General features: G+C 39.7%; 211 protein-coding genes, 4 tRNA genes and 1 pseudogene (2 of these 216 running past the window's edge). 112 read left to right on the forward strand and 104 right to left on the reverse strand.

The window, feature by feature from the left end; all coding sequences use genetic code 11:
- A protein-coding gene (locus tag ACPPVU_RS17405; RefSeq protein WP_426667802.1) for a hypothetical protein crosses the window boundary here: on the forward strand, positions 1-5 show its 3' portion. Its footprint begins 1,585 nt before the window's first position; only the last 5 of its 1,590 coding nucleotides appear in the window; its start codon lies beyond the left edge, outside the window; the stop codon is at positions 3-5.
- Between the two features lie 137 nt (positions 6-142).
- Positions 143-1,576: a DUF5723 family protein gene (locus ACPPVU_RS17410; protein ID WP_426667803.1), complete on the forward strand. Its 1,434-nt coding sequence runs from the start codon at positions 143-145 to the stop codon at positions 1,574-1,576.
- On the opposite strand, the gene tsaB is transcribed toward ACPPVU_RS17410, so the two are convergent.
- The 4 genes from tsaB to rpmH all read right to left on the reverse strand — a co-directional run bounded on the left by tsaB (position 1,577) and on the right by rpmH (position 3,120).
- Entirely contained in the window at positions 1,577-2,263 is a 687-nt protein-coding gene (gene tsaB, locus ACPPVU_RS17415) for a tRNA (adenosine(37)-N6)-threonylcarbamoyltransferase complex dimerization subunit type 1 TsaB (RefSeq protein WP_426667804.1), read from the reverse strand. It lies immediately after the preceding gene.
- A gap of 5 nt (positions 2,264-2,268) precedes the next feature.
- A complete protein-coding gene (gene yidD, locus ACPPVU_RS17420; RefSeq protein ID WP_426667805.1) occupies positions 2,269-2,511 on the reverse strand; it encodes a membrane protein insertion efficiency factor YidD in 243 nt (80 codons plus the stop codon).
- Positions 2,508-2,900: a ribonuclease P protein component gene (gene rnpA, locus ACPPVU_RS17425; protein ID WP_426667806.1), complete on the reverse strand. Its 393-nt coding sequence runs from the start codon at positions 2,898-2,900 to the stop codon at positions 2,508-2,510. Before rnpA ends, yidD begins: the two co-directional genes overlap by 4 nt.
- A gap of 61 nt (positions 2,901-2,961) precedes the next feature.
- The gene (rpmH, locus tag ACPPVU_RS17430) at positions 2,962-3,120 is read right to left on the reverse strand and encodes a 50S ribosomal protein L34 (protein WP_426667807.1); all 159 of its coding nucleotides are present in this window, start codon (positions 3,118-3,120) and stop codon (positions 2,962-2,964) included.
- Between the two features lie 144 nt (positions 3,121-3,264).
- Here rpmH and ACPPVU_RS17435 point away from each other — a divergent pair, with 144 nt between their 5' ends.
- Positions 3,265-4,143, forward strand: coding sequence for a ChaN family lipoprotein (locus ACPPVU_RS17435; protein WP_426667808.1), 879 nt, complete (start codon positions 3,265-3,267; stop codon positions 4,141-4,143).
- A gap of 86 nt (positions 4,144-4,229) precedes the next feature.
- Here ACPPVU_RS17435 and mscL read toward each other — a convergent pair whose 3' ends face one another.
- Positions 4,230-4,634: a large-conductance mechanosensitive channel protein MscL gene (gene mscL, locus ACPPVU_RS17440; RefSeq protein WP_426667809.1), complete on the reverse strand. Its 405-nt coding sequence runs from the start codon at positions 4,632-4,634 to the stop codon at positions 4,230-4,232.
- A 175-nt stretch (positions 4,635-4,809) separates the two neighbouring features.
- Between mscL and rpoN the strand changes: the two genes are divergently transcribed.
- The gene (gene rpoN / locus ACPPVU_RS17445) at positions 4,810-6,288 is read left to right on the forward strand and encodes an RNA polymerase factor sigma-54 (protein ID WP_426667810.1); all 1,479 of its coding nucleotides are present in this window, start codon (positions 4,810-4,812) and stop codon (positions 6,286-6,288) included.
- Positions 6,289-6,293: 5 nt separating this feature from the next.
- On the opposite strand, the gene ACPPVU_RS17450 is transcribed toward rpoN, so the two are convergent.
- Together ACPPVU_RS17450 and ACPPVU_RS17455 are read right to left on the reverse strand one after the other, a co-directional pair.
- Positions 6,294-7,310, reverse strand: coding sequence for a PorP/SprF family type IX secretion system membrane protein (locus ACPPVU_RS17450; protein ID WP_426667811.1), 1,017 nt, complete (start codon positions 7,308-7,310; stop codon positions 6,294-6,296).
- 198 nt (positions 7,311-7,508) lie between these two features.
- The gene (locus ACPPVU_RS17455; RefSeq protein WP_426667812.1) at positions 7,509-7,961 is read right to left on the reverse strand and encodes a response regulator; all 453 of its coding nucleotides are present in this window, start codon (positions 7,959-7,961) and stop codon (positions 7,509-7,511) included.
- A 125-nt stretch (positions 7,962-8,086) separates the two neighbouring features.
- On the opposite strand from ACPPVU_RS17455, the gene ACPPVU_RS17460 reads away from it, so the two are divergent.
- Complete coding sequence (locus tag ACPPVU_RS17460) at positions 8,087-10,231, forward strand: sensor histidine kinase (protein WP_426667813.1); 2,145 nt, start codon at positions 8,087-8,089, stop codon at positions 10,229-10,231.
- A gap of 7 nt (positions 10,232-10,238) precedes the next feature.
- Here ACPPVU_RS17460 and ACPPVU_RS17465 read toward each other — a convergent pair whose 3' ends face one another.
- Entirely contained in the window at positions 10,239-10,943 is a 705-nt protein-coding gene (locus ACPPVU_RS17465) for an NUDIX hydrolase (RefSeq protein WP_426667814.1), read from the reverse strand.
- Between the two features lie 166 nt (positions 10,944-11,109).
- On the opposite strand from ACPPVU_RS17465, the gene ACPPVU_RS17470 reads away from it, so the two are divergent.
- Complete coding sequence (locus ACPPVU_RS17470) at positions 11,110-11,952, forward strand: phytanoyl-CoA dioxygenase family protein (RefSeq protein WP_426667815.1); 843 nt, start codon at positions 11,110-11,112, stop codon at positions 11,950-11,952.
- A gap of 124 nt (positions 11,953-12,076) precedes the next feature.
- Positions 12,077-13,264, forward strand: coding sequence for a Gfo/Idh/MocA family protein (locus ACPPVU_RS17475; protein ID WP_426667816.1), 1,188 nt, complete (start codon positions 12,077-12,079; stop codon positions 13,262-13,264).
- 85 nt (positions 13,265-13,349) lie between these two features.
- On the opposite strand, the gene ACPPVU_RS17480 is transcribed toward ACPPVU_RS17475, so the two are convergent.
- The 4 genes from ACPPVU_RS17480 to ACPPVU_RS17495 form a co-directional block, all read right to left on the reverse strand.
- Positions 13,350-15,110 (reverse strand): ABC transporter ATP-binding protein, encoded by a 1,761-nt coding sequence (locus ACPPVU_RS17480; protein WP_426667817.1) that lies wholly within the window; start codon positions 15,108-15,110, stop codon positions 13,350-13,352.
- Entirely contained in the window at positions 15,091-16,851 is a 1,761-nt protein-coding gene (locus ACPPVU_RS17485) for an ABC transporter ATP-binding protein (protein WP_426667818.1), read from the reverse strand. The genes ACPPVU_RS17480 and ACPPVU_RS17485 overlap by 20 nt, the downstream gene beginning before the upstream one ends.
- A 164-nt stretch (positions 16,852-17,015) precedes the next feature.
- Positions 17,016-17,477 carry a DinB family protein gene (locus ACPPVU_RS17490; RefSeq protein WP_426667819.1) on the reverse strand — a complete coding sequence of 154 codons (462 nt, stop codon included), beginning with the start codon at positions 17,475-17,477 and terminating at the stop codon, positions 17,016-17,018.
- Positions 17,478-17,489: 12 nt separating this feature from the next.
- Positions 17,490-17,810, reverse strand: a complete 321-nt coding sequence (locus ACPPVU_RS17495; protein WP_426667820.1) for a phosphoribosylpyrophosphate synthetase — start codon at positions 17,808-17,810, stop codon at positions 17,490-17,492.
- 149 nt (positions 17,811-17,959) lie between these two features.
- Between ACPPVU_RS17495 and ACPPVU_RS17500 the strand changes: the two genes are divergently transcribed.
- The gene (locus ACPPVU_RS17500; protein ID WP_426667821.1) at positions 17,960-18,688 is read left to right on the forward strand and encodes a DUF4397 domain-containing protein; all 729 of its coding nucleotides are present in this window, start codon (positions 17,960-17,962) and stop codon (positions 18,686-18,688) included.
- 155 nt (positions 18,689-18,843) lie between these two features.
- On the opposite strand, the pseudogene ACPPVU_RS17505 reads toward ACPPVU_RS17500, so the two are convergent.
- Positions 18,844-20,380 (reverse strand): annotated as a pseudogene (locus tag ACPPVU_RS17505) (IS1182 family transposase).
- 511 nt (positions 20,381-20,891) lie between these two features.
- On the opposite strand from ACPPVU_RS17505, the gene ACPPVU_RS17510 reads away from it, so the two are divergent.
- Complete coding sequence (locus ACPPVU_RS17510; RefSeq protein WP_426667822.1) at positions 20,892-21,080, forward strand: hypothetical protein; 189 nt, start codon at positions 20,892-20,894, stop codon at positions 21,078-21,080.
- Between the two features lie 71 nt (positions 21,081-21,151).
- Here the strand turns inward: ACPPVU_RS17510 and ACPPVU_RS17515 are convergent, their stop codons facing one another.
- The 3 genes from ACPPVU_RS17515 to ACPPVU_RS17525 form a co-directional block, all read right to left on the reverse strand.
- Entirely contained in the window at positions 21,152-21,637 is a 486-nt protein-coding gene (locus ACPPVU_RS17515) for a hypothetical protein (RefSeq protein WP_426667823.1), read from the reverse strand.
- A 35-nt stretch (positions 21,638-21,672) separates the two neighbouring features.
- Positions 21,673-23,298 carry an ArnT family glycosyltransferase gene (locus ACPPVU_RS17520; protein ID WP_426667824.1) on the reverse strand — a complete coding sequence of 542 codons (1,626 nt, stop codon included), beginning with the start codon at positions 23,296-23,298 and terminating at the stop codon, positions 21,673-21,675.
- A 156-nt stretch (positions 23,299-23,454) separates the two neighbouring features.
- Entirely contained in the window at positions 23,455-24,036 is a 582-nt protein-coding gene (locus ACPPVU_RS17525; RefSeq protein WP_426667825.1) for an HD domain-containing protein, read from the reverse strand.
- A 178-nt stretch (positions 24,037-24,214) separates the two neighbouring features.
- On the opposite strand from ACPPVU_RS17525, the gene ACPPVU_RS17530 reads away from it, so the two are divergent.
- The 4 genes from ACPPVU_RS17530 (at position 24,215) to ACPPVU_RS17545 (ending at position 28,953) form a co-directional block, all read left to right on the forward strand.
- Positions 24,215-25,237 (forward strand): glycosyltransferase family protein, encoded by a 1,023-nt coding sequence (locus ACPPVU_RS17530; RefSeq protein WP_426667826.1) that lies wholly within the window; start codon positions 24,215-24,217, stop codon positions 25,235-25,237.
- 39 nt (positions 25,238-25,276) lie between these two features.
- On the forward strand, positions 25,277-25,465 hold the full coding sequence (locus ACPPVU_RS17535) for a hypothetical protein (protein WP_426667827.1): 189 nt from the start codon (positions 25,277-25,279) through the stop codon (positions 25,463-25,465).
- Between the two features lie 817 nt (positions 25,466-26,282).
- Positions 26,283-27,590, forward strand: a complete 1,308-nt coding sequence (locus ACPPVU_RS17540) for an ammonium transporter (RefSeq protein ID WP_426667828.1) — start codon at positions 26,283-26,285, stop codon at positions 27,588-27,590.
- Between the two features lie 226 nt (positions 27,591-27,816).
- Positions 27,817-28,953 carry a phosphotransferase enzyme family protein gene (locus ACPPVU_RS17545; protein WP_426667829.1) on the forward strand — a complete coding sequence of 379 codons (1,137 nt, stop codon included), beginning with the start codon at positions 27,817-27,819 and terminating at the stop codon, positions 28,951-28,953.
- A gap of 224 nt (positions 28,954-29,177) precedes the next feature.
- Here the strand turns inward: ACPPVU_RS17545 and ACPPVU_RS17550 are convergent, their stop codons facing one another.
- Complete coding sequence (locus ACPPVU_RS17550) at positions 29,178-30,125, reverse strand: DUF2027 domain-containing protein (protein ID WP_426667830.1); 948 nt, start codon at positions 30,123-30,125, stop codon at positions 29,178-29,180.
- Between the two features lie 142 nt (positions 30,126-30,267).
- Here ACPPVU_RS17550 and ACPPVU_RS17555 point away from each other — a divergent pair, with 142 nt between their 5' ends.
- Together ACPPVU_RS17555 and ACPPVU_RS17560 are read left to right on the forward strand one after the other, a co-directional pair.
- Positions 30,268-30,798 carry a DUF892 family protein gene (locus tag ACPPVU_RS17555; protein WP_426667832.1) on the forward strand — a complete coding sequence of 177 codons (531 nt, stop codon included), beginning with the start codon at positions 30,268-30,270 and terminating at the stop codon, positions 30,796-30,798.
- Positions 30,799-31,019: 221 nt separating this feature from the next.
- Positions 31,020-32,897: a M1 family metallopeptidase gene (locus tag ACPPVU_RS17560; protein WP_426667833.1), complete on the forward strand. Its 1,878-nt coding sequence runs from the start codon at positions 31,020-31,022 to the stop codon at positions 32,895-32,897.
- Positions 32,898-32,968: 71 nt separating this feature from the next.
- Here ACPPVU_RS17560 and ACPPVU_RS17565 read toward each other — a convergent pair whose 3' ends face one another.
- Positions 32,969-33,355 carry a YtxH domain-containing protein gene (locus tag ACPPVU_RS17565; protein ID WP_426667834.1) on the reverse strand — a complete coding sequence of 129 codons (387 nt, stop codon included), beginning with the start codon at positions 33,353-33,355 and terminating at the stop codon, positions 32,969-32,971.
- A gap of 127 nt (positions 33,356-33,482) precedes the next feature.
- Positions 33,483-33,677, reverse strand: a complete 195-nt coding sequence (locus tag ACPPVU_RS17570) for a cold-shock protein (protein ID WP_426667835.1) — start codon at positions 33,675-33,677, stop codon at positions 33,483-33,485.
- 176 nt (positions 33,678-33,853) lie between these two features.
- Here ACPPVU_RS17570 and ACPPVU_RS17575 point away from each other — a divergent pair, with 176 nt between their 5' ends.
- A complete protein-coding gene (locus ACPPVU_RS17575) occupies positions 33,854-34,219 on the forward strand; it encodes a hypothetical protein (protein ID WP_426667836.1) in 366 nt (121 codons plus the stop codon).
- A gap of 11 nt (positions 34,220-34,230) precedes the next feature.
- Here ACPPVU_RS17575 and ACPPVU_RS17580 read toward each other — a convergent pair whose 3' ends face one another.
- From ACPPVU_RS17580 to ACPPVU_RS17595, 4 genes are all read right to left on the reverse strand, one after another.
- Positions 34,231-34,881 (reverse strand): HAD family hydrolase, encoded by a 651-nt coding sequence (locus ACPPVU_RS17580; protein ID WP_426667838.1) that lies wholly within the window; start codon positions 34,879-34,881, stop codon positions 34,231-34,233.
- Between the two features lie 123 nt (positions 34,882-35,004).
- Positions 35,005-36,495, reverse strand: a complete 1,491-nt coding sequence (gene araA, locus ACPPVU_RS17585) for an L-arabinose isomerase (protein ID WP_426667839.1) — start codon at positions 36,493-36,495, stop codon at positions 35,005-35,007.
- A gap of 125 nt (positions 36,496-36,620) precedes the next feature.
- A complete protein-coding gene (locus ACPPVU_RS17590) occupies positions 36,621-37,316 on the reverse strand; it encodes an L-ribulose-5-phosphate 4-epimerase (protein WP_426667841.1) in 696 nt (231 codons plus the stop codon).
- 2 nt (positions 37,317-37,318) lie between these two features.
- Positions 37,319-38,965, reverse strand: a complete 1,647-nt coding sequence (locus ACPPVU_RS17595; protein ID WP_426667843.1) for a ribulokinase — start codon at positions 38,963-38,965, stop codon at positions 37,319-37,321.
- Positions 38,966-39,125: 160 nt separating this feature from the next.
- Between ACPPVU_RS17595 and ACPPVU_RS17600 the strand changes: the two genes are divergently transcribed.
- On the forward strand, positions 39,126-39,893 hold the full coding sequence (locus ACPPVU_RS17600; RefSeq protein ID WP_426667844.1) for a hypothetical protein: 768 nt from the start codon (positions 39,126-39,128) through the stop codon (positions 39,891-39,893).
- Between the two features lies 1 nt (position 39,894).
- Here ACPPVU_RS17600 and lysA read toward each other — a convergent pair whose 3' ends face one another.
- Both lysA and ACPPVU_RS17610 read right to left on the reverse strand, forming a co-directional pair.
- Positions 39,895-41,076, reverse strand: a complete 1,182-nt coding sequence (lysA, locus tag ACPPVU_RS17605) for a diaminopimelate decarboxylase (RefSeq protein ID WP_426667846.1) — start codon at positions 41,074-41,076, stop codon at positions 39,895-39,897.
- A 98-nt stretch (positions 41,077-41,174) separates the two neighbouring features.
- Complete coding sequence (locus tag ACPPVU_RS17610; protein ID WP_426667848.1) at positions 41,175-42,485, reverse strand: aspartate kinase; 1,311 nt, start codon at positions 42,483-42,485, stop codon at positions 41,175-41,177.
- Between the two features lie 89 nt (positions 42,486-42,574).
- Here ACPPVU_RS17610 and ACPPVU_RS17615 point away from each other — a divergent pair, with 89 nt between their 5' ends.
- Positions 42,575-43,987 carry a phosphoglucomutase/phosphomannomutase family protein gene (locus ACPPVU_RS17615; protein WP_426667849.1) on the forward strand — a complete coding sequence of 471 codons (1,413 nt, stop codon included), beginning with the start codon at positions 42,575-42,577 and terminating at the stop codon, positions 43,985-43,987.
- 208 nt (positions 43,988-44,195) lie between these two features.
- Positions 44,196-44,966, forward strand: coding sequence for a phosphatase PAP2 family protein (locus ACPPVU_RS17620; RefSeq protein ID WP_426667850.1), 771 nt, complete (start codon positions 44,196-44,198; stop codon positions 44,964-44,966).
- Between the two features lie 13 nt (positions 44,967-44,979).
- On the opposite strand, the gene ACPPVU_RS17625 is transcribed toward ACPPVU_RS17620, so the two are convergent.
- Positions 44,980-45,159 (reverse strand): hypothetical protein, encoded by a 180-nt coding sequence (locus ACPPVU_RS17625; protein WP_426667851.1) that lies wholly within the window; start codon positions 45,157-45,159, stop codon positions 44,980-44,982.
- A gap of 260 nt (positions 45,160-45,419) precedes the next feature.
- Here ACPPVU_RS17625 and ACPPVU_RS17630 point away from each other — a divergent pair, with 260 nt between their 5' ends.
- Both ACPPVU_RS17630 and ACPPVU_RS17635 read left to right on the forward strand, forming a co-directional pair.
- Positions 45,420-45,791 (forward strand): winged helix-turn-helix domain-containing protein, encoded by a 372-nt coding sequence (locus ACPPVU_RS17630; protein ID WP_426667852.1) that lies wholly within the window; start codon positions 45,420-45,422, stop codon positions 45,789-45,791.
- Between the two features lie 213 nt (positions 45,792-46,004).
- A complete protein-coding gene (locus tag ACPPVU_RS17635; RefSeq protein ID WP_426667853.1) occupies positions 46,005-46,619 on the forward strand; it encodes a hypothetical protein in 615 nt (204 codons plus the stop codon).
- Between the two features lie 5 nt (positions 46,620-46,624).
- Here ACPPVU_RS17635 and ACPPVU_RS17640 read toward each other — a convergent pair whose 3' ends face one another.
- The gene (locus ACPPVU_RS17640; protein ID WP_426667855.1) at positions 46,625-47,233 is read right to left on the reverse strand and encodes an alpha-ketoglutarate-dependent dioxygenase AlkB family protein; all 609 of its coding nucleotides are present in this window, start codon (positions 47,231-47,233) and stop codon (positions 46,625-46,627) included.
- A gap of 146 nt (positions 47,234-47,379) precedes the next feature.
- Between ACPPVU_RS17640 and ACPPVU_RS17645 the strand changes: the two genes are divergently transcribed.
- Entirely contained in the window at positions 47,380-47,919 is a 540-nt protein-coding gene (locus ACPPVU_RS17645) for a DUF2911 domain-containing protein (RefSeq protein WP_426667856.1), read from the forward strand.
- A 94-nt stretch (positions 47,920-48,013) separates the two neighbouring features.
- Here ACPPVU_RS17645 and ACPPVU_RS17650 read toward each other — a convergent pair whose 3' ends face one another.
- Genes ACPPVU_RS17650 through recR form a run of 3 tightly spaced genes read right to left on the reverse strand, consistent with a single transcriptional unit; the run spans position 48,014 to position 50,273 of the window.
- A complete protein-coding gene (locus tag ACPPVU_RS17650; RefSeq protein WP_426667858.1) occupies positions 48,014-48,829 on the reverse strand; it encodes an SDR family oxidoreductase in 816 nt (271 codons plus the stop codon).
- Complete coding sequence (locus ACPPVU_RS17655) at positions 48,816-49,649, reverse strand: glycosyltransferase (protein ID WP_426667859.1); 834 nt, start codon at positions 49,647-49,649, stop codon at positions 48,816-48,818. Before ACPPVU_RS17655 ends, ACPPVU_RS17650 begins: the two co-directional genes overlap by 14 nt.
- 6 nt (positions 49,650-49,655) lie before the next feature.
- Positions 49,656-50,273: a recombination mediator RecR gene (gene recR / locus ACPPVU_RS17660; RefSeq protein ID WP_426667861.1), complete on the reverse strand. Its 618-nt coding sequence runs from the start codon at positions 50,271-50,273 to the stop codon at positions 49,656-49,658.
- A 140-nt stretch (positions 50,274-50,413) separates the two neighbouring features.
- On the opposite strand from recR, the gene ACPPVU_RS17665 reads away from it, so the two are divergent.
- From ACPPVU_RS17665 to ACPPVU_RS17675, 3 genes are read left to right on the forward strand one after another with little or no spacing between them, the layout of a single operon-like run.
- On the forward strand, positions 50,414-50,767 hold the full coding sequence (locus ACPPVU_RS17665) for a four helix bundle protein (protein ID WP_426667862.1): 354 nt from the start codon (positions 50,414-50,416) through the stop codon (positions 50,765-50,767).
- Positions 50,768-50,816: 49 nt separating this feature from the next.
- Positions 50,817-52,328, forward strand: a complete 1,512-nt coding sequence (locus ACPPVU_RS17670) for a sodium:solute symporter (protein ID WP_426667863.1) — start codon at positions 50,817-50,819, stop codon at positions 52,326-52,328.
- The gene (locus ACPPVU_RS17675) at positions 52,325-53,032 is read left to right on the forward strand and encodes a TIGR00730 family Rossman fold protein (RefSeq protein ID WP_426667864.1); all 708 of its coding nucleotides are present in this window, start codon (positions 52,325-52,327) and stop codon (positions 53,030-53,032) included. The genes ACPPVU_RS17670 and ACPPVU_RS17675 overlap by 4 nt, the downstream gene beginning before the upstream one ends.
- A 56-nt stretch (positions 53,033-53,088) precedes the next feature.
- Here ACPPVU_RS17675 and ACPPVU_RS17680 read toward each other — a convergent pair whose 3' ends face one another.
- The gene (locus tag ACPPVU_RS17680; RefSeq protein WP_426667865.1) at positions 53,089-54,249 is read right to left on the reverse strand and encodes a TlpA family protein disulfide reductase; all 1,161 of its coding nucleotides are present in this window, start codon (positions 54,247-54,249) and stop codon (positions 53,089-53,091) included.
- Positions 54,250-54,365: 116 nt separating this feature from the next.
- On the opposite strand from ACPPVU_RS17680, the gene ACPPVU_RS17685 reads away from it, so the two are divergent.
- Complete coding sequence (locus ACPPVU_RS17685) at positions 54,366-55,589, forward strand: TCR/Tet family MFS transporter (RefSeq protein ID WP_426667866.1); 1,224 nt, start codon at positions 54,366-54,368, stop codon at positions 55,587-55,589.
- 36 nt (positions 55,590-55,625) lie between these two features.
- On the forward strand, positions 55,626-56,861 hold the full coding sequence (locus tag ACPPVU_RS17690) for a TCR/Tet family MFS transporter (RefSeq protein WP_426667867.1): 1,236 nt from the start codon (positions 55,626-55,628) through the stop codon (positions 56,859-56,861).
- On the opposite strand, the gene ACPPVU_RS17695 is transcribed toward ACPPVU_RS17690, so the two are convergent.
- Complete coding sequence (locus ACPPVU_RS17695) at positions 56,845-57,438, reverse strand: DUF502 domain-containing protein (RefSeq protein WP_426667868.1); 594 nt, start codon at positions 57,436-57,438, stop codon at positions 56,845-56,847. The two genes, ACPPVU_RS17690 and ACPPVU_RS17695, sit on opposite strands and share 17 nt — an antisense overlap.
- A gap of 15 nt (positions 57,439-57,453) precedes the next feature.
- Positions 57,454-59,916, reverse strand: coding sequence for a bifunctional UDP-N-acetylmuramoyl-tripeptide:D-alanyl-D-alanine ligase/alanine racemase (locus ACPPVU_RS17700; RefSeq protein ID WP_426667869.1), 2,463 nt, complete (start codon positions 59,914-59,916; stop codon positions 57,454-57,456).
- Positions 59,917-59,972: 56 nt separating this feature from the next.
- Between ACPPVU_RS17700 and ACPPVU_RS17705 the strand changes: the two genes are divergently transcribed.
- From ACPPVU_RS17705 to ACPPVU_RS17730, 6 genes are all read left to right on the forward strand, one after another.
- Entirely contained in the window at positions 59,973-60,455 is a 483-nt protein-coding gene (locus tag ACPPVU_RS17705) for a regulatory protein RecX (protein ID WP_426667871.1), read from the forward strand.
- 92 nt (positions 60,456-60,547) lie between these two features.
- Positions 60,548-60,620 (forward strand) — tRNA-Gly (locus ACPPVU_RS17710).
- 50 nt (positions 60,621-60,670) lie between these two features.
- A tRNA-Leu gene (locus ACPPVU_RS17715) sits at positions 60,671-60,755 on the forward strand.
- A gap of 315 nt (positions 60,756-61,070) precedes the next feature.
- On the forward strand, positions 61,071-61,802 hold the full coding sequence (locus ACPPVU_RS17720) for an SDR family oxidoreductase (protein ID WP_426667872.1): 732 nt from the start codon (positions 61,071-61,073) through the stop codon (positions 61,800-61,802).
- Positions 61,803-61,830: 28 nt separating this feature from the next.
- Entirely contained in the window at positions 61,831-62,667 is an 837-nt protein-coding gene (locus tag ACPPVU_RS17725) for a helix-turn-helix domain-containing protein (protein ID WP_426667873.1), read from the forward strand.
- An 810-nt stretch (positions 62,668-63,477) separates the two neighbouring features.
- Positions 63,478-64,278: an SDR family NAD(P)-dependent oxidoreductase gene (locus ACPPVU_RS17730; protein WP_426667874.1), complete on the forward strand. Its 801-nt coding sequence runs from the start codon at positions 63,478-63,480 to the stop codon at positions 64,276-64,278.
- 879 nt (positions 64,279-65,157) lie between these two features.
- Here the strand turns inward: ACPPVU_RS17730 and ACPPVU_RS17735 are convergent.
- Positions 65,158-66,081, reverse strand: coding sequence for a 2OG-Fe(II) oxygenase (locus ACPPVU_RS17735; RefSeq protein WP_426667876.1), 924 nt, complete (start codon positions 66,079-66,081; stop codon positions 65,158-65,160).
- A gap of 142 nt (positions 66,082-66,223) precedes the next feature.
- On the opposite strand from ACPPVU_RS17735, the gene ACPPVU_RS17740 reads away from it, so the two are divergent.
- The 11 genes from ACPPVU_RS17740 (at position 66,224) to ACPPVU_RS17790 (ending at position 75,777) form a co-directional block, all read left to right on the forward strand.
- Positions 66,224-66,544, forward strand: coding sequence for an SDR family NAD(P)-dependent oxidoreductase (locus ACPPVU_RS17740; protein WP_426667878.1), 321 nt, complete (start codon positions 66,224-66,226; stop codon positions 66,542-66,544).
- Between the two features lie 154 nt (positions 66,545-66,698).
- Positions 66,699-67,337, forward strand: coding sequence for a peroxiredoxin (locus ACPPVU_RS17745; protein ID WP_426667879.1), 639 nt, complete (start codon positions 66,699-66,701; stop codon positions 67,335-67,337).
- Positions 67,338-67,535: 198 nt separating this feature from the next.
- A complete protein-coding gene (locus ACPPVU_RS17750; protein ID WP_426667881.1) occupies positions 67,536-68,453 on the forward strand; it encodes a helix-turn-helix domain-containing protein in 918 nt (305 codons plus the stop codon).
- Positions 68,454-68,505: 52 nt separating this feature from the next.
- The gene (locus ACPPVU_RS17755; RefSeq protein ID WP_426667882.1) at positions 68,506-68,634 is read left to right on the forward strand and encodes a cytochrome c oxidase subunit 2A; all 129 of its coding nucleotides are present in this window, start codon (positions 68,506-68,508) and stop codon (positions 68,632-68,634) included.
- A 9-nt stretch (positions 68,635-68,643) separates the two neighbouring features.
- On the forward strand, positions 68,644-69,090 hold the full coding sequence (locus ACPPVU_RS17760; protein WP_426667884.1) for a cytochrome c oxidase subunit II: 447 nt from the start codon (positions 68,644-68,646) through the stop codon (positions 69,088-69,090).
- A gap of 2 nt (positions 69,091-69,092) precedes the next feature.
- Entirely contained in the window at positions 69,093-70,766 is a 1,674-nt protein-coding gene (locus tag ACPPVU_RS17765; RefSeq protein WP_426667885.1) for a cbb3-type cytochrome c oxidase subunit I, read from the forward strand.
- Between the two features lie 31 nt (positions 70,767-70,797).
- The gene (locus ACPPVU_RS17770; protein WP_426667886.1) at positions 70,798-71,439 is read left to right on the forward strand and encodes an SCO family protein; all 642 of its coding nucleotides are present in this window, start codon (positions 70,798-70,800) and stop codon (positions 71,437-71,439) included.
- A gap of 17 nt (positions 71,440-71,456) precedes the next feature.
- Positions 71,457-71,834 carry a hypothetical protein gene (locus ACPPVU_RS17775; RefSeq protein ID WP_426667887.1) on the forward strand — a complete coding sequence of 126 codons (378 nt, stop codon included), beginning with the start codon at positions 71,457-71,459 and terminating at the stop codon, positions 71,832-71,834.
- 441 nt (positions 71,835-72,275) lie between these two features.
- Positions 72,276-72,698, forward strand: a complete 423-nt coding sequence (locus tag ACPPVU_RS17780; protein WP_426667889.1) for a hypothetical protein — start codon at positions 72,276-72,278, stop codon at positions 72,696-72,698.
- Between the two features lie 76 nt (positions 72,699-72,774).
- Positions 72,775-73,275, forward strand: coding sequence for a DUF3347 domain-containing protein (locus ACPPVU_RS17785; protein WP_426667890.1), 501 nt, complete (start codon positions 72,775-72,777; stop codon positions 73,273-73,275).
- 123 nt (positions 73,276-73,398) lie between these two features.
- Entirely contained in the window at positions 73,399-75,777 is a 2,379-nt protein-coding gene (locus tag ACPPVU_RS17790) for a multicopper oxidase domain-containing protein (RefSeq protein WP_426667892.1), read from the forward strand.
- 343 nt (positions 75,778-76,120) lie between these two features.
- Here the strand turns inward: ACPPVU_RS17790 and ACPPVU_RS17795 are convergent, their stop codons facing one another.
- Positions 76,121-76,876: a hypothetical protein gene (locus ACPPVU_RS17795; protein ID WP_426667894.1), complete on the reverse strand. Its 756-nt coding sequence runs from the start codon at positions 76,874-76,876 to the stop codon at positions 76,121-76,123.
- A gap of 367 nt (positions 76,877-77,243) precedes the next feature.
- Between ACPPVU_RS17795 and ACPPVU_RS17800 the strand changes: the two genes are divergently transcribed.
- Genes ACPPVU_RS17800 through ACPPVU_RS17810 form a run of 3 tightly spaced genes read left to right on the forward strand, consistent with a single transcriptional unit; the run spans position 77,244 to position 78,133 of the window.
- A complete protein-coding gene (locus tag ACPPVU_RS17800) occupies positions 77,244-77,435 on the forward strand; it encodes a cold-shock protein (protein WP_426667896.1) in 192 nt (63 codons plus the stop codon).
- A gap of 6 nt (positions 77,436-77,441) precedes the next feature.
- Positions 77,442-77,891, forward strand: a complete 450-nt coding sequence (locus ACPPVU_RS17805; protein WP_426667897.1) for a cold-shock protein — start codon at positions 77,442-77,444, stop codon at positions 77,889-77,891.
- Between the two features lie 2 nt (positions 77,892-77,893).
- On the forward strand, positions 77,894-78,133 hold the full coding sequence (locus ACPPVU_RS17810; protein WP_426667899.1) for a hypothetical protein: 240 nt from the start codon (positions 77,894-77,896) through the stop codon (positions 78,131-78,133).
- 128 nt (positions 78,134-78,261) lie between these two features.
- Here the strand turns inward: ACPPVU_RS17810 and ACPPVU_RS17815 are convergent, their stop codons facing one another.
- On the reverse strand, positions 78,262-79,821 hold the full coding sequence (locus tag ACPPVU_RS17815; protein WP_426667900.1) for a M81 family metallopeptidase: 1,560 nt from the start codon (positions 79,819-79,821) through the stop codon (positions 78,262-78,264).
- 201 nt (positions 79,822-80,022) lie between these two features.
- Here ACPPVU_RS17815 and rhaT point away from each other — a divergent pair, with 201 nt between their 5' ends.
- The 5 genes from rhaT (at position 80,023) to ACPPVU_RS17840 (ending at position 87,234) form a co-directional block, all read left to right on the forward strand.
- A complete protein-coding gene (gene rhaT / locus ACPPVU_RS17820; protein WP_426667901.1) occupies positions 80,023-81,102 on the forward strand; it encodes an L-rhamnose/proton symporter RhaT in 1,080 nt (359 codons plus the stop codon).
- A 17-nt stretch (positions 81,103-81,119) separates the two neighbouring features.
- Entirely contained in the window at positions 81,120-83,240 is a 2,121-nt protein-coding gene (locus ACPPVU_RS17825) for a bifunctional aldolase/short-chain dehydrogenase (RefSeq protein ID WP_426667903.1), read from the forward strand.
- A 63-nt stretch (positions 83,241-83,303) separates the two neighbouring features.
- The gene (locus ACPPVU_RS17830) at positions 83,304-84,578 is read left to right on the forward strand and encodes a TIM barrel protein (RefSeq protein WP_426667904.1); all 1,275 of its coding nucleotides are present in this window, start codon (positions 83,304-83,306) and stop codon (positions 84,576-84,578) included.
- Between the two features lie 22 nt (positions 84,579-84,600).
- The gene (locus ACPPVU_RS17835) at positions 84,601-85,941 is read left to right on the forward strand and encodes an FGGY-family carbohydrate kinase (RefSeq protein WP_426667906.1); all 1,341 of its coding nucleotides are present in this window, start codon (positions 84,601-84,603) and stop codon (positions 85,939-85,941) included.
- 153 nt (positions 85,942-86,094) lie between these two features.
- Positions 86,095-87,234 carry a DUF4249 domain-containing protein gene (locus tag ACPPVU_RS17840; protein ID WP_426667907.1) on the forward strand — a complete coding sequence of 380 codons (1,140 nt, stop codon included), beginning with the start codon at positions 86,095-86,097 and terminating at the stop codon, positions 87,232-87,234.
- A 4-nt stretch (positions 87,235-87,238) separates the two neighbouring features.
- Here ACPPVU_RS17840 and ACPPVU_RS17845 read toward each other — a convergent pair whose 3' ends face one another.
- Genes ACPPVU_RS17845 through ACPPVU_RS17855 form a run of 3 tightly spaced genes read right to left on the reverse strand, consistent with a single transcriptional unit; the run spans position 87,239 to position 93,107 of the window.
- Positions 87,239-89,620, reverse strand: a complete 2,382-nt coding sequence (locus tag ACPPVU_RS17845; protein ID WP_426667908.1) for a hypothetical protein — start codon at positions 89,618-89,620, stop codon at positions 87,239-87,241.
- Positions 89,621-92,389 carry a TonB-dependent receptor gene (locus tag ACPPVU_RS17850; RefSeq protein WP_426667909.1) on the reverse strand — a complete coding sequence of 923 codons (2,769 nt, stop codon included), beginning with the start codon at positions 92,387-92,389 and terminating at the stop codon, positions 89,621-89,623.
- Position 92,390: 1 nt separating this feature from the next.
- Complete coding sequence (locus tag ACPPVU_RS17855) at positions 92,391-93,107, reverse strand: hypothetical protein (protein WP_426667911.1); 717 nt, start codon at positions 93,105-93,107, stop codon at positions 92,391-92,393.
- Between the two features lie 174 nt (positions 93,108-93,281).
- On the opposite strand from ACPPVU_RS17855, the gene ACPPVU_RS17860 reads away from it, so the two are divergent.
- The 3 genes from ACPPVU_RS17860 (at position 93,282) to ACPPVU_RS17870 (ending at position 96,465) form a co-directional block, all read left to right on the forward strand.
- Positions 93,282-94,763, forward strand: coding sequence for a gluconokinase (locus ACPPVU_RS17860; protein ID WP_426667912.1), 1,482 nt, complete (start codon positions 93,282-93,284; stop codon positions 94,761-94,763).
- A 75-nt stretch (positions 94,764-94,838) separates the two neighbouring features.
- Complete coding sequence (locus ACPPVU_RS17865) at positions 94,839-95,363, forward strand: HdeD family acid-resistance protein (protein ID WP_426667914.1); 525 nt, start codon at positions 94,839-94,841, stop codon at positions 95,361-95,363.
- A gap of 103 nt (positions 95,364-95,466) precedes the next feature.
- On the forward strand, positions 95,467-96,465 hold the full coding sequence (locus ACPPVU_RS17870) for an alpha/beta hydrolase fold domain-containing protein (RefSeq protein ID WP_426667916.1): 999 nt from the start codon (positions 95,467-95,469) through the stop codon (positions 96,463-96,465).
- Positions 96,466-96,562: 97 nt separating this feature from the next.
- Here the strand turns inward: ACPPVU_RS17870 and ACPPVU_RS17875 are convergent, their stop codons facing one another.
- The 4 genes from ACPPVU_RS17875 to ACPPVU_RS17890 all read right to left on the reverse strand — a co-directional run bounded on the left by ACPPVU_RS17875 (position 96,563) and on the right by ACPPVU_RS17890 (position 103,111).
- Positions 96,563-97,975 carry a TolC family protein gene (locus ACPPVU_RS17875; protein ID WP_426667917.1) on the reverse strand — a complete coding sequence of 471 codons (1,413 nt, stop codon included), beginning with the start codon at positions 97,973-97,975 and terminating at the stop codon, positions 96,563-96,565.
- Between the two features lie 17 nt (positions 97,976-97,992).
- Positions 97,993-101,211 (reverse strand): efflux RND transporter permease subunit, encoded by a 3,219-nt coding sequence (locus ACPPVU_RS17880; RefSeq protein ID WP_426667919.1) that lies wholly within the window; start codon positions 101,209-101,211, stop codon positions 97,993-97,995.
- A 23-nt stretch (positions 101,212-101,234) separates the two neighbouring features.
- The gene (locus tag ACPPVU_RS17885) at positions 101,235-102,368 is read right to left on the reverse strand and encodes an efflux RND transporter periplasmic adaptor subunit (RefSeq protein WP_426667921.1); all 1,134 of its coding nucleotides are present in this window, start codon (positions 102,366-102,368) and stop codon (positions 101,235-101,237) included.
- 143 nt (positions 102,369-102,511) lie between these two features.
- Positions 102,512-103,111, reverse strand: a complete 600-nt coding sequence (locus tag ACPPVU_RS17890; RefSeq protein ID WP_426667922.1) for a TetR/AcrR family transcriptional regulator — start codon at positions 103,109-103,111, stop codon at positions 102,512-102,514.
- Between the two features lie 160 nt (positions 103,112-103,271).
- On the opposite strand from ACPPVU_RS17890, the gene ACPPVU_RS17895 reads away from it, so the two are divergent.
- Positions 103,272-103,499 (forward strand): DUF4287 domain-containing protein, encoded by a 228-nt coding sequence (locus ACPPVU_RS17895; RefSeq protein WP_426667923.1) that lies wholly within the window; start codon positions 103,272-103,274, stop codon positions 103,497-103,499.
- Positions 103,500-103,526: 27 nt separating this feature from the next.
- Here ACPPVU_RS17895 and ACPPVU_RS17900 read toward each other — a convergent pair whose 3' ends face one another.
- From ACPPVU_RS17900 to ACPPVU_RS17920, 5 genes are all read right to left on the reverse strand, one after another.
- Positions 103,527-103,913 (reverse strand): DUF302 domain-containing protein, encoded by a 387-nt coding sequence (locus ACPPVU_RS17900; RefSeq protein ID WP_426667925.1) that lies wholly within the window; start codon positions 103,911-103,913, stop codon positions 103,527-103,529.
- 20 nt (positions 103,914-103,933) lie between these two features.
- Complete coding sequence (locus tag ACPPVU_RS17905; RefSeq protein WP_426667926.1) at positions 103,934-104,740, reverse strand: helix-turn-helix domain-containing protein; 807 nt, start codon at positions 104,738-104,740, stop codon at positions 103,934-103,936.
- Positions 104,741-104,767: 27 nt separating this feature from the next.
- Entirely contained in the window at positions 104,768-105,658 is an 891-nt protein-coding gene (locus ACPPVU_RS17910; protein WP_426667927.1) for an oxidoreductase, read from the reverse strand.
- Between the two features lie 97 nt (positions 105,659-105,755).
- Complete coding sequence (locus ACPPVU_RS17915) at positions 105,756-109,085, reverse strand: patatin-like phospholipase family protein (RefSeq protein WP_426667928.1); 3,330 nt, start codon at positions 109,083-109,085, stop codon at positions 105,756-105,758.
- A 181-nt stretch (positions 109,086-109,266) separates the two neighbouring features.
- A complete protein-coding gene (locus tag ACPPVU_RS17920) occupies positions 109,267-110,199 on the reverse strand; it encodes a glycoside hydrolase family 43 protein (protein ID WP_426667929.1) in 933 nt (310 codons plus the stop codon).
- Between the two features lie 82 nt (positions 110,200-110,281).
- Here ACPPVU_RS17920 and ACPPVU_RS17925 point away from each other — a divergent pair, with 82 nt between their 5' ends.
- From ACPPVU_RS17925 to ACPPVU_RS17950, 6 genes are all read left to right on the forward strand, one after another.
- The gene (locus ACPPVU_RS17925; RefSeq protein ID WP_426667931.1) at positions 110,282-111,097 is read left to right on the forward strand and encodes an SDR family oxidoreductase; all 816 of its coding nucleotides are present in this window, start codon (positions 110,282-110,284) and stop codon (positions 111,095-111,097) included.
- Between the two features lie 59 nt (positions 111,098-111,156).
- Positions 111,157-112,500 (forward strand): D-arabinono-1,4-lactone oxidase, encoded by a 1,344-nt coding sequence (locus ACPPVU_RS17930; protein WP_426667933.1) that lies wholly within the window; start codon positions 111,157-111,159, stop codon positions 112,498-112,500.
- A 114-nt stretch (positions 112,501-112,614) separates the two neighbouring features.
- Entirely contained in the window at positions 112,615-113,421 is an 807-nt protein-coding gene (locus ACPPVU_RS17935; protein WP_426667934.1) for a polysaccharide deacetylase family protein, read from the forward strand.
- A 61-nt stretch (positions 113,422-113,482) separates the two neighbouring features.
- A complete protein-coding gene (locus ACPPVU_RS17940) occupies positions 113,483-114,358 on the forward strand; it encodes a PfkB family carbohydrate kinase (RefSeq protein WP_426667935.1) in 876 nt (291 codons plus the stop codon).
- 79 nt (positions 114,359-114,437) lie between these two features.
- Positions 114,438-115,025: a DUF6992 family protein gene (locus ACPPVU_RS17945; protein ID WP_426667937.1), complete on the forward strand. Its 588-nt coding sequence runs from the start codon at positions 114,438-114,440 to the stop codon at positions 115,023-115,025.
- A 75-nt stretch (positions 115,026-115,100) separates the two neighbouring features.
- On the forward strand, positions 115,101-116,450 hold the full coding sequence (locus tag ACPPVU_RS17950; RefSeq protein WP_426667938.1) for a polysaccharide deacetylase family protein: 1,350 nt from the start codon (positions 115,101-115,103) through the stop codon (positions 116,448-116,450).
- Positions 116,451-116,462: 12 nt separating this feature from the next.
- On the opposite strand, the gene ACPPVU_RS17955 is transcribed toward ACPPVU_RS17950, so the two are convergent.
- Complete coding sequence (locus ACPPVU_RS17955; protein ID WP_426667940.1) at positions 116,463-117,455, reverse strand: TonB family protein; 993 nt, start codon at positions 117,453-117,455, stop codon at positions 116,463-116,465.
- Between the two features lie 207 nt (positions 117,456-117,662).
- Here ACPPVU_RS17955 and ACPPVU_RS17960 point away from each other — a divergent pair, with 207 nt between their 5' ends.
- The 6 genes from ACPPVU_RS17960 to rseP all read left to right on the forward strand — a co-directional run bounded on the left by ACPPVU_RS17960 (position 117,663) and on the right by rseP (position 124,456).
- On the forward strand, positions 117,663-118,613 hold the full coding sequence (locus ACPPVU_RS17960; protein ID WP_426667941.1) for a glycosyltransferase family 2 protein: 951 nt from the start codon (positions 117,663-117,665) through the stop codon (positions 118,611-118,613).
- 111 nt (positions 118,614-118,724) lie between these two features.
- On the forward strand, positions 118,725-119,693 hold the full coding sequence (locus ACPPVU_RS17965) for a glycosyltransferase (protein ID WP_426667942.1): 969 nt from the start codon (positions 118,725-118,727) through the stop codon (positions 119,691-119,693).
- 7 nt (positions 119,694-119,700) lie between these two features.
- Positions 119,701-120,399 (forward strand): hypothetical protein, encoded by a 699-nt coding sequence (locus ACPPVU_RS17970; RefSeq protein WP_426667943.1) that lies wholly within the window; start codon positions 119,701-119,703, stop codon positions 120,397-120,399.
- 2 nt (positions 120,400-120,401) lie between these two features.
- Complete coding sequence (locus tag ACPPVU_RS17975; protein WP_426667944.1) at positions 120,402-121,901, forward strand: GH3 auxin-responsive promoter family protein; 1,500 nt, start codon at positions 120,402-120,404, stop codon at positions 121,899-121,901.
- Between the two features lie 26 nt (positions 121,902-121,927).
- The gene (locus ACPPVU_RS17980; protein WP_426667945.1) at positions 121,928-123,109 is read left to right on the forward strand and encodes a 1-deoxy-D-xylulose-5-phosphate reductoisomerase; all 1,182 of its coding nucleotides are present in this window, start codon (positions 121,928-121,930) and stop codon (positions 123,107-123,109) included.
- 12 nt (positions 123,110-123,121) lie between these two features.
- On the forward strand, positions 123,122-124,456 hold the full coding sequence (gene rseP / locus ACPPVU_RS17985) for an RIP metalloprotease RseP (protein ID WP_426667946.1): 1,335 nt from the start codon (positions 123,122-123,124) through the stop codon (positions 124,454-124,456).
- 66 nt (positions 124,457-124,522) lie between these two features.
- Here rseP and ACPPVU_RS17990 read toward each other — a convergent pair whose 3' ends face one another.
- From ACPPVU_RS17990 to ACPPVU_RS18010, 5 genes are all read right to left on the reverse strand, one after another.
- Positions 124,523-125,071 carry a DUF4199 domain-containing protein gene (locus ACPPVU_RS17990; protein ID WP_426667947.1) on the reverse strand — a complete coding sequence of 183 codons (549 nt, stop codon included), beginning with the start codon at positions 125,069-125,071 and terminating at the stop codon, positions 124,523-124,525.
- 104 nt (positions 125,072-125,175) lie between these two features.
- Positions 125,176-125,775, reverse strand: coding sequence for a DUF4199 family protein (locus tag ACPPVU_RS17995; RefSeq protein WP_426667949.1), 600 nt, complete (start codon positions 125,773-125,775; stop codon positions 125,176-125,178).
- A gap of 13 nt (positions 125,776-125,788) precedes the next feature.
- The gene (locus tag ACPPVU_RS18000; protein ID WP_426667950.1) at positions 125,789-126,457 is read right to left on the reverse strand and encodes a hypothetical protein; all 669 of its coding nucleotides are present in this window, start codon (positions 126,455-126,457) and stop codon (positions 125,789-125,791) included.
- A gap of 4 nt (positions 126,458-126,461) precedes the next feature.
- Positions 126,462-127,715 (reverse strand): dihydroorotase, encoded by a 1,254-nt coding sequence (locus ACPPVU_RS18005; protein WP_426667951.1) that lies wholly within the window; start codon positions 127,713-127,715, stop codon positions 126,462-126,464.
- Positions 127,716-127,747: 32 nt separating this feature from the next.
- Complete coding sequence (locus ACPPVU_RS18010; RefSeq protein WP_426667952.1) at positions 127,748-129,793, reverse strand: BatA domain-containing protein; 2,046 nt, start codon at positions 129,791-129,793, stop codon at positions 127,748-127,750.
- 121 nt (positions 129,794-129,914) lie between these two features.
- Here ACPPVU_RS18010 and ACPPVU_RS18015 point away from each other — a divergent pair, with 121 nt between their 5' ends.
- Together ACPPVU_RS18015 and ACPPVU_RS18020 are read left to right on the forward strand one after the other, a co-directional pair.
- Positions 129,915-130,517, forward strand: coding sequence for a CDP-alcohol phosphatidyltransferase family protein (locus ACPPVU_RS18015; protein ID WP_426667953.1), 603 nt, complete (start codon positions 129,915-129,917; stop codon positions 130,515-130,517).
- Between the two features lie 54 nt (positions 130,518-130,571).
- Positions 130,572-131,288, forward strand: coding sequence for a DUF72 domain-containing protein (locus ACPPVU_RS18020; RefSeq protein ID WP_426667954.1), 717 nt, complete (start codon positions 130,572-130,574; stop codon positions 131,286-131,288).
- A 174-nt stretch (positions 131,289-131,462) separates the two neighbouring features.
- Here ACPPVU_RS18020 and ACPPVU_RS18025 read toward each other — a convergent pair whose 3' ends face one another.
- From ACPPVU_RS18025 to ACPPVU_RS18060, 8 genes are all read right to left on the reverse strand, one after another.
- Entirely contained in the window at positions 131,463-132,230 is a 768-nt protein-coding gene (locus ACPPVU_RS18025; protein WP_426667955.1) for a hypothetical protein, read from the reverse strand.
- 9 nt (positions 132,231-132,239) lie between these two features.
- Entirely contained in the window at positions 132,240-134,546 is a 2,307-nt protein-coding gene (locus ACPPVU_RS18030) for a family 20 glycosylhydrolase (RefSeq protein ID WP_426667956.1), read from the reverse strand.
- A 116-nt stretch (positions 134,547-134,662) separates the two neighbouring features.
- Entirely contained in the window at positions 134,663-134,782 is a 120-nt protein-coding gene (locus ACPPVU_RS18035) for a 30S ribosomal protein THX (protein WP_426667957.1), read from the reverse strand.
- Positions 134,783-134,923: 141 nt separating this feature from the next.
- Positions 134,924-135,880, reverse strand: coding sequence for a thioredoxin-disulfide reductase (gene trxB / locus ACPPVU_RS18040; protein WP_426667959.1), 957 nt, complete (start codon positions 135,878-135,880; stop codon positions 134,924-134,926).
- Between the two features lie 64 nt (positions 135,881-135,944).
- On the reverse strand, positions 135,945-137,129 hold the full coding sequence (locus ACPPVU_RS18045) for a dipeptidase (protein WP_426667961.1): 1,185 nt from the start codon (positions 137,127-137,129) through the stop codon (positions 135,945-135,947).
- Positions 137,130-137,202: 73 nt separating this feature from the next.
- Positions 137,203-137,418, reverse strand: coding sequence for a hypothetical protein (locus tag ACPPVU_RS18050; RefSeq protein WP_426667962.1), 216 nt, complete (start codon positions 137,416-137,418; stop codon positions 137,203-137,205).
- A 172-nt stretch (positions 137,419-137,590) separates the two neighbouring features.
- The gene (locus ACPPVU_RS18055) at positions 137,591-139,219 is read right to left on the reverse strand and encodes an acyl-CoA carboxylase subunit beta (RefSeq protein ID WP_426667963.1); all 1,629 of its coding nucleotides are present in this window, start codon (positions 139,217-139,219) and stop codon (positions 137,591-137,593) included.
- Between the two features lie 138 nt (positions 139,220-139,357).
- A complete protein-coding gene (locus ACPPVU_RS18060) occupies positions 139,358-139,825 on the reverse strand; it encodes a hypothetical protein (protein ID WP_426667964.1) in 468 nt (155 codons plus the stop codon).
- A gap of 57 nt (positions 139,826-139,882) precedes the next feature.
- On the opposite strand from ACPPVU_RS18060, the gene ACPPVU_RS18065 reads away from it, so the two are divergent.
- Together ACPPVU_RS18065 and ACPPVU_RS18070 are read left to right on the forward strand one after the other, a co-directional pair.
- On the forward strand, positions 139,883-140,245 hold the full coding sequence (locus ACPPVU_RS18065) for a DUF488 domain-containing protein (RefSeq protein WP_426667965.1): 363 nt from the start codon (positions 139,883-139,885) through the stop codon (positions 140,243-140,245).
- Positions 140,246-140,397: 152 nt separating this feature from the next.
- Positions 140,398-142,533 carry a tetratricopeptide repeat-containing sensor histidine kinase gene (locus ACPPVU_RS18070; RefSeq protein ID WP_426667966.1) on the forward strand — a complete coding sequence of 712 codons (2,136 nt, stop codon included), beginning with the start codon at positions 140,398-140,400 and terminating at the stop codon, positions 142,531-142,533.
- 41 nt (positions 142,534-142,574) lie between these two features.
- Here ACPPVU_RS18070 and ACPPVU_RS18075 read toward each other — a convergent pair.
- From ACPPVU_RS18075 to ACPPVU_RS18085, 3 genes are all read right to left on the reverse strand, one after another.
- Positions 142,575-142,647: transfer RNA gene (locus tag ACPPVU_RS18075), tRNA-Thr, on the reverse strand.
- A 90-nt stretch (positions 142,648-142,737) separates the two neighbouring features.
- Complete coding sequence (locus ACPPVU_RS18080) at positions 142,738-143,091, reverse strand: response regulator (protein ID WP_426667968.1); 354 nt, start codon at positions 143,089-143,091, stop codon at positions 142,738-142,740.
- A 90-nt stretch (positions 143,092-143,181) separates the two neighbouring features.
- Positions 143,182-143,538: a response regulator gene (locus tag ACPPVU_RS18085; RefSeq protein ID WP_426667970.1), complete on the reverse strand. Its 357-nt coding sequence runs from the start codon at positions 143,536-143,538 to the stop codon at positions 143,182-143,184.
- A 145-nt stretch (positions 143,539-143,683) separates the two neighbouring features.
- Between ACPPVU_RS18085 and ACPPVU_RS18090 the strand changes: the two genes are divergently transcribed.
- Positions 143,684-143,983, forward strand: coding sequence for a cupin domain-containing protein (locus ACPPVU_RS18090; RefSeq protein WP_426667971.1), 300 nt, complete (start codon positions 143,684-143,686; stop codon positions 143,981-143,983).
- Positions 143,984-144,076: 93 nt separating this feature from the next.
- Here the strand turns inward: ACPPVU_RS18090 and ACPPVU_RS18095 are convergent, their stop codons facing one another.
- The 4 genes from ACPPVU_RS18095 to ACPPVU_RS18110 form a co-directional block, all read right to left on the reverse strand.
- Positions 144,077-144,661, reverse strand: coding sequence for a TIGR00730 family Rossman fold protein (locus tag ACPPVU_RS18095; RefSeq protein WP_426667973.1), 585 nt, complete (start codon positions 144,659-144,661; stop codon positions 144,077-144,079).
- 144 nt (positions 144,662-144,805) lie between these two features.
- Positions 144,806-146,281, reverse strand: coding sequence for an IMP dehydrogenase (gene guaB / locus ACPPVU_RS18100; protein ID WP_426667974.1), 1,476 nt, complete (start codon positions 146,279-146,281; stop codon positions 144,806-144,808).
- 230 nt (positions 146,282-146,511) lie between these two features.
- Positions 146,512-147,789 (reverse strand): M16 family metallopeptidase, encoded by a 1,278-nt coding sequence (locus ACPPVU_RS18105; protein ID WP_426667975.1) that lies wholly within the window; start codon positions 147,787-147,789, stop codon positions 146,512-146,514.
- Between the two features lie 5 nt (positions 147,790-147,794).
- Positions 147,795-149,042, reverse strand: coding sequence for a M16 family metallopeptidase (locus ACPPVU_RS18110; protein ID WP_426667977.1), 1,248 nt, complete (start codon positions 149,040-149,042; stop codon positions 147,795-147,797).
- A 431-nt stretch (positions 149,043-149,473) separates the two neighbouring features.
- Between ACPPVU_RS18110 and ACPPVU_RS18115 the strand changes: the two genes are divergently transcribed.
- Together ACPPVU_RS18115 and ACPPVU_RS18120 are read left to right on the forward strand one after the other, a co-directional pair.
- Positions 149,474-150,034 carry a hypothetical protein gene (locus ACPPVU_RS18115; protein ID WP_426667978.1) on the forward strand — a complete coding sequence of 187 codons (561 nt, stop codon included), beginning with the start codon at positions 149,474-149,476 and terminating at the stop codon, positions 150,032-150,034.
- Positions 150,035-150,236: 202 nt separating this feature from the next.
- Complete coding sequence (locus tag ACPPVU_RS18120; RefSeq protein ID WP_426667979.1) at positions 150,237-150,788, forward strand: hypothetical protein; 552 nt, start codon at positions 150,237-150,239, stop codon at positions 150,786-150,788.
- Between the two features lie 12 nt (positions 150,789-150,800).
- Here ACPPVU_RS18120 and ACPPVU_RS18125 read toward each other — a convergent pair whose 3' ends face one another.
- Positions 150,801-151,145 carry a phosphoribosylpyrophosphate synthetase gene (locus ACPPVU_RS18125; RefSeq protein WP_426667980.1) on the reverse strand — a complete coding sequence of 115 codons (345 nt, stop codon included), beginning with the start codon at positions 151,143-151,145 and terminating at the stop codon, positions 150,801-150,803.
- Between the two features lie 338 nt (positions 151,146-151,483).
- On the opposite strand from ACPPVU_RS18125, the gene ACPPVU_RS18130 reads away from it, so the two are divergent.
- From ACPPVU_RS18130 to ACPPVU_RS18140, 3 genes are all read left to right on the forward strand, one after another.
- The gene (locus tag ACPPVU_RS18130) at positions 151,484-152,995 is read left to right on the forward strand and encodes a YXWGXW repeat-containing protein (protein WP_426667981.1); all 1,512 of its coding nucleotides are present in this window, start codon (positions 151,484-151,486) and stop codon (positions 152,993-152,995) included.
- A 456-nt stretch (positions 152,996-153,451) separates the two neighbouring features.
- On the forward strand, positions 153,452-154,084 hold the full coding sequence (locus tag ACPPVU_RS18135) for a family 16 glycoside hydrolase (RefSeq protein ID WP_426667983.1): 633 nt from the start codon (positions 153,452-153,454) through the stop codon (positions 154,082-154,084).
- A 243-nt stretch (positions 154,085-154,327) separates the two neighbouring features.
- A complete protein-coding gene (locus tag ACPPVU_RS18140) occupies positions 154,328-154,570 on the forward strand; it encodes a hypothetical protein (RefSeq protein ID WP_426667984.1) in 243 nt (80 codons plus the stop codon).
- Positions 154,571-154,988: 418 nt separating this feature from the next.
- Here ACPPVU_RS18140 and clpB read toward each other — a convergent pair whose 3' ends face one another.
- Positions 154,989-157,601 carry an ATP-dependent chaperone ClpB gene (clpB, locus tag ACPPVU_RS18145; protein ID WP_426667986.1) on the reverse strand — a complete coding sequence of 871 codons (2,613 nt, stop codon included), beginning with the start codon at positions 157,599-157,601 and terminating at the stop codon, positions 154,989-154,991.
- 201 nt (positions 157,602-157,802) lie between these two features.
- Between clpB and ACPPVU_RS18150 the strand changes: the two genes are divergently transcribed.
- Positions 157,803-159,134 carry a sensor histidine kinase gene (locus tag ACPPVU_RS18150; RefSeq protein WP_426667988.1) on the forward strand — a complete coding sequence of 444 codons (1,332 nt, stop codon included), beginning with the start codon at positions 157,803-157,805 and terminating at the stop codon, positions 159,132-159,134.
- Between the two features lie 83 nt (positions 159,135-159,217).
- On the opposite strand, the gene ACPPVU_RS18155 is transcribed toward ACPPVU_RS18150, so the two are convergent.
- A complete protein-coding gene (locus tag ACPPVU_RS18155) occupies positions 159,218-160,648 on the reverse strand; it encodes an ATP-dependent DNA helicase (RefSeq protein ID WP_426667989.1) in 1,431 nt (476 codons plus the stop codon).
- A 96-nt stretch (positions 160,649-160,744) separates the two neighbouring features.
- Here ACPPVU_RS18155 and ACPPVU_RS18160 point away from each other — a divergent pair, with 96 nt between their 5' ends.
- From ACPPVU_RS18160 to rsmD, 3 genes are all read left to right on the forward strand, one after another.
- Complete coding sequence (locus ACPPVU_RS18160; protein WP_426667990.1) at positions 160,745-161,002, forward strand: Imm32 family immunity protein; 258 nt, start codon at positions 160,745-160,747, stop codon at positions 161,000-161,002.
- 63 nt (positions 161,003-161,065) lie between these two features.
- Positions 161,066-161,878 carry a DUF3822 family protein gene (locus ACPPVU_RS18165; protein WP_426667991.1) on the forward strand — a complete coding sequence of 271 codons (813 nt, stop codon included), beginning with the start codon at positions 161,066-161,068 and terminating at the stop codon, positions 161,876-161,878.
- Positions 161,854-162,399 carry a 16S rRNA (guanine(966)-N(2))-methyltransferase RsmD gene (gene rsmD, locus ACPPVU_RS18170; RefSeq protein WP_426667993.1) on the forward strand — a complete coding sequence of 182 codons (546 nt, stop codon included), beginning with the start codon at positions 161,854-161,856 and terminating at the stop codon, positions 162,397-162,399. The genes ACPPVU_RS18165 and rsmD overlap by 25 nt, the downstream gene beginning before the upstream one ends.
- Before the next feature lie 78 nt (positions 162,400-162,477).
- On the opposite strand, the gene ACPPVU_RS18175 is transcribed toward rsmD, so the two are convergent.
- Entirely contained in the window at positions 162,478-163,224 is a 747-nt protein-coding gene (locus ACPPVU_RS18175) for a DeoR/GlpR family DNA-binding transcription regulator (protein WP_426667994.1), read from the reverse strand.
- Positions 163,225-163,284: 60 nt separating this feature from the next.
- Here ACPPVU_RS18175 and nudK point away from each other — a divergent pair, with 60 nt between their 5' ends.
- Genes nudK through coaD form a run of 3 tightly spaced genes read left to right on the forward strand, consistent with a single transcriptional unit; the run spans position 163,285 to position 164,741 of the window.
- A complete protein-coding gene (gene nudK / locus ACPPVU_RS18180; RefSeq protein ID WP_426667995.1) occupies positions 163,285-163,860 on the forward strand; it encodes a GDP-mannose pyrophosphatase NudK in 576 nt (191 codons plus the stop codon).
- On the forward strand, positions 163,857-164,222 hold the full coding sequence (locus tag ACPPVU_RS18185; protein ID WP_426667996.1) for a DUF4406 domain-containing protein: 366 nt from the start codon (positions 163,857-163,859) through the stop codon (positions 164,220-164,222). The genes nudK and ACPPVU_RS18185 overlap by 4 nt, the downstream gene beginning before the upstream one ends.
- Before the next feature lie 57 nt (positions 164,223-164,279).
- On the forward strand, positions 164,280-164,741 hold the full coding sequence (gene coaD, locus ACPPVU_RS18190) for a pantetheine-phosphate adenylyltransferase (protein WP_426667997.1): 462 nt from the start codon (positions 164,280-164,282) through the stop codon (positions 164,739-164,741).
- Here the strand turns inward: coaD and ACPPVU_RS18195 are convergent.
- On the reverse strand, positions 164,710-165,351 hold the full coding sequence (locus ACPPVU_RS18195) for an NUDIX hydrolase (protein WP_426667998.1): 642 nt from the start codon (positions 165,349-165,351) through the stop codon (positions 164,710-164,712). The genes coaD and ACPPVU_RS18195 overlap by 32 nt on opposite strands.
- Between ACPPVU_RS18195 and pyrE the strand changes: the two genes are divergently transcribed.
- The 13 genes from pyrE (at position 165,350) to ACPPVU_RS18260 (ending at position 180,053) form a co-directional block, all read left to right on the forward strand.
- Positions 165,350-165,991: an orotate phosphoribosyltransferase gene (pyrE, locus tag ACPPVU_RS18200; protein WP_426667999.1), complete on the forward strand. Its 642-nt coding sequence runs from the start codon at positions 165,350-165,352 to the stop codon at positions 165,989-165,991. The two genes, ACPPVU_RS18195 and pyrE, sit on opposite strands and share 2 nt — an antisense overlap.
- Positions 165,992-166,115: 124 nt before the next feature.
- Positions 166,116-166,511: an SRPBCC family protein gene (locus ACPPVU_RS18205; RefSeq protein ID WP_426668000.1), complete on the forward strand. Its 396-nt coding sequence runs from the start codon at positions 166,116-166,118 to the stop codon at positions 166,509-166,511.
- A 356-nt stretch (positions 166,512-166,867) separates the two neighbouring features.
- Positions 166,868-168,496 (forward strand): ABC-F family ATP-binding cassette domain-containing protein, encoded by a 1,629-nt coding sequence (locus tag ACPPVU_RS18210; RefSeq protein WP_426668001.1) that lies wholly within the window; start codon positions 166,868-166,870, stop codon positions 168,494-168,496.
- Between the two features lie 21 nt (positions 168,497-168,517).
- Positions 168,518-169,333, forward strand: coding sequence for a carboxypeptidase-like regulatory domain-containing protein (locus tag ACPPVU_RS18215; protein ID WP_426668002.1), 816 nt, complete (start codon positions 168,518-168,520; stop codon positions 169,331-169,333).
- Between the two features lie 53 nt (positions 169,334-169,386).
- Positions 169,387-169,459 (forward strand) — tRNA-Lys (locus tag ACPPVU_RS18220).
- A 619-nt stretch (positions 169,460-170,078) separates the two neighbouring features.
- Positions 170,079-170,639 carry a Crp/Fnr family transcriptional regulator gene (locus tag ACPPVU_RS18225; RefSeq protein ID WP_426668004.1) on the forward strand — a complete coding sequence of 187 codons (561 nt, stop codon included), beginning with the start codon at positions 170,079-170,081 and terminating at the stop codon, positions 170,637-170,639.
- Positions 170,640-170,967: 328 nt separating this feature from the next.
- Entirely contained in the window at positions 170,968-171,375 is a 408-nt protein-coding gene (locus ACPPVU_RS18230; RefSeq protein ID WP_426668006.1) for a hypothetical protein, read from the forward strand.
- A gap of 14 nt (positions 171,376-171,389) precedes the next feature.
- Positions 171,390-172,445: an efflux RND transporter periplasmic adaptor subunit gene (locus tag ACPPVU_RS18235; RefSeq protein ID WP_426668008.1), complete on the forward strand. Its 1,056-nt coding sequence runs from the start codon at positions 171,390-171,392 to the stop codon at positions 172,443-172,445.
- Positions 172,446-172,456: 11 nt separating this feature from the next.
- On the forward strand, positions 172,457-175,546 hold the full coding sequence (locus ACPPVU_RS18240; protein ID WP_426668009.1) for an efflux RND transporter permease subunit: 3,090 nt from the start codon (positions 172,457-172,459) through the stop codon (positions 175,544-175,546).
- A gap of 21 nt (positions 175,547-175,567) precedes the next feature.
- Positions 175,568-176,914, forward strand: coding sequence for a TolC family protein (locus tag ACPPVU_RS18245; protein WP_426668010.1), 1,347 nt, complete (start codon positions 175,568-175,570; stop codon positions 176,912-176,914).
- 46 nt (positions 176,915-176,960) lie between these two features.
- Positions 176,961-178,295: an NAD(P)/FAD-dependent oxidoreductase gene (locus ACPPVU_RS18250; RefSeq protein ID WP_426668012.1), complete on the forward strand. Its 1,335-nt coding sequence runs from the start codon at positions 176,961-176,963 to the stop codon at positions 178,293-178,295.
- 162 nt (positions 178,296-178,457) lie between these two features.
- The gene (locus ACPPVU_RS18255; RefSeq protein ID WP_426668014.1) at positions 178,458-179,318 is read left to right on the forward strand and encodes a sigma-70 family RNA polymerase sigma factor; all 861 of its coding nucleotides are present in this window, start codon (positions 178,458-178,460) and stop codon (positions 179,316-179,318) included.
- Positions 179,319-179,399: 81 nt separating this feature from the next.
- On the forward strand, positions 179,400-180,053 hold the full coding sequence (locus tag ACPPVU_RS18260) for a TetR/AcrR family transcriptional regulator (protein ID WP_426668016.1): 654 nt from the start codon (positions 179,400-179,402) through the stop codon (positions 180,051-180,053).
- Between the two features lie 541 nt (positions 180,054-180,594).
- On the opposite strand, the gene ACPPVU_RS18265 is transcribed toward ACPPVU_RS18260, so the two are convergent.
- The 4 genes from ACPPVU_RS18265 to ACPPVU_RS18280 all read right to left on the reverse strand — a co-directional run bounded on the left by ACPPVU_RS18265 (position 180,595) and on the right by ACPPVU_RS18280 (position 184,779).
- On the reverse strand, positions 180,595-180,993 hold the full coding sequence (locus tag ACPPVU_RS18265) for a hypothetical protein (protein ID WP_426668017.1): 399 nt from the start codon (positions 180,991-180,993) through the stop codon (positions 180,595-180,597).
- A 159-nt stretch (positions 180,994-181,152) separates the two neighbouring features.
- Positions 181,153-181,638 carry a DUF6702 family protein gene (locus ACPPVU_RS18270; protein WP_426668019.1) on the reverse strand — a complete coding sequence of 162 codons (486 nt, stop codon included), beginning with the start codon at positions 181,636-181,638 and terminating at the stop codon, positions 181,153-181,155.
- Between the two features lie 136 nt (positions 181,639-181,774).
- Complete coding sequence (locus ACPPVU_RS18275; RefSeq protein WP_426668020.1) at positions 181,775-184,177, reverse strand: M1 family metallopeptidase; 2,403 nt, start codon at positions 184,175-184,177, stop codon at positions 181,775-181,777.
- A gap of 23 nt (positions 184,178-184,200) precedes the next feature.
- Positions 184,201-184,779 (reverse strand): HupE/UreJ family protein, encoded by a 579-nt coding sequence (locus tag ACPPVU_RS18280; protein ID WP_426668021.1) that lies wholly within the window; start codon positions 184,777-184,779, stop codon positions 184,201-184,203.
- A gap of 566 nt (positions 184,780-185,345) precedes the next feature.
- On the opposite strand from ACPPVU_RS18280, the gene ACPPVU_RS18285 reads away from it, so the two are divergent.
- Both ACPPVU_RS18285 and ACPPVU_RS18290 read left to right on the forward strand, forming a co-directional pair.
- Positions 185,346-186,329: an aldo/keto reductase gene (locus ACPPVU_RS18285; RefSeq protein WP_426668022.1), complete on the forward strand. Its 984-nt coding sequence runs from the start codon at positions 185,346-185,348 to the stop codon at positions 186,327-186,329.
- A 136-nt stretch (positions 186,330-186,465) separates the two neighbouring features.
- A complete protein-coding gene (locus ACPPVU_RS18290) occupies positions 186,466-187,263 on the forward strand; it encodes a helix-turn-helix domain-containing protein (protein WP_426668023.1) in 798 nt (265 codons plus the stop codon).
- 459 nt (positions 187,264-187,722) lie between these two features.
- Here ACPPVU_RS18290 and ACPPVU_RS18295 read toward each other — a convergent pair whose 3' ends face one another.
- From ACPPVU_RS18295 to ACPPVU_RS18310, 4 genes are all read right to left on the reverse strand, one after another.
- Positions 187,723-188,817, reverse strand: coding sequence for a Gfo/Idh/MocA family protein (locus ACPPVU_RS18295; RefSeq protein WP_426668024.1), 1,095 nt, complete (start codon positions 188,815-188,817; stop codon positions 187,723-187,725).
- 78 nt (positions 188,818-188,895) lie between these two features.
- Complete coding sequence (locus tag ACPPVU_RS18300; protein ID WP_426668025.1) at positions 188,896-189,891, reverse strand: NADP-dependent oxidoreductase; 996 nt, start codon at positions 189,889-189,891, stop codon at positions 188,896-188,898.
- Between the two features lie 59 nt (positions 189,892-189,950).
- Complete coding sequence (locus tag ACPPVU_RS18305; protein ID WP_426668027.1) at positions 189,951-190,391, reverse strand: MarR family winged helix-turn-helix transcriptional regulator; 441 nt, start codon at positions 190,389-190,391, stop codon at positions 189,951-189,953.
- 147 nt (positions 190,392-190,538) lie between these two features.
- Positions 190,539-191,690: a 2-isopropylmalate synthase gene (locus tag ACPPVU_RS18310; RefSeq protein ID WP_426668028.1), complete on the reverse strand. Its 1,152-nt coding sequence runs from the start codon at positions 191,688-191,690 to the stop codon at positions 190,539-190,541.
- 75 nt (positions 191,691-191,765) lie between these two features.
- Here ACPPVU_RS18310 and ACPPVU_RS18315 point away from each other — a divergent pair, with 75 nt between their 5' ends.
- Positions 191,766-192,569, forward strand: a complete 804-nt coding sequence (locus tag ACPPVU_RS18315) for a helix-turn-helix domain-containing protein (RefSeq protein ID WP_426668030.1) — start codon at positions 191,766-191,768, stop codon at positions 192,567-192,569.
- Positions 192,570-193,085: 516 nt separating this feature from the next.
- Here the strand turns inward: ACPPVU_RS18315 and ACPPVU_RS18320 are convergent.
- The 4 genes from ACPPVU_RS18320 to ACPPVU_RS18335 all read right to left on the reverse strand — a co-directional run bounded on the left by ACPPVU_RS18320 (position 193,086) and on the right by ACPPVU_RS18335 (position 197,032).
- Positions 193,086-193,979: an alpha/beta fold hydrolase gene (locus ACPPVU_RS18320; protein ID WP_426668032.1), complete on the reverse strand. Its 894-nt coding sequence runs from the start codon at positions 193,977-193,979 to the stop codon at positions 193,086-193,088.
- A 586-nt stretch (positions 193,980-194,565) separates the two neighbouring features.
- Positions 194,566-195,315 carry a hypothetical protein gene (locus ACPPVU_RS18325; protein ID WP_426668034.1) on the reverse strand — a complete coding sequence of 250 codons (750 nt, stop codon included), beginning with the start codon at positions 195,313-195,315 and terminating at the stop codon, positions 194,566-194,568.
- A 109-nt stretch (positions 195,316-195,424) separates the two neighbouring features.
- Positions 195,425-196,126 carry a PspA/IM30 family protein gene (locus tag ACPPVU_RS18330; protein ID WP_426668035.1) on the reverse strand — a complete coding sequence of 234 codons (702 nt, stop codon included), beginning with the start codon at positions 196,124-196,126 and terminating at the stop codon, positions 195,425-195,427.
- Between the two features lie 144 nt (positions 196,127-196,270).
- A complete protein-coding gene (locus ACPPVU_RS18335) occupies positions 196,271-197,032 on the reverse strand; it encodes a hypothetical protein (RefSeq protein WP_426668036.1) in 762 nt (253 codons plus the stop codon).
- A gap of 775 nt (positions 197,033-197,807) precedes the next feature.
- On the opposite strand from ACPPVU_RS18335, the gene ACPPVU_RS18340 reads away from it, so the two are divergent.
- Both ACPPVU_RS18340 and rpiA read left to right on the forward strand, forming a co-directional pair.
- On the forward strand, positions 197,808-198,704 hold the full coding sequence (locus tag ACPPVU_RS18340) for a transporter (RefSeq protein ID WP_426668037.1): 897 nt from the start codon (positions 197,808-197,810) through the stop codon (positions 198,702-198,704).
- A 144-nt stretch (positions 198,705-198,848) separates the two neighbouring features.
- Positions 198,849-199,550: a ribose 5-phosphate isomerase A gene (gene rpiA / locus ACPPVU_RS18345; RefSeq protein WP_426668038.1), complete on the forward strand. Its 702-nt coding sequence runs from the start codon at positions 198,849-198,851 to the stop codon at positions 199,548-199,550.
- A 6-nt stretch (positions 199,551-199,556) separates the two neighbouring features.
- Here the strand turns inward: rpiA and ACPPVU_RS18350 are convergent, their stop codons facing one another.
- The 5 genes from ACPPVU_RS18350 to ACPPVU_RS18370 all read right to left on the reverse strand — a co-directional run bounded on the left by ACPPVU_RS18350 (position 199,557) and on the right by ACPPVU_RS18370 (position 208,587).
- Positions 199,557-201,917: a GAF domain-containing protein gene (locus tag ACPPVU_RS18350; RefSeq protein ID WP_426668039.1), complete on the reverse strand. Its 2,361-nt coding sequence runs from the start codon at positions 201,915-201,917 to the stop codon at positions 199,557-199,559.
- Between the two features lie 142 nt (positions 201,918-202,059).
- Positions 202,060-204,627, reverse strand: coding sequence for a BamA/TamA family outer membrane protein (locus tag ACPPVU_RS18355; protein WP_426668040.1), 2,568 nt, complete (start codon positions 204,625-204,627; stop codon positions 202,060-202,062).
- Position 204,628: 1 nt separating this feature from the next.
- The gene (locus ACPPVU_RS18360; protein ID WP_426668041.1) at positions 204,629-205,255 is read right to left on the reverse strand and encodes a phosphatase PAP2 family protein; all 627 of its coding nucleotides are present in this window, start codon (positions 205,253-205,255) and stop codon (positions 204,629-204,631) included.
- Positions 205,256-205,285: 30 nt separating this feature from the next.
- Positions 205,286-207,340 carry a polyphosphate kinase 1 gene (gene ppk1 / locus ACPPVU_RS18365; RefSeq protein WP_426668042.1) on the reverse strand — a complete coding sequence of 685 codons (2,055 nt, stop codon included), beginning with the start codon at positions 207,338-207,340 and terminating at the stop codon, positions 205,286-205,288.
- A 5-nt stretch (positions 207,341-207,345) separates the two neighbouring features.
- Entirely contained in the window at positions 207,346-208,587 is a 1,242-nt protein-coding gene (locus ACPPVU_RS18370) for a Pycsar system effector family protein (protein WP_426668044.1), read from the reverse strand.
- A gap of 383 nt (positions 208,588-208,970) precedes the next feature.
- Here ACPPVU_RS18370 and ACPPVU_RS18375 point away from each other — a divergent pair, with 383 nt between their 5' ends.
- The gene (locus ACPPVU_RS18375; RefSeq protein WP_426668046.1) at positions 208,971-209,717 is read left to right on the forward strand and encodes an ankyrin repeat domain-containing protein; all 747 of its coding nucleotides are present in this window, start codon (positions 208,971-208,973) and stop codon (positions 209,715-209,717) included.
- A 123-nt stretch (positions 209,718-209,840) separates the two neighbouring features.
- Positions 209,841-210,314 carry a VOC family protein gene (locus ACPPVU_RS18380; protein ID WP_426668047.1) on the forward strand — a complete coding sequence of 158 codons (474 nt, stop codon included), beginning with the start codon at positions 209,841-209,843 and terminating at the stop codon, positions 210,312-210,314.
- 7 nt (positions 210,315-210,321) lie between these two features.
- On the opposite strand, the gene ACPPVU_RS18385 is transcribed toward ACPPVU_RS18380, so the two are convergent.
- Genes ACPPVU_RS18385 through leuC form a run of 3 tightly spaced genes read right to left on the reverse strand, consistent with a single transcriptional unit; the run spans position 210,322 to position 213,911 of the window.
- On the reverse strand, positions 210,322-211,848 hold the full coding sequence (locus tag ACPPVU_RS18385) for an alpha-isopropylmalate synthase regulatory domain-containing protein (protein WP_426668048.1): 1,527 nt from the start codon (positions 211,846-211,848) through the stop codon (positions 210,322-210,324).
- Positions 211,849-211,871: 23 nt separating this feature from the next.
- Complete coding sequence (leuD, locus tag ACPPVU_RS18390; RefSeq protein ID WP_426668050.1) at positions 211,872-212,468, reverse strand: 3-isopropylmalate dehydratase small subunit; 597 nt, start codon at positions 212,466-212,468, stop codon at positions 211,872-211,874.
- A 39-nt stretch (positions 212,469-212,507) separates the two neighbouring features.
- Positions 212,508-213,911 carry a 3-isopropylmalate dehydratase large subunit gene (gene leuC, locus ACPPVU_RS18395; RefSeq protein WP_426668051.1) on the reverse strand — a complete coding sequence of 468 codons (1,404 nt, stop codon included), beginning with the start codon at positions 213,909-213,911 and terminating at the stop codon, positions 212,508-212,510.
- A gap of 1,159 nt (positions 213,912-215,070) precedes the next feature.
- Here leuC and ACPPVU_RS18400 point away from each other — a divergent pair.
- The 5 genes from ACPPVU_RS18400 to ACPPVU_RS18420 all read left to right on the forward strand — a co-directional run bounded on the left by ACPPVU_RS18400 (position 215,071) and on the right by ACPPVU_RS18420 (position 218,655).
- Positions 215,071-215,976, forward strand: coding sequence for an FAD:protein FMN transferase (locus ACPPVU_RS18400; RefSeq protein ID WP_426668053.1), 906 nt, complete (start codon positions 215,071-215,073; stop codon positions 215,974-215,976).
- Positions 215,973-216,194, forward strand: coding sequence for a DUF4266 domain-containing protein (locus ACPPVU_RS18405; RefSeq protein ID WP_426668054.1), 222 nt, complete (start codon positions 215,973-215,975; stop codon positions 216,192-216,194). Before ACPPVU_RS18400 ends, ACPPVU_RS18405 begins: the two co-directional genes overlap by 4 nt.
- Before the next feature lie 25 nt (positions 216,195-216,219).
- A complete protein-coding gene (locus ACPPVU_RS18410; RefSeq protein WP_426668055.1) occupies positions 216,220-217,503 on the forward strand; it encodes a DUF3570 domain-containing protein in 1,284 nt (427 codons plus the stop codon).
- Between the two features lie 10 nt (positions 217,504-217,513).
- Positions 217,514-217,948 carry a thioredoxin family protein gene (locus ACPPVU_RS18415; protein ID WP_426668057.1) on the forward strand — a complete coding sequence of 145 codons (435 nt, stop codon included), beginning with the start codon at positions 217,514-217,516 and terminating at the stop codon, positions 217,946-217,948.
- A 134-nt stretch (positions 217,949-218,082) separates the two neighbouring features.
- Complete coding sequence (locus ACPPVU_RS18420) at positions 218,083-218,655, forward strand: dihydrofolate reductase family protein (RefSeq protein ID WP_426668059.1); 573 nt, start codon at positions 218,083-218,085, stop codon at positions 218,653-218,655.
- 71 nt (positions 218,656-218,726) lie between these two features.
- Here ACPPVU_RS18420 and ACPPVU_RS18425 read toward each other — a convergent pair whose 3' ends face one another.
- A complete protein-coding gene (locus ACPPVU_RS18425; RefSeq protein WP_426668060.1) occupies positions 218,727-219,059 on the reverse strand; it encodes a type II toxin-antitoxin system RelE/ParE family toxin in 333 nt (110 codons plus the stop codon).
- Positions 219,035-219,199, reverse strand: a complete 165-nt coding sequence (locus tag ACPPVU_RS18430) for a hypothetical protein (RefSeq protein WP_426668061.1) — start codon at positions 219,197-219,199, stop codon at positions 219,035-219,037. The genes ACPPVU_RS18425 and ACPPVU_RS18430 overlap by 25 nt, the downstream gene beginning before the upstream one ends.
- 277 nt (positions 219,200-219,476) lie before the next feature.
- Here ACPPVU_RS18430 and ACPPVU_RS18435 point away from each other — a divergent pair, with 277 nt between their 5' ends.
- Positions 219,477-220,541, forward strand: a complete 1,065-nt coding sequence (locus ACPPVU_RS18435; protein WP_426668062.1) for a type I restriction endonuclease — start codon at positions 219,477-219,479, stop codon at positions 220,539-220,541.
- 7 nt (positions 220,542-220,548) lie between these two features.
- Complete coding sequence (locus ACPPVU_RS18440; protein WP_426668064.1) at positions 220,549-220,875, forward strand: hypothetical protein; 327 nt, start codon at positions 220,549-220,551, stop codon at positions 220,873-220,875.
- A gap of 89 nt (positions 220,876-220,964) precedes the next feature.
- Here the strand turns inward: ACPPVU_RS18440 and ACPPVU_RS18445 are convergent, their stop codons facing one another.
- The 8 genes from ACPPVU_RS18445 to ACPPVU_RS18480 all read right to left on the reverse strand — a co-directional run.
- Positions 220,965-221,900: a Nif3-like dinuclear metal center hexameric protein gene (locus ACPPVU_RS18445; protein ID WP_426668066.1), complete on the reverse strand. Its 936-nt coding sequence runs from the start codon at positions 221,898-221,900 to the stop codon at positions 220,965-220,967.
- Between the two features lie 21 nt (positions 221,901-221,921).
- Positions 221,922-222,689 (reverse strand): glucosamine-6-phosphate deaminase, encoded by a 768-nt coding sequence (locus ACPPVU_RS18450; RefSeq protein WP_426668067.1) that lies wholly within the window; start codon positions 222,687-222,689, stop codon positions 221,922-221,924.
- The gene (nagA, locus tag ACPPVU_RS18455; protein WP_426668068.1) at positions 222,686-223,867 is read right to left on the reverse strand and encodes an N-acetylglucosamine-6-phosphate deacetylase; all 1,182 of its coding nucleotides are present in this window, start codon (positions 223,865-223,867) and stop codon (positions 222,686-222,688) included. The genes ACPPVU_RS18450 and nagA overlap by 4 nt, the downstream gene beginning before the upstream one ends.
- 3 nt (positions 223,868-223,870) lie before the next feature.
- Positions 223,871-225,412 carry a beta-N-acetylhexosaminidase gene (locus ACPPVU_RS18460; RefSeq protein ID WP_426668069.1) on the reverse strand — a complete coding sequence of 514 codons (1,542 nt, stop codon included), beginning with the start codon at positions 225,410-225,412 and terminating at the stop codon, positions 223,871-223,873.
- Positions 225,413-225,496: 84 nt separating this feature from the next.
- Positions 225,497-226,798, reverse strand: a complete 1,302-nt coding sequence (locus tag ACPPVU_RS18465; protein ID WP_426668071.1) for a sensor histidine kinase — start codon at positions 226,796-226,798, stop codon at positions 225,497-225,499.
- Positions 226,782-228,155, reverse strand: a complete 1,374-nt coding sequence (locus ACPPVU_RS18470; RefSeq protein WP_426668073.1) for a sigma-54-dependent transcriptional regulator — start codon at positions 228,153-228,155, stop codon at positions 226,782-226,784. Before ACPPVU_RS18470 ends, ACPPVU_RS18465 begins: the two co-directional genes overlap by 17 nt.
- 103 nt (positions 228,156-228,258) lie before the next feature.
- Positions 228,259-229,440, reverse strand: a complete 1,182-nt coding sequence (locus tag ACPPVU_RS18475; RefSeq protein ID WP_426668075.1) for an ABC transporter permease — start codon at positions 229,438-229,440, stop codon at positions 228,259-228,261.
- A 31-nt stretch (positions 229,441-229,471) separates the two neighbouring features.
- Positions 229,472-230,686, reverse strand: partial view of an ABC transporter permease gene (locus ACPPVU_RS18480; protein ID WP_426668076.1) — the 3' portion only. Its footprint extends 18 nt past the window's final position; the window shows 1,215 of its 1,233 coding nt (coding positions 19-1,233); its start codon lies beyond the right edge, outside the window; its stop codon occupies positions 229,472-229,474.

Consider the following 230,686-nt stretch of genomic DNA (forward strand, 5'->3'; position numbering starts at 1 on the left):
TTTAAAAAATCCACTTTTTACACACAACCATAAGCTTCAAATTCCGTAAAAAGCCTGTATCAGCGAAAATTAATTTATAATTTAAATTAGTTCCCTGAAGATATTTTAAAATCTTTAATAAAGCTCCTGCACAACATCTATAATGAAGAAGATTCTACCTATTTTTTGTTTATTGTTTATTACTACTAAGGGCTTTTCTCAACAACTTTCTCAATACAATACAGGCACGCTGTTTGATTCATTTGAAAATCCATCACAGCGGTCATTTATTCCGGATAGCAGTCGAAAATTTGCATTTAATTTTTTGATACCCAATTTTGATGCTAATTTTTTATTGCAAGGCAACGCACAATCAGTGCTGATAAACCGCAAATTTGGCAGCAACTACACCGGGGCCGGGTTACAGATCGGAAATGGCAGCTATAATAATGTAGGTGTTAATGAAACAGGTTATGCGTTGATGGCTAAAATGTTTGCCAGCTTCAACGGAGATGAAGAAATTGGCATTTTTGCCGGACTTAAATCAGAAGGGACGGGAGCTTTTACAGACGAAACTATAGCTTTATTTGAGGCACCTTCCCTCTTCACCAATAATATTTACGACAATGTATTGAATGATCATTTTTACAACCAGATTTATAATGCTGTTGGACTTACCTACCGGGAAAGGTTGAGCAGTCAATTCGCAATTGGTTTTAAAGTGTCGTTTTTGATGGGGGTTGATTACACCAAACTCAATGTCAATGAGTCGCATTTAAGTTTTAATAATGCAGCTGATGAAACGGATATTTCATTAAGAGGCAAATATTATGTGAGTAAAAGTCCAGGAAACTTTGATGGGAGTAGTTTTTTACCAAATTCACGTAATCCCGGTGCCCAAATAAGTATTGGAACATCGTACCAGACAGATGACGATATCACTTTACAGGCTAACATAAAAGACCTGGGATTTATTCATTGGTACAGCGGCTCATTCGTCAGCAATTTCAATAGTACAGCGGCGGTTACCGGCCTGGCAGGCTTGTCACCAAGACAACGGGAACAAACGTTGTATAATTCAGTATATGCAATACTTGCCGGTACTCCAACATATGGATCATTCACTACCGCTACAGATGGCCGGTTTGAGTTTAGTGCCAATAAATCTTATGACTTAAACCCGGATAAATCTATTAAATATTCGCCAACGCTTATCGTATCAAAAGAGCTGTTTTATAATGGTTACACAGCAGCGATGGTCAATCGTTTCCAATTCGACAATATGAATGTCAGTTTAACTCCATCCTATGATAATCTGCACCTGTTTAATATAGGCTTGCAACTAATGTACAAGTCAAGTAATATGGAGGTATTTATTGGTAGCGACAGGCTTGTCCAAACGGCAGGGCTTGCCAGCGCAAAAAGCAATCCTGAAGCCTACTCTAATGGCCCATATACCGGTGGTGATATCTTTTTTGGCTTTGCCGTAAAATTCGGTCCTGTAATTGAGCATCCTTTAAACTCAAGCACAATACCTACCGGTGAAAAGGGGTTCTTAGCAAGACTGTGGAACAGGCTGTTTAAGACTTACCAATAATCAGACTGATTTTTTCCCTGCTATGAAGTCTTTCAGATAATACGGCTCAAAATAGGCCACATTTTCAAAATCTTTTGTCAGGTATTTTTCTGTTGCCTTTTTAGTGATATAACGTGCCGAATTAATAAACCCGGGAATAATTTGTGCGTTGGGATTTACACCTAATACTTCACTGCATTTTGCCGCACCATCACCAAAAAATAACATTTTATTTGTTTTTAGCAGGTCTATAAAGCTATTTTCATCGATGATCTCGGCCGAAGTAGATTTTACTCTGACTCCTTTAGTATCAAATACAGCAGTAAAAACTTCCATCCTGCGCGCATCTATCATAGGACAAAGTAATGTATTATCATCAAAGCTATTTTGAGATATCATACCATCAACCATTCCTTCAAGTGTTTCAATAGCAATAAGAGGAATATCCAGGGCAAAGCATAAACCCTTTGCAACCGAGATGCCAATCCGCAATCCTGTATATGAACCCGGCCCGCAACTTACGGCTACCACGTCTAAATCCTGGTATGATTTATCAACTGTTTTTAAAACCTCATCGATAAATAAAGTGATTATTTCGGCATGCACATTTCGTTGCTCCAATTCTTTATACGCCAAAACACTTCCATTTTCTGAAAGGGCTACGGAACACACTGTGGTTGCAGTTTCAATTTGTAGTATCAGGCTCATAGTATTTAAGGTACCGGATCATGCCCATGGCCTCCCCAGGGGTTGCAACTGGCAATACGTTTTAAAGTTAGCCATCCGCCTTTAAAGGCCCCATGTTTTTTGATTGCTTCAACCCCATATTGCGAACATGTTGGTGTATATCGGCAGGAAGCACCGGTAAGCGGAGAAATAAAATATTGGTATATTCTGATGAGGATCACAAAAAATCCCCCGATTATGCGTTTCAATATATCAGCGATCATCTTCATTTAGCAACCTCCTCAAAAAGCTGATTTAAAAGCTTCAGGATCTTTTTCTCAATAAACTCATAAGGTGCAATCTCCTTACCGATAAATCCTATCGAAAGCACGATCCTTTTATCTGCATCCCCTAATAAAGAATATAAATGCTGCTGTTTATGCAAACGGTAAGCTTCGCGGATGCGTCGCTTTATCAGGTTACGGTCTACCGCTTTCTTATACCGTTTTTTTGATACGGAAAATAAAACCTGTGCCGGGAATAGTTGTGTATCAGTATTAATAAGCCACGAAACCTTAAAAGGATAACACAAAAAAGAAGAACCGTTATGATAAAGCTGATCGATCAACTTTTTATTACATAAACGTTCTTCTTTTGTAAAAGTGTATGTTTTGCCCATGGCCAGAACCGCAATTTAATAAAACACACCCGGCCAGCGCCCAGCAAAGGGAATAAGCAAATTATGCTTTATGGCTGCGTTCGTCAGAAACAGATAATCTTTTTCTGCCTTTTGCTCTTCTTGATGCCAATATTCTTCTGCCATTAGCAGTTGACATGCGCTCACGGAAACCGTGTTTATTTCTTCTTTTCCTTTCAGAAGGCTGGAACGTTCTTTTCATTGCTATTTTATTGTATACGTCGTTTTTAAAAACAAGAGTGCAAATGTAGCGTAAATTTTAAACTTTTCAAATACATTTTACTTATTTGTTAAACGGTTTTACATATTGTAATTTAACGGCTTATTATAATTTATCTTAAGTAAAATGAAATTTTCAGCAATTCTGCTATTTGTATTACTCCCGTTTTTCGCTTTATGCCAGGAAAATTTCACTTTGCATTATAAAATATATGATACAAAAAATCAAAAGATAATATCAGCAGAGGATATCATTAGTAATATGGACAACGCTGATGTACTATTTTTTGGCGAAGAACATAATGATTCGACCTGCCACGTTCTGGAACTTACATTATTTAATTTATTCGCATCAAAGTACCAGGGTAAAGCGGCATTATCAATGGAGATGTTTGAAACCGATTGCCAAACTGTGCTAAATGAGTATCTGAACGGACTGATACGTGAGAAAAATTTCATTACCGAAGCCCGTGCATGGCATAATTATAAAGATTATCGTCCGCTCATTGAACTTGCAAAAAGCGCCAATATGTCAATTGTTGCCGCAAACGCACCTGCACGGTATGTTAATATGGTGAACAGAATGGGACTAACCAGTTTGCAAGAACTGGATGCTACCGCTAAAGGATGGCTCCCGCCCCTACCCATTGATACAGCTACCGGAGCTTATTATGATAAATTCTTACAAATAATGGGTGGCCATAGCGCTATGGGCGGAATGCAAATGTACCAGGCACAAAATCTTTGGGATGCAACCATGGGCTGGTCAATAGCTAATTTTTTGAAACAACACCATAACTATAAACTATTGCAGGTGAACGGCGGCTTTCACAGCGAAGAAAAATTAGGCGCGGCTGCCCAATTAAAAAAATATGCAACTAAGGTTAAAATATTAAACATAGCCTGTTTTTCGGATGAAAATTTTGATCATCCTGATTGGAGTAAATTCAGCAAAGAGAATGATTACATCCTTTTAACAGATCCAAAACTTCCGAGGACTTATTAAAGATATTTAATTCAATAAGTTGCTTCTTCATCCAAATTATGGATAAATAATCTACAAATACCAAAGTTGCAGCTAAAAGATAATTATTAAGCTTTCTTTGCCAGTAAATCTCTTATCTGGGTAAGTAACACTTCTTCTTTTGTTGGATCAGGAGCTGGAGCAGCTTCCTCAGGTTTTTTCATTGAATTTATAGCCTTTACGATTAAAAAAATACAAAAAGCTATGATCAGAAATTCAATCAATGTATTAATAAAGTTTCCGTAGTTGATGGAAACAGCAGCTATCTTTTTAGCGGGGTCACCCGGCTTTATCATTATTTTAAGATTTTTGAAATCTATGCCACCTGTAAGATATCCGATGGGAGGCATAATTACGTCATTTACCAGCGAGGTGACGATTTTACCAAAGGCCACGCCGATGATAACACCTACTGCAAGGTCAACCACGTTCCCCCGCATTGCAAATTCTTTAAACTCTTTGATAATGGCCATAAGTGAGATTTTATGTTTAAATGTATTAAAATATTTAATTAGAAAAAAAGATTTATTGCGGGCCTTTAATTAAACACTTATTCTGTTTCTACGTTTAAAGGTTGTCCTGGTCTTAGTGCATCAAAAGTTAATGTTTCAAGTTTATGTTAATTGATGTATTTTTGGCTGTCTAATTATGCTTAAACAAAATCTTCAACAGAAACTTTTACAAAAGCTGTCGCCACAGCAAATACAATTTATAAAATTGTTGCAGGTACCTACTGTATCTCTTGACACACGTATAAAAGAAGAACTTGAAGAAAACCCGGCACTTGAAGATCTAAGTTTAACTAATCTGAACGAGCCTGAAGAGCAATACCCCGACCGTGATCCAGAAGAAGATACCTATAACGGCGATGAGAACGAGGGCCCCGCAGACGAATTCAACATCGATGATTATCTCCAGGAAGATAACCTAAACGAATACGGATCAAGATATGACCAGAATGGTGACGATGATGATGACCGTAAAGAAATACCGATAGCCGTACAAAGCTCATTTTTTGAAAATTTACAGGCTCAGCTCGACCTTCTTCCTCTGTCTGATAAAGATTTCAGAATCGGACAGCAAATAATAGGCAGTCTGGATGATGATGGCTACCTGCGCCGGTCGATCACCTCACTAACCGATGACCTGGCTTTTTCACAAAACATCTTTGCAGAAGATGAAGAGGTTGAAGAAATGCTGAAAGTGATTCAAAGTTTTGATCCGCCGGGTGTTGGGGCACGTAGTCTGCAGGAATGCTTGCTGATACAACTAAGGAGAAAAGATGCTGTTGCCGACCCTATAATCAAAAAAGCTATCCAGGTAGTTGAGCATTACCTTGATGAGTTTACACGTAAGCACTACGATAAGCTTGAAAAATCGCTTAACATGAATTCTCATGAGTTAAGGGCAGTTATAAATGAAATCTTAAAACTGAATCCTAAACCTGGCGACTCAAGCGAAATGAACACCAAGCAGATGCAGGTAATACCTGATTTTCATATCGCCAACAACGATGGTATACTTATTCTGACTTTAAACTCAAAAAATGCTCCTGAACTTCGTGTAAGCCGGTCATATCAGGAAATGTTTGAGCATTATGACAAAGCCTCCCAAAAAGATAAAAAAATGAAGGAAGCGGTGCAATTTGTAAAACAAAAGCTCGATTCGGCGAAATGGTTTATCGATGCTATTAAACAGCGGCAGCAAACACTGTTAAAGACCATGAACGCCATCATGCAATATCAATACGAATATTTTCTGACCGGTGATGATAAAAACCTGAGGCCGATGATATTAAAAGATATTGCGGACAGGATAAACATGGATATTTCAACTGTATCAAGGGTTGCCAATTCAAAATACGTGCAGACAGAACATGGCACCTATCTCCTGAAATCTTTTTTCTCAGAAGCTATTCAAACTGAGAGCGGCGAAGAGGTATCAAACAAAGAGGTTAAAAAAATATTGGAAGAGCACATCGGTGCAGAAGACAAGCATCATCCCCTGGCTGATGAAAAATTAACCGAGATATTAAAAGAGAACGGCTACAATATCGCCCGCCGTACCGTTGCCAAATACCGTGAGCAAATGAATATCCCCGTTGCCCGGTTACGAAAAGAACTTTAATCCTGTCACCACGAATTACGTGGCGATATTTCCCTATCCTTATTATTAAGCATAAGGCCCAACACGATCTCGTGCGTGCCGTTACTTACCGTACGCAATGCCGAGGTGCTATATTCATAAGAATAGCTGACATTGATAAGCGAACTGAGATTAAAACCCAGCAATCCGGCAACCGAATCCTGATTACGGTATGATGCTCCAATCCAAAACCTATCCTTGAAAGCAAGCTTCATGTTTATATCAAAAGCAACAGGTTCAGGGTTAAGTATTTTTAACAAGGCTGATGGCATCAGTGTCATATCATCCGACAGAAAAAGTTTCACACCGCCCGTTATAAAATATTGCGGCACTGTTTTAGCCTGGTTAGACGCGTTGGTTGTAGTAAAATATGAATTCTGAGATAATAATTGCTGGGCCGATACCCCGAAATAATAATTTGAAGAGTAGCCCCATATCCCTACACTCAGATCAGGTTTCCATTGGCTGTTATTACCATTCGCAATTACCGGATCAAGCGGGTTTTCGAGCGAGAGATCAGCTATGTTCAAGCTGTTGTGATTTAAGCCAGCCGCAACACCTACCGATAAATTAAATGTGCTTGATATGCCTAAATGATAGGCGTAAGTAGCATCAATATTGGTAGTACTGATGGGACCTGCCTGATCAGACACTACCATAAAGCCAATACCATGATGCGGTTCAGCTGCTTGGTAATTTTGGGTATATAAATGACTATAAGGATTTGCCTCATTACCCGGAGACATGGCAGCAGCATCACCCCGAACAAAGTCAGAGCCAAATGGTGCACTAAAGGTAAGATAGCTTGTTACAGGGGCTCCTTGTAGTCCGGTCCACTGGCTTCGGTAACCCGCTTTAAGATCTATGTAATTTTCAATGCCGCTTACGGCTGGGTTAAGCAACAAATTGTTAAAAACATACTGCGTATACTGCGGTTTTTGCTGTGCTTCCGCTAACTGAAGCATTAGGCTAAAAATAAATAATACGTGTAAAAGTTTCTTCATCCCTGCCCGTTAAACACCGTCCTCCAGTTTGTGATATCCATAAGGTTTATATTTGAATGATAGCAAGAACGCTCACTCAGCTTTTGCAATAGATGCAACTAATTTACGAATATAATCTTCTTTTATATTAGTGTATTGATATTTTATACGGAAGAAAGAGAGAAAGTACAAATGTCTGTCGATAGAAATACTTCTGAATTAATTATTACGAGATTTATTAAGCAATTCCAACTCTTTATTTGCCAGTTGCAACTTATGGGCGAGGTCTTTATTTTCCCTGCGTAAATGATATATTTCCAGCGCATTTTGAATATAAAGCTTCAATTCATCATTTTGCCATGGCTTTACCAGGTACTTATACACCTGTCCGCGGTTTATAGCATCCATTACAGCATTCATGTCAGAAAATCCTGTTAATAAAATTCTGATCGTATCAGGAAATACCCCCAATATTGATTCAAGAAACTCAATACCAGTCATACCAGGCATGCGCTGATCAGTAATAATTACCCCAATTTCACAGGAATCCAAAATTTTACGCCCTTCGCGCGCCGACTGTGCTGTATAAATTTCAAAGTCGCGTCTGAAAGCAGCTTTAAAACTATTAAGATTATTTATTTCATCATCTACGTATAGTACTCCGTAAGGCATAAATCAAATTTTAGGTAAAAGAGAGATACCACGTATAATTTAAAACCCGAAAAATACTTGAAAGTTTAATTTTTACGCAATTTTATTGTAATATCACACCTCCTGTAAAAGAAGCATTTGTAAAAATGAAAAAAATATTGTTAATCATATGCCTGTTACTTCAAAATAGTTTAATTTTTGCTTTTCAGACAGATACATTAACGATTCATGAAAACGAAACACGGCTTCTTACGCATCAGTATTTTCTTGAATTTGAGGACCCTACACGCACATATACAATAAATGATATTATATCGAATACTGCATTCCACCCTATTAGCTCTTCATTGCCTGTACTCAAATATTCAAAATCTACTACCTGGATAAAATTTATAGTAAAGAATAAAACCACCCGCGCATTTATGCCTATAACCATAGAACAAAGTGTTATTGATAATTTTGACGCATACTTTGCCGACCCTGAGAAAGGCACTCACATTATTAATTTGACTTCGGGTATCCCCTCACGTGATTCTAAATTAATCAAACAAAATAACAACTTGATCAATTGTCTTATTTTTCCTGACTCGGTAAGAACTATTTACCTGAGGATCAGGAGCAGTGCATCAGGCGTATTACCTATTCAGATAAGCAGTGCAAATGCCTTTTTTAAAAGCTCAGATTTTGAGAATATTGTTACAGGTGGCTTTATGGGTATTATATTGATAATGGCGCTATATAATTTAATGCTATTTATTATCGTCCGCGATTTGAGCTATCTGTACTATATTTCCTATATCATATTTTTGGGTCTATCACAAATCCTTCTCCGCGGTTATGGGATCAGTTTTTTTATAAGTAAAAAAGTAATATTAGGTAATTATTTCATTCCATTTACCCAAATATTATTCGGATACTCCATAATATTATTTGCATCGGAATTTTTACAACTTAAGCAAAATTTAAAATCTTATTTTAAGTATTACTATTTGTTATACGCGATATATACTATAGCATTGATAGCTATCATAACCGGCAATGTGCGTTTCACCAATGATTTAATAACCATTTCCTCTTCACTTACAGCGATAGCTTTGCTATTTATAGGCGGGTTGCTGTACTTTAAAGGGTTTAGTCCGGCCAAATATTTTATGTTTGGCTGGAGCTTGTTCCTTGTATCCATGCTTATTTCTATTGCTTATCAGGGAGGCTATATTGTACACAATGCTTTTACATCAAATATTATAATTTATAGTTCGACACTTCAGCTTATGTTATTTTCGATAGCACTTGCTGATAAGATCAACTTTTACCGTCGGCAAAACAACGACACGCAATTGCTTTCACTCACTATAGCCAAAGAAAATGAACGCCTTATAACCGAGCAGAATATTTTACTGGAATCAGAAGTAAATGCACGCACCCAGCAACTAATACAAACTAATCAGGATTTGTCTTCAACTATAGAAGATCTTAAATTGGCTCAGATGAAGCTGATAGAAACAGAAAAGATGGCTTCATTAGGACAGCTTACCGCAGGTATAGCCCATGAAATTAATAACCCTATTAATTTTGTAAGCTCAAACGTAAAGCCTTTGCGGCTGGATTTCCTGGAGATATTCGCATTAATGGACAAATATAACGAGGCGGGAGTTCTGCCAGACAGGAAAGAATTATTACATCAAGCCGGACAGAAGAAACAAAGTATTGACCTGGTTTTTTTAAAAGAAGAGGTACTGTCGCTACTGGATGGCATTGAAGAAGGTGCTAACCGCACTACCGAAATTGTGCAAAGCCTGCGAACATTTAGCAGGACAGACGAATTGATTTCAAAATCTATTGACATTAATAAGGCCATATTAAATACGCTGGTATTGCTGAGAAGTTCTATACCCTACAATATTGAAATTAAGCCTGTTTTAAATAAGTTACCGCTTTTAAATTGCTATCCCGGAAAAATAAACCAGGCTTTAATGAACCTGATAAACAATGGCATACAGGCTATAAAAGCTAAAGAACAACAGGATAATGAAAGTGTTATGATCGTAACAAGTGATTATCCCGACTATATAACCATTGAAATTACAGATACAGGAATAGGCATGAATAACGAGGTAAAACAGCGCATTTTTGAGCCATTTTTTACTACTAAAGAAGTGGGTGAAGGAACTGGCTTAGGTTTGTCAATCGTTTTCGGCATAATTGAGGCTCATCACGGTGCCATTACTGTTGAGTCTGAAACAGGAAAAGGCACGAAATTCACTATCGCTCTGCCAAAAAATCTTGAATAAACTAAACCTAAAAGAACTTATCCGGATTTGGAACCAGGTTTAAAAACGACTCAAAGTTTTCCTTATAGTGTGATTGATCAAGCTGATAATAAAATGCTCCCTTTTTTGATGACATCTTATCTTTTTCAGGAAGTTTCACCAGCAAACCTGTCGACAATAATTTACGACTAAAATTACGGTCGTCAAATTCAGTTTGATAAACCCCTTCATAAAGCGATTGCAATTGCGGGATTGTAAATTTTTCGGGTAATAGTTGAAATAATATCGGGTGCAAAGCTGCCTTGTAGCGCAACTGGCGCATAGCCAGTTTAACCATTTCAGCATGATCAAATATCAATTCAGGTAGTTCATTTAATAAAAACCATTCTGCGTGATATTCATCATTGATCTGTTTTTCATATTGATGTATATCTATCAGAGCATAATAAGCTACAGAAAGTGTTCTTTCAACTGGGTCACGATCAGGTTTTCCAAATACATGAAACTGGTCCATGTATACATTTTTCAATCCTGTACGTTGTTCTAATACACGTATAGCGGCATCTTCCGGTGATTCTGATGGCTGTATAAATCCACCCATTAAACTCCATTTATGTCTTTCGGGCTCAATAGCCCGTTGCACCAGCAATAGTTTTATATTCCAGCCATCAAACCCAAATATGATACAATCAGTAGCTACTAAAATTCTTTTTTGGCCGGTATATCTTTGCATGTATTAAATACTATATGTACAAGTGTAAAAATAAATTGCAGTAATAAAAAATTAATAAGACAATCGTATTTTTTATATTACACGAACCTAAATTAAAACAATTTCTTAAAAAGGTCTTTTAAAATAAAAGAGTAATGTTATAGATTTATCCTGTAAACCAATTATTATGTCTTCCAAAACATTTTCTGCAGCACAAATAGCCAATTACAATCGTGATGGTTATCTTTTAGTTAAGGGCTTTTGCTCAAAGGCCGAAACAGATAAGCTTTATAAAACTGCAATCGAGGACGAAGCAATGAGCAAGAATGCTTTAGATCTGAACGACCTTAGCGGAAAAAAAACACGTTTATCTCTATGGTTCACACCAGGGAATGATGTGTTTGGCTATCTCACCCGCAGTGAGAAGATAGTTTCGTCAGTGGCACAATTACTGGATAGCGATGCACCAGTTTGTCACTTTCACTCCAAACTGATGCAAAAAGAGCCTAAAGTAGGCGGTGCCTGGGAATGGCACCAGGACTATGGCTACTGGTATAAGAATCAATTTATGTATCCCGATCAATTAATGAGCGTAATGGTTGCACTGACCGCGGCAAATAAGGAAAACGGCTGTTTGCAGGTAATCAAAGGCTCACATAAGCTGGGAAGGGTAAATCATGGCTTTTCAGGTGAACAGGTTGGTGCGGATATGACAATGGTGAATAATGCGCTGCAAACAATGGAATCGGTTTATAGCGAATTGCAACCGGGGGATGCCCTATTTTTTCACAGTAATTTATTGCATCGGTCAGAGGCTAATTTGTCTGATCACCCACGCTGGTCTATTATTTCCTGTTATTGCTCCCAATCAAATCTGGCCTATAACGAAACATCCACATCATGGAAAACCCCTGTAAAAATAGTGCCGGATGAAGCAATTCTGAATTGGGAAGCCGGCTCACTATCAAACAATGATTTCCTGAAAAAAGAAAATGATCCGGCATTAAAGGACACAGGATGGGAAAAATAAAAGTTGGAAGGTTGAAAAGCTGGAAAATTTCAGCCTGCTCCAACATCCAACAATCTCAATTATTATAAATATTACAAAACAATAATAACCTTACAACTTTCAAACTTTACAACTATAATAACATATGAAAATAGCCATGCTTGGTTCGGGTTTTATAGCCCGCTTTTATGCTGATTCGCTTGCAGCACAGCGCAGAAAGGATACTTTACACAGCGTTTATTCCCGTAGTTCGGAGAGAGCCGAAAAATTTGCCAAAGATTATGGTCTGCCACACCATAGCAACAATATGGCAGAGGTTATAGAGCATCCTGAAGTAGATGTGGTAGTGATCGCATTATCAAATGATCTGCACCTTGCTGCTATTGAAGCCTGTGCCAAAGCCGGCAAGCATGTGCTTTGTACCAAACCTTTAGGCAGAACAGGCGAAGAAGCAAAAAAGATGATGGAACTGGTTGAAAAAGCCGGTATCATGGGTGGTTATTTGGAGGATCTTTGCTATACTCCAAAGTTTTTAAAATCGCTAAACAGCGTAAAAGCAGGCAGTATAGGTCGGGTACTGTGGGCAAAGTCAAGGGAAACTCACCCTGGCCCGCACAGTGACTGGTTCTGGAACATAGAGCAATCAGGTGGCGGTGCCATTGTTGATCTTGGTTGCCATTGTATTGAAATATCAAGAAACTTTATTGGTAAAGATGTAAAACCTGTAGAAGTAATGTGCTGGGCCGCTACACAAGTACACCCTATTGCTGCTGAGGATCATGCTATCGGTTTGGTAAAGTATGCTAACGGTGTGATCGGCCAGTTTGAAGTAAGCTGGTGTTTCCGCGGCGGCATGGACCTGCGCGATGAGGTAATGGGTAGCGAAGGAACAATATGGCTCAATAATTTCCTGCGCACCGGCTTTGAGATGTTCACCACTGGTAAAGGCACCAATTATGTAGCTGAAAAGGCTGAATCAATCAGTGGATGGCTGTTCCCTGTTGGCGATGAAGTGCACGAATTAGGTTATAGCCATATGTTTACAGATATGTTTGAGTCCATCGAGCAAAAACGTGAACCGCTGGAAAGCTTTTACGACGGATATGTTGTTAACTGCATTATCGATGCAGCCTATAAATCAGCCAAATCACGCAACTGGGAACCCGTGCAACTGGATGTATGGCGAGGGAGGACTGATATCACTGAAGGGCACGCTTTTACCTCGTATGATGATGATTACTACCTGATCAAAGAGGAGATCCTGCCAAACGGTGAGAAAAAATTGATCCTGAAGCATAAAACGACTGGTGAGGTTGTGCGCAGGGATTTGTGATTTATTTAGTTGATTGGTTAGATTAAGTTGGACTAGGTTGATTAAGTTAGAACAACTCATTCAACTTAATCAACCACTCACTTAATCAACTAACACGTTTCCCATGCAACAGCATATTAATAGCATCGTCCAATGAACCTGCCGGGATCACTTCACCTGAGTTGACAAAATAGATCTCGTCAGCATTCTCAATCGTATTCAAACGGTGTGCTATAATTACTCTTGTGGTAGTTTCTGGTAATTTTTTCAGGATATCGCTGAGTAATTGTTCTGTAATAGTATCAATGTTTGCTGTCGCTTCGTCCAGTATCAGTATTTCAGGGTTACGCAATACCGCACGCATAAACGCGATCAACTGTTTTTGTCCATGGCTGATACTGTCGCCGCTGGATAAAACCTTAGTCTCTAACCCGCTTTCAAATATGGCCAGCAGGCTTTCAAGATTGGCTGTTTTAATAACCTCTTCTAACTGATCGTTGCTAAAATTCTTGTACAGTTCATTACCATAAAGGATATTCTCTTTCACTGTCCCGGTAAATAAAAATGGTTCCTGCAATATAAAGCCGATTTTTTGTGTACGGTCTTCGGGTTGATAAGAACGAATGTCTTTCCCATCCAAAAACACAGTTCCTTTTGTAGGATCATACAAACGGGCAATTATTGATGCCGTAGTTGTTTTACCACCACCTGTTGGCCCAACCAAAGCATATGTTTTACCGCGTTCGAGTTTAAAGTTGATATTATGTAATATCTCACTACCACCCGGATACGCAAAATGTACATTTCTGAATTCCAGGAGCGAAGCAGATGGTTCTGCAACTTGCTCTTTTACTGTTACCAGGTTTGTTTCAAGTGATAATATTTGCGATATCCTATCCCATCCCGCCATAGCTGTTTGGAAACTTGCCCATAAGGTAGCTAACTGCCTTAAAGGGTTATAAAAGCTATTGGCGTAAGATAAATAACTCACCAATAAGCCAACGGTAAAATTACCAATAGATATTAAATAAATACCGTAAGCCAATACTACTAGTTGGGCAGCACTAGAAAGTAGACTATATACCGGTAAAAAGATATTATTGGCTATGCCTGCGTTTATAGAAGTGGCGTAATTGTCTTTATTCGCACCATCAAAACGTTTTCTAAAATAATCCCTGCGGTTAAAAGCGATGATTACCTTAAAGTTATTCAGGCTTTCCTGTATTTCGGCGCTCATCCCTCCTACACTTTTTAAATTGGCCGCATTCTTTCTTTTTACCCAGGGAGAAAATATTTTGGTGAAAATCCATGCTAGTGCTGCAGGTATAAGCGTAGCAGCCCCTAATTTCAGGTTAATGCTTAACAAAAATATTCCCGCACCAATCATAATGGCAATACTGCCCACAAATTGCATCAGCGATTGGCTGAAAAAAGTGTTCAGTTTATCAGTATCATTATTCACCCGTGATATCAAATCACCCGCCTTGTTCTGGTTAAAGAATGCCACTGGTAATTGTTGCAGTTTGTTGAATATAGCATTACGCAAAGTATACAACATACGCTGACCTACGCCACCCATCATTTTGGTTTGCAGGTAACTGGCAACAAGACCACATACATACATCCCCAGCAAAATGCCCGAATAAACCAATACGCCATGGTAATTACCCGGAATAACGAATTTATCTATCGCATGCCCTATCAAAAGCGGACCAAATAAGTTTACCGATGCATTGATCAATATAGCTATCAATGCCAGCCAAAGATTTCTCTTCTCATGCGCGATCAAAGCCAGCAGCCTTTTCAAAGCTGCCAGGGTTGATGTTTTTTCCTGTTGCTCCGAAAACTTATTTAGATCGTAATTCATAATTGCTGGTACTTTGTTGCGAGTTAAAAATCTGTACGTAATCGGTGCTGGTATGCATTAATTCGTCGTGCTTGCCGGTGGCCACAATTTCGCCTTCCATTAATAATATAATCTGGTCATATTGCTCTACCGAAGCTATTTTTTGTGTAACCGAGATCAGTGTTAATCCCGGATAGTTCTTTTGTACATTTTCAAGTATCTTCTTTTCGGTATTATTATCAACCCGTGCTGTAAAATCATCCAGCAATAAAACTCTTGGGTTTACTGCCAATGCCCTTGCAAGCATTATCCGCTGTTTTTGTCCTCCTGAAAGACTTGATCCGCGTTCGGAAACTATAGTACTCAACTTGTTTGGTAAGGAATCAATAAAATCACGTAACTCGGCAGTGTCAATTGCCTTTTCGAGTGATTCGTCCGTTACCGTATCGCTGAAAGCGATATTCTCGCGTATGCTCATATTAAAGATGATGCTATCCTGGAAAACAAAACCCACCTGGCTGTGAAAGGATTCGCTATTATAATCGTCGATGCTTCTGTCGTCAAATAGTATCTCTCCCGAATTGGATTTTATCAATCCTGTAAGCAAATACAACAACTGCGTTTTGCCAGCCGCTGTCGGGCCAATAACGGCAATCTTTGAACCTGCTTTAACTGAAAAAGAAATATCCTTTAATGCGGGTTTCTGTCCATAGATCACGTTTACATCCTTCAATTCAATATCACCGCGCAATGGCTCTATTACTGTGCCTGTTTCCGGCGAATCTGGGGCATCCAGTACAACATAAATACGTTCGAAAGAAGCCGTGGCCTGTGCTATAATATTGCTCATGAAACCAATCACCAAAATTGGAAATATAAGCAGCACCAGGTAACTGTTAAAGGCGGCAAAATCACCAAGCGACAGAGTTTTGTTTATGACAAAATGCCCGCCTAATGCTAATATGCTCAACATAGCCATGTTAGCTGTAAAGGTGATCACCGGGATAAGTCCGGCAAAAAGGCGCAGAATAGAAAGGCCATAATCCCGGGCTTTGGTATTGGCCTTTAAAAACTTATCGAACTCCAGTTGTTGCGAGTTAATTACCCTTATCAAAGCTGAGCCTAAAATACTTTCATTGATCACTTTATTCAACCAGTCAATAACCGCCCTGCTCTCTTTAAATAACGCCCTTACTTTTTTCAACACAACCGCAAACGTAATTCCGATTATAGGAATGATTGCGATCACGCACAGGGCCAGTTTCCAGTTGATGGTAAGCAGCATAATGCTCGAACCAATAATAACAAACACTGATGATACAATAGAAACCAGTGCTTGTGATACAAAAAGTTTTATCGAATCCGTATCGGCAGTTAAATTGGTTAGCAATTTTGACGGATTTGCCTGTTCAATAAAAACACTGCTTTGCCTTGATATTTTATCTGATAGCCTGGTACGCAGGTCTCGTGCCACTCGTTCAGAAGTATAAGTCTGAATGATGCTCTGCACCCATGAACAAACAAATATGAATAATATGGCAGCAGAAAATTTAATTAAGGTGGGATTTACATCATAATGTATCCTCGTCGTCAAGCTACGGATGTAATCATCAATACCGTGCGAAATTATTTTTGGCAGCCACAAACTTGCGCTATTACTAAAAATGGCAAACAGGATCAATAAAAACACCAATCCGTTATATGGTTTAAGCAGGCTAAAAATACCGGGCTTCTTATCTTGAGGCTTATTCTTTTCTGGCATATCAGGGTTTGATTATGTCGTATTTTGGTTAGGTAAAAATAATAAAGCTTTGTTACGACGGCGGTATCAAAAATTATAATTCCATCATTGCCGTCAAATTTGTAGACGAACAACAAGGAAAAACATTTTAAAAAAATTATAATTTCTAAAAAAGCTAATATCGTCTAATTACCCTGTGCTAGTTTAAAGATTGTAAATTGATGATGAGCCTCATGCAACAGGAAAAATTCTGTCCACTGTGTAACGGTCAGCGTTCCATACCGTAGATGAGTGCCTGTCCGCCCAAGTTTCTGTTCTGATAAATTAGTGATCAATTGATAAAGTTGTTCCCTGTCTTCATTTAACCTGGTAAGCAAATCTTTTATATCCCATTCCCGCCACGCTAAAAAAACCGGATCATCATCAGCCCTGTAAGGATTGAAGGTTGGCTTATCTTTTTCGAGGATAGTGTTTATGCGGTTAATAAATATTGGCTGATAAACGGCAAGGTGGGCAATATTATCATGAATATTCCATTTGCCGGGTTCCGGCCGATAGCTTAATTTATTGTTATCCAGATCAGTAATTAATATAGCAAGCGAAGTATGCTGATCCTTTAGCCGGCTTTTTAATGAAGGATATAGCATTAATGTGATGTTCTATGCCTTACTTTCCTGGTATTTGTAATGCAACTGTTTTAACGTTTCCTCTGATGCAGAATCCGAAGAAACCCCATATCCCGAAACCAGCAATCCTTTTAAACCAGATTTGGATACTAATGCGTAAACAGTAGCTTCATCGGCAGGATCAGAAGCCCCTTCATAACGATAAAGATCAGCAATTTCAAAATCGTCAGCAGGGTAATCTTTACCATCAGCTGTCAGTTTATCCTTCTTCAGATCAAAATCTAAAGTATAACCTTGTTTATGGAGCTGTGTTATTGCCTCAGTAATAGTGGCATAATGAAATTGCTGTTTCATGGTATTTGTGAGTTTAACTATAACTACAATATAAGGCCAAAATTAGCAAAAAACTACCCTATTATCCTTAAAATTTCATTTACAATGTAGCGTCTTATACCCCCGATGCGTAATGTACTTATATAAATAACAACAAAATATCTTCATTTATGAAAATCTACAAGAACACTTCAGGAAAATGGATGGCCAGACTATGTGCGGTGTGTTTGCTATCTACCTTATTATCATCATGCTTAAAAAGCAGTAACAGTTATTATGCCCCGCCTGTCGCATTTGTTTCTTTCATCCAGGCATCACCCAATCAACCGGCGCTGGATTTTTACATGAACGGCAATAAAGTAAACACAGGCCCTGTCAACTATGGTGATTACATCGATTATTTCAGAGCGTATACAGGACAGCGGACAGTGAATTTTTACGCCCAGGGGAGTACCAATAAACTCTTTTCTGACACGGTGACTCTGAATACTAATGTTGCTTATTCCTTGTTCCTTACCAATGCATCATCAACATCGGCAAGCCCGGCAATTCTTTTACTGACTGATTCTATAAGCAAACCAGCGACAGGAAAAGCCAGCATCCGTTTTGTCAATATTAGTCCCGATGCTCCCGCTGTTGATCTGGCGGTAAAGGATAGTGCCGCTTTTGTATCGAACAAGGCATTTAAAGGATACTCTTCGTTTTTACCAATGCAGGGAGGCAAAACCTACACATTTAATGTTCTTCAGCATGGAACAAGCACAGTTTTAGCTACGCTTTCCAACGTACCCATTAATACTGGACTGGTTTATACCATTTGGTTTCACGGACTTGCCAGTTCTTCAAATACAAACGACAAACCAGCAGTTGGCATCATCACTAACGCCTATTATTATTAAGACGAAATAGGTTAAGCTTTAAAAGAGGCCGTATCATAAATCAAATGGTGCGGCCTCTTTATTTTGCAGCTGATTCATCAGTTTGCATACAATGTTTTATTGGTTTGTCACTTCACGAATGGATATTGCGGTAAAAAGGGGCGAAAAAAGGCTTTTCAGGCTGCCTTTTTTCTTAGATTTTGTGCAATTGCAACTAATCCCCATTCTATTTCAACCTTCGCCTGACCACGGAGAAGGAATCTTCTGAACCCATGGTTTTGTTTGATATTTCCGAAAGTTGGCTCTACGTCAAAGCAACGCTTTCTTTCGCCGCTGTATGCCTTGTTCACTGTTTAACAATTCATAGGCTTTTTGTTTCAGCCGGTTCAGGTTTTCATTAACTTCAACGATCCGGTTACCTTTTGACTTATGACAGGCACCGTTCAGCGGACAGTTGGCACAATTGCCGGCCTGGTATCTTTTTACAGTCTGTTCAAATCCCGTGCTGGTTTTCCTGGTGCCGGTACCGGTGAAGTGCATCTGCTGCCCCATCGGGCAGATGTAACAGTCTTTTTCCTGATCATAAAAAAGCTTATTGGCGGCAAAAGGGTGCTTGCTGTTGTGGTGCTCATTTTGCTCTTTATCGAACATGCCATACTTTACAAAAGCAATGGTCCCCTTTTCTTCAAGCAGGGTATAGTTTTCTTCAGAGCCATACCCGGCATCGGCAATAAGTACAACAGGTGCTTTGCCAAAGCTGGCCTCGTGCTGTTCCAAATGGGCCTTCAGGGTGTTCGTATCTGTGGCATTGGAATGAATGGTATAGTTAACGATGAACTGATTAGAGGTAGAGATCTGGACATTGTAGCCCGGTTTTAACTGCCCGTTTTTCATATGATCCTCTTTCATGCGCATGAAGGTAGCATCCGGGTCTGTCTTGCTGTAGCTGTTCCTTTCTTTCAGGATAGCTTCCTGCTGTTCATATTTAACGATGTTTACAGGGTAGTGTTTGGTGACATATTTCAGCCTGGATTTGATCTTCTTGTCGATGTTCTCTTTGCCGGACAGCTTTTCATTTAGCTGATCAACGGTCGCCTTTACCTTGCTGCTGTCGATCGTCGTAAAGTCTGGCGGATCAGGCATTTTGTCTTCGTCCGAGGCTACCTGCTGGGCATACTGCCAAATTTCGGTCAGCTGCTTTTTCATCTTTTCCTTGTTTGTCCCGATAGATTTCTTCCAGACAAAGGTATATTTATTGGCACTCGCTTCGATCTTCGTCCCATCCGTATTGACCTCCTCAATACTCAGCAGGCCTTCCTCTGCCAGCAGTTTGACCACATCCTCAAATACACTGCGAAGCGCATTTTTTAGCCGGACACCTCTAAACCTGTTGATGGTATTATGGTCAGGATAGCTCATCGAACTTAACCACATAAAATACACGCTCTCTTTACAGGCAGCAGCCAGCTTACGGCTGGAATAGGTATTGGTCACATAGCCATAAACCAGCACCTTGAGCAACATCTGCGGATGATAGCTGGAACTGCCTCTAATATGATATGCTTTTAATAAAGGTTCGAGATTGAGCTTGTTAATCACCTCATTTACAACCCGGACAGGGTGTGAGGCCGGAATCAGTTCCTCCAGCGTGGGTGGTATCGCAAGGATTTGTTGCTGATCATAAGGCTTGAAAACTGGTCGATTTGTTGCCATATTTCATATATTTATTATACATAAATATATGAAAATCAGATCATTAAAACAAATAATCGCCATAAAAATGTAAAATAAATTACCTTTCGCCGACCTGTGCTAAACTTCGAAATTACTGCAAAATTAAAAGAGGCTGATCATGATTTATGATACAGCCTCCTTTTTCATTTTGATAAAATCATATCATTATGATTGCTTTGGGGTTGGCGTAGAAATTTCAGTCATATCATATTTTTAAATTATGTCAGACAAGCGTGTCATAAACAGAATTATTCGTTCTCATTTTTCAAAAGCAACATTTTAGCGGACTGCTATCAAAACCATAGTTGTGTTCTCATTTTGATAAAACTATGCTATTAAAATGAGAAGACTTGCAAAAAATACATCCTTTAGAAACATTATATAGATGGTGTAAATACTACAATATCAGTCATTTATAAAACATTTTTTATCTGATTCCGTACAACTGGCAACAAAATTGCTTCTTAAAGGTTAATCTTAAATAATTAACATGACAACGATATACCTGGTACTTGAAATAAGTGCTTTACTATTGGCCATAGTGCTTCCATTAGCCGGGCCAAAGAAAAAGAAAAACAAAAAAGCAGCTCCTATTGAATTTAGTGAGTGGGCTATAGATGAGGACGGTTCTCTTCAGAAATTTGTTAAAGAAGAACACGATCATCACCCTGTAAGATAATCTATTCGTAAACATCTTTTAACTGATCGAAAGCCTCTCTTAAAGTGAGGCTTTTTTATTTGGGCACCGACCTATTTTGCCGGTTTAAAATCCTGGTTTACTACCGGAAGTGCGTTAGGTATAGTTATCACATTGAACTCGTGATTGTTACTTTTATGACAGTTATTGCAATTGTTGGTTAATTCAATAAAACCCTTTTTGAACGATTGGATATCCTTTTGCTTTATTGCTTCATTAATACTCTTTATAGCAGGATCTATCACACCAATACTTTTTACTTCGGGCCTGTCGGTACAGTATTTTTTGATATCGTCTAACGTTTCACCTATTTCGTGTACCTCAAAATCGGCAAGCTTCCAATTTTGATTAGTCCCGGCAAACCAGAGTTTAGCATGATGTAACTGAATGCCCAACATAAATTCGCCAAGACCTGGCTTATAAATATCATTCAGTTTTTTCTGAAGGCTGTCAACCTGAACTTGCAATTGCTGATTAGCATTGTTTTGACCACATCCAGCGAAAATGATAAGTAATAAAAAAACAAATAAGATCTTCATATTATTAAGGGGGTTAAGATTTCATTTCTTTTTAACTATTTTCCAAATGGAGGCAAACCGTTTAACTGACGATACAGCGGCATATCGGGACGGGCTTGCATCGATTGATGAAAATTTGTACAATAATAAACCTGCAAATGCAATTCGACGATACCGTGGCGTACTATTTCAATATCTGGCAATTGCTTTACCGAATCAAAATATGATTTTACATCTGCATCGACACTTGGCTGATTATCCTGGACGATAATGATAGCATCTTGTCCTAACAAGGTTTTAGGGTCAACCAGGAAAGCCAGGTTGCGCGGATCATTACTAAAACAAATAACCTCTTTTTTACCTTTTAGCGCCCAGTCTTCTTTTCCGGTCAGCCACCAGCGGGTACTACCCGCGAATATCTTTTTATTCTGCAGCCAGCCCTCCTTTTCAAAACGTGTCATGATGTCATCGTAGTCGATCCCTTGTATAGTTGGATCTACATTATCACCATGAAATGTATGCACTACCCATTTGGGACCATAAGATTGCCAAAAACCGGTAACCATGTGAATGCTCAAAACCCCGATAGTGATCACCGTAAAACAAGCTGAAAACCGGAGCCAGCGCCTGGTACCACGCCCTGCTAGTCCGCCTTCACTTATCTTCTTGTCAATGGCAAACCCTAATGGTATAAAAAGCATCATGTATCCTGGCGCCTGCCAGTGAAAGTGATATTGCAGATCGGCCCATAAAGTAACAATGGTAAAGAATACAATGGGCAATATGGAAAGCCAAAATGAAAAGCTATAAGCTTTTGAAGTTAGTCGATTTTTAAACGACCTGAAAAGTTCGCGAACGGTAGGTATCCATATCCACGGCAATAGCCATACCGATTGCAGCAGTATACTCCGTAAAAACCAATCAATATGCAGTTGAAATTTACTACCTGTACCGGCACGTGAGCCCTGAAAAACAAAGGACGCCCAGTTGTTATTATAGTTCCACCATAATACCGGGGTTGCAAAAATAATAGTAATTAGTATCGCCACATATGGGCCCGGGTGCCAGAGCCAATGTCTTTGATCTTTATTGGTACCTATAAATAAAAATACCCCGGCAAAAATAAATAGCACATGATATTTACTTAAAGTTGCAAGGCCCAGACAAACACCTGTCATGATCCATAATAGCCAGGTACGGCGACTGTTTCTGATTTCCTGCAGACTTTCGTTTTCCCGACCAAACATCAGTTGAACGATGAAATAGGCACTCGCCAGCCAAAAGAACATTAACGGTGCATCAGGCTGGAACCAACAGGCTATAGCAACTGTAAATACAGCGCTTAAATTCATCACAACAACTGCCCAGAAACCTGCTTTTGCTGTAAATAGCTTTTTAGTGATCAAAAATAAAAACCAACTTGTCCCAGCAAAGAGTACCACTGCCGGGAACCTTAAACCTAACTTAGTTAGTCCGAATATTTTTATGGTGATTCCGCTTAACCAGAAGAATAATGGCGGCTGATCGAAATAGCTTAGTTCAAGATGTACAGCACCCCGAAAATAATAGGCTTCGCCTATGCCCAGCCCGGTGTATGCAGCAATAAAAATACGTAATACAAAGGTGATTAGGATCAATGCGATGGTGTAGGAGGCCGCATTAACTTCGGTTAGTTTCTTCATTTTTAGTAGCAGGGTATTTTCCCGGTCTGCAAAGTGAGCAATTCTTTAAAAGAATTACGAATTATTTGCACACTTTTTTAAAAATGATGATCACTTACAACATAGCACAAAAGAAGCACTGTAAACTTATTGAGCTTAACAGATGTTACAGACTGCTCAATTATTCTTATACAGATGGCTCATCATCAATAACTTGATGTGACGAATATCTGGCAATTGCTTATTTACCTGTTTTGCTTTATCATCCCAATAGCGTAAACGTAAAAACACATCGGCATCAGGGTTAAGTTCAAATTTTGCAGCTTCTTTGATAGTCATTGGGCCACCATGCAATTCAAGTGTTAATTTGTCGGCATCCGAAAGATGATCGTAATATTCAGGATATTTATAGCTAAGGTATCTTTGAGCTATTACATTGCTTTCAACTAAACTGGCTATTCTCTCAGAAAAACCACGCTCGCGAAGGAAATCGGCACCTAATCTTTCCTGGTCAATATTATCAGGATCAAACTTACTCTTTGTCTTTTCGTCCATCGTAAACAAATACCCGATATTATGAAAAAATGCGGCCAATATTACTTCATCTTCAAACCCCTCTTCTTCGGCCAACGCAGCAGCTTGGGATACGTGCTCTAAATTCAATACAGGCTCAATTGTTTGATCATTTTTTTCATGTTTTTCATACAAGGCAAACACTTCATTAATGATGGTTTCTGGTTTTAAAACTGATACATTCATAAATTTTAGCTTTATACAAATAAAGGAATCAGATATTATTATACTATTAAGACAACATGATGTAATCGCAATAGTTTCTTAATGTTGATAAATTATATAACATACAGGTAACACTTAATAAAAACTTAACATGAGCTTAATGGTTGCATAATTACCTTTGAATATTTATAAAATTCGGATGAAAATACTTTACGCCATACAAGGAACAGGTAACGGGCATCTAAGCAGATCAATGGATATTGTTCCTTTGTTAAAAGAAATGGCTGACGTGGATGTACTTGTAAGTGGTACCCAGGGTGATCTTACCCTTCCTTTCCCGGTAAAATACAAGTTCAACGGCTTTGGTTTCATCTTTGGAAAGTCAGGTGGTGTGGATCTGTGGAAATCATTTTACAAATCCAGGTTCCGTAATTTTATTAAAGAGATCAACAAAGTGCCCGTTGAGGAATATGATTTAGTGATCAATGATTTTGAGCCGGTATCCGCATGGGCATGTTATTTAAAGAATAAGTCCTGCATTGGGTTAAGTCACCAGGCGGCGGTACTATCAGATTCGGCTCCCAAGCCTGAAGATTCTGATATGGTGGGCAAACTTATCCTTAAAAATTACGCACCTGTAACCGTACAATACGGCTTCCATTTTAAAAGTTTTGATGAGAATACCTTCACCCCGGTAATTCGTAAACAAGTAAGGGAACAAAAAATAACATTTAAGGGCCATTATACAGTTTACCTGCCTGCTTATGATGACAGCAGATTGATTAAAAGACTGTCAGAATTTAAAGATGTGGAATGGGATGTATTTTCGAAACACAATAAAAAAGTACTGAAGCATAAGAATGTCTCTATTCAGCCTATAAATAACGAGAAATTTATAAAAAGCATGGCGCAATCGGCGGGCGTACTTTGCGGTGCAGGCTTTGAAACGCCGGCTGAGGCATTATTTCTGAAGAAAAAGGTACTGGTAATCCCTATGAAGAGCCAGTATGAACAGCACCTGAATGCTGCAGCTTTAAAATCCATGGGCGTTCCGGTAATAAAAAGCCTCAAACCCAAACATGATGAAACCATCATGAACTGGATAGATAATGGAAAAGTTATCGGTGTGAATTATCCGGACAATACACGGGAAATTTTAGAACGGATTTTAGAAAAGCATTCTCAACCATCGCTTTCTTTACTAAGCGCTACTAAGGTGTAATTTTTATGTACATTTGACCATATAACCCTATAAAACGATATGGCACAAAAAGTAATTACAGTGAATATTAATGTTTATGAGCAAACCGTAAACAACCGCCATTCTGCATACGAAATAAAAGACGTAAACAAATACCTGGACGAAGGCTGGACCATTAAAGAATGCATACACAGTGCTACTTCTGCACCTAATTGGACAAATATTACCTTTATACTCGAAAAATTATAACATTTCATCCTTAGAAAGGAAATTATCCTTTTAAAAATGCTTTTTATCTAAAAATAAGAGGCATTTTTCTATTTATTCGTTTTATATTATAAAATATAGCCTATTTTATTAACTGACTCAAAGATAATTGGGAAAAATTAACTATTTATCTATTTTATTTTTTACAATTTTATTTTTTCTCGAAAGAAATTAGTGATTTTGTAACATAATTGCTACTTTTATGAAATGAGGATAAAATATAGCGTAATATTTTCCTTACTTTTCTTTTTATCCACTGCTTTTGTAGGCAATAGCAGAAGTATTGCCCCTGCAAAAACATTTAATCACCTAAAAAGATCTCCAAGTAGTATATCAAAGAGCAATAACAGCAGTTATTCGCTCATTGTAAATCCTATTGAGTCAATACCGGTTCTTACTCTACAGGTTCATAAAACAGTTCATTGCGTTCAGGCGATATTTTGCACACTTAATGATTATGTAGTATGCCTTAAATGCTATAATTTTTTCTCCGGAAGCGGGCACAAACAATTTTCCAGTTGCCAAAAAAATCTCCTGTTTCCCTTTCATACCTTTTGGTAAAATTTAAGAGGGATGCCAATCATTTATTATTCAAAGATCATCTTACTGCTTATTTACCTGTGAGTTGAGTTTCCTTTGGTGATAGTTCCATTATTGCATCTCTTCTATTTTTCTAGTTAGGTTCAACTCAATCAAATTAAAAATGAGTTCGTCTGCCATTATCATTTGAGATCAAATGATGATACTGAATAGCTATAGCGTTTTGCAGCCGGTTCATTGCATTTAAACAATTAACAAAATGAAAAAAATCATACCATTCGCCATACTTATTATTGTAGTGATACTCGCCCTTGTTTATCCTTCCACAGAAACTGTAAATATACCCGGTAATAAGATTGACAGCGGAGATACCGCCTGGTTATTAACCGCAACCGCCCTGGTTTTACTAATGACACCCGGTCTGGCTTTTTTTTATGGTGGCATGGTGAGCAAAAAGAATGTGCTTTCAACCATGATGCAAAGCTTTGTGTGTATGGGCATTATTACCATTATCTGGGTGATATTTGGATTTAGTCTTGCTTTCGGCGATTCACTATATGGCATAATCGGAAACCCTTCTACATTTTTCATGATGAAAGGCATGCTTGGTAACGCTACATGGAAACTTGGGCCAACCGTACCATTGGTATTATTTGCCATGTTCCAGTTGAAGTTTGCAGTTATCACACCCGCACTCATTACAGGGGCTTTCGCTGAGCGGATACGATTTAATTCATACATTATCTTTTTATGCCTGTTTTTAATATTTATTTATGCCCCGCTGGCCCATTCAACCTGGCACCCTGATGGTTTGATGTTTAAATTAGGAGTTCTGGATTTTGCCGGTGGTACAGTCGTACACATGTCTGCTGGCTGGGCCGCATTAGCGTCAGCATTATACTTGAAACAACGAAAAACCATTAGCCATTCACCAGCTCGTATCAGTTACATTTTATTAGGTACCGGATTGCTTTGGTTTGGCTGGTTCGGTTTTAATGCCGGTTCAGCGCTGGGTTCAGGCGCACTGGCGGCTACGGCTTTGGCCACCACGACCACTGCTTCAGCAGCCGCAGCTATGTCATGGGTGTTCTTTGAAATGGCAAGGGGCAAAAAACCTTCAGTAATGGGTGCATGTATAGGTGCTGTGGTAGGGCTTGTGGCGATAACCCCTGCAGCAGGATACGTTACCATACCAAGCTCATTGATCATTGGTATTGTAGCCGCCGTAGTAAGTAATTTGGTGGTTGCATGGCGTAGCCGTACATCAATAGATGATACACTGGATGTTTTCCCATGCCACGGTGTTGGTGGTATGGTAGGTATGCTTTTAACGGGCGTTTTTGCCCACCAAAACGTTAATGCCGGCAATACAACCGGGAACGGTTTATTTTACGGTGAAACACATTTGTTTTTTGTACATCTGATAGCGCTTGCAGCAGTTTCTGTTTTCGCATTTTTTGGATCATACATACTTTTAAAGGTAACTGATTTAATTAGTCCGTTAAGGGTATCTGAAGAAGATGAAATTGCGGGTCTCGATGTGAGCCAGCATGGCGAAACTATGTAGACTTTTTTTAATCAGCCTATTGTTCAATCTTTATCAAATCAATTTATAAAGCAAAAACGAAAGGTTTGATTGATATGACTTTCATTATTGCAATTTAAATGATATGACATATTATCAATATGTCTGGTAAAGGCCATCATAATAGGAAGGCTGCCTGTAAAAAGGCAGCCTTTATTATATCATCAGCACTGAAAAGCTTGTGTCATTTTCCGATATTTGACTAAAGATGGATACTACTGCTTTAACTGATAACCACCTCTCCAGCCTGATCTCAGAGTTTAAGATCGATGCTCAGATAGCATCTGTTAAACCATTTGGTTCTGGCCACATTAATGATACTTACCGTATTACCAATAACAATCCAAATGGTGTCGATTACCTGTTGCAGCGAGTCAACCATCATGTATTTAGAGATGTGCCTGCATTAATGCAGAACCTCGTGAACGTTACCAATCATTTAAAGCAAATGCTATTAACGATACAAGGTGCAGATATTGAAAAGGAAGTACTTACCATTGTTGAAACAAAAAATAATCAACCCTATTTTAAAGATGAAGATGGCAATTACTGGCGCATATTCCATTTTCTGAAAAATACCCGCTCCTACGACCAGGTTGAAACCGAAAAGCAAGCATTTGAAGGTGGTAAAGCATTCGGACGTTTCCAGACTTTACTTTCAGGTCTGGATACAAGCCTCGTAAAGGATACCATACCCGATTTTCATAATATTGAATCGCGCTTAAGTAAGCTTCTGACTGCAATTGACAAAAATGCAGCTGGCAGATTAAACGAGGTATTGCCCGAGATCGAATTTATCAAAGCCAGGGCAAATAAAATGAATGAAATATTATCCTCAGGCAGAGCGGGTATTTTACCACAGCGGATCGTTCATAACGATACGAAGTTCAACAATGTTTTGCTGGATAATGAAGATAAGGCACAGTGCGTGATCGATTTGGATACAGTTATGGCTGGCTATGTGGCTTATGATTTTGGAGATTCAATACGCACCATCATCAATACTACTGCCGAGGATGAAGCCGACCTTAAGTTGATTGGTTTAAAAATTACATTATTTGAGGCCTATACAAAGGGCTATTTACAAGAGGCGATTGACTTTTTAACCGAGGCTGAGATCAACTCATTATTTAAAGGTGTTTTATTGTTACCATACATACAGGCTGTGCGTTTTTTGACTGATTACCTGGAAGGCGACCATTATTTTAAGATCCATTCTCCAGATCACAACTTGCAACGCACCAAGGCACAATTAGCTTTGGTAAAAAAATTGGAAGAAAACCAGGAAACTCTTCAGCAGATCATCTTAAACACATGGCTAAAATTGAAAAAGCAGTCAGGGTAATTTACTTATATCCACATTGGGTTTTTGTCCGGATAATGATCGTTCAAAAAACACATTGCGTGGCGTATACCGATTAAAAAAGCCGCAGTTTTTAAGATAAAATAAATTTCAGCAACCCTCCGGCGTAATCCTCTTCATAGGTTTAATTCAACTGTGTGCGCGCACACAGTTAATAATTTACTAAAATATAAATGTATTAATTAAAGTCAAATGCACTTTTACCCTTACTTCAAAATCACTTTTGTGGCGCCATAACCGAATTTATCTTTATGCGCATCCATAAATGTCTGTATCCGATTATTCCTGCTTAGGGCCTTATGTATTTCGTGTTTTAATACACCGTTCCCTACCCCGTGAATAAATACAATGTCCGGATACTGATGTACGATAGCTGCGTCTAATGCAGTACGAAAATGATCCATCTGGATATTCAACATCTCGGTACTGCTTAGAAATTGGTGATCATCGCGTAATTTTTCAATATGCAGATCTACTTCCCGTTGAGGCTTTGCGACTGCTAATTTTTCTTCTGCCGGTTTGAAAAAACTTTCCTTCAGTTTTTGGGCGTCGATGATCAATTCGGGTTCATCCAGTTGTATCAGCCAACCTTGCTGATCCAATAAAAGGATTTGCTTTTTAGCGCCCGAAAAGTCTTTAGCATTAAACTTTTCTTCGACTACCAAAGGAGAATTGACAGACATGCTACCTGCATTATAAAACAATACCTGGAATTTAAACTTCGGCCAAAGCTGCAGATCAGCTAATTGCCCTGAGTATATTTTTACAGCCTTTTTTGGTGCGATAATACCTGCATATTCTCCCCGAATTTGTTGCTGCTTCTCGGTAGTCAAAGTGGTCAGCAATTGGTAAGATGTATCATTAACTAAATAAAAATGCACTACAGAACCAGCTTTAGCATCATTAACAACACCCAAATAAACCCCTTTGTCCTGAGTCGGTATATCAGCGGACTTTTGATTAGCTGATGGTTGCTTAGTTTCTGATTGGCCTGCTTCAAAACCATGTACTGTTGTCACTTTGCTTGCCAGTACGGGTATTTCGAAATCGTCATCGCCGGTAACACCGATCATCTGCTCGTCTATGATCCTAGTTACATAACCTTCCATTTTTTCATCAACAAACCGCACAAAATCACCTAATTTATATTTCATTTTCCAAGTATTTATTGCCAAAGATACCTTATAAAAATACCATAGATATTCATTAAACACATTCAGGTATCAAAAACCAATTAACAAACTGATTAAAAGAACTTTAATCGAATTCCTGTGTTGTAGGAGTAAAATTAAAGCCATGATAGCCACTCCGTCCCCTAAGCAAACTTCTAAATCTTTGGATCTTAAGCAATTATTTATTCATCAATTGAACAGGGTAAACTGTACCAAAGGTTATCTTGTCAGAAACCTGCCGTTGCTTATTGAAATAGCGTCATTTAAAACCATGAAGTTGGCCATACAGGAAGATCTGGACGATGTAAAAAAGCAACAGATACGTATTGATGAAATGTATGGGCTTCTCGGCTCAAAACCATCAGATGAAGGCTGTGATGTGATAAAATCAGTAATCGAAGAGGCATTCAACCTGAATAACAACTCCGGTAAATCAACGATTATAAATGATATGGACATCATATTATATATGCAGTTGATTGAAAATATCGAACTATCATCCTTCAGAATGTTAAAAATGATTGCTCAGTTTATGGGGAATGAAGAGGTTACCCAGATGGTAACCGAATGTTTTGATGAGAATGTAGATAACGATAAACTCTTCACACTGATATCGGAAGAGTATCTTGCCAAAAAGACCGACGATTCTAAATAAATCGGTCAATACGACGTAATTACACTAAAAAAGAGAAGCCAAACCTTTCGGCTTGGCTTCAGAAAAGTTATTTAATACCCCTATTAAAATAACTAGTTCAAATTAAGTGAATTATTGTGTTTTATGCAAATTTTGTAACCATTTATTTACATTTTTTTTTGTTGATTTCGGCATATTGGCATTAGATAATTAATCTTTAATTTGCCTGAAATATTTTTATTATGCTAAAAACCATACTTTTATCATTTTTGCTTGCTTCTATTTTATTGCAGGTACACGCACAGGAATTATACACGCCCAGGGACATTAAACTGGCCTACCAAAAAGGAACCAGGTCGGCGGATGGGCGTCCGGGAAAAAATTACTGGCAGAATTTTGGGCGATATGCCATTAACATCACCGTTGCTCCACCCAGCCGCGATGTAAAGGGTACTGAGCAAATTACTTATGTCAATAATAGTCCTGATACGCTGAGAAACCTGAATATGAAGTTAATAATGAATATCCACAGGCCGGGAGCAGCAAGAGCCAGAACTATAGGCGCTAATTACCTTACTGATGGTATACAAGTTGATTCAATCAAAATTGATGGAAAAAACAAAGCCTGGAATAACAAAACCGCAGCTGCAACCAATCAGGGAGTTGGCTTGCCAAAACCTTTAATGCCTCACGATTCCGTTAAATTAGATATTACCTGGCATTATCAACTCGCTACTGGTGGAGGTAGAGAAGGCGTTATTGATTCCACATCTTTTTATCTTGCTTATTTTTACCCGCGTGTATCGGTTTATGATGACTATAATGGCTGGGACAGGCTTGATTTCCTGGATGCACAGGAATTTTATAACGATTTTAATGATTATACTTTAAATGTGTCTGTGCCTAAAAACTTTATAGTTTGGGCTACAGGCACATTGCAAAATCCTAAACAGGTTTTACAACCAGAATATGCTGCACGTCTTGAACAATCAATGACCAGTGATTCAACTATCCACATCGCGACAGCAAAAGATATTGCCGACAAAAGTATTACTACTCAAAATACTATGAATACCTGGACATGGAAAGCGACTGATATCAGCGATATGGCAGTAGGCATAAGTGATCATTACGACTGGGATGCAGCAAGTGTATTGGTTGATGATGCCACCAACCGCCGCTCAAGTATGCAGGCTGCTTTCTTAGATAAGTCGGAGGACTTTCATCATTCAGTACAATTTGGTCGCTATGCTTTGGGCTGGTTTTCACATAACTGGCCGGGTGTCCCCTACCCATTCCCTAAAATGACCGCATTCCAGGGATTTGCCGATATGGAATATCCAATGATGGTAAATGACAGCCATACAGGCGATCTGAAATTTGCTGAATTAGTGCAAGACCATGAAATAGCACATACCTATTTCCCTTTTTATATGGGCATTAATGAAAGTCGTTATGCCTTTATGGATGAGGGATGGGCTACCACTTATGAATTACTGATAGGCCGCACTGAAGTTGGCAATGAAAAGGCAGAGGGTTTCTACAAACAATTCAGGGTTAATGGCTGGATAAATGATCGTTCAAGTGCAGAAGATCAACCTACGATTACTATGTCAAGCGAATTAAGAGCCGGTTATGGCAATAATTCTTATGGAAAACCCTCTTTAAGCTACCTGGCACTTAAGGATATGCTTGGCGATGCATTATTTAAAAAGGCTTTACATACTTACATGGATAACTGGCACGGCAAACATCCTATTCCGTGGGACTATTTTAATTCGATGAGTAGCGGATCTGGTAAAAACCTGAATTGGTTCTTTAACAATTGGTTCTTTACAAATTACTATGATGACCTGGCTTTGAAAAGTGTAACCAAAACGACTGGTGGCTATAAAGTTGATATTCAAAATATTGGAGGATTTGCTATTCCATTTGATATCAAACTAACTTATGCTGATGGTACAACACAAAGCTTCCATCAAACACCAATAGTTTGGGAAAAGAATCAAAAACGAACAATAATAACTGTAAAAACTGCCAGGCAAGTAAAATCTGCTGTATTGGATAACGGCATATTTATGGATGCTAACGAAAGCAATAATACATGGACGGCAAAATAAATCCTTCCTTTATACAAAAGCAAAATGCCCGCGATTGCGGGCATTTTGCTTAAATGGGCTATCGATGATTATTAAGCGTCCTGAACGGAATCATTTAAATCATCTGCACCACTTTTTACTTTTGATTTAACGCTGTTGATGGCATCTTTACCCTTGTCAGCTATATTGTTTGCTCTTGATTTAGCTTCATCTACTACACCGTCTTTGTAATCCGACAAATCGTTCACAGCACTTCTGAACCTTGATTTAGATCTTTCAATAGTACTGCTGCCAAAATCGCGTAGATTATTGGCAGTTGCTTCTGCCTTATTTTTTGCCGAGCTGATAATATCATCCACATAATCGGCAATATCTTCTCTTAACTGCGAACCGCTGCTTGGCGCTAGTAATAAACTAACCGCTGCACCAACTGCGGCTCCTGCTAAAAGTGCCACTATTATTTTTGCTTGATCCTTCATATTCTTTTGATTTTTTAGGTGAATCCTTTAAAAATCCAACAAAATTAATGTGATACTGTTTTTTTTAAACAAAAAAAGTCCCGGCTTTTGGGCCGGGACTAATACGATTGTGATTTATTATTTATAATTAAATAACCTTAACATTTACCGCATTTAAGCCTTTACGTCCGTTTTCTACTTCGAACTCAACTTTATCGTTTTCACGAATTTCGTCGATAAGGCCTGATGAATGAACAAATACGTCCTGGCCACCACCTGCTGGTGTAATAAAACCAAAACCTTTTGTTTCATTGAAAAATTTTACTGTTCCTTCTTTTTGCATTATTTTATTTATTAAAAGTGCGCAAGGTAGCTATATTTTTCCGCATAAAACAAAATTTAGTATTTAATTAAGATCAAATCAATGTAAATCTCCTATTAATTATAGTCTTATTTTGAAAAATATCTGGTATAAGCCTCATTAATATTTAATTTAGAAAAGTTTAAATTCTGTATAAAATGATAAAAATTAAATTGATTTTTAGCGTGGCGGCTCTGTTAGCCTGTTTAACCACTTTTGGCCAAACAAAGATCACAGCAAAAGACGCATCAAAACATCTGAATGAAAATGTAATGGTGTGTGACCAAATATTTGGCGGCAAATATTTAAGCGGTGCCGGTCTTACACTGATCGATGTGGGTGGTAGTCATCCAAATGAATTACTTACGTTAGTAATCAAGGCTGACGATCGTAAAAAATTCACCTCTCCTCCCGAAGATACTTTCAAAGGCAAAAAAGTATGCATTACCGGGCAAATCATTGATTATAAAGGCAAGCCTGAGATAATGATCACCGATCCTGAACAAATAAAAGAGGATAAATAATTTGTCTCAATTTAAATTAAAGAGGCAAAAAAAACATCGGTAAAGTCACCTGCAAAATGCAATACATTTTGCAGGTCCTTAAATTCATCCGGCTGATGTGTTGTCGTTAATACAACAGCATTCATACCGGCATTTTGTGCAGCCTCCACTCCTTTCGGAACATCTTCAAATACAAGGCAATCTGTTGGTTCAACATTTAGTAAAGCTGCTGCTTTTAAAAATGTCTCGGCGTTTGGCTTGCTGAACGTCACATCATCTGCGCTAACTATCGCCTTAAAATAATGCCTGATATTTAAATTATCCAGCACAAAATCAATATTGAATGGAATAGCCGCAGAACCGATTGCCATTGGTATACCCTGTTGGTAGGCTTTCTCCAGAAATTCAGATAAACCTGGTAGTAATTTCAGATTTGGGAGAAACTCTTCTTGGTAACGTCTCTCCTTTTCTAATGACAAGCGTTCCATTTCTTCGTCAGTAAACTTTCCCGCACCAAACATCCTGACCAATACTTCCTGGTTCTTACCATACATCTGTGGCTTTACCTCATCCCAGGTAAAGCTTCCACCCAAAACATTATTAAGAAGATATAACCAACCACGGGTATGATAATCCATATCATTGATCATGGTTCCGTTAAGGTCGAAAATAAAAGCGTGCATTAGTGATTAGAGATTAGTTGATCAGTGATTAGTTGTCTGAATTGCCGATCGGATAAAGTTAATTGTCTTATTTACTATAGAATCAATGAAATCATTTAATCATTTTTTAATCTGTGATTCAGACTATTTATAATATACCTCGCTCCATTTTAGTTCGTTCTTCAACTGGCGAAGATTGGTTTCTTTGCCTATCAGCACATATTCTATACCAGCCATATCTGCAAAATCTTCTAAATGTTCGCTTGTTAAATTCTGACTGTAACAGGTGTGATGCGCCCCTCCTGCCAATATCCAGGCTGCACAACCAGTTTTCATATCAGGATAAGGTTTCCAAAGCACTCTTGCAACAGGCAATTTAGGCAAATCGTGCGTTGGCGCTACTGCTTCTACTTGGTTTACAAGCAGGCGGAAACGGTTACCCATATCAATTACAGATGCATTAAGCGCCGAACCAGCCGCGACATTAAATACCAGGCGCACCGGGTCTGCTTTGCCGCCTATTCCTAACGGATGTATTTCGCATTTGGCTTTGCCATCAGCAATAGACTCGCAAATTTCGAGCATATGTGAGCCCAATACCATTGGGTTAGCTGGATCAAAATGGTAAGTATAATCTTCCATAAAGGCATTGCCGCCTTTTAACCCGGCGCCCATTACCTTCATTGCACGTACCAATGCAGCAGTTTTCCAGTCGCCCTCGCCCGCAAAACCATAGCCTTGCCCCATTAAACGCTGTGCTGCTATGCCTGGCAATTGTACCATGCCATGCAGATCTTCGAAAGTATCTGTAAATCCTTTAAAATTACCCTCTTTCAAAAAAGCGCTTAAGCCTAATTCTATTTTTGCAGCTTCACGCAAAGAATTATACTGATCTCCACCTTTACGCAAAGCCGTAACCACTGCATAGCGCTCCTCGTATTCGGCAGTCAAAGTATCTATCTCTCTATCGCTTATAGCATTGATCACTTTTACCAAATCCCCTACTCCATAAGTATTCACCGAGTAGCCAAATTTTATTTCCGCCTCAACTTTGTCTCCGTCGGTAACCGCAACATAACGCATATTATCGCCAAAACGAACAAAACGTGCACCCTGCCAATCGTGCCATCCGGCTGCTGCACGGCTCCAGGTATTAACCTGCTCCAGAACTTCGTTATCCTGCCAATGCCCTACTACTACTTTTCTTTCCAAACGCATTCTGGACATGATGAATCCAAACTCACGATCGCCGTGTGCACTTTGGTTCAGGTTCATAAAATCCATATCGATACTATCCCATGGGATGTCCCGGTTGAACTGGGTATGTAAATGCAGTACAGGTTTTTGCAATATCTTCAACCCACCTATCCACATTTTGGCCGGCGAAAAGGTGTGCATCCAGGCAATAATACCAATACAGTTTTTTGCTGTATTAGCTTCCTGGCAAATACTGTATATCTCTTCGGGTGATTTTACAGTAGGCTTAAAAATCACTTTCACCGGAATTTGCTTTACCGCATCAAAACCTTTGGCTATCTGCTGTGAATGTTCGGCAACTTGTTTCAGTGTTTCCTCGCCGTATAAATGCTGGCTGCCTGTAACAAACCAGACTTCAAATGCTTTTAAATCGATCATTTATTTTAATTATTGAATTACTGAGTTAGCGAATTATTGATTTAATTAAGAAAATTGAATGCTCGAAAGGGAGAAGTTAAGGATTTCAACTAATCTCTAATCACTGGTCACTAATCCTCTAACACTTACTGCCCATAATAAGAATCCGGTCCATGCTTGCGTTCATAGTGCTTTTTTATCAGGGACTCTTTTAAACGGCCACATTCAGGGTTTATTTGTTCTGTTAATAAAGCCATATGCGCGATGGATTCTAATACAGCGCTGTTATAAACTGCTTTATCTGCTGTTTTGCCCCAGGTAAATGGCGCATGATTACCGACAAGGATCATCTCTACCTCTTTGTAGCTTAGCCCTCTTTCCTTAAGGCAATTTATTATCTGGAAACCGGTCTGATATTCATAATCACCTTTTATCATTTCATCATCCATTGGCAATGCGCAAGGAACGTCAACTGTTTTATGATCAGCATGAGTTGTCCCGTATATTGGAATATCCCGCTGTGCCTGAGCCCATGAAGTTGCATAGGTAGAATGTGTATGACATATACCTCCGATATCCCAATGCTTATATAAAACCGCATGCGTTTTGGTATCTGATGATGGCCTTAAATCTCCTTCAACTACATTACCATCAAAATCAACAATCACCATATTAGCAGGCGAAAGCACCTCATAAGGTACACCGCTGGGTTTAATTGCGAATACCCCCAAATTTCGATCGGCTTCACTTACGTTACCAAAAGTAAAGATCACCAGATTCAGTTTGGGCAATTTCATATTGGCCAGGTAGGCTGCTTCGCGTATATGCTGATACTTACTCATCTTCAGTTTGTTTTTTGTTCGATGTATTTTCCAAAATCAATATACTGCTTATAGCGATTTTGGTATAAAGATGCCTTTTGCTTGTCCGGAAAGTATTCCTTATCAAAACCGCCTCCCATTGCTGCCATTGCCTCTTCAACATTGGGATATATACCTGCCACAGTAGCAGCAAACATTGCGGCACCCAGGGCACAGGTGTGCTCAAACTGGTGGATACGGATAGGCATCTGCATTACATCAGCCATCATTTGCATTATATAAGGCGATTTTTTAGCCACACCGCCTATCCCGATAAGTCCCTTTACAGGTACGCCTTCGCTATTAAAGCGGTCGACTATACTTTTGGCGCCAAAACAAGTAGCTTCTGCCAATGCTCTGAAAACCCGTGGTGCATCACTTCCCAAACCTAACCCACTGATGGCACCTTTTAATAATTGGTTAGCATCCGGTGTACGGCGACCGTTTAGCCAATCCATAGCCAGTTCTGCATGCTCATCCAAAGGCGATGCGGCAGCCTGGTTACTTAATTCGGCTATTATTTTATTTGAAATGCTTTCCTGTAAACTTTTATCATCCAGAAATTGCAATGGCCATTCCAATAGCTTTTTAAACCAGGCATAGGTATCACCAAAAGCTGACTGTCCTGCCTCCAAACCAATCATTCCGGGGATAACCGAGCCATCCACTTGTCCGCAAATGCCTTTGATTAGTTTACCTTCAATATCAGTTTTCGGTGCAACCAGCATATCGCAGGTTGATGTTCCCATTACCTTACTTAGGTGATATGGTTCTATCTGTCCACCTACTGCACCCATATGTGCATCGAAAGCGCCTACACCGATCATTACATCGGTTGACAAGCCTAATCGTTGTGCCCACTCTGCGCTAAGCGTACCGGCAGCCTGATCTGAAGTATAAGTATCTTTTAACAGTGTAGAAGTATATCCTTTTAATAATGGATCAAGTGAAGAAAAGAAATCATCTGGTGGATAACCCCCAAAATCAGCCGACCACAAAGCCTTATGTCCTGCTGAACAACGCCCACGTTTCATCTTGCTGATATGAGTTCTTCCTGTCAGCATAAAGGGTATCCAGTCGCAATGCTCTACCCATGAATTGCAGGCCTTTCTAACCTGTTCATCAGCTCTTAAAACATGCAGCAATTTTGCCCAAAACCATTCGGACGAATAAATACCACCAACATACTGCAGATAATTGATATCAAATTTTGCAGCATGGTCATTGATCTCTCCTGCTTCTTTTACTCCTGTATGGTCTTTCCACAACACAAACATGGCATTTGGATTATTTTCAAAACCAGGTATCAAAGCCAAGGGAATTCCTGATTCATTAACCGCAACAGGGCTTGAACCCGTAGTATCAACTGATATAGCTTTTATAGCTGAAGCAACTGATTCGCCACCAGCAATTTTTATACAATTTTTGATCGTTTGCTCCAGCCCTTCCACATAATCTAACGGGTGCTGGCGAAATTGATTTTCAGCCGCATCGCAGTATAATCCTTGTTTCCATCGCGGATAATAAAAAACGGAAGAAGCCAGTTCTTTTCCATTTTTTGCATCGACAATTACAGAACGTACTGAATCGGTCCCGTAATCGACACCGATAACAAAGAGGTCCTTACTCATCTATAATAATTGGTTTATAAGTTTAAAATTCTGCACCTGTAAAATAAGTGTTTTTTTAACACTTATTCAAGTACTCCGGCAAACATAACAATTTAGATACTAAAATAAAAGTTCATTAACTGAATTGTTATATATTGCAGATTGATTGCGTAATACCAATATGAACCTAAAACTTTTATTACTCCTCAGTTGCCTTTTGTTGATGATGAGCGCTTGCTCTAATCATACTTTTGCACCCGCGCTTTATCATCAGGATATTGCTTATCAGCCAAAACCAGCATCATTTGATACCGCCAAAACGGCAAACTATCTTTCGGGCGGCCTCAATTACTATACCGACCAAACATGGTCAGATCTTATGGTTAGCGGCCAACTTAATTATAGTCGTGGACATGTGTTTAAAAACGCAAATCTCGCTTATGGTGTATTTGGGGTTGCAGGTGATTATGAACGCGGCAGCGGAGGATCAGCGCCGGATAATTTCAACGACAAATTTTTCGGAGCAGCCGGTGCGCGAATATCTGCCAATTTGTTTACTACGTATGAGCGAATGGATTTTCGCTATATAGGATTTGAGATGGCCTATAGTCATGAATTTGGCGCATATTCAGATTTTCGCAATTATGTTAATTCGCAGCCCGGTTTTAACGTCGATACAAGGACAGACCTCGTTACATTAGGATTAACGACAGAAGTAATATTCCATAATCAGAATAACGTGAATATTGAACATGGAATACGTGGTTTTTTGGGCGGAACATTTGGCCCAAACCCATTGGCCAATACTGATTATATTTCATCAGATCTGACTCCACAATTTTTCAGGACTATTTTCCCGAAAGTCAGTTATTTTATCAACGTAAAAAACTTTTTTGGTGTAGCTGAGATCGGGAGTGCTATTTTTATAAGAGCAGGCTATAAATTCTAACTTACTCCGAATAAACACTCTGCACCCTATCCCGTAAATTATACCCCGAAGCCATTACTTCACCATAGGCACCTGCCGTACGGATTGCAAACAGGTCGCCGCGGAATGATTCGGGCAATTCAACATCTTTCTGGAAACAATCAGTGCTTTCGCAGATCGGACCAACAACATCGTACTTGAAGATTTGAGATTTGAGATTTGAGATTTGAGACTCACTTCCAGACTCCCTGCTTAGATTCTCAATTTTTTGGTATGCCTGGTAAAGCATCGGCCGGATCAGTTCGGTCATACCGGCATCTAGTACCAGGAAATTCTTTTTCTGACCAATCTTTACATATAAAACTCTTGCTATCAATGCCGAAGACTGTGCTACCATAGCGCGGCCCAGTTCAAAATGAACTTCCTGACCGGGTTTTACTTTCAGAAAATCCTTAAATACTTTAAAGTAACCTTCAAAATTAGGTATAGGGTTAGTATCAGGGTGATGATAATCAACCCCTAAGCCGCCGCCGGTATTTAATACTTTTACCTGGAAACCATGGTCTTCAAACCAATCTTGCATGTCGTTAATACGTGTGCACAGATTTTTATAAACTTCCAGATCGGTAATTTGCGAACCTATGTGAAAATGGATACCTATAAACTGTAAGCTAGCACATTTTCTTAGTGTTTCAGCAACATCATTTAACTGCCAGATGTTGATGCCAAACTTGTTTTCGTCTAAACCAGTAGTAATAAAATGGTGGGTCTGCGCATCTACATTTGGATTGATGCGGATTGCAACTTTTGCTTTTTTATTTTTGGCTTTGGCAAGATCATTAATGATGGACAATTCCTGAATTGACTCTACATTAAAACAAAATATATCGGCATCAAGTGCTGCGTTGATCTCCTTGTCAGATTTACCGACTCCGGCAAAAACTACTTTACTTTTATCAAAATCATTAGCAATAGCCGCCTTCACCTCGTTACCACTCACACAATCGGCCCCAAAACCATAGGATTGAATAGTTTCCAGCACCTTGGGATTAAAATTAGCTTTCATGGCATAATGCACGTGGAAACCATATTGATCAGAAGCCATTTTACAAGCATCTAAAGTGTGACGAAGCAAGCCCAGATCGTAATAATAAAAGGGAGTTTCTAAATCTTTAAAACGAGATATTGTATTGGTATTGAACATTATTGTGTGAAATTCTAAACTCTAAATTCTAAACCCTAAATCCGAAATTCTAAACCTTGATTAAATCCAATCCGCCTATTGGCGGACGAAATCCGAAATCAAAACAGCCTGTTATGAAGACTCCTTAAAGCCTCTGTTTTATCTGTGGTTTTTAGTAATAATGATAAGTTATGATCGCTGCCACCATATGATATCATTCTAAGCGGGATATGTTTTAATGCTTCCAGTACACGTGCAGCATAGCCATGTTTTTCAGCGCCGAAATCTCCTACAACGCATATGATAGTTTGATCCTCGTCGATATCAACTGTTCCATATGTTGCCAATTCACTTTCTATTTCGTTTAGGTAAGTGGTATCATCTATAGTTAATGAAACTGCAACTTCTGAAGTTGTGATCATGTCGATGGACGTTTTATATCTCTCAAATACTTCAAAAACACGGCGTAAAAAACCATGCGCCAGTAGCATCCTGCTTGATTGTATCTTGATGGCTGTAATATTATCCTTTGCAGCAATTGATTTTATCCTGTCTTTCTCACTATCATTAGTAATCAGTGTTCCCGCAGCCTTAGGGTCCATTGTGTTCAATAAGCGAACAGGTATTTTATATTTCTGAGCTGGAAATACACTTTGCGGGTGCAATATTTTTGCGCCGAAATATGCTAATTCAGCTGCTTCATCAAACGAAAGTTGAGCAATTGGCTTAGTGCCTTTAACAATACGCGGATCATTGTTGTGCATTCCGTCAATATCGGTCCATATCTGTACTTCTTCGCTGCGGATGGCTGCTCCTACCAACGATGCTGTATAGTCACTGCCCCCACGACGCAGGTTATCGATCTCGCCAAAGCTGTTGCGGCAAATATATCCTTGTGTTATAAACAGGTTATTATTGGGGTGCTTATCTAGTAAAATAGTAATATGTTCAGTGATGTAATCAACTATTGGCTCGTTATCCTCATCAATCTTCATAAAATCAAGTGCAGGCAATAATACCGAAGGCACACCGATCTCTTTCAAATAAACATGGTATAACGTGGTCGACAATAATTCGCCCTGCGCAAGAATGATCTTTTCTTCAATATTAGTAAAAAGGTCATTTGACAGGTTGCTTAACAGCTCAAAATGATAATCAATTACTTCTTTGCCCTGCTCAAGATATTCAGGTTTAGCAAATAATTCGTTTATAAAATATTCGTATTTCAGCTTCAGTGCACCAATTAAAGCGGCAGCTTTTTCTTTATCACCTGATAGATAGGCCTGCCCTATTTCGACCAAATTATTGGTTGTACCCGATACCGCCGACAGCACTACAATTTGCCTTTCAGCAGGGTCAATTATATCCAGCAGTTTTTTCATCCTTTCCGGGCTTCCCACCGATGTACCACCAAATTTTAAAACTTTCATTATTTGTTTCTGTTTACCACAAATGATTGATATTCTTGTATAGTTTTTGAGGCGCTAAAAATAGGATTTTAAACAATTATATAGCTACAATGAGCAAAATAAAGTTTGGTACTGATGGCTGGAGAGCCATTATTGCAGATGATTTTACAGTTGAAAATGTAAAACGAGTAGCCTATGCAACCGCATTGTGGCTGAAACAAGAATTTAAAAACCCATCAGCAGTAGTTGGCTGCGACCCGCGTTTTGCGGGCCCTATGTTTGCAGATGTAACCACGTGTGTACTGGCCTCGCAAGGTGTAAAAGTTTTTCGCGCCGAAAATACATTTGTTTCCACACCAATGATCTCGCTTGGAACAGTTAGGAAAAATGCTTCTGCGGGAATCATTATCACAGCAAGCCACAACCCGCCATCTTATAATGGCTACAAGATCAAAGCAAGCTATGGTGGCCCGGCAACACCTGATGATATTGAAAAGGTAGAATCACAAATTCCGGATACTATTAAACTCGATCTGAAATCAGTAGCAGATTACCAAAAAGATGGCCTGGTTGAGTTTGTGAACCTGGAGGATATGTACGTAGCACACGTAGAAAATAATTTTGACCTTGAAGCTATTCGTACCAGCGGACTAGGTTGGGGCTACGATGCCATGTATGGTGCCGGTATGAATGTAATGGAACGCTTGTTCCCTGATATTACCCGTATCCACAGTGATCCTAATCCGGGATTTGACGGACAGGCCCCGGAACCTATTCAGCGCAACCTGAAAGAGTTTGAGGATATAATCAAAATGTCAGAAGGTGAAATTGCTGCAGGTTTGGTTACTGATGGTGATGCCGACCGTATAGGCTTATACGATCAGGATGGCAATTTTGTGGATTCGCACCACATCCTGTTGCTACTCATCCATTACATGTATAAAGTAAAAGGACAAACAGGCGATGTATATTCAACCTTTAGCTGTACCAGCAAAATACAGAAACTGTGTGATGTTTATGGATTGAAAAACATAGTGACCAAGATCGGCTTTAAATATATCTGCGACCTGATCGTTAACTCAGGCAATCCATTTTTGGTGGGTGGAGAAGAATCAGGCGGTATCGCTGTTGCAGGGCATATCCCTGAACGTGATGGTATCTGGATAGGTTTGATCGTTTGGGAATTTATTGCCAAATCAGGCCGCTCATTAAGTGACCTGGTTCAGGAGATTTATGATATCGTTGGTAAATTCGCTGTTGAACGTTATGACCTTCGTGTAACTGAAGAATTGAAGCAACAAATCATCAGCAACAGTAAAACCGGTAAATACACAAGCTTTGGTAACCTCAAGGTAAGCAGAACCGAAGATATGGATGGCTACAAATTTTTCTTTGAGGATGAAAGCTGGGTTATGATCCGTCCATCCGGAACAGAGCCGGTGCTGCGCGTTTATGCTGAAGCTCCAAGCTCCGAAGACTCGTTCAAAATATTAGATACGGTAAAAGCAGTGCTATTATCATAAGCTATTACGACTTATTAGTTATAAAGCCATACGTTTTTCGTATGGCTTTTTTATTAAATAGTTATTTAATATATAATAAAAAAGGTTGTCGTACAGTTAATGTTTATTTTACTTGTAATAATAATTTAACCGCAATAAAAATTCAGATTCTCTACAGAATGTTTATTTATATCGCGTTAAGTTTTTGTTAAAAATAACTTTAATTGCATTGAAAAAGTTCCTGATCATTTTATTTACTATTGTTTCATTTGAGGCCAATGCGCAAATTACGGACAGTGCAAAAGCATCTCCATTTAAGGCTCCTGATACAGTGGCCCACCTACACAGTAAGCCCTTATCTATAATTGTCCCGGCTGCTCTTATTACTTATGGTGCACTGTCATTTGGAATAACGCCTATACGACATGTCGACTATTACTTCCGCGACCAGATAGCTAAAAACGCCCCCAATTTTCATACCAATGCCGAAAGCTTTTTCTTGTTTACCCCGGTTGTATTAGTTTATGGTTTAAACCTGGCTGGCGTTGAGGGCAAAAACAGGTTTGTAGACCGTACTGCTTTATTGGGTCTATCTGCAGCTTTTATGGGGATTAGTACTTTCCCGCTTAAACACATTACGCATCGTTTACGCCCGGATGGGTCTGATTATCTTTCCTTCCCTTCGGGACACACTGCGGCCGCCTTTGCCCTCGCTGAATATATGGCGCAGGAATATTCTGATAAATCGCCCTGGTACAGCGTTGTTGGATATTCATTCGCTACTGCAACCGGGGTTTTTAGGATGTATAACAGGGCGCACTGGTTTAGCGATGTGGTGGCCGGTGCAGGCTTTGGTATCCTGTCAACCAAAGCTGCCTATTGGGTTTATCCATACATCCGTAAAGAGCTGACACATACTGACAAAGCAGGCAAAAGCACGTTCATTATGCCTACTTATCAGGATGGCGTACCAGGGTTGTCATTTGCGAAGTCATTCTAAAATATTCCGATACTCAATTTAATTTGGTAGATGCAGGGCTTGCAGCACCAGTAGCGCCATTTGTATTTCTTGTACCGGATGCACTATGAGTTCCCGTTGCTCCCTTAGGCCTCACTGCATCATTCTTTTCAAGGGATGCCATCAATAGCATAAAAATTATTGATAGTAGCAATAAATAGTTTGTCTTTCTCATCCTGTTAAGTTTAAAAGCTTTTCAATAACATTAATATAAAAAATAGCATTTCTACTATTACATCAATGTTCCAAAATTGAGCATACAGATTGGGGAAGAAGCCAGGGTATCTACGTGATGTATATAGTAATCTCCCTGATCTTTTTTAAGTAAAACCCGTAGGTTGTTAGGTAGATTACTTGAGTGTGATAGTAATTTCGTTTTAATATCACGTTTAAATAAGAAATATTTCTTTCTATTTATTTAATTTTGAATACGTTATGACAAAATCAATAAATGATATCTTAAAAAAAGAATTGCAGATAAAGGTTAACGGCAGTTTATGGCTGGAATCGGGAGGTGAACGCTTTTTTGGTCCCGGCCCTGTTGAATTACTGGAACATATTGCCGAAACAGGTTCCATAAGCAGCGCTGCCCGCGAAATGAATATGTCATACAAAAAAGCCTGGCAATTGATCAATCATTTAAACACACATACAGCCAATCCTGTTATAACACCACATACCGGCGGCGAAAAGGGTGGCGGCTCAACCTTGACTCCAGAAGCGCATGAGCTGATAAAATACCACCGCCGTTTGCGCAAAAGATTCGCATCCTTTTTAGAAAAAGAAACTAAACGATTAAAACCTTAATGCTTGTTTAATGTTTACTTTCTCAATCGTTATATTTTTAAATATATAACGATAAGCAATTATTGTATATTTAGCTGCCGTTATGAAGTTTTAACAGCCAATACAATTTTCTGATATAGAGACGATTGAAATTTAGTTGAACCTTTGTAAGGCACTACAATAGTTCACGACTAAAAATCAACTTATTAAAAAACATCAACAAAACCAACCATCATGAAAAAAAATCTACCCTTGAACAAAAGATCAAGTGCAACTACTCGCGTGTTTAAAACAATCATAATGGCAACTACGTTCATTTGCTTGCTGGCTTCCGAAAGTTTACATGCCCAAGTCGCTAAACAAGACTCTGCGAAGGTACAAGGCGCAATTAGTCCTACTGTTGTATCACCAAAAACTTATCCGAGGGCAGTGGGTTACTTAAGCTTTATTGTGCCCGTGGTTACTATTGATAAAAATGCCACTACTTATAACTTCAACGGGACCACCAAGATTGGATTCCCGGTAGGTGTGAATGTATTGTACAGCGATCATTTTGGCTTTAGTTATGAGTTCACCCCAACTATAACGGCTACAAGTACAAATAGTAAAGTGAGTAACCTGCTGTTTGATCCGGGTACCATGTTCCGTTTCGAGCATGGATTTACTATAATCACACGTCTGGCGTTTGAAACCGCTGGCCGTTATGGCTTTACACCGGTGTTTAACCAGGTGTATGCACGCACCAAATATGTCAACTATTTTATAGCGGGTTCATTACCGGCGAGATTTGGCAATGGTGCACCAGCCTCAATAGGATTTAACGTACAATTTGGCTTCACTTTTAACTAATTAACTTAATTGATCACCCTGAAGGTAAGATTAACTCTTTCTTTCAGGGGTTTGGTTGATTTGGGGATTTGGTGTACCCAATTATGCTGTAGATCACCCTTCATGATCAACAGAGACCCGTTTTCGAGATAAATAGCATACTTGCGATTATGCTCCTGCTTGTGCCTGATATCAAACCGGCGGACCTGCCCAAAGCTTACAGAGGCAATTACAGGATTTACCCCTAATTCATATTCATCATCGCTATGCCAGGCAACGGAGTCATTGGCATCACGGTAATAGTTAAGCAAGACACTATTAAATCGAGTACCGGAAACAGGTTCAATCTTTTCTTTTATCATCAACAGTTCATCGGTCCACAGAATTGGATGATGTTTAGCTCCTGAGAAGATATATTCTTTATTAGGATCGCCATACCATGCAGTAAGTCGCGGCGTCTTTATTATTTTGCCGTACATCTGGATATCTTCCTGAACCCAGGGAATGGTATCTATGAAAGTATTTAACAATGCCGCGCTTTCAGCAGGATTAAAAAATCCGGGATGATATTCAAGTAACTCTGGAGGTAAATCTGCACTTTGCCATGTTTGTTCAAAAAAACTTAATTGCTCCACGCATCACCAATGTCAAAATCTGTACCGGATCTTTACATAAAACAAAGAGAACACTCTTTTTTATGAGATTTTTTTGGCAGCTTTGCTTCCGCATGTTAATTTGTAAAACCTTTAACAGGCCTAAAAAAACTTAAGAAATCGTTACTATGAAAAAGAATTATGCTGTAAAAATGATGGCAGTCATTTTGATGACATTGATGCTGCCCAACTTATTGAAAGCCCAAACAGACAAGTCTAAAAGGCCAAGCCCAGCTGCCACCGCCACCGGAAAAATCGGCGACGCTGTTATTACTATTGACTACAGCAGCCCTTCTGTAAAAGGCAGAAAAATTTTTGGAGGACTTTTACCTTATGGTAAAACATGGAGAGCCGGAGCCAATGAGGCAACTACATTTACAACCGATAAAGATTTAACGGTTGATGGTAAAAAACTTCCAGCCGGTAAATATAGCTTCTTTGCAACCCCTGGCGAAAATGAATGGACTATCTTCTTCAATTCTGAAACCGGACAATCAGGTGTTAAGCAAGGCGGTGATGCCAATATGGATCCCGCTAAGACTGTATTGAGCGTTGTGGTTAAATCTAAAAAATTAACTGCTTTAAATGAGAAGCTGGAGTACTATGTAGGAAGCAACGGCTTTGGCTTAAAATGGGAATACACTGATGTGTTTGTCAGTGCGAAATAATTGTAATCAGTTAAAGCTAAAAGGGCTTGCGGAATTTAAATTCTGCAAGCCCTTTTTATGAATATTCCTGTTAGAAAAGAAAGTCGATTACCTCTTATTTCAACAACGCATCCTTCTCCTTAGCGAAGTTATTATAAACCAACTTATCCAGCCATGCCGGGAAGAATTTGCTTAAAGTAACAGTCAATTTACCCTGGCCAGTCATTGTTAAGGTACGGCTGCGTTTTTCTACTCCATTAGCAATTATCTTTGCGACTTCTTCTGCAGTCATCATTTTGCCTTCGTCCAATGTACTTTCACCTTGCTGAGAGCCGTCTTTGGCTAAGGCTGTATTACGAATATTAGATGCGGTAAAGCCCGGGCAGGCGGTCATTACGTGTACTCCGGTTTTCAAATTCTCTATTCGTAAAGCATCCAGAAAACCATTCATAGCAAATTTTGATGCTGAATAACCTGTTCGTCCGGGTAAACCCTTATAGCCAGCTATGGAGGACACACCTACAATACTTCCCTGTGTTTTCTCTATATGTGGTAAAGCGTATTTAGTGCAATACACTGTTCCCCAAAAATTAACATCCATTACCGTTTTCAAAACATTCAGGTCAACATCTTTAAATAACGCACGCATACTGATGCCTGCATTATTTACCAGGATATCGATTTGATTAAAAGTGAGGATAGCTTGTTTTATCAGATGACTGCAATCATCTTCAATGGTTACATCGCATTGCACTGCAACGGCTTTTATGTCATATTTATTGATCAAATTCTCGGTTAGTTCGCACAAAGCGACATATTGGCGGGAGGCTAAAACAAGATTGGCACCGCGACTGGCAAACTCAATTGCCAATGCTTTGCCGATCCCTGATGATGCCCCGGTGATAATTACGACTTTATCATTCAATTTCATAAGACGAAGGATACAATTCGCCTATGTTTTTAACGTTAAGCACAGGCAGTTTAAACAAATATTTGGCTGCGAATATAAACATCGCCCCATAAAAGTGTTTAACGTAATCCCAGCTAAATTTGTTAATTACCTTGCCTGGTAATTGAATGATATATGTTTTTGAATAATAATAATTTTTAAAGCCCTCTAAACGGATACGGTATGACAGGTCGACGTTATGTCCATAACGGGTAAAGCGCTCATCAAACAAGCCGGTATCCCTTAAAACTGATCTGCGTAATAGCATACAGGTTTCATTAAGCACATCAATTTCCTTAGTTTCAAATTCGTCCACCCATTCAGCCTTTTTCTGCGTATGAGAGAATGTTTTTGGGAAATAAGATGACATACCGATAAACTTTAAGAAAGCAGCCCAGACACTGTTCAAAGTATGTTTTGAGCGTTGTAAATAATCGCCTTTAAAGTCGACCATTCTTACACTTACACCACCTGCCAAAGGATGCTCGTCCATAAAGCGGTTCACTTTTTCAAAAAAGTCTGCCCCGATAATGGTATTTGGGTCAAGCAGTAAAATATATTCACCTCTCACTAATTGTAAAGCCTGGTTATTGGCAGTAGATAAACCTTCTTCCTGATTATTCAGGATTAGCTGTACATCTGAAAATTCTGTATTCAGCATTTCCAGTGTATTATCAGTTGATGCGTTATCAACTACAAAAATTTCATGAGAAATATCATGAATAGCCTTCCGCAATGACGTTAAAGCCAGCCGGAGACCGTTACGGGAATTATGATTAATCAGGACAATGGATAATTTCATTCGCACTTACCTTGAGAGTGAACTTTCATATGGAACACGTGTTGCAATTGACCTCCCCAGGGTGATCTCGTCAACGTACTCCAGTTCTCCCCCAAAAGCTATGCCACGAGCAATGGTAGATATATTAATGTTGAAATCTTTTAGCCTTTTATGCAAATAAAAAATCGTTGTATCGCCCTCCATAGTAGCGCTAAGGGCAAAAATGACTTCTTTTATCTCATTTTCCTTTATTCTGGATACTAAACTGTCCACTTGCAGGTCTGATGGCCCTATTCCGTCCATTGGCGAAATTAAGCCACCAAGTACGTGATAAACACCATTATATTGATCAGTATTCTGTATAGCCATTACGTCACGTGTATCTTCTACTACACATATTGTGGAATGATCGCGTTTTACTGAGGAACATATTTCACATACAGACAGATCTGAAATATTATGACAGACGCTGCAAAACTGAATTTCATTTCGCAACTTACTGATACTGACACTAAATTTCTCCACATCAGCCTTATCCTGGTTAAGCAGATGAAGCACCAGACGCAAGGCGGTCTTCTGTCCCACACCCGGCAGTTTAGCAAACTCGGCCACCGCATTCTCCAGCAACTTTGACGAAAAGTTCATGATGCGAAGATAAGGAATAGTCGGGAAGTCGGAAAGTCAGGAAGTCCGCATAAGTCTGAAAGTCCGTACAAGTCCGAAAGTAAGGACATAAATTTATTTTTTATCCATACCTTGTCATTAGTAATCTGACCTTATTAGTTATGAGTTTTAAATTTGAAAAGCTTAAAGTATGGCAAAAAGCCGTCGATTTAGCTGGCAGCGTAAACGAACTAACCAAAACATTTCCCAAAGAAGAACTTTTTGTTTTGTCATCGCAAATTAAGCGTGCTGCCGATTCCGTATCATTGAATATTGCTGAAGGTTCTACCGGCCAATCAAACGCAGAGTTCAGAAAATTTTTAACTTATGCATTACGTTCAGACATAGAAGTTGTAGGATGTTTATATTTGGCGAAAGCGCGTGAGTTGATAAATGAAGAAAAATTTTCAAATATTTACACTCAATGCGAAGAGATTCTGGTAATGATCAATGCTTTACGAAAATCATTAGAATAATAATCTTTCGGACTTGCGGACTTTCCGACTTCCGGACTAAATAAAAATTATGTCTCCTTTAATTCTATTATCATTTATAATCGGCTACTTTCTTGTCTTACTTGTAATCTCGTGGCTTACATCCCGTAAATCTTCTGATAATGACACCTTTTTTGTAGCCAACCGCAATTCAAAGTGGTATTTGGTGGCCTTCGGGATGATCGGTACAGCATTGAGCGGGGTGACGTTTATATCCGTGCCCGGGAAAGTTGGTGCTCCATCAGGAGATGAGTTTGCTTATTTTCAATTTGTTTTGGGTAATGCAGCCGGATTCATCATTATCGCCACGGTACTTCTACCGCTTTATTATCGCCTGCAGCTTACTTCTATCTATAGTTATATTGAACAGGCGCTTGGCAAATGGAGCTATAAAACCGCAGCGGGCATATTCCTTATCAGTCGTACGATAGGCTCAGCGTTCAGGCTCTATCTTGTGGTTATTGTGCTACAAAGATTCATTTTTGATAACTATCATATCCCTTTTGCTGTCACAGTACTGATCTGTTTAGTATTGATCTGGTCATACACATTTAAGGGTGGATTAAAAACAATTATCATTACTGATAGTCTGCAAACCTTGTTCCTGGTTTCATCCGTATTTCTTTCGATCTATTTTATATGCCGTAGCCTTAACATGAATGTTTTTGAAGCTGCAGATGCGATTAAAAACAGCAGTTATTCCAAAATTTTCTTTTTTAATGATTTTTTGGGAAGCAAATTTCATTTCAGCAAGGAGTTTTTAGGTGGGTTATTTATTACCATCGGCATGACGGGTCTTGATCAGGATCTGATGCAGAAAAATCTGAGCATGAAAAACATCAAAGAGGCACAAAAGAATATGTTCAGTTTTACTACGGTATTTGTGATCATCAACATTTTCTTTTTAAGCGTGGGTGCGCTGCTCTATATTTATGCTGCAAGAAATGGCATTACAGTAGCTAAAACCGATTACCTCTACCCTACCATTGCCCTACAATATTTGGGAGTAATACCGGCGGTTGTATTTATGCTTGGTTTGACAGCGGCTACTTTCGCTACCACAGATTCGGCATTGACCGCATTAACCACTTCATTTTGTGTCGATTTTCTGGGCTTTAATAAAAGCAAAGATGTTAACAGCAAAGCGATGGTAAAAACCCGGCATATGGTACACATTGCATTTTCGGGACTAATGCTGCTGACCATAGTTATATTTAATGCAATTAATAACGATGCAGTAGTAAGTGCTATATTTAAAGTGGCATCTTATACTTATGGCCCATTGCTTGGCTTATACTCATTTGGCTTGTTCGCAAGTAAACGCCAGGTTTATGATAAGCTGGTGCCTTTTATTTGTTTGATATCACCAGCAATATGCTTTTTCTTAAGTACATCATCCAAAACAATTTTAGGCGGATATGTTTTTGATAATGAACTCATCATTATAAACGGATTAATTACTTTTGCAGGCTTGTGGATCACCTCATCCGCAAAACAAGCAAATGCAACATTAGAACTAAAAAATACGAATAACAGGATATGACAGGTGAAGAAAAAATAAGACATGCTTTTGAAAACAAAAACTGGCAGGAAATAAAGGTTACCGACTCGTGGCAGATATTCAAGATCATGGCCGAGTTTGTAGATGGATTTGAAAAATTGGCCAAAATAGGCCCATGTGTGTCCATATTTGGCTCAGCGCGTACACATAACGATAGCAAATACTACAAACTGGCCGAAGATGCCGGTCGCTTATTAACCGAGCGCGGTTATGGTGTAATATCAGGTGGTGGCCCGGGCATAATGGAAGCAGCCAACAAAGGCGCTTATGAAGCTGGCGGTAAATCGGTAGGATTAAATATAGAGCTTCCTTTTGAACAGTTCCATAATAAATATATCGACAGGGATAAGCTGCTGGAGTTTGATTACTTTTTTATCAGGAAGGTAATGTTCATGAAATACTCGCAGGGCTTTATTATACTGCCCGGTGGCTTTGGCACAATGGACGAATCATTTGAGGCGATCACATTAATACAAACAGGAAAAATTGCACGCTTCCCAATTGTTTTTGTGGGTGTTGATTATTGGGGTGGATTATTTAAATGGGTTGAAGAAAAAATGCTTGCACAGGAGCATAATATCAGTCCTGATGATCTTAATTTATATCGTTTAGTAGATACTGCAGAAGAAGCCGCAGAGCATATCTTCCGTTTCTATGAGAAGTATGTTTTGAAACCGAATTTTTAATTAAAACAAAAGCGATCTGTGTTCTATTAGATCGCTTTCTAGTTTATCAATAAAATTTATTTTCCTGCATTTGTTGTAGACGATGAAGTTACTGCATCTGGGTAATTCGCCATTTCTATCATCGTACTTACTTCATCCAGTACCTTATTAGGGCTAGCAGAATTTCCTATGGATCTGAACCGGACAATGCCATTTTTATCAATAATAAACTTGGTCGGAATCGCACCAACATTGTAAGCTGCTTCCACTTTGGTTATTCTGTCTGCTGACTGCTTTTCATCCAATAAAACATGAAAAGTATATTTATGATCATTCATAAATGGCTTGATATCTTCAGAATGATAATCTCCATCTTCCCATACGTCAATAAATAAAAATCTCACGTTGGGATCGTTTTTGAATTTATCAACAGCCAGTTGCATTCCGGGAAATGATGCTTTGCATGGCCCACACCAGGTAGCCCAAAAATCCAGGATAACGGTTTTACCTTTCAAATCACTTAATTTAACCTCTTTTCCTTCCAAATCCTTTAGGGTAAACATCGGCGCCGGATAATTGACCATTGTTTTAGCGAGATCAGACCTTAGCTGATCTATCGAATTATAATGTTCACCCGGTTGCGTATCCACCTGTATTTCATTCTGTGAAGCCTTAAAACGTGCATAAGACAGTTGTGGCCATAACTCCAAATAAGCTTTTTGATATTCACTATTCCCTTGCGGATAAAGAGCAAATTCCTTTTTATACAACTCTACTCCTGCGTTTATATCTGTTCTAATCTGTGCATAATGAGTTCCCATCCCACTGGATATAAAATATGCCTCCGAAGCGTAAGCACCTTCAATAGGCTGATTATTTTTATATATCATGTATAAATGACCGTTTTCGATATGGCTATTTACTTCGTTACCTGTGTTTATTTTTATATAGAAGGCCTTGGCAGGATTATTCACAATCAATTCACCTCCAAATGATTTGCCTTGTGCTTTAAGTTTGATATCAGCAACTGTACAACTCTTAAAGTCAAGGTAAAATACAGAAGCTTTGATATACTTTTTACCCTCAACATTAGTACCCCTTGGATCATATGTCAACGTGATTTTTTCTCCGGCAACAGGGTTTTGATCTGACAATCTGAGGTGCGAATCCGTTTGAGCAAAACTGTTATCACGTACAAGAAGTCCGATTAATAACAGAAAGAATTTTGGGTTTTTCATATGACAGGTTTACAAATAATTGGCAGCTATAAAACGAAAGTGTTGATCACTAATTGTTTAGAATAATGTAATTTAAAAAATAAAAAATATTTAAGTATAATTTATATTTTGCGCCCATGCTTAAACCTAAAAAACAGGCTGCCTTAGGATTCATTTTTGCCACATTGCTTATCGATGTAATGGGCCTTGCAATCATCATCCCGGTATTTCCTAAACTGATTGAGCACCTTATACACGGAAATGTAAGCGATGCCTCGCTCTACGGCGGATGGTTAACTGCCGTTTATGCCATTATGCAATTTCTTTGCTCTCCCCTCATCGGCAACCTGAGCGACAAATATGGCCGCAGGCCTGTTTTATTATGCTCACTGGTAGGTTTTGGTATTGACTACCTGTTTTTAGCCTTCGCCCCTACCATAGGCTTACTATTCATAGGCCGGATCATCGCAGGAATTACCGGCGCGAGCTTCACTACAGCCAACGCTTATATTGCCGATATCAGCACGCCTGAAAAACGGGCGGCGAACTTTGGCCTCGTGGGCGTTGCCTTCGGTCTCGGGTTTATAATTGGCCCTGTAATTGGTGGCATATTAGGTAAATACAATGTACAATATCCTTTTTTAGCGGCTGCGGGTTTAGCTTTTCTTAATGCTGCCTACGGTTATTTTATTTTACCAGAATCGTTAGCCCCGGAAAACCGGAGACCTCTTGAATTTAAAAAGATTAACCCTTTCACCTCATTAATTCAATTAAACAAGTATAAATCGGTTGTCGGCCTGGCAGCATCTTTATTTCTTATATATTTTGCCGTGCAGGCTGTTCAAAGCGTATGGACCTATTATACCATCTATAAATTCAACTGGACCGAAACTTTAGTAGGTATATCGTTAGGTGTTGTGGGATTTTTAATTGCTTTAGTGCAGGGCGGGCTTATCCGTTTTATTAACCCAAAGCTTGGCAACGAACGGAGTATATGGATGGGCCTGGTTCTTTATAGTATAGGTCTCATCCTGTTCGCATTTGCTACCAAAGGCTGGATGATGTTTGCCTTTCTTGTTCCCTATTGCCTGGGCGGTATAGCAGGCCCCGCTTTACAGGGATACATGAGTAACAGTGTACCCGCTAATGAACAGGGAAACCTGCAGGGAGGGTTAACCGGCTTAATGAGTTTAAGTGCCATTTTTGGCCCGTTATCGATGACCTGGGCCTTTCATTACTTCACAGGACCGAATACACCGTTCATCTTTCCAGGAGCGCCATATGCCATCGGGGCTGTTTTGATGCTGATAAGTGCTATATTGGCTGTGTTATCATTTAAGAAAAATAAACCTGCTATTTAAACATCCTGAGATTTCAGATGTTGTGTATTTTCCAATATGGACATAAAACCTAAAACTAAAACATCAGCCGCACTCGGGTTTATTTTCATCACCATTTTTATTGATGTAATGGGTTTAGCTATTATTATACCCGTTATACCTAATTTGCTAAAACAACTTGGCGGTGTTGATTATTCTGTAGCTTCAGAGATTAATGGCTGGCTTACTTTCACGTACGCCGCAATGCAAATATTATTTTCCTCTATAATGGGCAATCTTAGCGACCGATTTGGCAGGCGGCCTATATTACTCATTTCGTTATTAGGCTTTAGTATTGACTATACATTTATGGCTTTTGCCCCGACGGTTTTTTGGCTTTTCATTGGTCGGACAATAGCGGGCATTACCGGGGCCACCATGGCTACCGCAACGGCATACATAGCTGACATAAGCACAGGCGACAAAAGAGCTGCAAACTTTGGTATTGTTGGCGCAGCTTCTGGATTGGGATTTATAATTGGCGTAAGCGGGGGAGCATTCTTAGGCGACATCAACATCAAAATACCTTTTATGGTGGCAGCAGGGGCTGCCTTATTCAATGCCTTTTACGGTTATTTCGTACTGCCGGAGTCTCTCGACAAAGAGCATCGCAGGCCGTTTAGCTGGAAACGGGCAAATCCGATTGGCTCATTTATTCAATTGGGTAAATATAAAGCGTTAACTAGTCTGGCTGTAGCTTTCACACTGGTTTACATTGCTCAGAAGGCTGTTGAATACCAATTGCCTTTTTATGTATATGAGAAATTCCAATGGTCAATGCGCAGCGTCGGTTACCTTGGGCTTTTTATTGGTGCGCTGTTGATATGCATACAGGGCTGGATAATCAGATTCCTGATACCTTTGTGGGGATTAAAACGAACTATCATCATAGGTTTAATTTCCTACGGTGCAGGTCTGACACTCATAGCATTTGCTGCTAAAGGTTGGCAGGTTTATTTGTATATGATTCCTTATTGTTTTGGCGGCATATCGGCGCCGGCATTACAAGGATTCATCACCAGTAAATTTGGTGCCAGTGAACAGGGCGAATTACAAGGCGGGTTAACTTTGCTTTCGAGCATCAGCCTGGTTGCCGGGCCGCTTTTGATGGGATATAGCTTCAAATTCTTCGCTCACCGCGAGTCGTCTGCCTATTTCCCCGGGTCACCCTACATATTTGGGGCTTTATTAATGTTAGTCAGCATTTTATTGGTAGTCCGGAGCTTCAGGAAGGATACTACTCTAACCCGCTAACACCACCTGAAATTACAAACTTCATCATCTCTCCAGCACCCTTATCTATTGGCTTAACCTTGTCAGCTGATATAATAATTACCTGACCTGCAAATGAATAAGAAAACGGGAAGTAAACAGCTACCTCTCCCGGCAGATTTAGTTTGGTAAGATCTTTTTGAACCAGGAAACCGACTTTTTTTAACCCAAATTCATTCACCTCCACCAAAACAGGTTCACTGAATTTTTTTTCTTCACCTACAAAGGCTTCGGTCAGATCTTTGATAGATGAGTAAAGAAATTTAAAAATAGGCAAACGATTTATCCAACGGTTAATCCAGCGCTTTATGGGATCAGTTACTACGTTTGTGAGCAATATGCCCACAATTATGATTACTAACAGCACATTTAAAATACCTAACCCCGGAATATAAATGGGTTTCCCCTTACTGTCTGTCAGAAAAAACCCACTCAAGTTCAATGCACTATCTAATTTGTAGACAGCCCAGTACATCAAATATGCGGTGACACCAATTGGCACAACTACTATCAGTCCTTTTACAAAATAGTTTAGTATTACTCCAAAGAGCTTCTTCATTTTAGTAGTATATTTCTATTCATAAAAGTACACTCTTTTTACTCTTTGCGAAACATTAGTCAATATTTCATATGGGATAGTGCCTATTTCCCTGGCCAGTTCTTCTATTCTTAATTCTTCATTAAAAACAATTACTTCATCCCCCTCTCTAACATCCACATTACTTACATCCAGCGTACACATATCCATTGATATATTACCAACGGTTGGCACAAGCGTTCCTTTGATCAGCATTTTCCCTACCCCGTTTCCAAACGCGCGCAGGTAGCCATCAGCATATCCGATCCTTACGGTGGCTATTTTACCGGCTTTATTCAGTTTGCCATTTCGGTTATACCCAATGGTATCATTAGCCAACACTTTTCTAACTTGCGATACACTTGTTTTTAAAGCGGCAATAGGCTGCAATACCTTCGATTCAACTGGTATGGAAGCGTCTATCCCGTATAAGCCTATCCCTAACCGCACCATATCAAAATGTGCAGAAGGCCATCGTATTATACCACCAGTATTTGATATATGTTTAATCACTTTATAACCCAGCGCCTTCTCGATCTTCGTAAATGCACGTTCAAAGCGTTTGATCTGTTTTTGAGTGAAAGCATCGTGTTCCTTAGCGTCGCTTGCTACAAAATGTGAAAAAATAGACTGGACTTTAATATACCTGTTCTCTTCCAGCATATCGCAGAGAATATCTATCTCAAAATCTTCAAAACCTAACCTGTGCATACCGGTATCTATTTTCAGGTGAACGGGGTAATTACTCAGGCCGTGTGACTGGAAATATTTCACAAACTCATCCAACAAATTAAAGCTGAATACCTCCGGTTCCAATTTATATTCAACCAATTTATCAAATGCCGAAACTTCCGGGTTAAGTACCATCACAGGCAAAGTAACTCCTGCCTGGCGCAGAGCCACTCCTTCGTCAATATAGGCTACGGCGAGGTAATCCACTTTATTGTATTGAAGCATGTTAGCCACTTCAAAAGTTCCGCTTCCGTACGAAAAAGCTTTTACCATTGCCATTATCTTCACGCCCGGCTTTAACTTTGATTTATAAAAGTTAAGATTATTGAGTAAAGCATTCAGGTTGATCTCCATGACGGTCTCGTGTGATTTCAAACTCAAAGCCTGGCTTATCCGTTCAAATTCAAAGGTCCTCGCTCCTTTTATCAGAATGGTTTCATTATCAAGATTTAAGGAGTTTAAATACTGTAACAAGGTGGCAGTATCTGGATAAAAATATTTTTTATCCAGACTGAAATAATCCTGGTGGGCTGTTAAAGCCTCACCTACACCAATAAATTTATCTACTTTTTTGGTTTTGATAAAATTTGCCACATGCCGGTACAATATATCCTGTGTTAGCCCCGACTGGAATATATCAGAAAGTATCAATGTACGTGTAGGATGCTGGTTTTGCTGATTTAAAAAATTAAGGGCGATCTCCAGCGATTGTACATCTGAGTTATAAGAGTCATCAATTACCGAGCAGTTATTGATACCGTTTTTAAGTTCGAGCCGCATACTTACAGGACTCAAACGTTCAATACGTTTATCAATCTCAACGGGGCTGTACCCCATTGCCAGCATAGTTGCCCAGCATACGATGGCATTCTCTACTGAAGCCTCATCCAGGAAAGGAATAAGGCATTCTATCTCCTTGCCTTTATATTTTGCACGCAAGTAAAAATTCCGGGATATCACCGTCTCAGCAAAAACATACAGATCGGCCTGGTTAAATTTTGTACTCCAGCTAAAGCAATCTTTAACGGAGATATTTTTTTTATAATCGATCAGTTGATCATAATTATGGATAAGCAATTTGCAGTGTGCAAATAACTTTAATTTCTCAAGTACCTTCTCTTTTCGATTTTTAAAGCCTTCGTCATGCGCCGGACCTATATGGGTTAATACACCTATAGAAGGCTTTATAATAGCTTCCAACCTGGACATCTCTTCAGTGGTGGATATACCGGCTTCAAATATGCCAAGATCGTCTTTCTCACCGATCTGCCATACAGAAAGTGGTACCCCGATCTGTGAATTATAGCTTTTGGGATTTCGCACAATAGTTTTATCCGAAGCCAGCAATTGGTATAGCCACTCTTTAATAATAGTCTTACCATTGCTGCCAGTTATGCCAATCACTTCCAGATTAAAACGGCTGCGGTGCCAGGCTGCCAATTTTTGCAGGGCACCAAGAACATCATCTACCAAAAGAAAATTTGCCTCAGGCATTTTTATTTCGGTTTGATGGCTTACCACGAAATTACGCACGCCTGCTGCATATGCTTCTGCCACAAACTCGTGACCATTTCGCCTGCCACTTAACGCAAAAAACAAACCTTCTGAAGCATTAGTAATACGTCGGCTATCAGTAAGCAAAGTACTAATGGTATTATCGTTAATAATAGTCCCTGAGGCACCTATGATCTGCTGTATTTCTTTTATAGGGTAATGGTCGCTAAGCATGTTACGAATTTGCTTATATTTCTGCCAATACAAGAATTTTTAACAACTTTGGTTTGATGGATGAGCAGAAATCAATAAAGATCACCGACGAGAAAACGGCATTAGCAAAAGCAGAGCATTACTGCGCTTACCAGGAGCGCTCGCAACAGGAAGTACGTGACAAGTTATATGAATGGGGTCTATATTCCAATATAGTTGAGCAGGTGATCATGCAATTGTTAGCCGGTAATTTTTTGAACGAAGAACGCTTTGCCAATGCTTACACACGAGGAAAGTTTAATCAGAAAGGCTGGGGTAAAAACAAAATAAAACAAGGCCTGAAGTTTAAAAAGGTATCCGATCCATTAATCAAAAAGGCATTGAACAGCATCAACGGAGACGATTATTTGCTGATGCTGCATAAGGTAATTCAAAAAAAAGCAACACTTTTAAGTGAAAAAGATGCTTATGAACGGAAATACAAGTTGCATCAGTATGCTTTGAGCCGCGGATATGAAAATGATCTGATAGCAGACGTTTTGAAAGCCAGCGACTTATAAAAAAAACAAAAAAAAATGCATTACCTGCTTGCAGAATATGCATTTCTGTCTATATTTGCACTCCGCAAACGCGAAAGTAGTTTGTGAATAATGCGAAAGTAGCTCAGTTGGTAGAGCACGACCTTGCCAAGGTCGGGGTCGCGAGTTCGAATCTCGTCTTTCGCTCTAATCCCTTCCACAAAAGAAGGGATTTATTGTTAAAAGGTTAATCCCATGCTCAGATGGTGGAACTGGTAGACACGCAGGACTTAAAATCCTGTTCCCGTTAAAGGAGTGCGGGTTCGATTCCCGCTCTGAGTACAAAAGCCGGCTGATTAGCTGGCTTTTGTTTTTGTGCTCGAATTTCCCCTTCACTGTCGCGGATTTAAAATAGTTCACAACAATACTTCAACTTATTTATTATCAATAACTTACAAAATAAAGGTGTTTTCATTCCCATCTCCTCTGTTTTGTTGATAGTCGAACCCAATCTGACAATTACGCAAAGTGATTTTCAAATAATTAAAATTGGCCGGTAGTTTCTTCAGCAGATGACCGTTTGGGTCAACTCTTTTGACCGTTTCAAGCAAACTTCCAGTGGACGACCGGGATACCTTGGTTTTAAATATTTAAATCATGGAAAATATACAAGATAAAGTGATCGTCATCACCGGTGCGAGCAGCGGTATGGGCGCAGTCACTGCGCAGAAACTGGCCGGATTGGGCGCTAAAGTAGTGCTTGCTGCGAGAAGGAAAGACAAATTACAGGTTTTGGTCGATGAATTAGGCGAAAGCGTGATGTTTGTGCAAACAGACGTCACCCTTCGCAGTGATGTCGACCGGCTGATTGCCCGGGCCATTCAAAAATTTGGCCGGGTGGACGTGTTGTGGAACAATGCAGGCATTATGCCAGTGTCCTTTTTTGAAGAAGGCCACGTGGAGGAGTGGGATAAAATGATCGACGTGAACATTAAAGGCGTGCTTTATGGGATCAACGCCGTATTGCCCCATATGCTGGAAAGAGGTACGGGCCATATCCTGGCGACCTCGTCCATAGTTGGTAAAAGGATTTTCCAAAGCAGTGGCGTGTACAGCGGCACCAAGTTCGCTGTTCGTGCCATCATGGAAACTTTGCGCGATGAAACGGCAGGCAAGATCAAAGTAACTACCATCTATCCGGGTGCTGTTACTACAGAACTTGGGCATGACATTACCAGCCCCAAGGTAGCTAAAATGGCCGAGGGTATGGGGAATTTTGACAGACTGGATGCCTCGGCAATCGCAGATGCGGTCATTTATGCCATCAGCCAGCCGGGCAATGTCGCGATTAATGACGTTACTGTACGACCACTCGGTTCATTTATTTAACTAAATTAGCGTTCCGTAAGGAATACAGATGGACCGGAACTGGCAAGCGATGAATTCTCCTGACCTGCATTTCGCCAGGAGCACGACCTGCAAACATGCGCGCTTTGATTATATACCTGAGCATGTGGTTTGCCATATCGTCAGCGGCGAAATGCGGGTAATGGAGAGTCACCGTGAAAGCATTTACCGGGCAGGCGATTCCTTTTTGCTTCGCCGTAATGCCCTGGTCAAATGCGAACAGCGTCCGCTTGCATCGGGAGTTGCATTCAGGGTAATCTACCTATTGCTGAAAAAAGATTTTTTGCAGCGACAGGCCATGCAGCACCAATCACCCAAAGAAAGGCCCGGAACCACTTCAACCGGGCAGGTGCTTTTGCTGGAGCCTACCCCGTCTTTAACCGGCCTGTTCCGCTCCCTGGTTGCTTATATGGATGCAGGTACCCATCCCAGCGCGGCTATGACCCGCCATAAACTGGTGGAAATGCTGATCTGCCTGCTGGAACAGCACCCGGAAATGGCCACCTGGTTATTTACGGAAACTCAGGCCGGAAAGCTCGACTTGGCAGAATTCATGGAACGCAATTTCAGGTTCAACGTGCCGATGAGCAAATTTGCCGAACTGAGTGGGAGAAGCCTTTCCACCTTTCAGCGGGACTTTATGAAGATATTTGGTATGCAGGCGGGTGCCTGGCTCTTAAAACGGAGATTGCAGGCCGCCCGCGAAATCTTATTAAATTCAGAGCGAAAACCTTCCGATGTGTATATTGAAATTGGTTTTGAGGACCTCGCTCATTTTTCAAGATCGTTCAAAACTTATTTTGGTTATAACCCTTCGAAAATTAAGCGGACACTTGAAATGGATTGAGATGCATCGAAACTGCGCTGCGGCTGTACCGGAAACATAATGAGCGATAACCCGGGAATCCTGTATTCTCCAATTTAAGCTTTTTTTTATTTTAGACGTGGAATGTCATATTCTACCTCATCACCTGACATTGTTCTTAACTTATAATTGAGAATTATTTAGCAATCTAAACTACAGTCAAATAAAAAACGAGTTGTTAGATGGACTGAAGTTATGAATTATAAAAGGTGTTCAAAAAATCCAGCATGTTAATTTCTTTGAACACCTTAGATAAGAAAAATCATGGCAATAATTCACTTTGATTGCCTGAATTTTTCTCATCATATTTCTGCAAAATCCGCTCTACAACCATCAAAAACCCATAAATGTGTTCAATTAATTTCTCGCTGTCGGTACTTAGACAGAAATGCAAGTTTGTAATAGTTTAGCTATCAGTAACTTGCATTTATTGTATTCACTGATCTTAAGAATCAAGTCTTTCGTAAGCGCTCTGCACGAGTTATTCGTATTCTTTTATTCTCCCGCAAAGATTATATTTATTTCACTTCCCCAAAAATTTTCGGACTGGTCCGTTTTCATAATATTACATATTGATAGCTATCTTTATTCGACTGAACCTATAACATGAAACATACATACGTTTTAGTTTTATTAATCTCTATTGCTACTCTGTCTGGCTTTCGATTACCTGCAAAAAATATATTAAGTTTTAAGACATTTACAGGTTAATTAATTACCAGTATTTAATATTCTAAATTAAAAGCATTTATAATCCGGAAGTCTCTTATTAAATTAGGCCAAATAATTTTCATGAAATCACTTAAAGACCAGGTTATATGGATCACGGGCGCATCTTCGGGTATTGGTGAAGCCCTGGCCTGCGAGATGTCGCGCCAAGGCGCTAAACTTATCTTATCAAGCCGACGAATAGCTGAATTAGAACGGGTAAAGAATAATTGCGCCCATACTGACAATATACATATCCTCCCACTCGACCTGACCGACAGCACCAATCTGGAAGCGAAAGTACCTATCGCCATAGCACTATTCGGGCATATCGACATCATGGTGCATAATGGTGGTATTTCACAACGTGCGCTTGTTGCAGAGACCGGGATTGCCGTTCATCGAGAAGTGATGGAGCTTAACTATTTCAGTTATATCATATTAACCAAAGCGCTCTTGCTGCATTTTATCGAGCGAGGTTCTGGTTATTTTGTGGTGACTAGCAGCGTAATGGGCAAAATAGGAACGCCGATGCGCGCGGCTTACGCCGCCGCCAAACATGCATTGCACGGCTATTTCGATTGTCTCCGCGCCGAGGTGGACAAGCATGGCATCAAGGTAACCATACTTACGCCCGGCTATATCCATACGCCGATATCTGTAATATCAGGTGACGGAAGTTTTCTCAGCAGTAAATCTGAACAGATCAATGGCTGGTTTTCAGCCGATAAAGCTGCCGGACAAATTATAAAGGCTATCCAAAATGAAACTTACGAGCCTTATATCGGCAAATTTATAGGTGAAGAAAGACTGGCGCTTTTTGTTAAACGCTTTCTGCCGGGACTGTTTACCCGGCTGATTTCACGTTTCGGGACACCGAAATAGTTGCTTCGTTTTGCAATACAAACCGGTCAGAACGCCTTTTTTACGAGAATTTGGCTCCCTCGAAAATAAAAAAACCAATAGGTATGTGCAATTATTGATTTTTTAGTAGCCCGAATCGGACTAAACTCGAACCATTTAATGAATGATTTAAAGAATCTGGCGGCTTTCTCCGTTTAATTTTTGAGCGGCGCGATCCCCCTTAAATCTTTCAAACCCTTATCTATATTTTGGAATAAGGTGTATATTCCGGGAGACTGAACCATATGATTCCATGCTCCAAGTTCGTGTATTTGTGTGAGAGGGTATCACTAAATTAGGTGTTCAAAAATCCAGCATGTTAAATTTTTTGAACACCTTGAATAAGAAAATCACAGCAAATATTCGCTTTGATTGTCAGGATTTTTATCAGCACATTTCTGCAAAATCCGCTCTACAATCATCAGGAAGCCATAAATGTGTTCAATTAATTTCCCGCTCTGAGTACTGGACCGGGTTCCGGTCGAAAATCTGAGAGGGTTGCTCGTAAAAAAGCAACCCTCTCTCTTTGACTTTCAACACGTTTTAATAGAACACCGGATCGACAAAGCGGCTCTAAACATACCCCACCCCATAGCAGGTTATCTTTGCCCCCCTAATCAGGGTATGATTATGAATGATATTACCCTTCTCATATATTTGATAGATGTTGGAAAGTTCAGGTAATAGGAGTTCGATCATATCATCGCTCGTATCGACTTTGTTTTTTTTCTAATGATCTAAAGCTAATTCCAAAACAGCTTTTTCATCTTTGAATTTTTTAAACTAGGTCTGATAAGTGGAACTCATTATTCATCAGGTCCACGTATCTATAATTCTTATACAATACTATGCAACCAGTAATTATTCTTGACCTTTCTTATAAATATGTTTTGTCTTTACAATTCTTTTTTTAGTCATTTTTCTAACCGAATTTCTTAATATTGCATCTATCTTTAATATAATATCCCTAACCGGCTCTTCAGGTCTTCCATAGAAAGAAGTAACATGAAAGTATTCTTTATCATCTGCTGGTTTTGTGGAAAAGTAATAATTTGAAACACAACATCTTTTTCCTTCCGACGTGACTTTGCTTACTGAATGATAAGAGCTTCTATTAGTAATCATCAATACTAATCTATTAAACTTAGAATGTATCGTTCGTTGATTTTTTTTTGTACCTTGATCCCAAAGCTCCAAATTACCCCCATATTCTTCTTTCCAATCCGGCGTTACGTAATATAAAAGATTGATAACCCGATAATTTTCACGATCGTTATCATGGGAATTATCCAAGTGTGGATTTAAAAAATTACCATTTGACATTAGACTTATTCCTCCTGCATAAAGATGTTCATCCGGCGTCATTTCCTTGATATTTGTGATATCCGCAACTACCTGAACAATACGTGGATCTTGAAATGCATAAACAATTTCTTCAAGTAACGGATTATAGAGATCCATTTGGGCAGCAATCCTTTTGTTTTCTCTTAAAGACTTATGAATAGCCATTTCTTCAGGAGAGGGGAATGACTCGTAAATTGTTTTAGCTATTTCTTCTGGTAATAAATCGTCAATTAGACAAGAATTTATCTGATTAGGTTTTAAAAAATCTGACTTTAGAAATTCTTTATTCTGTTCAAGTTTCTCGACAATAATGTCAGCCAATGATGTTCTGTTAAGTTCCATATAAAAAAATTGAGAGCAATATACAAATAATTTCATTTGAAATTCTTGGGCAATTTGTTTGCTTATTGGTAGAGTAAATATCCCCGCCTGTCCAAGCATTTTGCTTGGACACATAAAATTTTAAGCGTCTCGCTTAAATTAAAAACCGGGAGCTGTTATTTCATGCAATGCCAATCAGAAAGCCATTAAAAGTTGTTTATTATTTTAAGCGGGACGCTTAAATCTTTGGCATTCAAGAAAAATGCTTGAACGGGCGGAGGGTATTTCACAACGTGCGCTTATTGCAGAGACCGGGATTGCCGTTCATCGAGAAGTGATGGAGCTTAACTATTTCAGTTATATCATATTAACCAAAGCGCTCTTGCTGCATTTTATCGAGCGAGGTTCTGGTTATTTTGTGGTGACTAGCAGCGTAATGGGCAAAATAGGAACGCCGATGCGCGCGGCTTACGCCGCCGCCAAACATGCATTGCACGGCTATTTCGATTGTCTCCGCGCCGAGGTGGACAAGCATGGCATCAAGGTAACCATACTTACGCCTGGCTATATATTTCCTCTGTAGATTTCAATTTTTTCGGGATAAACAGCACCAATAATTCTCCGGTATAGGCAGTGAACAAGAAGGGAATGTACCACAATTACAATGAATAGCACCAGAAAAAAGTATTCAGAACCTGTACGTTTACTTATTATTTAACAAGTTTAAAATTAAGAAGATGCACTTACGTTTAGGGGATATCGCTCCCGATTTTAAAGCACAAACCACTATTGGTGAAATAGATTTTTATGAATACCTCGGCAACGACTGGGGGATATTGTTATCCCATCCCGGAGATTATACACCGGTATGTACCACGGAGCTGGGTCGTACTGCTCAACTGAACGGAGAATTTAAAAAGCGAAACGTCAAAGTTCTGGCCATCAGCGTAGATGATGTGGAAGACCATTTTGGCTGGATAAAAGATATCAACGAAACGCAAAATACCGACGTTGATTTCCCTTTAATTGCGGACAAAGACAGGGCTATTTCGGAGCTTTATGACATGATCCATCCCAATGCTTCGGTTACCGTGACTGTACGTTCCGTATTCATTATAGGCCCGGATAAAAAGATCAAGCTTACGTTAACTTATCCCGCTTCCACAGGCCGGAATTTTAATGAAATTTTAAGGGTGATCGATTCCCTGCAACTAACCGCAAATTATAGCGTAGCTACGCCAGCAGACTGGAACCAGGGGGATGATGTGATTATCACTCCTGGTGTGAAAACAGAAGATGCGTATAACAAATTCCCGAAAGGCGTAAATATAGTGAAGCCTTACTTGCGTTATACACCTCAACCCGGCTTGAAATAATTTGATGATCCCCCTCGCTGCCCAAGCGCAATGTCATTAAGTTATAACTTAATGACATTGGCCGCAAGCGTCCCCGGCTTGTGGCCCGCATGCTAAATTCTTCAAAGTACAACTCGTGATCTTCTTTATCAACTAAAACAAAGATCAATTTGATTATTTCTGACTAACTTTGAATTAATTGTAGTTCGCTTTGTTTCCATGTTAAAACAGATCCCAACTTTCGGTATTTGCGACGTTGATACAGCAAGGTTCCCTTTAAACGATCTGGCAATCTATAAACTGAATAATTTTATTCATAACAGCAAGGGGCTCATTTTCCCTCACCGGCACACCTTTTACCAGGTTTTATATATTACTGAAGGTAACGGAGCTCATGTTATAGATTTTAATGCTTATCAGATTGAAAGGGGGAGCATGTTTTTTTTGGCTCCGGGACAAATTCATGAATGGATATTCGATGATGCAACTGATGGAATAATCATCAACTTCAGTGAGAGCTTTTTCAGCACGTTTCTAGCAAACCCGCACTATATAAAAGACTTTACTTTTTTTATAGGTAATGGTACTCATTCTTTCGTGGATATGGGGGAAGATGAATTATTTATAACAGATCTGCTAAAAAATATCACTGCGGAATATAACTCTACCGACCCCTCCCGTTTTGATGTGATCCGGTTTCAGTTACTTCATTTATTTACTGTTGTAAATAGAAAATTATCGCCTCCTTTTGAACCCAAAACCGGCCAGAACTATATAATACAGGTAAGGAACTTTGAAAAAAAAATAGAGCAGTTCTACCTGACCAAACGGCTGCCCAAAGAATATGCAGCAATGCTTTTTATAACACCGAATCATTTAAATGCCATCTGTAAGCACATAAAGGGTGTTTCTGCAGGCCGGCTTATCAGAGACAGGATATTGCTGGAAGCGAAAAGACTGCTGGTTAATGCAGATAAAAATATAAGTGAAATATCCACGCTGCTAAATTTCGAGAACAACTCCTATTTTTCCCGCTTTTTCAAACAAAACGAGGGCATTTCACCCGAAGAATTCAAGAAAAATAATAAACAATCCCCGTTTTCAGTAAAAAGTGTCATTGATTCCATAAAACAGTAAAACAAGCAGCCTCTTCAGCATACTACCTTTGATTCGTTAAAGAATTGGATGTATGAACGAAGAAATCGAAGAGACGGAATTTAAACCAACAGGCACGATCGCCTTTGTCATTTTGCTACTGGCTTTTACCGCCTTAGTGTGGGTAAGTATTTATAATCTTCAATTAGACAGGCACTTTTAATTTATTATTATGGATAAGCACGAATTAAGGGTAATGGCCCTTACAGGAGGACTGTTGTCAATTTTTTTATTTGCAATAATATACAATGCTTTCAGCAGAAAGATAGACGTTCCGACTTGTGTGCCTTATACTGGCGTATTCAAAAAACCGCATATCAAAAAAGTTGATGATCTCAACTACGAGGTATATGCGGTGGCGCATATGTGGTCATATGATCCGGATGAAATCACCATACCATCCGGAAGTACAATCGACCTCTACCTCACTTCTCTCGACGTTGTGCATGGCTTTAATATCGTTTTAAAAGGGGTAAATCTGATGGCTGTACCCGGTGGGGTGAGCAAAACCACCATTACATTTAACGATCCCGGCATTTACAGGATAGTATGTCATGAGTATTGCGGGGCCGGCCATCAATATATGATGGGTAAAATAATTGTAACAGATAAAAGATAATTATGAACATTAGTAAATCTTATAAAACCGTAATACTTACCGGTTTATTTATGCCGATGACACTGTTTATATTCGGTGTATATAATGGTGTAATGCAAACGATCTACCGCGCCGGGGTAATTCATCAACCTGCGGTTGCAGGTATCAATTATTACCAGGGATTAACTATGCACGGGGTAATTAACGCCCTTGTGCTTACCACATTTTTTGCTGTGGTATTCGGACACATCACCCTTTCTCACTACCTAAAGAAAGAACCGCCAAAGTTAACCTACCAGATATCTATCATTCTGATGGTTGCAGGCACTTTAATGGACTTTGAAGCTATGGTTACTGGTAACGCACAGGCTTTATATACCTTTTATGCTCCTTTAAGAGACTCTGCCGTTTTTTATATTGGTACCGCGTTGCTAATCATCGGCAGTTGGATCGCCTTTTTTGGCTGGGTAAAAATTTGGTTCGAATGGAGAAAAGAGAATCCCGGCAAAAAAATGCCTTTGGCCATATTGGGTACTTTTGTCAATTTTTCGATGTGGATCCTCGGGTCGGTTCCGGTAGTTTATGAAATCCTTGTAATTTTAACACCCTGGTCCTTAGGTTTAACCAATACCGTAAATGTTCCTTTAACAAGAATGCTTTTCTGGATGTTTGGGCATCCACTGGTCTATTTTTGGTTACTGCCGGCCTACACCGCCTATTATACCATATTGCCAAAAGTAGCCGGTGGCAAGCTATATTCCGGTAATGCGGGCAGGCTTGCTTTCCTGTTATTCCTTATCTTATCTGCACCTGTCGGCGTTCACCACCAGTTCAGTGAGCCTGTATTTACTCCAGGCACTAAACTATGGGTAAGCATACTTACTTATGGTGTTGCCCTGCCAAGTTTTATGACTGCTTTTACAGTTGGCGCTTCCCTTGAATACGCGGGAAGAAAACGGGGCGCAAAAGGGCTGTTCGGATGGATGGTCAAACTGCCCTACTTTCAGCGGGACAATTATCTTTTTGGCTATTTTATTTGCGGGCTGTTTCTGTTCATTTTCGGAGGAGTGTCAGGTATTGTAAATGCCTCATATGCCTTGAATCAAATGATTCACAATACCGCATGGGTACCAGGACATTTCCATCTGATAATTGCAGGTCCTACAATTCTGATGATTTTTGGGATGAGCCTTTACATTTATAGCAGCGTTTCCGGCAAAGTTATCAAGTTCAAGTCATTGGCAGTAATTATTCCTTATGTATGGATGATTGGCGTTGCTCTTTTATCGCACGGATTGATGGCCGGAGGTTTAATGGGCGAACCGAGACGGACCAACCTGGGATTATCTTATACCAACCCTGACAGCCCCTTATTTAACCAACACTGGGTTAGTACAACAACGCTCACAATGGTAGGTGGAATGACGATGGGCGTAACGGCGGTACTATATTTCATCGTTTTCTTTGCCACCGCCCTTGGCAAAGCCACCCAACCGCAACAAATCATATTACCGGAATCTGAAGAGCTTCATGAAGAAAAGCCAATTCCGTTACTTTTGAATATGAAGCCCTGGCTAATAGTCAGTGTGGTGCTGGTCATGTTTACTTATGTTCCTGCGCTCATGAGTGTTTTCAAATACAGTAAGCCGGTAAAAAATCAGTTTCAGACGGAAAGCCCTTCTAATATCGAAAAGTAAAGCCGTTGTTTATCAACTTAATAACAAGGCAATGTTAGTAAAAAACAAGAAATCGGCATTTTTTTTCCTGGCCATACTGGCTATTCCGATATTGGCATTTACAGGATTCAGGTGGTATGAAGATAATATGGAGGAGCTGCCCTATTTTGGAAGGAACTACACAATAGATAAAGGCAATGTCCCGCATTTACAGGTACCGGATTTTAGCTTTACTGACCAGGACAGCAGTGCAATAAACAACAGGTTCGTTAAAAGGAAAGTATGGGTGGTTCATTTCTTTTTCACTTCCTGTCCATCAATTTGCCCGAAGATGATCGCTAACCTTAAACTGGTTCAGGATGCATATGGTAAAGATGATCAGTTAAAAATGCTGTCACTTACCGTTGACCCTAAATATGATACCCCGTCGAGGCTTAAATGGTATGCCGGGCGTAAAGGAATAAATACGCGCCAGTGGGCTTTTGCAACGGGAAGCAAAAAGGACCTTTACGGGTTTGCGAGGAAAGCCTTATTTATCGATGCCACAGATGGTGATGGCGGAGAAGGTGACTTTATACATAGCGACAAACTGGTGCTTATTGACAGGGATCTGCATATACGTGGTTATTATGACGGAACCGATAAAGGTGATATCGTACAGTTGATAAAAGATATTAAAAAATTAGAGAATTAGAAATAACTGAAAAAAATATGAAAAAATTAATTGTTGCTTTTGCCGGCTTACTGCTATTGAATTTAAATGCCAGTGCCATCAGCAGTGCTGCTACTGCCAATCACCCAATTATTACTGCTCAAAAACCAACTGTCCAGGCTCCAGCTACTGTTACTACCGATGATAACATCCCGGTTTATAAAGAAACCGGATTTGTACATCATCTGGTATTTGTTGACGATTCGCATTCCAATATACCATTAACATTTAAGGACTACACTTCATGGATGTTTATATTCGGACTTATTGTGTTACTAGTGGTTGCCTTATTGATTGTGGTAAAAGCGCAGGATTTCATAGCGACTGTTGAGCGAAAATATGGACCGGACACAAATCAGCACTTGAGTCTTAAATGATACTGTCAAGCTGGCAGAATCGATATTCTCCAATTTAAGATTTGTGTTATTTTAGGCGTGGAATGTCATATTCTGCCCCATCATCGGCTGACATTGTTCTTAACTTATAATTGAGAATTATTTGATAATCTAAATTACAGTCAAATAAAAACGAGCTGTTAGACGGTGTGAAGTTGTGAATTAAAAAATCTGGTAATTATTCGCTTTTTTTACTTGAATCTTTCTCTGCATATTTTTGCCAAATATGCTCTGTAATCGTCAGGAAGCCATAAATGTGTTCAATTAATTTCCCGGTACCGGTACTTTCATTCGCAAGTACCAATTTACTTGCGAATGATTTTATTTTTTTTTACAGTTAAGTGGATACGGATGGCAATACAACAAACAGATAAAATTTACAAAACGATTTACAGGGATATTGTTTAGCTTTGTAAGTGAAAAATGAGAGTAAAAGCGCTATTTTTATTAACCATATTTCTGCTGAACACCACATTCGGGTTTTGCTGTACCCTGAATCTGGTCCATGAAGACCATGATGAAGTTACTGCGCACCACCATGAGCAACATCCTGGTTTTTCGCTTGGGCTTGATCATCAAAAAGGCTCACTCTCCACTGTATTATTTATCCATAAAAATGATCCCTGCTGCCAGGGTGCCGTAAACAATTTTGCTTCTTTAGCGAAATTAATGCCACAGCCGGGTAAAAGCATGAGTCATGCACCCGTTGTTTATATAGCCCCTTATTTTCAATTTTTACCGGTAAACCTTTCAGGTGTAAAATCACATCATCAAATTTCCATAGAGGAACGACAGCGACCGCCTACCCAAAACATCAGGATCGTCATCCAAAGTTTCCAGATTTGATTTAAGTTGTTCAATATATTGACCTTTATGGCTTTGCCATACCTTAAATTATTGTTTAACGTTTTATCAAATCATCATGAAAAAGATATTTTTATTAGTTGGCCTGATCGCAACTGTTTTTACCCAACAACTTTTTGCCAAGGACTCCAAGGCATCCGCCCTGACACCATTACTTACTTCTTATCTCGACATCAAGAACGCGCTGGTCAATTCCAGCAGTACCGATGCCGCTACACATGCCGCTGAGTTTCTCAACGCCATAAATGGCATCGACATGAAATCATTGCCTGCATCCGATATGACCACATTTATGACTTTTAAGGATAAATTGGCATTTGACGCCAGGCATATCTCGGAAAGCCAGGACATCGCTCATCAAAGAGAACACTTTGCCAATTTCTCTGCCAATTTTTTTAAACTGGCAAAAGCTGTTAAACTCACAGACCAGGTGGTTTACTATGACTATTGCCCCATGAAGAAGAGTTATTGGCTGTCCGCAGATGCACCGATCAAAAATCCCTACTTTGGCAAACAGATGCTGACCTGCGGTAAGGTGACCCAAACCCTGAATAAATAATTAACAAATCCTTAATTAATAAGTTATCTGTCATGAGCGGGATAAATCGCTCATGATAGTTCTTACCTTCAAGAATTGATCGTTGGAAAAACTTATCGATGCTGAAGATATGGGCAAGCAAATATGAAAAAGATATTTTTATTGATAATTAGTGGGCTGATCACTTCCGTTGCATTTGCGCAAATGCCAATGAACATGCCTATGCCGAAAGCAAAGACAGCGGCACCAAAACCATCACAACAGGTAAAACCTGCAAGTGAAAGGAAGGAACAAGCTACTGGTTCTGATATCAGCGGCGGTAAAACCGTTCGTTACGACCTGTATATCAGCGACACCATTGTTAACTATACCGGTAAAAAACGCCGCGCCATAGCGGCAAACGGTTCCATACCGATGCCAACCCTTTATTTTACCGAGGGGGATACGGCCGAGATTTACGTGCATAATACCTTAAAGGAAGAAACGATCATTCATTGGCACGGCGTGATCCTGCCCAACCAGTATGATGGCGTACCTTACCTGACCACACAGCCCATCGCAGCGGGCAAAACGCACCTGTTCAAATTTCCAATCGTTCAAAACGGGACATACTGGTACCACTCGCATCAGGGTTTACAGCAACAATCGGGTATGTATGGCGCATTGATCTTTCGTAAGCGGGATGAAGCTAAAATGAAAGAGTACACTATGGTATTGAGCGACTGGGCGGATATGAATCCAAAAGAAATAAACCGCAGCTTACACAATCAAACGGATTGGTTCAGTATCCAAAAAGGCACGACACAAAGTTATGCGGAAGCCATTAGGTCGGGGAATTTTAATACGAAACTAGCCAACGAATGGAAAAGGATGAACGCGATGGATGTCAGCGATGTGGCTTATGACCGTTTCCTGATCAACGGGAAAAATGTGAACGAACAACCGCAATTTAAAGCCGGAGACAGCATGAAATTAAGAGTTGTCAATGGTGGCTCTTCCTCTTATTTCTGGCTGACCTGGGCTGGTGTTAAAATAACCGTGGTGGCCAATGATGGTGAAGATGTCGAACCGGTGGAAGTAGACCGGCTGATCATTGCCCCAGCGGAAACCTATGACCTGGTGGTTAACATCCCCAAAGCAGGGAGCTACGAGTTTTTGGCGACCCCGGAGGACCGGACGAAATCAGCCTCTTTATGGTTAGGGAAAGGACCGAAAGTGAGCGCACGGCATTTACCCAAACTGAAATACTTTGAGGGCATGAAAATGATGAACGGGATGATGGATATGAGTGGTAATATGAAACAAATGGATGGCATGCAAATGAGCAACCAGGTCATGGATATGAATACGGTCATGTATCCCGAGATTTCAGGGCCGGAAAAATCCGGTAATAAGATGAAGGGTATGCCCGGTATGGATACGGGCAAAGATTCCGCGGCAACAAAGAAAAGAGATGACATGGCTGGAATGGATATGAGTGGCGGCAATTCAGATATCGTAACATTAAGCTATGGGATGTTAAAAGCAACTAAAAAAACAACGCTCCCCAAACAGCCCACAAAGGAATTATATTTTGAATTGACGGGTAATATGAACCGCTATGTCTGGACGATCAATAACAAGACGGTATCTGAGTCGGACAAAATATTAATACATCACGGAGAAAATGTACGCATCATTTTATACAACAATACGATGATGCGGCACCCAATGCACCTGCATGGTCATCAGTTCAGGGTATTAAACGGGCAGGGTGATTTTGCCCCGATGAAAAACACACTGGATATTATGCCGATGGAACGCGATACGATTGAATTTGCAGCGACAGAAAGTGGCGACTGGTTTTTTCATTGCCATATTTTGTACCACATGATGAGCGGGATGGGCAGGATCTTCAGCTATGAGAATTCTCCTCCCAACCCGGAAGTACCCGACCCGGCCATGGGTTACCGGATGGTACAGATGGACGATCGTATGCCACATTTCATGGCCAGGGTTGGCCTGGAAAGCAATGGCAGTGACGGACAGGTCGTACTGGCTAACACTCGCTGGCAAGCCAGTTCCATGTGGCATTTGGGCCTGAATGACAAGATGGGCTATGAAAGCGAAACCATGATCGGGCGCTATATCGGAAAAATGCAATGGCTCTTTCCTTATGCAGGGTTTGATTATCATTATAAGCAATATGACCCGAATGAAAAAAACATTTTTGGCAGTGAACTCAAAAATATGTTCGGGCAGGTTAGCAATAAGGATAACCGGCATACAGTAGTAGCTGGGCTTGCTTACACTTTACCGATGCTTTTTGTTGCTGACGCCCGTATAGACGGCGATGGGAAGTTACGTTTTCAGTTGAGCCGCCAGGATGTTCCGATATCCAAACGCCTGCGGTTTAGCATCATGTTGAATACGGACAAGGAATACATGGCTGGTTTGCGGTATATTGTGACCAAGTATTTTTCGCTGTCAACCCATTACGACAGTGATATGGGATTAGGAGGAGGATTGACCTTGACTTATTAATTATGTTAATGGCCGTCGGCCGCGGCTTTTATCATGTTCGTTATCGCCGAATACAAGGGTGTTCAAAAAATCTAACATGCTGGATTTTTTGAACGCCTTTAATGCAAAAAACGCGTCAATTATTCGCCATTTTTACAGAAATTCCCCTCCTCGCATTTTTGTAAAATCCGCTCTACAATCATCAGGAAGCCATAAATGTGTTCAAATAATTTCCCGCTATCGGTACTAAAGCCCAATACTTGTCCGTATCGGGCTTTTTATTTTTGGATGGTTGGCCGATAACACCTACCATAAGGCTATGGTATTTGGCAAGGGCATTTCCGAAAACTATTCCTTAAAAAAGTTAAAATTTGACTAATAGCTTTTCAGAAATAAGCTTGCCATCCTTATAGTATTCGAAAAACCAATCTTCGTTTTTCTTCAGGACTATTCCGTTCGCAGTAGCGTTACCGGCTATAAAATAATTCTCTGCAGAGGTTTTCAGGAGGGTTAAAACTATTTTCGGTGTGGTGTCAATTAATTGATACCCGTTAGCAATTGCCTGTGCATATAATGTTCCTGCCGGCTGATTGGTTACCGTTTCCGTTGGTTTTGAAGGCACTGTTGAAGCCGCTACCGTTGCTGCTGAAGCAGTTGTTGCAATTATTGGCTGAACCGGTTTATTTGTTGATGCGGTATCGGCATACGAAACTTTGTCTAAGGATGTAAAAGCATCCCTTAAAGCCATATTATAAGCAACTTTATACTCCTTCTCCCGGCTTTTCCCTTCTTTACTTTTGAAAACTATATTACCCTTACAATCTTTTAATAAAAGCGTAAGGGTGGTAGTAAACATTCCGCTTTTTTCCAATACGTCAGCACTCAATGCGCGGCATCTATTATTAGCGACTTCGCCGGGCAATTCAGTATTATCAAAATAAACTGTAAAGCCTTTATACTCCAAAAGGCCTTTGGTCAGGCTGTTTAATGAATACTGATCATTTTGCTTAAGGAAATTAAATTTCTCGGGCACTATTACGTATTTATAATTATTAATGGAATTTTGCGAATAGCCTGAAAAAGAGAGGAACAAAAGGAGAACTAAAACATATCTTTTCATATAAAAAACCCTAATTTAGATTATTAACTTGATTCAAAAATTTGATAATAGTAAGAATTATATTTCCATTTGATAGCACCAAAATTAATGCTATTTCTTGACAAGTCTTAGTCCGACGATATACTTCCCACCCCCTCTTTCATTTTACTTATAAATATGTATTATCTCTGCTACATTTAGGTTTATTTAATCATTTGAGCATAACAATAATCCTATTTATAGAATGTCTTTTTTATTTCAATCCTTCCATTTATTCTGGAAAGACCAATTTTCGGATGTGCATTTTCTTGCGCAATTTGGTTTTCTACCTTAACTTTCTGTTAATCTGGATAATTAAACGTATCTTGCAACTTTAATTAACAATATAATGGCAACAGGAACAGTAAAATTTTTTAATGAATCAAAAGGCTTCGGCTTTATTACACCTACAAGTGGTGGCAAAGAGGTATTTGTACACGTTACAGGGCTGATTGATCAGGTTCGCGAAAACGACCAGGTTAATTACGATGTAGAAGAAGGCAAAAAAGGCCCAAGTGCGGTGAATGTTAAAATAGCATAAGCAGCATTGGGAAGATCGACAGAAACATTTAGTAAAAAGGAAAAAGAGAAGGCCCGCTTAAAAAAGTCAAAAGACAAAAAGGAAAAGGCCGAAGAACGAAAGGCTAATGCAGGCAAGGGCAAAAGCCTTGAGGATATGATGGCTTATATTGATGAGCATGGGAATATTACGTCAACTCCACCCGATCCATCAAGGAAGGTAAAGGTAAATGTAGAAGATATCCAGATTGGGGTTGCTAAACAAGTAGATCTGCCGCATGACACTGTCAGAAATGGTGTCGTAAGCTTTTTTAATGAAGCAAAAGGCTACGGTTTTATCAGGGATCTGCAAACTGAGGAAAGTATTTTTGTGCACATTAACGCCTTAACTGAACCGTTAAAGGAAAATAATATGGTCACTTTTGAAACTGAGCAGGGTTTAAAGGGGTTATCTGCAATTAAAGTAAAAAAGAAATAATTATGGTGGCCAAAACAACAGCGTCAGCAATTCAAAAGGAAAACTTCAAAACAAAGTTTGCAGAAATTATAAAAAACAATAAAAATTTAAAAGATCAGTATTCCATCCAGTTTTTTGAAACGGCTCAAAAAAGTAATTATGCTTTTACAGGGCGCGATGGGAAATCTTTAAATATTTTATCAAGCCTGACTTTAGAAGAAACTGAAAAGTATAAGGTTTTGAAAAGTTCCTGGCAGAATTAATTGATCCAGCGTTAAGTCATTACCTGAATCTTTTAAATAAATATTCCAGATTCGTATCGTCTTACAACAAAGCCCTCCTGAAATCAGAAGGGCTTTGTTGTTTTATCGACTTATTATTTTTTCGTATCTTATTTCACCTCATCCGATGATGGCACCAGCTTCGCCCTAAGATCCGGGTCTTTCATATTTTTATCCAACGGGAATATAGGTCGTTGTAATCTATGGTAAGGCAGATGCTCAATATCCTGATCAACACCGCCTGGTGTAAGGGCTAACAGCCAGTCAGCACGCATGGCATAAAGTTCGGGTTCCAGGTAGCCAATTTTTACTACCACAATATCTGCAGTACGAGGATTAAGCCCGAGCCGGGTAAAATCTTTTTCTTTATGATAAGGTTTGCGCTTTTGTGTTACGATGATATGTACGCTTCCCACCTTTATTGAGGCTTCTACTTCCGCATCTGCATCGCCAGATACGATAGACTCGACCGTTCCGACAATATGTACCGGCGGTGCGTTCCGGTTATCTACCTTTGCACCTGCATATCCGTCTACACGACCACCTACACCAACCTGCATTGCTTGTTTGATCAATTCGGGTCCGGGGATAGAGGCATAAATAAGAGAAGGCCCATTGTCCGGTTTAAATTCAGGGCGATTGAGTATCTGGGTCAAAGTCCAGGTTACGTCTCCTGCCCCACCAGCTGTAGGGTTATCTCCGGAATCGCTGATATAGAACGGATGCTTTGTGCTTGCCAACGCTTTATCCAGACATTCCTTTAAATTACCCGTGGGTGCTACAAATTCAAATTTTGAGCGAACATCCCAAAAGCTTTTTGCCAGCTGCTCTGCGGTGCTGGTCACTTTATCTTTATCGTCACCCGTAACCATTACCACAGCATGATTTCGTGGTTCATCAGCCCAGGCATACCCTATCCAGATTGCTGCATCAATTATTCCTTTTTGTTCGGCAGCGGGCCAAACTTGCTGATATAAACTTTTTCCCGGTTCTATGCGTGTGCTGGTTTTTTCGCCGGGTAATAAGATAGGGACAGATATATAGGCTTTATATGCAGGCTTGCCCTTCCCGCTTTCGAGACGGTCTATCAGATTTGCTACGGCACGCCTTTTAGTTTGAATAGCATCTTCATGCGGTGCCATACGGTAACAAGTGATCAGATCGCTATTCTCCGCCAATCGCCATGAAACGTTACCATGCAGGTCCATTGCAGTTGAAATGATCGTCTTTTTGCCAACGACCTTTCTTATCCTTACAATAAAATCACCTTCGGGATCATCTAATCCCACCACACTCATGGCACCATGGATATCATAAAAAAGGCCATCATAAGACCCGTGTTTTTTAAGTGAATCCAATGTTTTATTTACCAGCGACTCGTAAGCTTCACGAGTAACAGCACCGCCAGGAAGAGCATGGCCATCTATTGTCGGAATCCAAATTGCCCCTTTACGAAGTGATGAATCCGCAGAGAAGAACGGATAAATGGTAAAAATATCAGCCCCGTATTTTGCATGAAAAGCAGCTTCATCAGTCAATGCCGGTGAAAATGTGCTCGACTCAATCCCCAAACCTGCTATTGCAATGCGGGGAAGAGCTTTCTTAGGTTGTGCAATTACAATTAACTGTGTTAAACTGCATAAAATGAATAAAGAGAAAAATTGTTTCATAATGAATATTGGTTACCAGGTATTGCCGCTGGTGATTTAATATAAGTATTCAATCTGTGCAGCCACGTTTAATCAAATATATGTTATGGAAACGATAGTTGGTTTGTATTTTTTCGGTGATAATGCTAAAGCTTATACTTGGTTGATTACATTTAGAATATTAACTTGTCGGGTAATTATAAACCAACCTAAAAATTAAACATGCAGGTAATATTTGGTATTATTTTCCACTTTATTGGTGGGTTTGCCTCGGGCAGCTTTTATATTCCCTATAAAAAAGTAAAAGGCTGGGCCTGGGAAAGTTTTTGGATAGTTGGCGGACTATTTTCATGGCTTATCGTTCCTCCACTTGCTGCATGGCTAACGATACCTCACTTTACTGAGATCATAAAAGAGACCAACGGCCAGATATTATTGCTGACTTATTTTTTTGGATTACTCTGGGGCATTGGTGGTCTCACTTATGGTTTAGGTGTCCGTTACCTCGGTGTTTCCTTAGGCAGCACTATTATTTTAGGGTTATGCGCCGTATTTGGGTCGATCATACCATCAATTTATTATAATTTCTTTCCAAAAACAGGCAAGGATACTTTTAGCATGCTACTCCATAGTCATTGGGGGCAAATGGTTTTATTGGGGATTTTGATCTGCGTGATCGGTATTGTTATTTGCGGAAAGGCAGGTATGATGAAGGAAAAAGAGTTACTTGCAGGCAAAGCTGATGTTGAAGATAATAAGGACTACCGTTTTGGACTGGGTATTTTTGTTGCCATTGTATCCGGCGTTTTGAGCGCGTGTTTCAATTTTGGTATTGAAGCCGGTAAAGATATGGCGGACCATGCTAATGAACTATGGAAAACAACACATCCCGGCCCGGGAAACTTTCTTTTTCGGAACAATGTTACATACATCGTGATACTTTGGGGTGGTTTAACTACTAATTTTGTGTGGTGTATGATCCTGAATGCGCGTAACAAAACATTTGGTGATTATACGAATAAACAACAGCCCCTGCTCAAAAACTATTTGTTCTGTGCCCTGGCAGGAACAACATGGTTTTTACAGTTCTTTTTTTACGGCATGGGCGAAAGCAGGCTGGGAAATGGTGCCAGTTCGTGGATATTGCATATGGCATTTATCATACTGATCGCCAATACCTGGGGTTTGCTGCTACGAGAATGGAAAGGTGTAAGCCGGAAAGCGTTGATAACGGTATTTGCCGGAATAATAACGATTATGTTATCCGTGCTTATTGTAGGGTACGGTAATTCAATAAAATAAGTACTAAAAATCTGAATATGTCTGCCAATACAAAACTATTTAAACATGTAAGCTACCTGTGGGATGATGCCAAGGCGGCTGAACTTGCCGGGGATGAAGTAGCATTATTAATATACCGCTCCAATTTATTGGGCGCGGATCTGCGCTTAACCAATTATGGGGGTGGCAATACTTCCTGCAAGGTAATGGACAAAGATCCGCTAACCGGTAAAGAAGTGGAAGTAATGTGGATCAAAGGCTCTGGCGGTGATATCGGCACTTTAAAAAAAAGCGGGTTAGCTGCATTATATATTGATCGCCTGAGAAGCCTGAAGAATGTTTACAGGGGAATTGAGCATGAAGATGAAATGGTAGAATTATTCAATCACAGCATTTTCGATCTGAATTCAAAAGCTCCGTCTATTGATACCCCACTGCATGGTTTTTTACCCTTTAAACATATCGACCACCTGCACCCTGATGCTGCTATTGCCATCGCGGCAGCAAAAGATGGTAAAAAGATCACTCAGGAACTTTTTAATGGTGAAATAGGCTGGGTAGAGTGGCAAAGACCGGGTTTTGATTTGGGATTGAAGCTTAAAGAATGTTTGGATAATAATCCGGGGATCCGGGGTATTATGCTGGGTTCGCATGGTTTATTTACCTGGGGCGATACCGCTTACGAAAGCTATATCAACACGCTTGAAGTAATTGAAAAATGCGCTGAATATCTTGAACAGAATTATGGCAAGAAAGCCCCTGTTTTTGGTGGGCAGAAGATACAAAGTCTTGCTGCTGAAGACAGGAAAAAACAAGCAGTTACTTTAGCTCCAATCTTACGTGGTTTCTGTTCATCAAAAACGCGGATGATCGGTCATTTTACGGATGATGCACGCGTTTTGGAATATATCAATTCGAATGACCTGGAGCGCCTTGCTCCTATGGGTACCAGTTGCCCTGATCACTTTTTGAGAACGAAGATCAGTCCGCTTGTTTTAGCATTATCTGCAGATGCTGATCTTAGTGATGTTACCGATTTAAAAGAAAAACTTGCTCCTGCATTTGAGGCTTACCGCAAAATGTATGAGGATTATTATAACACCTGCAAACATCCAAATAGCCCGGCTATTCGCGATGCTAACCCGGTTGTTATTTTATATCCGGGTGTGGGCATGTTCACTTTTGCCAAAGACAAGCAAACAGCACGAGTAGCTGCAGAATTTTATATCAACGCCATTAATGTAATGAAAGGTGCCGAGGCGATATCTGAATATACCTCCCTACCCCGCCAGGAAGCTTTCGATATCGAATACTGGCTATTGGAAGAAGCCAAATTACAGCGTATGCCCAAGCCAAAAGCTTTATCCGGTCGCATCGCTTTAATAACGGGAAGCGCGGGTGGAATAGGCAAAGCTATCGCCAAAAAGTTTGTGGAAGAGGGCGCTGTTGTTGTTTTGAATGATATGAATGCAGAACGTTTACAGGGCGCCGGAGAAGAATTTAAAAGCAAATTCGGTAAAGATGCTTATACAACTGCATTATTGGATGTCACAAAGTCTGAACAAATTAATAATGCAATAGCAGAAACTATTCTTGCTTTTGGAGGGGTTGATCTGATAGTGAATAATGCCGGCTTATCTATATCGAAAACTATCGCCGACCATACCGAAAATGACTGGGATTTGCTGTACGACGTATTAGTAAAAGGCCAGTTCTTAGTTACACAAGCTGCAACAGCAATAATGAAAAAGCAGGATATCGGCGGCGACATCATCAATATTGTAAGTAAAAACGCATTGGTAAGCGGTCCTAACAATGCTGGATACGGAAGCGCCAAAGCTGCCCAACTTCATTTAAGTAGATTAAATGCAGCAGAATTGGGTGCAGATAAGATACGTGTTAATGTAGTAAACCCGGATGCAGTGATCAGCGACAGTAATATTTGGGCCGGCGGCTGGGCCGAAGGCCGGGCAAAGGCATATGGTATTACAGTTGATGAACTGCCAGCTTATTACGCAAAAAGAACATTACTGAATGAGGCCATCCTGCCGGATGATATTGCCAACGCCTGCTTTGCTTTTGTTGGTGGTTTGTTGAATAAATCAACCGGGAATGTATTAAATGTTGATGGTGGTGTAGCAGCCGGATTTGTAAGATAGCTTACAGTTCATGGTTGATGGTTCATAGATCATAGTTTTTTCTATACTAAACATAGTCATATTATGCAGATAGAACGGTATCAAATAGATGAGTTAAACCAGGAGCATCTGGCTGATCATAAACGCAAATTGGAATTTGTTAGCCATGATCTGGCAAAGCCTGATAATGTTATCCAGAAATTAAAAATATTCAATATTGCTATTCCTAGCTGGGCTTTAGGTACCGGCGGGACACGCTTTGGTCGATTCTCGGGTGGAGGTGAGCCACGGAGTTTAGAAGAAAAAATTGAAGATGTCGGACTAATCCATGCGTTAAATAGATCAAGCAATTCTATTTCCCTGCATATTCCCTGGGATATTCCGGAAAATGCAAGTTCAATAAAAGCATTAGCGGCACAATTGGGTTTGCATTTCGATGCTGTTAATTCTAATACGTTCCAGGATCAACCCGGTCAAAAATTAAGCTACAAGTATGGCTCATTACATCATGTAGATAAAGCGGTACGCAAACAAGCCATTGAACATAATATTGAGGTGATTAAATATGGGATTCAACTAAACTCAAAAGCCTTATCTGTATGGCTTTCTGATGGGTCAAATTTCCCAGGGCAGCTTAATTTTCGCAAAGCATTTCAAAACACACTGGAAAGTCTACAGGAAATATATGAGGCTTTGCCTGATGACTGGAAAGTCTGGATAGAATATAAACCCTATGAGCCGAATTTTTACTCAACCACCATTGGCGATTGGGGTCAGTCATACTTACTCGCCTCTAAATTGGGCAATAAAGCCTCCACTTTGGTTGATTTGGGCCATCATCTGCAAGGAGCAAATATCGAACAGATCGTTTCTTTATTGCTGATGGAAGGCAAATTGGCTGGTTTCCATTTTAACGACTCTAAATATGGGGATGATGACCTTACTGTAGGCAGTATTAATCCTTATCAATTGTTCCTGATATTTAATGAGCTGGTTGAAGGTATGGATGCCCGTGGAATGAACCATGCAACTGATATTGGCTGGATGATCGATGCGTCGCATAATGTAAAAGATCCGATTGAGGATCTTTTACAATCGGTACAGGCTATAAAGATAGCTTATGCGCAAGCACTCATTGTAGATAAATCGGCTTTGCAAGCTGCACAAAATTCGAATGATGTAACCTTAGCACAGGAGATATTGCAAAAGGCCTATCGTACAGATGTTCGCCCATTAATTGCAGAGGCAAGTTTACAATCAGGCGGAAGTTTAGAACCGGTTAATACATACCGCAAACTAAAAGTGAGAAAGCATTTAATACAAGAAAGAGGTTCAAAAACAGTAGCGACAGGGCTGTAGCGTAACCATTAAAAACTAATAAATGAGCGCCACACCCGTCATAGCCATATTTGATGTAGGCAAGACTAATAAAAAGCTATTTCTGTTTGACGAAAATTACAGGATAGTTTTTGAAAAATCAGCCAAATTTACGGAGACAGTTGACGAGGACGGGTTCCCATGCGAAAATTTAGAGAGTCTCCATCAGTCCGTTTTTAATTCATTAAGGGTGGTATCGCAACTAAAGAAATTTAAGATAAAAGCAATCAATTTCTCAGCTTATGGAGCAAGTTTTGTTTGTTTAGGTGATGATGGCAAGCCTGTTTGTCCATTGTATAATTATCTGAAACCCTACCCAGAAGAATTAAGCAATCAATTCTATGCTCAATACGATGGCAAAGAGAACTTCAGTGTACAAACAGCCTCTCCTGTTTTGGGCAATCTTAATTCCGGATTGCAACTATATCGACTTAAAAATGAAAAACCTGAAGTTTTCAATAAAATAAAATATGCTTTGCACCTACCCCAATATCTCAGCTTTTTATTAACGGGGCAATACTATTCTGATCTGGCAAGTATTGGATGCCATACAGGAATGTGGGATTTCGAGAAAAACGAGTACCATAAATGGATACAGAAGGAAGGTATTGATCAAAAGCTTGCTCCTATTGAATCTGCAGATAAAACTTATAAGGCAATTTTACCCAAGTGCAATTATGATATCGGCATCGGCTTACATGACAGCTCTGCAGCATTGATCCCTTACCTGGTAAGTTTTATTGAGCCTTTTGTCCTGATATCCACGGGTACATGGTGCATCAGTCTAAATCCGTTTAATCAATCTCCATTAACTGTTGATGAATTGAAAAATGATTGCCTTTGCTATATGCAATACCAGGGCAAGCCGGTAAAGGCTTCACGGCTATTTTCGGGATATGAGCATGAGCAACAGGTTAAACGGATCAACGAACATTTTAAGGATGACAGCATTAGTTACAGAAATGTAACTTTTGATCCCCAAATAAATAACACTCTGATATCTAAACTTCCCCAAACCATACACTTTGCAGATCGGAATCTTTCAGAATTTAAAAATGCAACAGAAGCCTATCATCAATTAATCCGTGACCTCGTGCGTTTACAGGTGGACTCTACTATGCTGGTGCTTAAAAATTCACCCGTTAAAAGAATTTTTGTAGATGGTGGATTCAGCAAAAATAGTGTCTTCATGCATCTGCTTGCTGCCTCTTTTCCAGGCATCGAAGTGTACGCTGCTTCCATGGCGCAGGCATCTGCAATAGGCGCTGCATTGGTTATTCACAAAGCATGGAATCCTAATCCAATTCCAAAAGATATCATCCAACTAAACTATTATTCGGGCTGAGCTATTTTCTGACAGACTAAAGCACAGCTATCTAATAAATTTCAGGAATACATGTTGGCAATGAATATAAACTAAACTTTTGGTTTTGACATTAGCTGCCAAATCGTATCTTAGTAATTCCTAAATTATAAACCAGTACTGCAATTTGACATAATGATAAAGTGGGCACACGTTTTATTGATCGTTTTATTTCTTACCGGCTGTAAAAAGGCATTTAATCCTCCGGGCGCACTTTCAGATACAAATAAATACCTGGTGATCGATGGAATCATTAACACAGGTAATGATTCCACATTTATCCGTCTCAGCAGGACAAAAAAGTTTGATACCGTTATTGTCATCGACAAGGAAATGGGTGCACAAGTAAAGGTTGAAAGCGATGCTAATAATACTTATCCTTTATCGGAAATAAATCCGGGTACTTATTCCGCAGCTCCGCTAAATCTTGATAATTCTCATAAATACAGGTTAAGAATAAAAACTACAGATGGTAAAGAATACGTTTCGGATTTTGTGCAGGTAAAAAACGCCCCGCCCATTGATAGTGTGGGTTTCGTGGCGAAACCTTCTATGGTTCAGATATACGTTAATACGCATGATCCTACAAATAACACCAAATATTATCGTTGGGAATACTCTGAAGCATGGAGGTTCCATGCAACCTATCAATCTTTTTGGATTGGAGCCGCAAGGCGTGATTCGAGCGAGTTTATTTATTATTGCTATAGTAAGGATACTTCAAGTTATATAACATTATCAACTTCGGCTCAATTAGCTCAGGACGTAATTTACCAGGCCCCGATAACTACTATACCGTCGTCATCAGAAAAAATACAAATAAGATATAGCATATTTGTTAAGCAATATGCATTAACAAGTGGTGCCTATAGCTTTTGGAGCAATTTGCATAAAAATGGTGAAAGCAACGGAACTATATTTGATGCCCAACCTTCCGATAATCAGACGAATTATCACTGTGTCACTAATCCCAATGAGATCGTAATAGGATATTTGAGTGCAGGCAGCACGACAACTAAACGGGTATTTATAAACCGTGATCAGTTTCCTGCCAGTTATAATCCCCGGTATTCACTTGCATGTTCAATAGACACAGCTTATGGGGATAAGGGTGAATACACTGTATTTGGCAGTCCTTATGTTACGGCTATTGAAGGTTTGTTTACTTCCCCGCCATTACCCTTTGGTACACCAAACGCTGTAACGTATTCTAGTAGTGACTGTGCTGATTGTACGACAAGAGGCGTAAAAGCCCCGCCGCCTTTTTGGAAATAGTATCTTATTTGCTCTTCACCTCAAAATAAAAATATTGACTGCCCGCTTCCCCATTCTGCGCTATACCTTCAATTATTCCTATATAATGCCCGGGTTTATCACCGGTAAAAAATGATAATTTATTTTGTCCCTGTGGATCAGTATCAGCTTTGGGGTTCCAGTACAAAACATTTCTAAAATCAGGTATAGAACTGTTGATCTGCTGATCTGAATCATATACAGGTGAGTAAAACTTACGTTCGAGCTGTAACCCGTCATAATCCATAACAATTGTGTGCTGGTCCAACTGAATATTGGTGCTTTGGCCATTATAAGTGATAAAACTTATAATCCCGTTAAAAACGGCCGGACCATAAACATAATTTGTACCAACTACATCCAGCCTTTTAACTTTTAAGGGATCAACAGTAAATATCTTGTCGACATCAAATATAGGCCTGGCATCCAGTAATACAAGTGGTTGCCCCGGAAGTGTCGTTTTATCATTATTGATTATTTGTAAACCCGTTTTACCACGATCTCTTGTCATTACCACCAGCCTCACATATTCATGTATTACATCTTCTATTGTAGGGAAACGGGTATAGTCATCCAGCAAATAAGTATAGGTAGGCTTGCCATAAAACAAAGCAGTATCTGCAGCCGGATTATTAAATTGCTTTAATTGTTTGGCTGTGAAGATGTTTTGCACCTGCATATTCAGGCTATTATCGGCCAGTAGTTTTTTTGTACCCGTGTTTAAATTCAGAAGCGGCATGGTTTGCTGTCCATATTGTTCGCTAAAAGGATTTACTATGTCAATGCGATAAATACTATCCTGCTGCCATTGGGTTTGGGCAAATAGTTCGTTTGAACCATAGAAATCTCTTGTATTAAAGAGCAGCTTTCCAGTTGAATCACTTTTGGCTGTATATAATTGATGACGAGTACCCGCAATGGTTACATAGGCTGTTATGTTATTTGCAGGCTGTTCGGTTTTGCTATTTACAATTTTCCCGGTAATAATTGGCCCTGTGTATTCAGGTAAAAATGTAAACCGGGGCTTCTCTCCCGCCAATATTTTACTCCAGTCAAATTGCGTCCATCCCTGCGAAAGCAGCACGTTATCTATTGCCTGATTTGTTTCTTCATTATTATTTTCGATGTAATAATCAGGTGATTCAATGTGCCCTTTCAGGTCTGCGCTTAGCCAAAGATAACCTGCAATATGTGCCGCATCATTGTTTTGCAATGAATCCAAGCGATAAACCGATAGAGATAAATTAGCCGGAATATTTTTGTTATCCTTGTTGCGGGTAGTAATTGACAGGCTTACTTTTTTTCGATTATCATATAGCTTATTATCTGTATTTGCGCTGATAACCAGCTTTCTATTGGGCCGTTTGAATATTAGCCTTTCACATATGGGTCTTTGCTGCCCATCAAATAATGTGATATAACTTAATCCTTCGGAGAGTTTATTTTTATTGATGTTAAAATGGGCACTTCCATTCGTAATGCTTGCACTTTCAGCTAGGTTTATAGTATGTCTGTTATGCACAATTGAATAGACCACAGATGTTCGGGTACTATCAGAATTTTTGACAGAAACCTCCCAATCTGCGCCATGATCAGTCACTTGCATCACATAGCCCTGATTGCTTATTTCAGGTAATTCTTTGGTAATGATGGTGCCGCCTGTTTTAATAATTACTTTATACCCTGTCTGAGCCAAAGGTGTAAAACTAAAACTACCGATACCAAATTTTAACGATTTAAACCGTACAACTGTATCATTTTGCTGATTGATAATTGCACCGGTACAATCTGCACCTTTTCCATCAGGCGTTGTTACTTTAAGTGCGATCTTACTATTCAACCCTTTAACTAAATGACCTCCTTCTGGGAAAAACTGCACATCATAAACTGATGAAACTGACTTAGGTTGAGCCGGCGATACTTTTACAGGGTTTACGATGGTGATCTGTTTTTCGAAAAAATAATCGACATCAAAGTTTTTCATCCAGCTGGTATAGGCCCTCAACTGGTAATTCCCATTAGTTAGTGAAAACGGAATATAGAATGATCCTGTGCCTGTACCCTGGTTCAATGCAATTTTGGCCTGTAATACTGCATTATGTTTATTATCCAGTATTTCGACATAAGCTACTTTACTTAGATCGATTATTTTATTTGTACTGCCATCGGTGTTATAAATTTTAAACCAGAGTATTTCTCCGGTTAAGTAAAAGTTCTTGTCTGTATGAACATATATTTTTTCGTGCAGATTGGCTTTCTGGAAATTGATAAAGTTATTTTGCAAACCGGACAATACCTGTGCCTTGCTGTTTATGCAGATCATTAAGCAGGCAATGAAAGATATTACTGATTTATAATTTCTCATCATTTAAAATCTAATATTATAGTTGATAAATGGTATTGGCTTGGCAAATATGGATAGTTGGTACCCATTTATTGCCCCACCCTGTTCGGTGAAATACGTTGAATAAGCATTAGCACGGCCAGTTAAATTATACACCCCTATATTCCAAGAATTATGTGTTTTTTGATGGATTTTGTGATTACCATCGATATTAATTGAAAAGTCTGCTCTGAAATAATCCGGGATACGAAATGTATTCCGATCAGAATAAAGCACACGTACCCCACCCCCCAGGTAATATTCTGTTATTGGATAGGTTATCGGGCGACCTGTACTATAAGTCAGATCCAACGAAACACTGAATCGTTGACTAACCCTGTAATTACCGGTAAAGTTGAAGTCATTGGGTTTGTCATAGTTGGCCGGGTAAAAACTGCCGTTATTGATCAGCTCGCCTGCATGCGGGTCAGCCTGTCTCAGGAAGGTTCTTGAATAGGTATAGCTGATCCAGCCGTTCAGCTTTCCTGCCGTCTTCTTGATCAGAAACTCTATCCCGTAGGCTTTTCCCTGCGTCTCCACCACATCCTGCTCGATATGCTGGTTCAGCAGCAGCGTGGCCCCGCTCTTGTAATCCAAATAGTCCGATATCCATTTGTAATACACCTCCACCGAGGTCTCTATCGTATTGGCCTGGTTGTTATGGTACAGTCCCAGTGAGGCCTGTTTGCCAAACTGCGGTTTGATGTTCGGGTCGCTCAGCTTATAGGTGTCCGTCGGCGAGATCGCCGTCGTGTTCGACAGCAGGTGGATGTATTGCCTGAGCGTATTGTACGATGCCTTCAGCGAGGTGTTATCACCCAGACTGTAGCGTGCCGACAGCCTGATCTCCGGGCCGCCATAGGTATTGATTACCTTGTTCTTCCCATAGGTGGTGCTGTCCACGATGTTCACCCCTTCTTTGGGCAGGTTCGGTGCGTAATTATCCACCGTCTGCGGACCCAGGTAGGCATACAGCGAGTAGCGGATACCCGCACTGATCGACAGCTCCGGGGTCACATCATATTTGTCGCCCAAATACAACGCGCTTTCCAGTGCCTGTTCCGCCGGTACGATATCCGGTACCACCAGCGATTTCTCTCCGTTGGGTTCGTTATCTCCCGGGTTCAGGTGATAGTTGATCGCGCTCAGCCCGAAGTTGATTGTGTTCTTCGGGTTCAGGTAATAGTTAAAGTCCGCCTTAAAGTCGTATTGCTTGACCTCGAAGTTCAGCTGATAGGCCGTTACCGGGTTGGCCGAGCTCGATACATCGTACTGGTAGTCGTCTATCCCGGTCATGAACACGCTGTAGAGCTTATTGCTGAAGTTATGCTTCCACTTGATGTTCGCGTTGCGGTTCCTATAACCATAGGCCGTATCGCTGTTCAGCCTGAACTTATCCTGGCTCAGATAGGTGGAGATATAGATATTGTTCTTCTCGTTGATCTGGTGGCTGATATCCAGGTTGGCATCGTAGAACGAGGCCGAGCTGTGCTTGTAGGCTTCCGGCAGCAGCGTCAGCAGCCAGTCCGAATAGGTCGTCCTTGCCCCGAAGATAAACGAGGTCTTATCCCTGACGATCGGCCCTTCCACGTTCAGCCGGCTGGTCAGCAGGCCGATGCCTGCCGTACCCGTAAATTTCTTCTTGTTCCCTTCCCGGTCGGCTACGTCCAGCACGGAGGACAGCCTGCCGCCGTATTTCTCCGGGATGGTACTTTTATACAGCTCGATGCTCTTGACGATATCCGGGTTAAAGGCCGAAAAGAACCCGAAAAAGTGCGAGGGATTATAGATCGTGGCATCATTCAGCAGGATCAGGTTCTGGTCGGCCGAGCCGCCCCTGACGTTAAAGCCGGTCGTGGCCTCACCCACCGATTGCACGCCCGGCAGGGACAGCACTACCCTTAATATGTCGGCTTCGCCGAAGGCCGTCGGGATCTGCTTGATGCTCTTGATGTCCAGCTTGTTCACCCCCATCTCCACGCTGCGTACATTGGCTACCTTTTCTGCCGATATCTGTACTTCTTTCAGCGAGGTCACCTGTTCCTGCATCTCGATGTTCAGCTTGCCATCCGAATACAAAATGATCCTTCTTTTGGTGTCCTTCATCCCCAGGCCTTTGATCGTCAGCGTCTGGCGTCCCCGTGGCAACGTCAGCGAGAAATAACCGAACTGGTCGGTGGCAATACCTGTCTTCGTATCCGGGTTATAGATGCTCGCCCCGATGATCCCCTCTCCCGATTTCGAGTTCTTGACATAGCCCGCCAGGTTCGCAGTCCCCGACTTAATGTTGTTCGTCCGGATCCCGATCTCGTACAGCTTGTTCTCCGTCGTCGCCTCGGGTACCTTCTTCGACTCTTCAACACTATAATCAACATTAACCGACACAGTAGCTGCGGCTGGGTTTGCGCTATTATCAAAAAATACAGGTACAAGACCGGTGGTTATAGTCCGGTTTTTTGTCAGGATCACTTCCTGCTGATCAGTGATGACGTAATGATAATAGGTACGTTCAAATATTTTATCTAAGATGAATGTTAAAGGTTTTTGATTGATAGTAACTGTTACTTTCAAGCTATCCAACTGTACCGGGTCATAATAAAACCGATGACCAGTCTTTAATTTTAGGTCACTTACTACCTGAGAAATACTAGCCTGCCTGAAATCAACATCTAATAACTTATTATCACCCTGTTGTGCGCAAACAACTGTTGATAAGATAAAAAGGATATAGAAGGTCAGGTAAAATTTAAACATATTAATTGCTTATCTGGTCGTAATAACTGGCCAATCTGGCAACCGTGCCCTCTTCATCTTTATTATATTTGATTTTATTGCTCTTGAGATATTGATTAAGTTCTTTGCCCTTATTCTTAAAAATATCCATTAACGCGCTTTTACTACTTACAGGGAAGTACTTATTATCTTTTTTTACATATATCGCCGTTTTGTCTTCATAGACGATCTCTGTTGATTTTGACTCATCTATCAGCTTTGTTCTTTTCACCAAAACCTGTGACTTGCCATCATATAACAGATCATAAAAACCAGGTGTTAAGTCATCCGGGCTTTTAGTATTCAAGTAAATAAAATGATGCTCCAGCAAATAGATATCAGAAGTTCTTTCGGCATCCAGTACGAATAAGTTGTTCCCGTTCACAGATATCATAACGTCGTTATGTACATCATACAAAACCGGGATATTTTTAAACCAGGTGCCATTATATCGTATCAGACTGGGGATACAGTAGTTTTTATCCTGGAAATAAAAAGTGCCCTTATTTGCCGGGGGATATAATTCATACTTAGCGCCGTTATAAATTTCTGATTGTTCCGCAATGGTAGTATTAAAGTAATCAATAACCTGTTTGGCAGTACTGCTGTACAATAAAGTATCCTCCGGAGCATTTTGCGCTGAAGACTTTAAGACAGTTAAACCCAGAAAAATAGCTAAAGCAAGGGCTTTTGGAGGCATATTTATAAAATACTATAAGGCAATTGGTTATTGAAAGCAATATAGTATTTAATCAACTAAGTTTATAATTATACAAGAAGTATTATTAATGCCCAGAGTATATCTAGTAAGCAACTTGTAGTAAACCTCTTTCAATTTTTCTAAAAAACCTATCTTGCAATCTATTTAAAGCTTATGAAATATGTTTTAGGGATCGATATCGGTACAGGTAGCGTAAAGGCTGTGGCAGTTGATCTTGATGGGAAATCATTTGAGGTCAGCCAGCAGCATTATCCTTTCAGTGCCCCCAAGCCCGGCTACCATGAGCAAGACCCGGAACTTATTTGGAGTGCCTTCTCAATAAGCATCAAAGGTATTATTGATAAAACCGGAGCACAACCGTCAGCCATCAGCTTAAGCAGCGCTATGCATAGCTTTATAGTTGTAGACGAAAACTGTAAGCCGTTAGCACCAATGATAACCTGGGCTGATAGCCGTAGTTCAGAAATTGCCGCCAAATTAAGAAATACTGAAAGAGGTATAGCCATATATACAGCTACCGGGACCCCTATTCATGCTATGTCACCTTTATGCAAATTGATCTGGTTAAAGGAAAATAACGGCGAACTATTCAGAAAAGCACATAAATTTATTTCAATCAAAGAATTTATCTGGTACAAACTTTTTAAGGAATTTACTATTGATCATTCTATTGCATCAAGTACGAGTCTATTTGATATCGTTGAACTCAAATGGTATGATGATGCTTTGAGATTAGCCGGTATTTCTGCCTCATTGCTTTCAAAGCCTGTTACTACTGATTATTATAAGGAATACAAGGATCCATCTTCTTTAAACTTTCTTAAAACGGGCATACCGATTATTATAGGCGCCAGCGATGGCTGCCTGGCCAACCTTGGCAGTATGGCAAATAAACCGGGCATTGCTGCGATAACCATCGGCACAAGCGGTGCTATCAGGGTAGCCAGCAATAAACCATTGCCGAACCCCAGCGCTATGACATTTAGCTATATACTGGATAAGGAAACCTTTATTTGTGGCGGACCGATCAATAACGGTGGTGTGGCAATGCAATGGTGGTTAAAGAACATCAGCGGGCCTGATCCAAAGAACGACGACTATAATAAACTATTCGAACAAATAGCCTTGGTATCGGCTGGCAGTAACGGATTGATCTTTCTGCCCTACCTTACAGGTGAACGCGCCCCGATATGGGACGGTGAAAGCTGCGGTAATTTTTTCGGGGTAAAACTTCAACATAAACAACCAGATTTTTCGAGGGCGGTGATGGAAGGTATTTGTTATGCACTGAAAGATGTTTTGGATGCTGTACAGCAAAATTCCAAATTGATCACCCAGATAAATGTTAGCGGAGGTTTTACCAAATCTGATGTATGGGTACAAACACTGGCTGATATCACCGGTAAAAACCTTGCAATACTGCAGGCTGACGACGCATCAGCGGTTGGTGCAGCTTTTATGGCTTTAAAAAACATTGGGGTGATAAAGGAATACCCATCTGTAACCGCCGATCTGAAAGTATTCAAACCCCAAACGCAAAACACCGAAGTTTATAGCAGAAATTTCACAATCTACAGACAGCTATATTCCGACTTGAAAGAAACCATGCACAAAGTCTATAAAATGAACAATTAGAGATCTTTTTTTCAAACCAAATTTTTGTTTTTGTAAAACTATTCAGCTTTACCAAAGTTGAATAGTAAAAGCATAATGGAAATTACGGTAAACCGCAGCCTTCGCCACTGGTGGGTGTTTGTTTTAAGAGGAATTCTATTTATTCTGCTTGGTGTCTATGTGTTCATGTCGCCGGCAAGTGCATATATAGCGCTCAGCTTTTTATTTGGACTGGCCATTCTCCTGGCCGGGATTGCTGAGTTAATGCACGCTTACCAGGATCGTGGTTCAGCTAATCGCGGCTGGCACCTATTTATTGGGATAGTAGATATACTTCTCGGATTAGTACTAATGAGCCATCTTACAGCAAGTATGAATATCCTGCGCATTATCGTAGGCATCTATTTTATTTTTCGCGGCCTTACTATTTTTAATTTACGTGGTTTAACAAGAGGATTATGGTGGGTTACTTTAGCCGGAGTAATCGTTTTGCTATTTGGTATCATGGTATTGGTTAATCCGGTTTTTGGGGCCATGACTATTGTTATATGGACGGGTTCTGCTTTTATTGTAATGGGACTCTTAAATGTGTTCCTGGGTATGCGCATGAGGCCTGTTTAATAATAACTCGGTTAATTTTCGCATAACCATTTTCAGGTTGTTATGCGGATCGGCTCTCCTATTTTTATAGTGTTCAATATCGAAAACATAAAAACACAGTAAAATGGAAACTTTACAGCAAACAGATCTTTCAGCACAAGTGCTGGATTATTCGGTTGACCCTCGCCTTTCAACCGAAGTAAAAGCTTTCTTAAAAGTTCTTAATTCTGGTGGCCCACCGGTAGAGAGTTTATCAAAACAAGATGCGCGAAATGTGCTTATTGGCGCCCAGGCATCGGTGAATGTTGAGCTTTCGGGTATTGAGGAATCTGAAAAAACAATTACCGCTGATGGTTATACTATAAAGCTGAACATAGTAAGACCAGCAGGTGTAACAACAAAGCTTCCGGTATTTATTTTCATCCATGGCGGTGGATGGATATTGGGAGATTATCCGACCCATAAAAGAATGGTTCGTGACCTTTCCGTACTGTCCGGATTTTCCGGGGTATTTGTAAACTATACTCCATCACCAGAGGCGCAATATCCACAGGCTGTTAATGAGATCTATGCTGCGACTAAATGGGTGGCAGAACATGGTGATGAAATCAACGTAGATGGTAAAAACCTGGCCGTTGTAGGCAATAGTGTAGGTGGAAATATGACTGCCGTAACAGCTTTAAAGGCGAAAGAAAATAATGGTCCTAAAATTAAATTGCAGATCATGATGTGGCCGATTGTTGATTCCAGCTTTGATACAGAATCATACCATCTGTTTGGTGAACAAAGGTTTTTGACCACCTCATTAATGAAATGGATGTATGATCAATATACAACAGACCTTAATGAGCGTAAAGAGATATACGCTTCGCCATTGCAGGCTACTGTTGATCAGCTAAAAGGCTTGCCACCTGCTCTTATCCAGGTTGCTGAAAATGATATACTCCGCGATGGAGGCGAGGCATACGGACGTAAGCTCGATGAAGCTGGTGTACCTGTTACTACAGTACGATATAATGGTGTTATCCATGATTTTGGCTTAATAAATGGCCTGGCTGAAATCCCTCAAACCAGATCATTGTTTGTTCAAGCGGCTGCCGAACTTAAAAAGTATCTGAAATAGAAATTGTTCTTTAGAAGCCAATAAGTAATTCATAAAAAAACGGGCAGAATGTATATCCTGCCCGTTTTTTTATGAATAGTCCCTGGTAACTGATTTTTTATTTCCAACCACCACCTAAAGCTTTATAAAGTTCAGAAACAGCACTCAGCTGTGATCTTTTTATTGAAGCAAGTTCCAGTTCTCCTTGTAATACATTACCTTGGGCAATAAGCACTTCCAAATAGTTGGCCATCCCGTTTTTGAATAACAAATTAGAATTGGATGTGGCCTGTTGTAAGGTATGTAAACGGTTTGCAGAAATGGCCTGTTGATCTTTTAGCTTTTCGATCTTAACTAAAGCATCTGATACCTCGCCGACAGCAACTAATACCGATTGCCTGAATTGGATCACTGTTTTTTCGCGCTCAACTTTAGCCACTTCGTATTGTGTTTTTAATTCTTTATGATCAAGCAAAGGCTGTAAAACACTGCCTGCCACAACACCGAATAATGATGCAGGAATATTGAACCAGTTACTTGCTTTAAAAGAATTAACACCGCCTTCGGCTGTAATTCTCAATGCTGGATACATTTCTGATTTATTGATACCCACTTTAGCATTAGCTATTTTGAGGGCTAACTCCTGGCTCCTCACATCCGGCCTGCGGCTCACCAGAGCAGAAGGTATACCGGTTGACAGGCTTTGAGTAAAAGTTATATCATCCAATTTAGCACTGCGCTCTACCCTGCCGGGTAATTCGCCAGCCAGAATTTGCAAAGCGTTTTCCTGTAAGGTGATATCCTGTTCAAATTGCGGAACCAGTTCAGCAGCTGCCATACGTTGTGCCTCAGCTTGTTGTACAGCAAGAGAAGTTACTTGTCCGGCATCATATTGCAGTTTGATGATGCGCAATGTACTGTCATTCAAAGCCACATTTCTCTGTGCGATAGACAATTGATCGTCCAGCATCAGCAAATTATAATAACCTTGCGAAACACTTGCCACGATATCGGTTTGTATCGCCTTTTTAGCTTCTGTAGTTTGTAAGTAGGCTGCTAAGGCACTTTTATTCTGATTACGGATCTTACCCCAGATATCCGCTTCCCATGAAAGGGAAATGTTTGCTGAATAATCTTCTATATGTTTTGCCCCAAAATCGTATTGAGATAAACTTAAGCCATCCAGGCTATTATCTGATGGCCTGGTGCTGCTGGCGGTAACATTTAAGTCTGCCTGTGGCACGTAGTTCCATTTAACCTGCTTAACCAATAATTGCGATGCTTCAATATTTTTGATCGCCAATTGCATATCATAGTTTTTTATGATAGCACTGTCAATCAATTTCTGAAGGGTAGCATCGGTAAAGAAATTTTTCCAGGGTATATCAGCTACGCTGCTGGTATCCGTTGCTGCAGCTGCATTCCTGAACGTGTCAGGTAATGCAGGTTTGGGTGTCTCGACATTCTTCGAAACGTTACAGGCGCTTAGTACTACCAGTATAAAAGCCAGCCCGCTTATATATTTTTTCATTTTGAATTCAATTTAAATTATACCGTTTCTTGTTCAAGAGCGGGTACGTGGTTACCATTTATTTTCCCCTGTCCGTCTATACCGCCTTCATTCAACACAGCTACGGGAATACCTGTTATTCTCTCCTGCAGCGCCTGGAAGATCACAAACAATACCGGGATAATGAACAAACCGAGTATTACGCCCGATACCATCCCGCCTGCTGCACCAATACTTATGGAGTGGTTACCCTGTGCGGATGGGCCGGTTGCTATACTCATCGGGAATAAACCAAAAACAAATGCCAGGGATGTCATAATGATGGGGCGTATCCTTAGCCTGGCAGCCTCAAGGGCTGATTGTACCAAAGTATGGCCCGCCCTGCGGCGTTGCACTGCAAATTCAACAATCAAGATTGCGTTTTTAGCCAATAGACCGATAAGCATGATCAATGCTACCTGTACATAGATGTTATTTTCGATACCAGTTAACCCTAATACTATAAACACTCCCAATATACCTGTAGGTATTGAAAATATTACCGCCAAAGGCAAGATATAGCTTTCGTACTGTGCCGCTAGCAGGAAATATACAAATATCAAACAAAGCATAAATATCACAGTTGACTGTCCACCTGAGGAAATTTCTTCACGTGTTTGACCGGAGAATTCATAAGCAAAACCAGATGGTAATTGCTCTTTAGCGGTCTCCTCTATAGCCTTAATAGCATCGCCTGAGCTGTAGCCGGGTTTTGGTATAGCGTTTACTTCGATAGAGTTAAACAAGTTATAACGTGAAGCAGTTTCTGAACCATAAACACGGGTTAGTTTAACCAGGCTATTGATAGGTACTGTTCCGCCTGCTTTATTTTTAACAAAAACGCGGTCAATAGATGTAGGGTCGGTTCTGTCGGCAATATCAGCCTGAACTATCACACGGTAATACTTACCAAAACGGTTAAAGTCTGAAGCTTGTGCAGTACCAAAGTAAGCCTGCATAGTTGCTAAAATGTCTTTGACATTTACCCCTAATTGATTAGCCTTTTCATCATCAACTTCTAACTGTAATTGAGGATAATCGGCTTTATAGGAGGTAAAGGCATAAGCGATTGCCGGTTTTGCCATTAGCTTTCCTATAAAGTTATTGGCTACGCCGCTAAATTTATCCAATCTGCCGTTGGTTCTATCCTGTAGCTGTACGTCCAAAGCTTCTACGTTACTAAATCCGGGAACAGTTGGAAAGCTGAACACGAAGAAGGTACCGCTTGATATGCCGGCTAATTTCCCTCTAATTATATTTTGTATATCATCAATATTCTTAACGGCCCCCCTGTCTTTATTAGGCTTTAACAACAAGAAGATCTGACCCGCTGATGGGCTGTTGGATAGCGTTAAAAAGTTAAAGCCAGACAACGCCATCACAAATCTTGCTGATGGCATATCTCTCAACTCTTTTTCGGCCTGATTGATTATTTTACTGGTATTGGCTAATGAAGTTCCGGATGGTGTTGAAACAGCAATAGCCACAAAACCCTGGTCTTCGGTAGGAATAAAGCCCGTTTTTGTTCTATTTACCAGGTAAACTGTAGCAACAACTACTAATGCAAGCCCAGCCATACTGATCCATTTATTACGGATAAGAATTTTTAAGCCCCCAACGTACCTGTTGGTCATATAATTAAACCCACCGTTAAAGCCCGCGTAGAATTTTTCAACAAAACTTTTCTTAGGTGCTTCGTGGCTATCCTGAGTATGCTTATTCTTTAAAAATAAAGCGGCCAAAGCAGGGCTTAAGGTTAAAGCGTTAACAGCTGATATAATGATGGCTATAGACATTGTTAACGCAAACTGCCTGTAAAATATCCCCGTTGAACCTGTCATAAAGCTAACCGGTAAGAACACCGCCGCCATAACCAACGTAATAGATATAATTGCGCCGCTAATTTCGTGCATAGCCCCGGTAGTTGCCGCTTTGGGGGTAAGGCTTGGGTCGTGCTCCATTTTGGCATGTACCGCCTCCACTACCACAATCGCGTCGTCCACCACAATACCTATGGCCAATACGAGTGCGAACAAGGTTAAAAGGTTAACAGAGAAACCAAAGAGGTTCATAAAGAAAAAAGTACCAATGATAGCCACCGGAACCGCTATAGCCGGGATCAATGTTGACCTGAAATCTTGCAGGAATATAAATACCACGATAAATACCAGCACAAATGCTTCTACCAATGTATGTTCAACCTGGTTAATTGATTCATCAAGGTCGGTTTTGGTACGATAAAACTGATTGTATTTGATGCCTGCGGGAAAATCCTTTGATAATTTTTCCATCAGCTTATCAATGGCGATCTGGATTTCGTTAGCATTTGAGCCTGACAATTGTACTATACCAATAGTAATACCATCATGCCCGTTTAAACGGTTCACACTACTATAGCTATAAGCACCCAGTTCAACACGTGCTACATCTTTTAAACGTAATACAGAACCATCTGCATTTGCACGGATAGCAATATTTTGATATTCCTCCGGTGTGGTAAGCTTACCTTTATATTTAATCACATATTCAAATGCTTCACGGCTTTGTTCGCCAAATTTACCAGGCGCCGCTTCCAGGTTTTTGTCCTGTATAGCGGCCATCACTTCGGCGGGAGTAATTTTGTAAGCTGCCAATTGACCAGGATTCAACCAAACACGCATGGAGTAATCCTTAATACCGCCAAATACACTGGCCGAACCTACACCCGATATACGTTTGATTTCGGGAATGATATTAATCTGTGCATAGTTATTTACAAAGGTTGCATCGTATTTTTTTGTATCTTCTGAATAAATACCTATAGCGCCAATAAAGCTATTTTGCTGTTTGGTAGTGGTTATACCATATTGTACAACCTCTGCAGGTAATTGGCTTGTCGCTTGTGATACACGATTTTGAACGTTCACAGCCGCCTGATCGGGGTTAGTACCTTGTTTAAAATAGACCGTAATACCCAATGTACCATCATTACTGGCAGTGGAGGTCATGTATGTCATGTTTTCCACACCATTAATTGCTTCTTCCAATGAGGGTGTCACAGAACGTAAAATAGTCTCGGCATTAGCGCCCGGGTACACAGCAGAAACCAATACCGATGGGGGAGCGATATTCGGAAACCGCTCTAAGGGCAGTTTTGTTAAACCAAGCACACCAACTATCACCAATAAAATAGAGATAACAGTTGAGAGTACCGGCCTTTCTATAAATTTTTGAAACATGGCTTTAAATTTTGAAGTATATATTAATTTTTTACTACAGCAACCACTTTATCTGTGGCCTTTTCAGGATGAATCACCATACCTTCCTGTAAGTGATCAATGCCGCTTAATACAATCTGGTCGCCTGCTTTTACGCCGTCCTTAACCAGGTAATTGTTGCCATTTTTGCCAACAATAGTAATAGCCTGTTTTTTTACCTTGCTGCTATCGCCTACAGTAAATACAAATACTTTATCCTGCATATCAACAGTTGCCGATTCAGGTACTATTAAAGCATCTTTATGTTGCAGGCTCAAACGAACTTTACCTGTATTACCAGAGCGTAACAGGCCTTGTGGGTTAGCAAAACTCGCCCTTAAGGTGATAGCACCAGTAGTTTTATCAAACTGACCGTCTATCATATCTACTTTACCTTGTTTGGTATAGACGCTGTTATCAGCCAGCAATAATGATACTGATGGCAATTGTTTCAATTTGTCCTTTAAGGTTAAACCAGGATATTGCTCTTTAAAGTTTACAAAATCCTTTTCGCTTAATGAGAAATAAACATGTACATCATGAATATCAGATAGCTGGGTGAGCGACTCAGGATCGGTTGGTCCAACAAGGCTGCCTTGTTTTTTCAATAACCTGCCGATATAACCATTTACAGGAGCCTTAATTAAAGTATATCCCAGGTTGATCTGTGCAGTTGAAACATTTGCCTTTGCCTGCTCGATATTTGCTTTAGCAACATCATAAGTTGCTTTGGCTGTTTTTAACTGGTAATCAGAAACTACCTTGTTTTGAACCAGCGGGGTTAGCTTATCGATTTCAAGCTGTGCATTGGCTGCAGCACCTTCAGCAGCATGCTGACTGGCGATTGCGTTGTTTAAAGCTGCACGGTATGGCTGCTCGTTAATTTTAAATATCGGCTGACCTGCGCTTACAAAAGAGCCCTCATCAACAAATACCTTATCAAGCGTGCCACTTACCTGTGGGCGAACTTCCACGTTAACAGTTCCTTCAATTGATGCAGGGTATTCCTGGTAAGTTGTATCCGTACCTGTAACTATGGTTGCTACCGGCAATGATGGCGGCGGCGGTGCCTGTGGGGCTGCAGGGCTTGATGAACAGCTATATATAAATAGTATTATCAGGCCTAAAAGGATAGCCATAACAACGTTAAAAAATTTAACATTGTTAGATAAGTGTGATAGTGATCGATTTTCCATTGTATTATATTTATATGTGATATTAAACTTGTGCTATTTTGATATTGTTAAACCGTTTAACAATGTTGTTTAAAGCGCAGAAAAACCTATGCTTTAAGAGATCCGATGATACCGCTTATCGCAGTTTTTAGTACCTCGTGAGTGATCTCATCAGATGTAGTTCGACGGACCATGTTAATTGAGATCAGTCCGTGTATTACTGACCAGAATGTGTAATATTTAACGCAAACCTCACCTTCGGTTGGTTCGTTGGGCGACATCAATTCTTTTATGACTTCGCTAACCATTGTTGATGGTACTTCTGCCTCAGGCATTATTTCGCACAATTCGCAACAGTTTACATCAACGCCAAACATCACCTGGTATAATTCCTTTTCGGCAAATGCGAAATTCCAATAAGCCAGCCACATCGCTTCTAATTGTTTTGCCGGCAGGCGATGTTTTTCTTTTGCCGCCTTCATATCATTGGCCAGGATCAAAAATCCTTTCCTGGTCAGTTCCATTAATATGGCTTCTTTGTTCGAGAAGTATTCGTATATGATCGGAGCTGTATATTCAATTTTATCAGCGATCTTACGCATACTCAATGCTGACCATCCCTCCTCTTTTACGATATTTAATGAAGCATCCAGAATGTTCATCCTGGTTTCTTCTTTTAATCGTAATATCCTATCCTTGCTTGCCATTTTTAATTAATGACTGTAAATTTATTTAACAGTGTTAGACAAAGGTAAATAGTCTTTTTTATTACAGTACCATTTTATTGTCATTTTGGTTAACAGTGTTAAATTATTTTTGCCTGTAAAATCTAACATTTATTGTACATTCATATAAATTAACAATATCATGTCCTTTCAAGCATATTTAGACAACATCAAAACTAAAACCGGTAAAAGCGCTGATGATTTTAAAGTGATGGCGGAACAAAAAGGCTTCACTCAGAATGGCGAACTCAAATCCACTGTAAAAGCCGGTGACATCGTTAAATGGCTCAAAGATGATTTCGGATTAGGACATGGGCACGCTATGGCCATTTATGCCTTGCTTAAGGGTATAAAGAAAGAAGGCGACTGATTCTCCTTCTTTGCTAAATATGCGTCATCATAGGTCGAGTGCTTTAGCAATTAATGGATCAAGATTTACAGGCGAGTTTTCTGTGTGAGACAGAGCATATCTTTTCTCGATATAAGCACCTTCATTATAACTTATCCATACTTTCTTTTCAGCATCTTCCCACACAATAACCTTTAATGGTAAATCAAGAGCTATCAATGGATTCTCAGCAATTAACACCCCGCCAGCTTTTGGATTACCAAAAAGAAGATATTCTAAAGGTGATAAATTTAGCCCTGCTTTTTGCACTTCGGCCTGTTGATCTATCCGGGCATATATGGTTACACCATGCTGTTGCAAAAATGCCTGTAAACGATCAATGGTCTCTTTTACTGAGTATTTACTTTCGCGGGTTATAACACCTTCAGGATTCATGATATGAAAATTTTAAATGATTAAATTTTCGATGGCGCTATGCCATAGGTCTTTTTAAATGCAAAAGAAAAATGCGACAGGTCCTCAAAGCCCAGCTCAAGATATACCTCTGAGGGCGGTTGACCTTTTTCCTTGATCAGGTAATGCGCCTCTTGTAGTCTTCTTTTCAACAACCACCGGCTGGGCGATATGTGAAATATCCTTTCAAAATCTCGCTTAAAAGTAGCCAGGCTACGCCCGGTTAAATAGGCAAACCTTTTTAACTGCACATTGAAATGAAAGTTTTTATTCATAAAAGCTTCCAGGTCTATTTTGCCGGGTTCACTGAAGTCGAACAAGACATCTTTCAATTCAGGATTAGCCTGTAATAATATCAATATGGCTTCTCTTAATTTCAATGATTGCAATTCATCACTTATTTGTTTTTCTGCATCATTATAAGGCAACAGCGATTCCATATAACTTTTATAAAGCGGGTCGGGTCTCAGGTTCAATACGGCATCACCTTCTACCCGTTTTTCCGCCTTATAACCATACTCCATACTAAAATTACGTAAGGTTTCCTGATCCAGATAAATTGATATCGCTTTAAACTCACCGTTTGCAGGTGGCTGCTTAATAAATTTCACCAAATGGTTTCGCTTGCTTAGTCTAAAATCATCTTCTTTAGAGATATATTCTTTATCTCCATCCTTAATGGTCAATGTTCCTGCTATCTGGTAACTGAAAACATGTTCAGGGATAAATTGCTCGCCTTCCCTTGTCCTCGCCAGGTAGCAGGAATAATGTATTTGCTGAAGCTTCTTGACTTCTTTGGTTCCGAACATATTAGTTCAAATTTATGAAACTTAGCATTATTTATAACCTATCAATCCGCGGTATGATTTACCTGCCTCTGTTGCAAAAAAGTCTCCGGCCTCATTATGATCGGTTGAAACACTTACCGGTAACCATTTATCCAGTTCTGCATTTTTTGCAGCTTCAGAATGTTTAACAATAGCAACAGCTTCGCTACCTAATATTAAGTGCACAGGCGGCTCCGGGCTATCCACCAAATCGATCATCACTTTGGCGGCCTTATCAGGATCACCTACCGGTTTAAAATCACCACTTTTAAAAAAGTTCGCCCTAACATCTACCGATTGCTCATAGCCTTCTATTGATTTTGCATAGGTCATGGAATCACCAGCCCAATCGGTACGGAAACCACCGGGTTCCACGCAAGTTACTTTTATACCTAATGGAGCCAGTTCTTTTGATAAACCTTCACTAAATCCACCTAAACCAAATTTAGCGGCCTGGTAAATAGTGATACCGGCACTACCGACACGACCTCCAACAGAACTTATCTGCAAAATATGTCCTGAGCGTTGTTTACGCATGTAGGGTAATACTGCACGGGTGATAGCTATTGGTGCATACAAATTAGTTTCTAATTGACTGCGTACCTGTTCATCTGTATATGCTTCAGCTGCGCCTGTAATACCGAAGCCTGCATTATTTACTAATACGTCAATTTTACCAAAACGCTTTATTGTTTGCTCCACTGCCGATTGTATCTGATTATTATCAGTTACATCCAATTGTATCGGATAAATCAGATCCGGATATTTTGCAACCAGGTCATCTAATTGTTCAGGCTTACGTGCCGTTGCAGCTACTTTATCACCTTTAGCTAATACAGCCTCTGTTAAACTGCGTCCCAATCCGCGGGAACTTCCTGTTATAAACCAAATTTTTGTCATTGTCTTAAATTTTAATTAAGACAAAGATCAGCAGTATTTGGTTCGGTCGCTTTGTTGAAACGCTCAATTTGCTTTGTTGAAACGCTCATTAATCCCATCAGATAGAAAGATACCCTAATTGCCGGTAGCTTTCAAATTGCTCTTCTGTAAAAAACTGGTCGCTGGTAGGTTGCTGAGGGAATAAATCATTCTTTGATTGATATTGCCTGATATCGGTGGTCTCATCACCGGTAAGCGTTGCTTTAACATAGGTGATCGTCCCTGAAGGAGTTTTATCCCCGGGATAGCTGATAGTACCATTTGTTACATGAACTGAATTAAGTCCCAGGGCATTCTTAGTTGTTATCTGGCTGGTATCTACAGTGATCTCGACACCAAAATCAATACGGCACCGGCGGATAGCATTGGCTAAACCTTCAAAAGCATCGTCTTTATCTTCCTCGGCATCTACTAAGGTTATATGGGTGCATCTTCTTCGTATCAACTCATATAATCCCATATTATCAAAATGTCCGCCGTCAGATAAACAGACATACCTTGAATTAATGTCCGATTTGCCGATGAGATCACTTACCAGGTAAGCAACGCCCAGGGTCGGATCTGAATTCTTATAAGTACTTAGCCGTGGATTACCTATCCACCATCCAAGTCTCACGTTGAACATCGTTAATAAAAATGCTGTAGCCGGTGATGAATGATAACCCATGTTCGGACTAACAGCAGCGCCGGAAATAGCCATGGCTGTACCGATCATTGGCCCCTGTGTGTAAGCAAATACGGATGTTTGCCGGAAGCCGTATTCATAAACTTTGTCTTTTGCATAGGCTGCTGATCGTGTAGGGCTAAAATCGAACCCACAATATAAGGGTGAAAAGATGAATGATTCCGCTTTACGATCTTGCCTGTCGAGCTCTGATACAACACTTGCGTTTAATGTAGTATTTATTATAGGGTACGGCCCATAGTAAGGATTATCCTTGATCGTATTAACAAATGTTGATAGCTTAATATCATCGTTTTTATCAAATCCTGTGAAATTATTAACGGTTTTGTCGCGATCTGTTCGCTTACGTGTTGCCCCAAGGTAGGCCCTCACCAGTCTGTTGCGATAAAAATGATGCAACGAAAACTCATTAACCCCAACACGCCAGCTAAAAAGATAAGTAATAACGGCTAAAATAATAGTGACTTTGAAATAAAAACACATCACCGGCAGGATATTTTTTGTCAGGTCTTTTATCAGAACGTTTAAATAATGCAAAACAAAAGCACCTATCAGTAGAAAACCTACCATAAAAAGATAAGGGGCCACCCTGACAAAAATATCTGACACCATCGTTTTTGTGGAATCGGGTTTATCTTTTGCATCTTTTGACTGGTAGGCAAGTTTCACTGCAAAACCGACGATTGCTGCCCAACCACCAAACAGCGCTGGAATATTAATGTACGATGCGCATTTTTTTAAATATGTGAATTCGCCGGGAAGGACCAACGCACCATAGGTAATAAGTATCCAAAGTAACATAGCCCGGTGAACAATAGCGCCCATTCGACCCCACCATTCCCGGCGTTCGTCAGGAAATAACTTACCCATAAGGGCCATTCTGATGACCACACAACAGCTAATTGCTTCAAGAATTAATGGCGGACCGATAATAAAGATCCATTTTTCAGAAATTAACCGGCTGACCAAAGCGTCCTCGATACGCTGAAATAATTCCCAAATACTGGCAAGTAAAAATAACCCTGCGGCAGCAGCTATCAGAGATGAGAAAAAAATTGCAACATCCACTAATTTTTTTTCAAGTGGCCGTTGGGCACACAGCCTGTACAAACCTATATAGGCAATTGCTAGCATTGCCACAAAGGCAACACCTGATGCCGGCAAAAGCAACACTGCTTTACCCATATAATCCAGTTTATAAGGGCAGTTATATAACCAGGAGCTGACAGTATATGCAACCAAAACGGCCCATATAATCAAAAATAGTGATAAGGCCCTGTTGCGGCCGAATTTGAAAAGATTTCTTTCGTCATGTTCTGTATCGTACGCTTTCATTCCAATACCAACGATAAAAACACCGGGTGCATGAATAGCCACACTCCAGCCCGCTACCCATCCCCAATCATATGTATTCTGCACCCGCTCCTCTAATATTTGCCATATATAGAAAATATCTGTAACTGCCGAAAGCGCTGTACATAATAACAATAAAAGCAAAGCCTGGTTGATCAAAGTATTACGCATCCAGGTAATTCCCATTGTCCACGAGTCGGCAGACATAATACTTGCATTAGGAGCCAGGTAATTGCTGAACATACGCAGCCATCTTATCGGTCTTACTTCTTCACCCATCGGGTCAGATGATTTTTTAACATTGAGCCTATCAGCTATCTTAGATACAGAACCGCCGCGTTTGATCCAACAGGAGAGCCATGTACCAATATACCCCCCTCCCGAAACTGTAGAAAGATAATCAAAACGGGATAGCTCATTTTTTTCCGCTAGTTTCTGCAATACACCAAGGGAGAAAGTTGCTGATCTGATCCCCCCACCCGATAGACACAAGCCATGCAAGTCCATGCGCTTAGCGCGCGATAGGGGGTCTTCTGTATTTGGCTCTACAAGCTCATTTTTAGGCAGGTTAAAATCAAGGGCGTTCGGATTGTCCATAAGCCTTCCCTGGCGGCTCCGGCAAATTTCATTTAGCTCATTATTAAAAAATGTTTCAAATGGCAGGGCTACCTTTCTTTCATTAAGCTTATTTAATATTCCCAAATCATTTGCCAAAAGAGCTTCGGCCATTTCCCTGCGGGGTTTGGAATCATGTTTATAGGTAGAATTCCACCATTTATCATAATTATACTGATCTTTTTCGCTTAACAAACCATCTGTAGCAACAATGCCCCATGATTGATAAAGCCGCTGTTCTGATTGGTCAAGTTTCTTACCTCCAAGACAAAGAATAATCTGGACAGGCATGTAGTGAAGTGCTTTAACAAGCGCTAGTCTTGAATGAGGCTTTGTATATAAAATTCCCCTGATAATAGTGCGCCATTGATAAGGTGTGCAATATAAGGTGCCGTCTTTGGCCAAACCCTCTTTGTGATTTTGAATATCTTTTGAAGTATTGGAAACTAGATTTTCCCTTAACCAACTGAGCAATTCATCTGCCAGCATGATAAAACACTTCTTGAAATCCGAAGACTTTTCGACCCCGATGCTGCACCAAAGCACATCTTGCATTGCACGGTTGGTAATGGTTGCATCATCCGTGTTTACTTTTTCCAGTTTATCAACCAGTTCCCATAAAAACTTTTCCTGCGCGTGCTGGCGCTCCACAAGATCCAGGTCTTTTTTGCAGATGTTTTGAATAATTGTGATACTGGCAACAGCCTGTGCGGTTAGATCGGTTACTACATCCATTATCTTAAATTTGATAAAGTTTAGAAATATGGATTGTGATACAGGCGGAAGGTCTTATTTATTACTTAAGCATAAGTTAATAAATTATTAATATAAAGATAAATATAGTTTTATTATAAAAAATACCGGGAGAAGTATTTTTTATAATAATATTTCACAAAAATATTCCTCCCTTAAGGATTTATTTAGTCATTACTACCGGGAGAATATGACCGTCTTTATCAAAATGCATTTCATCAACACAAACAACGCGGTGGTTAGCACTGGTTTCACCAAGCGGTCTGCGGTGGTAAACGATATAGTATTTGTCATCATTTACGGAATGGATCACTGAATGATGGCCCGCGCCGGTAGCTATCTTCGGATCCTGTTGTAATACAGTAGCCAAACGTTTAAATGGACCAAGTGGCGATTTAGACATGGCATAAGCCACTTTGTAATCTGGTCCACCCCAACCACCTTCCGACCACATGAAGTAATAAAAGCCATTACGGTATAGCATATACGGGCCTTCAACATATTCTTCGGGTGTTATTTCTTTGTATAATTTCCCATCATCGAAAGGAACAATTCCGCTAAAATCATCTTTTAATTTTACCACATTACAGTGTCCCCAGCCGCCATAATACATATAATAAGTTCCATCTTTGTCCTTAAATACATATTGGTCGATGGGTTGAGCACCGTTAGCTATATTATTGATCAATGGTTTCCCAATCAAATCTTTATAAGGGCCTTCCGGTTTATCAGCAACGGCTACTCCGATACCTCCTACTTCACCTTCATGTACATCATTTGCTCCAAAAAAGAAATAATATTTACTATCCTTTTGCAGAACAGCGGGTGCCCACATGGCACGTTTTGCCCATTTCACTGCACTGGTATCCAATATATCATGATGCTTTTGCCATGTAATCAAATCTTTTGATGAAAAACCATCAAAAAATACTTGCTTATTATATTCTGCTGAATATGTTGGAAATATCCAGTAAGTATCGCCGTATTTTATACCTTCGGGATCAGCATACCAGCCATCAATCACTGGATTTTTCTGGGCTAACAGATTCAGAGAAATTAAAAATATTAAGCTGATCGTGGTTAAAAAGGATTTCATGAATGATGACATTTTTAAAACGCGAAAATTAGAAAAAAACAAATAGGTTTACCATCATCAATTTTATTATTGAAAAAAACAGATGGTGGTTAGTATATTAGGTTGCGGTTGGTATGGTAAGGCTTTGACCAGGTCATTAATACAAAAAGGTATTACGGTTAAAGGCTCTTCTACATCGGATGAAAAACTTAAGCAACTATCATCGAAAGGTATTATCCCCTATTCTGTTCAATTTGATGCTGATAGTGAAAATTTTGATTCCTCATTTTTTGAGTGCGATGTATTGATAATCAGCATACCACCAAAATTCCGGAAAGGTGAAACAGCGGGATATCTGCCTAAGATAGAACGGATCATTAAAACCATCCTAGAATACCATGTAAGCAAGGTCATCTACATCAGTTCGACAGGCGTTTATGGCGATCATAATAATGAAGTTAATGAGTTGAGCGATCCAAATCCGGACACAGAATCAGGCAGCATATTATTAGAAGCAGAAAAGCTTTTCCAAAAGGAAACGGATTTCAAAACTACCATTATTCGTTTTGGCGGACTGGTTGGGCCTGGGAGGCATCCGGGGCGATTTTTTGCCGGGAAAAAAGATATCCCAAACGGATTAGCTCCGGTCAACCTGATTCATCAGCAGGATTGCGTAGGTATCAGCGAGGCCATTATTGAAAGAGATGCTTTCGGTTATCTTTTTAATGCTTGTTCTTCTGATCATCCAACAAGAGCTGATTTTTACGGGCGGACTGCATTAGAAGCCGGATTACAAGCTCCTGAATTTATTAATGAATTGAATAATTGGAAAATAGTTGATAGTATTAATTTAAAATCCATTTTAAACTACGAATTTAAAGTACCGCATTGGACAGATAACTTGTTCGATGAGCAATAAATATTGCCTGTACTTTATCGGTATTTAATTTAATACTACCTTGTATTAACCAATTAACCATGAAGAGAAAAACATTTATACAGTTAAGCACTACCTTAATGGCTACTCCCCTTTTATCACCGCTTAGTGGCTGGGCACAGGCTCCAAGATTAAAAAACTGGGCTGAAAATCTTACTTATAGTACAGACAATGTACAATACCCAAAAACAGTTGCAGAGGTACAGCAAATCGTAAAAAAGCACCCGAAACTGAAAGCGCTTGGCACGCGGCATTGTTTCAATACGATTGCTGATAGTAAAGATGATTTGCTCTCTACCAAAGAGCTAAACAAAGTAATCTCACTTGACACCAAAACACATACAGTAACAGTTGAAGGCGGTATCAAATACGGCGAGCTCGCCCCTTACCTGCATCAGCATGGGTTTGCTTTGCATAACCTGGCCTCACTCCCGCATATTTCAGTTGCCGGTTCTATTACCACAGCTACGCATGGCTCTGGTATAAAAAATGGCAATCTTGCATCTGCTGTAACAGGGTTAGAAATAGTGATAGCAGATGGCAGCGTTATACATCTTTCAAAAGCTACAGATCCTGAAAAACTGAATGCTGCAGTAGTTGGTTTGGGGGCCTTAGGCGTAATTACTAAAGTCACGCTTAAAATTGAGCCGACCTATATGATGCGCCAGCGTGTATTTTTAAAATTGCCGATGACTCAATTAAAGCCTCATTTTGAGCAGATAATGTCTGCCGGATACAGCGTTAGTCTTTTTACCGATTGGCAAAGTGATACTATCAATGAGGTTTGGATAAAAAGCCGCATGGATGAAAGGGATCATAATCAACCTGAATTCTATGGCGCTAAAGCAGCTACAAAAAACCTGCACCCGATAATAGACCATTCTGCCGAAAGCTGTACCGACCAAATGGGTGTACCAGGCCCGTGGTATGAGCGTTTGCCACATTTTAAAATGGGATTTACACCAAGCAGCGGCAAGGAGTTGCAGTCGGAATATTTTGTTCCCTTACATCATGCGGTTGAGGCAATAGAAGCAGTATCCAAATTAGGGAAACAGATCGGCCCTCATCTTTTCATTACCGAAGTACGCACCATTGCTGCAGATGATTTATGGATGAGCCCCTGCCACAACCAAACTTCTGTTACGATCCATTTTACATGGAAACAAGAAACTGAAGCCGTATTAAAATTACTACCTCTAATCGAAAAAGAACTCGCACCTTTTAATGCCCGGCCGCATTGGGGTAAGGTATTTACTTTATCACCCAAAGTATTAGAATCACGTTATGAGAAATTAGCTGACTTTAAAAAGCTGGTAGCCGAATATGATCCCCATGGAAAATTCAGAAATGGATTTTTAGATCGCAATATTTGTGGAATTGTCTGAACCTTGATTCTCAGGATTAACAGATTTACTTGATTATAAAAAAATTTGATAAGTAATCCGGGTAATCCTTAAATCACAAAAATCATGGTTCGGACAAAAAAGAAATATAAATTAATGAAAAAGCTTAACCCTTATCTAATACCCATTCTCCTACTTTTAACCTGTTGCTTAACAGCATGTGCCCAGGACACTAAAACATGGAACAATAAACAATGCGCTGTAGTATTAACCTATGACGATGCTATTGATATCGATCTGGATAATGTGCTGCCGGCATTGGATTCATTAAAACTAAAGGGCACATTTTACCTGATCGGCTCATCGCCGGTTATTAATAAACGACTGGCGGAATGGCGCCTGGCAGCTAAGCATGGTCACGAATTGGGCAATCATTCTATGTTTCATCCCTGTGATGGTAGTTTGCCGGGCCGGAGTTTTATAACACCTGATGTAGATCTTAGTAAATATTCTGTAGAACGCGTTGTAAAAGAGATCAGGATAAATAATACATTATTAAAGGCCATTGACGGTAAGGATGTAAGAACCTTTGCCTACCCATGCGGCGACCGGAAAATAGGCGATGTGTACTTTTATGATCAATTGAAAAACGATTTTGCCGGTGCCCGTGGAGTAAATGAAGGCTTGCAAACCGCCAAGCAGGTAGATCTGACGAATATTGATTGTTATCCTATAAATGGCCAGTCGGCTGAATATATGATCGACCTCGTAAAAAAGGCACAGCAAACCCATACGCTACTGGTATTTTTGTTTCACGGCGTGGGTGGGGGTCACAATCTCAATGTCGGCCTAAAAGAACATAGCCAATTGCTGCACTATCTTAAAGCGCATGAAAAAGACATCTGGATAGCCCCTATGGTTGATGTAGCAGAAAAGATAAAAGAAGCCCAAAAAACAAATTGATTTATTAATCATTAGTTTAATTCTTCAAATTACTATCTTGCCCTGTTTACTGTAATTATTTATGTACGATATCTGTTGCGTAGGACATATCACATCCGATAAGGTAGTCACCACCAAAACGGTGAGGCATATGGCCGGTGGCACAGCTTTTTACTTTTCTTATGCGGTTTGTAATCTTGATGTGAGTTATTTATTGGTGACGGCACTTGCTGAAAGTGACATAGGCTATGTAATGAATCTGCGAGATAAAGGCATCGAAGTAAGGGTACAATCAAGTGCCCATACAGTATATTTCGAGAATATTTATGCCGACGACCAGGACCATCGCACCCAAAATGTATTAGCTACTGCTGATCCTTTTACTATGGATCAATTAAAATCTGTAGATGCGAAAATATTCCACCTCGGGCCTTTACTGGCAGATGATATATCAACAGAGCTGATCAAAACTTTAGCAGGAAAAGGCCGTGTTTCCCTTGACGCACAAGGCTATTTACGTATGGTTAAAAATAAAAAAGTGTATCCTGTTGATTGGCCCGAAAAAAAGGAAGCATTACAGTATGTGCATATTTTAAAGGCCGATGAGGCCGAAATGGAAGTACTAACAGGGCATAAAGAGGTAAGCAAAGGTGCAAAGCTTTTGGCTGAGTGGGGCGTAAAAGAAGTGGTGATCACCAACGGTAGTATGGGTTCAACTATTTACAGTGATGGCAATTTTTATAATATCCCCGCCTATAAACCAAAAACTATAGAAGATGCAACGGGTTGTGGTGATACTTACATGGCGGGCTATCTGTACCAGCGTGTAAAAGGAAAAGGCATACAGGAAGCAGGGCAATTTGCTGCAGCCATGGCCAGTTTAAAAATGGAATCGCCGGGGCCGTTTACAGGATCGGAAGAAGATGTGTTGATTTCTTTAAAAAACCCTTTTCATTAGATTTCCGTTTAAACACGGCGGGCTATCAATAGCCTGTGTAATATTTTACTTAAATTTAAACTACCCTTACTTTATACCGATGAAAAAAGCACTTACCATTATCCTGATCCTGTTTAGCGCACATGCTTTCGCGCAGGATTCGTTGAAAATTTTTAATAAGTCGCGCATCAGTATTACCTCTTCAGGTATGGAAGTATTGGGTGGTTGGGGGATTTTGAACCTGGGTACAGGTGCTATTGGCTGGGCCAATTCAACAAATCTTGAATCAAGATATTTTTTTGAGATGAATACCATTTGGGGAGCCGCAGATTTCGGAGTAGCATTAATTGGTTACGGCGGACTTCAAAAACAAAGAAAAAAGACCTTCACCGCGGCAGAAACACTGGAAGAACAAAAAAGGATCGAAAAAATATTCTTCATAAATGGTATTCTGGATGTTGCTTATATCGGAACCGGTCTTTATCTCAAACTCGAAGGCGATTCACGAAATTCTCCTATTATGAAAGGTTATGGCGAATCAATTTTAATACAAGGCGGCTTTCTGTTAATATTTGATGGCGTAATGTATCATGCTGAAAAAACCAACGGCAATAAACTCAGAAGCTTCCTTGAAAAACATCCAATCACTTTCGATGGCAAAAGAGTGGGCATGGTTTTTAATATGTAGTAACAATTCCGATACTTTGATCAATAAGATTTATCAGAAGTTCCTGATTGTGTGTTAATGGATTATATTTGGGTTATGTATCCTTCCAGGCAAAACCTAAAAGCCCTATTTCTTTGTGCAATTATAAGTTTAGGGGCAACATTATGCAAAGCTCAGGAGAGCACTGCAGGCACTACAACAGTTACTGAGTGGCAATATGGCAAAAATGGCGCTGTATCGCTTACTTATGATGATGCGTCAAGAAATCAATTCTTGAAAGCATTACCTGTAATGGAAAGGCTAAAAATGCCTGCCACCTTCTTTGTTATTACCGGGCCAATTACAGGATCAAAATACCAGGGCAAATTTGTGGGCAGGCCCGTAAAGGAAATCATACAGGAATCAGCCACTGTACCTACCAGCGATCAGAATTTTTTAGAACGTTGTTCGGCAGCAGGATACCTGGGTTACATGGGCACTATCTCCTATCATACCAAAGCTGGAGGAATGTACGATTCGGGCAAAAAAGAAAAGGCTTTTAAGCTGATGGACTCTTTATATGCCAAAGTACGCCACGGTGACTTTAAACCCGGATATGAACCTTGTCCGGAATATAAAGAAGCTATAGGCTCAACTTGGGACGATTTCAGAAAGGATGCTGCCGAAGGATATGAAATCGCCAGTCACTCCATCACCCATGCTACCATGCCGGGCCTTGATGAGGCTAATATTAAATATGAGCTGGAGAAAAGCAAGGAAGAGATACTCAGGGAGTTGGGGCCAAAATATACCTTTTCATGCGAAGTGCCTTACGGTTATGAAAATGAAAGGGTAATGCAGATCGCTTATAAGATTTATCCTGCATTTAGGAACAGGATGCCTGAACCATGGCTGAAGGAGATCGATCGCGCCAGCAAACAAACACCGGGCACTACTGATAAAGATTATATTCAATGGCAACGCGGAGCTACTACCAAAACACCTTTACCTTTAATGAAATCGTGGGTAGATACCGCAGCTACTAAAAACAATACCTGGTTGGTGTTGGTGTTTCATGGTATCGATGGTTTGGGTTACGAAGCTTTGCCAAGTACGTTGCTTGACGAATATTTTCAATATATCAAAAGTAAGGACGAGCAGCTTTGGGTAGCCACCTTTGGCGACGTAACCCGATATATGCGCGAACGCGAAGCAGCTAAAGTTAGCGGAGCGAAAAAAAGCAATAACATTACAGTAACGCTCAGTCATTCATTGGATAAAAGCATGTATTACCTGCCTTTAACTTTGAAAACTTATGTACCTGCGGGATGGAAAAATGTGAAAGAAGTTCAGGGAAAAGTTTCCAATCAATTATCGGTTAAGAAGGATGAAAAAGGGAGTTACGTGCTGTACCAGGCGGAGTCGAATGCTGAAACTATAACGCTATCAGAAATTCAAAAGAATTAAGTCCTCTGATTATCATTTATCTTCTGTTACCATAGTAAAGCCGATTGGCATAGTATATGGTTCACGCAAAAGCATTCCGAATTGGGATGCTGGTATCCATGGTGGTGATAATTCCATAACACGCATCACTTCTTCATCACAACCCGATCCGAGGCCGCTAACAATTTTAAAATCAGATAATCGCCCATCTTTATTCACTATAAAATATATGTATACTTTCCCCTGTATATTATTCTTTTTTGCAACTGCTGGATAATGTATGGTTTGTCTTAAAAACGAATAAAACTTATATATCCCACCGTTAAATACAGGATTAATAAGCTTTGTTGTATTAAATGTATATTCCTTGCCGTGCTTGTCGTAAGCCGTACCTTTCTTTATAATACCTTTATCATAATTGCATACATACCTTGCAGAATCGTACAAAAAACCATGCCACTCACCTTCTTCAATTCCGTTGGCAATATTACCCTCAGCGTATACACGTCGAAAATCAGGGTCATATTCTGTACAATGTCCATTGCCGTTTTTTACTAATACCTTACCACTTGAATCCCTGCATTCATTTACAATTATTCTGCCACTCGTATCATATTTACCAGTTAAATATAATTGCCCGTTTGGAAAATATTGGATCACATCATCAACGAGCTTTCCATTTTTATAGTTTTTTACAGATTTACGTTTCCCATCAGGAAAAAACTCCATGCAACTACCCGAAAGACGTATATAATCACTTCGTACAGTAGACGTACCTATCATTTTTGGAGTCCCATTTTTATAATAATCTTTAATTAAGAATAAGCTCTTATCAGTATTTCCATCTGGTAAAAGAATGGTACGTACAAAATCTGCACTATCCTTATCTGATTCAGGGACTGAAAATGTTTCTGTTTCTGATATCCTATGGGTTTTCATATAATATGTGAGCGTATCTTTTTGGGCATTTGCATTTAAATAGGTTATAATGCTAAAAAAGAGAATAAGGAAAGCTTTCTTTGACATCTGTGATAAAGTTTTGTACGAATATAAATTTTCAATACAAAAACTCAAAATTGGTTTACTAGGTTGATCAGGCTCTCCTGAGTAAGAAGTAGTTTGAAAAAGTATTAACTTTTCCCTAACTCAAACTACCAATCAACAACTCACCTATTTTTTATATTTTTGCGGATGATTGGATAAATGTAATATCTCCAGTCGCGTCCCTGATCAATGGATATATCAGTTGTAGTACCCTTATATAATGAAGTAGAATCATTACCGGAATTAACCTCGTGGATAAGCCGTGTAATGCAGGAAAATAGTTTTACTTACGAAATTATCCTGATTGATGATGGCAGTAATGACGGATCGTGGGATATGATCGTAAAGCTGCAGGAGAACAATCCCTTTATCAGGGGGATTAAATTCAGAAGGAATTATGGCAAGTCAGCAGCACTTAACGTAGGTTTTGGAGTAACCAAGGGTAATGTTGTAATTACAATGGATGCCGATCTGCAAGATAGTCCTGATGAGATCCCGCAGCTTTATCGCCGAATTGTTGAAGATAAATATGATTTGATATCCGGATGGAAGGCCAAACGATATGATCCGATAAGTAAAACTATTCCGACTAAGTTTTTCAATGCTGCTACCCGTAAAATGTCAGGCATACCCAACCTGCACGATTTTAACTGCGGTTTAAAGGCTTATAAAAGTACTGTTGTAAAAAACATCGAGGTGTACGGCGAAATGCACCGTTATATCCCGGTTATTGCAAAATGGGCTGGTTTTTCAAAGATCGGTGAGCAAATTGTGGAACATCGTCCCCGTAAATACGGTAAAACTAAATTTGGCATGAGCCGGTTTGTAAATGGATTTTTAGATCTGCTATCTATATTTTTTGTAGGAAAGTTTGGCAAGCGGCCGATGCACTTTTTCGGCAGTATGGGCGTGCTGAGTTTCTTTGCCGGGATCATTATTACCATATGGATGATCATTGAGAAATTATACTCCATATCGCACAATCAGCATTATCGTGATATAACCAGTCAGCCTTTGTTTTATATCGCTTTGGTTGCCATTATATTAGGTTCCCAATTATTTTTAACAGGATTTGTGGCCGAACTTGTTTCACGCAGCTCACATGATCGTAATAATTACCAGGTTGAGGAAACAATTTGATTTGCAGATGTGCGAATATGCAGATGTGCAAATCATTAACTAATGAAAACTAATCAATCCGAAATAAAAAAATCTGCACATTTGCACATTTAAAATCTGCACATTCGCCAAATGCTTTTTTCCATAATAATTCCCTTATATAACCGTCCGCAGGAAATTAAAGAATTGCTTGAAACGCTGACACAGCAAACTTATAAGCAGTTTGAAGTATTGGTAATAGAGGATGGTTCGGTGAATGACGCCGCGGATATTGTAAAAGGCTTTGAAGGGAAACTGGATGTAAGATATTTTACCAAAGCTAATGAAGGACAAGGATTTACCCGGAACTTTGGTTTTGAGCGCGCTAAAGGTGATTACTTCATCATTTTTGATTCGGATTGTCTGATACCGGAAAACTATTTACAAATAGTAAACGACCGTTTAAGTACCGATTGGCTTGATGCATATGGTGGCCCGGATGATGCCCACCCTTCTTTTACAGCAGTGCAAAAAGCTATTAGTTACTCCATGACCTCCCCTTTCACCACAGGTGGCATCAGGGGTAATAAAAAAGGCATCGGACAATTTCACCCGCGCAGCTTTAACATGGGCGTTTCACGTAAAGTGTGGGAAAAAGTTGGTGGATTTATCATCACCCGTTCCGGCGAGGATATTGAGTACAGCATCCGTATACATTCGGCCGGATTTAAGATCGGGTTGATACCTGATGCTAAAGTTTATCATAAGCGCCGTACCAATTTTTTACAGTTTTATAAGCAATTACACTTTTTTGGCAGAGCCCGGATCAACGTCTATAAATTCTTCCCGGGTGAGTTAAAGCTAGTTCATTTTTTCCCTGCAGTATTTACCCTGGGTGTTATTTTTAGTCTGATAGCCAATATTTTAAGATGGCCTATTGCGGTAATATGTAATTATTTCCTGGCCTTATTAGTTTTGTTAATATTTTTTCATGCCTGGTGGAAAAATAAATCTTTAAAAGTTGCATTTTTGAGCGTTATTGCTTCCTTTACACAATTGATTGCCTACGGGTTAGGATTCATGCAGGATTTTTGGAAACGTGTTGTATTAAATAGATCATAAACCGAGTATGTATCACCCCTTTTCAGTTTCAGATACCATTAAGACCGCCTGGTATCTTATAAAAAAGAATTTTGCGGTCGTGTCACTTTATGCTTTGCTGGGATTTACTCTTATAGCCGTTATTGGAGTTTTAACACATTTTGCACCAGGAAATTTAGCAACTTCAATTGGAGTGATTATCCTGTTGATTATAGTTAGTTTAATTTTTTTAGGCTTTATCAAACTGATCTTTCAAATTATTGACAGAGAATACTATGATTTCGAGTTTAAGGACATTATTCCTAAATTCAAAATGCTTTATAGCTATTTGTTTTTGTTAATTATTGTAAGTACGCTCTCTGTTCTGCTTACAAATGCAATTGAGGAATTAAATGAGGGCCTTACGCAAAATATTTTAGGAATAATCGTATGGGCATTTTTCCAGTTTTTCTTTCTCTTCTATTTTCCCATTTGCGCATGCTTTATTGTTGATGATTCATCGGGTCCGTTCGAATCTGTAATACAGAGTTTCAAATTGATACGTGGAAACTTTATTAAGTATTTGTTACTATTTGTGATTATTGAGGCCATGGTTTTCATAGGATCGGCTATCATAATCGGAATACTGTTAGTAATACCATTAGTGAATATTATATTGGTAGTTGCTTACCGCAAACTTATCTACAGTCACCAGGATATAGATGACAATCTCAACGAAACACTTTAAATATGGGTTTAAAGGCTATATTGAGCAAGGTTTTCGCCGCATGGGTTAATAAAGATATCAGTAATATCCGCAATAATTCACTTGCCTTACAACAGAAAACCTTTCAGCGCCTGATCGAACAAGCTAAGAATACATCCTTTGGGCGAGATCATCAATTCGGGGAGATCAACAGCTATGAGGATTTCAAAAAAAATGTGCCTGTACGGGATTATGAAGACCTTCGACCTTATATTGATCGCATAACACATGGCGAACCAGATGTGTTATGGCCAGGCAAACCTGAATATCTCGCCAAAACATCGGGTACTACTTCCGGGGTAAAATACATCCCCATTTCGAAAGAAAGCATGCCGGAGCACATTAAGGCAGCCCGCAATGCTCTGCTCGGCTACATACATGAAACCGGCAATGCTGATTTTGTAAATGGAAAAATGATATTTTTACAAGGCAGCCCGGTAATGAATAAGAAGGCGGGTATCTCTGTTGGCAGACTGTCAGGTATTGTAGCTAACCTGGTGCCCGCTTATCTGCAAAAAAATCGCTTACCCAGTTACAAGATTAATTGTATTGAAGATTGGGAGCAAAAAGTGGATGCGATAGTTGAAGAAACTCTGAATGAAGATATGCGTCTGATATCGGGGATACCACCCTGGTGCCAGATGTATTTTGACAGACTGGCAGCTAAAACAGGCGGCAAAAAGATCAACGACATATTTCCTAACTTTAAACTATTTGTTTATGGCGGTGTAAATTACGAGCCGTACCGTGCACGCATTGAAGAAAGTATCGGTTTCGCTGTTGACTCAATTGAAACCTACCCTGCTTCAGAAGGCTTTATCGCATTCCAGGACTCGCAGAAAGAGAAAGCATTGCTGCTGCTTACCGATTCAGGGATGTTTTATGAATTTATACCAGCAGGAGAGTTCTTTAATAATAATCCTACCCGCATTAGCCTGGAAACTATTGAGTTAGATAAAAATTACGCACTGATATTAAATACAACTGCCGGTTTATGGGGTTACAGTATTGGCGATACGATAAAATTTATATCAAAAAATCCATACCGAATTATGGTGACTGGCCGTATAAAGCATTATATATCAGCATTTGGCGAACATGTGATCGGTGAAGAGGTGGAACGGGCGTTAATGAGTGTTGCTAATGAGGAAGGTGTTGTTGTAGTTGAATTTACGGTGGCTCCGCAAGTAAATCCCCCTAAAGGTGAGCTGCCTTATCATGAATGGTTTATTGAATTTGGTAAAAAGCCAGCTAATCTGAGAGCTTTTGCGTTAAAGGTGGATAAAGCACTGCAAAAGAAAAATATTTATTATTTTGACCTAATTGAAGGTAACATTTTGCAACCTTTGATCATCCAAAGTCTCGAAAAAGATGCATTCATTAATTATATGCGTTCGCAGGGAAAATTGGGGGGCCAAAATAAAGTACCAAGGTTATCAAACGACAGAAAGATAGCAGATGAGTTGGGGAGATTTATTAGTTAATTGATGTACCTTTTAATTGTATTGAGTTGAGTAAAAAGAATATAGCCATACTAGGTTCTACAGGCAGCGTTGGTACGCAGGCGCTGGAAGTTATTGGAGAAAATCCTTCTCTGTTTTGTGCCTATGTGCTAACTGCCCAAAATAATGCCGAATTACTGATACAACAAGCATTAAAGTTTAATCCGGCATATGTTGTTATCTGTAACGAAAAATATTATCAGAGAGTAAAAGATGCCCTTGTAGCAACTAATGTTGAGGTGCTATCAGGAATTGATGCGATCAACGGTATTGTCACCCATCCTGACATTAACATGGTGCTTACAGCGATGGTTGGTTTTGCTGGCTTGGAACCTACTATTAACGCAATTAAAGCCGGAAAAGATATCGCCCTTGCAAACAAGGAAACACTGGTAGTAGCCGGCGAATTAATAACCGACCTGGCTAAACAACATAATATCAATATATTGCCTGTCGATTCCGAGCATTCTGCGATCTTCCAATGTCTTACAGGGGAAGAAAGTAATTCTGTTGAAAAGATCATTTTAACAGCTTCAGGCGGGCCTTTCAGGGGCAAAAGTCTTGAATACCTGGCCGGTGTAACACGTGAAGACGCTCTTAAACACCCTAACTGGGTAATGGGGGCCAAGATCACTATCGATTCAGCGTCATTGATGAATAAGGGACTTGAGGTAATTGAAGCAAAATGGCTGTTTGGTTTGGAAGCTGAACATATTGATGTTATCGTTCATCCGCAGTCCGTCGTCCACTCAATGGTGCAGTTCAAAGATGGTTCTATAAAAGCGCAAATGGGATTACCGGATATGAAACTACCTATCCAATATGCGCTGGCTTATCCCGATAGGTTAAAGAACAATTTTAAAAGGCTTGATTTTATCAATTATCCCAACTTAAGCTTTGAGAAACCTGACATAAAGACATTTCGTAACCTTGCTTTGGCTTTTGAGGCTTTAAAACAGGGTGGTAACATGCCATGTATCATCAATGCTGCCAATGAAATTGCCGTGGCAGGCTTTTTGAACAATGGGCTTAGCTTTTTGGCGATGAGCGATATTATTGAGGAATGTATGCAAAAGATTGATTTTTATGCAAAACCAACACTTGATGATTATTTGAATACCGATAAAGAAACGCGCATATTAGCGCAAAATTTAATTAAAAGAATACCGTTAAAGACGTTTACAAATTGATATAAATAAGGAATGAGTATAGTGATTATGGTGGGCCAGTTATTGCTGGGCCTTTCGATTTTGGTAATTTTACATGAGTTTGGCCACTTTATAGCGGCACGCGCTTTTGGTATTAAAGTAGAAAAGTTCTATCTTTTTTTTGATGCATGGGGTATAAGCCTGTTCAAATTTAATTATAAAGGTGTTGAGTATGGTATTGGCTGGCTTCCGTTAGGTGGCTATGTAAAGATTGCCGGTATGATCGACGAATCAATGGATACTGAACAATTGGCCGGGCCTCCGCAACCCTGGGAATTCCGCTCAAAACCAGCCTGGCAGCGTTTGATAGTTATGCTGGGTGGTATCATTGTAAATGTCATTGTAGGTATACTTATTTTCTGGGCGCTTACTATTAAGTATGGTGAGACTTATATCCCGATGAGCAATATCAAATACGGTATTGTTCCGGGCTCTATTGGCAGGCATATCGGTCTAAAACCAGGTGACCAGATAGTTGGTGTAAATGGTACTCCGCTTACCAAATTTGAGGACCTGACCAGTTCTAAGATATTGCTTGACCATACCGTACTTAATGTTCAGCGCGCCAATCAGACACTGAACATTACTATACCACCGACTATACTAAATGAAATATCTGATTTGGGTATAGACGAATTTATTGAACGTGCACCACGAAGCACTTTTAGTGTTGATTCGGTTTATGGTGCTGCCAAAAAAGCCGGATTACAAAAGGGAGATAGTATAACGGCCGTAAATAGTCACAAAGTAGTCTTCTTTGATGAATTGCATGATCAACTGGATTCAAATAAAAATAAACGGGTGGTATTAACTGTTGTCAGAAATAAAACAACCGTTTTGCAATTGCCTGTTAATGTTGATAAGGATGGTAAAATTGGCTTTGCAAGACCAATAAAAGAACTATTGCCAAAAGAAGATACTTTAAATTACAGCTTTTTCGGATCGCTACCTGTTGGTGCTTCAAAAGCCTGGGGTACACTCGTTGATCAGTCTAAAACCTTTGGAAAAATATTTAATGGTCAGCTTAAAGCACGCAAAGCGATTTCGAGCCCTATTGGCATTGCTGTGATGTTTGGCACTCACGTGGATTGGCTGCGTTTCTGGAGCCTGACAGGGTTGTTATCCATGGTGCTGGCTTTCATGAATCTGTTGCCTATTCCGGCATTAGATGGCGGTCATGCTGTATTCCTGATCATCGAAATGATAAAAGGGAAACCGTTAAGCGATAAATTCCTTGAAAGGGCACAGATCGTTGGTTTTGTACTGCTGATTACGCTGATGGTATTTGCCTTTGGTAATGATATTGTAAAACAGATCATGAAGAAATAATCTTCCGACACATACAAAAAAGCGCCCCCGATAATGTCGAGGGCGCTTTTTTGTGGCATTAAATTATTATACTGCCGGATCAGTTGTTTCTGGCTCCGGGTCATAAGCTGTGCGTTCCTTTTTAAATATGGCAGCACCTATCAAACCGAATATAGCACCTAAAATTGAATACACTATCATTGCGCCAAGGGCCCCCAGGATTACACCATATTTCTTAACGATTTCCATTGCCTGATCAATTTGATCGCTTGAAAGATTTCCTTTTGCTGCCATAGCCTCCCTTTGCTGCTCAATAGTTTGAGTAAACATCTCAGGACTAAGAAAAGTGAGATAGATGTAAACGAATATTCCGGTAAATACCCCGGCAAATACTCCATATAGTAAACCGGTAATAAAGGCTTCATTAAACTTAATGTAGCCTCCCAGTTTATCTTTATGTTCCTTTTGTGCTAAAAATAACAATGCTAAAAGAACTATGTAAGTCAAATACTTTATCGGAGAGTTAATATCCAGTTTTGCTATCTCGATAATGTAGGTTATTACTATAGCTACTAAAGTGTAAATTAAAGACCATTTAATGGCTATTTTAGCCGAACTTGGTGCTGTTTGTTCCATTTGTGATATTGTTTTAGAGTTTAAATAATTACTCTAATATACTAAATATCACTATATCAAAACCTTTGTTGATAGCTTTTGATAATGAAAGGAGTTCCCTGGATTTAAGAAGCAGGATCGTTATCCGCCACTGTCGCATAAGCAACTGCAGGCCTTTTAAATAGTGCGCCAAAAATCAAGGCAATAGCAAAAATCAATATGATCGAAATGACCTGCGATTCTATTTGCTGCCAGACAGTTACGTTGTCCTGTACAGCAAACTGATCTTTGATCTGCTTTTGTTTATCAGCAATTTGCTTTTCGTTAGCACCGCTTTGTTTTAACGCGACAGGAGTAGCAGCTAGCAGCACATTTTCTATTTTAATATTCATCTTAGGCTCGATAACATGAGCAAAAATCAGGTCGCGCCCAACGAATATACAGGCATATGCCACCAGGAACATAATAAATATACCTGATGTAGCTATCCTGAAATCCCAGGATATTCCCATGCGAGCCCTGAGTTTGTAACAAAAAATGATTGCGAACGGAATGGGTAATATGATAGAAAACACGTAAGGCACAGCAATTACACCTATCGGGGACTTAACAACTGTAGTGATCAAATAAAAACTAATAATATTGCATGCCAGCAGAATCAGACCGAGTATCAACCCACTAATTAAAGCGTTTTTTTTTAATTCACTGCTTATAACTATTCCCATTTATAAATATTCTTTAATTAAAACTGATCAATACCGCCAATACCGCCATATCAAAATCCTTTTCGATAGCACTGGCAGCAATCTTATCCTTTTCATATTCACCAGTTGCAGTGCCCTGGAAGAAGCACATCATAGGGTAAAATATATCCTTTATTTCAGAATCATCAGGCAAATCCTTTGCAACCCTGCTTATTTCAGCAACCGGGCTTTCCATTAATATCTGATTTTCGATAACCGGCTCATAAATGCGGTACTCATCCTGGAACTCGTCCTCATCAACCAATAAAAACTCTTTCAGATAATCCTCTAATTCAGGTTCAATATCTTCATCCTCACACTCGTTTAAATAAAGCAGCAAATTTAAAAGCTCGGTTCCTCTTTCAAGTGTTTGTTCTTCTATTTCCGCCCATTCCTGAGTTTCCAGATAATCATCTTCCAGTTTCTTTACATCTGCGCTGAAGAAGTTGATCATCAGCAGATCAAAAAACACTTCGCGCAGTGATTCAACTTTGGGATTATCATCAAAAACACCATCAAGCAGGTCTACTTTGCTTAAAAAGTCTTCCTCAGATGCAAATACAACTTTAAATTTTGCGGTTAGCTGAGTTGCGTCAAAATTGCCGTATTGTGAAAAAGCCTGCAAAGCAGCTTCTACTGCAGATCCTATTTTGGGGTCGATCATATTCTTATGATTTAAATAGCTTGTTGTTATTATAGGTTAACAAAACAGAACCCTTAAGTTTTTGCCCTATGAACGGTGAGTTATAAGATTTTGACTTGTTGTTGAATTTATCATAGATCCATTCAGCATCTTTATCAAAAACCACCAGGTTAGCCTTCTGTCCTTCGGCAATAACAGGCACTTCAATATTTAATATTTTGCGCGGATTTATGGCCATTTTCTCAACGATCATATCTACTGCCAGTCCTGCTTCAAGTGCTATGGCAAAAGCTGTTTGCAGGCTTATCATGCCGTACTCTGCCATCTCAAACTCTACATTTTTAAACTCAACTTCGTGCGGGGTATGCTGTGATACGATAGCATCTATTGTACCATCTGTCAGTCCCTTTAATAACGCCTTCACATCCTTCTTAGTGCGCAAAGGTGGTTTCACCTTATACTGGCTATCGAAGCCCATCAGCGCATCGTCAGTGAGCAACAGATGATGAACAGCCACATCACAGGATACCTGCAAGCCTTTTTTCTTAGCTTCCCGGATCAGGTCTACCGAACGCTCGGTAGATATTGTACTGAAATGTATTCTTGATTCTGTATACTCTGCCAGGTAAAGGTCGCGCGCTACCATTAACTCCTCGGCAAGTGAGGGAATGCCTTTCATCCCTAATAATGTACTCACTTCGCCCTCGTGTACCTTGGCCTTGCCGGCAATAGCTGTGTCCTCTGGATATGAGAATACTAGTGCATTAAATCCTTTGGTATATAAAAGCGCACGTTCCATCAGTCCGGCATCCTGTACAGGTTGATTGCCATCAGTAAATGCTTTTGCGCCGCTTTGATACATATCGTACATCTCGGCCAGGTCTTTGCCTTCTCTCTTATAAGATATGGTACCTAATGGATATACATCCACAAGGTTGTTTTTCGCCCTGTTCATTAGGTATTCGATCTCTGCCTTGGAATGTACCGGCGGCATGGTATTAGGCATCAATACAACTCCTGTAAATCCGCCTGCTGCTGCTGCCCTTGTACCGGTCTGCAGATCTTCTTTGGTTTCCAGGCCTAATTCGCCTATATTACAGTTCAGGTCGAAGAAACCGGGCGCGAGGTATTTACCTTTTGCATCAAAGCTGTCGATATCTTCATTAATTGTTTTAGCTATCCTGGTAATTACACCTTTTTCAATTAATACATCGGCAATTTGTTTGTAAAAGGGCGAACCCGGATCGGAAATGGTTGCAGATTTGATAAGCAAATTCATTAGCGCTGCTTTAAGAATGGAATGGCTGTGACTTATCCCAGCTCTGAAAACTGCTGTTTACCAGGCTTATAGTACCTGATGAGCAATATTTCGGTTGCCAGAAAAATCAATGCCAAAATTATACAAAGTTTCCATAATTGCAGGCCAAAATTTAAATCGGATACTTCAGCCTTTATTGATGCCTGTCCCGGTTGTAAAACATTGCCTGCCTGAGGAAAAATTTGCTTCAGATTATCTGCCGTTAAGTAGCTCATATCTGACTCTTTCCTGTTATCATTAAATGCCAGTACCGATAATATACTATCCTGCTTTTTCAACTCATAATTCCCACTTTCCTGCAACAGGTCGGATGCGTAAAGCAAAGTGCTTCCCTCCTGCTGCTTTACATCGGGTATAATAGTCATGTTTCCTTTAACCAATTTTAACAGTTGCCGCTCATCGCTTTGTATTGGTGGAACTTCAATGCTTTGATCCTGGCCAAGTGTATAAAACAACGCCTGGTCGTGCCCGCTTAACAAAGCTATTCTGAACATCACCGGCACTAATAAAGCATGGCGTGGCAGGCTGCTGAAATCATCATTCAATGCTACTGCCGATACATAGACTTTACCTTTCCCACTTTTATAGGCTGACCAGAATGATTGCCTTCCCGGCAATTCCATTAAGTTTTCACCACCCGATGAGCTTAATTGATAGTATTTTTTTACCGTAGGCAGATCAGGGTTTTGAGGATAGGATTCGAAAATATTTTTGAATACCGGATTTTGCAGATTAATCGCAGATACTTTAGTCGCTTCATTTATTAATTTTTCAGGATATGCAGCATTCATTGGCTGCAAAAATGCTTTGTAATTGGCAAGATCAGCATCTGCAGAAGGAAAGATAACCAGGTTACCGCCTTTGGCAACGTAAGTTTTTAATTGTTGAGCCAATCCTGTTGAGATCGCTTTTATATCACTTAAAACTATCAGTGGATAGTTATTCAATGCAGCGTAATCTACGTTACCATCATCTGTTCTTTTGGCAGCGAAAAAAGGATCAACCTCAAAAACAGCTTTTAAAAATGGATTACTTATAGCTCCATCGATCAGCAAAACCGGCATTTGCTGTTTAACGTTAAAAGTGAAATAAAACTGGTTATCAAACGTAACGGGGTTATCCTGCAATTGTATTTCGGCAGGCTGCCAACCGCTTTGCAGGCCGGAGAATGACAACGTATCGTTTTGCACGGACCGTGGGTTGATAGTAAAACTTCCTAAAGCTTTTTGCCCCTTGTTGATCAGCAATTTCAATGGTATTTTTTCAGCCTTTTCTCCCGCGTAGTTATGCAACCTTACTACCAGTTTCTCATTTTCACCCGGGCGATGCACGGCCGTTAACAGCCAAACGGAATCTACTGCAACATTTGGCAATTCGCTTGCTTTTAACTGGATCAGGTTAAAGTGTATGCCAGCATCAGTCTTGATGGCGCCTGCATCTGCCATATTTTTTTGAAAATCTGATATGATGTACGTTGATCGAACAGCACCATGCTGTGTATTTAACAAACTTTGTTGCCTGTTGACGATTTGCTGTAAACTGCGGCCCTGCGGGCTGATCTTTACTGCGTCAACCGCATCATTAAATTCATCCCTGCTTAATAAACGCTGATGTTTGCCTTCAAAATCCTGTGTAAGTAATTGGAAACGGTCGTTTATATTATAAGCTGATGCGATTTCCTTTGCACGGCGCTTAGCTTCGTCCAGTAATGTCCCCTCTTTATTCAGGGTTTGCATGGAATAAGAATTATCTACAAAAATACTGACCGCCTGCTGTTTGCCTGTATTTGCCGCATTTTTTCCGGGGATATAAGGCCGGGCAAAAGCAAACGCTAAAAACAGAAGGGCTAATAGACGTGCTGCTAATATCAATCGTTCCTTTAAATTTCTGCGGGATGCCTGTTGCTCCTGTATCTCCTTTAAAAACTGTACGTTGCTGAAATATACCTTTTGATATTTGCGAAAATTAAACAGGTGTATAATAACAGGGATAGCCAGCGATATTAATGCAAAGAGAAAAGCGGGATATAGAAAATGCATTATTGATGTGCGAATGTGCAGATATGCAAATGTGCAAATTAATGTGCATATAGACATGTCTACGATTTATCTATTTTGTAGCTTTATTTAATAATTGTTATTTTACCTACTTATCACAATAATGAAAAAACTTCCTCTTTTACTGATCTGGTCAAGAGTTGCTTTTGCAGCCATCGTCATTACTTTGAGTATTTTAAAGCCATCCTATTTCAGAACTATTATTATAACGCTTATTGCATTAGGTTTAATATCAGACATTTTTGATGGAATAATTGCCCGCAAACTCAATATCTCAACACCAAAATTAAGAAGGCTGGATTCTACAATAGATCAAATCTTTTGGCTGGCTGTAGTTACAACTGCCTACATTATTGATCCTGTATTCTTTAAAGACAATATTTTAGCAATAGCCATAATTATAGGACTGGAAGCAATTTGTTATATCGTATGCTTTCTGAAATTCAGAAAAGAAGTGGCTACGCATGCACTTTCATCAAAAGTTTGGACACTTGTTTTGTTTGCTACATTAATACAAATCATAGCTGTAAATCACTCTATAGTGCTTTTCAATATTTGCCTTTATCTTGGTATAGTTACAAGACTTGAAATCATCAGTATTTTTCTAATCATCAGAAATTGGACATATGATGTTCCAACGGTATATCATGCTGTTTTGATAAGAAAGGGCAAACCGATAAAAAGACACAAACTTTTTAATGGCTGATCATTTTTAAAACAATGCTTTGCTTTTTCTGCTATTTCAATCGGAGGATTAAATATGAAATGGCATATCGGTTGTTCGGGTTTTCATTACAGAGACTGGAAAGGTAAATTTTATCCGGAAGACCTTGCTCAAAAAAAATGGTTTGATTATTACTGTCAGTATTTTGATACAGTAGAATTGAATGTCACGTTTTACCGCTTTCCGCAATTATCATTTCTTCAGAATTGGTATCAAAAAAGCCCTGAGCATTTTCGTTTTTCAGTAAAAGCGCCTAAAGCCATTACTCATTTTAAGCAATTTCATGATTCGGGGCAGATGATATCTGATTTTTATAAAACTATAAATAATGGGTTAAAGGAAAAGTTGGGACCGGTGTTATTTCAAATGCCACCGCGATTTAGCTATAATGAGGAACGGCTTGAACGTGTCTTAAAAAGCCTTGATCCATCATTTAATAATGTAGCTGAGTTTCGCCATGTGAGTTGGTGGCGCGAAGACGTCTATAAAGCTCTGGCCGAGCGCAACATTACATTTTGTGGCATGAGTTATCCGAATTTACCAGATAATGTAATTGAGAATACAGCGTCACTTTATTATCGCTTTCATGGCGTACCTAATCTGTACCGCTCGCCTTATTCAAAGGAATTCTTACAGAAGGTTGTTGGTGCGGTAAAACACAATACTAAATTACAAGAAGGATGGTTCTATTTCAATAATGATTATGACGCTGTGGGTGTTAAAAATGCAGAAGAGATGATAGAATTGGTCTGAACCTTGACACGATTTAAGGATTATTTTGATTAGAGTAATGATTTATGTCAATCATCATATCAATCTTTCAAATCTTTTAATCGTGTCTTATTTACACGATTTAAGAATTATTTTGATTAGAGTAGTGATTTAGGCCAATCATCATATCAATCTTTCAAATCATTTAATCGTGTCTTATTGATCATCACTGCTTTGCTTTTTGTGATGTTTCTTTTTCTTGGTAGTCTTACTGGACTTCTTCTTTGATGTGGTCTCTTTCTTTTCGGGCGCAGATGTCTTTACTGGTTCTTTTGCTACAGCTATATCAGTGGTTTTATTATCGGTTGAGTCCTTGCTTAGTTGTTTTACGGTAAAGTTATTACCCCGCAAACCATATTCCAACACACGTTTTTGCTCGGTAGGTTTGGTATCCTTACCATTGCCATCATAAATAGGGAACTCGCGCATAAACTTGCCTTCTTTAATATAAAAGTTATCATTGCCGCGATAACCTTTCTTTTGTGAGTTGGTCAGTTTAGGAAAGTCCAGTTTATTGGCTTTACTGTTATTGAATTCAAATGCGTAGATAGTTGCATAGTTAGCCGTATCTGTGGCTTTTGCCTGTATCAGTATCTCGGGGTTACCATCCAGGTCCATATCAGAATTATACACATCTACGATAGAGCCATCAAGATCTCCGGTGGTGGTGGTATACTTTTTACCCGATGAATCAGAATGTAATATCAGGTATCCGCCAACTGATGTTGATCCTCTGCCCCAGCTTAACACATCGTAGTCCTGGCCTGGTGATACTTCTACGCGTTTATGAAAACGAAAAGGATCAGCAAAATCAGCTTTTTTTATTATAACCTGTGGCTGTGCAACTTTTTTCTCATTTTGAGTACAGCCAGTTGCCCCTATCAGGGAACCTATTAGTATAAATAAATAAACCCTGTTGCTCATTTTTAAATCTTAATTATATAATGAATCTGGTGATAATTCTCCTTTAGGCTTGCCGGGAACAGTCATGTATACCCTTAAAGCACTTATAGAACCTGAATCAAAATATTTCAAAGTAAACTTATGATATCCCTTTTGTAAGGCAATTGCCCCGCCCTGTTCCGCAATGGGGTGCTTACCATCATTATTTACAATCGGTTGATCATCTATAGCCAAAACCGAGCCATCATCAGAACGGGTCGAAAATTGATATAGCCCGTCAGCATCAATACGTATATAGCCTGTATATATTACCCCAAAGGCCGGATTGTTTTTTTTGAGCAGCAACGGGTTAAAACTTTTTGCAACACCGCTATCCACTACAGCTGCATCTTTAAACTGACCTGTATTAGCAAAACTTCCCTGAAATAATTGGAATTTAAGTCCTGTAGCACTCCCCTGATAAGATACCGGGGCAAGTGGCGCCTTGTTATAAATTATGGTATGGGTAACCTGGCTGCGTTTACCTGACGGGGTTATCACTATAGTTTGCAGGTCACGGTATTGATCCTGGGGCACATCGTAGGTGATCGGCATACGATATTGCAGATCTGTTTCGCGTGGAGAATAGCTATCAATTGTATAAAATATTTTAGCTCCGGTTACTGACGGCTTTAAGTTGACACTTAATTGCGAACCAAAAATAATAGTGTCCTGTAATGTACCAATGGCGGTAGGTACATGATAATCATAATTATTTTTGTCTAACCAGGCTAACCGCGACGGCAAACGCGTTTCTGAAAAATCTTTAAAGTTTTTATTTGCCAGTGGTGTCCACGCAATTTCAGATAATGCCAGCAATCTTGGATATAGCATATACTCGGCCTTTGCATCGGTGCTGATATATTCTGACCATAAGTTTGCCTGCACGCCGATCACATATTTTTGCTGTTCCGGTGTTAACACATCCGGAGTTGGATTATAGCTGTATGTTTTTTGTAAAGGATAATATCCGCCAATACTTAACGGCTCATTTACTTTGCCTTGAGAGTGATCCAGGTATAAGCCACCACTTCCGGGAGTCATGATCACATTATGGCTTTGTTTTGCAGCAGCAATACCACCATTTTCGCCACGCCAGCTCATTACTGTAGCATTGGGCGATAATCCACCTTCTAATATTTCATCCCAGCCAATAATGCTGCGCCCTTTTGAGTTCACAAATTTTTCGATGCGTTGTATAAAGTAGCTTTGCAAGCCTTCTTCGTTCTTTAGCTTCAGCTTTTTGATCATTTTTTGGCAAAATGCTGAGTTCTTCCACGCATCTTTAGGAACTTCATCGCCACCAACATGGATATATTTACTTGGGAAAAGATCCATTACCTCGGTCAAAACATCTTCCAAAAAGCTAAAAGTTTTATCTGAAGGGCAATAAACATCATGTACTACGCCCCATGTTTCGTACACCTTATACGTTTTACTTGGGTCGCAACTTAATTCAGGGTATGCAGCAAGAGCAGCCATTGAGTGGCCGGGCATCTCGATCTCCGGCACTACATTGATATACCTGTCAGCAGCATATTTAACTACTTCGCGAATCTGATCTTGTGTATAAAATCCGCCGTATGGTGTATTATCGAATTGTTGTGGGGTACGGTCGTGATAATTGCCTATCACAGTTTGAGCACGTTGGCTTCCAATTTCTGTTAATCTCGGATATTTTTTTATCTCAATGCGCCAGCCCTGGTCATCAGTTAAATGCCAGTGGAAGTTATTCAGCTTATAATAAGCCATCAGGTCGATGGTCTTTTTAATAAATTCAACCGAAAAAAAGTGACGGCATACGTCCAGCATTAATCCGCGGTAACCGAAGCGTGGATAATCTTCAATTCGTGCACAAGGTAATTTTATAGATGCTGTTCTATCCGCAGGAATTAATTGCAATAAAGTTTGTATACCGTAAAATAGCCCGGCGCCTTTACCTGCAACAATTATTTGCTGTGGAGTAATGGTTAAACGATAACCCTGGTCAGGCAATCCTTCTGTACCTTTTTCAGTAAAAACTATGCTATTTGCTATGGTTTCTGTGCTGTTAACTTTAAGTTCATTACGCAGCATTAGTTTATGCTGCAGATAATCTGTAAAAAAAGCTACAGCTTTATTACCCATACTATCTGTTAACAAAACAGTTTGTTGACTAAGGACAAATTCGCCTGAGGTCTTCTTTACAGAAACAGGGGCAGGTATGATACCCATGTTAAGATCAGCGTCCTGTGCGTTGGCAGTAAAATCAAAAAGAAGCAAAAAGATGAACAGTACCAGGGCAATATTTTTATACATAGCAGTTTATAACGGTGAATTAAGGCCGTGAAGATAACAGATTTTAGAAAAAAACAGACTTTTATCAGTGTAAAAAATCTATAACCAACAAAAAAGCCACCCGTTTTAACGAATGGCTATGCTTTTTCTTTTGTTGGCTTAGCGGGTTCTGCTTTTTTTATCCTGTGTGGACGGCTTTTACCGAACGAGCCCATTGCAATTTTCCCTTTTGCTGATTTTTTATCGCCTTTTCCCATGGTATAATGATTTGTGTTTTTATAATGTAATCAATATTACGGAAAATTGTTTGTCTGAACCATGATTTAAACGATTAAATGATTTTTTGATTAAATAATCATGTCAATCAGAAAATCCTAAGAATCAGGGTTCAGACTAAATCAAGCTGTCACAGCATGTTCTTTGGCTGCAAGGTAACGTTCAGCATCAATAGCTGCCATACAACCTGTACCAGCTGCTGTTACTGCCTGGCGGTAAACATGATCCTGTGCATCGCCGCAAGCAAACACACCTTCTATATTGGTTCTTGTTGAACCTGGCTCAGTTAAAATATAACCGGTTTCGTTCATATCGATCCAACCTTTAAATAATTCTGTATTAGGATGATGACCAATGGCTACAAAGAAGCCTGTTACATCCAATACCTTTTCTTCGTTGGTTTTATTGTTGAATACTTTAACGCCTGTTACTACCTGTCCGTCGCCAACAATTTCTTTGGTTTCGGTATTATAGATCACTTCGATGTTATGCGTATGCATTACACGGTGCATCATTGCTTTTGACGCACGAAACTCATCGCGCCTTACCAGCATATACACCTTGCGGCATAATTTGGCTAGGTAAGTAGCTTCTTCAGCTGCTGTATCGCCGGCACCTACAATTGCTACATCGTGACCGCGGAAAAAGAAACCGTCACATACTGCACAGGCAGATACACCAAAGCCATTATATTTTTGTTCTGATTCCAGACCTAGCCATTTAGCTGAGGCTCCTGTTGAAATAATCACCGTATCAGCCAGGATAGTTTTTGTTTCATCAACAATTACTTTGTGCGGCAAACTTGAAAAATCAACAGAGGTTACATAGCCAAAACGGATATCGGTACCCAGGCGCGCAGCTTGTTTTTCAAAGTTTTCCATCATGGCAGGGCCTTGTATCCCATCAGGATAACCAGGATAATTTTCCACTTCGGTAGTTTGAGTAAGCTGGCCGCCGGCCAGTAAACCAGTGTATAAAACAGGCTTCAGATCAGCACGTGCAGCATAAATAGCAGCTGTATAACCCGCAGGCCCAGACCCTATGATCAGGCATTTAACATGTTCAGTTTCTTGAGACATTAGATTTTTTTATGAGCGCAAATTTAGTAAAAAAGAGGATTTTATTAGTCAGGCACCCGTAAAATCATTTACCTGTGTTAGCCTTCAATACCCTGATGAAATTACCACCCAATATCTTATCGATATCTGCCTCGCTGTAATTAAGCTTTAAAAGTTCTTCTGTTATCTTGGGATAATCAGTAACATCATCCATGCCTAAGGGATAGGATTCGGCTCCGTCAAAATCTGAGCCGATCCCTACATGGTCTACCCCTATCAGTTTGACGATGTAATCAATGTGCTTAATGAGCATGCTTAGTGGCGGACGTATTTGGTCAGATTCTGATTTATAGATCGCATTCAGTCGTATTTTGGCGAGATCACTATCATGATATATTTTGGTAAGGGAATCCAGTTCGGTCAAATGTTTCCGATAAAAATATGTTACTTTTTTCCCGTAAGCACTGTCTAAAAAACCACTATAAAAATTCACAAATACCACTCCACCATTTTTGGCCAATGCCTTTAACTGAGCGTCTTTCATATTACGCTGGTTGGGGTTTAAAGCATAAGCACAGCTATGTGAAGCGATAACCGGCTTGCTTGTAGTGGCAATAACATCATAAAAGGTTTGCTCGCCAACGTGAGATATATCCACCATAACGCCGAGCTTATTTAAATGCCGCACGATTTGTTTGCCATAATCAGACAGTCCGACGTGTCCCGCCTTTTTCAATGAATCAAGATGGTGGGTTTCATCGGCCGCTGAAGTTGCCCATGATGTACTGTTATTCCAGGTAAGGGTGAGATAACGCATCCCCCGTTTTGCAAGGGCATCAATATAATCCATTCTGTCTTCGATCATGTGCCCGCCTTCAACCCCTATCATAGCAACAAACTGCTTTTTGGCTCCTGCTTTCTCTAATTCGGCCGCATTGCGTACCAGGGCCATTTTGCCGGGATTACGTTTTATCAGGGCCTCCAATGAGTCTATTTCGCGATTGGCAAATTTAAAGGCGGTTCCCTTGCCGTAATCCTCACCACACCATATGGAAAAAACCTGCACATCCAAGCCACCTTCTCTAGCCCTTACCAAATCAAAATTACCCGTGCTTTGGCGTTTGGACAGATCTAATTTTGTGATCAGTTCGTTTGATATTACATCGTTGTGTGTATCAACCAGGATAGCTTTTTGATGGATTTCCTGTGCGTTTTGAGCAGAGACTTTTAGAAATGGTAATAGAAGCAATGGTAGTAGCAGTTTTTTCATGGTTTGAAGATATGCAAATGATCTTAGAGACACAAAGCAGAGACACAATGTAGAGACACAAAATTTTGTGTCTCTACATTGTGTTATGATTCATTTGATAAATAATCAAACCCAAAGCAAATATTAAAAGGCATATACCGACAATGATGAACATGTCCCATAAAAGCGGACCTTCGGTTTTTATGCCTGCAGAAATCAATCGTTTCCTTTCGCGCTGCCTTGCAATACCGAAGATGATAAACAAAAGGCCGCCTAAGGCTGCAATCACTTCATGAAAAATTCTGTGCATTTTATGCTTTTATGAATTTGCTAACATGAACTTAGACAATTTTGTTGTATATGTAATGTAACATGTTTTATATGTCGCGAACCTTTTACAACACAGACCGTTGATTTATTTGATTTAGGGATTTCGTTGATATTGTCATTAATTAACTGATTACTAATCACCAACCACTGACTTATGTCTGTATTATACCCACATTAAAAGCCTTTTCAATTGGTGCATGATTGGCGGCTTCGATTCCCATTGAGATCACCTTTCGCGTTTCCAGCGGGTCGATTATACCGTCAACCCAAAGCCTTGCTGCGGCGTAGTAAGGTGTAGTTTGCGAATTATAACGGTCGGTTATCTGTTTCAATAATTCTTGTTCTTTTTGCTGATCAACTTCCTCGCCTCTTGCCTTTAATCCTGATGCCTGTATTTGTAATAAAGTTTTGGCCGCTTGTGAACCACCCATCACTGCAATTTTGGCTGATGGCCAGGCATATATTAATCTTGGATCATAAGCCTTACCACACATGGCATAATTACCTGCACCGTAAGAGTTGCCGATGATGAAAGTGAACTTAGGTACTACCGAGTTAGCAACCACGTTAACCATTTTAGCACCATCTTTTATAATGCCACCCTGCTCTGAGCGACTGCCTACCATAAAACCGGTAACATCCTGTAAAAACACAAGAGGTATCTTTTTTTGATTACAGTTCATGATGAAGCGCGTAGCCTTATCAGCCGAATCGGAATAAATGACGCCTCCGAACTGCATCTCGCCTTTTTTTGATTTCAATACTTTTCGTTGATTGGCTACGATACCCACAGCCCAACCATCTACCCTGCCTAAACCACAAATAATGGATTGCCCGTAGCCCTCTTTATATTCTTCAAATTCAGAATTATCCAGTAGTCGGAATATAATCTCCTTCATATCATATGGCTTTTCCCTGTTTTCGGGCAGTATGCCATATATTTCTTTTTCGGGCGATTTAGGCACAGCGGGCGTGATACGATCAAAGCCCGCTTTAACATAATCGCCGGTCATGCTCATGATATTTCGTATGGAATCCAGGCAAGCTTTATCATTAGGTTGTTTATAATCAGTTACGCCTGAAATTTCGCAGTGGGTAGTTGCACCTCCAAGTGTTTCATTATCCACATCCTCGCCAATGGCCGACTTTACCAGGTACGAACCCGCTAGAAACACAGAGCCTGTCCCATCAACAATCATTGCCTCATCGCTCATAATGGGCAGATAGGCACCGCCTGCCACACATGAACCCATAATGGCCGATATCTGTATGATGCCCATACTGCTCATAATGGCGTTGTTGCGGAAAATGCGACCGAAATGTTCCTTGTCAGGAAAAATCTCGTCCTGCAAAGGCAAATAGACACCTGCAGAATCAACCAGATAAATAATTGGTAATTTGTTTTCTATGGATATTTCCTGGGCACGAAGGTTTTTCTTAGCTGTGATGGGGAACCATGCTCCGGCTTTTACGGTAGCATCATTAGCCACTACAACACATTGCCTGCTGGATACATAACCAATACCACAAACGACACCGCCTGAAGGACAGCCGCCATGCTCGGCATACATGTCATCACCCGCGAATGCCCCTATTTCCAGCCAGGGTTTATTATCGTCAATCAAATAGGCTACACGTTCGCGGGCCAGCATTTTGCCTTTTTCTTTTTGTTTAGCTGCCGCCTTTTCGCCTCCGCCCTGGTGAACTTTCTTTAGTTTGTTATTCAGATCATAAACAAGCTGTTTATTTATATCTTCATTTTTATTGAATTCGATATCCATTGAGTTCAGTGATTAGTTAATTGGTAATCGGACATCAGTTGAGAACTGAAATCGTTATAAAGGTAATAATTGTGGGGATATCAAATCACCTTGCAATAAGCTTTCAAAATGATAAGACTAATCTCTGGTCTCATATCTCTAATCTCTCAACCCAGGTCTTTTCTTAACAGGTGAAATAGACTTCACAATTGTTTCGCCCTTAACAGGATTTTTAACTGGTTTCATCAGGGATATCGAATTTTGATAAGCCTCTTCAATCAACTGTTTCATGTACCATTCGGGAAAATCTTCCTTATCCTTCACTTTAATATAGCGGTACTGGCTGCCATCACCCAATAACATATTGCCGGGATCATCGATATCTACACCACGATTAAATCCAAAATTGACATGATCGCTAAAAACAGCGATGCTACAAAACACATCACCCGCCTTATCTGTGGGAGACCAGCCAAAAGCAACTGCATTATAATTATCGTAGATGAGTTCGTTGGTATCCGGGTAAATATCCCACACAAATTCGCGAAGCCTTAAAGCAGCCGCTTTTACCTTATCCGGGTACGGGAGCAGAAATTTCACAAGATCCTGAACTTCTTCCTTAGGCATCAGTTTATGATAATATCTTTTTAAATTTAATCACTTAATTTCCAAAACTCAACATCAATGCCTGTCAAAATAAAAAGAATATATGAGCCCTATTCAAAAGACGATGGTTACCGTATATTGATTGACCGTTTATGGCCGCGTGGTATTAAAAAGGAAGAAGCGCACATAGATAAATGGATGAAAGAGATAGCTCCATCAACTGATTTGCGCAAGTGGTTTCACCAGGAGTCTGAAACCGATCATTGGGAGCAATTTGTAAAGTCCTACCTGGCAGAACTAAAGAAATCAGATGTGATTGAGGAACTGCTTTCGGATATTGATGATCATAAAATCGTTACATTACTTTACGGTGCAAAGAATGAAGAGCATAACCATGCGCTAATATTAGAGCAATTTATAGTGGGGCATTCCCGCTCCTGATCAAAATAGTTGAGACCCAACGAACTACTGATTAATAAACTCTTAAATCGACCTATTTCCTAAACTAAACATAGTGAGCTCCATTTCGTATAAATTAATTCGATAAACTAAGTATCATTGGTCGGGATTGATTTATTCAACATAGGTTTGCATTGAAACGCTATCTTATCTTTCTGTTTTTTGGATTTCATTTGAGTTGCTTTGCTTCGACAGATTTTTCAGCGTCGGATACCTCAGCCGTAAACCACTTAAATAAAGTGGCGGCATCTTATTTTAAATCTAACCCGGACAGTACCTTTTATTATGCGAAGCAAAGTATAGCACTTGCACGCAAAGTCCATTACCCTAAAGGTTTGGCAGACGGGTTGGTGCAGACTGCTCATGTTAATTATTTCAAAGGTAAGTCCAGCGATGCTATCAGCAATTTTAATGAAGCAGTTCTGATCTACAAACAATTAAAAGATCAGCGGGGGTTATCCGCCTGTTACGTTTTGTATGGGCGTATGTACACGTTGCTAGCTGATTACAAGAAAGCTTTATCATACTTAAACAAAGCTCTTTCAATAGACAGGCAAACAGGCTACGAGTATGCATTGACCGACTGCTATAAAAACATAGGAATTGTGTATTTCAGCGAGGGCAAACTATCAAAGGCGTTGGATTTTTACTATAAGGCGCTCTTTATCGCTGTCAAGAATCATTATACTATACTATCGGCAGAGTTGTATAATAATATCGGGGTAATCCTGCAAAACATGGAAGTGTATCCGAACGCACTTGAATATTACAAAAAGTCTATTGCGATTTTTGAGGGGACTAATAACCTGCAAGCTCTGGGGACTCTGAACCAAAATATAGGTGAGATCCTTTTAGCCCAGGCCAACTATGACCGAGCTATCACCTATTTGGATAAGGCGAACCGGATCACCAAAAAACAAAATGATCAGGATGGCCTAAGCTCTGTATATACAGATCTGGGGCTATGTTATGCTAATAAAAACCAATACAAAAAAGCGATCAGTTACCTTGATACCTCTTTACGTATTGGTATTAAATATAAGATTGTTTACAACCAGGCCTATGCACAGATCGGTTTTGCCACAGTATATAACATGCAAAAAGATTACAAAAAAGCCTATCCTTATGCTGTACGCGGTCAACAGCTTGCAATTAAGCTGGGGAATTTATCCGTAAGGGCCAACGCGGCATTTCAACTAAATAAAACGCTGGTTGGATTGGGAAGAGTTGCCGAGGCATACCAATCATTAAATGAATATATCGACCTAAAAAAGGGGTTAAAAGACAATGAAAGTATTCAGAAATTAACTTCGTACAACTTTGAACTCAGTTTCGCAGTCAAACAACGTTTACTTGAACAACAGCAACATGAAAAAGACTTGTTGTATAAACAAAATTCGCGAGCCCAGCGCTTAACCAATCTGATCTTCCTGGTCATTATTATGGCAATGATCGTAACTACGGGAATTTATTACCGCGAAAAGCGAAAACAGCAAAAGATCAATGCGATGCTTGAAAATAAAAATACAGAAGTATTGCAGCAAAAAACCGATCTGGATGAACAGGCAAGTAAATTGAACAACCTGAATACACTTAAAGACCGGCTTATAGCGATCCTTGCGCATGATCTGCGCGCGCCTTTAAGCACATTAAGAGGTCTGTTTGATCTGTTGCAGGATGATTCTATCTCGCACCAGGAATTGCTTGATATGATCCCTGGTGTGCTAAAAAAACTGGAATATACGTCTGATTTTCTTGATACACTACTATTTTGGATTAATAGCCAGATGGAGAACTTTGATAGAGCGGTAAAAAGTTTTTCTATTAGCGAAATCGTCGCCAGTGAAACTCAGCATTATTACGAACAAGCATCCCTAAAAGGCATCAGCTTAATTGAGAATGTACCGGATAACCTGATTGCTTTGGCTGATCCAAATTCCGTACGCATAGTTGTACGCAACCTGATAACCAACGCAATAAAATTTTCGGGCGAGAACGATATTATTGAAATTTCTGCAAAGCAAGAAGATAACAATGTTTTAATCAGTATAAAAGATACCGGAACAGGGATGACTCCCGAGCAATCAAAAAAACTATTTAAGAGCAAGGTAGATAGTGAAATCGGTACACATAATGAGTCGGGAACGGGAATGGGGTTATTATTTTGCAAGGACCTTGTTGAAAAATGTAACGGTAAAATCTGGGTGATCAGTAAACAAGGGATTGGTACTGAATTTTCCTTTACAGTACCCGCAAGTACAACGTCTTAGCTTAAGACACGTCGCCACAAAAGAATAAAGATTTATAAAAAAGCCGACAACGGGAATCGAACCTGCGACCTACTCATTACGAATGAGTTGCTCTACCAACTGAGCTATGTCGGCTTTGGCGGTTCACGCTCCTAATATTAGAAGCGTGACGAATCCATTGACAAACTTAAAACAAAAATTATTTATTCAAAGCTGCGTTACCTGTCAGGTATATTGCTTAACCATTTGCACAAGGTCCTCCAGATCAAAGGGCTTTGAAAGAAAATTATCTGCACGGCAATCGTGCGCAATTTTTTCAAGGTTACCTGCTCCGGAAACTAATATTACAGGCGTATTTTTTGTTTTGGGATCATTTTTAAGATCTTCGCATAATAAATGCCCGTACCCATCGGACAATCGGATATCAAGTAAGATCAGTTCGGGTGCAAAATCAATGATATGATCAACAGACTCATAGTGATCAAAGGCTATTACATGATATCCCTCTTCGGTAAGGATCTCTTCAATAAGATCAAGACTTTCTTTATTATCCTCAAGTAGCAGGACACGTTTGCTCATGATAATGATGTTAGGCTAACTACAATGTTAATTTAACATCTTAACTCCATTAGTTAAAAAATGTTTTAACCTATAATAAATTTTACAAAACTATGCTATTTGTGATCTGATCACTTGTATAAAATATTCCAAGTCAAAGGGCTTGCTTATAAAGGCATCTGCTCCTGCCTCAATTTTAACCATCTCAATATCCTTATTGGCCGACATCAAAACTACTACAGTCTGTTTTAGATCGTCCTGACCCTTAATATATTTGCAAATATCTTTACCCTGATATGCCCCTAAGTTTAAGTCAAGCAAAATAAGGTCAGCATGGCTTTTCTCCACTTTGCTCTCATATCCTTCAAAATCAGTCATACTACATACTTCATAACCCTCGTCCTCTAATATAAGTGTAGCAATATCTACGATATCCTGTTCATCTTCAATAATTAATATCCTTTTCATTGAAATAGCTAGGTAAGACTTTTACGTGCCTGAAACAAAGAAAGTTAAGGCAATTTGGAAAAAATCTAAAAGGGGCATTTATAATCAATAAGTTATGTTTTTAAATACGAAGAAAGTGTAACCGGGGATTTATTTATTTTTGATAATGAAAGTAACCATAGCCGACGCGCTGGCACAACTTAACGGTAAAAAGGGACAATTATTTGCCAAAGTAATGGAACGCGGCTCCATGTCTGTTGAGATTTATCGCCCTATAAAAGTTGATCATCAGACACAGCATTTACAGGATGAATTATATGTGATCATTAGTGGCAGCGGCGAATTTTTAAATGACGGCAAGCGATCTAGTTTCAATCCAGGAGACATACTTTTTGTTCCCGCAGGTATCGAATATCGGTTTGAAAACTTTACTGATGATTTTGCAACATGGGTGATATTCTTTTAAGTCGTGAGTCGTAAGTTCTAAGTCTTAAGTCAAATGCGTCGATTATTTAACTGCCGAGAAAAAAACTTTGAACTTCGGACTTAGAACTTTAGACTATGTCAAATTCCTATCCTTAAACCATACCTCATCAGGCTTAGCATCGAAATTCTCCATCAGGTTTACTAATTCAATTGCATCGCCTGAGGTAAGTACTAATTTGCGGTTCGCTGGTTTTAAAAATTGCTGTTCTACCATTACATCCATCTGTTTAAGGAGGAAGTCGTAAAAACCATTCACATTCAATACGCCTATTGGTTTATTGTGCAATCCTAACTGAAGCCAGGTAAGCACCTCGAAAAATTCCTCCAATGTGCCAAAACCTCCTGGCAGCGTTATGATACCGTCGCAAAGGTCGCTCATGAGTTGCTTACGCTGGTGCATATTTTCTACTATGTGCAATTCGGTCAAACCTGTGTGCCCAACTTCCTTATCCATCAAGAATTGGGGGATGACCCCTATTGCTTTGCCACCCCGGCTTAAAACCGCATCGGCTAATAATCCCATCATGCCTACTTTGCCGCCGCCAAAAACAAGTGTAATATCCCGATTAACCATTATTTCGGCCAACTGTTCAACTGTTTGTTTTAATATCGGATCGCCGTTGAAATTGGCACCGCAAAATATGCAGATGGAGTTCATGTTAATTATTGAATTACTGATTTATTGAATTATTGATTTGAGTCCGAAAGTCGGGAAGTCAGTAAAGTCAGGAAGTAATTTGTTAAATTATCAACTACTGCAACCTTTACAACTTATTCAACCTAATCCAACCCAATCAACTCATTAACCCTTACTCGTATAATTCGGTGCTTCCTTAGTGATAGTGATATCATGAGGGTGGCTTTCGCGCATGCCGGCTGCTGTGATACGTACAAATTTGGCTTCCTGCAATTGGTCGATTGTAGCTGCTCCGCAATAATGCATACCTGCACGCAGGCCACCGATATATTGATAGATCACTTCGGCAAGTGTTCCTTTGTAAGGCACACGACCTACTATACCTTCGGGAACCAGTTTGGTAACTACGTCGGTCTCGTCCTGGAAATAACGGTCCTTTGAGCCTTTATCCATTGCCTCGATAGAGCCCATGCCACGATATGATTTAAATTTACGGCCTTCGTAAATGATGGTTTCGCCTGGTGATTCTTCTACCCCTGCAAATAATGAACCTGCCATGATAGAGCTTGCACCTGCGGCAATGGCTTTTACAATATCGCCTGTCTGTTTAATACCACCATCAGCAATAACCGGGATACCACGGCCTTTTAGTGCGGTAGCACATTCGTAAACGGCAAATAACTGTGGTACGCCTACACCGGCTACAATACGTGTAGTACAAATAGAACCTGGGCCAATGCCCACTTTTACGGCGTCAGCTCCGGCATCTGCAAGAGCAATGGCGGCATCGGCAGTCGCGATATTTCCTGCTATAACCTGCAGGTCAGGGAACAGGGATTTTACCATTTTAACCATGTCGATCACTCCTTTTGAATGACCGTGAGCAGTATCAACGGTTATTACATCTACACCAGCCTGTACTAAAGCTTTCACACGCTCGATATTGTCAGCAGCAACTCCAACGGCAGCACCAACACGCAGGCGACCAAATTCGTCTTTACAAGCGCTGGGGAAGTTTTTGAATTTTTGGATATCCTTAAAAGTGATCAGTCCGCATAAATGGCCGTCTTTATCTACCACCGGCAACTTTTCGATCTTGTGGTTTTGTAAAATTTCTTCAGCTTGAAATAATGTAGTGCCTTGAGGTGCAGTGATCAGGTTAGCGCTGGTCATTACCTCGCTTACCGGGCGGTTCATATCTTTCTGGAAACGGAGGTCGCGGTTAGTGATGATTCCTTTTAGTTTACGACCGCCATTAATAACCGGAATACCTCCGATTTTGAATTCGCGCATGATCTTTACTGCATCAGCAACTGTTGACTCTTCATGCAAGGTTACCGGGTCCTGTATCATGCCGCTTTCAGAACGTTTTACTTTACGCACTTCATCGGCCTGTGCCTGGATGGTCATATTCTTATGTAAGATACCCATACCACCCGCCTGGGCAATGGCAATAGCAAGAGCCGATTCTGTTACCGTATCCATAGCAGCAGAAAGAATTGGGATATTCAGTCTTATTTTTCTGGTAAGTAATGAGCTTGTATCCACATCACGTGGTAAAACTTCTGAGTAAGCCGGGAGTAGTAAAACGTCGTCGTAAGTTAAACCTTCGGCGACAAATTTGGAGGGATCTAATTGCATGGCAAATAATTATTTGGATTTATTATTTGCCGGACAAAGATACGTTTAAATGTGGAGATGTGCAAATATGCGAATGTGCAGATTTCTAATACGCTTATTTGATTGCTTTAAGTTGACACTTGGTTGATGTGCAGATTTTAGATGTGCGAATATGCAGATTAAGTGCAATGTTTTGAAAATCAATCCAAATCAAGATCATTTGCACATCTGCACATCCACGCATCTGCACATCAATACTTCCCTACTATTACTTTATAAAATTTATCCAGGTCGAGATATTTGTTTGCTGTTTTAAGAACATCTTCGGCTGTACTGGACCGGATCATCTGGGTGTATCTGTCATAATAGTCATAGTCAAGGCCAGAGAAGTAGATGTTTTTAAATTTATCAGCATGCGAAAATATGTTTTCGAGGCTGCCTAAAAGCGAGCCCAGCATATAATTACGCACCAGTGATAATTCATCTTCGTGGACAAGCTCGGTCTTTAAAATATTGATCTCTTTCTCTATTTCGGTAATAGCAGCTTTGCATACATCAGCTCCTACCTCGGTTGCGATAAACAGTGCACCTCCTCTATTTAATGAACTCGCTCCTGAACCGATGCCGTAGGTATAACCCTTATCCTCGCGGATATTAGCCATTAGTCTTGATCCGAAATAACCACCTAAAACCGTATTCATCACTTGTAGTGATGGAAAATCAGGGTGTGAACGGATTATTGAAGGCAATCCCATACGTATGGCAGATTGAAGCGCTTTAGGTTTTTCTACAAAATAAAAATGCTCAGCAGCTGGAGCTAACTCTGGTTGGGTTGCATCTGCTTTAACTGAATAATTAGACCACTCGCTACCAAATGATTTAGTTAACAAATTTAAGGTTGTGTCATCAACCTTTCCGGCTACAAGTATATTGCAATTTGATGGCTGATACATTTGTTTAAAATGAGCCAGCATATCATCGCGTTGCAAGGTTTTGTAATCTTCAAATTCGGCCCCTAAACCATATATGGTATCACCATATATAGCCTTGTTAAATTTGCGGCGGGCAACAATATCATTTTTTTGCAGGCTAACCTGTAATTTTTGTTGCTGATTTCGGACAAAGGTTTCCAGTTCGTTTTCCGGAAATACCGAATCAGTAATAACAGCCTTTATAACCGGCAAGGTTGATGCAAGGTGCTTATTTAAAGTATATAGCGTCACTTGCGAATGATCGTATCCATAATCAACCTGCAAAAATGCGCCATAAAAATCCACCTGATCGGCGATTTGCGAAGCGGATAGTTTGGTTGTCCCCTCGGTAAGCATGGTATTTACCGCAACATTCAGTAAAGGTTTTGCCAGGTCGAAACGCAGGTTTGCAAATATCCATTCAATACGTACCAGTTCCTGGTCGTCTGAGTTAAAAGAGAAAATATTGCACCCGTTTTCCAGTTTTATATGTTCAGGGCGGATCAATTCGATATGATCGATATCTTTAAATTCTGGAGCGGTTTGTCTATCTATCATAATTCTTAATTCAAAATTTTCTCCGCCAAATAGATCAGCGTAGAGGAATTTTCCTTTCTGAAAATCGCATTAGCTTGCTTTTGTATTTGTTGGGCTGTAACAGCTAAATATCTTTCTGTTTCATGATTGAATTTACCAGCATCACCCAGCAATTCAAACTGAGCCAGGTTCATAGCCTTATCCAATAGTGACATCTCAGAAAACACCATGGTAGATTCTGTTTTGTTTTTCACTTTGGTCAGTTCATCAGCGGGTATCTGTTGTTTCTTTAAAAGTTCCAGTTCTTCCCAAATAGCAGCCTCAGCAGCTTCGATACTTACATTTTCCAGTGGCTTTCCTTCAATCACAAACATTCCACTGTCAAAACTGCCCATATTATAAGCATGTATCTCGCTAAAAAGTTGTTTATCCTTCACTAAAGTACGGTGCAAACGGGATGAGTTGCCACGCGACAGGATATCTGATATCAAATCGATCTCATAATAACCCTCATCTAAACGACCAGGCATATGGAAGGCAATGTAAACATCATTTAAAGGCACTTTGGCTGTAACAGTTTCACGGCGTGCTTCTTTTTGCACGGGTTCCTGCGGCAGGCTGCGATGATATTTTTCACCGGCAGGTATCGGTCCGAACCATTTTTCGGCTAATTGTTTTGCTTGTTCTGTACTGATATTACCTCCAATCACCATTACAGCGTTTTGCGGATTATAATGCTTTTTAAAGAAAGCTTTTACATCAGCTATACGTGCATCTTCGATATGTTTGATCTCTTTGCCTATGGTCGCCCATTGATAAGGATGCTTTTTATACACCAACGGACGTAAACGTAACCATACATCCCCATAAGGCTGATTGAGATAACGCTGTTTAAACTCTTCGATCACCACATTTCGCTGTACCTCCAGGCTTTTTTCGCTGAATGCCAGGTTGAGCATGCGATCACTTTCCAGCCAGAATGCAGTCTCGATGTTTGCAGAAGGCAATGTGATATAGTAATTGGTTATATCATTGCTGGTAAAAGCATTGTTTTCGCCGCCAACACGTTGCAGTGGCTCATCATATTGTGGAATATTTACTGAGCCACCAAACATGAGATGCTCAAATAAATGTGCAAAGCCTGTTTGATCAGGGTTTTCATCACGGGCGCCAACATCATATATGATATTAAGAACGGCCATTGGGGTGGTGTGGTCTTCGTGAACTATAACGCGGAGGCCATTATCTAATGTAAAACGGTTGAATTTAACCATGAAAATGCTATAAAACGGACAGCAAAGGTAAAATTTTTGATGGAAGTAGCTAAATATTGATATTATCATGCAGGGAAATCGCTTTTAAAACTTTATTGCTGATTTTTTGGCTAAAGCCCCTTTACCTTATTATATTTTCCGCCCCATAAATGGGACGGCAATGAACTTTACTTTTACCCTTCATTGCCGTTTGTCTTCAGCCAACGGCTAAGCTGGAATTATTAAAACGGCTTTAGCCTCACATTTATACGCCTGGGCATTTTAAAAGCGATTTCCGTATTATCAGGTTAAAAGAAAAAAATAATTTTAAATTAAATTCTTTTGTAAAAGAAATAAACTAATGATACATTTACACTGCTATTATTCAACTGTTTTAATCAGTTACCTCAAGTAAAAAATCTGGTGGTAATTGTTAGTTCAATACCTAATTAATGACACAGTCACAATTAATTCAGCACTTTTATGCCCCTGATAGAAAGATCACGGTGGCTAAGCTCGGCCATCAGCTAAAGAGAGAGAATTTTTCGCTAAACGAATTGGTTGACCTTACTTTTTATCCTGACAAGGACATCGCTCTAAAATCTTCACGCCTGCTACAATATATTTTGTTTAAGTTTCCCGAAAATTACTACCAGGACATTGAATATTTTATTGGACGGATTGAAGATGCAAACACACCGATCAGCAAAAAGCCTTATGCGAAAATATTAATGCACGTTACTTCGCCTGAAGTGCCCCGTGAAGTGCGCAATAAAATGAAGGAAATTAACCTTGAACGTGCTGTGGAATTATGTTTTGTATGGATGACCGATCCTAAAACTTCAGTAAGTGTAAGAGTATCAGCCTGTGAAGCTCTTTTCAATATGCGTCATCGCTATCCGTGGATAGCAGAAGAACTTTCAAAACAAATGGAGTTATTGTCTATCAATGCCTCGCCAAATCTTTTGGCTAAATTCAATTATATTTCGAGCTTCTTACATCCGGAGGAATAGTGTCAAGTCAATAGTCTTTAGTCGTAAGTCAATTTTGTGCTTTTCTGACTCAAGACTCAGGACTAAACGTCAATTCATAATTGATACGAAACTAATTGTATCTTCTTTTCTGAACCATCATTCATGATTTATTGATTAATTTAATTTAAAATTGTTTAGGCAATAATTAATTAGTCGCAAAATCCGTGTCCAGATAGTTTTCATGCTAACAGCCGACGAACTGATAAAGGAAATAAGTGTTACCATGGTAAAGTCCAGGGTGGTTAAGTTGAGTGCCATCCTCCAAAAACAACATTTCTCGTTACGCGATTTGATCGATATTACCTTTAACCAGGATAAGAATATCGCTTTCAGGGCTGCATGGATACTCGAAAATTTGTTTCTGCAGAAACCGGAGAGTTACCTGAACGATATGGGTTATCTGTTGTCACGGGTAAAAAGTGTTACAAACCCAAGTTGCAAAAGGCATTACGCTAAAATTGTAATGCACATCACCTCGCCAAAGTCACCTGTAGCTATACAGCAAGAATTATCAGAAATTGATCTTGAACCTGTAGCAGAACAATTGTTTGATTGGATGATAGACCCGAAAGTACTGATAGCTGTTAAGGTATTTGCCGCACAAGCATTATTTAACCTGCGCGATCGTTACAACTGGCTAACCGAAGAACTGGCCAATCAAATCCAATTTTTGATGCGAAACGGATCGGCTGCGATCCAATCAAGAGGAAGGAAGTTACTATCGCAGCTTTAGTAGCGTCCACTTTTAAGCACCCGGCCTATCACTTCCATGCAAATTAGCGCTCACCTGGTTATGATGCAGTTTTGCATCGATAGCCGATGAACTATCATTGGCATAAGTACCGTAAGCATTTACCAGCACACCTTTTAGTTTATATTTTGGCGAACTGATCCCATATACTATTGACATATCCGATGGGTTGCTTTGTCCTTCAAAACGATAAAATTCATCTATCTCGAAATCATTAGCACCCATATGTATATCCTGTGCCTTATCGTCAATCGTGTCGCCCTCAAGGCTAAGGTTGGCGGTATATCCTCTTTTATATAAATCGTTAGTGGCATCCACTAAAGTTTCGTAATTTTTCATGATCGTATTTTTAACGGTGATGTATTGGTTACATCGTAAACCCGCAAACAGGGTAGGTTGTTTTGATTCCGATGGTTTTTGATCACGTAAGAGGAAGGTTCCTAATTACAAATAGTTAATGGGGGATATTTTAGACAGTATCTGAAAGGAAGTTTTAATAATGAAAAGCCAAGCCTCGCGCCCGGCAATTCATTATTAATTTAACTCGGCAATTTTTTACGCGGATGTTAGGTAAAGGTTAGTAATAATAATGTTACAGACTTTAATAGTTTTCTAATCCTATTCTTGAACAAATTTTAACTTATAACGTAGACCCTCACGATTAAATTCCCATTGTAATGAAACCCCTAAGTTTTACTCTTTTACTACTATTTACGCTTACAGGTATTAGCTATGCGCAAGGCCCTGTAAGGGATGCATACCCTGCGGCAAGTATTTTTGTTATTGATTTTCAAAGCGGCCAGCAGTACCAGGCGACAACAGACGCTGCAATTTTATTTAAAGATGCTTTTGTTAACCTGGTTATTAATACCCGCACAGCACGCATGTACGGATCAGGAATGGTTGCCGGGCATAAAAGTGTGGTAATAACCCAGGCTGATCCGCAGGCGAATGGAAATGCTTTTCAGCTTAGTCTGCAGAATACTTTTTCAAGACAAACTACTGTTTTGTACACCTTTCTTTATAATGTAGATCAAAATACCTTATACTTTTATAACACGGGTTCACGAAATTGGGTTCCTGAAGTAGTTCAGGGGAACAATGTGCTCAATCTGAATGCTTGCCTTGCTTACGGCAAATTTAATGATCCGAATGCACAGCCGGTTGCCAATGCGCCATCAGATGATGTTCAGCAGGACCTTGCAGATACATCAAATTATGATGCACCGGTAGATACCGCTGCAATTGTTGATAATCCCCCACCCGCTTTGCCCGATTACCAGCAGCCTGAATGCCCGACTGATGGTTATTTATGGCAACCAGGCTATTGGGCCTATAGCGCTCCGGGTAATGATTATTACTGGGTACCGGGTGTATGGGTGGCACCGCCAACTGTAGGCTATTTGTGGACCCCTCCTTACTGGGGCTTTGCGGGAGGACATTATGTCTTCCACAATGGCTATTGGGGATCAAGCATAGGCTTCTATGGTGGTATTAATTATGGGTTTGGCTATGTGGGTGTGGGTTATGTGGGTGGTGAGTGGCACGAAGGGCATTTCCGCTATAATACAGCCGTTGTTAGAGTTAATACAGTTGTAGTACATAATACTTATGTAAATACAACAGTGATCAACCGGACAGTAGTAACAAGCCGGGCCAGTTTTAACGGTCATGGTGGCGTAGTAGTAAGACCGACACCACATGAAGTTGCAGCTATGCACGAGAGACATATTGTGGCTACCCAGGAACAGATCAGGAACCAGCGCGTGGCCAGGGAAGACAGAAGTCAGTTTGCCTCGGCAAATCATGGTGGAAGTCCTGCTAATTTAGCCGCCGCAAGAGCGCCTGAAAGAACGCCGGCCCATAATATGAACCAACGGCCTTCGGGAAATAACCCTGCATCCAGGCTAGGTACAAATAATAATGTAACGAGAAATAATACGCCTGGCAATGCGGGGACAACAAGGTCAAATTCGCCGGAAACGATGGGTCAGCATACAAACAGCCATGAGACAACGGGCGCGAAACCAAATACAACACCACAATCAAATTTAGCTGGCGGACCAAGGTCAAACGCATCGAGTACAAGAGGAATGGCTCCGAATACACAAGGGACACACGGGCAAAAAACAAATAAAACTAATAAAGCACCTAAACAGAATAACAGGCATGAGAATAAAAAACAATAGCAAATAGCTATAAAATAAAAAGACTTCTCGGGGTTTAGAGAAGTCTTTTTATTTTTTGTCAAAACCTGATTCATATTCCCGATAAAACAGATCAGGGATTGAATCCTTAAATATTATATGCTTTCAAATACATACGCCTCCTTTTTACCGATTTTATTGATAGTCTCCGGAAGCTTCATTTTACTATGCGGAATAAGTATGGTAGTACTGCAATTGAGAGTATTTAATAAAACCGGGGAAAGGCGATCACGTGAAAAAAAATTATTAATTGCCGGAATAGGGTCGATCATCACCGGCTTGATTTTGATTATAGCATTTATCGATTAATGGGAAATGGTACGATATTGAGTCTTTTAGTCAGAAAGTCTCAAAAAAGAATTTGAAAAAACTTGAACAGAAAATGAATTGATATCCTTGATAATTATCAGCAGATTTATGGTACCAAAACCAATCTGTATGAAAACTCTATTTTGCTTTTTCACTGCTATTATCTCGTTGACAATATCAAGTTGCTCCGGACAATCCAACGATGCGTTACAAAAGAAATATACTGTGGTTAACCGTACCATCAGCCCCGGAACAGATCCTGGCAGCATTCATCTGAGTGATGCGGAAGGTGAGGGTTTTGCCTGGATAAACAACGAAAAATTCACTTATGGCACAATTGAAGTTGACATCAAAGGAAAGGACAAACTCCAGGGAAGCTTCGTCGGCATAGCTTTTCATGGTATGAATAATTCGACCTACGAATCGATTTATTTTCGGCCGTTTAATTTCAGGTCGGACGACCCGTTAAGAAAAACGCACGCAGTACAGTACATAGCCTCTCCTGATTATGGATGGGAAAAGCTCAGACAAGAATATCCCGGTAAATATGAGCAGCCTATATCTCCTGCACCCGACCCGAATGCGTGGTTCCATGCACGTATAACAGTAGATAGCAAAAGCATTAAAGTTTACGTAAATGGTAATGCTGCGCCATCCCTGGTTGTAGACCCGTTGGTGCATAACGATGGCACAATGATCGGGCTATGGACAGATACAGATGGCGACTGGAAGAATTTGAAGATTGTATCTGCAAAGAAATAACCGGGAGTGTTCACGTTCACACCGCGCATGAACGCCCCTCGAATCTAATTAAATATTTGATTACAAGATGATTGAATTTTTAAAGCTACTGACAAAGTACTGTCACCACTTTTACCTATAAAACAGAAAAGCCACCTGACCAGGCTCTGTCTCTTTAACAAGCTTTTCGTTATCTCGGCAAGCGCGGACGCTTAGCCGGGCGGGTGGGGCTTCGTTTTTAAATACCATTAAATAATCTCAATCATGCCTTTCCCGTTTACAGTTAAATTTACCAAGAAGCTTAAAGAAACCTTAAGCCCTGAAGACTATCCGATTGTTTTTAAATATTTAAGTAATTACTTAGTTGAAAAACGTGTAACGGATATTGTTATTAAAAAAAATGTTTTAGAATTCAATGTTAAATATGGCAGGCCGAACTGGCATTTCATTTTGCCTATTGATGGCGGGGAATTTACCTTTACTAATAAAAATGAATATATAATTTAACTTATGAAATTTTCCTTTATCGGGCTTTCTTTGTTTATAGTGTAATGTCATTGGCGGTCGCTGCCTCGTCTAAGTCTATTTTACTCGGGTGGTTGATTTTCCTTGCTACATATGGTATCAACTTTTTAGTAGCTGTTATTAAACATCGTATGAGACTTAATAAAATCGCTATTGGTACAGGCTCTTTAATTCAACAAAAAAAATGTCCTTAAAGTCTTTTTTATAAAGCAAGTATGCAACGCACCCCAGCTGCATAGCATACTTGCGTAGCCCGGGATCAAACTCAATTTAAACGGGATGAGCCCGATAAAATACCGGGCTCATCATTGTAACTAATTTTTAACTTTGTCCAACTTTTGCGGTTCAGTCCTTTGGGTGGCTTCCTGATTTATAATTAAAATTAATTAATTAGCTTTTATTATTCTGCATGAGCAGGTTCATTTGTATTCAGAAACACAAACTGGTTATCAAACATATCCAGCTTTATTTTGCTGTCCTTATCTATCTTACCGCTCAATATTTGCTTTGACAATTCGTTGAGGATCTTTTTCTGGATCACACGTTTCAATGGCCTTGCACCAAACTGAGGATCATATCCTAATTGAGCCAGCCAATCCAATGCTTCATCAGAGGCTTCTATAGTTACACCCATTTCGGCCAATGATTGCTGTACATGTTTGAACTGCAGTTTTACGATCTCACCAATTTCATCACGGCTAAGCGGAGTAAACATAATGATCTCGTCTATCCTGTTCAAAAACTCCGGACGGATAGTTTGTCTTAACAAATCGAATAACTGATTCTTTGTTTTAGCTATTACAGTTTCCTTATCGCTATCCTCAAAATCCTGGAAGTTTTCCTGTATCAGGTTTGAGCCGATATTGGATGTCATGATGATGATGGTATTTTTAAAGTTCACCACACGACCTTTATTATCAGTCAAACGGCCATCATCCAACACCTGCAACAGGATATTGAATACATCCGGATGCGCTTTTTCGATCTCATCAAGCAATACTACACTGTAAGGCTTACGGCGTACAGCTTCTGTCAATTGTCCGCCTTCATCATAACCAACATAGCCCGGAGGCGCACCGATCAAACGGGATACCGCATGGCGTTCCTGGTATTCAGACATATCTATACGTACCAGTGCGTTTTCATCATTGAACAGATATTCGGCTAAAGCTTTCGCTAACTCAGTTTTACCAACACCAGTGGTTCCGAGGAATATGAAAGAACCTATTGGCTTTCTCTTGTCCTGTAAACCTGCCCGACTGCGGCGTATAGCATCACTGATCGCTTCAATTGCTTCCTCCTGCCCTGCTACGCGTTTGTGTAATTCATCTTCCAGGTGCAGCAATTTTTCACGTTCGCTTTGGATCATTTTTGAAACCGGGATTCCAGTCCAGCGTGAAACTACACCAGCGATGTCTTCGGCAGTAACTTCTTCCTTCAACATGCGGTGGTCTTTCTGATTTTCCAGTAAGGTCGCCTTTAGTTTTTCTACTTCGTCCTGGGTTTCTTTTATCCGGCCGTAACGTAACTCTGCTACTTTGCCGTAATCGCCTGCACGTTCAGCCTGCTCGGCTTCCAGCTTAAAGTTTTCAATCTGCTCAACTTTTTGGTTGATATTGTCTACTACATCCTTTTCGCTTTTCCACTGCGCACGTAATGAGTCGCGGCTTGCAGAAAGATTGGCTATTTCCTCACTCAATTCATTTACCCGCTTATCATCCTTTTCACGTTTAATGGCTTCGCGTTCGATCTCCAGTTGCATAATACGGCGGTCGAGTTCGTCTACTTCTTCTGGCACAGAGTCCATTTCCAAGCGCAGTTTCGAAGCTGCTTCGTCCATCAGGTCAATCGCTTTATCCGGTAAAAAACGGTCGGATATATAGCGCTGCGACATTTCGACAGCAGCAATGATAGCTTCGTCCCTGATATGCACTTTGTGATGAGTCTCGTAACGTTCCTTTAAACCGCGGAGGATAGATATAGCATCCTGTGTATCAGGTTCATCTACCAAAACCATTTGAAAACGGCGCTCTAAAGCTTTGTCCTTTTCCATGTATTTCTGGTATTCGTTCAATGTAGTAGCGCCAATGGCTCTTAATTCGCCACGGGCAAGAGCTGGCTTAAGGATGTTTGCGGCATCCATTGCGCCTTCACCGCCGCCTGCGCCAACAAGAGTATGTATCTCGTCAATAAACAGGATAATCTCGCCATCGGCCTGGGTCACTTCTTTGATAACGGCTTTCAGGCGTTCTTCAAACTCACCTTTATACTTCGCACCTGCTATCAGCGCACCCATATCCAATGAGTAAACAGTTTTGGTTTTCAGGTTCTCGGGCACATCACCTTTGATAATCCTGAAAGCAATGCCTTCAGCAATAGCAGTTTTACCAACGCCGGGCTCTCCCACTAAAATTGGGTTATTCTTAGTACGACGGGATAATATCTGTATCACACGCCTTATCTCATCATCACGACCTATTACCGGATCAAGTTTACCCGATTCTGCATATTCGTTCAGATTTCTGGCATATTTATTCAGTGCGTTATAAGTAGCTTCAGCGTTCTGATCGGTTACTTTACTGTCGCCACGCAATCCAATGATGGCTTTTTTAAGATCTTTTTCATTTACACCAAGATCTTTCAAAATAGTACTTGTTTTACCGCCTGCGGCGAGTATACCCAATAAAATATGTTCAACAGAAACAAATTCATCCTTAAACTCTTTAAGATACGACTGTGCTTTTTGCAAAGCCGAATTAGCTTCGGACGAAAGGTAAACATCGCTACCGCTTACTTTAGGGAAAGAAGCGATCTGCTGATCGAGTCCTTCGTTTAACCGGTTAAGGTTAACGTTTAATTTTTTTAGTAAATAGGATATTACATTTTCATCAACCAATAACAAGCCTTTAAGCAAATGAGCATTTTCAATTGCCTGCTGCTGATTACCAGTTGCAATTTCGGAAGCCTTTTGTACCGCCTCCTGGGCTTTTATAGTGAAGTTGTTAAAATTCATGGGATTTGATTATGTATATACCGTTATATCAAAACAATTGCCAGTTACGTCAAAGTGAAAAAATGTCACCACAGATCAAATTTCAAAAGACATTTTGTCTACTTTTACAGGCTAACTAAAACATTATCAGGCATAAATGCATCTTACTTGTTGTGTTTAAAGTGAATTTTAATATTTTTGATATACCATTAAACTGAAGTTTTGAGTAACCAGCCACAGAGGAGAATTCAGGGTAAAAATAAATCTTCATACCGCGAGTATTATACTTTAAATAACCTGAGTGCGGTCAGAACAGGGAGTATTATATTTCTGATACTTAACCTTGTACTGCGCATACTCTATTTTATATTTCCAGAGAGCCTTACCCGTGCTCAAAATTTCCCGGAGTTTAATTTTACCAACTGGTTGTACATCGCAATAACGCCTGTTTTTCTGGCTTGCAGTTATTTATTCATGTACCTGTACAAAAAACAGAAAAAGGCAAATATTGTTATGGGTATTTTTGTTTTTTTGTTTGCCCTTTACATTATATTCTGTGGTATGTTCTCGAGCTTTATTGCGACAAGCAATCCACGAAATGCCATGGTTCTATACCTCACTGCACTAAGCATTATTAGCGTGGTATTTGTTTTTGAAACCGATGAGACTATTCTATTGATGATCATTGTTGAGAGTTTATTTACCTCTATCCTATACATGACTCAAAGTGAAGGAATGGAGATGATATACAATCAACTTTTATCGGTAATCTTACTATGTTGTTTTTATTTTATGTCGAGATATTTTTATTCCTACAAATCCAGCTATTTTATGCAACTGGTTGATATACGCGAAAAAAACGTCGCAATTGAAAAAGCAGGGGCTTTTAAAAATGAGATATTGGGTATGGTGGCACATGATCTTCGTAATCCGATAGCTGCCATTGAGACTTTGACCATGATGATGGAAATGGAAGAAGTGGATAATGACACACGCGAGAATTTAGAAATGATCAAAACCTCGTGTATTAAAGCAAGAGGCATCATTGCTGATCTGCTTGATGCTGCTAACAATGAGAACATTAATATTATTGAGACACAAAGAACCGAGCTGAACTACTTTTTAAAAGGAATCATTAACGAATGGAAGGTGCAAAAAGAGGCCAAAAGTGATATCGTTCTCATTAGTTCAAAGAACCAGGTTTTTGTGGAGATCAATACAGAGAAATTCCAACGTGTAATGGATAACCTGATCACAAATGCGCTTAAGTTTTCAAAAAACAACAATAAGATCGAGGTTTACTTAAGCGCAAAAAATGGCAAAGCCATTGTTGAGGTTAGGGATTATGGTCTTGGGATTCCGGCAGAAATGCTCCCTCATATTTTTGAACGTTTCTCAAAAGCCCGCAGGCCCGGTATCAGAGGCGAACAATCTACTGGCCTCGGTCTAAGTATATCTCGCCAGATCATTGAAAACCACCAGGGTACAATTAATGTAACAAGTGAAGAGAAAAAAGGCTCTACATTTACCATCCGGCTTCCGCTTATAGATTAAGACACGATTTTCGGATTTTTTAGATTTAAATGATTTAGTTTTAAAATCAGACCAATCAAATGTTTCGAAACAACATCACTTGCTTAATCATTTAATCCCTCAATCGTGTCAAAGAACTTAGCATTAAAATTCACCAGAAATAACTCCTTCGATGCCCTTGTGCAGGCAGTATAAAACCAGCGAAGGAAATCCATATTGATCATTTCTTCGGTAAGGTAGCCCTGATCTACAAACACAGCATCCCACTGTCCCCCCTGTGCCTTATGACACGTAACCGCATAGGCGAATTTTATTTGCAGTGCGTTGTAATATGGGTTAAGTTTCAATTCGTCCAATTTTGCCTTACGACTGGCGATGTGATCATAATCCTTCATCACCTCCAGAAAAAAGCGTTTTTGCTCCGTTGGCTGTAAAGCCGGTGCTTCTGAATAAAGTGTATCAAGCAATATTTTACAGTCCAAAACCGGATCTTCGGCGTAATCAATAAACTCCAGTTGCACATCGGCAAACCTGAAACCATACATATCCTCAAAGCGGCGAACTTTTTTTATTCGTGCGATATCACCATTTGCGATAAAACCGGTGCTTCCCTCCTCTTGCTCCTGCAGCCAGAAATAATTATTGCGTACAACCATTACCTGGTCGCCCCCGGTAATTTCTTCTTCGCGAAGCAAAATACGTCCTCTTATCTGTTGATTGTATAGGTTGGCATTCTTGTTAGACCGGCAAACGATCAGCGTACCATCATGTCCATATTTGTTGTAGGCGTAATTCAACCCTTCTTCCAGGCGCTCACCAGTCATGCGGAAAACATCTTTATATCCCTTGGTAACTATGCGTGGTGTGCTTATTTTTCCCTTCCGGATAATATTACGCATGGCCGTTACATTATTTAATATTCCCGAGTCCTTTTCCTGACGCAAAACATCCGTCAGTTCAAAACTAAATATATCCACCGCGAATGTTTTTTTCATTAAGCCGATGTCCAAAGCTGGACTATTATCTGCACCTACAGGCGGCAACTGGGCGGTATCCCCTACCAGCATCAGCTTGCAGTTTTTGGTGTTATAAACGTAGCTTACCAGGTCGTGCAGTAAGGTCTCGCGCATATTCCCTGCTGACTCATCCGATATCATCGATGCCTCATCCACAATAAATAAAGTATCTGTAGCAAGGTTATCAGCTAAGCGAAAGGCATCATCAATATTAAGCGCTGATTTTTTTCGATAGATGCGTTTATGAATAGTAAAAGCTTTACGGCCGGAATAATTGGTGATCACCTTGGCAGCTCGTCCCGTTGGTGCCAATAAAACCGATTTATAGTTATAATACTTCAGTGCCTTTACTAATGCCCCTAATACGGTGGTTTTACCTGTACCGGCGTAACCTTTTAGTATAAAACATTCATCGCCATTATCGCTGAGTAAAAAGGTGTGCAAGCGATCAAATAACTCCAGTTGCTGACCGGTTGGTTCATGCGGAAATGCTTTGCGAATTTGATCTGTTGACGGCACTCACAAAAATGCTAATTGTTTTAGTTAAATTCCATTTCTTAATTGGATTATATTTGATTACTTATTTTACAAAAACAAGAAACTTAAATATCATTTATGGTACTAGTGTTAGAAATTCCAGAATATGAAGAACGGGAAGGCATAAAAATCCATTGGGAATATGGTTTTGAAATCATTGCCGACCAATCTAACAATAGAATTTCAATTCAGGCAAACAAGGCTGGGTTGACTTCTCTTGCAATTCAATTACTAACTTTAGCTCAGGATGCTGTGCCATCTGGCAGTCATATACATTATGATGAACACAATTCTTTAGAATCAGGTTCTAAAGAATTTATCATAGGGAAAAAATAGCTCACAACTGTAACAGATTAAACACTAAATAAACCTAAAAAATATTACTTTTGCGATAACCGCATGAGCATTCACAACCACCATTACCGCGACCCGGATTTTAGCACAGCGCAGACCGCTGACTATATTCTGTTAGTTCAGGTCGGTATCGATTCATTTTCTTATGCGGTGGCAGGGCGCAATAGACTGTTTTTATTGGAAGAAAACATCAGCTTAAATGAGCTGAACGAACCGGATAAAGATCATAGCCTGTTGTTTGACAATTACAAAAAGCGCGTTATTGGCCTGCCGCAAAATGGTTTTACTTTTATGCCCGTAAGTTTATTCAGGCCGGATCAAGTAACCAGTTATGCACGTTTCCTGGATGTTAAAGTAAATGAAAAGGTTTTTTCGCAACCACTGGATAGCGAAAACCAGGTAATCTATAAGGTTGATGAACAAACAGCCAGGATCGCGGACAGGTTTGATGTTAAAAACACTGTTTTTGGAGCTAAAGGCTGGATTGATCTAATCGGCTCAAATAACCCGTCAAATCATAATCTCTATTTGAATATCGATAGCGATAAAGTAGAATTCCTGAACTACAACGATGGCAAGCTGCGTTTTTACAACAGCTTTGAATTTAAAACACCCGACGAATTGGTTTATTTCACTATGGTTGTTGCCGGAGAACTAAAAGTGCAGCCGCAAAATACTTCGTTGATATTAAGCGGCGATATCAGTACTGATGATGAAAATTTTGGCAGATTATCCCAGTTTTTTCATAGTGCTGAACTGAATACGCTAAAAACGATCGATCTTCCCTGGAATATTGCTGCTCAAAATATATTAACTCTTACCGCCTTATCATTATGCGGATCATCGGAGGCACTTTAAAAGGGTTAAGGCTTAACCCGCCTAAAAATTTGCCCGTACGCCCTACTACCGATCTGGCAAAGGAAGCATTGTTCAATATCCTCCAAAATCAAATTGAGTTTGAAAATATAACAGTACTCGACTTGTTTGCAGGTACAGGGAATATCTCGCTGGAATTCGCATCAAGAGAAGCTGCACAGGTGATTTCAGTTGACCGCAGCATTCATTGCATTAATTACATCAAGGATGCCTCAAGACAACATCACCTGGAACAAATAAAAACATATAAAGCTGATGTTTTCAAATACCTGGAGCTGGAAACCGAGCAATATGACCTCATATTTGCCGATCCCCCCTACGACCTGAATCGGATACCAGAGATACCGAAGATCATATTCGAGAAGAACCTGTTATTACCAGGCGGAATGCTGATTGTGGAGCATCAATCTTTCCAAAACTTAAGTAATCATCCCGCATTTGTTGAGCAGCGTAAATACGGGCATTCGTCGTTCTCGTTTTTTAGGACGATTGAGGATAAATAATATCGAACACCGAATGCTGAATATTGAATGATGAAGTACTTCGGAGTTCGTTATTCAAAATTCATTATTCGATATTTATTAAACAATAATTACTTCGATCTTTTGCTTTTTGAAATGAACCAGTTCTTCAGAACGCGAATTAGTAATAATAGAATTTATCATACTTAACTCACCAAATTTCAAATAACTCTCCTTCCCTATTTTGCTATCATCACAAAGCAAATAGGTTTTTGCACTGTTTGCAGCAAAAGCCTGTGTGATATCTGCTTCCAGTTCGCTATTGGCAAACAAGCCATTACGTGATATGCCATCCACCCCTAAAAACGCCTTGTTTGCCCTGTACCTGGCTATATGCTCATCGGCAATTTTGCCGTGTACCGCCTGTCGTTCAGCATTAAACTCACCTCCTATGATATTTAGTGATACCAGGCTATTCTGTAATTCGTAAACAACCGGAATAGAGTTAGTAATCACTTTGATCTTTTTATTCTTAATAAACTGGCACAACCTGAACACAGTACTTCCACAATCCATAAAAATAATATCACCATGATTGATCTGGTCAGCGGCAGCACGGCATATTTTATCTTTCACTTCAACATTCTTTGCTGCTTTATTAATAAAATCATGGGGAATCTCAAAAGGATTCACTTTCATTGCCCCTCCGTGTGTACGGTAAAGCAGGCCATCAGCAGCAAGCTGGTTCAAATCACGCCTTACCGTTATCTCTGAACTACTGAGTTCAACGGCCATCTGTTTGATGTCTACTTCATTATCTGCATTCAATTTTTCCAGAATTATCTGCTTTCTTCTTTGAAAGTTCATTCTAAATGATTTAATTTGTTCAAAAATAATCAAAAACGATCAATAATAATCAATAAGATTTTGAACAATATAAATATTATCAAAACTGAGATACTATCTGACAACTGGTATACTTTGCGAAAGATAACCTACGAAACTAAAAATCATGATGGTTCAATTGTCGTGCAGAGTCGTGAAGCTTATGATCGTGGCAATGGCTCGGTTATTCTTCTATATAACAAGCCCAATCAAACAGTGATACTAACAAGGCAATTCCGCATGCCCACTTATTTAAACGGCAACGAAAGCGGTTACCTGATCGAATGCTGTGCCGGGTTGCTTGATAAAGATGATCCTGAAGAATGCATTAAACGAGAAACCGAAGAAGAAACTGGTTATAAAGTTTCTGACGTAAAAAAGGTGTTTGAAGCATACATGTCGCCCGGATCGGTAACCGAAATTCTATACTTTTTTGTGGCTGAATATTCTAAAGAGATGAAAGTAAGCGATGGCGGTGGCGTTCATGAAGAAAGTGAAAATATTGAGGTGCTTGAACTTCCATTTAAGCAAGCGTTGAATATGATAACCAACGGCGAAATAAGAGACGCTAAAACCATTATGCTTTTACAATATGCACAAATCAACAATCTGATATGAACAAGCCTTTAACTATCCTGGTTGCCGGACCCTATCGCTCAGGCACCAACGATGACCCGGAACTGATGCAGCAAAATTTGGACTTGCTCGAAAGTAATGCACTAACTCTTTTTCGCGCTGGGCATATACCACTCATAGGCGAATGGCTGGCTTTACCATTGCTGAAAACAGCCGGTTCGAAACAGCCGGGCGATGATATCTACCAGGAGATATCCTATCCAATTGCCCATCGGCTTATTACTAAATGCGATGCTATCTTACGTATCGGTGGGGAATCAAAAGGAGCAGATAACGATGTAAAACTGGGTCACGAGCTTGGTCTGAAGATTTATTACAAGCTGGAAGATATATTAGGTAATTAAACTGCCGTTTATTGCGAATGATTATTACTTTTGAAACAGTAAGTATTAAAATTCAGTATGAAGACAGCTCTTTTTCCAGGTTCATTTGATCCCGTTACTAAGGCCCATGTAGATATCATTAAACGGTCAATAGGTCTTTTTGATAAGTTGTATATCGGTATTGGTGATAATAGTTCAAAGAAAGGGCTGCTGAGTATGGTGAAGCGCGAACAAATGCTGCGGGCGGTATTTGAAAACGAACCCAAAATACATGTCATTGTTTACGAAGGCCTGACTGTTGAATTCTGCAAAAGTATTGGCGCCACTTATATGATCAGAGGGATACGTACCGTATCCGATTTTGAATATGAGAAAGCCATCGCCCAGATGAACCACGCACTGGCCCCCGATATCGAGAGTATTTTTATAGTGAGCAAACCAGGTTATTCATCCATCAGCTCAACTATTGTACGCGATATACTGCGCCATAATGGCGATGTAAGCCAGTTTATTCCGAAAGAGGCGCTGGCTTATCTTTAAACAGGTCCATTTTTGCTAACACATCCATTATTGAAGGAAAGGTATTTTTTACTATCGCATCAATATGCCCTTTTCTGAACCATTTCACGTCAGTGATTCCTTCTTCTTTTTGGGGCTTTAGCTTTTCGGCACCTTTATAATCCATTTGGTACCAATAAGTCCTTTTCAACACTACCTCGCCTTTATAGGTGTAGGTGTGATAGGTTTTACATATCCTTTTACCTATGCCGCTTACTGTTATTCCACATTCTTCCTCAACTTCACGTATAGCGCCTTCTCTCTTCCCTTCTCCTTTTTCAATTTTCCCCTTGGGCAAATCCCACTTATCATTACGGTAAATAAACAGGTACTCGCCTTTTGAGTTCACTACCATACCCCCGGCTGCCTCTATCAGCGTAATACTTTTAATCACTTTCTTTAAATATTCTTTGGGATCGGTGCAAAGCAGATAGAAAAATCTATTTCCAGGCTGCCCGTTAAACTTGTTATAAAATGCTTTCAGATCAAAATTCTGGCTGTCAATTTTCTGATATCTTTCCACATTTTTTGGAACAGATCCGGTTATAAGTATGACTTTTTCGTTAATATAAATTCTGTACTTTTGAGCCATGTTTAATAAAAGTGAGATCGAACAACAGGTAGCAGAGTTCCTGCTGCAAATTAAAGCAATTAAATTACAACCTGATAATCCTTTTACATGGGCATCAGGATGGAAATCACCCATCTATTGCGATAATCGTGTTACCCTCTCCCATCCTACTATCCGTACTTATATCAGACAACAATTGTCTTTAATTATACAAGAAGAATTTGGTGCAGTAGGCTGTATAGCCGGTGTAGCTACTGCAGGTATTCCCCAGGGCGTTTTGGTGGCACAGGAATTAGGCCTTCCATTTATCTATGTAAGGTCTAAACCGAAAGATCATGGAACGGGAAGTATGATTGAAGGTGAGGTTATTCCCGGGCAAAGAGTTGTAGTAATAGAAGATTTGATCTCGACCGGAAAAAGTAGCTTACAGGCGGTAGACGCCTTAAGAGATGCCGGATGCGAAGTGGCAGGTCTGGCTGCTATTTTCAGCTATGGATTTGAGACCGCCACTGAAAATTTCAAACAGGCAAATTGTAAATTCTTCACGCTATCCAATTACTCGGCACTACTAAAATATGCCGAACAAAACCACTATATCTCTGGTGAAGACACAGAAATATTAAGAAAATGGCGTATTTCACCCTCTACCTGGGGACAATAATTCGGTAAATAGTTGATTGTGTTAGATTAGGTTGATTGAGTTGAATTCACCAATTTATATCATTTTCACTTAGTCAACCACTCACTTAATCAACCACTCACTTAATCAACTAATATCTAATAGCATGACCTTTTTTGAAAGTAAGGTAATTATTAATAAGCCTATAAATGAGATTTATAGCTTTTTAGCGGATATGAATAATCATCAGCAGCTAATGCCTGAAAATATACAAGGTTGGTCATCAACAGTCGATGAGGCCCGTTTCAATATTCAAAATATGGCTTCGCTCGCAATTAAAATAGAGAACAGGATCATAAATAGTGAAATAAACATCACTCCTTTTGAAAAACCACCTTTTGATCTCGAATTAAAATGGGTACTCAATTCAGTTGACAATGCCACAGAAGTGACATTCAGCATTATTGCCGATTTAAATATGATGATGAAAATGCTTGCAAGCGGTCCATTACAGAAATTGACCGATCACGAAACACAAAGCTTAATCAAGATATTCGCTTAGTCAATAATTTCTTTTAAGCCTTAAATGCCGCACCACAACAATAATGTTGATAGCAAACAATGCTACAATTAACAGGGTCATAATCAGGGTCAATAGTTATGATAAATGTAATAAAAACACTATTGCAAAACGATATTTAATTAATAAATAATTGTAGGTTTTACGTACCGCCAAGTATTTTGTTTCAGAGCAATTTCAACAAATAAGACCGTGATATGTTAATAAAATTTGATGGATGGTTCTAACATAAATACCCGTCGACCAACAAATTCTACATACTATTAACAATATAAGTAACTGGTTATAATGAAACTTGCCCTAATTACCGTATTTTTGCGGCAAATTACAGGTGCAGCATGATAACGGTATCCAATCTTTCTTTACGCTACGGCAAGCGTACACTTTTTGAAGAAGTCAATTTAAAATTCACCCAGGGCAATTGCTACGGCATAATTGGCGCTAATGGCGCGGGGAAATCCACTTTCCTGAAAATACTTTCTGGCGAGATCGACCCTACCAGCGGATCGGTTAGTTTTACCCCTGGTGAACGCATGGCGGTTTTGAGCCAAAATCACTATGCATTTGACGAATTTACAGTTATTGAAACCGTAATGATGGGGCATAAAGAAATGTATGCCGTAATGAAGGAGAAAGATGCAATTTATCTAAAAGAAGATTTTAGTGATGCAGATGGTGAACGCGCCGGGGAACTGGAGAACCTGTTTGCTGAAATGGATGGCTGGAATGCTGAAAGTAATGCCGCTACCCTGCTAAGTAATCTTGGTATTAAAGAAGAATTTCACTATCAATTAGTAAAAGACCTTGATAATACACAAAAAGTACGCGTATTACTCGCTCAGGCTCTTTTTGGCAAACCGGATATATTGTTACTTGATGAGCCTACAAACGACCTTGATATTCATACTGTAAGCTGGCTGGAAGACTTTTTAGCCGGATATGAGGCAATTGTATTAGTAGTATCGCACGATAGGCACTTCCTGGATACTGTTTGTACCCATGTAGTTGATATTGACTTTGGAAAGATGACCATTTACACCGGTAACTACACATTCTGGTATGAGTCGAGCCAGTTAGCGTTAAAACAACGTTCTGACCAGAATAAAAAGGCTGAAGACAGGGTAAAAGAACTGCAGGAATTTATCCGCAGGTTTAGTGCTAACGCTTCAAAATCGAAACAGGCTACCAGCCGTAAAAAAGCTTTGGATAAGATCAACCTGGACGAAATACAACCGTCAAATCGTAAATATCCGGGGATCATATTTAATAATCAGGGCCGTGAAGCCGGAGACCAGATATTGCAGGTAGAAAACTTGAGCAAATCATTAAACGGTGAGCTTTTATTTGCCAATATTAGTTTTACAGTTAATAAAGGTGATAAAATTGCTATCCTTTCACAAAACAGTTTGGCGACTACTGCACTTTATAACATTTTGACAGGTCGTGATAAGGACTTTAAAGGTGACTTTAAATGGGGTGTAACGATAAACGCCGCCGACATTCCGATTGATAACGCTGAATATTTTAAAGGTAAAGACGATAATTTGATCGACTGGCTGCGTGAGTATTCACCGGGCGAAAAGGACGACCAGTTTATCCGCGGTTTCCTGGGCCGTATGCTATTTTCTGGTGAAGAAGTATTGAAAAAGAGCAACGTGCTTTCAGGGGGTGAGAAAATGCGCTGTATGTTTAGTCGTATGATGCTGCAATCAGCCAACCTGCTAATCTTTGATGAGCCAACAAACCATCTTGACCTGGAATCTATTACCGCTTTAAACAACGGCATGAAAGATTTCAGGGGAACTATCTTGTTCACTTCACGTGACCATGAGCTTACTGAAACTGTTGCCAATCGCATTATTGAATTAACTCCTGCCGGTTATATAGATAAGCTGATGGATTATGATGAGTATATTAATAGTGATGTCGTTCAAAAACAGCGCGATGAAATGTATTCTTTAGCTTAAAAACCCGACATCAACCTGAGCATGAAAAAATCCCTGTTATTCGCCGCTTTTGTATTACTACAAAGTGCCAATATTTATGCCCAGGTTATTGAAGGAACAATTAAGGATGCCAAAACCAAAGAAAACCTTCCTTATGTAAATGTTGGAATAATAGGTAAGGGTGTTGGTACGGTAACGAACATTGAAGGGGCTTTTAAAATCGCCATAAATAATAATGATACTGATAGTTTAAAGGTATCAATGATTGGTTATCATGCCCAGTCTTTTCTTGTTGGTGATTTTAAAAAACATTCCGGCTCACTAAATATTATGCTTGAGCCTCGTATTGCTGCATTAAAAGAGGTTAAAATTTACAATCATAATTTCAAGGAGGTTGTATTAGGTAATACTACACAGTCCAAATCCACCAATGCCGGATTTACAAGCAATCAATTGGGAAATGAGATTGGTGAAATTATTAAAATTAAGAAAGCACCTACACGCCTAAAACGCTTTAATGTCTCTATCTCAAAGGAAGCGACTGATACGATAAAATTGCGGCTCAATTTTTATAGTGTCAAAGATGGCATGCCTGATAAAATACTACAGCAGCAAAATATTTTTGTTACTGTTAAAAAGGGACAGGACAAAATAGCTGTCGACCTTGAACCTTATAATATTGTTGTTGAAGACAGGTTTTTTGTGAGCCTTGAATGGATAGAGAATTCACATGGGCCGGGATTGATGTTTTCAGCAAGTTTATTGAGCAGCGCTATAATTTCGAGAGAAGCAAGTCAGGCTAAATGGGAGAAAATAGGCCTGGCCGGAGTGGGATTTAATGTACTTGCAGAGTATTAATAAAAAAATACTCATCTTAATTATTTGATTGTATATTTGCCAACCAAAAAATTGACTCCGTAGCTCAGTTGGTAGAGCAACAGACTCTTAATCTGTGGGTCCTGAGTTCGAGCCTCAGCGGGGTCACTAAAAAATAAAACCGCTTCTAATGCAATTAGAGGCGGTTTTATTTTTTAAGCATTTTTTAGATGTTGCGTTTCTGAGTAATAGAGCCGTTTTTTGAGTTCGATCCTCGTTAGGGTGACCCTATAGGACACATTCATAAAATTGAATACAATTACAATTTTAAATTATTGTAATTTACTGACTGCCAACGCTAAATGTAGAAATTATTCATTTCTTTAGGTGTCGGCATCGTTGACGTCGCTTTAGGTGAATTGTTAAACTAACCTAATTCATAAAAAAAATAATTTTTTTTGAGGACTTAAGGCTTTTGGCAGGTTCGTAATTTCTATTAATCCACTTATTTATAACGATATGTAGAATTTGGCTATGATACTAACTTCAATTTACTTTAACTAATAATATTGCGAAGAGTCTAAAGTTGCCAGCCATCCACAATAACAGATCCTTTTAACCAAACTCAGTTCATTTTCAGGGGAATGAACCGATAACCGGTTTCCATCTGTAAATTTATACTTGTAATAAATAATCATGCTTGAAATTGTTTTTTTTAAATACTTAATTCAGTAAATTTATCAAGCATATTTGATTGGAAATCAGGTTATATGCACCCGGAAAATATATGGAACTAATCCAATATATCAATACCAAAGTAAAACTTAGTGCGGATGAAAGTAGCAAAATTGATGCTGCTTTCAAGCGCGAATTTCACCATAGAGGGGCTACGTTGGCCGATCCGGGTAATCGATCTCAAAAAGTCCATTTTATCGAAAAGGGTATGCTCCGTACATTTTATAACAAAGACGGCAAAGATATCACTCACTTCTTTTTTGATGAAAACAGCTTTACAATGTCGTTAGAGAGTATCTACTTTAATAAAACTGACCCTTATGGCAGGGAAGTTCTTGAAGAAACTACATTACGGACTATGCACTTTATAGAATTTAATGCTTTATTAAATGATATCGGCGCATTCAAAAATTTCTTTTTTATGGTAGCGGTCGAGACTATTAAAATATTCTCTGACAAACTTTTTTCGTTGCAGTTTCAAACGGCGGAACAACGATATAAGTCAATGATAGACAATTATCCAAATATTTTATTACGGGTGCCACTTGGGGATGTCGCCTCGTATTTAGGGATTACTCAGCAAACCCTTAGTGTTATAAGGGCCCAAAAATGATTCATGTTAAACGCCACTCCCCTCAAAAATTAAGATAATGTGACATCCCAAAAAGTCACTTAATAATTCGATGTCCTTTTGAAAAATTCTGTCGGTATTAATGGGTTTACTGCACGTTTCTCCAATTCTATCTTTACGTTTATTTCTGGGCGTTTACGAAATATCAGCTCGCCAGCGTAGAGCGGCCACTATTTATCCCCTCTAATTAATTCATTTGAGGCGTTTTCATGCTTCGGATAATTAATTTCAATGCGCCTTCATTTTTTAAGATAGATTAAAAAGCCGTCGGCGCTTCTTCATTTCCTTTGCATCATAAAGTTTTTGATAAATGCAAAAGGATATTAATAAAATGGGGGTTCAATATATTTATATAGCAGATGACATTGGGATTGCTTCTATTTTTCCTCTCATAAAATTCAAATTGACAGACCTGAACTGTCAGCAGGTCTCTTTACTTTATTTTTCTGTAAACAAACAACATGTCTTCCAAAAAGAACTGCAAATACTTGAAAGACGTTTCCCCACCCAGCTATTTGTAAGCTACATCTCAAAAGAATTTGAGGGTAATACCGCATTCCCAAACGAAGAAATTGAAGCTGTGCTAAATGCAAACACAATGCAACGCATGGATTTCATTCTTTCCGGTAATAAAGAGTTTGTTGAAAAAATAAAGAACGTGTTGAATTTTTTTGATATAAACGAAGTACAAATACAGGAACAATTTTTCACAGAATAATAAAATATAATAACATGAAACGAAACAAAAAACTTATACCAACTCTAATTTTCCCGGCCATTGTCTCTCTATTTTTCCTTACAAGTTGTAAGACTAAAGATAAACATTCCAGCGGTGAGACATTGTTAAGTCGGGCAGTAAAAACAGAAATCGTCCACACCGATACCATCACTAAAGAGGTGTCGGTAAGCGGCAATATAGAAGGTAACACAACCGTGAAACTTGGTTTTATGGTGGGTGGGAAAATCAACTATGTTTCCAATAAAGAAGGAGAACATATTACCCAGGGGCAAATGATCGCTAGTCTTGATCCAACCAATTATTCCATTGCCAGGGGTTCAGCTGATGTACAAGTCAGCACTGCAGCTGACGAATTTAACCGCATAAAAATATTGCATGACAGAGGTAGTTCCAGTGAAAGTGACTTTTCTAAAGTAGGCTTTAACTTAGAGCAGGCAAAACTTCAGCAACGATTACAGCAAAAGAACCTGTCCGATACGAGGTTGTATTCACCCATCAGCGGCGTATTGCTAAAAAGACAAGCCGAAATTGGCGAGATTGTCGGTGTCGGCATGCCGCTGTTTGTTTTAGCAGATATCAAAAAGGTAAAGGTGTTGGCATACGTTCCGGAAGGGGAACTGCATGAAGTAAAGATTGGTCAAACCAGCAAGATTAATATCTCCTCACTCGGTAAGGAATTCACCGGGAAAGTAACCGAAGTTGGCTCAGCGGCTGACGCGACATCCAGAGCTTTCACCATTAAGATTGAATTGGAGAACCCAGGGTCGCTCATCCGGCCAGGAATGATTGCCGAGGCACGGATCAAAACCACAGAAAAGAAGCAAGTGATCCTACTACCGGCAGAATGCATTCAACAGGATCTGGCGAACCAGAGCTATGTTTTTGTGGTGGATAAAACACAGAATAAAGTGTTTAAACGCAGAATAAGCCTGGGTGATATGTTCGATAACAAGATTGAAATTATTTCGGGGCTAAACGACAGCGAAGTGGTGGTTACCAGCGGCCAGAAAAGATTATCGGATGGCTGGTCAATTTCTATAACCAATTAATAATTACTGTAATGAATATCATAAAAGCATCACTCAAATATAAGGCCGTTACATTGTCGGTATTACTATTGCTTTTTGCGGTTGGTGTAAATTCTCTTTTGACCATGCCACGCAGGGAGGATCCTAAAATTACCATCCGTCAAGGCTTAGTTATCGCATTTTTTCCGGGAGCTAACTCTGCACAGGTAGAAGACCAGGTTACCAAAAAGCTCGAACAATATCTTTTTCAATATGAAGAGGTAGATAAATCCAAAACATACTCTACTACGAAAGATGGCGTGGTGGTAGTTAATGTTGAGCTGACTGAAAGGGTAAAACAACCCGACATATTTTGGAGCAAGCTTCGCCACCAGCTTTTAGTCTCCAGGCAAATTGATTTACCGGCAGGTGTAAAAGGGCCTGTAGTAAACTCGGATTTCGGCGACACCGAAGCCCTGGTAATCGGGCTGCAAAGCACCAGCGCCAGCTACGAAGAATTAAAACATTACGCTCAACGATTGGAAGATTATCTGCGAACTATCCCCGCGGCTTCAAAAATAAAGCGGATAGGCGAACAGCAAGAAGAAATTGTGGTGTCATCTAACTCGGAGAAACTGTCCCAGTATGGCGTTAACCCACAACAAGTGGTACAACTCCTGCAATCTCAAAACAGCATTAATCCGACCGGCGAGGTTAAAACAAGCAGTAGTAAGACGCCGCTTTATACGAATGGCTACTATAATACCGAAACAGACCTGGCCAATCAAATAGTTGGCACCTCTCAGTCGGGTTCTGTAGCAAAGTTAGGTGACGTTGCTACCTTAACCAGGGATTATGCTGATCCGGATAATATCATTACAGTTAATGGCAACAAAGCTATTATGCTCTCGGTTCAAATGCAGGAAGGCAATAATATCGTGGATTTTGGTAAAGAGGTCACCGGCAAGATCGAAGAGGCCAGAAAAGTGATACCATCCGACATCAAAATTACTACCGTTGTTAATCAACCTCAGGTGGTTGACGAAAATATATCACATTTCATCCGGGAATTCTTTTTGGCCATCATATCAGTTATCGTCGTGGTCGTATTACTTTTACCCTTACGTATAGCCACCGTTGCAGCTATGGCAATCCCGATGACGGTTGCAGTAACCTATGCAATAATGCGTGCGCTGGGGATCGAACTGCACCAGGTTTCCCTGGCCGCATTGATCCTGGTACTGGGAATGGTAGTGGATGATGCCATCGTAATTGCCGACAATTATGTGGAGCTATTAGATGAAGGCGTTGACAGAGCTACCGCCGCATGGAGAAGTGCCAATGATCTGGTAGTGCCTGTACTTGCGGCCACTGTTACCATCATTGCTTCATTTATGCCGATGATTTTGTTACGGGGAACTGTGGGTGAATTTATTTTCGCGTTGCCTATAACCGTAGCAGTCGCCCTTGCCTCCTCATTTTTGGTAGCCATGGTACTGACCCCTATGCTTTGTTACACCTTTATCAGGAAAGGGTTGCACCAGCACGCCGATGTTGCTGAAGAAGAAATAAAACAAGCACCTAAAAAGAAGGAAAGAAAGTCATTGCTTGACTTAATGCAGAATGGCTATAATAAACTGTTGGATTGGTGTGTCAATCATCCAAAGCTGACGATTATCAGCAGTTTAGTGCCTATTGCACTTGCACTTATATTGTTTTCAAAAGGAGTACGGCAGCAATTCTTTCCGGCAGCAGAGCGGAGCCAGTTTGTTGTAGAATTATGGATGCCGACCGGAACAAAATTGGAAAAAACCAATGAGGCAATTTTAAGGGTGGAAGCACTGTTGAAAAACGACAAAAGAGTAGTTTCCTATGCAACATTTACTGGTACTGCTTCCCCAAGGTTCTATTATAATTTCTCCCCGGAGTTTCCCACAAATAATTATGCACAGATACTTATTAACACCACCACAGAACAGACCACTGACGAACTTGCAGAGGAATTAAGCAGCAAGGTCGACAAGTTAATACCGGAGGGCACAACTTATGTTAAATTAATGCAGCAGGGTTCATCCCTCAAAGCACCGGTAGAGGTTAGAATTGTCGGCGAGGATATCGATCATTTGAAAGCTATCGCAATTGAGGTAAGTGATATTGTTAAAAAAGCAAAAGGCAGTCGTTTTGTGAGAAGCGACTTTGCAGAAGACTATTATGGAATAGGGATAAAATTAAAAGAAGAAGCCAGCCGTCTGGGCTTTACTACTACGAGTGTCTCTCAATCAGTGTACACGGGATTTAGCGGTGCCGCGATTTCTACGATGTATGAAGGCAATAATCCGGTAAATATTGTATTTCGTCTGGATGAAAAAAACAGGCAGACTACTAATGATCTCCAAAATGTTTATTTGAGATCCTCTGTTACCGGCGCTGATGTTCCGCTGAGACAAATTGCAGATTTGACCCCTCGCTGGCAGACCGGCCGTATTATGCACCGCAACGGCGTTCGGACACTTACCGTGCAAAGCGAAACGACGCCAGAAGTTCTTCCGTCAGAATTATTAGCGGCTATACAGCCTGAGATTGCTAAACTGCAACTGCCCAACGGATACCGCATCGAATATGGTGGCGAAGATTTTAACAAAAAAGAAGCATTGGGCCAATTAATTACAGCTTTGCTGGTGAGCCTTGTGCTGATATTTTTTATTCTTCTTTTTCAATTCCGTAACCTCAAAGAGGCGGCAATAGTGATGCTGACGATACCGCTGAGTTTGTTCGGCGCAATCATGGGACTATACCTTACCGGAAACTACTTCAGTTTCACATCTTTTATTGGCCTGATAGCGCTTTCTGGAATTGTAGTGCGCAATGCCATCATCCTGGTCGACCATACCCATGAATTGATGAAACACGGACTTGATATCAAAGAAGCGGCCATTGAATCAGGGAAAAGGCGCTTAAGGCCCATCTTCCTTACTGCTATGGCTGCAGCGATTGGTGTGCTGCCCATGATCATATCAGGATCCGCCATGTGGGCGCCTCTTGCAAGTGTGCTAGCATTTGGCGTGGTATGGAGCATGGTTATGGCCTTAATCTCTGTTCCTGTACTATACATTTCCTGGATAAAGTCAAAACCGATCAATTAAAAAAAATTAAAGCCAAGTAAAATGAAAAAAATCATAAAAAGCCTTTTACTGCTGCTAATTATTTTCCTGGGCTGCAGCAGCCTATTGCACGCACAAAACGTGGAATCATACACATTGCAACAATTGCAAGATTCCGCATTAAGAAACAATCACGTATTAGCGATAAAAAAGTGGCAAATCAAAGAAAAGGAGGCAAAAGTTAAGGAAGATGAAATCAAGAGGTATCCTGTTCCAATCATGAATGGTAACTATCAGCGCATTTTCAATTTGGGTGCGATCACGATTCCTAAAGGCACGATCGGGGAGTTCCCACTAAGCCCAACAAATAATGTGTTGCTTCCCAACACTGATGAAAGTTTTAATGTAGGTAAACACAATAATTATAGCGCTGGATTATCGGTTTATCAGCCGATCACCCAACAGGCCAAAATCAAAACTTTACTGAAAGTAGATGTTGCGGATAAGGAATCAACCGAAAAAGAAAGATTCAAAATGTCCCTTCAAATAAAGCAGGCAATAGTAAAACTCTATTACGGAACATTGATTTCACAAAAGCAACTGGATGAAGCGGAGGCAAAGCTGGCTCTGGCTCAATCAAAATATACGGATGTTGAAAATGCTTTATCAGCCGGTAAGACAATCAATGCAGATAAAGCCGGATTGCAAGCTGATATCGCCGACGAAGAGCAAAACATCTTGAAGATAAACATACAGATACAGGATTATATAGGTGATCTGATAAACGTAACCGGGATTGATGCTGGTTCATTGAAGCTTGCAGAGATTGAGCCGGTAGTTCAACAGATAAATGAATTAGAGGAGTACAAGAAGGAAGCAGGTAATTCAAACGCCGACCTGCAAATAGCTAACCTGAACAAAACAAAAGCTGTATTGGGAATAAAAGCAGCCAGGCAAAGTAATATACCGGATATAGGTCTGGTTGGCGGATATTCATATGTATTCGGGGATGCTATATTACCTGCTAACAATCCATTTTTAGGTGTGGTTCTGAAATGGAACATCCAGGATATTTTTTCAAATAAAAAAATAGTAAAACAGAGACAGTTTCAGTTAAAGGAATCTGAAGAGAACATCCTTAACACCCAGCTGACGGTGAACAATGATATTGAAAAGACTTATAGAAAAATTAATCAGTCTCAGGCGCTGATCGCCGTTGCGCAAAAGGTCGTTTTCTACCAGAAGGAGGAGCTGAAATTACAAGAAAATAAGCAAGCCGCCGGTCTTAATGTGAAAACTGATTTGCTTAATACAAAGTCGCTCCTGGCAAAATCAGAGGCCGATATGTATGCAGCGCAGTTATCTTATCTGATGGCGGTTTCTGACTTGAAAATCCTTACCGGCCAATAAGCCGGCGCAAAAAACCATAACTGAAAGAATTTTTAAAGAAAATAATATGAAAATAGTAATCATTGGAGGTGGATTTGCAGGCCTCAACCTCGCAAAGCATCTTGCCGGTAACCAATTATTTGATATAACACTTGTCGACAAGAATAATTACCATCTTTTTCCGCCACTGCTTTATCAGGTATCAACAGCTTTCATTGAAGCATCCAATATAAGTTACCCCTTTAGGAGAATGTTTCAATACAAGGAAAACCTGCATTTTCACCTTGGCGAGTTAAAAAACATTGTTGCAGCAGACAACAAAATTGAGACCTCAGATGGTGATTTAAATTATGATTATCTGGTGCTGGCCATGGGAACAGAGACCAATTATTATGGATTGGAAAATATAAAAAAGCAGGCATTGCCTATGAAAACAATTGATGATGCAATTCGCCTCCGCAACCATTTACTGTTGAATGCTGAAAAAGCGGTGAGAACAATTGACGCAGTGGATAAGGGAAGGTTCCAGAATATTGTTATTTCGGGAGGTGGCCCCACGGGTGTGGAAGTAGCCGGTATGCTTGCTGAAATGATGCGGACTATTATAAATAAGGATTATCCTGAGCTTAAAAATACACAGGGCACTATTTATTTGATTGGCTCAGGAAAGGCGTTACTCGGCCCGATGAGCGGAAAATCGCAGGCAGAAGCGTACAAAATATTAGATAAGTTAGGTGTGCAGATAAAATTGAACACCGCTGTCAAGGATTATGTCGATGGCAATATACTACTTTCAACAGGAGAATGCATCCCGTCAGCAACGTTGGTTTGGGCGTCTGGTGTTATTGCACCACAAGTGCCAGGACTGCCAGATATAACCATGAGCCGTGGCAACCGAATTATAGTTGATAAATTTAATAAGATAGAGGGAACCCCAAATATTTTCGCTATCGGCGATCAATCCTTTCAAACAACTGATGCGGGTTATCCAAACGGACACCCGCAACTTGCCCAGGTCGCAATTCAGCAAGGAATTCTTCTCGCCTCAAACTTTAAGAGATTACAATCGGGGCAAGAGTTAAAGGCATTTAAATATAGAAACAAAGGAAGCATGGCAATTATCTCAAAGTACAAAGCTGTAGTTGATTTACCTAAGGGCTTTTTTAAAGGAATGCCTGCCTGGTTTGTTTGGCTTTTTGTACACATCATCCCCATTGTGGGATTTGGGAACAAAGCCAAACTCGCTTACAATTGGTTCTGGGCTTTAATAACAAACGATCCCGCACTACGATTAATCATCCGACCAAAAAAGGATGAAATAACGATTAATGAGAATGGTACTATAGATATTGAAAATCCGAAGGAGCAATTTAAACTAGGCAGGAATTACACCGGGCGATAAAATGGAAATAATAAAATAGTGAGTGGTGGAACTCATATTACTCTATTGTTATTGGTCGATTAAAAGCTTTCGCCTGTTCAGTATTCCCAAAGCAAATCTGAAGCCCGGATCATTTTTATAAGACCAAGCAAATAACTTGAATAGAAATACAATCAAATTACAATGAAACAATTAGTTATATCAAAAAGTATTACCCAGCGTGAATACGAATCATTAAACAAATATTTTAATGAGATCGACAAGATAAAATTGTTATCGACTGAAGAAGAGGTGAGCCTGGCGCGTCGCATAAGAGAAGGTGACCAGGCTGCATTGGAGAGACTGGTGAAAGCCAATCTTCGTTTTGTGATATCAGTGGCAAAACAATATCAAAATCAGGGGTTTACTCTTGGCGACCTGATCAATGAAGGGAATATTGGTTTAATGGTGGCGGCGAAGCGCTATGATGAAACACGAGGCTTCAAGTTTATTTCTTATGCAGTATGGTGGATACGTCAGTCAATTACCTCCGCCATTGCCGAACATGCGCGGACCGTTCGTTTACCATATAACCAGCTTACGTTGCTAAGTAAGCTTTATAAGTCCTTTACCAAACTGGAACAGGAGTATCGGCGCAAACCAAGTATTGAGGAACTTGCTGAATACATGGAAATAACTGCGGAAAAGGTAGCAGAATTGATGAATAAATCGGGAGTGAGTGTATCTATTGACGAACCTCTTAACGATGAAGATAACTATTGCCTGCTTGACATTTTACAAAACAATGAAAGTGGTGCCGATCATGAAGTAATACAAGAAGCCATCACCAAAGAGGTTCATTCCTCATTAAAACTATTAAAGCCCCGTGAACGCGAAATCCTTTTTATGTATTTTGGACTAGGACCATACACACCATTATCACTGGAGGAAATTGGCAAAAGGTTCAATATCACCAAAGAGCACGTTGGACGGTTAAAGGTAAAAGCCCTAAATAAACTCAGGTATTGCTCCAATGCCCCGGACTTGTTGTCTTACCTTGACTGACACTTTATTTTTTAAATAGCATTATCCTGGACAGCTTTCAAACATACCAGTTCCAGTTTTTTTAGCCAATAACTCCAACCAATGGAAACTTCAGAAAAAATTGCTCACAAAGCACATGCCCTTTTTATCCGTTATGGCATTCGTAGTACCAGTATGGATGATATTGCAACTGATTTAGGCATTAGTAAAAAAACAATTTATCAGTTCTATCCCAATAAAGATTCACTAGTAGAGGCATTAGTAGACAAAGCAACAGACGAACACATCTTTAGCTGTAAGATTCTTACGGCAAATAGTGACAATGCTATAATTGAATTGTATTTTTTAATGCTATACATAAAGGAGCTTTACAATGTTTTAAACCCTGTTGTCATTTACGATCTCGAAAAAAACCATGAATTGGCCTATAAAAAATTTAAAGATCATAAAGCTCTGTTCATTCATCAAACTCTTAAGGCAAATATAGAACGTGGCATTAAAACGGGTTTATACCGCGTTGATTTTGACATCGATGTAATAACAAGGTTCTTCCTTGAAAGCTTAGGTCTCATGTCAGATCCCGGAATATTTCCTCCAACCAATCATAGTAAAATTCAACCAACCGAGGAGATATTTGCCTGCCTTATAAGTGGAATAGTGACCACAATGGGACTGGAGGTTGTTAGAGCGTATAAAAACCAGCGGAGCATTATGCTTTTAAGTAATTATGAAGAGGGACCTTTTTGGGATGATTAGCGATCATGTGCCACCTTTGGTATTTTCGGGATAAAGCAAGTAAGCTAAGGGCTAATAATCTCTGGTGATTAGCCCGATAAAGAATGTTGCCTTAAATATTGTAAAATCAGTTTAAAGCAAGCCCCGTTTTCGCCAGGCGAAAACGGGGCTTGCCCGGACACCCGGACCCGAAATGCTTCACTTTATTCAGCTTTTTTTTTGATCGACACTAACAAATTGCATCGATTGGAGTTAAATGAATACTTGGCAGGACATTGCCAAGTCTTAAATGCGAAGTGAATCCGCAGCCCTTTTAGGGTCAATTAAACTGTCTTAATGGTATTTATTGTCAGTTTTTAACGCCACAATTTTCTTCACATCCGCAATAAAAGTGTTCGACATTTGTACTTTTGGGGTCACTAAATTTTAAAAACCGTTCCTAATGCATTTAGAGGCGGTTTTTTTATGCATTTTTAGATATTGCGTTTCCGTACGTTATTGCAACTTTTTAAGTTCAACCCTCTGCGGGTAGCTATTAGCTAATAAAAACAGTTCAATCGTTTTATTTTGTCTTATAAACAACTGCAACTCCATCAATCTTCTTTTCTTGAATAAAGGTTCTTAGATTCTTATCGTAACTAATCTCAACCGTATCATCAGCTATCCAATTGAAGTTTATGGCCTTTGGATTAAGGTTTGCCTTACCGTGGTCATCATCAACTGTAAACACATTCCCAACCGCCACGGTATCAAACTCAGTTTTATAATCTGTAACGCTTACCTGGTACGAGTTAGCCACGGTCGCGCCAGCCTCTCTTAAGAACAAAATCGCTTTTTTACTATGTTTACTATTTGCATCTTCCTTTACTAACGTGTTTGAACCATCACCTAATAAAGAAAAGCAAGAGCTTATAATAGATACAAAAATAAATATGAAGAAAAGGCCAATTATTTTTTTCATTACCAACCTTGGGATAAAATTCACTTCTTTAAAGCTACAATTTTCTTGCAATCCTCAATAAAAGTGCTCGACATCTGCACCTTTTGGGTCATATCTAAAAAGGCCATTTTTGATATCAAAAATGGCCTTTTCTATTGCATAAGGGTACATTATGACCATTCAGAAATTCTGGCTAATCTTTGTATCCGGGTAATCCAATTTTTCACTTTTTCGTACGCCATTCACAGTGATATGAACGATATTGATCTGGTCATCGAATAAATTGTGTAGCAAACTTACGTCAACACTGATTTTTCTAACCTCATTTATCTTATCCGATTCCAGGTAAACATCAGTTGCCTCTTTGTTTATCTCAAAACCAACGTAATTCAGCGGTAAAACAGCGGGGCTAACTTTAATTTGCAAGTGAGCCGCAAGATAATTCTTAACCAGCACGTCCATGACCGCGTGTAATTCTGTTTTGGTAAGATCCGTTTTTTTACCGTACTGTTTAACCAGGGCGGCTTCAAAATCATCTGTGAAAATTGTGCATATAACTTCCAGCTTATGATCTTCTTTATTAAAGCTGATATTGGTTGTACTTACATGTATAGGATGCCAGGGACTTTCCGCCCGTATTTCAGAAGGTCCTGCTCCTACGGCCATTAAGAAAAACCAAATTGGGTGAAATATTAAGGATAACATCATATTCCGGCGTATTGATAAAAAAAACTCACATCAAGTATTTCAGCATGGCAACCACCCAAAATGGACTGTTTGCCATGCTGAAACAACTCAAATTTTATTTGCCGCCTGAAACCTGCATCGGGTTGATACCAGTTGATTGCCCCCTTGCTGCCCCTGCTGCCGCTTTTTGTTTAAATACCTGGAATTTCGAAGGCTCAGGTAATTTCCCCCAGTAATTGTTGGTTTCGTCGATATCTGCCGTCTCCCGCATCGGATCCAGCTTAATGGAAGCCACTTCTTTGTCCTGCACGTAAAACTTGGATACGTGTTTTTCGTTCAGTCTCCATATCTGTGCGGGAATCCGGTCTATCTGCTTGCTGCCGTCAACGTAGGTAAATTCTACAATGATCGGCATAACCAGTCCGCCCTTATTACTGAAGTTTAACTCATAAAAGAATTTGCCGGCATATTTCTGTTTGTCTTCGTCCGTAAATACAACCGGTGTTGTACTGCCTTGCTGATAGGTTTGCGATTTAGCCAGCGTGCTGAATTTATTGGTGTCAACGGCGGCAAAACCACGGTCATATTTCCAGTAAAAATCATGAACGACCGAATCACGGTCAACATAGAAGTTTATTTTCTTATCCTCGCGGTTTCTCACTTTGGAAATATCGTCAAAGTCGTTTACTGCCGGCGGGGCCACTTTATTGGCAGCGGCCAGCCGTCTGTTTACAAACGGTACGTCCCCGTAAAGATCCGCCTTTGCTACCTTTACCGAATCAAGGGAAATATCGCAAGGATCTGTCCCATAGAACCAACCTCGCCAAAACCAGTCGAGATTCTCTCCGCTGGCGTCGCCCATTGTCCTGAAAAAGTCGGCAGGTGTAGGATGCTTAAACTCCCAGCGCCTAGCGTACTCCTTAAAGGCATAGTCAAATAGCTGGCGGCCCATGATGGTTTCCCGCAAAATATTGAGCGCCGTAGCGGGTTTGGTATAAGCATTGGGGCCAAACCTAACGATATCCTCAGAATTGGTCATAATAGGCTCCAGTTCATTTTTAGGCAGCTTCATATAATCAACAATGGTATAGGCCGCCCCCTTTTTACTGGGGTATTTGTTATCCCAGAGTTCCTCAGTCAGGTATTCCATGAATGAGTTCAGCCCCTCGTCCATCCATGTCCACTGGCGCTCATCACTATTGACGATCATCGGGAAAAAGTTGTGTCCAACCTCATGAATGATCACACCGATCATCCCGTTCTTTGTGCTTTCACTGTAAGTGCCATCCTTTTCTGTTCGGCCATAATTAAAGCAGATCATTGGGTATTCCATACCGTTCGACGCCTCCACACTTTGGGCAACCGGATATGGAAAAGGAAAGGTAAAGCTGGAATAAGTTTTTACCGTATGCGCCACCAGCCTGGTAGAGAATTTACTGTAAAGGTTATAAGCTTCCTTGCCATAATAACTCATGCACATTACTTTTTTGCCTTCTACGTCCTGTCCCATACCGTCCCAGATAAATTTCCTTGAAGAGGTCCATGCAAAATCACGCACATTGTTAGCCTGGAACACCCATGTTTTTTTGGCTGAACTTGGATTGGATTCGGCCTTTTTGGCCTCCTCTAATGTGACCATTTGCACAGGAGCATCAGCCGTTTTAGCCTTGTTGTACCTGGCCATCTGTGCCGGAGACAGAACGGCAGCATAATTGATACACTCTCCTGTTCCGCCGACAATATGATCAGCCGGAACAGTCATTTGCACATGAAAGTTGCCAAAGGTTAACGCAAATTCGCCCCGTCCGGTAAACTGGTGGTTCTGCCATCCCTGGAAATCGCTGTAAACACAAAGCCGCGGATACCACTGGGTCATAGTGAACAGGTAATTGCCGTCTCCGGGAAAATATTCATAACCGCCGCGTCCGCCTACGGTCATCCGGTCAGATATTTTATAACGCCATTTGACGTTGAAAATAAATTGCTGACCTGATTTTAATGCTACGGGAAGATCAATCCTCATCATCGTTTTGTTGATGACGTAAGGAAGACTCTTGCCTGTGACGTCAGTGACGCTCATGATCTTGTCGCCATAGCCGTTGTCCTCGCCCGGCTTTTCTACCCTGTCCAACATCATTGTACCGGCCGCTTTTGGCATAACCGAACCGGATTGGTAGTTAGCGTTATCGTTGTTATTATGCTGATTTTCGTCCAGTTGCAGCCAGATGTAATCCAGCGGATCGGGTGAGTTATTATAATAGGTAATCGTTTCGCTGCCGGCAAGCTGAAGCGCCTTCTCATCCAGTTCGCACTTAATATTGTAATCTGCGCGCTGCTGCCAGTATTTTACTCCCGGTGCCCCACTGGCGGTACGCTGCTCGTTGGGCGTAGACAAGATGGTGCCTAATTGTTCAAACTTGTTTCCATGATTGCTGCCGGGATTGTTTTGTATATCCTGTGCCCCTGCCAGGCCCATATAGGCTACGGAAATCAATAGCGTCGAGTAAATTCTTTTCATATATTTTAATTTTTAATTTTCATTTATAGTGGAAACCTTTCCAAAGCCATTTTTAGAGAAAGCGCAAATACACCGGCAGATAGGAAAAATATCCAATCTCTTCTTTTAACTTTAAGAACGTTCAAAAACAACAGGCCAATCACTAAAATGATGGCAACCACAAAAATTTGCCCTGCCTCCAACCCGACATTGAATCCAAAAAGACCAATTCCGATGGATTGATCTTTCGCCAGCATGATCCGGATCGCATTAGCAAATCCCATTCCGTGAATCAGGCCGAAACATAAGGCAAGATAATAATTTATGCGGGCACTTTTACCTGGGGCATTAATTTGAAATATATTGTTCAGCGCTGTGATAAAGATCGTACAGGGTATAAAAAATTCCACCCATTTGCCTGGGAACCGGATGATATCCAGCACGGATAAAGCCAGAGTCAATGAATGTCCGATTGTAAATGCCGTGACCAGGATCAATACCTGTTTGATATCCATGGCGGTATATACACAGGCTAACGCGAGAATAAATAGCTGATGGTCCAGTGCATCTCTTGCGATGATATGCTCCCAGCCCATCTTAAAATAAAACACAAAGTCTGACATGAATTAATATAAATTATAATTCTGAATCCCTCCGCCCGTGTCGGGAGGCCGTATGCCCGTATTTGTGATCTCAGCAAATGCTGAAATAAATTTTCCGCGCTATGCTACCCCAAATTGCGAAGATAAAATAACTAACTATTAATGACTATTTAACATTGTAACAATGTTGTAATGATCCTGCCTGAAAATTAACCTCGTAACGGGCCTGTCATTCTTCAGAATGCCGATGTTATTACCCCAGTCAAATGGGAGGGCTAAAGCCGCGACTGTTTCGGACGATTGATGCAGCCCGGGGCACTGAGCGTAGAAACTGGTTTTATAGGGTTTATCGTGAAGTGCAAGCGGTCTAAATGGAACCCGCGCGGATGGCAAACCCGTCAAAGATTTTAAGTGGACGTTTCAACAAATTAAACTTGAACGTTTCAACAAAACAGTGCGCTCATTTTCTTTGGACATTTGTATACCAGCAAAAACATAAAGAAAATGGAAACAGAAAACAAAAAATGCGAGGTTATCAATTATGATAATCAGATTAACAAGATAAAAATAGACAAAACACAGATCTTATGAAATACCGGAAATTAGGACAAACAAAAGAGGACATCTCGTCGGTAGGACTGGGATGTATGGGAATGAGCATCGCTTACGGAAGACCCGATAACAGGGAGTCACTTGCTACTTTGGAAAAGGCTGTAGAAATTGGCGTAAATTTCTGGGATACTTCTGATGCCTACGGGGATAACGAATCTTTAATTTCAAGGGTTCTGTCCTTACATCGTGAAAAAGTGTTTATCGCCACAAAATTTGGTTGGCGTTGGCGTGGCGGCCCAGAGGATGGATATATTGACAATTCTGCCCAATATATAAGAAAGGCTGTCGAGTCCAGCCTGCGGCGGTTGAAGACCGATGTGATCGATCTTTATTATGTGCACCGCCTCGATATTAATATACCGGTTGAGGAAACCATCATGAACATGGCAGAGCTCATCAAAGAAGGAAAGGTGCGCCATTTAGGTATGTCAGAAGTTTCTCCGGACATTATCAGGAGAGCACATGCGGTTCATCCGATTGCCGCCTTGCAGTCAGAGTATTCTTTGTTGACCAGGAACGCAGAAAACGGGGTGTTACCAACTTGTAAAGAATTAGGGATCACCTTCGTAGCGTTCAGTCCTACGGCGAGAGGTTTGCTGACCAATACGGCTATAGACAATAAACAAATCATGGATAATGACCGTAGAAAATTGTTGCCGAGATTTGCTGTTGAAGAATATTACCAGAACAACCAACAGCTTGCCAAAGCCTTTGTGGAACTGGCAGATGAAAAGAGGTGCACCGCTTCACAACTGGCATTGGCCTGGGTGATGGCACAGTCAGACAATATTGTTCCGATTCCGGGGACCAAAAAGACAAAGTATTTAATCGAGAATTCTTTGGCACCTGAGGTTTCCCTGAGTCCCGAAGATTCAAAGAAAATAACAGAAATTCTTGCCTGGTTCCCGAACACTGGGCCCCGTTATCATGAGGCTTTTCAGAAAACCGTATCTTCCTAACCCATTGAATTGGAATTTAATGTTACAAAGCCGGGCCAGTCAGCGTTCTGAAACCCTGACTGGCCCGACAAAAGGAAGCACCAAAAATAAGGAGCAGAAAGATTTCCGCTTTTAATGAATATTAAACAGATAAAAGATGGAAATAGATGGAAAACTGCCGATCAAATATTCCTGCAACTTTTCCAGGAGCAGGGAGGGTGAGCAATTTGTTCCTGAACATACCATAGGGTATATTATTTCAGGCGAAATGGTCACGTGTGACAGCGAAGGGACACAAACGTTCAAAAAGGGGGATCTTTACTTTTGCAGAAGGAATCACCTCGCCAAGTATACCAAGATCCCTCCCGAGGGCGGAGATTTCAGGTCTGTTTCCATGTTCTTTGGCCAACACATCCTCCGTAATTTTAGTCTCGAATACGGAAACAAGGCTGACAGCCAGGTTGCCACTCCTGGCTTCCGGATGTTACCTGATGAACCGGCCCTGAAATATTTTATGGATTCGCTCAGAGCCTATGAGCCTATTTTACGGCAAAAAGGCACAGAACAACTACTCACAGTAAAGCTGAATGAAGCTGTTTTAATACTGCTTAAATCCAACCCTGATCTGAAAAATATACTGTTTGACTTTTCAGAACCGGGAAAGATAGACCTTGAAGAATTTATGGAAAAGAATTTCCACTTTAACATAGACCTGGAGCGTTTTGCTTACCTGACCGGCAGGAGCCTTTCCACATTTAAAAGGGACTTTGAAAAAATCTACCATATGACCCCGAGTCGCTGGCTGGTTCAACGAAGACTTCAGGAGGCTCATTACATGATCAAAGAAAAAAAGCAACAGGTATCCGATGTTTATCTCGAATTGGGATTTGAAAATCTTTCCCATTTTTCATTTGCTTTTAAAAAGCAATATGGAATATCTCCTTCCCAGCTTTAATTGGCCGTATTGGCCAACCAAACGATATTGCACCGGCTGCAGTATTTCTTGCCTCGAAGATTCGGCATGGCTGACAGGTGAAGTTATCTTAGCCGGTGGCGGAATAAGGTAATAAATAAGCTGTCAAGCCAATTTGAATGCACTTAGAAGCTTCCAATTCTCTAATAAGATTCGAATTCTGTCCAGTCTCCTGCGAATGAACAACAGTAAGCGGGCAAAAATTTGTACAAAATCATTATAAAAACAAAAACCGCCTCTAAATCTCTTTAAAGGCGGTTCTCTTGGTATCGTCTTCTTGAGAGGACAATTTTCGAACCACTTTTTGCAGGATTTGAAGAAGCTGGCAGGGTAAATCGAGATATGTGCTTATAAAACATAAATTTAAAGCGCATACATAACGATTGGCTCTCTTAAACCAAAACGAATCAAGCTAGCTAAAATATACTGCAAAATCAATTACTACACTATCGTTTTTCCTTCCGCAGCACTTTTAGTAATATTATCCAAAAGTTTGTGGACCCGAACACCATCTTCAAAACCCGGAACAAACTGTGTATTGTTTTTAATATCAGCTAATATTGCCTTATAAGCATAGTACAATCCATACACCGGCTGCTCAGGCACAATTATTTCTTCTGCTAAATATTCAGCAGGAATTTCAAGCGGTTGTAGTTTGCTACCAGATGCTGCATATTGCAATTTAACAGGTGTTAACTGGTAGTGCCCCAAGCCTCCGGTAATTACAATATCACCTTTGGTGCCATTGATTTCCCAAAGAAAATTTGTCCCTGTTGACATGCCACTGCGATAGTGCATATTCGCAACCGCTCCTCCTTCAAGAATGCCCGACACAACGACCTGGTCATTACTGAGTTGAGGGACTTTTTCTCCAGTCGTCAAAAGGGTAACTTCTTTCCTGCGGCGGGCGAGCGTAGCGCTGATGGTTTTATAATCGCCAAGAACATCAACATATGCGGCGAGCGTATGTCCAAATGGAATCTCCATCATTGTCGCCCCGTTTTTCGGGTCTAATAAGTAGAGATCTCCTTCTGTACGAACAGCAGCCCAGCCACCCCCGGAACCTATAATGCTGGAAGAAAGCACTTCTCCAATTAAGCCTTCAGCAATCATTTTTTTAAGATAAACAGTTTCAGGCAATGAAAGCGCCTGTAAGCCAGTAAAAGTTCGTAAACCTTTGGCTGCTGCCATTTCTGCCAGCTCTTCCGCCTCTTTTGTGCCATTGCCCAATGGCCATTCACAATAAGTCATTTTACCCGCTTCAATAGATGCTTTAACCAGTTTGTAGTGATAAGGTACTTTTACCGTTATGACTACAAGGTCAACATTTGGACTGTTTACCAAATCAAATTCATTATCAAATGCATTCCTAGCTCCGAATTTTTCTGCCGCCGCTTGTGCAGTACTTAATTTAGTGGTACTTACGGCAGTCAATTCATATTCAGGTATCAGCTTTAATGCTGGTATGTGAGATTTGGAAGCCCAATTTGTTGCATTTGCTCCAATGATGCCTACTCTTATTTTATTACTTTTCATAATGGTATTTTTATTTGATTCAAAATTAGATTGAATTTACTTTCCCTTGACTAGCCGTTAGCACCCTGGTCAAATGATTTAATCAATTTTGACAATCATTTTACCTTCATTTCTGCCTTCAAAAAGCCCGATAAAAGCTTCGGGCAGTTTATCGAAACCTTCCAGAATTGTTTCTGAATAGGTGATCTTGCCTTCTTTTAACCAGGCCGATAGTTGGGCTATGACACCGGGGAATCGGACCGCATGGTCGCCTATCAAAAAACCTTGAATAGTCAGGAACTTATAGACGACGATAGGAAGCAGGCTTGGACCGGTTTGTGCTTTTATGTCATTGTAGTTGGATATTGTACCGCAAACCGGAATTCGTCCATAATTATTCATATTAGCGATCACCCCGTCGGAGATTGATCCGCCAACATTGTCAAAATAAATATCAACACCTTCCGAACACAGCTGCGCAATCGCGGCTTTCAAGTCAGGTGTGGTCTTATAATTTATCGCCTCATCATACCCAAATTTTGTTTTTATAAGGTCTATCTTCTCGTCGGTACCAACAATTCCAACAACCTTGCATCCTATAATTTTTCCGATTTGACCAGCAATACTTCCTACGGCACCAGCCGCGCCTGAGACCACCAGCGTTTCGCCTTTTCCAGGTTTGCCAATGTCCATTAACGCGATATATGCGGACAATCCGGTTATTCCTAAAACGCCTAAATAAGCGCTTAACGGAGCAGTATTTGAATCGATCTTTTGTAATGCTTTTCCATCAGATACCTGGTAATCTTTCCAGTTCAAGTAGCCGGAGACATAGGCTCCTTTTTTGAAATTGTCGTTATTGGATTCAACAACCTCGGCAATAATTTTGGAGGATACCGGCTCATTTAATTCAAATATGGGGGGATGAGTACCATTCATTTTACCACGCAGATATGGATCTACGGAAACATAAGCTGATTTTAAAAGAACTTCTCCCTCACCGCTAACCGGCATTAATTCTTCTTCGATATTAAAGTCGGAAAGCAGTGGCATTCCAACCGGCCTTTTTTTTAAAGTTATTTTTCTGTTTTTCATATGATTAACTATTAAATCCATGGTATAATAATCCATGGATTATATTTTAATAAAAAATTTTACTCCCTAATTTTATCTAAAAGGTCGTTGAGCAATTCTGCCTGCTCATCAGTGACGCCATACTGAACTTTGTTAAAAAGTTCCCTTCCTTTTAATGCAGCTTTCAATCCTTCAGGAGTAAGCTTTATGTATACAACCCGCTGATCTGAAAGATCCCGATCCTTCTTAATTAATTCTTTGTCCATTAACTTGTTCAACAATCTCGAAACATTCGGCATCCGGTCAATTAGCCGCTCACGAATCAGGTTCACTGTTGCCGTGTGATTGGGCTGACCCTTAAGAATTGCCAGGACGTTTAACTGCTGAAGAGAAAGACCAATGGGCTTGAGGGCAATTGCAATTTCGTTCAACAGCCAGTTAGCAGTAAAAATAAGATTCATCCCTGCTTTATGCTGCGGTCTGTTAAAGCGTTCCTGCTTGATCACTTCTTCAATTTTCATAACGCAAATATATATACCATGGATTATATATCCATGTAAAATAATAGTTACAACGTTGAAGATTAGGTTCGGCCTTTTATTGATTTTAAATTAAATTGATGGTCAACCGTGCCACAATCTAAGATATAGTACGCCGGTTTTAATGATTTAATTTTTCGACGTTTCAAAAATAGCAGTCAAATCGTTCTCTGTTACCACGGATTTAGTATCGGCTACCCGCAAGAACTGTTCGTAATATTTCTCAAATTCATTTTCAATATATTGAATATTCAAAGCTGTCATTCTATTTTTCAGAGCTGCCCGCCCACTACGCGCAGTCAATATCAAATCAGGCAAATCGCCACCGATCAATTTAGGGTCAATTATTTCATAATTGCTTCTATCCTTTAGTACGCCGTCCTGATGAATCCCGGATGAATGCGCAAATGCGTTCCTACCTACTACAGCTTTATTCGCCTGAACATAATTTGACATAGCGGTTTCAACTATCTTACTCAGGTCTGTAATATAAATGGGATTTACGGTTGTAAAAAAAGGCAGGTCTTTGATTACTAATGTCATAATTATTTCTTCCAAGGCTGCATTTCCGGCTCTTTCCCCGACGCCGTTAATGGTTCCTTCCGCTTGCTGCGCACCGGCTAAAAGACCGGCTATCGTATTGGCCGTGGCCATTCCCAGGTCATCGTGACAATGCACAGAAATTTTTATCTTGTCAATATTAGGAACATTGTCCATTACGAATTTTACTTTTTCATAATACTCAAATGGTGTGCAAAAACCGTTGGTATCCGGCAGATTGACAATTTTAGCACCGGCTTCCACGACCGTTTGTACCATTTTGGCTAAAAATATATTGTCCGCCCTACCCGCATCTTCTGCAAAAAACTGGACCTCGTCCACTTTGTTTGCTGCATGGCGTACCATATTAAAAGCGATGTCAAGTATCTCCTCTCTTGTACTGTTGAATTTATTCCTGATATGGATGTCAGATGAACCTATCCCCAATTGAATGCGGGGAGATTTAGCATTTTTTAATGCATCGGCAGCTGCGTCGATATCAGTTTCTCGTGCCCTTGCCAGTGCGCATACCTTGGCATTTTTTATCAATTTTGACACCTCGCTCACCGCCTTAAAGTCTGCCGGCGAACTGATGGGGAAACCAACTTCTATGATATCAACCCCCATTAGTTCAAGCCGTTCAGCAATTTCCAATTTTGATTGAAGGGTCAGTAAACATCCGGGGCCTTGTTCTCCGTCACGGAGGGTCGTATCAAAAATATCTATCTTCCTTTTTTCCATGTTTTTGCTTTTCTTCAAAAGTAAAGCCGGTTTTTGTTTTGCTATATTTGAAAATAAAAGTAAGTTTATCGGATTATGCCAAAGGTTAAAATTCCGCAATTGCCGCTCCGGGACAGTTTTGAAGATGGAGATATAGAAATAAGATCGTACGGTCAATTCAACACGAAAATCCACTGTCATGAAAAGACCCAGCTTATTGCTGCGGAAAAAGGAACGCTTTATTTATATTCTGAACAAGGAAGTTATTGTATACCGGCTCATTACTATGCTTACATCGCTGCCAGGCTTGATCACAAATTTATTTCCAGGTCCCAGCGAGTTGAGATAAAAACGATATTTCTTGAGCTCTCCCAGGAATTAACCTGTAATGGCAAGGCCCTAGATATCGCAATTTTTCCTCCATCGTCGCTACTTGACAATTATCTGGATTTTGGAGAGCAACATTGGTCGGGCCGCCAAAATCCTGATTTAAAAGCAGCCAGCTTAAAGGCATTAAAAAAAATGTTGCCTTTTTTACTGACAAAACCCATTTACTTATTTACGCACCCTCCTAAATCAGAAGCACTGCTCAAAGCCGTTGAATTTATAACAGGTGCACTGGGGGAAAACCTTACCGTGCTGTCAATTTCGAAGGCCGCCAATATACCGGAACGGACACTTTCAAGGCTCTTTAAACAAGAGACGGGCATGACCATATTCCAATTTATCAAAACAAGCAGAATGCAAAAAGCCTTAGAGCTTATGGAAGACCCGTCTATGAATATAAGTGAGATCGTGTACCATATCGGCTATGAGAGTACAGCAACTTTTTCCAATCTCTTTAAACAATTAGTAGGAATCGGCCCTCAAAAATATAGACAGAAATTCCTCCTCGAATGAAATTGGCCTTGTTAATGTTTAAACAATGATTTTTAATGATTTTTAAAAAAAACACCGGCAAAACTCTGCCAAAAAATACTAAAAAACACCAAAATGAAAAATCAAAAACCGCTCTCAGAATATCAAAAGCACAGATTGGGTGTTGCAATTTCGGCCCTGTAAAATCCGGTATTTTCCACCAACGGCATAAATAGCTAATGACCTCCTACTTATGCAATTTTTATTGCCAGAGTATTGGCAGACTTCTTTGTCATAATCATCAATTGTTATTCAACTATTTGATTTGAATGTAAATGATTTATTATTTTTAGTGGGAAATTTCTTATTCTCAACAATCCTACGGAAAAACATCAAAGTACATTTATTTTTTGTCTTTTAATGCCACAATTTTCTTCACATCATCGATAAAAGAGTTCGACATCTGTACCTTTGGGGTCACAAAGAGCCTTTCAGCACCGAAGGCTTTTTAGTTTAGTGTAGACACAGCCTACAGGCTGACTCCAATTAATGATCCAATTATTTTGAAGATAGAAAAAATTCAATTATTTTTTCATTTACAATTTCAGGCTGATCGATATTGACCAGGTGTTTGGCATTGGGAATCATGAATCCGGTAACATTTGGCATAAACTTTTCTGCCCTTTGCAAAGCATCTTTATAATCATAGTTTGGTTCATGCTCTCCAATCATAACCAGGGTCTTCGTCTTGACCTGACTCAATTCATCTTCAGTAAATTCCTTTGGGGTTATCAATTGCGATGAAACTCCCTCTTTGTAAACAGACTTTAAAACATCTTTCACCCTGCTATCCACTTTTTGGGGGTAATCCGAAAATATTTTAAATGCCTCATTATAATCAGCTGGAATAATTGAAGGAAAAATCTTAACAACCGTAATAAATGTCTTAACAGAAAATTTCCAGTCTGTTAGTGTCGCCGCAGGTGCGATTAGGATCGCCTTATTTATTCTTTCAGGATGATAAAGTGCAAGACTTAATGTAATAAAACCACCATAGGATTCCCCGGTAATATTTGCCTTATTTAATTTCAAGGCATCCATAACCTCGCAAAGCCACTCCACAAAGTATTTTTTATCAGGTAACAGCCTTGATGCTTCGCTTCTGTTGTGATCACCAATAATGTCCACAGAATAAATCCTGAAATGCTTGCTTAATTCCGGAATATTCGGATACCAGCTAACAGAGCTGAAAGTCATTATGGAGAGTAAAATCAACGGTGGCTTATCCTCGTCCCCGCAAATATTGATATGGGTGCTCCCAAATGAGGTATTTACATCTTTAGAAACATAGGGGGTATTCCAGGCCATCATGGCGGTATCATAAACCCTGTAAAATCTTTGTTTGGCTTCGGCCGATTTAAAGATCGGGTTTAATCTGGTTGGCTGCTTCAATTTATAATTAACGAATACCGAACAGATTATCACTAATATTAATAGGAAATATATCACTGTCCTTTTTTTTGGGAATTTCATTTGTCTTTAAACAGGGTAAAGATTTCGATAATTTGCAGTTGTATAGTTACCTTTTTCTTTTGATTAATTAGTTGATTAAGCAAATTACCGAACCTGCTGTATCCGCATTCAAAAAAGTTGAAATGAACTAAGTCCGGGAAGCTGTGGCCAGGGAATAACCCGCCCGTTCAACTGTCCACACCTAACTGCAAAAAATTGTGAGTGTCCATGCTCACATCAAATAAAAAGGGCATGTTATTGCAATTTCTTTCAATGGTACCATTTTTCTGTATCGAGCCTGGACGCTCAACGCATTATCATTCAAGTGTGAACACTGTGTGGACGCTTGAAGGGGCGGAGAACTAAAGTCTAACATAATTAATTCCCCCCTTTTCAACGCCACTATCTTCTTCACATCGTCGATAAAAGAGTTCGACATCTGTACCTTCGGGGTCATCTCAACGCGGTGGGGTGTCAAAAATGGCACTCCACCGCGTTTTTTTTGCTCATTCAATTTCAGATCAGCTTACCACAAAAACAAAGGTAGCAGCCAGATAGGTGAAACATAATACGGATCATAATAAGGCTGATAGTATTCAACCGTTTCTTCCTCTACAACGGTTTCTGTGCTCTGCCCGTAATTACCATTATTTTGTTCCTGCTGTTTTTCCTCTTCTATTAGTTTGATCATCAGTTCTGCTCCCTGCCCAATCATATCCAGCATCGCGTCTTCACCCACTTCTTCTGGCTTGATAGCGGTTTTGCATATCTCCTCTATCTCATTCCAACTATTATCCGATACCAGGTCCATCTGCCAGCCATTTGACTTAGTATCAAAACGATTTTCATTAATGAACGACATAAAAACGATCTCGGCCGGGTCTATTTTTTTAAATAAGGCCACTGCGATCCGGAGATCATCAAAACGTTGATCATTTGTAAAATCTGCCCAGGCATCATCGCTGTCAAAGTCGTAATATCGGGCAAAAGCAAACTCTCCCTTTTCAAGATCAACGAATGAAAAAACATCGTATACCTTCAAATATTCGGTATAACGTTTCATAAACGTATCCAATACCTGCTGCCCTTTATCAGTGATCTTATAATTAATACCGCTGGTCACGACATAACCTTTTGACATCAGCTCGATAAATAATGGCTCAAGCACGCTGTCGTCACCATTGGCAACGGTTTGAAACTGATGCGATCCATTGACCATTTCATCTAAAAGAACAATGGATTTAAAGGTTTTTTTATTGTTATCTGATATAAACATTTTATTAATTACATAAACAGCCGCCAGCGAATTTATTAAGGGAGAACTGATGAGCGAAAACTATACATTTCCCTTTATAATAGCTGGCGGCTTAATTCAATTTTATCGATTAATTTAATAACTTAACTCTTTTTGCCTTAATTGCTTCCAGGGCATTCGAGTGTGTTCCTGTTCCTAATACCTTATTGATTTCCTGTTCAGTGGAAAGCGTCGAATCTTCGATCTGCGCGTAAGCAGCAGCACGGAATTCTTGCGCCGATGCCTTTTCATCCATGCGTTTTAATGTTGCCATCAAACCGTCAGTGTCCACGCTGGATAATGTCTTATTGATCCTCTCAGAAACCTCGGCAGTTTTTGCACGGGAATTGATCAGTTGTGCGCGGCTTTCCGTCTCAGCTATCTGATCTTTGATCTGTTTTATCTTAAGATCCATTACAGCCAGTGCACTTTCTTCTTTTTCGGCCATTTTTCCAAATTGATCTGCCTGATTTAATGCAGCCTGGCTTGCTTCAGCGGCCTTAGCGGCCAAATCATTACCCTTTGCTTCATCAAGCTGTTTACTTTCAATACGATCCAAAAGGTCATTGGCTTTTTTCTCCCAGTCAGACGCAGTATTACGGTATTGCAATTCGTTAGCCCGATGCTGTAAGGCCAGCGCTTTTATTTCGGCCTCTCCCTGGATGGCCTGCTGGTAGTTCTCTTTTAATTCGCGAAGTATCTGCGCGGCCATTTTTGCCGGATCTTCTATTTTATCAACTGCGGCATTGGCTTCTGCCTTGCCTATACGGAATAGCCTGTCAAATATGCTCATGGCGTTATAATTTAATTGTTTTGAAATTTAATGATATACTCTTCTATAGTCCCATTTTGGGATTTAATGCATTAATTAAAATTGTGTCGCGAAATCTTTGTGGCATAAGGTTACCCCTACTCATCTTGACTGATGGCCTTTCTCTTATCTTCTCCTGCCAAATCCGCCCCGACTGTGTCCAAAGCCTGACCTTCCGGAACTGCTGCCGCTATGTCCAAAGCTGCCCCCCCGCCTGCTGCCGAAGCCACCGCTGCGCACGGTTTGCGGACTGCGGGTACCGAAAGACCGTTGCGACCTGCCCGGATTGCTTAAACTACCCCGGAAGCTCCTTGTCGACATAGATGATGAGGTTGTTGGCCTGAAGTTAGTAACCGTACGTACCCGTGTATAGTATGAAGGATAATAACCATAATGATACATCGGCATATAGTACGGATGCGGGCGCATCAGGTAACTCAGCAACAGAAAATCCGTAAAGCCAAATGAAGAGTGATAATAGTTATTATACCCTACATAATCCGGGTTTCCTCTTACGCTTAGATCAGCCGTACTATTATCAGCAGACGGATCGATATTAATGCGGGCGATCGTAACCGAATCCTGATTGCTTACATTGTCTATTACACTCAACCTATTGTTATTGGCTTCTTCAACCTTTAAATAATCAATATTACCGTCTTTGTCCAGGTCGAGGTTATTGATCTGATTTTTAGGATCGTTAATTCCTTTTTCGAGCGTCTGCGGATCTGTACTTGTTTTAACAAGCTGAGCCAGTTTGTTGACATCGAAACCGGCTGGTGCATTGTTGGCTTCCACTGTCACATTATTTCGCTGCTGTGGTGGATTTTGATTACATGCAGAAGCGAGTACAACTACCGAAGTGATTGCTATTAATATTCTTTTCATGATTTTTTTAATGATTTATATAAGCTGCAAGCTGTATCAGAATGATTCGTTGCTTTTTTTACGGTGCCTTTTTGTTTATTTTTTATTATTTAGATAATGGCCCGGCATAAATGTTACAAAATTCTTTCAGGCTAATAAAAATGATATTTATAAGCCGACATATCAAAGTATTAGAGTAAATAAAAGGCAACAAGAAAGACAAAACTTTCAATTATTTTAATCAATGCGTTGAGGCTTGCATGCCGCTATCCCTTAGAATGACCTTAAATCTATTCCTGCCAAAGGAACTTGTATTGGCCTTGAGTACACTGAAATTGCAATTTACTTTCCTCAGATTAATACTATCCTTCAGGTAGTTTAGATGCAACAAGTGTTACCGGACTGCCTGGTTTCGGCAATTGCTTTTGCTCCTTTATACAAAAGGTCACGGAAAAGCAAGCGATAAAACCCCAAAATGCTGATTTTTTATAATAAGGTTCTTGCGAAATATCAGATAAGCATCCTTTACAGTTCAGCTATTGCCTCTATTTCGCAATTGGTAAATGTTTAATACGAGCGAATATAATAATTATTGGTTAACAAAAATATTTCTTATTATGATATTATACAAATTACCTATTATTAAATTATCCTCGACTAGTAGTAATAGCCTACTTATGCCAATGGACAAAACAAGTATCATATTTAAAAGTGAAACTCGAATACACTATAGTTTCACTCTATATTAATAGCCATAGACGTTATTTTGTCCAGCCGACAAACGGCGCTTCATTTCATGATAAAAGGGATTTGTCTGCTGGGTATTTTGTGCATGGGTATTTGCCAGGTGAATGGCCAGGAACTGGAGCCAAGATCATATGCTGCTTTACCCACAAATCTTAATGCAATAGCAGTACTGGCAGGCGTATCAAATGGCAATGTATTGCTCGATGCATCGTTGCCTATTCAGAATTCTAAAATTACTGCCTATAGCTTTGGTCTGGGCTATCTTCATACATTTGATCTTGCGGGTAAATTAGCCAGGATAGTAGTGAGTGAGCCTTTTGTCAATATTAATGGTAATGCACAGATAAATGGTGTAGATAAATCAGCAGTAAGATCTGGCTTTGGAGATACAAGAATAAGATTCGGGATTAATCTTATTGGTTCACCTCCGCTGGATAAAAAACAATTTTCAAAATATTCAGAAGAAACAGTTGTAGGAATAAGCCTGATAACCAGTATACCCACAGGTTTGTACTATCCCAGCAAGCTTATCAATGCGGGTAGCAACAGATGGGGGTTTAAACCCGAGGTTGGTATTTCAAAAAAAATTTCACGAATATACCTGGAGGCCTATGCTGGTGCGTGGTTTTATACCCATAATAATGAATATTTAGGCAACCATACACTTAGTCAAAAACCCATACGCAGTCTGCAAGCTCATGCCTGCTACTATTTTAAAAACCGAATGTGGATAAGTATTGATGGAAATTGGTTTGCCGGTGGTAAAACTCTCATTGATAATACACCATCAGGCAATGATTTTGATAACTGGAGGGCAGGTGCGGCATGGTCAGTACCTGTCGCCAAAGGTCAGTCTTTACAATTGCAGTTTAATAAGGGTGCTTTTACTAATCGGGGATATAATTATTCTGCTGTTTCGCTGGCCTATCAATACGTATTCTTCTAAAACAAAGTTGTGATTTCTGTAATTTAAAATGAAAAATTACATTTTCAAGCGCTTGTCAAATTACTCACAACATAAAAATTTAGATCATTTCGGGCTAAATAAAGTCTTATATTGCCTTTACGATACTTATTAACAAGCAGGCTTATGAAATGGCAAAGCAACCTCCTATCCCATCTGCAATGGTCGGATACTATTATCAATCAAACAGGTAAAATTAAACTTGCGCAACAAATTGCTGCCAAAGTAAAAGACGGCGATATTATCGGCGCAGGTTCTGGCTCCACGGTTTACCTGGCATTATTTGCTATTGCCGAAAAAGTAAAAAAGGAAAATCTTAACGTCAGGATAATACCCTCTTCCCTTGAGATCACTATGACCTGCAGTAACCTCGGCATGCCGGTAACCAGTCTGCTTGAGGATAAACCTGATTGGGCATTTGACGGAGCGGATGAAGTTGATCCTAACCGCAGTCTGATAAAAGGTCGCGGTGGTGCATTATTTAAAGAGAAATTGCTGATCCGCTCAAGCTTAAAGAATTACATCCTGGTTGATGAAAGCAAACTGGTTGAAAAGCTTGGCTCAAAGTTCCCGGTTCCTATTGAAGTTTTTCCGGGAGCGCTTGTTTATGTAGAATCGGCATTACGTGATCTTGGCATCACGGATATTATTTTGCGTGCAGCAAAAGGTAAGGACGGACCCATTATAACAGAAAATGGCAATTTCCTGTTAGATGCCAGATTTGATCATATTCCTTCAGATACTGAACAAAAAATCAAGTCCATTACCGGTGTAATTGAAAGTGGATTGTTTATTGATTATGATGTAGAAGTAATGGTAGCAGAATAAAGGATATCAAAGCGATATTTGAACAGCGGACAGGTCCTTATAAATGTTTTCGTATGAAAAGTCTTTTGACAGAAATCTGCTTGTATCGTAAGCTACTCCTACCCTTAAAGCTTTCAATCCGGAAACAGCCTGCAGATCTTCAATTTCAAAATGCTCGATGGAGTCAGTTAAAATCCCTGCTGATTGAAGAATTTGTATATAACGGTTATATTCAGCCGCCTCTTCGGTTTTAGAATAGACTATGGTTATAGCCCCTTCTGAGGTTATACGCTCATGAGTGCCTTTTATATTGGCCTTATCTATACGTTTTTTGATCACCTCATACCTGATATTATACGCCCCATCAATGTCAAAATGCTTTTCATCCATTCTGAAACGAATAGCAATAGGTGCACTAAAGACTAAGATCAATGACGTTACTCCCAGATGTAAAGGCAATATTTCTTTCAGACGGTATTGTTCAATCTCCATTTCAGCAGTCACCAGTAATTGCCACAGACGTAAACGTTCCAGGTCTGCCATATTAAAATTCCCGCCAGGAGATATAGAATTACCTATATACAGGCTATGCTCTACTCCGTCAGTTTTAAACCGTTCGTAGTAATGAGGAAAAAAATGCTGTACTTCGGCTTGCCTTTCATCAAGAATACTTATCAGTTTTTCATTTACTAAAGACAATGTTTTCTCATAATCCCGTCGATTGGCATAAAAATAGCCGGCCTCCGGGTCGATATTTTTAAAATAATTCTCAATATCCTCAGCAATAGGCTTTTTAATATTGGCTTGATTCAATAAAGGATAAATGTAAACTTCCAGATAATGCTGAATATTTTGTTCAGTATCTGCCTTGATTCCTTCAGATAGTTCATCAATAAAAGTATTCAGATCAGCCAGATTTTGCTCAGCTCCGGTAATGGTATTATCCTGATGCAGTTGATCCAGTAATAAAATAAGCTGCTCCACCTGGTTTTTCAGGTCATTTTTAACGCTTAAGTTTCTTGTTACAGATGAATTCTTGATATCTACCTCACCATATAGCGGATATACATTTTTAAATGCAATTTCTTTTAAAGTATAGGCTAATCCTAAATTAATATTGTAGATATATTTTTTAGCCTCCCGCCTGAATTTCCAGTTCACACTGGGATGTAGCGTAGTATAGTTGTTTTGAATTACTGCCTCAATCCTGTTTCGAAACTCGGTAATTTTACGGTCAATAGTATCCACCATAAAAGGCATCACGATTTCCAGTTTATTAGCATTTACGCTATTGAGCTCACATGCCCTTGGTGATACCAATTCAAGTATACCGAGCAGCATTCCGTCTTTAACAATAGGCGCCAGGATGAAGCTCGCAATACCTTGTGATTTTAATTGTGCTGCAACAATATTACCCGGGTCTTTAGCAAGATATTCCGAAAGATCGGAAACAGCAAAGTACTCATGGTCGTTGATCAGATTTTGATAGGAAGCTTTAGAAAGCACTCTACTGCATTCATCCTCATCTTTATCCATTAAAAGAAAGCTCTGAACTTTTTGTCCCAGCATTTTAGTGCCGAATTTGCCTTCACTTTTATCAAATGTGGTAAATCCCACCCTCAGATCCGGTATCCTGAAAATAGACCTAAAAACTGAGTCAATTGTTTCCTGCATCTCAAGTCCTATAGTGCTCGATAGTAAGTTGGTTTTTAGTATAGCAACCGCATTCTCAAATGAGGCATCAAATAAACTAATAAGGGCAAATCCCTTAAGTATCCAGCTTCCCTGAGGGAATTTTTCTTTCCACAAAGCGAGGTCATCATAATTGTCAATTAATAGTTTGATATCATCATCTGATAATTTGACCGCGCGCTCCGTAGGGATGACCTCCAAAAAGTCCGCATTATATAAAATACGATAATGTTTTACAATGCCTTTAGCGGTTGGAATGTCGTAAAAAAGAGGTTTGCTGAAGTCAAGACGTGTACCGTAAAACTCATTTAAAATCAAACAGCAGCTTGCTATGTAAAACTGGTGATCATTAAAATCACGGATGTTAATTTCAAATGATTGCCCGGCTGCTCTTAAAATATCCCTAAATCGTTCAGTATAATTAAATATCAAACCCTGGTATGGGATACTTACTGCTTTTATTTCGTTTGTTGTAAGTATAGGCGGAAATAATTCAACTAAAAGGCGCGAGATCAGGGCTTCATTATCCTTTATCTGGGCAATATCTGTGATACCATCTCTCAGTTCGGGGTGAGCTTCTATTTCATCTAATAATTCATTTCTAACACCATGTGTAATACTTTCTAATCTTTCAATTATCTTATGAAATGAAAGCCTGATCTGAAAAGGGTTATCAAAAAATTGCGGAAGAAGCATATTATAAAAGTTCTATCCTATCAAAGTTATATAAAATTAGCTGCCAAACGCTGGTTAAACTGGTTTCTGACAAACGTATGAAAGTAAAGCCACCGAATTTCATATATATTTCCCCACCTCCAGTCATTATGAGCAAAACTTCCTAAAACCTTAACAACATTGAGAAATAAGGGTACCAGCCCTCCGTCGAATGCGCCGCAATAATTTGGAATAAGGTAAGCCCTGCCGGCATAAAGTAAATACCGCCGCCTTCACCTACGTGCCATTTATTAGAATTATCATTATCGACCCATACTCTGCCCGTATCAAAAAAGCCGCTTAAACCAAATTCTCCGGGTAACACATAACTGGCTAAAGAAAATAATTTGATGCGCGCCTCAAAGTTATTAAACGCCATATCTTTACCCGCAAAACGATATGTCTTGTAGCCTAACAGGTTTCCCTGACCGCCTAAAAACAATGATTGATAAAATGCTGCGTCTCCAAAAGTAGCGCCACCTCCTATCCTATCCGCCAGGGTTATTACTGTGTCTGCAAAATGAACATAAAATGCTGCTTCGCCGGTTATCTGTGTAAAGCCTCTTGAATAACTATTCAAACCGGCCATACTTAATAATTTTATATTCAGGTAACTTCCTTCGGTAGGTAATAATTTGTTATTCCGCCTATCACCGATCAATGTTGCTATTCCGCCCAGGTGTACTTTATCCTTCGCAATGGTCAAACTATCATAAGAATGTATAAGCGACGGGTTGTCAATAAATCTTCCGACATTGTCTTCCGGATTTAAATGATAATACTGAAATGCCGGTCCAACAGCAAAACTTAATCCTTTCTCGTTTCTCCATCGTAGAGCCGGGCTAAATTGGTAAGTATTAAAACGGGTGCGGTAATAGGTCACATAGTCACCTGTTTTGTTAAATTCCGTTTCATTCCCAAGCCCGAAAAAGTTGATCGTATTATTTGGTGCTTTTATATCTGCCCGTAATAAAATATCTGCATTGCCAAGTGCATGTATCCATTCGCCCTGGTATTTTACATCAAATGCCTTTGTAGCAAAAGAATGAGTTACTAATAACTCCTGTAATGTACTATAGGGACGTGTTCTAAAACCTTCTTTTCCAAGATACCTGAATCCAATCCCCAACAAAAATCCGTCGTCCTTATTAATTTGTACATTAGCAAGTGGCGCCCATACATTGATCAGGTTAACCGGTAAAAACGTTGTATTGGCACTATCTGGTGAAATATGCAGCCTCGCCCTCGATGAGTCACCTCTGAAAGAGATATTTTGCCTGCTTTTGTCATAGATCGGAACTTTATTAGCTGATTTTACAATATCATAATTCTTGCGATCAAGACTGTCTACAAACTTTAATCTTATAGGTGATGAACTGTTATCCAAAACAATTCTGTCATTTCCACCACCCATATAAAACCTTATTTCCCTGGTTATTTTCGGATCGAAAGTGCCGCTGAAAATAGTATCCTTTGCATTCCCTTTTTTATTGATCTTATTGATAGTGACAGTTAAACCGTTATTAGCTGCATCCTTGATATTCACCTGCTCATCCTTATTACTTACATGCATATCAACTATTCTATTGAAAAAGTAGTAATACCAGGACATTGCAGCAGGTAAATTACCACGTCTTTCTTTTAGTTGACTTAGGAGTTGATCATGTCTTAATTTATAGGCTTCCTTTGGCAATCTTCTTAATCCGGCCTCCAACACAGCGTCAGTTTCTACAGCACAAAAGTCATTAACCACTTTCATCCATTCAACATAGGTGATGTGGCTATAAGGGAACCTGTCAAACCAATTCGAAGCAACAAGCGAATAACGTATATCTCTGATTTTGCCGCCAAAAGTTTGCAAATAAGGCCCTACCCAATCTCTGGATGCTACCCATGGAATAACCCCCTGGTTGATATACATGGCCTGATCCCTATCACGTGGTATAGGTGTGTATATTCTTTTTTTATCATCTTTTTCCTTTGTAAATCTCCAATTATCATCGTGTCTATCCCAGTCACCTATCAAAACATCCAAACATCTTGCTTTTAAAAATGCTTTGGCATCAAACGAATAATCGTTATCGTCGTACATATTACGTATTGCTTCAAGAGTATTGTCAGATTTACCTGTTGGTTCTCTTTCTTCAAATAAACAGACTTTATTTACCAATAGCGGTAGATATTTTCCCAGTGCTTTATCTGGTGAAACCACGCCTATTATTGGCGTTGCATGAGGAATACCCGCAGCGTCGGCCAGTGGCGGAACTACTAATGCCGAGAATGGATGTTGCGCACTCATCGCATCAATAAATAATTCACGGGCAAAAGTCTGCCTAAGCTCTAACGGCAATATTTTTACCGGGTCCTTCTCAACACTTCGCAATACCCACTCCTTTCCGGTAGGATCAACTAACCTTATTGAGGTTGTCTGAAAACCTCCGCCCTGCTTTTCAGGTGTAAGGCCGCCATGTAACTCAGATATCCTGATTACAGGCAATTTAACGTCCATCCCCCATTCTTTACGGTAATTCTCTCCGAAGAAAAAACGGTGAACTTTGCTTACCTTATCATAGTGCGCATGCACTTTTACTATAACACTATCCTGGGTGATAGGTTTAATGCTCAGGGTATCTTGCGCCCTTATTAATATTGCAGGCAACATTATCGAAATAAGTAGGAGAATCTTTTTCATGTTATTTCATATTATAGCTTTTTAATACATTGATGCTGAAACTATGGCTTACCAACCCGCCTAAGATCCCAATTGCAGCACCGGCTAAAATATCTGACGGGTAGTGTTTACCTAAATACATTCTTGAGAAACCTACCGATCCGGCCCATAAAAATGCGGGACCAGTGACATACCATTTTTTATATTCCAATGCCAAAGATGTAGCCGTGGCAAAGGCTAACCAAGTATGGCCCGAAGGGAAAGAAGGGTCATTTGTTGGACTATTAACAAATATTTCTCCCGGATACCTATCTGAAGGCCGTTGCTCCCTGATCGTATATTTTAAAACTTCACCGATTATTGTACTTAAACCTATGCTGATGAAAGTCTCGTAAGCACGATTTCTGGTGAGGCTGCTTCCCTGGCCAATTCCATAAATTAACTGCCCAAATGGCACGCTTGCGGGTACATAGTAAGCAGAGTTGCTGGTATAATGCCAATACTTTGAAGTCGGAGGATCGGGATTAATTTTTTTTAACAGATCAATGTCCCAATCCTGAGCAGAAGCAACCGTACAACGACTGACAAGGGTCAGCGTAATCAATAATACTATAATCAGGTAATTCTTAACGTAACTATATACCTTCATAGGCAATGTGTCGCTATTTGAACAAGTGTTTTAAACCAGTTCCTTGTCTTTGTTCTTCAGTAAAAGATATATCTGCCGTTGCGATTGATCAGGCGGCTTGGCATTGTCAATTTTTATATTGTTTAGATTTTCATCTATTCTTACAGCTTGTATGTTATCATTTAATTGAAGTTGCAGTATGGTTATGATCTCTGCTTTCATGGCTTCATCTTTCACCGGGAAGCAAACCTCAATACGGTGATAAATATTCCTGTTCATCCAATCGGACGAGCCCATATAAAGATCCTGTTGCCCGTTGTTGTGAAAAAGAAATATCCTTCCATGCTCAAGATACCGGTCAACGATCCTTGTGATAGTAATATTTTCGCTCATTCCAGCTACTCCCGGCACCAGGCAGCAAATGCTGCGTACTATCAGTGATATTTTCACTCCAGCTTGTGATGCTTCATATAATTTTGAGATCAGCACCCTCTCTTCAAGGTTATTCAGTTTAATAGTGATCGCCGCTGGAAGCCCTTGCCTTGCATTGGCAATCTCCCGGTCTATTAACTCAATAAAACGTTGTTGCAGATTAAACTGGGCAACAAACAGATGTTCAAAATTAATAAGGTCGTCAGGATCAGGTTTTGTTCTTTTGGCAAGAAAAAGAAATAATAGTTCAACTTCGCGAAGCAATTCACGATTAGAGGTGATCATAATATGATCAGTATAAAACGCAGCGGTCGTTTCATTAAAGTTTCCGGTCGATAAAAGCCCGGAATAAACTGTTCTGCCGTCAATCCTGTGTTTTACTAAAGCCGTTTTTGCGTGAACTTTTAATGCCGATGCGCTGTAAACGATCTGTACACCGGCACTCTTCATTCTTTTTGCCCATTTGATGTTGTTGGCTTCATCAAAACGAGCTTTTAATTCGATCATGACCATTACCTTTTTACCATTCTTTGCAGCACTTATCAGGGAATTTACGATCCTGGAGTTACTGGCTACACGATAAAGGGTGACATAGATCTCTTCAACATTTTTATCAATTGCGGCCTCATTAAAAAACCTCAGTATAGGGTTATATGACTGGTAAGGCAGATGAATACATAGATCCTTCTTTTTTAGCTGATCAAAAATTGATTGCTCATAATTAATATCAGCAGGGCTTATTGGAGGCCATTTATCATATACGAGCTCATTATTTTTCACAGGAACCTGGTCTAAATCTTTCAGATTGTGATACTTGCCGCCTGCAGTTATGCTATCAGAAGATAAATTAAACCGACTGGTTATAAAATACAGTACCCGCAAAGGGATACCAGGTTGGTGTAAAAACCGTGTAGCTAATCCCGCTTCACGTTTAAGTAATTGCTTCTCTATCTGATCTGAAAGATCTCCATATTCATCCTTTAGATCAATCTCAGCATCCCGTGTTATTTTGAAAGAAAAACATCCTTTTATATTGGCGCCTTTAAATATCTTATCAAGGTTGAACCTGATAATATCGTCCAGAAAAATAACAAACTGGATAGTCTCAATTGTGACCGAATAAAAACGGGATAATTGATCTGATGGAATATTAACTATCCAATTCCTTTCAATTCCATCCTCCTCTGCCTGTACCAGGAAGTATAGTTTATTATTTCCGGGAAAAAATGAATTCTTTTCATCAGAAAGATTTACCGGCTGCAAAAAAGCCATTACCTGGCTGTATAAATAATCATTTACCTTTTCCAGCACCTGCTCAGGAATAGCTTCATTATATAGCAAATGAATATGATTTTTTTTAAGCAGAGGGATAAGTTGACCTGTTAATATATGTCCAAAGTTTTCCAGTTGTTGAAATATTACCTCTCTCGCCTTTTGCAAATTGGCGCTTTCATCGGTGCTATTATCATCATTTTCCTTTCCGGATAAGCGATGCAAAGCCATCAACACAGGCATACGTACCCTGTAAAACTCGTCCAAATTAGATGAATAGATAGAAAGGAATCTTATCCTTTCTAACAAAGGAACACTTTCTTTGGCTGCCTCCTGCAAAATCCGATCATTAAATGCAAGCCAGCTCAGATCCCTGTCAAAAAATGTTGGAGTTATTCCCATGATCATTATTGAGGAATTGGTGGTACAGTATCTGTATGTAAAACAACGGCAAGAATAAATGCAACCACAGCGATAATAAGTCCGAACATGAAAACATTATAGGCAACCCTCAGCTGTCGGTACTTTCTTCCTAATACTACACCTTGCGCATATACATCCATAATAAGTGTGTTATACAGCAAGTCCTTATCAGCCATAACTTTCTCCATGCCAATTGAATAATCGCCCAGGTTCATCTTATAAAAGTTGCCAAAAAACAAGAGGTTAACCTTTTTATCGTCAATATCTTCAATAGAAAAAACTCCGCGTGGAATAGCCGGACGGGTAGAGAGAATGGAAAAAATAATGCAAAGCACGCTAACAGCAAGCATCATAAATGTAGGGATAATTAAAAAGCTACTGGTATCCAGCTTGCGCAAAACAAGGCTGATGATAGCAGATAAAATAATTGAATTTACCGTAATCAATATATGTGCTTTTCTATCAGCCATATCACTCAAACGCTGACTATTACTCGAAGTAATGCGAAACATGGTCTCTATGCCTCGCTCGGGGGTATCTTTGTTTTTTTTCTTATGCTCTGCCTGCGCAGCCGTTTCACCGGGTTGCAATTCGCCCGTAACCATTGCAGCCTCAGTTTCAGGTTCAAGATTTTCCTCTTCCTTCTTTTTCAATTTTTCAAGGTTTTGATTTTTCTTATCGTTAAGCAACAGGTTACAGTAATCGGTAAAGTAATGATGCTGTTCTAAAAATTGAATTGTTTCATGACGCCATTCTTCTTTCGAAATTTCAATTTTCCTTAATTCAATTAGTTCTTTTCTTAATAGCTTATATTTTTCAATAAATGTATCAGTCCCTAAGTGAAACACATCCGCATCACACATAATTTCACCAAGCCGGTCCTGGGGATTTTGCGGCATTACAGTGGCCATAATGCACTGGTTTATATGCTCTATTATATCCTTGTGAACGTCAATGCTTTTCAGATAAGCATCAGCCCGCTTTACACTTTCCTCTTCATGATTTACGATAGTGTACAAGTATCCGGTATCATGAAACCATGCCGCGGCAATAACAATGAAAAAGTCCTTATCATCTAATTGGTAATGATTAGCAATTTGTATGGCCGAATCGACTACAAATTGTGTGTGCGCCTTATTATGATAAGGGTATCCATGTTTAGGGTGTTCTTTAAACATGGATAATACATGTTGCGCTACCTGTTCAAGTAAAATTTTGTAATTCATTCAGATGTGATAAATATTATAATGAAAATTAATATTATGAATCAGCCGTTTTGGGACTAAAATTACTATTAAAGGGTGTAAATTCCTACGCCCTTGCACCTATGATTGGTAGGTTATGGTAATTTTTAAAAACTATCTAAAGTTAACTCAAACCATATACCAATAATTAATATGTTGATTTAAAGAAACTTACATTGACACTCCATTTATGACGTTAACGATATTTCGTTTATTACTTATAATATTTTACTAAATAACGCATATTGACCTTTAAAGAAACCTTTTTTATTTTAAATGTATGTCAAGTCAATTTGAACATATTAAACAATATTGATACTTTTATTACTGCTAATAAGATGGTAATTTTTAAAATATCATTAGCCATGCCCGATCATTCCCGAATACTTTATGATATCGAAGTACATTCTGCAGAAGGAATACAGGAATATTTCAATAAAGGTGGTGATCCTAATGAGATTCATGATGGTACATCACTTTTTACAACAATGGTTGAAATGTATACGCGCACACCAAGATTTAGAGCATGCATACAGGCATTTATTGATCATGGTTTAGTATTTGAAGACAAGTCATTGCTTGCTGTTTTCATAAATGATACTGAAAAATTAGAGGGATTACTAAAAGTTGACCAAAGTATTGTTAATAAAACATACGATCTGTTCAATAATACCTATACTCCTCTAACCGGTGGCACCTTAATGCATTTCTGTGCTGAATATAATAGCCTGGGATGTGCTAAAATACTTTTAAAGTATGGGGCTGATATAAATGCGAAAGCCAGTTTAGATCAATACGGCTTTGGCGGGCATACACCTATTTTTCATACCGTTAATCAGAACAGCAATAACTCAGAGGCAATGATGCATTTTCTGCTTGAAAATAACGCTGACATTACAACCGCTGTCAAAGGCCTTATATGGGGCAAAGGATATGAATGGGAGACATTTATTCCAGGTGTAAACCCTATTAGTTATGCGATGATGGGCTTTTTGCCACAGATGCACCGAAAAGAAAAAACGGTAGCCGAAACGGTTTCGTTATTGATCAAACAGGCTTATGGCATTGATTATACGCCTCCAAATATTCCCTGCGCTTATTTAACACATTAATCTATTTGTCGCAATCAACCCCGCGATTGTCGCTGATTGGGGTTTTCCATATCAGCTTATCAGGCTATGTTTGTTTATCAAAAACAAAAGACGTTTATATCACTTCAGTTAAAACACAATATTATGCAAAAGATAACCCCATTTCTTTGGTTTGATACTCAGGCTGAAGAAGCCATGATTTTTTATACATCAGTTTTTAAAGATGCCAGGAAAGGAAAGGTAAGACGCTATGGCAAAGCCGGACCCGGACCTGAGGGAAGCGCTATGACTGCATCATTTGAGCTTTTCGGGCAGGAGTTTATCGCGCTGAATGGAGGCCCGATGTTTAAATTTTCTCCGGCCGTTTCCTTTTTTGTGAGCTGCGAAACACAGGACGAAGTAGATTATTACTGGGACAAATTGGGTGAAGGCGGTAATACCAATCAATGTGGCTGGCTGGATGATAAATTTGGCGTTACCTGGCAGATAATACCCACTATACTGGATAAAGTGTTACAAGGCACTGATCCCGAAAAATCAGGCCGTGCCATGCAAGCTATGATGAAAATGACTAAACTGGATATTCAAAAATTGCAGGATGCTTATGATGGCAAATGATCTCTGCTTAGATCAGGTTTAACATCTTCTGAGTTGCCTTAATGGCTGCTACTGTTTGGTCACTATCCAGGCCACGGGTTTTAAATTCTTTGCCTTTGCAGTCCCATGTAATAATGGTTTCGCAAAGTGCATCGGATTTACCGCCTGGTGGTATACGAACTGCGTAATCGGTCAGTAACGGCAGGTCAAGACCCTTTTTCTTATAGATTACTTTTAGTGCATTCATAAAAGCATCATATTGCCCATCCCCTTGTGCATGTTCCTCAAACGTTTCGCCGTTAACATCGATCCTTAACGTAACTGATGGTCTGAGATCTTTGGAATGAGTAAGTACATAATTTTCGACATGTACTTTCTCCTCCTCTATTGCACTGCTATCCAGCACATCAGAAATAATATAAGGCAGATCTGATTGTGTTACCGTTTCTTTCCGATCTCCCAGTTCAATAACTCTTTCCGTAACTTTCTTTAAGTCAGTATCTGATAAACGGATACCTAATTGCTGGAGGTTATTTTCGATATTGGCCTTACCGCTTGTTTTGCCCAAAGCATACTTACGCTGACGCCCAAAACGTTCTGGCATCAGGTCGTTGAAGTATAGATTGTTTTTTTTGTCACCATCAGCGTGTATACCTGCTGTTTGCGTAAATACATTTTCACCTACAACCGGCTTATTTACAGGCACTCTAAAACCCGAAAAGGTTTCAACCAACTTGCTAACAGTATATAAAGATTTCTCTTCAACAGAAGTTTTTACATCCTTTACATAGTCATTCAATACTGCAATAGTACTTGCCAACGGAGCGTTGCCTGCACGTTCACCCATACCATTAATAGTAAGATGCAGCCCTTTTACACCTGCATTTACCGCTTCCAATACATTGGCTATGCTCAGGTCATAGTCATTATGCGCATGAAAATCAAAATGTATATGAGGGTAGCGTGGAACGATCGCGTTTAGATATTCTCGCGTTTCAGATGGAATCAAAACACCTAAGGTATCTGGCAATAGTATTCTTTTAACTGGCTGTGTTGCTAAAAAATCAAGATATTGAAAAACATATTCTTGTGAATGGCGCATACCGTTGCTCCAGTCCTCCAGGTAGACATTACATTCAATACCATTCTTCGCTGCATACGCGATCACTTCGCCTACCTCTTTAAAATGCTGTTCAGGCGTTTTTTTAAGCTGATAGGTTAAGTGGTTCATTGAGCCCTTGGTCAACAGGTTCATCACCTTAGCTCCTGCCTTGATCATCCAATCCACCGAAGTAGTGCCATCAGTAAAGGTAAGTACTTCGATCTTATCCAAATATCCGTTTGCTTCTGCCCATTCCGTAATTTTTTTTACGGCCTGAAACTCTCCTTCAGATACTCTTGCCGAAGCAATTTCTATCCTGTCAACCTTAACTTCTGTTAGCAGGAGTTGTGCTATGGTAAGTTTTTCGGAAGAAGAAAAGGACACTCCGCTGGTTTGTTCACCATCACGCAGTGTAGTGTCCATTATCTCAATATGGCGTTGCAATTCGGTCATTTTGTAAAGTTAAAACTGCTTTTTTAGTAGATACTTTTGGCAGCAAACTCCCCGATGTTCTCTTTCATTGCCTGTAAATAGTCAATATCGTCAAAGCCATTCAGCATATTATGCTTTTTATAGCCATTGATCACAAATGATTCTTTTTCGCCTGTTTTTACAATGCTGATTGTTTGATCTGGCAGATTAACTTCCAGTTCGGTTGTAGGATCAGCAATAACAGCTTTGAATATCTTATCCAAAAACTCAGGACTTACCTGAACCGGCAGGATACCAATATTCAATGAATTTCCTTTAAAAATATCAGCAAAGAAGCTGGATACTACACAACGGAAACCGTAATCATAAATAGCCCAGGCTGCATGCTCGCGGCTGCTTCCACTGCCGAAATTTTTGCCGCCAACCAGTATTTTGCCAGAATAGGTTGAGTCATTCAGTATAAAATCTTTTTTAGGAGTATTATCTGGATTATATCTCCAGTCTCTGAATAAGTTATCACCAAATCCGGTACGCTCTGTTGCTTTTAAGAAACGTGCTGGGATGATCTGGTCTGTGTCCACATTCTCGATAGGTAAAGGGACTGCTGTACTTTTTAATATGGTGAATTTATCGTAAGCCATTATAATGAATGGTTTTATTTTTTAAGTGATTAATATCGTTTACAAAAATTCTCTTGGGTCGGTTACTACGCCGGTAACTGCTGCAGCTGCGGCAACCAGAGGGCTTGCCAGCAAAGTACGGCTACCCGGCCCCTGTCGTCCTTCAAAGTTACGGTTGCTGGTACTTACGGCATATTTACCTGCTGGTATTTTATCATCATTCATAGCCAAACAAGCTGAACAACCTGGTTGACGCAACTGGAATCCCGCTGCATTTAAAACATCCAAAATACCTTCTTCTTTGATCTGGCTTTCTACAATATGTGATCCGGGTACTAACCAGGCAGTGATATTGTCAGCTTTTTTGCGGCCTTTTACAATAGAAGCAAACGCACGAAAATCCTCAATACGTCCATTAGTGCAACTTCCCAGGAAAACATAATCTACAGGTTTGCCAATTATCTTTTCGTCCTCAGCAAAACCCATATAGGCTAATGACTTTTTATAAGAGCTTTCGCCATCCTTCACGGCTGAAGCCAAAGGAATATTATGAGTAATACCAGTTCCTAAACCAGGATTAGTACCATAAGTAATCTGCGGCTCAATTTCATTAGCATGGTAATTCAATTCCAGATCGAATTTTGCATCAGCATCAGTTTTTAAAGTTTTCCAGTAAGCCAGAGCTTTATCCCATGCATCACCTTTTGGTGATTTTTCTCTTCCTTTTAAGTAAGCAAACGTTGTTTCATCCGGTGCAATCATACCACCGCGTGCACCCATTTCGATAGAAAGGTTACAAACGGTCATACGGCCTTCCATGCTCATATTTTCAAATACTTCACCGGCAAATTCAATAAAATAACCCGTAGCGCCGCTTGCAGTAATCTGGGAAAGGATGAACAAAGGCACATCCTTAGGTGTAACGCCTTTGCCCAGTTTACCATTTATATTGATGCGCATCTTTTTAGGCTTCGGCTGCATAATGCATTGGGATGATAGTACCATCTCTACTTCAGAAGTACCGATACCAAAAGCAATAGCGCCAAAAGCACCATGGGTGGACGTATGCGAGTCACCACAAACGATGGTCATTCCGGGAAGGGTAATACCATTTTCAGGCCCTACAACGTGAACAATACCATTTTTCGGATTATTCAACCCCCAGTGCGAAATACCGTATTTAGCTGAATTATCTTCCAGCGCTTTTAACTGATTGGCGCTAAGCGGATCCTGCACAGGAAGGTGCTGATTGATGGTCGGCGTATTATGATCAGCCGTTGCAAAAGTTTTATCCGGGAACATTACCGAAACTCCCCTGTTCTTTAAACCAAGGAAAGCTACAGGGCTCGTTACTTCATGTATAAAATGCCTGTCGATAAAAAACACATCGGGGCCATCTTCAATTTTCCTTACCACGTGCGCATCCCACACTTTATCAAATAAGGTACTTGGGCTATTACTCATTTTATAAATAATTGAATTGTTGTTTTATAATTTACGAAACACAGGTGCAAATTCGGAAAAACATTGCGGAATCACTAACATTTTTTCAAATTTTATGTAAAGGGTTTGTTCTAAAACAAAGAAATAGCCTAAAAACCATAATAGACTAAGGTTTAAATATGCTAAAATAAAAATGGGCAGTATCAAATACCGCCCATTTTTATTTTGATAAAGTATAGTACAAATTATTTTACTCTGCTTCTTGCAGGAGTAAGAGGTACTATGATAATAGCCAACAAAAGAGCAACTTCTAAAACAGTGATCATGATTTTTTTTATTAAATAATTATTAAATGATTAAATAGCTTTCAGAAAAACAGAACTATCCTTACGGCTACACTTCAATTTATAATTCAGTGCTTAGGTTGAACAGATTAATCATATTCTTCTGGTCAGTATCCGACTAAAAACATGCCACAATCAAAAATATTTTTTTAGCAAAAAAATAGGCAAAAATGAAATATGGCGAAATCAAAAAAACATTTTAAAAAAGTTTGTCCTTTCCCCAAAAAAAATCATGTTTAAAATTCGGACTTAAAAAAATCACCCTGGCAAAAATTATAATTTCTCTTTCAAAAAAAATTACAATTAAAAGAGAAAAATAAATGCTTTTTGCAATAATATTCCCGGTAAAAACAGAAAACCCAATCGAAATAATTAAAATACAGGTCTTTTGACGTTAAAAACTGTGCATTTTGATGCCTTATTTATAAAAAGTAGCTTTTGATAACCCCTTTCTCCGAAAATATAACCTCAAAGTAAAAATTTGACAATTTGTCACCAAGCATGACAAAGGCCAAACTATTGACAAAAAGCGTGAAAAAAAGAACTGCCAAACCACTGACAAAATGACAAAAACAGTAATTATCACTTTACCAACAGCTAATTATTGCCTGTGCCAAAGTTTTATTGTTTTTCATTGCCAAAACCAATCAGTTAATAAATGTTAAAATTTAATGTTATATCCAATATCTGGTTGAATTTCATGTTAACTCCAGAATTGACCATTATTATTGTGATGGTAGAAAATTACACACAAAATAAACATAGGTCGTAATCGTTTGGACAACATAAATAGCAACATGCCACAATCTTTGAATTATAAAAAAAGTTGTAAGCTAATGGGTAACCATTTTGAGCTAAGTGTTGTTGCCGATGATGAAAAATGGGCATATGAAAAAATCGAAGCTGGTATTAATGAGATAAAACGGATTGAAAAATTACTAACCACCTTCAGTGAGGATAGCGAAACAAACCAGATCAATCAAAATGCGGGTATCAAACCCGTGCAGGTAAGCAGGGAGACCTTCAATCTTATTAAACGCTCTGTCAGGATATCAGAAATTACACAGGGTGCATTTGATATTACTTATGGCTCTATTGATAAAAGGCTGTGGAATTTCGATCAAAATATGACCTCTCTCCCTGATAAAGATACTGCGAAAAAAATGGTTAGGCTGATCAATTTCAGGAATGTCATCCTGAATGAAGAAAATTGCACTGTTTTTTTACGTGAAGAGGGTATGCGTATTGGTTTTGGCGGTATTGGTAAAGGCTATGCTGCTGATTGTGCCAAACGAGTAATGATAGAGCAAGGTGTTGTAAGCGGAGTTGTCAATGCTTCAGGAGATATGTCTGCCTGGGGAACCCAACCGAACGGAGAAAAATGGACCATAGGTATTGTTAATCCTGATTCGTCACATGAAGTTTTTTCTTACCTAAGTATTACCGATATGGCTGTAGCTACATCTGGCAATTATGAAAAGTTTATTACGATTGATGGTAAAAAATATTCGCATACCATTAATCCACGTACAGGTTTACCCGTTACTGGTATTAAAAGCGTTACTATTATTACTACCAGTGCTGAGATTGCTGATGCAATGGCGACGCCTGTAATGATCATGGGAATTAATATCGGACTGGACATGATCAACCAAATGAAAAATATAGAAGCTGTTATCATTGATGATGACAACAATTTATATACATCAAAAAATATTAATCTTAAAGTACCCCTATTATGATAAAACAATGTGCTGTAGTGCTGGCCTTCCTCCTATTAACTTTATCTGTCACGTCGTGCGTGCATTTAAAGGAATATCAAAAGTATCGTCTCAATGATTCTGAAATGGCATTGGGAAACCGGAAAGTAGAAAAAAATGAGTTGAATTTTCAATCTTATCGCGAGGCCGCGTCCGGTGCCAATGCCGGAAAAACGGGTGGCGGTTGTGGTTGTAATTAATTATCTGTAGCGGAATCATTATTTTATGAGAAAAATCTTTTTATCCGTTATCGGATTCGCAGTTATATGCCGTTTTAGCGCTTATTCACAAGTTAAGCAAGATACAAGCGTCAGTAATAAGCCTTATTTTAGCTTGTATAAGCCGGTCACCCAGGATAGTACCGGATATAACGCCAGGAGTTTGCGTGTAGATGAAATAGACTTTGTATCAAGCTATTATTCACAAAATGGTGATCATAGTGCAGTAACCGGCGGCATTGGTACCGAACGGGTTACAGATATTTCTAATGGACTGACGTTAAACTTAGTATGGTATAATAATTCACTAAATAAAAATACGCTTTCCACTGGTTTTGGGTTTGATTACCATACTTCTGCATCACAGGCCTATGTGTCGATAACCGGTGCATCAAAAACTGGCGGAACAAGAATATACCCTTCTGTAGACTGGACGGTGGAAAACGCTAAAAAAGGAAGCAGTTTTGGAATTGGGGCTTATTATTCAGGAGAGTATAACTATCAGTCATTAGGTGGCGACGTTCATTTTTCGAAAAAAACAAATGACAAAAGCGGTGAGTTTACCGCCAAACTACAAGGCTATTTTGATCAGGTTAAACTCATTTATCCTTCTGAATTGATCCCTCAATCGACAACTACTGTTATTACGAGCGCAAGTGGAAGCGGTGGAGATAACAAGGCAAACATCCCGAGCAGCCCAAGAACGACACTTTCAGCGTCCTTCTCTTATTCGCAGATGTTGAACTCAAGGTTCCAGGTTATGTTTTTGGGGGATGTGGTAACTCAGCAAGGTTATCTCGGTTTACCTTTCCACCGGGTATATTTTGCAAACAGGGATACCGCGGTGGTTGAAAAGCTGCCATCTTCGAGGTTTAAACTGCCGCTTGGTTTCAGAGCCAACTATTTTCTGGGAGACAATATAATTCTCCGCTCCTATTATCGTTACTATTTTGATAACTGGGGAATCCGATCGAACACGGTAGGGCTTGAAGTACCATATAAAGTAACACCGTTCTTTTCAATTTCACCATTTTACAGATATTACAATCAATCAGCTGCTAAATATTTTGCTCCTTACGGAGTACATACTCCCGATGATCAATACTATACCAGCAACTATGAATATTCAAAGTTTCAGAGTAACTTTTTCGGGGTAGGCTTCAGAATAGCGCCTCCTAAAGGAGTGTTTGGGTGGCAAGGGCTGCATGAAATGGAAATAAGATACGGTCATTATACACAAACTACGGACCTTGTGTCTGACGTAGTTTCATTAAGTTTAGGATTTAAATAAGATATATTGTATGAAATTATTAGCGATCTATTTAATAATGATTTTCCCGGCAAGCGTTAGCTGGTTGGGCGATTTTAATACGGCAAAAACAGAAGCATCTCAAAATCATAAATTGATCCTGATCAATTTTTCGGGATCAGACTGGTGCGGGCCTTGTATACGTTTGAGAAAAGAAATACTGGAATCGAACACTTTTGAAAATTACGCCTCTGGTCACCTTGTTTTGGTACGGGCAGATTTTCCGCGTCAAAAAAAGAATCAATTGCCAAAAGAGCAGGTAAAGCTTAACGAAACTTTGGCCGACCAGTATAACCCTGATGGTAAATTTCCTTTTACTTTACTGGTTGATGAACATGGCAAGGTATTGCGGACCTGGGATGGTTTCCCTAATGAGACACCGGATCAGTTTGTTTCAGACATCAATTCTGTTGATCTGGGAAAATAAAACGATCTTACGGGATGTATGTGATACTTAATCATCTATTTGTCGCGATCCACCCGCATGATAGTCGGATTGATAGCTCACTCAAGATTGTTTAAGACATATATATTTGTATATATCATCTTAAAACGAAAACTATGAGAAAGTTAAAATTGCAGGTACAGATATCAGTAGATGGATTTATTGCCGGCCCAAATGGCGAGATGGATTGGATTACCTGGGAAGCAGGCGACGATTTCATTAATTATGTAACAGAATTGACCGATTCATCAGATTCAATGCTGTTGGGGCGAAAACTTGCCGAAGGTTTTATACCTTACTGGACAGATATTACTTCCAACCCTGAAGATCCCCAATATTCGTTTGCAAAGAAAATGGTGGATACTCCCAAAGTTGTATTTAGCAAAACTCTCGACAAATCGGAATGGGCAAATACTGAACTAGCTAAAGGCGATCTTGTAACTGAAGTAAATAGAATAAAAAATCAACCCGGAAAAGACATTATTATGTACGGGGGTGCAAACTTTGCTTCATCTGTTATCCAAGCCGGACTAATTGATGAATATCATTTGTTTGTGAATCCGGCTGCTATTGGTAAAGGAATGCCGATATTTAACACACTTGAAGATAAACAGAAACTTAGTTTCGTAAAAGCTACCCCATTGTCATCAGGGATAGTGGTGTTGTATTATAAACTGCAAAAGGATTAATATTTCTAGCACATGTAGTTCTCTGCCATGTGGAAATATAAATGGGATTAAACTTTAATACAAAAGGCTAGTTAAATTTTTATTTTTCTTGAAGTTTTAATGTTGGATATACTTCTACTGTTATGCAAAACATTTAATACTTCAACACGTTTTGGACTAATTCGATAAATTACGATATAACTGCCATAAATTAAATTGCGATACATTTTAGACTTAGTAGCAAGGTATCTGCATTCAGGATGTGAAAGATGATTTATAGAAAGTTGTTCTATAAGCAGGATAAGTTCTTCAATAAACACAGTTGCTGCAGTATAAGCAAATGTTTCAATACCATACTCGTAAATTTGTTCAAGGCGTGTTAAAGCCATATCGCTAACTACTACTTCGAGTATTTGGCTTTCCATTTTGCCATTTCATTTTTAACTGTATTCATTGAATGAAATGTCCCGTTTTCAGCTTTCTTTATCATCAGTTCAAACTCTTGTTGATGGATCGCATCTCCAGGAATAGCGTAATTGATCTTTGCTGATTTAATTTTACTCATTATCAAAAATACAAAGTTTTATCTATAAAAGTATACTGAGTTTATATCTTTAGGTATAGCGGCTTTGCCATTTTAGATAAACGACAGCGAGTTACCGCAATAAATGTGTGCAGCTTTGGTGGATGGAACATTTTCTTTCAGCCATTGCAAGGTTGTTTTTTTGTTCAAAGGTTTTTAGAATTTATGCGCTACAGTACGAATAACAAAATTCGCTGATAATAAGTGATATATGAATTTTGTTATATATATTTAACAAAAACCTAAAATTAATATCACAATGGACTTTAAAGACCAGATCTTACAGCTCGCAACGCGCGCTGAAAAAATGCTACCCCAAATTCAGACAGAAGAAGCTACAAAAAATGCATTAATAATGCCCTTTATTCAAATAATGGGTTATGACGTATTTAATCCATTTGAAGTGAATCCTGAATTTGTTGCAGATATTGGTATAAAAAAAGGTGAGAAAGTCGATTATGCTATAATGAAAGATGGAGAACCTGCGATTTTAATTGAATGTAAACATCATCTTGAGAATCTCGATCCTCACAATTCACAATTATTCAGATATTTCCATACGACCAAAGCCAAATTCGGTTTATTATCCAATGGAATGACATATCGTTTTTATACAGACTTAGTTGAAAGAAACAAAATGGATACTACACCATTTTTTGAATTTAAGTTAAGCGAAATAAAAGATGTAGAAATTGCAGAACTAAAAAAGTTTCACAAATCATATTTTGATGTTGAAAATATAACTAACACAGCAAGTGAGCTCAAATATCTTAATGAGCTAAAGGGCATTCTCACCAAAGAAATCAATTTGCCATCAGAAAATTTTGTTGCGTTTTTCACTAAGCAAGTATATCCGGGAGTATTAACTGCAAAAATAAAAGAGCAGTTTGCACCTATAATTAAAAGGTCATTTACTCAATTGATAAATGACACCATCAACGAAAGATTAAAATCTGCTTTGAATCAGGAAAAGCAAAAAGATGCCCAGGAAGCCATAAAAATTGAAGAGGCTCAGGAAAATCCTGCATCAAATATTATTACCACAGAGGAAGAACTTGAGGGGTTCTATATTGTAAAATCAATATTGAGACAAACTATTGATGCTAAAAGAATCACGTATAGGGACGCTCAATCTTATTTCGCTATTTTACTTGATGACAATAACAGAAAAACCATTTGTCGCTTGCATCTAAATAATAAAAAAGCTCTTGTAATACTTGATGAAGATAAAAAAGAGATCAAATTTGAAATCAGTGGAATTGATGAGATATTTAAGCATAGCGATGTATTAATAAAAACAGTGGAAAGATTGAACAAGAAGTAGCGTCTAAATGCTTACCGAAAATAAAATTGTAGACAACCTTTCAAACTATTTAGCCAAAAACGGATACATTATTAGAAATTCTTGTACAACGACACAAAGAGGGATTGATTTAATAGCTGAAAACAAGAATGAGATTTTATATATTGAGGCTAAAGGTGAGACCAGTTCAAAAGAAGGATCTAATCGATTTGGATTAACCTTTAATCAGAACCAAGTAAAAACACATGTCTCAAGGGCTATACTTGCCTCAATGATAGTTTTACAAGACAAACCAGACGGCCCAAAAACTAAAGTGGCATTGCCTTACCTGATAATTCAGGACATAGAACTCTAGTTTTGAAAATAATAAGTCCTTTAAAATATCTTTCAATAGGGATTTTTTTTATCTCTGCTGATGAGAAAGTTGATTGTTTGTAACCCCTTCTACATAAACGACAGCGAGTTACCGCAATAAATGTGTGTTGCTTTGATGGATGGAACATTTTCTTTGAGCCACTGCAGCATGAATTCAGAGCCGGGCTCTTCACTGGCGATATGGCCCAATACTACCAGCGAAATGTTATCACCTTTGGCCCTTGCATCGCGTACATACTCGGCCGTTTCCCATTCGGATATTTCACCACAGATCAAAACATCCGGTTTTACTTTGATGATGGCTCCTATCTGACGCGTTCCACCAGCTGCACCGGGAATAAAAAGTACTTTGGTACACTGTTGATCAGGATCGCCTACAAATCTTACTTTTTCAATATGCAGTTTATCTTTAGCATGGGCGATCAGATCTTTTAGCGTCGTCTGAGGAAATGTGAGGATATTAGGAATATCCTTACCTGCATACTGCTGCCATTCCAACTGAGCCAGTACGCCTTTTGTTACTCCATCTGGTTTAAGGGTGTGTATAGTATCATGGTTACGCCAAACTGCAATATTGTGTTTGTTTAAGAGGTCTATTTTATACTGATAAACATCATCGTCTTTTAACCAATCGGTTGCATCCGTATGATTATAGAAGGTTGGTTCATGCACAATGATGAAATTGGCTCCCAGATCAATCGTTTTGCGGATCACATCTATTGTGGCAAACATACTGGTAACTATGCCGCTTATAACAGTATCCGGACTGCCAGACTTTAACGTATCCACCGTATTTGGAAAAGGGGCGCCGGGCACTTGCTTCATAAACAGGTCGATCACCTGCTTTACGGTATACTGATCATTCCTTTTAACAAAACCTGCAGCCTTGCTTATCAACGGCGAAGACAATACCATACCTGTACCAACTGCTGTGGTTATGTTGTAAATAAATTTCCTTCGGCTTTGGCCGGCCTTATCAAGAGATATTTTTTTTACAGGTATCATAATCGGTTGTATTAATTTGATTTAATATTTTACCAATGCGCTACTACCGTCATCCAGGAATAAAACAGCCTGTGGGTGCCTTCGCAGTGCTGATGCAGGACATTGTTCATTGATCTTATCATACAAAGTGTGATAAACTGCCCTTGCTTTATTTTTACCGGGCACAATGCCATAGATATATCTGCCTGCCATCAATGCAGGAACGGTTAGCGTAATTGCATGCGATGGCACATCTTTCAGATTTTTAAAACAGCCATCGCTTACCTGCTGCTGCCTGCATTCAAAATCAAGATCAACTATTTTTACTTCCAGCGGATCATTGAGGTCAGCCACATGCGGATCATTAAAGGCGACATGCCCGTTCTCGCCAATTCCTAAGCACACTATATCCGGCGGGTATTGAAGCAACAGTTCCGCATAATGACCACATTCTGCCAATGCATCGGGAGCGTTACCGTTGATATAATTCAATGATCTGAATGGAACGCGGCCAAATATCTTTTCTTTTAAAAAAGAACCGAACTTTTCAGGCGCATTTTCCGGCAATCCAATGTATTCATCCATATGGAAGGCGTTAATCCGTGCCCATTCAATATCTTTTTGCTCAATTAAAGAGGCTAAGAACTCATTTTGTGAAGGTGCAGATGCAAATATTATATTAACAAATTCTTGTTCTGTCAGCAGCTGAGTTATTCGCTCAGCAACCATAGCTGCAGCTGCAGCCCCCATGCTCACTCTATCCAGATATATTTTTAAGTCTAAATTATCAGTCTTTAACTCTTTTATCATGAATTTGTATATACTATTTTACCATTTATAATGGTGGCGGCAATATGGATATTTTCATCAAATATTACAATGTCTGCATCCCTGCCAATTGTTAACATTCCTTTTCTATTGTTAATACCCATAATCCGGGCTGGAGTCTCCGTTGCCATGCGGATGGCTTCGATCAGGGGCACCTCCGCCAGCTTGATCATATTGCGCACCAAACGATCAAATGTGGCTACACTTCCCGCGAAGGAATTACGATCAGGCATTTTCGCAACACCATCCTCCACTATTACTTTAGTGCCATCTTTTTTGCTGCCGAGAATACTTTCTCCAGGTGGCATACCGGCGGCACGCATAGCATCAGTAATCAAAGCTGTACGTTGCGGGCCTTTTATTTTATAAATCAATCTGAGTAATGGCGCTGGTAAATGCACTCCATCTGCAATGATTTCCACATCCATATCATCGATCAGGTAAGCACTTTCAACAACACCTGCATAACGAAAAGCATTACGCCTTGTAACACCCGACATTGCCGAATAAAAATGTGTGGCTAAGGTATAACCATTATTGAAAGCCTCTATTACGTCTCCATAAACTGCGTCGGTATGGGCAATAGCAGGTAAAATCCCATGAGATACCATCTCACGACCAAATTCAATTGCTCCTTTTAACTCAGGTGCTGCACTCCATCTTTTAATAGCTTTTGAGGCTGATAATATTTCTTTGTATTCATTGGGATCAGGATCACGAATATATCGTGGATCCTGTGCACCGCGCTGGTTCATGGCAAAATAAGGCCCTTCGATATGGATGCCTATAAATTGCGACCCATTTGTATTCAATTTATCCGCTTCATCATAAATGCGAAGTGTTTCTAACAGATCAGCTTTTTCACAACTTAAAGTTGTCGGCAGCATGGCGGTCGTACCGTATTTGGCATGTAGTTGAGCTACTCCGAGGAAGGCCTCAATGGTGTTGTCCATAAAATCATGCCCACCCCCTCCATGTATATGGATATCGATAAAACCAGGTGATACATATTTACCTTTTGCATCTATTTCTAATGCACCGGGAGCATCGATATTTGAACTGCTTATTTCGATGACCTTGCCATCTTCAACAAGTACAGTTCCGTTTTTTAAAATCCCGTTAGGAGTAATGATCTGTCCGTTAAATATCTTTAGTTGCATGATCTATCTTTTGCGGGACAAACGCTGATATAGCAAACGTACCTTAACATTTCTTAGTTCGTTCTCCTGTGCTAATTCTGCCGGGTAAAGGTAATCTTTGTTCAGGTCGATAAACCTTTTATTCAATTCATTACCAATTGACATTAGACCCTCTAATTGCGTAAGGATCGCCGGTATCTCATGGGTATCAAAAGATGCAGAATTAGCAGTCTTTTCAATTTCCTCATATTGCAGATAATGTATCCGAATATCAGTCATTAAACGATAATGTTCAAATTCCTGCTGGTTTTTTGTCGGATTAAGTGAACTTAAAGTTTTTGCTGCCTGTATCGTACTATCCAATACTTGTTTTATCGAAATCGGTTGTGGCGATACCACTTCGCCTTGCCTTATTTGATACGGCGCAGTTTTCAATGCTTTCCAAAATACCAAAGATTGGTTTTCGTCAAACCCGAATTGTTTTTTGCAATAGCCTTTTATAAAACCATTTATATCGAGTGGTTTTGGTGATTTTATGCTTTCTGTATAAGCGGCTAAAAGTATGTTAAAACCACTGATCGGGTATACATGCCTTATCGCATACAAATCGGTTATATTTTCGTCCGTCTCAAAAACTGATGAATAAGCTCCCGAAGTAGACCATGAGGTCATTACAATTCCTTTGTACCCCAACTCCCTGGACTTCGGAACAAAGTTGTGAATATTGTTAAAATGTTTCTCCCACTGGGTTAAAAAGTAATTATCAGGATGTGATCGCAAGGCCGGTGCTCCCCATATCTCATAACCGCTCCGAACTAACTTTTGATGCTCACCAAAATTGTTCATATCCCAGCCATAATTCCAATCGACCAATACCGTGCCTTTTGGAAGCAGATTGATTGCATCGGGGTATTTAAGAGCAATATCGGCCCACAAAACCGGTGTTTTACCCAGCTTGATCACGATGTTGCACAGCATCCTGATATAATCAATATATAATTTCGATTTCCCTTCTTTTGCCACTTTTGCTTTGCATCGTTCATCATGACCAAGCAAATAGGTTTCATCACCACCAATATGAATATATTTTGAAGTATGGGTTGATGCCAACTCGGTATACAGATCGCTAAAAAGGGCGCTATCTTGTTTGGTTTGCAGCGGGCAAACCTGCGAATAATCTTTTTGATCTTCCCTTAATTCCTTATACTTTTCATTACGTAGGATATATTCCACATGTCCGAAACTTTGTTGTAAAGGGATCACATCGATGCCTAAATCGTTGCAATATTTCACAAAATCAACGATCTCTGCTTTGGTATAGGCATAGCGATTCGGAATTAGCGGGTGCTTTTCGAAAGGGTAAGTTCCCTCCCACTCCATAATAAGTGTGTTGATGCCGTCATCGCTCAACTTTTTCGCGAATGCCTTTAAAGCCGGCATTGGCATTACCTGTATCCTGAGATCTAAATGGAAACCCCTGACCTGGAACTGATTATCTTGTTTTTGTGGAAAGCCTGTTTGAAAGCATAGCAGAAATAAAAACAAAACCAGCAGTTGTTTTTTCATATTGGAGATTTAGTCACAAGTGTTGGGCTTGTTACGATACCAAGTTAAAAAAAATCTGCCTGCTAAATCAGTATTTTTTGCAGCTTATTTAAAGACGATGGTAAATTCGGTTTGCTTCTCTTTTATTGTCTTTAAGGAAAACTCAAAACCGTGATTTACCAGTATTTCGCGCACCAAAGTAAGCCCAATACCCTGCCCATCTTTTTTGGTGGTGTAGAATGGTGTAAATAGCTGTTCGCTTTGTTCAATGGTGATGCCTTTGCCATTATCTGTGATCACAAGTTGTCTTGATCTTATATTGGTGGTGAATTTAACACTGCCTTTTTGCTCGACAGCTTCAATTGCATTTTTTACTATATTGATCAATGCCTGATCCATTTGCTGTTCATCTGCAGAAACATAGAATGGCTCATCAGTAATTTCCAGTTCCAGTTTGATATCTTTTTCAGACGCTTTGATTTGCATTAACCTGGAAACCGAAATGAGTAATTGGTTAAGGTCAATGCGCTTTTTATTCGCCGCGGGCAGTTTTACCAGGTCGGCAAAGTTGCGCATGAACAGGTTGAGGTTCTGGTTACGATCAAGCGCCACTTGCATAGCATCTTTTAATGAGTCAGAATGGTGACCTTCCCACAAATTATTGGTTTTTAAGGCTGATTGGATAATGGAATTTACCGGACCAATGGTATTATTTACTTCATGTGCCATCATGCGGATCACTTTGCCATATACATTTTTTTCAGCCGCCAGTATCTCAGCGGTTAGTTCTTCTATCATGATAAAATCACGCGAAAAACCTTGGTCGATAAATTGTGCTCTTTGTAACTTGTAAGTTGTGGCCCCTCCGAGTTTGATGGTTTTTGTTTCACCAGAATGCAGCTCTTTTATATGCTTAATAAAAGCATCGGGCAGATCATTAATAGAGCGATTGATCAGTTCCTCTTCGTTAATTGATAAAATCTGCATTGCCTTAGGATTGATCTGTTTGATATTCCCATCATAATCCAATATAATGATCCCGGTAGGTGATGTATAGATCAGTTTTTCAAGAAAAAAATGTTGTTCTTCCTGTAAAGTACGTTCGGTGCGCAGATGGTCGATCATTTGATTATATACGCCTATCAGCTGATCAATCTCATATTTTCCTGTGGGCAGAAATTTCACATTAAAATCACGGTCTTTTATGGCATCCACACCTTGCATCAAAGATTTTAATGGCCTTATCAGTTGCAGGTATAAATTCCATGCAATGATAATGGAAATGATAATAAATACCTCCGAAACTATGAAGTAGATCCTTTTTTGCGCAAAGATAAACCAGGTAAGCACCAATGCTATGAGGTGCAGGATGATGACAAAGAGTAAATATTTAGTCCTCAGCTTCATCGTAAGGTATCTGGTATTTATCCAATCGCCGGTATAATGCGCTGCGTGTAAGGCCCAACGATTTCGCAGCTCTTGCTATTTTATTTTTATGATAGTCAAGTGCCCGTTTAATCATCTCGACCTCCATTTCTTCCAGCGTAATTGCACCAACTCCCGGCAATTGCAAATTACCTTTTTTTACCGGGGATAATTCTAACTGTGACCGAAAATCATCTACATCTAATACATCTTTTTTGCTGACCAGAATAGATCGCTCCACCAGATTTTTCAGTTGACGGATATTGCCGGGCAAAGGCAATCCCTGCAACCATTTCATCGCACTGTTTGCTACTGATAATGATGGGCGATTATATATCTCTTTGAGATTATTAATAAAGAAATTGACAAGCAATGGAATATCCTTTGGCCTTTCGCGTAAAGCGGGTAAATAAACAGTAATGAGGTTGATGCGGTACAACAGGTCCTCCCTAAAGATTGTCCGGCTTACCATCTCGTTAAGATCTTTATTAGTAGCACATACTATCCGAACATCCACAGTTTTGGTACGGCTGTTACCTAATACTTCATAGGTACGATCCTGTAATACACGTAATAACTTCACCTGACTGCTGGCGTCCAGGTCGCCTATTTCATCCAAAAAGATCGTGCCTTTATTAGCCATCTCGAAACGGCCTATCCTGTCAAAACGAGCATCCGTAAATGCCCCGCGCACATGCCCGAACATTTCACTCTCAAATAAAGAAGTAGAGATACCGCCCAGATTTACTTTGATGAACGGTTTATTACGCCGTAAACTATTATGATGTATGGCCTCCGCGATCAATTCTTTACCTGTACCGCTTTCACCCATCACTAACACTGATGCATCCGTCCCAGCAACACGGCCAATGGTTTCCAATATATCCAGCATTTTGGGGTCTTCGCCAATGATATGCTGGAAATTATATTTACTATCTAACTGTTTGCGAGTACGATGCTCTGCCTTTTTATCCTGCAGGTCTATCAGCGTTTTAACCGATTGCAGTATATGATCGTTACTCCAGGGCTTGTTGATGAAATCATTTGCACCCAGCTTCATGCCTTTGACCGCCAATTCTATACTTCCCCAACCGGTGATCAGTATGATCGGGACAGTTGTGCTGATCTTTTTGATACTGCTTAATAAGGTCAACCCCTCTTGTCCGGATGTATCAATAGAAAAATTAAGATCGAGGATGATCAATTCGGGGACTTTCTTTTTGATGGTCCCCAATGCTTCGCCGGGCATGGCTGTCCCCTCAGCCTCATAGCCTTCGCTTTTAAAGAGCAGGAGTAATGAGGTGCGTACAGCAATATCGTCGTCAATTATTAGTATCATAGTTATAGTATGCAAGTATAAGCAAATCGTGTTAACTCACCCCGACATCGCTACGCTTGTCGACCCTCTCTCCGCTGCGCGGAAAGAGGGAATTGCTTTTTATTTAGTCTTCATGTAAAGCCACAGCCGGTAAAATAGCAGCCGCCTGTTTGCCTGGATATAACGAGCAAACAAATACCAGCAAATAAATAAAGATGATCGACAGGATCATCGCCACTATATAAATACTCGCCTGCAGGTTGAATACATTTAATAGCGGAAATTGCACAGCGAAGAACGTGCCTAGTATTAATGATAATGTTGCCAGTATAAGCGACTCGGAAACTAATTGTGATGATACTGATTTTCCTGAAGCTCCAATGGCCCGGCGCAAGCCGATCTCGCCCCTCCTTTTATTGATATTATACCATAACACGCCAAATAGCCCAAGAGCTACATTGATTACCAGGAAACAAGCTACGATCAGTGTCACAATCATTGGGACTATGCTGAAAAGATTGGTACTCTTCAGTTTATTAGGCATATGCTCTATTTCGATGTTGGATTTTTTCATATAATTGGACAGCATTTTATCTAAGCGTCCTTCAAATGCCGCATCAGCATCGGGAGTAACTTTGATCATAATTTTACCCAGCCAGCGATGCGAGCCTGTATCAGTTCTTTTATAAATTGCAGCTTTGGCTGGTGAATAATCGCCCTTAGCTTTTAAGCCTTGCACCACTCCGATCACCCGAAAATCATTTTTACCAGCTTCAGAACCTACAAACTTGCCAATAGCTTCTTCGTTACCAAATAACTTTTCTTTCAGGTCATCATTAATAATTACCGGTTGGGTTTTGGCAACAGCATCAGCTTTGTTAAACCATCTGCCCTCTAATAGGTGCATATTTAATGTATTCCTGTAGTTATCATCTACTGTATAATTATCTGCATTGGGACTGGCATTTTTATAATGCACATCGCCGGTCCATTGATTTTGTGAGAAAGGAACATTATCGCTGCAATAACTAACCTCTTTTACCTGTGGCAAGGATTTAATGGTTTGCGTTAGGTTTTGATAATAGATATTGAGCGAATCAGTATTATGGGTTTGATAGGTGTTATTATAATTAACCACCCACAAATTTTGATAATCTAATCCGATAGGTTTTTTATAATTGTTGTAATAATATACCATCAGCGTAAACACCGCGAAGATGACCAGGAATGAGACAAACATCTCGGACATCAATAAAAAATTTTGTTTCTTTTTATTCCAGATCAGTTTAAATAAATGCTTGAACATAATATTTTAATTTTAATAATTTAACATCAGTTTATTGCGCTTTTAAGGCGGTTACCACGTTCAGTTTAGACATGCGCCACGCTGGGTAAACACCAGACACCAAGCCAAAAACTAAACAAACCAACAGCCCGATAAATAGCACGCTGAAATTGATACTGAGTTCCAGGTTAGCAATTAAGTGGGCGCTATTTAATACTTGTAATACGATGAAGGATAATATGATCCCGATCAATCCACCCAATAAAGTGAGTATGATATTTTCGACAATAAACTGGTAAACTAATGTACTTGATGACGCACCAAACGCCTTACGTACCCCGATCTCTGACGACCGTTCCATGATACGTGTAATATTGATATTCACCAGGTTTAAAGTTGGTAGTATCATCAATATGAACACAAAAATAGTTATAGCTGTTATCACGATGAATGTTCCCGAATGGTTCTCATCACCAGAATCTACATAGGCTCTAACATAGCTATCTGCATGACTAAACACGTGAGTAAACATTTTCTGTTCGGGAGGTAGTCTTTTTATCATCTGCTCATATTCATTGTGCATCTTATCTACATCAGCGGTAGAATTGGCCAGTAGGATGCCATAATAGTTTGCCTGATAACCCTTGTTGGTTTTATAGGCGCCGTCTTTAGCCACTGTATAAGGCAGGTAGATATCGCTATAGGTCATATAACTGGTTATCGGTACATTTTGCACCACGCCTATTACCCGGTATTTTACATTATCAGCCTCGATATATTGACCAACTACACTTGTAGCATCGCCGAAATATTCCTTTTTCATATCTGCAGAAATAACTGCTACTTTCTCAGCATTGGTAACCTGCTGCTTATTAAAAGCTTTGCCTTCCAGGAAATCATATTCCAATATATCCCAATACTCAGCATTAGTAAATTTATAATTGACGGCGATCTTTTTGTTGTTCACATAAGTATTAGTACCGCTAAAGCCCGAAGAAATAGCTATCGCAACAGGCGTTTTTAAACTCCTTGCGTAATGATCTAAAAAATAAAAAGATGGAGGGCTTGATGACATACTCTCTTTGCCCGTTTGTGATATTTTTGAAATATATAGTGACCTATTCCTTTTCTTATCAGGATAATTGTCGCCTACCACTTTATCTATAAAGGCTGTTAAAACAAGCAGAATAGTTAACGTAAAGCTGATACCAAACAGGCTGATAAAAGTGAAGAACTTTCTTCGCCTTAAAACCGCGATGGCTATTTT

It is taken from the genome of Mucilaginibacter sp. McL0603 (assembly GCF_049992945.1).
Classification (GTDB): Bacteria; Bacteroidota; Bacteroidia; order Sphingobacteriales; family Sphingobacteriaceae; genus Mucilaginibacter.

Bases quoted from the DNA above. Each gene is read 5' to 3' on its own strand.
- ACPPVU_RS17410 (WP_426667803.1), top strand. From the start codon at position 143: ATGAAGAAGATTCTACCTATTTTTTGTTTATTGTTTATTACTACTAAG.
- tsaB (WP_426667804.1), bottom strand. From the start codon at position 2,263: ATGAGCCTGATACTACAAATTGAAACTGCAACCACAGTGTGTTCCGTA.
- yidD (WP_426667805.1), bottom strand. From the start codon at position 2,511: ATGAAGATGATCGCTGATATATTGAAACGCATAATCGGGGGATTTTTT.
- rnpA (WP_426667806.1), bottom strand. From the start codon at position 2,900: ATGGGCAAAACATACACTTTTACAAAAGAAGAACGTTTATGTAATAAA.
- rpmH (WP_426667807.1), bottom strand. From the start codon at position 3,120: ATGAAAAGAACGTTCCAGCCTTCTGAAAGGAAAAGAAGAAATAAACAC.
- ACPPVU_RS17435 (WP_426667808.1), top strand. From the start codon at position 3,265: ATGAAATTTTCAGCAATTCTGCTATTTGTATTACTCCCGTTTTTCGCT.
- mscL (WP_426667809.1), bottom strand. From the start codon at position 4,634: ATGGCCATTATCAAAGAGTTTAAAGAATTTGCAATGCGGGGGAACGTG.
- rpoN (WP_426667810.1), top strand. From the start codon at position 4,810: ATGCTTAAACAAAATCTTCAACAGAAACTTTTACAAAAGCTGTCGCCA.
- ACPPVU_RS17450 (WP_426667811.1), bottom strand. From the start codon at position 7,310: ATGAAGAAACTTTTACACGTATTATTTATTTTTAGCCTAATGCTTCAG.
- ACPPVU_RS17455 (WP_426667812.1), bottom strand. From the start codon at position 7,961: ATGCCTTACGGAGTACTATACGTAGATGATGAAATAAATAATCTTAAT.
- ACPPVU_RS17460 (WP_426667813.1), top strand. From the start codon at position 8,087: ATGAAAAAAATATTGTTAATCATATGCCTGTTACTTCAAAATAGTTTA.
- ACPPVU_RS17465 (WP_426667814.1), bottom strand. From the start codon at position 10,943: ATGCAAAGATATACCGGCCAAAAAAGAATTTTAGTAGCTACTGATTGT.
- ACPPVU_RS17470 (WP_426667815.1), top strand. From the start codon at position 11,110: ATGTCTTCCAAAACATTTTCTGCAGCACAAATAGCCAATTACAATCGT.
- ACPPVU_RS17475 (WP_426667816.1), top strand. From the start codon at position 12,077: ATGAAAATAGCCATGCTTGGTTCGGGTTTTATAGCCCGCTTTTATGCT.
- ACPPVU_RS17480 (WP_426667817.1), bottom strand. From the start codon at position 15,110: ATGAATTACGATCTAAATAAGTTTTCGGAGCAACAGGAAAAAACATCA.
- ACPPVU_RS17485 (WP_426667818.1), bottom strand. From the start codon at position 16,851: ATGCCAGAAAAGAATAAGCCTCAAGATAAGAAGCCCGGTATTTTTAGC.
- ACPPVU_RS17490 (WP_426667819.1), bottom strand. From the start codon at position 17,477: ATGCTATATCCTTCATTAAAAAGCCGGCTAAAGGATCAGCATACTTCG.
- ACPPVU_RS17495 (WP_426667820.1), bottom strand. From the start codon at position 17,810: ATGAAACAGCAATTTCATTATGCCACTATTACTGAGGCAATAACACAG.
- ACPPVU_RS17500 (WP_426667821.1), top strand. From the start codon at position 17,960: ATGAAAATCTACAAGAACACTTCAGGAAAATGGATGGCCAGACTATGT.
- ACPPVU_RS17510 (WP_426667822.1), top strand. From the start codon at position 20,892: ATGACAACGATATACCTGGTACTTGAAATAAGTGCTTTACTATTGGCC.
- ACPPVU_RS17515 (WP_426667823.1), bottom strand. From the start codon at position 21,637: ATGAAGATCTTATTTGTTTTTTTATTACTTATCATTTTCGCTGGATGT.
- ACPPVU_RS17520 (WP_426667824.1), bottom strand. From the start codon at position 23,298: ATGAAGAAACTAACCGAAGTTAATGCGGCCTCCTACACCATCGCATTG.
- ACPPVU_RS17525 (WP_426667825.1), bottom strand. From the start codon at position 24,036: ATGAATGTATCAGTTTTAAAACCAGAAACCATCATTAATGAAGTGTTT.
- ACPPVU_RS17530 (WP_426667826.1), top strand. From the start codon at position 24,215: ATGAAAATACTTTACGCCATACAAGGAACAGGTAACGGGCATCTAAGC.
- ACPPVU_RS17535 (WP_426667827.1), top strand. From the start codon at position 25,277: ATGGCACAAAAAGTAATTACAGTGAATATTAATGTTTATGAGCAAACC.
- ACPPVU_RS17540 (WP_426667828.1), top strand. From the start codon at position 26,283: ATGAAAAAAATCATACCATTCGCCATACTTATTATTGTAGTGATACTC.
- ACPPVU_RS17545 (WP_426667829.1), top strand. From the start codon at position 27,817: ATGGATACTACTGCTTTAACTGATAACCACCTCTCCAGCCTGATCTCA.
- ACPPVU_RS17550 (WP_426667830.1), bottom strand. From the start codon at position 30,125: ATGAAATATAAATTAGGTGATTTTGTGCGGTTTGTTGATGAAAAAATG.
- ACPPVU_RS17555 (WP_426667832.1), top strand. From the start codon at position 30,268: ATGATAGCCACTCCGTCCCCTAAGCAAACTTCTAAATCTTTGGATCTT.
- ACPPVU_RS17560 (WP_426667833.1), top strand. From the start codon at position 31,020: ATGCTAAAAACCATACTTTTATCATTTTTGCTTGCTTCTATTTTATTG.
- ACPPVU_RS17565 (WP_426667834.1), bottom strand. From the start codon at position 33,355: ATGAAGGATCAAGCAAAAATAATAGTGGCACTTTTAGCAGGAGCCGCA.
- ACPPVU_RS17570 (WP_426667835.1), bottom strand. From the start codon at position 33,677: ATGCAAAAAGAAGGAACAGTAAAATTTTTCAATGAAACAAAAGGTTTT.
- ACPPVU_RS17575 (WP_426667836.1), top strand. From the start codon at position 33,854: ATGATAAAAATTAAATTGATTTTTAGCGTGGCGGCTCTGTTAGCCTGT.
- ACPPVU_RS17580 (WP_426667838.1), bottom strand. From the start codon at position 34,881: ATGCACGCTTTTATTTTCGACCTTAACGGAACCATGATCAATGATATG.
- araA (WP_426667839.1), bottom strand. From the start codon at position 36,495: ATGATCGATTTAAAAGCATTTGAAGTCTGGTTTGTTACAGGCAGCCAG.
- ACPPVU_RS17590 (WP_426667841.1), bottom strand. From the start codon at position 37,316: ATGAGTAAGTATCAGCATATACGCGAAGCAGCCTACCTGGCCAATATG.
- ACPPVU_RS17595 (WP_426667843.1), bottom strand. From the start codon at position 38,965: ATGAGTAAGGACCTCTTTGTTATCGGTGTCGATTACGGGACCGATTCA.
- ACPPVU_RS17600 (WP_426667844.1), top strand. From the start codon at position 39,126: ATGAACCTAAAACTTTTATTACTCCTCAGTTGCCTTTTGTTGATGATG.
- lysA (WP_426667846.1), bottom strand. From the start codon at position 41,076: ATGTTCAATACCAATACAATATCTCGTTTTAAAGATTTAGAAACTCCC.
- ACPPVU_RS17610 (WP_426667848.1), bottom strand. From the start codon at position 42,485: ATGAAAGTTTTAAAATTTGGTGGTACATCGGTGGGAAGCCCGGAAAGG.
- ACPPVU_RS17615 (WP_426667849.1), top strand. From the start codon at position 42,575: ATGAGCAAAATAAAGTTTGGTACTGATGGCTGGAGAGCCATTATTGCA.
- ACPPVU_RS17625 (WP_426667851.1), bottom strand. From the start codon at position 45,159: ATGAGAAAGACAAACTATTTATTGCTACTATCAATAATTTTTATGCTA.
- ACPPVU_RS17630 (WP_426667852.1), top strand. From the start codon at position 45,420: ATGACAAAATCAATAAATGATATCTTAAAAAAAGAATTGCAGATAAAG.
- ACPPVU_RS17635 (WP_426667853.1), top strand. From the start codon at position 46,005: ATGAAAAAAAATCTACCCTTGAACAAAAGATCAAGTGCAACTACTCGC.
- ACPPVU_RS17645 (WP_426667856.1), top strand. From the start codon at position 47,380: ATGAAAAAGAATTATGCTGTAAAAATGATGGCAGTCATTTTGATGACA.
- ACPPVU_RS17650 (WP_426667858.1), bottom strand. From the start codon at position 48,829: ATGAAATTGAATGATAAAGTCGTAATTATCACCGGGGCATCATCAGGG.
- ACPPVU_RS17655 (WP_426667859.1), bottom strand. From the start codon at position 49,649: ATGAAATTATCCATTGTCCTGATTAATCATAATTCCCGTAACGGTCTC.
- recR (WP_426667861.1), bottom strand. From the start codon at position 50,273: ATGAACTTTTCGTCAAAGTTGCTGGAGAATGCGGTGGCCGAGTTTGCT.
- ACPPVU_RS17665 (WP_426667862.1), top strand. From the start codon at position 50,414: ATGAGTTTTAAATTTGAAAAGCTTAAAGTATGGCAAAAAGCCGTCGAT.
- ACPPVU_RS17670 (WP_426667863.1), top strand. From the start codon at position 50,817: ATGTCTCCTTTAATTCTATTATCATTTATAATCGGCTACTTTCTTGTC.
- ACPPVU_RS17675 (WP_426667864.1), top strand. From the start codon at position 52,325: ATGACAGGTGAAGAAAAAATAAGACATGCTTTTGAAAACAAAAACTGG.
- ACPPVU_RS17680 (WP_426667865.1), bottom strand. From the start codon at position 54,249: ATGAAAAACCCAAAATTCTTTCTGTTATTAATCGGACTTCTTGTACGT.
- ACPPVU_RS17685 (WP_426667866.1), top strand. From the start codon at position 54,366: ATGCTTAAACCTAAAAAACAGGCTGCCTTAGGATTCATTTTTGCCACA.
- ACPPVU_RS17690 (WP_426667867.1), top strand. From the start codon at position 55,626: ATGGACATAAAACCTAAAACTAAAACATCAGCCGCACTCGGGTTTATT.
- ACPPVU_RS17695 (WP_426667868.1), bottom strand. From the start codon at position 57,438: ATGAAGAAGCTCTTTGGAGTAATACTAAACTATTTTGTAAAAGGACTG.
- ACPPVU_RS17700 (WP_426667869.1), bottom strand. From the start codon at position 59,916: ATGCTTAGCGACCATTACCCTATAAAAGAAATACAGCAGATCATAGGT.
- ACPPVU_RS17705 (WP_426667871.1), top strand. From the start codon at position 59,973: ATGGATGAGCAGAAATCAATAAAGATCACCGACGAGAAAACGGCATTA.
- ACPPVU_RS17720 (WP_426667872.1), top strand. From the start codon at position 61,071: ATGGAAAATATACAAGATAAAGTGATCGTCATCACCGGTGCGAGCAGC.
- ACPPVU_RS17725 (WP_426667873.1), top strand. From the start codon at position 61,831: ATGGACCGGAACTGGCAAGCGATGAATTCTCCTGACCTGCATTTCGCC.
- ACPPVU_RS17730 (WP_426667874.1), top strand. From the start codon at position 63,478: ATGAAATCACTTAAAGACCAGGTTATATGGATCACGGGCGCATCTTCG.
- ACPPVU_RS17735 (WP_426667876.1), bottom strand. From the start codon at position 66,081: ATGCTTGGACAGGCGGGGATATTTACTCTACCAATAAGCAAACAAATT.
- ACPPVU_RS17740 (WP_426667878.1), top strand. From the start codon at position 66,224: ATGCTTGAACGGGCGGAGGGTATTTCACAACGTGCGCTTATTGCAGAG.
- ACPPVU_RS17745 (WP_426667879.1), top strand. From the start codon at position 66,699: ATGCACTTACGTTTAGGGGATATCGCTCCCGATTTTAAAGCACAAACC.
- ACPPVU_RS17750 (WP_426667881.1), top strand. From the start codon at position 67,536: ATGTTAAAACAGATCCCAACTTTCGGTATTTGCGACGTTGATACAGCA.
- ACPPVU_RS17755 (WP_426667882.1), top strand. From the start codon at position 68,506: ATGAACGAAGAAATCGAAGAGACGGAATTTAAACCAACAGGCACGATC.
- ACPPVU_RS17760 (WP_426667884.1), top strand. From the start codon at position 68,644: ATGGATAAGCACGAATTAAGGGTAATGGCCCTTACAGGAGGACTGTTG.
- ACPPVU_RS17765 (WP_426667885.1), top strand. From the start codon at position 69,093: ATGAACATTAGTAAATCTTATAAAACCGTAATACTTACCGGTTTATTT.
- ACPPVU_RS17770 (WP_426667886.1), top strand. From the start codon at position 70,798: ATGTTAGTAAAAAACAAGAAATCGGCATTTTTTTTCCTGGCCATACTG.
- ACPPVU_RS17775 (WP_426667887.1), top strand. From the start codon at position 71,457: ATGAAAAAATTAATTGTTGCTTTTGCCGGCTTACTGCTATTGAATTTA.
- ACPPVU_RS17780 (WP_426667889.1), top strand. From the start codon at position 72,276: ATGAGAGTAAAAGCGCTATTTTTATTAACCATATTTCTGCTGAACACC.
- ACPPVU_RS17785 (WP_426667890.1), top strand. From the start codon at position 72,775: ATGAAAAAGATATTTTTATTAGTTGGCCTGATCGCAACTGTTTTTACC.
- ACPPVU_RS17790 (WP_426667892.1), top strand. From the start codon at position 73,399: ATGAAAAAGATATTTTTATTGATAATTAGTGGGCTGATCACTTCCGTT.
- ACPPVU_RS17795 (WP_426667894.1), bottom strand. From the start codon at position 76,876: ATGAAAAGATATGTTTTAGTTCTCCTTTTGTTCCTCTCTTTTTCAGGC.
- ACPPVU_RS17800 (WP_426667896.1), top strand. From the start codon at position 77,244: ATGGCAACAGGAACAGTAAAATTTTTTAATGAATCAAAAGGCTTCGGC.
- ACPPVU_RS17810 (WP_426667899.1), top strand. From the start codon at position 77,894: ATGGTGGCCAAAACAACAGCGTCAGCAATTCAAAAGGAAAACTTCAAA.
- ACPPVU_RS17815 (WP_426667900.1), bottom strand. From the start codon at position 79,821: ATGAAACAATTTTTCTCTTTATTCATTTTATGCAGTTTAACACAGTTA.
- rhaT (WP_426667901.1), top strand. From the start codon at position 80,023: ATGCAGGTAATATTTGGTATTATTTTCCACTTTATTGGTGGGTTTGCC.
- ACPPVU_RS17825 (WP_426667903.1), top strand. From the start codon at position 81,120: ATGTCTGCCAATACAAAACTATTTAAACATGTAAGCTACCTGTGGGAT.
- ACPPVU_RS17830 (WP_426667904.1), top strand. From the start codon at position 83,304: ATGCAGATAGAACGGTATCAAATAGATGAGTTAAACCAGGAGCATCTG.
- ACPPVU_RS17835 (WP_426667906.1), top strand. From the start codon at position 84,601: ATGAGCGCCACACCCGTCATAGCCATATTTGATGTAGGCAAGACTAAT.
- ACPPVU_RS17840 (WP_426667907.1), top strand. From the start codon at position 86,095: ATGATAAAGTGGGCACACGTTTTATTGATCGTTTTATTTCTTACCGGC.
- ACPPVU_RS17845 (WP_426667908.1), bottom strand. From the start codon at position 89,620: ATGATGAGAAATTATAAATCAGTAATATCTTTCATTGCCTGCTTAATG.
- ACPPVU_RS17850 (WP_426667909.1), bottom strand. From the start codon at position 92,389: ATGTTTAAATTTTACCTGACCTTCTATATCCTTTTTATCTTATCAACA.
- ACPPVU_RS17855 (WP_426667911.1), bottom strand. From the start codon at position 93,107: ATGCCTCCAAAAGCCCTTGCTTTAGCTATTTTTCTGGGTTTAACTGTC.
- ACPPVU_RS17860 (WP_426667912.1), top strand. From the start codon at position 93,282: ATGAAATATGTTTTAGGGATCGATATCGGTACAGGTAGCGTAAAGGCT.
- ACPPVU_RS17865 (WP_426667914.1), top strand. From the start codon at position 94,839: ATGGAAATTACGGTAAACCGCAGCCTTCGCCACTGGTGGGTGTTTGTT.
- ACPPVU_RS17870 (WP_426667916.1), top strand. From the start codon at position 95,467: ATGGAAACTTTACAGCAAACAGATCTTTCAGCACAAGTGCTGGATTAT.
- ACPPVU_RS17875 (WP_426667917.1), bottom strand. From the start codon at position 97,975: ATGAAAAAATATATAAGCGGGCTGGCTTTTATACTGGTAGTACTAAGC.
- ACPPVU_RS17880 (WP_426667919.1), bottom strand. From the start codon at position 101,211: ATGTTTCAAAAATTTATAGAAAGGCCGGTACTCTCAACTGTTATCTCT.
- ACPPVU_RS17885 (WP_426667921.1), bottom strand. From the start codon at position 102,368: ATGGCTATCCTTTTAGGCCTGATAATACTATTTATATATAGCTGTTCA.
- ACPPVU_RS17890 (WP_426667922.1), bottom strand. From the start codon at position 103,111: ATGGCAAGCAAGGATAGGATATTACGATTAAAAGAAGAAACCAGGATG.
- ACPPVU_RS17895 (WP_426667923.1), top strand. From the start codon at position 103,272: ATGTCCTTTCAAGCATATTTAGACAACATCAAAACTAAAACCGGTAAA.
- ACPPVU_RS17900 (WP_426667925.1), bottom strand. From the start codon at position 103,913: ATGAATCCTGAAGGTGTTATAACCCGCGAAAGTAAATACTCAGTAAAA.
- ACPPVU_RS17905 (WP_426667926.1), bottom strand. From the start codon at position 104,740: ATGTTCGGAACCAAAGAAGTCAAGAAGCTTCAGCAAATACATTATTCC.
- ACPPVU_RS17910 (WP_426667927.1), bottom strand. From the start codon at position 105,658: ATGACAAAAATTTGGTTTATAACAGGAAGTTCCCGCGGATTGGGACGC.
- ACPPVU_RS17915 (WP_426667928.1), bottom strand. From the start codon at position 109,085: ATGGATGTAGTAACCGATCTAACCGCACAGGCTGTTGCCAGTATCACA.
- ACPPVU_RS17920 (WP_426667929.1), bottom strand. From the start codon at position 110,199: ATGAAATCCTTTTTAACCACGATCAGCTTAATATTTTTAATTTCTCTG.
- ACPPVU_RS17925 (WP_426667931.1), top strand. From the start codon at position 110,282: ATGGTGGTTAGTATATTAGGTTGCGGTTGGTATGGTAAGGCTTTGACC.
- ACPPVU_RS17930 (WP_426667933.1), top strand. From the start codon at position 111,157: ATGAAGAGAAAAACATTTATACAGTTAAGCACTACCTTAATGGCTACT.
- ACPPVU_RS17935 (WP_426667934.1), top strand. From the start codon at position 112,615: ATGAAAAAGCTTAACCCTTATCTAATACCCATTCTCCTACTTTTAACC.
- ACPPVU_RS17940 (WP_426667935.1), top strand. From the start codon at position 113,483: ATGTACGATATCTGTTGCGTAGGACATATCACATCCGATAAGGTAGTC.
- ACPPVU_RS17945 (WP_426667937.1), top strand. From the start codon at position 114,438: ATGAAAAAAGCACTTACCATTATCCTGATCCTGTTTAGCGCACATGCT.
- ACPPVU_RS17950 (WP_426667938.1), top strand. From the start codon at position 115,101: ATGTATCCTTCCAGGCAAAACCTAAAAGCCCTATTTCTTTGTGCAATT.
- ACPPVU_RS17955 (WP_426667940.1), bottom strand. From the start codon at position 117,455: ATGTCAAAGAAAGCTTTCCTTATTCTCTTTTTTAGCATTATAACCTAT.
- ACPPVU_RS17960 (WP_426667941.1), top strand. From the start codon at position 117,663: ATGGATATATCAGTTGTAGTACCCTTATATAATGAAGTAGAATCATTA.
- ACPPVU_RS17965 (WP_426667942.1), top strand. From the start codon at position 118,725: ATGCTTTTTTCCATAATAATTCCCTTATATAACCGTCCGCAGGAAATT.
- ACPPVU_RS17970 (WP_426667943.1), top strand. From the start codon at position 119,701: ATGTATCACCCCTTTTCAGTTTCAGATACCATTAAGACCGCCTGGTAT.
- ACPPVU_RS17975 (WP_426667944.1), top strand. From the start codon at position 120,402: ATGGGTTTAAAGGCTATATTGAGCAAGGTTTTCGCCGCATGGGTTAAT.
- rseP (WP_426667946.1), top strand. From the start codon at position 123,122: ATGAGTATAGTGATTATGGTGGGCCAGTTATTGCTGGGCCTTTCGATT.
- ACPPVU_RS17990 (WP_426667947.1), bottom strand. From the start codon at position 125,071: ATGGAACAAACAGCACCAAGTTCGGCTAAAATAGCCATTAAATGGTCT.
- ACPPVU_RS17995 (WP_426667949.1), bottom strand. From the start codon at position 125,775: ATGGGAATAGTTATAAGCAGTGAATTAAAAAAAAACGCTTTAATTAGT.
- ACPPVU_RS18000 (WP_426667950.1), bottom strand. From the start codon at position 126,457: ATGATCGACCCCAAAATAGGATCTGCAGTAGAAGCTGCTTTGCAGGCT.
- ACPPVU_RS18005 (WP_426667951.1), bottom strand. From the start codon at position 127,715: ATGAATTTGCTTATCAAATCTGCAACCATTTCCGATCCGGGTTCGCCC.
- ACPPVU_RS18010 (WP_426667952.1), bottom strand. From the start codon at position 129,793: ATGCATTTTCTATATCCCGCTTTTCTCTTTGCATTAATATCGCTGGCT.
- ACPPVU_RS18015 (WP_426667953.1), top strand. From the start codon at position 129,915: ATGAAAAAACTTCCTCTTTTACTGATCTGGTCAAGAGTTGCTTTTGCA.
- ACPPVU_RS18020 (WP_426667954.1), top strand. From the start codon at position 130,572: ATGAAATGGCATATCGGTTGTTCGGGTTTTCATTACAGAGACTGGAAA.
- ACPPVU_RS18025 (WP_426667955.1), bottom strand. From the start codon at position 132,230: ATGAGCAACAGGGTTTATTTATTTATACTAATAGGTTCCCTGATAGGG.
- ACPPVU_RS18030 (WP_426667956.1), bottom strand. From the start codon at position 134,546: ATGTATAAAAATATTGCCCTGGTACTGTTCATCTTTTTGCTTCTTTTT.
- ACPPVU_RS18035 (WP_426667957.1), bottom strand. From the start codon at position 134,782: ATGGGAAAAGGCGATAAAAAATCAGCAAAAGGGAAAATTGCAATGGGC.
- trxB (WP_426667959.1), bottom strand. From the start codon at position 135,880: ATGTCTCAAGAAACTGAACATGTTAAATGCCTGATCATAGGGTCTGGG.
- ACPPVU_RS18045 (WP_426667961.1), bottom strand. From the start codon at position 137,129: ATGAAAAAACTGCTACTACCATTGCTTCTATTACCATTTCTAAAAGTC.
- ACPPVU_RS18050 (WP_426667962.1), bottom strand. From the start codon at position 137,418: ATGCACAGAATTTTTCATGAAGTGATTGCAGCCTTAGGCGGCCTTTTG.
- ACPPVU_RS18055 (WP_426667963.1), bottom strand. From the start codon at position 139,219: ATGGATATCGAATTCAATAAAAATGAAGATATAAATAAACAGCTTGTT.
- ACPPVU_RS18060 (WP_426667964.1), bottom strand. From the start codon at position 139,825: ATGCCTAAGGAAGAAGTTCAGGATCTTGTGAAATTTCTGCTCCCGTAC.
- ACPPVU_RS18065 (WP_426667965.1), top strand. From the start codon at position 139,883: ATGCCTGTCAAAATAAAAAGAATATATGAGCCCTATTCAAAAGACGAT.
- ACPPVU_RS18080 (WP_426667968.1), bottom strand. From the start codon at position 143,091: ATGAGCAAACGTGTCCTGCTACTTGAGGATAATAAAGAAAGTCTTGAT.
- ACPPVU_RS18085 (WP_426667970.1), bottom strand. From the start codon at position 143,538: ATGAAAAGGATATTAATTATTGAAGATGAACAGGATATCGTAGATATT.
- ACPPVU_RS18090 (WP_426667971.1), top strand. From the start codon at position 143,684: ATGAAAGTAACCATAGCCGACGCGCTGGCACAACTTAACGGTAAAAAG.
- ACPPVU_RS18095 (WP_426667973.1), bottom strand. From the start codon at position 144,661: ATGAACTCCATCTGCATATTTTGCGGTGCCAATTTCAACGGCGATCCG.
- guaB (WP_426667974.1), bottom strand. From the start codon at position 146,281: ATGCAATTAGATCCCTCCAAATTTGTCGCCGAAGGTTTAACTTACGAC.
- ACPPVU_RS18105 (WP_426667975.1), bottom strand. From the start codon at position 147,789: ATGATAGATAGACAAACCGCTCCAGAATTTAAAGATATCGATCATATC.
- ACPPVU_RS18110 (WP_426667977.1), bottom strand. From the start codon at position 149,042: ATGGTTAAATTCAACCGTTTTACATTAGATAATGGCCTCCGCGTTATA.
- ACPPVU_RS18115 (WP_426667978.1), top strand. From the start codon at position 149,474: ATGACACAGTCACAATTAATTCAGCACTTTTATGCCCCTGATAGAAAG.
- ACPPVU_RS18120 (WP_426667979.1), top strand. From the start codon at position 150,237: ATGCTAACAGCCGACGAACTGATAAAGGAAATAAGTGTTACCATGGTA.
- ACPPVU_RS18125 (WP_426667980.1), bottom strand. From the start codon at position 151,145: ATGAAAAATTACGAAACTTTAGTGGATGCCACTAACGATTTATATAAA.
- ACPPVU_RS18130 (WP_426667981.1), top strand. From the start codon at position 151,484: ATGAAACCCCTAAGTTTTACTCTTTTACTACTATTTACGCTTACAGGT.
- ACPPVU_RS18135 (WP_426667983.1), top strand. From the start codon at position 153,452: ATGAAAACTCTATTTTGCTTTTTCACTGCTATTATCTCGTTGACAATA.
- ACPPVU_RS18140 (WP_426667984.1), top strand. From the start codon at position 154,328: ATGCCTTTCCCGTTTACAGTTAAATTTACCAAGAAGCTTAAAGAAACC.
- clpB (WP_426667986.1), bottom strand. From the start codon at position 157,601: ATGAATTTTAACAACTTCACTATAAAAGCCCAGGAGGCGGTACAAAAG.
- ACPPVU_RS18160 (WP_426667990.1), top strand. From the start codon at position 160,745: ATGGTACTAGTGTTAGAAATTCCAGAATATGAAGAACGGGAAGGCATA.
- ACPPVU_RS18165 (WP_426667991.1), top strand. From the start codon at position 161,066: ATGAGCATTCACAACCACCATTACCGCGACCCGGATTTTAGCACAGCG.
- rsmD (WP_426667993.1), top strand. From the start codon at position 161,854: ATGCGGATCATCGGAGGCACTTTAAAAGGGTTAAGGCTTAACCCGCCT.
- ACPPVU_RS18175 (WP_426667994.1), bottom strand. From the start codon at position 163,224: ATGAACTTTCAAAGAAGAAAGCAGATAATTCTGGAAAAATTGAATGCA.
- ACPPVU_RS18185 (WP_426667996.1), top strand. From the start codon at position 163,857: ATGAACAAGCCTTTAACTATCCTGGTTGCCGGACCCTATCGCTCAGGC.
- coaD (WP_426667997.1), top strand. From the start codon at position 164,280: ATGAAGACAGCTCTTTTTCCAGGTTCATTTGATCCCGTTACTAAGGCC.
- pyrE (WP_426667999.1), top strand. From the start codon at position 165,350: ATGTTTAATAAAAGTGAGATCGAACAACAGGTAGCAGAGTTCCTGCTG.
- ACPPVU_RS18195 (WP_426667998.1), bottom strand. From the start codon at position 165,351: ATGGCTCAAAAGTACAGAATTTATATTAACGAAAAAGTCATACTTATA.
- ACPPVU_RS18205 (WP_426668000.1), top strand. From the start codon at position 166,116: ATGACCTTTTTTGAAAGTAAGGTAATTATTAATAAGCCTATAAATGAG.
- ACPPVU_RS18210 (WP_426668001.1), top strand. From the start codon at position 166,868: ATGATAACGGTATCCAATCTTTCTTTACGCTACGGCAAGCGTACACTT.
- ACPPVU_RS18215 (WP_426668002.1), top strand. From the start codon at position 168,518: ATGAAAAAATCCCTGTTATTCGCCGCTTTTGTATTACTACAAAGTGCC.
- ACPPVU_RS18225 (WP_426668004.1), top strand. From the start codon at position 170,079: ATGGAACTAATCCAATATATCAATACCAAAGTAAAACTTAGTGCGGAT.
- ACPPVU_RS18230 (WP_426668006.1), top strand. From the start codon at position 170,968: ATGCAAAAGGATATTAATAAAATGGGGGTTCAATATATTTATATAGCA.
- ACPPVU_RS18235 (WP_426668008.1), top strand. From the start codon at position 171,390: ATGAAACGAAACAAAAAACTTATACCAACTCTAATTTTCCCGGCCATT.
- ACPPVU_RS18240 (WP_426668009.1), top strand. From the start codon at position 172,457: ATGAATATCATAAAAGCATCACTCAAATATAAGGCCGTTACATTGTCG.
- ACPPVU_RS18245 (WP_426668010.1), top strand. From the start codon at position 175,568: ATGAAAAAAATCATAAAAAGCCTTTTACTGCTGCTAATTATTTTCCTG.
- ACPPVU_RS18250 (WP_426668012.1), top strand. From the start codon at position 176,961: ATGAAAATAGTAATCATTGGAGGTGGATTTGCAGGCCTCAACCTCGCA.
- ACPPVU_RS18255 (WP_426668014.1), top strand. From the start codon at position 178,458: ATGAAACAATTAGTTATATCAAAAAGTATTACCCAGCGTGAATACGAA.
- ACPPVU_RS18260 (WP_426668016.1), top strand. From the start codon at position 179,400: ATGGAAACTTCAGAAAAAATTGCTCACAAAGCACATGCCCTTTTTATC.
- ACPPVU_RS18265 (WP_426668017.1), bottom strand. From the start codon at position 180,993: ATGAAAAAAATAATTGGCCTTTTCTTCATATTTATTTTTGTATCTATT.
- ACPPVU_RS18270 (WP_426668019.1), bottom strand. From the start codon at position 181,638: ATGGCCGTAGGAGCAGGACCTTCTGAAATACGGGCGGAAAGTCCCTGG.
- ACPPVU_RS18275 (WP_426668020.1), bottom strand. From the start codon at position 184,177: ATGAAAAGAATTTACTCGACGCTATTGATTTCCGTAGCCTATATGGGC.
- ACPPVU_RS18280 (WP_426668021.1), bottom strand. From the start codon at position 184,779: ATGTCAGACTTTGTGTTTTATTTTAAGATGGGCTGGGAGCATATCATC.
- ACPPVU_RS18285 (WP_426668022.1), top strand. From the start codon at position 185,346: ATGAAATACCGGAAATTAGGACAAACAAAAGAGGACATCTCGTCGGTA.
- ACPPVU_RS18290 (WP_426668023.1), top strand. From the start codon at position 186,466: ATGGAAATAGATGGAAAACTGCCGATCAAATATTCCTGCAACTTTTCC.
- ACPPVU_RS18295 (WP_426668024.1), bottom strand. From the start codon at position 188,817: ATGAAAAGTAATAAAATAAGAGTAGGCATCATTGGAGCAAATGCAACA.
- ACPPVU_RS18300 (WP_426668025.1), bottom strand. From the start codon at position 189,891: ATGAAAAACAGAAAAATAACTTTAAAAAAAAGGCCGGTTGGAATGCCA.
- ACPPVU_RS18305 (WP_426668027.1), bottom strand. From the start codon at position 190,391: ATGAAAATTGAAGAAGTGATCAAGCAGGAACGCTTTAACAGACCGCAG.
- ACPPVU_RS18310 (WP_426668028.1), bottom strand. From the start codon at position 191,690: ATGGAAAAAAGGAAGATAGATATTTTTGATACGACCCTCCGTGACGGA.
- ACPPVU_RS18315 (WP_426668030.1), top strand. From the start codon at position 191,766: ATGCCAAAGGTTAAAATTCCGCAATTGCCGCTCCGGGACAGTTTTGAA.
- ACPPVU_RS18325 (WP_426668034.1), bottom strand. From the start codon at position 195,315: ATGTTTATATCAGATAACAATAAAAAAACCTTTAAATCCATTGTTCTT.
- ACPPVU_RS18330 (WP_426668035.1), bottom strand. From the start codon at position 196,126: ATGAGCATATTTGACAGGCTATTCCGTATAGGCAAGGCAGAAGCCAAT.
- ACPPVU_RS18335 (WP_426668036.1), bottom strand. From the start codon at position 197,032: ATGAAAAGAATATTAATAGCAATCACTTCGGTAGTTGTACTCGCTTCT.
- ACPPVU_RS18340 (WP_426668037.1), top strand. From the start codon at position 197,808: ATGATAAAAGGGATTTGTCTGCTGGGTATTTTGTGCATGGGTATTTGC.
- rpiA (WP_426668038.1), top strand. From the start codon at position 198,849: ATGAAATGGCAAAGCAACCTCCTATCCCATCTGCAATGGTCGGATACT.
- ACPPVU_RS18350 (WP_426668039.1), bottom strand. From the start codon at position 201,917: ATGCTTCTTCCGCAATTTTTTGATAACCCTTTTCAGATCAGGCTTTCA.
- ACPPVU_RS18355 (WP_426668040.1), bottom strand. From the start codon at position 204,627: ATGAAAAAGATTCTCCTACTTATTTCGATAATGTTGCCTGCAATATTA.
- ACPPVU_RS18360 (WP_426668041.1), bottom strand. From the start codon at position 205,255: ATGAAGGTATATAGTTACGTTAAGAATTACCTGATTATAGTATTATTG.
- ppk1 (WP_426668042.1), bottom strand. From the start codon at position 207,340: ATGGGAATAACTCCAACATTTTTTGACAGGGATCTGAGCTGGCTTGCA.
- ACPPVU_RS18370 (WP_426668044.1), bottom strand. From the start codon at position 208,587: ATGAATTACAAAATTTTACTTGAACAGGTAGCGCAACATGTATTATCC.
- ACPPVU_RS18375 (WP_426668046.1), top strand. From the start codon at position 208,971: ATGCCCGATCATTCCCGAATACTTTATGATATCGAAGTACATTCTGCA.
- ACPPVU_RS18380 (WP_426668047.1), top strand. From the start codon at position 209,841: ATGCAAAAGATAACCCCATTTCTTTGGTTTGATACTCAGGCTGAAGAA.
- ACPPVU_RS18385 (WP_426668048.1), bottom strand. From the start codon at position 211,848: ATGACCGAATTGCAACGCCATATTGAGATAATGGACACTACACTGCGT.
- leuD (WP_426668050.1), bottom strand. From the start codon at position 212,468: ATGGCTTACGATAAATTCACCATATTAAAAAGTACAGCAGTCCCTTTA.
- leuC (WP_426668051.1), bottom strand. From the start codon at position 213,911: ATGAGTAATAGCCCAAGTACCTTATTTGATAAAGTGTGGGATGCGCAC.
- ACPPVU_RS18400 (WP_426668053.1), top strand. From the start codon at position 215,071: ATGGGTAACCATTTTGAGCTAAGTGTTGTTGCCGATGATGAAAAATGG.
- ACPPVU_RS18405 (WP_426668054.1), top strand. From the start codon at position 215,973: ATGATAAAACAATGTGCTGTAGTGCTGGCCTTCCTCCTATTAACTTTA.
- ACPPVU_RS18410 (WP_426668055.1), top strand. From the start codon at position 216,220: ATGAGAAAAATCTTTTTATCCGTTATCGGATTCGCAGTTATATGCCGT.
- ACPPVU_RS18415 (WP_426668057.1), top strand. From the start codon at position 217,514: ATGAAATTATTAGCGATCTATTTAATAATGATTTTCCCGGCAAGCGTT.
- ACPPVU_RS18420 (WP_426668059.1), top strand. From the start codon at position 218,083: ATGAGAAAGTTAAAATTGCAGGTACAGATATCAGTAGATGGATTTATT.
- ACPPVU_RS18425 (WP_426668060.1), bottom strand. From the start codon at position 219,059: ATGGAAAGCCAAATACTCGAAGTAGTAGTTAGCGATATGGCTTTAACA.
- ACPPVU_RS18430 (WP_426668061.1), bottom strand. From the start codon at position 219,199: ATGAGTAAAATTAAATCAGCAAAGATCAATTACGCTATTCCTGGAGAT.
- ACPPVU_RS18435 (WP_426668062.1), top strand. From the start codon at position 219,477: ATGGACTTTAAAGACCAGATCTTACAGCTCGCAACGCGCGCTGAAAAA.
- ACPPVU_RS18440 (WP_426668064.1), top strand. From the start codon at position 220,549: ATGCTTACCGAAAATAAAATTGTAGACAACCTTTCAAACTATTTAGCC.
- ACPPVU_RS18445 (WP_426668066.1), bottom strand. From the start codon at position 221,900: ATGATACCTGTAAAAAAAATATCTCTTGATAAGGCCGGCCAAAGCCGA.
- ACPPVU_RS18450 (WP_426668067.1), bottom strand. From the start codon at position 222,689: ATGATAAAAGAGTTAAAGACTGATAATTTAGACTTAAAAATATATCTG.
- nagA (WP_426668068.1), bottom strand. From the start codon at position 223,867: ATGCAACTAAAGATATTTAACGGACAGATCATTACTCCTAACGGGATT.
- ACPPVU_RS18460 (WP_426668069.1), bottom strand. From the start codon at position 225,412: ATGAAAAAACAACTGCTGGTTTTGTTTTTATTTCTGCTATGCTTTCAA.
- ACPPVU_RS18465 (WP_426668071.1), bottom strand. From the start codon at position 226,798: ATGAAGCTGAGGACTAAATATTTACTCTTTGTCATCATCCTGCACCTC.
- ACPPVU_RS18470 (WP_426668073.1), bottom strand. From the start codon at position 228,155: ATGATACTAATAATTGACGACGATATTGCTGTACGCACCTCATTACTC.
- ACPPVU_RS18475 (WP_426668075.1), bottom strand. From the start codon at position 229,440: ATGTTCAAGCATTTATTTAAACTGATCTGGAATAAAAAGAAACAAAAT.